Consider the following 178,367-nt stretch of genomic DNA (forward strand, 5'->3'; position numbering starts at 1 on the left):
GCGAGGAGTGAGCCGGGTTTGCGAGCCCCGCGGTCGCGAGCCGAGGTGGTGCTGTGAGCGCGAGGAGTGAGCCGGGTTTGCGAGCCCCGCGGTCGCGAGCCGAGGTGGTGCTGTGAGCGCGAGGAGTGAGCCGGGTTTGCGAGCCCCGCGGTCGCGGACCGAGGTTGGCCCGTGACCCGCCGGGTGCGTCCCACCCTGCGGTTGCGGTTGACGCTGCTCAACGGGGTGTTGCTGGTCGGGGCCGGGGCGATCCTGGTGGCGTTGGCCTGGCTGCTGGTCCGGGACGCGCTGCGGCCCACCGACGAGCTGCGTCCGGGCACCACCGTGCTGCTGGCCGACGGGCGGTCGTTGGACGCCGCGGTGTGGCAGCGCCAACTGGTCGATGCCGCCTCCGACGAGCTGCTGGTCAAGGGCCTGCTGGCGTTGCTGGCGATCAGCGTGGTCGGGGTGGCCGGGGCGTACTGGGTGGCCGGCCGGACGCTGCGCCCGCTGCACCAGGTCACCGCGACCGCGCGGCGGCTCGGCGAGACCACCCTCGACCAGCGGATCGGCTGGTCCGGGCCGGACGACGAGGTGGCCGAGCTGGCCCGGACCTTCGACGCGATGCTGGACCGGATCACCGCCGCCTTCGAGGCGCAGAAGCGGTTCGTCGCCAACGCCTCGCACGAACTGCGGACCCCGCTGGCGGTGATGCGTACCGAGATCGACGTGACGCTCAGCGACGACGAGGCGGATGCCGCCGAGTACCGCCGGATGGCCACCGTGGTCCGGGATGCCTCGGAACGCGCCAACGGCCTGGTGGACGCGTTGCTGGTGCTGGCCCGCAGCGAGGCCCAGACGGGCCGACGGCTGGCCCGGCGTACGGAGTGTGACCTGGCCACCGGGACCGCCAACGCGCTGTCCGCGATGTCCCGGGAGGTGGAGCGGATCGGGTTGCGGGTGCAGACCTCGCTGCGACCGGCCCCGGTGACCGGCGACCCGGGCCTGCTGGACCGGCTGGCCGGGAACCTGATCGAGAACGCGGTGCGCTACAACCATCTGCACGGCCGGCTCTGGGTGCGTACCGGCACCGACGGGCGTTCCTCGTGGCTGGTGGTGCGCAACACCGGCTTCGAGGTGGACCAGGCCGACGTGCCAGGGCTGTTCGAGCCGTTCCGCCGGGGCGGGCGGGAACGGACCGGGGCACGCGGTTCCGGGCTGGGCCTGTCCATCGTCCGGGCGGTCTGCGACGCGCACGGCGGTACCGTCCAGGTCACCGCGCAGAAGGGTGGTGGCCTGGAGGTGACGGTCACGCTGCCCTCGCCCGACCAGGTCCCCAGCTAACCCGTCCCACTGCTTCGCCCGACCAGGTCCCCAGCTAACCCGTCCCACTGCTTCGGAGGTAGACCCGTGAGCGTACGAATCCACAACATCAGCATCGACTGCCGGGACACCTACGCCCTGTCCGGCTTCTGGGCGCAGGTGTTCGAGTGCCCCCGCCAGCCCGACGACCTTCCCGGTGACCCGGAGGCGATGCTCCTGCCCCAGGGCGGGCCGGAGGTGCTCTTCCTGGCCGTACCGGAAGGCAAGTCGGTCAAGAACCGGCTGCACCTCGACCTGAAACCGGTCGACCGGACCCGGGACGAGGAGGTCGAGCGGCTGCTCGCCGTCGGCGCCGTCCAGGTCGACGACAGGCGTCGGCCGGACGGCACCGGCTGGGTGGTGCTGGCCGACCCGGAGGGCAACGAGTTCTGTGTCCTGCGCAGCGCCGCCGAGCGGGCCGCCACGACCGGCTGACGCTCCACGTCTCGATAGGTGCTCGCGCGATTACCACCGGGCACTCCTTACCGAAGACGATCCGTGAGGCGACCGGCTATTCCGAGTCTCAGGTGTACAACCTGCTGGACGAGTTGAAGGTTGGCCTTGGTGCGGAAGGCCGGCTACGCCCGGTATGAGGTGGCGGAGCAGGCCGCATGAGCGGCGGGCGCGTACCGTGGTCGATGGCGGGCCCGCCGGTTGTAGCGGCCGGCGGGCCGCCGCCCAGCCGCTACCTGGGGAGCCACCATGAACAGTTCCGCCGCTTTCGGCACCCGCCTCCGCGCCCACCGCGAACGCGCCGGAACAACCCGAGCAGTCCTTGGTGGACTCGTCGGCCGCAGCGCCGAATGGGTTAAGGCCCTCGAAACCGGTCGGCTACTCACCCCCCGCCTACCCATGCTGCTGCGCCTCGCCGAAGTCCTCGACATCAGCGACCTCGCCGACCTCACCGGCGACCAGTCCCTACCCGTCGCCTCCGTCACCCGCGCCGGGCACCCCGACGTCGACCAGGTTGCCGCCGCCATGAAGCGCACCCTGCTACCCGCAGGTGACCCCACTCCCGCGCCGGTGCTCCGCAGCCTCGTCGACCAGGCGTGGAGGCTGTGGCACCAGTCCACCGCCGAACGGACCGCCGTCGCCGCGATCCTTCCCGGGCTGCTCGACGACGCCCGCCGCTCCGCCCGCCACCTCGACGGGGCAGACCGGCGTGTCGCCCTCGCCGACTTGGCCCGCACCTACCATCTGGCCCAGTTGTACTGCGCCCACCAGCCCTACCCGGAGCTGGTGTGGTTGGCCGCCGACCGGGCCATGGGTGCTGCCCAGGACGCCGACAACCCGGAGGCGGTGGCGGTGGCCGCCTGGTACTACGCCCACGTGTACCGATCGGCGAACCAGATCGACGCCGCCGAGCAGGTTCTCACCGACGCCGCCGCACTCGTCGACGGGCATAGCAGCCCGGAGCGGACCGTCCGGTGGGGGCAACTGCAACTGGGTGTCGCCCTCGGCCATGCGAAAGCCGGCCGGGCCGGGCGCGCGTGGCGGGCATGGGATGCGGCCGAGGCCGCCGCCCGACGGCTGGGTGACAGCTACACCCACCCGTGGTTGATCTTCGGCCCGACCGTCATGGAAGCGTACGCGGTCACCGTCGAGGCGGATCTGTGCCGACACGGGGAGGCTGTTCGCCGCGCCGACAGCGTCAACTACAGCGGCCTGCCGTCGCGCACCCGCCGGGCGGGGCATCTCATCGACGCTGCCCGTGCGCACATGCTCGCTCGGGAAGACGTCGCCGGGGTGCACCTGCTCGGCCGGGCGTTGCGGGAGTCGGTGGACACGGTGCGGCACAATCCGTACGCCCGTTGCGCCGTGATGGAGCTGTCGACCCGCCGGGGAACCATCGGCGAGGATGCCCGTGAACTGGCGCTGGGCATGGGCATGGACTGGTAGTTGTGCCAGGGGGACAAACCATCCCCATCCCCATGGTCACCTGTCCGTAACGTCTCGTGCACAGGGTGGCGGGGTGTCCATCGGACCCGACGTGATGTGTGCGAGCACCCCGGCGTCCCCCCGGTAAGACGTTCACGCGGTCCACCCGGTGACCGGTGGCATGTCGGCGCGGTGGGTCCACAACCGGCTTGTGCTCGACGCGCGGGTCATCATCACCGACCATTGGCCGCGCCCCGGCATACCCGACTGGTGCCCGATCTGCCATCACACCTGGATGTGTGAACCGATCCGCGTCGCCTACACCTACCTGAAGGCGGTAGGTCGGGGCCGGTGGATTCCCCCGCACGTCCGCTGACACGACGAAAGCCGCCCGCCGAACTCCCGAAGGAGGCGGCGGGCGGCTTTCGTGTGGCCCGTCGGGTGACCGGTAGGTCAGCCCTTCTGCTCGATCTGCCCGCGCATCGTGACGAACTCGGACTTCAGCTCGGCGGCCGACTTGTAGTACTGCACGATCATGCCGAGGCTGCCCTTGTCGGCCCAGAGGCAGACGCCCAGCGGCACGCCCTCGCTCTTGCCGTCGCCGCACTTGGCGTCGCCACCGAGCGGGCCGGCGTCCACGGCGGACATGTTGGTGACGTTCAGCTGGGTGGCGAGGCCCGTGACGGCGTCGTCCAGCTCCTTCTTCGGGTCGACCATCACGCCGGACGCCGCGGCGATCATCAGCAGGTCCTGCTTGGCCGGGTCACCGTAGAAGGCGCCAGCGGTGCTCGTCTCGTTCTGGACGGACTTCTTCATCTCGGTGACCAGTCCGTCGGCGACCGCCTTCAGCCCCGGGTCGGTGGCCTGCGGGCGGCCGGCCAGGGTGGCCGGGGCGGAGACCGTCGTGTTGGCGGCGTCCACCACCTCCTTGACGTCGTCCTTGAGGGCGAAGGCGGCGATCGCGGCACCGCCGAGGCAGAGCACCAGCAGCACGGCCAGCACGATCAGGACGATCTTGACGACGGACCGCTTCTTCGCCGGCGGGGCGGGCGGGCCGGCGTACGGCGGTGCTCCCACGGCGTCCGGCTGCTGCGGTGGCGGGTAACCACCCTGCGGCGCGTCGCCGCCCGGCTGGGGCGCGTGAGGGCTGGTCGGGGGCTGGGACATGAGGTTGACTCCATGATTTGCAAACGAGGACGGGTGATCTTAGCCAGACCGACCGACATCCGTCCGGCCCGCCCGTCGCCGGGGTGACCCCGAACGCCACGGTTGCCCGTCGCGCGGCGATCCCCGGCCTGGCCGGTGGACCGCCGCGCGGCTCAGTCCCGCTTCTCGATCTGTCCCCGGATGGAGACGAACTCGGACTTCGCCTTGGCCGCCGAGGAGAAGTACATGACGATCATGCCGACGCTGCCGTGGTCGGCCCAGACGCAGACACCGAGCGCGATGCCGGACGCCTTGCCGTCACCGCACTTCGCCACCCCGCCCAGCGGGCCCGGATCGATGGTCGACATCTTCTTGACCGCCAGCGAGCTGCCCAGACCCTTGACCGCGTCGTCCAGCTCCTGCTCGGGGAGGATGACCGGGCCGGACGCGCCGGCCATCATCACCATGTTGCGGCCGGCCGCGCTGCCGTAGAAGGCGCTCACCGCGCCCGTCTCGTTGCGGACCTCGGACTTCATGTCGCGGACCATCTGGTCGGCGATGCGGCGCAGCTCCGGGTCGGTGCTCTTGGACCGGCCACCAAGGGTCGTCGGCGTCACCAACCGCACCTGGCCGGGATCGTCGGCCTCCTCGGAGGGGGTCGGGTCGACGTCCGGGCTCTGCGTCTCGACGGGGGTGGGGCTCGGAGTGGGCGACGAGACGCCGGTGGGTGTGGGCGTCGGTGTCGGCGTGGTGGGCTCGTCGTCGCCCAGGGCGACCCAGACGAGACCACCGCCGCCGAGGCAGAGCACCAGCAGCCCGACGAGCCCGAGCGAGAGCAGCAGCGGCAGCTTCGACCGCTGCGGAGCGGGCCCGTGCGGCGGTCCCGGCGGGGAGCTGAACGGCGCACCGGCGAAGCCGGGGTACTGCTGCTGGGCCGGGTAGCCGCCCGGCCCCGGGGCCCCCGGGTAGCCGGACTGCGGTGCCCCGGAATAGCCGGACTGCGGTGCCCCGGAATAGCCGGACTGCGGCACGCCCGGGTAGCCGGCCTGGGGGGCGCCGGGGTAACCAGCATGCGGAGTGCCGGGAGGGCCGGACTGCGGAGCACCGGGGTAGCCGGGCTGGGACGCTCCGGGGTGGCCGGGCTGCGGGGTGTTCGGGTAGCCGCCCTGCGCCGGGCCGGGTTGAGGCCAGCCGCCGTACTGCGGGCCGGGGTAGGGGTCGGCCGGTGGCCCGGACTGTGGGTCGGCCGGCCAGCCGCCGGGCTGGGGGGTCGGCGTCGCCGGGTACGGCGTGGTCGGCCAGCTGCCGCCCTGCGGCGGGGTGTGCGGACCGTCGGACGGGGGCGGGGTGTGCGGACCGTCGGGCGTGGGCGGGTAGTGACCGTGGGGCGAGCCGTGCTCCGGCTGCCCGGACCAGGGATCGACCGGCGGTGAGGTCATCAGATCAGCTCCAGGCGAGGGTGAGAACGCGTGATGGTAGCCAGACGGAGCCCGGCCGCGCAGCCCCCCGAGTCTGACGAGGGTACGCAAACGACGATCGCGGTGGCCGCGACGCCCCGGGGGGAGGACGTCGCGGCCACCGCGATCGCGGGGGAGCGGGGATGGCTCAGTCGCGCAGGCTGGCGACCCCACGCGGCAGGAAACGCTGCCCGGTGACCCGCTCGGCGGTGCCGGTCCGATCCAGGTACGGCGTGACCCCACCCAGGTGGAACGGCCAGCCGGCACCGAGGATCATGCACAGGTCGATGTCCTGCGCCTCGGCGACGACACCCTCGTCGAGCATCAACCGGATCTCCTGCGCCAGCGCGTCGAGCGCGTTCTGCCGGACCTGTTCGCCGGTGAGCGGCTGGTCGCCGACCACGAGCAGCCGGGCCACGTTGTCGTTGATCCGGTCGTCGACGACGATCGGCTGGCCCGAGTCGGCGATCCGCTTGAGGTTCTCGCTGACCGGGAACCGGTCCGGATACGCCGCGTGCAGGGTGCCGCCCACGTGGTAGGCCACGGCCGGCCCGACCAGCTGGAGCAGGGCGAGCGGACGCATCGGCAGGCCCAACGGGTCCAGCGCGCTGTTGGCCACGTCCAGCGGGGTGCCCGCGTCGACGGCGGCGAAGACGGTGCCCAGGAAGCGGGTGAGCAGCCGGTTGACCACGAACGCCGGGGCGTCGGAGACCAGCACGGACGACTTCTTCAACTGCTTGCCCACCGCGAAGGCGGTGGCCAGGGTGGTGTCGTCGGTCCGCTCGCCACGGACGATCTCCAGCAGCGGCAGCACGGCGACCGGGTTGAAGAAGTGGAAGCCGACGACCCGCTCCGGGTGCTCCAGCTCGGCGGCCATCGCGGTGATCGACAGCGACGAGGTGTTGGTGGCGAGCACCGCCTCCGGGGAGACGATCTTCTCCAACTCGGCCCAGACCTGCTTCTTGACGTCCAGGTCCTCGAAAACGGCCTCGATGACGAAGTCGGCGTCGGCGAAGACGGACTTGTCGACCGAGCCCGAGACCAGGCCGTACAGCTTGGCGGCGGTGCCCTTGTCCATCCGGCCCTTGCTGACGGCCTTCTCGATCTGGGTGTGCACGTAGCCGACGCCCTTGTCGACCCGCGACTGGTCCAGGTCGGTCAGGACGACCGGCACCTGGAGGCGGCGGGCGAACAGCAGCGCGAGCTGGCCGGCCATCAGGCCGGCGCCGACGATGCCGACCTTGGTGACCGGCCGGGCCAGGCCCTTGTCCGGCGCGCCGGCCGGCCGCTTGGCCCGTCGCTGCACCAGGTCGAAGGCGTACAGGCCGCTGCGCAGCTCCTCGGAGAAGACGAGGTCGGCCAGGGCCTCGTCCTCGGCGGCGGTGCCGGTGGCGAAGTCGGCGTCCTTCGCCGTCTCCAGCAGGTCCAGCGCCCGGTACGCGGCCGGTACCGCGCCGTGCAGCCGCTGGTCGAGGGTCTGCCGGGCGAAGTACAGCACGCCCGCCCACATGTCCTTGTCGACCTCGGGCCGGGTCACCGTGACCGCGCCCCTGACCACCCCGGCGGCCCACTCCAGGGACCGCTCCAGGAAGTCGGCCGGCTCCAGCAGCACGTCCGCGATGCCCAGCTCGGCGGCCTGCTTCGGCTTGAGCATCTTGTTCTGCATCAGCGGGTTCTGGATGATCACCTGGGTCGCGGCCGGGATGCCGATCAGGTGCGGCAGCAACTGGGTGCCGCCCCACCCGGGGACCAGGCCGAGGGAGACCTCGGGCAGGGCCAGCGCCGCCGCGCCACCGGAGAGCGTCCGGTAGTGGCAGTGCAGGGCCAGCTCCAGGCCGCCGCCCATCGCCGCGCCGTTGACGAAGGCGAAGGTCGGCACGGTGCTGTCCTTGAGCCGGGCGAAGACCCGGTGACCCAACCGGCCGATCTCCAGCGCCTGCGCCCGGTCCGCGAGCGCCGGCAGGCCCACAATGTCGGCGCCGACACAGAAGATGTACGGCTTGCCGGTGACCGCGATGAACGCCGGCTCCGCGGCCAGCGCGGCGCTGATCGCCTCGTCGAGGCTGGCCAGCCCGGCCGGGCCGAAGGTGTTCGGCTTGGTGTGGTCGAGGCCGTTGTCCAGGGTGATCAGCGCGGCCGGCCGGTCCAGGCCGGGCACCTTCACCTGGCGCAGCAGCGCCCGGGTGACGACCTCGTTCGGTGCGACGAGCGCGCTCACCGGGTCTTCTCCGTTCGCGGCTGCGGGACTCGCAGGCCCGGCTCGTTCCTCGCGCTCACCGGGTCTCCTTCGTTCGCGGCTGCGGGACTCGCAGGCCCGGCTCGTTCCTCGCGCTCACTTGTCTCCCTCCCAGTTCGGGTTCTCCCAGATCACGGTGCCGCCCATGCCGATGCCGATGCACATGGCGGTGAGGCCGTAGCGGACCTCGGGGTGCTCGGCGAACTGCCGGGCGAGCTGGGTCATCAGCCGTACGCCGGAGGAGGCGAGCGGGTGACCGATGGCGATCGCGCCGCCCCAGGGGTTGACCCGGGGGTCGTCGTCGGCGATGCCGAAGTGGTCGAGGAAGGCGAGCACCTGCACGGCGAACGCCTCGTTCAGCTCGAACAGGCCGATGTCGTCGATGCTCAGGCCGGCGATGCGCAGCGCCTTCTCGGTCGACGGGATCGGGCCGACCCCCATCACCTCGGGCTCGACGCCGACGTAGCCGTACGACACCAGCCGCATGGCGACCGGCAGGCCCAGCTCGCGGGCGGTGGCCTCGTCGGCGAGCAGGCTGGCGGTGGCGCCGTCGTTCAGGCCGGCCGCGTTGCCCGCGGTGACCTTGCCGTGCGGGCGGAACGGGGTCTTCAGGGTGGCCAGCTTCTCCAGCGAGGTCTCCCGGGGGGCCTCGTCGGCGGTGGCCAGGCCCCAGCCGCCCTCGGCGTCACGGATCGCGACCGGCACCAGATCGTCCTGCAGCTTGCCGTTGGCGTACGCCTTGGCGGTCCTGAGCTGCGAGGCGAGCGCGAACGCGTCGGTGCGCTCCTTGGTGACGTGCGGGACGCGGTCGTGCAGGTTCTCCGCGGTGGCCCCCATCACCAGGGCGGACGGGTCGACCAGCTTCTCCGCGACGATCCGCGGGTTGGGGTCGACGCCCTCGCCCATCGGGTGCCGGCCCATGTGCTCGACGCCGCCGGCGATGGCGATGTCGTACGCGCCCATGGCGATGCCACCGGCGACGGCGGTGACGGCGGTCATCGCGCCGGCGCACATCCGGTCGACGGAGAAACCGGGGACGGTCTTGGGCAGGCCGGAGAGCAGGGCGGCGGTGCGGCCGATGGTGAGGCCCTGGTCGCCGATCTGGGTGGTGGCGGCGATGGCCACCTCCTCGACCCGCTCCGGGGGCAGCTGGGGGTTGCGGCGCAGCAGCTCGCGGATGCAGCGGATCACCAGATCGTCGGCGCGGGTGTTGGCGTACATGCCACCCGCCTTGCCGAACGGGGTGCGGACGCCGTCGACGAAGACGACATCCCGAACTTCACGGGGCACTTGGAGCCTCCTCTTCGACCACGCTTCGACCGTCGCGCCGTCGGGCGGCGTCACGGACCGAACGAGGGTCGGCCGGCACTGGCGATTCCCTCGCATGCTACTCGTCGGTAACCACAGGCGTCACCGTCCCGGGTGTGGCCCACCCCACACCCGGCCTCCGGTCCGGCCCGATCACCCCACACCGGCCTCCGGTCGCCCGGCCCGCCCGCCCGACGGCGGGCCCTGCCGCGCCGGTACCGCCCGGTCCGCGCCGGTACCACACCGGTGCAGCCGGCAGCCGTCGCCGCGACGGCCACCGCCGCCAGGGTTGCCGCGAGGCGGCCGAGCCGGAGACCGGTCCGGGCTGAGCGGGGTCGGGTGGCGAGCCGGGTGGTGGCGTCGTCGTGAACCACGATCTGCTGCCTTTCCCGCCCGACGGGTGTCCGGAGAAGATCCGTACGGCGTCACCCGCGGGCACCCGGCAAGCCTGCGCGAACAGGACGGCCGGGACATCTGGCGCAGGAAGGCAGGACAGGTACTACCTGAGGAGGAAATTCCGGGACACCGGCGGCGACGCCGATGCCCCGGACCCGCCCGGGGAGCGTGTTCGTGGCGGGTGGTGCGATCAGGGCCGGGGGGCGGGCAGGAGAGCCTCGGCGAGCGCGGGGAGCAGCAGGGTGAGCTGCCACTCCCGGGCGCCGTAGCCGCGCAGGGTCTCCGCGACGGCGTCCACGGTGATCTCGTCGGGCGGCTGCCAGGCCAACCGGCGGACCGAGTCGGGGGTGATCAGGTTCTCCGGGGGGAGCCGATGCTCACCGGCGACCCGTACCACCACCTCACGGCATCGGGCCAGCCGGCCGGCGGCCACCGGATCCCGCTCCGCCCACCGGTGCGGCGGGGGCGGCCCCTCCACCGCCGGGGTGACCGGCAGCGCGTCCTCCGCCAACTGGCGGGCCTCGTCGAGCGCGGTCAGCCAGGCGCGGGCCAGCCGACGCACCGACCGGCCCCCGAACCCGGGCAGGGTCAGCAGGGTCTTCTCGTCCTTCGGGTCCAGTTCGGCGGCGGCGATGATCGCCGAGTCGGGCAGCACCCGACCCGGAGCCGCGTCCCGTCGGACGGCGACCTGGTCCCGGGCGTACCACAGGGCCCGGACCCGGGCCTGTGCCCGCGCCCCGCGGACCCGGTGGATGCCGGAGGTCCGCCGCCACGGCTCCGCCCGTACCCGGGGCGGGCGGGCGGCCCAGGTGATCAGCGCGGCGAACTCCTCCGCCGCCCACTGCGACTTGCCCTGCGAGGTCAGCTCGGCGTCCAGCGCATCGCGCAGGTCGACAAGCATCTCCACGTCCAGCGCGGCGTACGTCAGCCAGGACTCGGGCAGTGGCCGGCTGGACCAGTCCGCCGCCGAGTGGTGCTTCTCCAGGGTGTAGCCGAGCAACTGCTCGGTCAGCGCGGCCAGGCCGACCCGCTCGAAACCGGCCAGTCGGGCGGCCAGTTCGGTGTCGAACAGTCGGCGCGGACGCAACCCCAGCTCCGCCAGGCAGGCCAGGTCCTGACTGGCGGCGTGCAGCACCCACTCGGTGCCGCCGATGGCGTCGTCGAGGGTGGTCAGGTCGGGCAACGGCAACGGGTCGATCAGCGTGGTGCCGGCCCCTTCCCGGCGCAGCTGCACCAGGTAGGCCCGTTGGCTGTAGCGGTAGCCGGAGGCGCGCTCGGCGTCCAGGGCCACCGGGCCGGTGCCCGCCGCGAAGCGGGCCACGACCTCGTCCAGCTCGGCGAGGGTCGCCACCGGCTGAGGGGTGCCGTCACGGGGTGCGGTCAGCGGAACGGGCCCGCCGGTGGGCTGCTCGGTGCCTGCGTCCGCCGGCTCCGGAACTGCCGAGGACGGAACGTCTGCCGTGCGGCTTTCGGCGGCCCGACGGCGCAGGGGTGGTTCGTCGGTCACCTGACAACCCTAGTGCGCCGGGCGATGTGGTGTGCGCAGCCGGTCCGGTGTGTGTCGTCCCGGTGTCCGGCAGTGGTCCGGACGGTACGGACACCCACCTCGCGCCCGGGACATCCACCTCACCGGGGACGTCCACTCTTCACTCGGGACATCTGCTCACGGCTCGGGCGTGTCGCGGTCCGGAACGCGCCGACTTCCGGCGTGGGGCCGGCACGGCTCCGATCGTCCCGGAACCGGCCTCGGGCCGGGCCGGGTGAGGTCAGGCCGCCCCGGCCGGACGGCGCTCGGAGAGCGCGGTGACCCCGGGCGGCGGCAGCCCCGCGGTGGAGGCGAGCAGGGCGCACCAGGCCAACAGGTGCGGGGTCAGATCCTCGCCGAGCGGTGTCCAGGACGCCCGGATCTCGACGTCTCCGGCGGCGGGCGGGCCGGCCAGGTCGCCGAACCGGGTCGACACGGTCTGGGTGACCGTGCCGCCGGCCGCCCGGTGACGGGCCCCGTGCGCTTCCAGGGCGTCGGTGAGCCAGGTCCAGCCCACCCCCGGCAGCAGCGGATCGGCGGCCAGGTCGACCTCCAGCTCGGCGGTCACGTAGGTGACCAGCCGCAGGGTGCCCTGCCAGGCGTCGTGACCGGCCGGGTCGTGCAGCAGGATCAGCCGTCCGTCGGCCACCTCGTCCTCGTCCCGCAGCACGGTGGCGGAGAGCGCGAACGCGTACGGGGCCAGCCGCTGCGGTGCGCCGACCTCCTCCAGGACGATCTCCTCCCGGGGGGTGACCGACCGTAGGCCGGCGACCGCGCGGGCGAACGTCTCCGGGAGCGCGATCGGGGGGGCCATGACCGGCAGCCTATGCCGACGTGCTGTCGCCCGCCCGGACGGCACGCCGAAGCGCCACCGCGTCGGTGTTCCCGCCGAAGACCGGCCGGGCCGGGGCGCGGGTCACAAATGGCGGCGCTGCCCGTCGGCCCCGACCGGGTGCGTGGCACGATTGCCGCGATGACCACCGACACTGCGGGCGCTGCCGCCCGAGACGGAGAATCCCGCCGGGGCGGGCCGGCCGACTCGCCCTTTGTCCGGGCCTGCCGCCGGGAGCCCGTCGGGCACACCCCGGTCTGGTTCATGCGCCAGGCCGGCCGGTCGCTGCCGGAGTACCGGAAGATCCGGGCCAACGTGGGGATGCTGGACTCCTGCCGCCGCCCGGAACTGGTCGCCGAGATCACCCTCCAACCGGTCCGCCGGCACGGCGTCGACGCGGCGATCCTGTTCAGCGACATCGTCGTCCCGGTCGCCGCGGCCGGCGTCGACCTGGACATCGTCGCCGGCACCGGGCCGGTGGTCGCCGAGCCGGTCCGCACCGCGCAGGACGTGGAGCGGATCCACCGGATCGACCGCGCCGACGTGTCCTACGTGGACGAGGCCGTCCGGCTGCTCGTCGCCGAGTTGGGGGACACCCCGCTGATCGGCTTCGCGGGGGCCCCGTTCACCCTGGCCAGCTACCTGGTCGAGGGCGGACCGTCGCGTACCCACGCCAAGACCAAGGCCATGATGTACGGCCAGCCGGAGCTGTGGCACGCGCTCTGCGCCCGGCTCGCCGAGGTGACCCTGTCGTTCCTGCGGGTGCAGGTCGACGCCGGGGTCTCCGCCGTCCAGCTGTTCGACTCGTGGGCCGGTGCGCTGTCGGAGTCGGACTACCGTCGGTTCGTGCTGCCGCACTCCACCGCCGTGCTGTCCGGGCTCGCCGACGCGGGGGTGCCCCGGATCCACTTCGGGGTGGGCACCGCCGAGCTGCTCGGCGCGATGGGGGAGGCCGGCGCGGACGTGGTCGGCGTGGACTGGCGTACCCCGCTGGACGTTGCGACCCGCCGGATCGGCCCGGAGCGGGCGGTCCAGGGCAACCTCGACCCGACCGTGCTGTTCGCCCCCTGGCCGGTGGTGGAGGCCGAGGTGCGGCGGATCGTCGAGCAGGGCCGGGCCGCCCCCGGCCACGTGTTCAACCTCGGTCACGGTGTCCTGCCGGAGACCGACCCCGAGGTGCTGACCCGGGTGGTCGCGCTGGTGCACGAGGTGTCCGCGCGTCGGGCCGAGCAGGGCTGAACGGTGCGGGCACGGCCGTGGCGGGTGGCGGTGGTCGGCGGCGGGATCACCGGCCTGGCCGCCGCGGTCCGGCTGCGCGACCGTGCCCCCGCCGGCACCGAGATCACCGTGTACGAGCAGTCCGGCGCGCTCGGCGGCAAGCTGCGCACCGGTGAGCTGGCCGATCGCCCGGTGGAGTTCGGCGCCGAGTCGTTCCTGATGCGGGATCCCGCCGGTGGGGAGTCCGCCGCGGTGGCCCTGGCCCGCCGGCTCGGTCTGGCCGGGCAGCTCGTGCACCCCACCGTCGGGCAGGCCGCGCTCCTCGTCGACGGCGGACTCCGCCCGGTCCCGGGCGGCACGCTGGTCGGCGTACCCGGGGATCTGGCGGCGGTGGCGGCGGTCGCCGAGCCGACGGCGGACGCCGACCGCGACGGCGGCCGGCCGCTGCTCGGCGCGGACGAGGACGTCTCGGTCGGCGCGCTGGTCCGCTCCCGGTTCGGCGATCGGGTGGTGGAACGGCTGGTCGACCCGATGCTCGGCGGCGTCTACGCCGGCCGGGCCGACGACCTGTCCCTGGTCACCACCATGCCGGCGCTGGCCCGCGCGGCCCGGGTGGAGCACACCCTGGTCGGCGCGGTCCGGGCCGCCCAGGCCGCCGCCCCCCGCGCCCCCGGCGCACCGGTCTTCGGCACCCTGGCCGGCGGGCTGAGCACCCTGGTCGAGGCCGCGGCCACGGCCAGCGGGGCGACGATCCGCCGGCACGCGGCGGTCCGTGAGCTGACCCGCACCGCCGACGGCTGGCGGCTCACCGTCGGCCCGACCCGCGACCCGGAGCTGGTCGAGGCGGACGCGGTGCTGCTCACCGTGCCGGCCCGGCCCGCCGCCCGGCTACTCGCCGGGTTCGCCGCCGAGCCGGCGGCGACCGTCGGCGAGCTGGACTACGCAAGCGTCGCGCTGGTCACCCTGGCCCTGCCCGAGCCGGCTCTGCCCCGGCTCTCCGGTTTCCTGGTGCCGGCCACCGAAGGACTGCTGATCAAGGCGTCGACCTTCTTCACCACCAAGTGGGGGCACCTGGCCGCGCCGGACGGGCTGGCCCTGGTCCGCGCCTCCGTCGGCCGGTACGGTGAGGAGACCTCGCTCCAGCTCACCGACGACGACCTGCTCAGCACCGTGCACCGGGAGCTGACCCGGGTGCTCGGGGTGGCGCTGCCCGCACCGGTCGCCGGGCACGTGCAGCGCTGGGGTGGCGCGCTGCCCCAGTACACCCCCGGCCACACCGGCCGGGTGGCCGCCGTACGGGCGGCGCTGCGCGCGTCGCACCCCACGCTGGCCCTGGCCGGCGCCGGCCTCGACGGGGTCGGCATCCCGGTCTGCGTCCGCTCCGGCGAGACCGCGGCCGGGGAGATCATCGAAGCACTGGGAGGATCGGGTCAATGACCGAGCAGACCACCGAGCAGACCAACGCGGCGCGGCTCAAGGAGCTCAACGCCACCGTGCGCTACACCATGTGGTCGGTGTACCGGGCCACCGCCGCGTTGCCGTCGCTGCGGGAGAACGTCACCGGTGAGGTCGAGGCCCTCTTCGAGGAGTTGGCGGGCAAGGACGTGGTGGTCCGGGGCACGTACGACGTGGCCGGGCTGCGCGCCGACGCGGACCTGATGATCTGGTGGCACTCGTCGTCCAGCGACGCCCTCCAGGACGCCTACCTGCGGTTCCGCCGGACCACCCTGGGGCGGGCGTTGACCCCGGTGTGGTCGCAGTTGGCGCTGCACCGGCCGGCGGAGTTCAACAAGAGCCACATCCCGGCCTTCCTCGCCGACGAGGCACCCCGCCCCTACCTGTGCGTCTACCCGTTCGTCCGGTCGTACGAGTGGTACCTGCTGCCGGACGCCGAGCGGCGGGAACTGCTGGCCGAGCACGGCAAGATGGCCCGGGGCTACCCGGACGTGCGGGCCAACACGGTCGCCTCGTTCGCCCTCGGCGACTACGAGTGGATGCTCGCCTTCGAGGCCGACGAACTGCACCGGATCGTCGACCTGATGCGGGACCTGCGTGCCTCCGGGGCCCGCCGGCACGTCCGCGAGGAGATCCCGTTCTACACCGGCCGGCGGCGGTCGGTCGCCGACATCGTCAACTGCCTGGTGTGACCGGTTCGGCTCGCGGCGGTCGGACTGCGACACGCCTCTGTCGGATCGCGGACGTTCCCGGTGCCGGTCCCGTCCGGGCCGGCCGGAGTGGAACGGTGCCGGTAACCTGAGAGATTCAAGACGGTAACTTTCCGTGCCGTCCGGATCCACGGGAGGCCGGTCCGGTGTCGCAGATTGTCGAGTTCCCGCTGGAGGACGGCGGCACGATCCGGTTCGAGACCGCTGACGAGGACGGCACGATCCCGGTCGGCCGGGCCGGTGCGGCGGTCACCCGGGCGCACGAGACGCTGGAGTCGGCCCTGTCCCATCTGCGTCAGGTCAGCGTCGCCGTCCTGCGGAACCTCCGCGACGTCGCCGAGCCACCGGACCGGGTCAGTGTCGAGTTCGGGGTGAAGGTGTCGGCCCAGACCGGGCTGGTCGTCGCCAGCGGCACCTCGGAGGCCAACCTCACGGTGCAGCTCGAGTGGAACCGGCCCGGCACGCAGCCGTGAGTCGGGTGGCGCCGTGATCATGGGCGTGCGGGGGCGGTCGAACGGAGGCCCGACGTCTCCGGTGCCGGACGACGCGGAACTCGCGGTCGCCGGCGTCCGTGGGCCGGCCGGCGAGGTGGTCGGCGCGGCCTTCCTGATCGACCACCACCGGCTGCTGACCTGCACCCACGTCGTGCGGGCGGCGCTCACCGCGGATTCGTCCCCGCCGGCCGACGACCCGGACGGCCTGGAATCCCTCGACGGCAGGCTGGTCGAGGTGGTCTTCCCGCTGGTGGGCCGGGGCCGGCCGGTGACCGCCGTGGTGCTGCCTCCCGACGATCCGGACGACCCGGACGACGTCACCGTCCTGCAGATCGTGACACCGGTGCCGGCGGGCACTCGACCGGTCCGTCTGGCGCGGCCCGGGGAGCGCGGCACCCGTGACCGGTTCTGCCGGGTGTTCGGCTTCCCGGGCGGTGAGGCCAAGGGGCGCTGGTTCGAGGGGCGGGTGGTCGGGCCGGTCGGTGGGGGCTGGATGCAGCTGGCCAACCCGACCGACACCGGCTACCAGATCCAGCCGGGATACTCCGGCGCCCCGGTCTGGGACCACCGGGTCCGTTGCGTGGTCGGCATGGTCGTCGCGGCGGACCGGCGGTCGAAGCCCCGGCCCGAGCACCCCGCCGCCTTCATGATCCCGATCCGGCGGCTGCCGGTGCCCACCAGGTTCGGCCGGCCGCTGGTGGTGACCCGGTGGCGGCAGCCGTTCAGCCGGTGGCGCACCGACCCCGTACCGCCGGCCGAACGGGCGGTCCGACGAGCCCGACGGACCCGGCCGGCCGGACCCGTCGGGCAGGCCCGGTGGGGGCGGGTGCGGTGGCTGCGGTGGGGGTGGCTGGCGGCCCTGGCAGCGGTGGCGCTGGCCGGCATCGCCGTGGTCTCGCCCGAGCCGCTGCCGGGCTGCGCCCCGCCGGTGGAACTGCGGGTCGCCGCCGCCCCGGACGACCTGCTCACCTACCAGGCGGTCGCCGCCGCCTACGCGGTGTCGTCCTCGGTCCGGGGCTGCCGTACGACGAACGTGTTCGTCTACTCCGCCCCGGCCGGCGAGGTGGCCCAGGGTCTCCGGCGTGGCTGGTCGGCGTCCGCCGGGCAGCCGGCGACCGCGACCGGGCCGGCCACACCCGCCTGGTACCCGGCCGACGTCGGCCCCCGCCCGGACGTCTGGTTCCCCGGTGCCGAGCCGTTGGACGACCAGCTGCGCAAACTCCCCGCCGTCCGGGACTTCGCGACGATCGCCTGGTCGCCGCTGGTGTTGGGGGTGCCCCGGGTGCTCGTCGAGTCCGCACGGGACGACGCCGACCGGCAACGCGCGCTCACCTGGCCGGAACTGTTCGCCAAGGCCAGCCGGGCCCCGGCGGACGCGCCGGTGGTGACCGGCTCGGGCCGGCGGGTCGCCGGCACCGGCTGGCAGGTGGTACGCCCCGACCCGACGGTCTCCCCGGAGGCCCGGATGGTCGACGTGGCGCTCTACGGGCGCAGCGGGACGACGCAGCTCCGTCAGGAGGTGGAGCAACCGCTGGAGACCACCCAGGACCAGCGTGGCTACCCACTCGGGACGCTCGCCACGGTGCTCTGCCGGCAGCGCCAGCTCGCCCAGGACCCGACCGGGCCGGTACCACCTGCCGTGATCACCACGGAGCAGGCGGTGGTCCGGTTCAACGGCGGCGACCGGCTCGGCGACGCCTGTGCCGAGCTGGGTCCGCCCGTGCCCGCCCGGGCCATGGTCGCCTTCTACCCGGTGCAGACCCCGGGCGTCGACCATCGGGTGGTACGCCTGCGCTGGTCCACCTCGGTGCAGAGTCCCGCCGCCCGCGCCACCGCCGACGACTTCCAGCACTGGCTGGCCGGGCCCGGCCGGGACGTGCTGCGGGCCCAGGGCTTCCGGGTCTCCGCCCGTGGCGGGCCCGGCTCCGGCCTGACCGCGCAGAACGGGGTGTTGCCCGACTGGCCGTTGGACAACCCGCAGTGGAAGCTGGCCGACGCCTCCGACGTGCTGGCGCTCAACACCGCCGATCAGCGCTACCGGGAGGCCCGCCGGCCGGCGCGGGTGCTGCTGGCGTTGGACAGCTCCGGCTCGATGCTGGCCCCGGCCGGCCGGGGCACCCGCTTCGACCTGGCCGTCGACGGCGTGGCGACCGCGCTGCGCCAGTTGGGCGCCCGCGACGAGGTCGGGGTGTGGACGTTCTCCACCGCGTACCCGGGGGCCGCCGGCCGGCCCCGGCCGGTGGGGCGGGCCGATCCGGACCGGGACGCGGCCCTGCTCGCCCGCCTGCGCCGGACCGTGCCGGCCGGCGACACCCCGCTGCACCGGACGATCGACGACGGGGTCCGGGAGCTGCGTCGGCTCGGCGGCCCGGACAACCACCTGCGGGCGATGGTGGTGCTCACCGATGGCCGGGACACCGCCAGCGGACGCCTGACGCCCCGGCTCGCCGGTCAACCGCCGGTACGTCTCTACGTGATCGCCATCGGCGAGGCGAGCTGCGACGACCGGGTGCCGGAGCGCACCCTGCGGCAGGCCGCGCGGGCCACCGGCGGGGACTGTCGGGAGGCCGCCGCCAGCACCGTGGACCAGCGACTCACCGACCTCTTCGGCCAACTGTGGGAGAAGGGAGCTGAGCAATGACCGACCGCCAGCCGCAACGGGTCCGCCCCGCCACCCGCCGACGACTGCACATCCCGTCCGCCTTCCTGCTCGGGTTGGTCGCCGGCACGGTGCTCGGTGTCGTCGGCACCCTCACCTGGCAGGTCCTGCCGGACGGGTCCGCACCGGAACGTGGGAAGTTGCTGATCCTCAGCGGCCGGGACACCAGCGACAACCAGCAGCGGCGCAAGCTGATCGAGAGGTGGAACCAGGAACACCCTGACAACCAGGCCGAGCTGGTGGAGACCGCGGTCATCGCCGACCAGCAGCGCAGCGACATGGTGGCGATCGCCCAGGCGCAGGCCGCCCCGGGCCGGGCGGAGGACCCGGACCACGACATCGACATCTACAACCTGGACGTCACCTTCACGGCCGAGTTCGCCGCCGCCGGCTACCTGCGGCCGATCGACCAGTCGCGGCTGGCCGAGGGGCACCTCACGCAGTTCGTGCCGGAGGTGCTGGACAGCTGCCGCTACCAGGGTGACCTCTGGGCGCTGCCGTTCAACACCGACGCCGGCCTGCTCTACTACCGGACCGACCTGCTGGGCGGCGCGGCGGACGCCCCCGGGCAGCGTCGGTTCGACTGGAACACCGTCATCGAGCGCAGCCGGGCTTTGGCCGACCCGGCGGGCCGCGGGGGTCGCCCCACCATCGGGTACGCCGGACAGTTCGGCCCCTACGAGGGGCTGACCGTCAACGGGATGGAGCTGATCTGGAGCGGTGGGGTCGACAGCCTCGTCGACGAGAACACCAACCGGGTGATCTTCCAGCGGGAGCGGTGGGAGCGCCCGTTGCGGCAGGTGGCCGCCGCCCGCAAGGAGGGCCTGCTCGCCCGGAACGCGTTCGGCGTGCCCGGTGACGAGGGCAGCAGCCTGGCAGATTTCGGGCAACGTCGCGCGCTGTTCATGCGCAACTGGCCGGTCAACTACCCGAAGCTGGCCACCCCCGACGGCGTCCCGACGCCCCAGGCGCCGTTCCAGGTGACCCGGTTGCCCGGACCGTCGGCGTTGGGCGGCCAGAACCTCGCGGTGGCGAAGCAGAGCCGGCAACCCCGGGCGGCCCAGGCCCTGATCGAGTTCCTGACCAGCCGGGAGAGCCAGACCCAACTGTTCGAGCCGGGCGGTTTCGCCCCCACCCGCAACGACGTCTACGCCGACGAGGACCTGCGCGGCAAGTTCCCCTACCTGGGGCTGCTGGCGGAGGTGGTCCGGGAGGCCCGGGTCCGGCCCCGGGTGCCGCACTACTTCCAGTTCAGCCAGGTCTTCCGGGAGGGCGTCCGTACCGCGCTGGAGGGGGACGGGACGCTGCCGAAGGACTTCGAGACCCGCCTGAACCAGGCCCTGCACGGCGGCTGACCCCACCCGCGCGGCGGCTGCGCGCGGGGCGCGTGGCGGTTGCGATCGTGCGTGGCGGTAGCGGCCTCCCGAGACCGGGAGACCGCTACCGCCACGTTGTTAGGTGACGACCGCGCCGTGCGGGGTCATGTTGTCGCGTGACGGTCCCGCGCCGGGCGGAGCCGACGGGTCGGCTGGGTCAGGTGGTCGCGGTGCAGGTAGGGGTCGGGTTGGCGCCGGTGCCGGAGGCGAGGAAGCCGAAGGTCGTCTTCCCTCCGGCGGCCAGCGCACCGTTGTAGGAGACATTGCGGGCGGTCACCGAGGATCCGCTACTGGCCAACGTGGCGTTCCACGCCTGGCTGACCTGCTGCCCCCCGGAGTACGTCCAGTTCACCGTCCAGCCCTTGATCGCCGTGGCACCGGCGGTCACGTCCACCTCACCCTGGAATCCGCCGCTCCACGTCGAGGTCACCCGGTAGGTGGCGGTGCAGCCACCGGTGGTCGGCGGCGTGGTCGGCGGGGCGGTGGTGGGCGGGGCGGTGGTCGGCGGCGTGGTGGTGGGCGGGGTGGTGGTGGGCGGCGTGGTCGGGCCACCGCCGCCGAAGTCGACGTCACTGCACAGGTAGTACGACTGGTCCAGGTGGCTGGCCTGCCACACCGTGTAGACGATGTGCCGACCGGTACGGCCCGGCGCGCTCACCGGGATCTGGATCGACACGCCACCGGTGTCCTGGTCCCACTGGGAGGCCGGGGTGTTCCCGATCTGCCCGGCCAGCTCCAGGTTGCTCCAGCCCAGCGGCGTGGTCAGCGCGTTGAAGCCCTGCTTGGTCACGTACACCCGGATGTAGTCGGCCCCGTGGCTGGCCTGGTCGAAGAACTTCAGCCGGAAGCTGTTGGCGACCGACGTGGTCTTCCAGGCGCCCACGGTGTCCAGGGCGTTGTAGCGGCCGTTCTGGGTGTGCCCGCCGCTGCACAGTTGGCCGTCCGGCACGGCTGCCTGGTGGTTGCCGGCGACACCCTCACGGAACAGGCCGTTCCAGTTCCACATGGCCTGCGGGTCGGCCTGCCAGGCCTGCCAGCACATCGGGTCCTCGGTGGCCATCTTCGGGTTCTGGAACTCGCTGCCCCAGCGCAGCCAGCAGCTGTAGTTGCGCGACGCCGGGTCCACCACCGAGCCGTGGGCGGACGCCGAGTTGGCCAGGGCGGTGGTGAGCAGCAGCGCGACGATCGCGCCGATGGTGAGCAGCGACGACGCGAGAGCGGCGGGTCGTCTGCGTATGACGGTGGACATGGAGCCTCCGGGGTGAAGGGGTCGGTCGAACGACGCCCGGACGGCCGGGAGTTGCCCCTCCCATGCCTGTTGTGCGGCTCCCACGACGGCTCTGCCACTGCAGACTTGCACAGGAAAGCGGTATCCGTCAGTGTTTTGGGCGGGTTGGCCGGCCGTGCCCCATGCTGGCGGTTCAGTTCCCCCGGCGCATCGGCAGGTGCGGGATGCCGTCCTCGACGTACTGCGGTCCGGTCACCGTGAAGCCGTGGCCGGCGTAGAAGCCGGCCAGGTGGGCCTGCGCCTCCAGCACGCACGGTCGGTCGCCGACCAGCCGCAGCGCCTCGGTCATCAGCCGGCCGGCGAGCCCGCCGCCACGGGCCGCCGGGGCGACCACCACCCGGCCGATCCGCGCCACACCGCCCGGGTCGGCCAGGATCCGCAGGTACGCCAGGACGACGCCGTCGTGGGTCAGCCAGAGGTGCCGGGTGCCGGGCTCGACGTCCCGTCCGTCCAGATCCGGGTACGGGCAGCGCTGCTCCACCACGAACACGTCGATGCGTAGGCGTGCCAGGTCGTGGAAGGTGCGCGCGTCCAGCTCGGCGAGGGTGGCGACATGGACGTCGACGGTCTGCGGTGCCATCCGGCGATGGTAGGCCGACCCGCCGTCGCCCGCCCCGCCACCTCACCCGTCCTGCTGTCCGGCGTCCCGGTCGAGTGGGTCAGGCCGGGCGGGCCCCGACGGCGTCGCGGATCTCGGCCCCCTGGGCCTCCACCGCGCGGGCGCAGTGCGCGCAGCAGAAGAACCGGCCGCCGACCTCCACCCCGTGCCCAATGATCTTGACTTGGCAGTGCTCGCAGATCGGCGCGAGCTTGTGCGCCGCACACTCGAAGCAGTCGAAGGTGTGCACGTCACCGCTGACCGTGCGCACCTCGAACGCCATCCAGTAGTCGTTGCCGCAGACCTCGCAGGTAGCCACGTGTCAAACCCCCCGAATAAGGACTTCTGCCCAGCATGCGCCAGAGGCACCCTATCGGTGGTGAAATGCCCGGATTTGGGGTCAGTCCCGCTGGGGCTCCAGGCGGATCGACACCGAGTTCACGCAGTGCCGGGTGTCCTTCGGGGTGAAACCCTCGCCGTGGAAGACGTGCCCCAGGTGGCTGTCGCAGCGGGCGCAGCGGATCTCGGTACGGACCATGCCGAGGCTGCGGTCCTGGATCTCCTTGACCCGGCCCGGGATGGCGTCGTCGAAGCTCGGCCAACCGCAGTGCGAGTCGAACTTGGTGTCGCTGGAGAACAGTTCCCACCCGCAGGCCCGGCAGTGATAGACGCCAGGGGTCTTCGTGTCGACGTACTCGCCCGTCCAGGGGCGCTCGGTGCCTGCCTCACGCAGCACCCGGAACTCCTCCGGGGTCAACCGGACCCGCCACTCGTCCTCGGTGCGGGGCAGTTCGTTCTCGTCAAGACTCACCCGCCAACGGTACGTCGGATGTCGGGGGCGTCGCATATGGTCGCGAAATGGCGGGCAACGCGAAGGCGACGACGACCGAGATCGAGGTGGCCGGGCACACCGTCCGGTTGAGCAGCCCGGATCGGGTGATCTTCCCGGAGCGCGGTTTCACCAAGGTCGATGTCTTCCACTACTACCTGTCGGTGGGCGACGGGATCATGCGCGCCCTGCGGGACCGGCCGACCACCCTGCAACGCTTTCCCGACGGCGTCGAGGGGGAGTCGTTCTTCTCCAAGCGGGTGCCCACCCGGGGGGTGCCGCCGTGGGTGCGTACCGTCGGCATCACCTTTCCGAGCGGGCGCGGCGCCGACGAACTGCGCCCCACCGACCTCGCCCACGTCGCCTGGGCCGCCCAGATGGGCACCGTGGTGTTCCACCCCTGGCCGGTCCGGGCGACCGCCGTCGACCACCCCGACGAGCTGCGGGTCGACCTCGACCCGCAGCCCGGCACCGACTTCGCCGACGCGGCCACCGCCGCCGCCGAGCTGCGCGGCATCCTCGCCGAGCTGGGTGTCACCGGCTGGCCGAAGACCTCCGGCGGTCGGGGGGTGCACGTCTACCTGCGGATCGCCCCTCGCTGGACGTTCACCGAGGTGCGCCGGGCCACCATCGCGTTGGCCCGGGAGCTGGAACGGCGTCGCCCCGAGCTGGTCACCACCGCCTGGTGGAAGGAGGAACGCGGGCAACGGGTCTTCGTGGACTACAACCAGATGGCCCGGGACCGCACCATCGCCTGCGCGTACTCGCTGCGCGCCACCGCTCGGGCCACCGTCTCCACCCCGGTCGGCTGGGACGAGCTGCCCGATGTCGACCCGGACGACTTCGACCTGCGGACCGTGCCGGCCCGGCTGGCCGAACGGGGCGACCCGCACGCCGGCATCGACGATGTCGCCTTCGACCTCACGCCCCTGCTCGACTGGGCGGATCGGGACGCCGCGCACGGTCTGGGTGACCTGCCCTACCCGCCGGACCATCCGAAGATGCCCGGCGAGCCGAAACGGGTGCAACCCAGCCGGGCGAAGCGCCCGGCCGACGAGAACGCCGACTGAGCGCGGAGATCCCGGCGACCAGCACCTCGTGCCTGGTCGGCACGAGGTGATGTCCTGCGGCTCAGGGCACGAACCCGGCGATCTGCTCGTCGAGCCACGGGTAGAGTTCCTCGGCCTTGGTGCCGAGCCGGGACTTCAGATACTGGGTGGTCTCGTCGGCCAGCACCTCGATCGAACCGTCCGCGACGCCGTCGTAGGCCTGAGCCACGACACTTTCGGTGCTGACCTTCGGCATGTCCCAGCGGGCCGACATCGGGGTGTCGATCAGGCCGACGAGCAGGCCGATGACCTGCGTGCCGCGCGGGCCGAGCTGCGTGCGCAAGGCGTTGGTGGCCGACCACATCGCCGCCTTCGACGCCGCGTTGTTGATCAGCAGGTCGACGTCCGTCGCGGTAGCGGCGGCGCGCGACGCTGCCCGGATCGGTGATGTCGAGGGTGAGCGGCCGGACGCGGGTGTCGTCCCAGTCCTTCGTGGTACGCGCGGTGGCGTAGACCTTTGCCGCACCCCGTTCCAGCGCCTGCCGCACGAACTCCACGCCGAGAGCGCCGTTCGCCCCGGTCACGCCAAGTGGAGAGCCTCCCCGCACAGTCCATTCGGGGACGGTCCCCACTTGACAGGGAGTACCCTGCAGGATGGCCAGTCGCCGATGAAGCCGGCCTGCGATCCGCTGATCGAGCGCACGGGCCGGTTCCTCGACTCGGCGAAGGCTGCCGGGGATCTGGTCGGCCCGTTCACCGTGGATGAGGTGTATCAGCTGGTGCTCGCGCTGTCGTGGGCCGTCGACCGTTTCGACGACGACGAGGCTGCCGCGCGCAAACGGGTCGCGATGGCCACGACGGGGATCTTCACCCCATTCTGAGCGCGGCACTTGGGCGAGTGATGAAACAGGCTTAGTCGCGACCTGCCGACCGAAATTCGCTCCGGCGTCAACCAGGTGTGCGGTCGTTAGCGTGGGCCAGCGGCTGCCGTTTTTGGAATAACTTGCGGGGAGTGCCACTCCCACGCGTGAAAGTGGCGTTCCTCCTCCCTCTTTACGGTGCTGGAGATTGCGCCCACGTGCTGATGAAGCCTACGGTCGAATATGAAGGTGGGATGTGAGGAAGCCGGCTGCACTCGTGTGACCTGGGCAGACGTCCTCGCTGCGGGTGAGGTCCGGTCGGTGATTCCGATTCATCCGACCGTGCGCTAGTTCGGACAGGGGATTCACCATGGCGGCCACGACGAGGAAAGAGCAACGGGTCGGCGGGGCGTCGGGTAGGCATTCCGTGATCCTGGAATACCTCAAGATTCTGCCGGCCCTGCTCGCCGGGTTGGCGGCGGTACTCGTCGCCCTCACCGGATTGTTGACCCTGCTCGTCAAGTAGCGCCCGACACGCGGTCGTCGGGACGGTCCTATTCCCTCGCCGAGCGGGCCTTCGGTCCGTGCCGGCTTCCAGGCCGAAGCACGGGCCGGGGCCGGGTACGGGCCGGAGCTGACGAAGGACTGACTAGGCTCTGTGCCGATGAGCGCCCACATCCGACGAGCCACCGCCCTCGACCTGCCATCCGCTGCGCGTACGCTCGCCGTCGCGTTCCACGAGTACTCGTGGACGCGATGGTCGGTCCCGGCAGACGACTACCCACGTCGACTCGAACAACTGCAGGCCCTCTACCTGGGGCACGCCCTCGAACACGGTTTTGTCCTCGTCGATGACGACCGCCAGGCGGTCGCCGCGTTCCTGCCGCCCGACGCGCCTGCGCCGGGTGAGGAGCTACAGGCGCGGGTAGCGGATCTGCACGGCGATCGACTGGCGGCGCTGATGGCCGCCGAGCTGCCGTCGCGGCCGAAAGGTGCGTGGGACCTCGCGACGGTGGGGGTCCACCCGGATCGCCGCGGCGCTGGTCTCGGCTCCGCTGTCACCGCCGCGGGGTTGGCTCTCGTCGACGAGTCCGGCGACCCGAACGGCATCGCGCTCGAAACCTCAGACGAGCGGAACGTCCGCCTCTACGAACGCCTCGGCTTCGCGGTCACGGCGCGCACCACGATCGAGGGCGGACCTCTGGTCTACTCCATGTACCGCCCGGCCCGCCCGGCGCTCGCGCAGCGCTGACCGCCGTGCCGGCCCGGCGGACGGGCCGGGGGTGTCCCGGCCGGACCCGGTCGGCTCAGCGGCCCTCGGCGATCGCCTCGACCGCCTCCTTGGCGGTGCGCAGGTCCACGCCGGTCGCCTCCCGGTACGCCTTGATCGCTTTGATCTTGTCGCCCCGGGCCAGGTGGTCCCGCACCCCTGGCAGCGCCGGCCCCCGGTCCACGATGCCGAGGTGGTCCATGATCAGCCGCTGGCGACGCTCGATCTCCGCCAGCTTCAGCGATACGCCGTCGGGACGGTTGCGCCGGGGGAACTGCAACAGCAGCGCCAGCACGAGGGCCCCGGCCAGCAGGAGGAGAGTGGTGTCCATGCCCCGATCCAACCAGACCCGCGCCAACCGGTCATCGGTCGATCCAGAGTAACGATCATGTAACGGGTGCGAACCTTTTCCGCCGGGTCGCCGCTCTTGGTCTCCGTCGGCCCGACCCCGGGCCCGGGGGAGGCAACGGATGGAGCTGGTGTGGCGGCGGGCCCGCGAGGCGCGTGGGCTGTTGTTGGCGGCGGTGGCCACCGCACTGGTCGCGATCGCGCTGGTCACCGGGCTCGCCGACTACAACCGGCGGACCGTCGACGCGGGGCAGCGGGCCCTGCTCGCCGCCGCGCCCGTCGAGGAACGCAGCCTGCTGGTCAGCGGCTCCGGCGGACGAGACCCCGCCGAGTACGCCAGCCGGGACCGGGCCGTCCGGAACGGCTTCACCGCCGCCCTCGGTGACACCCCGGTCCGCGTCGCCGCCGCCCGCTACGGCACCGGTCGGGAACTCACCGGTGACCTCGGCCCGGTCGTCCGCACCGGAAAGGACCCGGTCTTCGCCACCCTGGCCACCCTGGACGACCTGCCCCGACACGCCGACCTCGTCGACGGCGGCTGGCCGACCGCCGGGGCCGGCCCGCTCCAGGCCACCCTGCCGGAACGCGTCGCCGGTGCGCTGGGCCTGCGGACCGGCGACCGGGTGCCGATGCGCGACCGCAGCGCCGACCGGCGTACGGAGGTGGTGCTCTCCGGCACCTGGCGGCCCCGCGACCCGGCCGACCCGTACTGGCGGCTCGCCCCCGGGCTCGGCGCGGACCCGGACACCGACGCCTCGCACGGGCCGTTCGTGCTCGACCCGGCCGACTTCGCGGCCACCTTCCCCGGCTCGGTCTCCGCCGCCTGGATGATCGCGCCCGACCTGACCGCCGTCGGGGCGGACCGGCTGCCCGCGCTGCGCCGGGCCGTCGCCACGGCGGCGACCGAGGTCCCCGAGGCGGCCGGGCTCGGCTCCTCCGCGCAGGCGGTGACCACACTCGACCGGCTGATCGACCGGATCGGCCGGGCCGACCTGGCCGGACGCTCCGCGCTGGCCACCCCGCTGCTGCTGATCGTGGTCCTCGGCGGATACGCCCTGGTGCTGATCGCCGCGCTGCTGCACCAGGACCGTCGTGACCAGACCGCGCTGCTGCGGGCCCGGGGCGCGGCCCGACGGCAGCTCGCCGGGCTGGCCACCCGGGAGGCGACCCTGGTGGTCGTCCCGGCGGCCCTGCTGGGGCCGCTGCTCGCCGGTGGGGCGCTGCGTCGGCTCGCCGCCGACGGTCCGGTCGACCTGGGCCGGGCCGTCGGCGGGGGCAGCTGGTGGTGGGCGGCGGCCGTCGCCACCGCCGTCGGCTGCCTCGTCGCCATGGTCGCCCCCACCCTGCGCGGCGGGGGCACCTACGTGGCCGATCTGGCCGCCCGGTCCCGGCCCGACCGGGTCGGCACGATCAGCCGGGCCGGACTCGACCTGGCCCTGGTCGCCTTCGCCGCGCTGGCCTGGCTGCAACTGCGTCACTACTCCTCCCCACTCGCCGGTGCCGGCAACGACCTCGGCGTCGACCCACTGCTGGTGGCCGCGCCGACGCTGGGGGTGCTGGCGGGGGCCGTGGTGGCGTTGCGGCTGCTCCCGCCGGCCACCCGGTTCGCCGAACGGTTCGTCGACCGGCGGCCGTGGACCGCGACCATCTTCGGGATGTGGCAGGCCGGCCGGCGTCCGCACGCCGGCCCGGTGCTGCTGCTCGCCCTCGCCGTCGGCGGCAGCACCCTGGCCTGGTCACTCGTCGCCACCGGGGAACGGTCCCAGGTGGACCAGGCCGACCATGCCGTCGGCGCGGACCTGCGGCTGGTCGAGCGGACCGGCGTCGCCCCCGTCGACCGGGCCGCCGCGCTCGCCGCGCTGCCCGGGGTCGACCGGGCGCTACCGGTCTGGCGGGACGAGGTCCGGGTCGGCCGGGACGACCGGCAGGCCACCGTGCTCGGCCTGGACACCGCGCACGCCGCCGGGGTGGTGAAGTTCAGCGACCGGCTCGCCGACCGGCCCGCGCGGGAGCTGTTCCCGCAGTTGGCTGCCGCCCGGGGAACGGCCGTCGGGGTGCCGCTGCCGGCCGCCGCCCGCAGCCTCACCGGCACCGTCCGCACCCCCGTCGAGCGGCCCGTCGGCCCACACCGGATTGCCGTGTCGGTGCTGCTCACCCGGGCTGACGGGCTGGCGTACCGGCTGCCGGTGGCGAGCACCGGCAGCGACGGGCTCGCCACCCCGTTCACCGTCACCCTGCCGGCCGTCGACGGGCTGCGGCTGGCCGGCTTCGAGGCCGACGGTGGGGACGTGGCCGGCACCGGGTACGCGATCCAGGTCCGCGGGCTGCGCACCGTCGGGCCGGACGCCCGATCGACCGCCGTCCCGCTCACCGGTGCGTGGCGGGTGGCCTCCGCCGAACCGGCCGAGCAGAGCAGCGCCACGGTCACCGGCGACGGGCTGACCGCCACCCACCCGGTCGGCCTCATCGAGGGCGGCCGGTACGCGTACCAGCCGTCCTCCCGCTTCGCGGTGGTGCCGGACGGTCCGAACTCCGCCGTACCGGCGCTGATGACCCCGGCTGTGCGGGCCGCGCTCAACGTCCGCCCCGGGGAGACCGTCACGCTGGCCCTGTCCGGGGTCTCCCTGCCGGTGCGGCTGATCGCGGAGGTGACCGCGCTGCCTACCGCCGCCGGGGACGGGGTGCTGCTGGACCTGCCCGCCGCGACCGACTGGCTGATCCGGAACTCCGGCACCGTCCGGGCGGTGCCCGAGTGGTGGCTGCGGGTCGACGCCGCAGGGCACGCCGAGGCGACCCGGGCCGCCGCCGCGCTGCCCGGGACGACCCTGCTGGACCGTCGGCAGGAAGCCGTCGTTGCCGCCGTCGACCCGTACTGGCAGGGCGCCCGGACGGGGCTGCTGGCCGCCGCCCTCGGGTCGGTGCTGCTCGCCCTGGTCGGCCTGGTGGTGGACGTCTGGGCCACCGCCCGGCACCGGCTCGGCGAGTTCTCGGTGCTGCACACCCTCGGCGCGTCGCCCCGGCTGCTGGCCCGAGCGCTGCTCGCCGAGCAGACCTTCCTGGCCGGGATCGGCGTCGGCGTCGGCCTGTTGCTCGGCGCGGCGGTCGGGGCCACCATGGCCCCGCTGGTCGTGCTCACCCCGGCCGCCGGGCGACCGGTGCCCGAGCCGGTGTTCGCCCTGGCCTGGACCCCGATCGGGTGGACCGTGGCGGGGCTGCTGCTGGCCGCGTCGGCCGGCAGCGCGGCGATGGCCACCGGCCTGCGACAGCGGGTCGCCGTCACCCGACTGCGGGTCGGGGGAGAACGGTGAGGACACCGAGAACCGGGCTGCCGCACCACGGGGAGGACCAGCGATGAGTATCGGTGCCGTGCCCCGCCGGGTAGGCGTCCACAGTGGGCAGTTCCTGCTGCTGGCCGCGCTGACGATCGTGATCACCCTGCTGGTCGGCGGGGTGCCGAGGGTGGTCAACCGGCTGGCCGACCAGGGGCTGCGGGAACACCTGGCCACCGAGCCCGCCGCCCGCCGCGACCTGACGTACGCCACCCGCCCTGCCGTCGGGGCCCCACCGGCCAGCGGCCAGGCCGCCGAACTGGACGTGCGCCAACAGCGGATGCCCGCCGACGTGCGGGCCGCCGTGGCGCACCGCTGGTACGCCGCGCAGACCCCGGCGGGCCGGGTCACCGGCCCCGACCTGGCCCGGAACAACCACCTGGTGGACCTGGGCCTGCGTGCCCTGCCCGGGATCGACGCGGCGGGCACCCTGGTCGAGGGCCGCTGGCCGGACGAGCAGGCCGACGGCGACGCCCCGGTGCAGGTCGCCCTGGACGCCGACGTCGCCGGCCGGTTCCACCTGCGCGTCGGCAGTCGACTCCTCCTCGCCGCCCCCGGCGACCCGGGGGTCGGCCCGCCCACCCCGCTGACCGTGGTCGGGTTGTTCCGGCCCACCGACCGCGCCGACGGCATCTGGGACACCCTGCCCTCGGTGCTGGAGGTCGTCGAGCCGGAGGGGGACGCCCAGCCGTTCGTCCTGGTCGCAGTGGTCGCCACCACCGCGCTGGACCGGCAGGCCGCCGGAGGTCGGCCGGTGTCGTTCACCTGGCGGTACCGGCTCGGCCCGGACGGCATCGACGTGCGGCGGATCGACCAGCTCATCGACGGGGTGCAGCGGCTGGCACGCGGCAGCACCGACACCGGCGCGGAGCTGACCCAGGGGGTCGACGTCCCGTTGCGCGAGTTCAGCCGGGCGGTGACCTCGGCGCGTACTCTGCTCGCCGTCGTCGGGGCCGGGGTGCTGGCGACGCTGGCCGGGCTGGTCGTGCTGGCCGCCGCGCTGACCGTGCGCCGCCGCCGTACCGAGTTCGTCCTGATCCGCGCCCGGGGCGGCGGCACCGCCGGTGTACGGCGCAGCCTCGCCGAGTCGCTGCTGGTCGTCCCACCCGCCGCCGGGCTCGGCTGGCTGCTCGGTGGCCTGCTGCCCGGTGCGCCCGGGGGCACCGGGCCACTCGCCGTCGGCGCGACCGTCCTGGTCACGCTGGCGCTGCCGGTGGCGACGCTGACCGTACCGTCGGGGGTGGTCGGGCGGCGGGACCTGGTCCGGCTGCGGCCGTCCGCGCGGCGGGCCACCACGGAGGCCGCCCTGGTGCTGCTTGCCGGGCTCGCGGTGGTGCTGCTGCGGCGGCGGGGCCTCACCCCGGGTGCGGTCGACCCGCTGCTGGTGTCGGTGCCGGCGCTGGTCGCGGTGGCCGCCTCGGTGCTCGCACTGCGGCTGTACCCGTGGCCGGTGCGGCTGGCCGGCCGGCTCGCCGCGCGTACCCGGGGCAGTGTGGCGTTCCTGGGGACCGTCCGCGCCGGCCGGGCGGCGGCGGCCACCCCGCTGGTCGTGGTGGTGCTCGCGGTCGCCACCGCCGCGTTCTGCGGCGTGGTCGCCACCGGCATCGAGGCCACCCGGGACGACGTCGCCACCCGCGCGGTGCCGGCGGACGCGCTGATCCGGGGCGACCGGCTCGCCCCGGACACCGGTCCGGCGCTGGAACGGCTGCCCGGGGTGCGGGCGGCCACCGGAGTCGTCGACGAGCCGGCGCAGCGGTTGGCGACCGACGCCGACGGCACCGACGCCCGGCTGCGTGACACCAGCGTGCTGCTGGTCGACGGCCCGGGGCTGGCCCGCACGGCGCGGGCCGCCGGTCGGGACGTCCCGGTGCCCGGCCTGCTGCGCGACGCCCGACCGGGCGACGGCCCGCTGCCGGCGGTGGTCTCCCCGGCGGTCGCCGCCGACCTGGCCGCCGCCGGCCTGCGGTCCGCCTTCGTCACCGTGCAGGGCCAGCGGTACGAGTTCACGCCCGCCGACACCGTCGCCGACTTCCCGCTGGCCCGGCCGGACACCACCCGGTACGTCGTGCTGCCCTGGCAGGCGCTGCCCCGTCGAGACGATCCGCCGGTGCCCACCGGCTTCCTGGTGGCCGGCGACCGGCTCGCCGCCGAGGTGCTGCGTCGGGCCGGGGACGAGGGGCAGCGTCGCTACCAGACCGAGGGGACGCTGACCGCCGGGGAACGGCCCCGGGGCGCGGCGGTGGTGACCTGGTCACAGACCCGGCTGCGGCTGGGCGGGGGCGGCGCGAACGGGTTGCTCGGCTTCGGGTTCACCGCCGGCGCGGTGGCCGGTGGGGTGTTGGCCCTGCTCGCGGTCGCCTTCACCGTGCTGGCCGGGGCCCGTGCCCGAGGTGAGGTGCTGTCCCGGCTGCGCACCCTGGGGCTGTCCCGCCGGCAGTGGCGGGGACTGCTGCTGGTGGAGCTGGCCCCGCTGGTGGGGGTGTCGGTGCTGACCGGCGCGCTGGTCGGGGTGCTGCTGCCGGTGTTGCTCACCCCGGTGCTCGGGCTCGCCGCGTTCACCAGCGGCGTGCCGGTACGGGTGACCTTCGCGCCCGCTCTGGTCGCCGCCACGGTCGGGCTCGGCGCGGTCGCGCTGGGGTTCGCGATGGCGGTGGAGGCCCTGAACAACCGTCGGATGCGCCTCGGTGAGGTGCTCCGGCTCGGAGAGGAGAGCTGAGATGACCAGGATCGCGGAGAGTCCCGTCGTACCGGATCTGGCGGACCTGCAACGACGCGCGGCGCAGCGGGCGGCCGAGCGGGCCGGCGGGCAGGACCGGCTGCGGGGGCACATCGTCTGCGACGGCCTGGTCCGGATCTTCACGACCGAAGGGGTCGAGGTGGTCGCCCTCCAGGGGCTGGACCTGGTGATCGACCGGGGTGAGCTGGTGGCGATCGTCGGGGCGTCCGGTTCGGGCAAGTCGACGCTGCTGAACATCCTCTCCGGGTTGGACACCCCGACCGCGGGGATCGCCCGGGTGGCCGAGTACGACCTGCTGGCGCTCTCCGCCCGCCGCCGGTTGCGCTACCGGCGGCACACCGTCGGGTTCGTCTGGCAGCAGACCGGCCGGAACCTGCTGCCGTACCTGACCGCCCGGGAGAACGTGGAGTTGCCGATGCGGTTGGCCGGTCGGCGCGGTGGCGGCCGGGCCCGGCGACGACGGGCCGACGAGTTGCTGGAACTGGTCGGGGTGGGGTACTGCGCGGACCGGCGACCCGGCCAGCTCAGCGGCGGTGAGCAGCAGCGCTGTGCGGTGGCGGTGGCGGTGGCCAACGACCCGGAGGTGCTCTTCGCCGACGAGCCGACCGGCGAGTTGGACGAGGCGACCGGTGCCGAGGTCTTCGCGGCGCTGCGCACCATCAACGCCGAGTTGGGGGTGACGGTGGTGGTGGTCACCCACGACCAGGCCGTCGCCACCCAGGTCCGCCGGACCGTCGCGATCCGCGACGGCCGGACCGCCTCCGAGGTACGCCGGACCGCGCGGATCGGTGCCGACGGCAGCACCGAACTGGTCAGCGAGGAGTACGCGGTGCTGGACCGGACCGGCCGGATGCAGCTACCGGCGGCCTTCGTGGAGGCCCTGGCACTACGGGACCGGGTCCGCCTCGATCTCGAACCGGACCACGTGCAGGTCCGCCCCGGCGACCGTACGGCGGAGCAGAACGGGAGTGACGCATGAGCGAGCACGTGTCCGCCGTCCGGGCCGCCGAGCCGGTCATCGACGAGGTGGTGCGGCTCGAGGGGGTGAGCCGGACGTTCGGCCGGGGGCGGCACGCCGTACCCGCCGTCCGCGAGGTCTCCTTCACCGCCGGCCGGGGCGAGCTGGTCGCGGTGCGGGGCCGCTCGGGCGCCGGCAAGACCACCCTGCTGAACCTGGTCGGCGGCCTGGACCGTCCGGACACGGGCCGGATACGGGTGGCCGGCCACGACGTCACCGAGGCCGGCGAGGCCGAGCTGCTGCGGCTGCGGCGGGGGACGGTCGGATTCGTGTTCCAGACCTTCGGGCTGGTGCCGATCCTGTCGGCGGCCGAGAACGTCGGGGTGCCGCTGCGGCTGGCCCGGGTTCCGGCGGCGGAACGCGAACAGCGGGTGGCGGTGCTGCTGGAACTGGTCGGCCTGGGCGGCCATGCCCGACAGCGCCCGTACGAGCTGTCCGGCGGGCAGCAGCAGCGGGTCGCCGTGGCCCGCGCCCTGGCCAACGAACCCGACCTGCTGATCGCCGACGAGCCGACCGGTCAGCTCGACTCCGAGACCGGCCGGGCCGTTATGGACCTGCTCCGTGCGGTGGTGCACGCCCGGGGGATGACCGCACTGGTCGCCACCCACGACCCGACCCTGATCGAGGTGGCGGACCGGACGCTGACCCTGCGCGACGGCCGACTGGTCGACGACTGAAACCTCCGCCGCAGGTCCGACCGTCCCTGCTCCCTGCTTCCCGCTCCCTGTTCCCCGTTCCCTAGTCCCCGCCTGCGGCCCGCTTCTTGGTCTCCGTGTCTCCGTTTCCTGGTCTCCGGCTGCGGCCCGTTCCTGGTCCCCGGCATGATCACCAATACCTGGTCCCTGGCCTGGTTCGCTCGGAGATCTGTCGGAGGCTTTCGACAGCGGAGCCGGTGGTGTTCGGGTCGCGTGCTTTCGAGCTGATGACGGAAACGATTCAGGCACGCGGTCAGGGTTGCGATCTGGAACGGGCGGTCCGCGGCGGCGGTCGGACCGGTGTCTGCGGTCGAGTCAGCGGCCCGCCTTACGGCCATTGCCCCTGAGTCGTTTCCGTCATCAGCTCGAAAGGCTCCCATCAGAATGTCCTTGGCTCCCGGCTCCCGGCTCCCGGCTCCCGGCTCCCGGCTCCCGGCTCCCGGCCCCGGCTCCCGGCTCCCGGCCCCGGCTCCCGGGCTCTGCTCCGGCTCCCGGGCTCTGCTCCGGCTCCCGGGCTCTGCTCCGGGTCCTGGGGTCCGCGCCGGGGCTGACCCCGGCCCCGGCCCCGGCCCCGGGCCCCGGCCCCGGGCCCGGCTCGGGCTGGGGCTGGGGGTGCGCGTGGAGAGCCTGGTGTGCGGACGTCGGTCGTCGATGTTCCGGGCGGTGACGGCCGTCCGGTTCAGAGGGTGAGCTTCATGCCCTCGTGGCTGGCCACGAAACCGAGGCGCTGGTAGAACCGGTGCGCCTCGGTACGGGACTTGTCGGTGGTGAGCTGCACCAACGCGCAACCACGCCGACGGGCCTGGTCGATCGCCCAGGTCATCATGGTCCGGCCCAGCCCCTGACCGCGCAGGTCGGACCGAATCCGCACCCCCTCGACGAGCGCCCGCTCGGCGCCGTGTCGCCCCAGCCCCGGGAGGTAGGTGAGCTGGAAGCAGCCGACGACCTCCCCGGCACGTTCGGCCACCACCTGCTGGTTGCGCGGGTCGGCGGTGATGTCGGCGAAGGCCCGCTCGTACGCCTCGTCCACCTCGGCGATGTCGCGTGCCTTGCCGAGCACGTCGTCGGCGAGCAGGGCCAGCACGGCGGGCAGGTCGGCCCGGACCGCCTCGCGGAGGATCACGTCGGTCATGGCCGGCAGCCTGTCACAGCGGTCCCGGTCGATCGGCGGGCGGAGGTGGTGCCCTGGGGGCAGCATGACCTGGCATGGAGCCGTTGTTGTTGCCGTTCCGGTGGATCTACCGGGGCCTGGTGTACTTCGCGAACTCGCCCCGGACGCTGATCACGTCGTACCTGTTGATGATCGTGGTGGCCGGGGTGATCTACGGCCAGGTGGAGCACCGCAGCGCCGCCGACGCCGTCTGGTGGGCGGTGGTCACCGCCTCCACCGTCGGCTACGGCGACATCTCGCCGACCACCTGGCAGGGGCGCATCCTGGCGGCGCTGCTGATCTCCACCATGGTGCTGCTGGTCATCCCCCTGATCACCGCGCACTTCGCCAGCCGGCTCATCGTCGACGACGACGCGTTCGAGCACGTCGAGCAGGAGCAGCTGAAGAACGACGTACGTCGGATGCGGGCCCTGCTGGAGGAGTTGGCCGTCCAGCAGGGCATCGTGTTGCCGGAGTTGCCACCCGAACCGGCCCCACCGGACCACGCGAGCCTCGTCAGGCAACGGCTGCGCGGACACCGCTACCGCCGCTGACCCTGACTCCGCCGCCAGCGCCGTAACCGGTGCTCGTCATCCGCCTCCGCCGGCAGCGACCGCCGGCCGGCTGCCGGCTGCCTGCCGCCACCCCGTCACCGGGCGGGGCAGCGCAGCCCTTCCCGGGGGACGGTGAGCGAGATCAGGTACGCGTCCACCGCCTCGGTCACACAGCTGGTCTGCGGGTACGCGGTGTGCCCCTCGCCCTCCCAGGTCAGCACCCGGCCCACACCCAGCATCGCGGCCAGCCGGGCGGTCTGCTCGTACGGGGTGGCCGGGTCGCCGGTGGTGCCCACCACCACGATCGGCGGCGCCCCGTCCGCCCGGCCGGTCGGGTACGGGTCACGCCCGCCCGGCCATTCGACGCAGCCGAACATCCCCACCGCCAGGGCCGGGCCGAACAGCGGGTACTTCTGCCGCCACTGGGACTGCAGCTCGCGGATCTGGTCGACGCTGGGCTTCTCGGTCTCGTCGGCGCAGTTGACCGCCAGGTTGGCGTCGAAGAGGTTGGAGTAGTACCCGTCCTCGCCGCGTCCGGTGTACGCGTCGGCGAGCTTGAACACGTCGGCCGGGTCGCCCTGGCCGAGTTTGTCGATCGCCCGGGCCAGTTCCTCCCAACCCGATTCCGTGTAGAGCGAGGAGATCACCGCGTAGAAGACCCATCCGGAGGTGGCCTCCCGCCCGCCGGCCCCGCGGACCGGGGAGACCTTCGCCTTGTCGATCGCCGACGTCACCGCGCCCCGGGCGTCGGGGGCGATCGGGCAGCGGCCGGCGTTCGCCGTGCACCAGCGGTCGAAGTTGTCGAACGCCCGCTCGAAGCCTCGGGCCTGGCTCTCCGAACCGGCCACCAGCTTCTGTTGCGGGTCGACCGCGCCGTCGAGCACCAGCGCCCGGACCCGCTGCGGGTAGAGCTGGGCGTAGGTCGCGCCGAGCAGGGTGCCGTATGAGTAGCCGAGGTAGGTGAGCTTGTCGTCACCGACGGCGGCCCGGACCGCGTCCATGTCCCGGGCGGCCTGAGTGGTGCCGTAGAGCGGGAGCTGGTCGCCGTACCGGTCGCCGCAGCCCCGGCCGATCCGTTGGTTGAGCGCCTGGTAGGCGTCGAACGACTGCTGGCTGCTCGGGTCGGGGTCGTAGCCGAAGCTGGCGTCCAGGTCGGCGTCGGAGATGCACTTCACCGGGCTGGACCGGGACACCCCGCGTGGGTCGAAGCCGACGATGTCGAACCGGTCGGTGATCGAGGTGGGCAGCCCTCCGAACGACGGCCCGAACGACAGGTAGACGGCGGTGTCCACGCCGGACCCGCCCGGCCCGCCCGGGTTGATCACCAGGGAGCCGATCCGGTCCCGCTGCGTGGTCGAACGGGCCCGTAGCAGCGCGATCTCGAAGGTCTCGCCGTTGCCCGGCCCGGCGGTCGCCCCCGTCCCGGTGCCCCAGTTGCGGGGCACGGCGATCTTGGCGCACTCGTACCGCATCCCCGGAGCGCCCCGGCCGACCAGCTCGTCGGCGACCTCTGGGCAGGACCGCCAGGTGGGGGCGTTGCCGGGCGCCGCAGCCGACGAGTCCTCTGTGCGCGGGGCGAACGCCGGCAGCGTGCACCCGGTGGCGAGCAGCGCGCCCGCGACGAGCCCGGCCAGGGTGAGCCGGACCCGGCGGAGCCGGTGGGCAGAGCGGGTCACCAGCGAGCCTCCATGATCGTGTGGACGCCAGGCTACGCCGGGGTGGGGGCGCCCGGCGGCACGGTCACCGCCGGATCACCCCTGAGCACCTGGTCGACGTCGAACCGCACCGGGCGATCGAGCTGGTCGTAGCGGCAGGAGCGCGGATCACGGTCGGGTCGCCAGCGCACGAAGCGGGCGGTGTGTCGGAACCGGTCGCCCTCCATGGCGTCGTAGCCGACCTCCATCACCAGCTCGGGGCGCAGTGGCACCCAGTCGAGGTTCTTGGTGCCCGTCCAACGGCTGACCCCGCCGGGGATGCGCTGGCCGCGCTCGTGGTCGCCGTGCACCCACGGGTGCTCGGCGTCGGCCTCCCGGTAGGGGGCCAGCTCGTCGAGCAGCTCCTGCCGGCGGGCCATGGTGAACGAGGCGCTCACCCCGACGTGGTGCAGCACCCCGGCGTCGTCGTAGAGGCCGAGCAGCAGCGAGCCGACCACCGGCCCGGACTTGTGCCAGCGGAATCCGGCCACCACCACGTCGGCGGTACGGGCGTGCTTGACCTTGGCCATCAGCCGCTTGCCCGGTTGGTAAGGAAGATCGGCCGGCTTGACGATCAACCCGTCCAGCCCGGCGCCCTCGAACACCTCGAACCAGCGTCGGGCGGTCTCCGGGTCGGTGGTGACCTGGGTGACGTGCACCGGCGGCCGGACCCCGACCAGCGCCCGCACCAGGCGTTCCCGGCGGGCCGGGTAGGGCTGGTCGACCAGCAGCTCGTCGTCGAGGGCGAGCAGGTCGAAGGCGACGAAGTCGGCCGGGGTCGTCTCGGCGAGCAGCGTGACCCGCGAGGCGGCCGGATGGATGCGCTGGGCGAGCTGCTCGAAGTCGAGCCGGGGCTGACCGCCCGGCCCGTCGCGCCGGATCACGATCAACTCGCCGTCGACCGCGCACCGCTCGGGCAGCTGCGCCCGGACCTGCGCCACCACCTCGGGGAAGTAGCGGGTCATCGACTTGCCGCCCCGGCTGGCCAGCTCGACCTCGTCGCCGTCGCGGAACACGATGCAGCGGAAGCCGTCCCACTTCGGCTCGTAGGTCAGGCCGGGATCGGTGGGCAGGCGGGACACGCTCTTGGCCAGCATCGGCTCGACCGGTGGGTTGATCGGCAGGTCCACGGCGACCAGTCAACCAGACGCCACCGACAGTGGTGAGACAGATCACCGTCGGTCCAGGTCCGGCGTGTCCCGTCCCGACCCCCTCGTCCCGCGGATGCGGGCGGTGTCGGCGCGGCGCAGAGCTACCGTCGCCGGGTGGAGTGGTGGTGCGGTTGCTGCGGGCGCTGGCGGGTCACCGTCGAACTGGTCCGCGGCCGGCACCGCTACCGGCTGGTGCACCGCTACCCGGCCCGCCACGGCGGCGGCAAGAACGTGCTCGGCGAGGCGGCCACGGTCGCCGAGCTGGCGGAACTGCTCCGCCGGCACACCCCGCTCGACCTGGCCGACCTGCGCGAGGCCGGCTGAGCCCGCCCGGCTGAGCCCGCCCGGCCTGTTCTCCCGCCCGGCCTGTTCTCCCGCCCGGCCTGTTCTCCCGCCCGGCGAGTGCTCCCGCCCGGCCTGTGCCCGTCCGGCCCCGATGCCCGGCTCGGTCCGATGCCGCTGCGACCGGTGTCCGGTCGGGACGCGCGGGGCTGCCGGGTCACGTTCGAGCCGGCATCATCGTCAGGACGTGGGCGGCGCGCTGCGTGCCGCCGGTAGGGCCACGGGAGGCGACATGCGGTTCGAGGCGACGACCGAGGTCGACGCGGACATCGACACGGTCTGGGCGGTTCAGACGGACGTCGAGCGCTGGCCGGAGTGGACCGCCTCGGTCCGGACCGCCCGCCGGGGTGAGGCCGGGCCGTTGGCCCTCGGCGCGACCGCCTGGCTGGAGCAACCCCGGCTCCGTCCGACGTACTGGCGGGTCACCGAGATCGACCCGCCCCGCTCCTTTGTCTGGGAGTCCACTGCTCCCGGGGTACGCAGCCGGGGCGAGCACCGGATCGTGCCGCTGCCCGACGGCCGGGTCCGGGTGGAGCTGGCCCTGGTGTTCACCGGTCCGCTCGCCGGTCCGACCGGCTGGCTCGGCGGCCGGCTCGTGCGCCGCTACCTGCGGCTGGAGGCCGACGGGCTCAGGCAGCGCTGCGAGGCGGGCTGACTCGCCGGTCCTGGCCGTCGGCCCTAGGCTGGGCGGCGACCCTGGGAGGTGCGGTGTCCGAGTTGACATACCCCGAGGTGGGAGCGACCCGGCGAGGGCCGCTGCCGGCGGGCTACCACCACCTGCGGCACCGCTTTCTCATGCCGCCCGGCAGTTTCCTGGTCGCCGCCGAGGCCGTGCTGAGCTGGCGACTGCACCGGGCGGCCGGGGTGCGGGTGCGTACCGACGCGCTGCGGGCCGCGCCCGGCGTGCGGGTCACCCCGGGGCTCGGGGTGGGTCCGCTGCGGGTGTGGGGGCCCTGTGAGGTGGTCTGGGTGGCCGAAGGTGACCGGGAGGCCGGTTTCGGCTACGGCACCCTCCCCGGCCATCCCGAACGCGGCGAGGAGGCGTTCCTGGTCCGCTGCGACGCCGAGGGTGGGGTCAGCTTCGAGGTCACCGCGTTCAGCCGGCCGGACCGCTGGTTCACGACCGCCGCCGGGCCGGTCGGTCGCGCCGTCCAGCACGGGTACGCGCGCCGGCTGGCCCACACCCTGCGCCGACTCTGCGCCCACGCCTGACCTCGGCCGCCCCGCCGAGAACCCGCCCCACGGGGCGTTACCGCCGACAGCCAGCCCTGCACGGCCGCCCCGCCGCGATCCAGCCCTGCCTGGCCGTACGGCCGAGAGCCCACCCCGCTCGGCCCCCGCAGCCACCGGGCCGGCCGGGTCAGAAGCGGGCGAACGAGCGGATCGGCATCCGGGGGCCGAACCGGGGGGCCTGGATGCCGGCGGCGGCCAGCAGCAGGCAGACCCGCCCCCGGTGCCCCCGGAACGGGGCCAGCAGTTCGAGCATCCGGGCGTCGTCACCGCGCGCCTCACCGGCGAGCGCCCAGGCCACCGTGTTCGGCACGTGGTAGTCGCCGACGCTGACCGCGTCCGGGTCGCCGTACCCGATCCGGACCACCTCGGCGGCGGTCCACGGGCCGATGCCGGGGATCGCGGTGAGCCGCCGGGTCGCCTCGGCGCTGTCGGCGCACCGTTCCAGCCGGTCGGCCAGGGCGGCGGCCCGGCGCAGCGTGTCGGCTCGGCGCTGCTCCACGCCGAACGGGTGGAACACCCAGTACGGCGTGGCCGCCACGGCGGCCGGGTCGGGCGGCAGCAACAGCGGGAACGGCCCGGGTGCGGGCTCGGCGAAGTGCCGTACGGTCGCCGCGTACGCCCGGTACGCCTCGGGGCCGGTGACCTTCTGCTCGAAGACTGCCCGCAGCACCCGGGGGAAGAGCTGACCGGTGGCCGGCATCCGTAGCCCCCGGTGCCGGGCGGCCAGCTCGGCCACCAGCGGATGCGCGGCGGCCAGCTCGGTGAATCCGGTCAGGTCGTCGCGCAGGCCGGCGACGGCCCCGGCCCGCTCGACCACCCAGTCGGCGCCGGGCCCGTGGCCCTCGGCGACCAGCTCGCCGCCCTCGGGGCGCAGGGCCAGGGTGGCGGGGCCGACGGGGGTGCGGGTGGCCCACCAGAAGGTGCCGGCGGCGATCCGCGCACACGGGTCGTAGGGGCTGAAGGTGAGGGCCCGGACGGAGGCGGTGAGCCGGTAGTCGACCGGCGGTCGCAGCACCCGGCGTGCGGCCGGCTCGTCCCAGGTCACCCCGCTACTGTGCCATGCCTCCGGGCCGAGATCAGCCCTGCCCACGGCCGGCTGCTCGCGCGCCGGGGCGGAGATGGACGACACCGCCGACGCCCTGCACGTCGGCGGTGTCTCCATCCCGAAGCGGACCGACCGCCCGAGCGGCCGTGGGTGCGGGGTTGGGGGGACCTTCGACGGCGCGCGCCCGCTGGCGTGTGGCGCGTCCGTCGCCCTCGTCCGCTCCGGGGATTCGTGGGGGAGGGTCCGGCGGGTGGTACCGCGACGCCGGCCCGGTGGGGGCCGGCGTCGCGGCCGGGACCGTACGACATCTGCCGGTACGTCGACGGTCCTGATCCGTGACGGTGGCCGGTCGCGCCCTCCCCGGCTGCGACCGACCACCGTGTCCCGGCTGAGGCTGGATCAGTAGGTGTAGCCCCCGTCGCCGCTGCTCGATCCGCCCGAGTCACCGGCCGCCGGCGGGGCGACCGCCTTCGGGGTGCCGGTCGGCAGGCAGGTCAGGTTCTTCTTGCCGTTCGGGTCGACCACGAACCAGGTGCCCCCGACGCCCTGCCCCTTCCACTGGCCGGCCTTCTTGTCGCCGATGTAGCGGTAGACCGGCCAACCACCGATGGTGATCTGGCGGGTGCCGTCCTGGCGGGTGACGGTGCCGACCTTGTCGTCGGAGACACCCTGGAGCTGGGGGTTGCCGTCGGTCAGTGCGGGCGGCCAGACCTGCGCGCACTTGTCGACGCAGTTCGACGACGGCGGATCGTCGGAGTCCTTGTCGAAGCGGTACAGGATGAAGCCCTCCTGGTCCACCACCACGCTGCCCATTCGGGCGATCTTCTTACCGACGAGCTGGTCGGTCAGCTGGACGTTGGCCGGGGCCGGCGCCTGCTCGGCGGCCGGGGCCCCGGAGGCGCCGGGGGAGGCCGAGGCCTCCGGCTCGACCGCCGCGGTGGGCTCGGCCGCGGCGACGGCGACCGGCTCGGCGGCGCTGGAGTTCGCTCCGTCGTAGCCCGCAGGAGCGCAGGCCGTAAGTGCGACCACCGCGCTCGCGACGATGACGGTCGTCCGCTTGATCTTTGCCACGTGCCCTCCTCATTCTTGGCAGTTCACCGAGTAGTACGGAGCGTCCACTGTCAAGGTTGAACGATCGACAGTGGGCCATTTCACATCGAGGATGTTGAACCGTTCCGGCCGGCCGTACGTGTGCGCCAGCAGGGACACCGTTCGGCCCGGAAAAGCCGGAAACGGCGTCGACCCGATCGGTCGACGCCGTTTCCGGTGGTGGTTGTCAGGGGACGACGGTGACCAGTGGACTCGCCACCCCGTTGGCGTCCACCGACTGCACCTGCAACTTCGCGATCTCGCCACGCGACACCGAGGTGGAGGCCTCCAACTGGAGGTTCTGCGGGTTGGCGGTGGTGCCGTAACCCGTCCCCGGCACCGCCCAGGTGGAGATCACCTCGGTGGTGTCGTTCTTCCGGATCACCACCAGCCGGCAGGTGCGCGGGCCGGGCAGCCGGGTCAGGTTGAACCCGATCCAGGTGCCGTACTCCTTGTTGTCCAGCCACATGGTGGCCTTCACGCCGGTGCTGCCGTCGGTGGCGTCGAACTGGTCGCCCTCGATCTCGTTGCCGCCCACCGACGGCCCGGACCGGGTCGGTTGCGGGCTCGCCGGCCCGTCCACCTGCGTGGACCGGGTCGGCTCGGCGATCACCGGACCGGCGCCGCCGCCCGTACCCCCGAAGGTCGCCACCCCGACACCGCTCAGCACCCCCACCGCCACCACCGCGGCGGCCATCGAGAGCACCTGACGGAACCGGGCCTTGCGCCGGTGGGTGCGGACCGCGACCAGGGTACGGTCCAACAGGGCCGGATCCGTCGCGGTCTGCTCCATCGCCATCATCGTCTCGCCGTCGATGTCGGAGAGCAGCCCCACCACCGGGACCATCGTCTCCAACTCGGCGGCACAGGCCCAGCAGGTGGCGAGGTGCTCCTCGAACCGTTCGGTGTCCTGCACGTCCAGGACGCCGAGCGCGTACGCGGCGACATCCATGTGGTCTGCCCGGCTCATTCCGTCACCCCCCTCTCCTGTAGGGCCGTGCGCAGTGCGCGCAGCGCGTAGTAGACCCGCGACTTGGCGGTGCCCAGCGGCAGGCCCAGCTCCTCGGCCGCCTCCGGCACCGTCCGACCGCGGAAGTACGTCGCCACCAGGATCTCCCGGTGCGACTGACTCAACGTCCGCAGCGCGTCCGCCACCGTCATGGTGCGCAGCACCCGGTCGGTGCTGTCCGCCTCGGCGAACGCCGTCAGGTCCCGGTCGTACGTCTCGGGCGGGCGGGCCTGCTCGCTGCGGTGCTCGTCGATGGCGATCCGCCGGGCCACCGTGACCAGCCAGGGACGCAGCGAACCCTGGCCCTGTACCCCCAGCCGGTGCGCGTTACGCCAGGCCCGCAGCAGCGTCTCCTGGACGATGTCCTCGGCGCGCTGCCGGTCACCACCGGTCAACCGCATCACGAACATCAGCAACGGACCGGCGTGCTCGGCGTAGAGCAGCCGGACCAACTGGTCGGAGTGGCTCGCCTCCGGCGACGACGGGGTGGCCTGGTGCCGCCCAGGCGCCGATCGCGGAGTCACCGGGCCATTCTGGCGATCGGTGGGTCCGGCGTCGACCCCCCGGCTTGACCTCGAGGCACGGGACTGCGGCTGGGCCCGGGCGAACATCCACCCTGGCCTGGCCAATTCGCCGTGCAAGCCGGCCGCGACCGCACTCATCCAGACCTCCTGCTGTCCACCGACATCAGCGGGCCCACGGGGAGGGCGCCGCCCGGTGATACGGACGGCTCTTCCCCGCGGATCAACGGCGGACCGAAAAAATTCCTGGCGGGGGCGGGATGGAGTCGGTGGCGTCCGCGTCGGTGACCACCGCGGCACCGGCCGCGAACCGGTCCAGCTCGTCGCCGGCCAGCACCCGACCAGGGAACCAGTCCCCGGCCGCGCGCCGGGTCAGCTCCGGCACCGGCGGCTCGACCCGCCCCGCCACCAGCACCAGGTTGCCGTGCCGACGCCCGCGCAGCACGGCCGCGTCGCCGACCAGGGCGGCCCGGGGCAGCACCGACCGGACCGTGGCCACCTGCGCGCGGGTGTGTCGCAACGGTGGACCGTCGGCCAGGTTGGCCAGGTACCAGCCGGTGGGCGCGAGCACCCGGGCCACCTGCCCGGCGTACTCCACGCTGGTCAGGTGCGCGGGGGTACGCGCACCGGCGAAGACGTCGGCCACCACCACGTCGTACCCGGCGTCCCGGGTGGACTCCAGGGTGGCGCGGGCATCGGCGACCCGCACCTTCAACCTCGGATCGGCCGGCCAGGGCAGCTCCCGGCGGACCAGCTCCACCAGCGCGCCGTCCACCTCGGCCACCCGCTGCGTCGATCCGGGCCGGGTGGCCTGGACGTACCGGGGCAGGGTCAGCGCGCCGCCGCCCAGGTGCAGCACCCGCAGCGGCGTGCCCGCCGGGGCGATCAGGTCCAGCGCCGCGCCGAGCCGGCGGACGTACTCGAACTCCAGGTGCGTCGGGTCGGCCAGGTCCACGTGCGACTGCGGGGCGTCGTCGAGCAGCAGCGTCCACGAGCGGGGCCGGTCCGGGTCCGGCACCAGCTCGGCCCGGCCGGTGTCGACCGGCGCGACGATCCGGTCGTCGCCACGACGGCGGCCCATCAGCGGCACCCCCCACGACGGCGGCCCATCAGCGGCGCACCCGACCGTGCCGGGTGGCCATGGTCAGTGCCCGGTGCAGTAGCCGCGCGTCGCCCAGCAGCCCCCGCAGCCGCCGCTCCAAGCCGGCGATCGGCACCAGGTTCTGCGGGGCCCGCGGGTCCTTGTACGGCGACGAGGCGAACCGGGGCAGGGTGACAAGCGACAGGTCGGCCATTGCGATCGCCTCCTGCGGTGGCAGGTCGGCCGAGCACTCCAACCGGACGACACCGGCCCAGGGCGCGCCCACCGTCACCGGCAGCCGCAGGTACCACGACCAGCCGCCCCAGGCGGTGCCGAGCCGGAACACCGGGGACCGCTCGCCGGAGCCCAACCCGGTGACCACGGCGGTGAGCCGGGCGTCGAGGTACTGACTGTGCTGGGTCTTGATGTAGCCCAGGGCGCGCGGCAGTTGCCGGCGGGCCCGTAGCGGACCGTCCACCACCAGCAGGTCCCCGTCGGTGCGGGCGGCATCGGAGACGGCCACCTCCAACGCGGTCAGCGGGGCCTGCACCGCCGCCGGCAGCTTGCTCAACTCACCGGTGCCGCCGACCCGGTGCACCGGGTAGCGCACCTGCCCGCACCGCACCTCCTGCGCCGACGGGCTGGCCGTGAACAGACCCCGGCCCACCCGCGCCCCGGCCAGCTCCGCCGCGCCGCGTTCCAGGTCGCAGCGGACCACCCCGGCCGCGTACGAGGCGGCGATCCCCGGGTACGAGGCACCGTCCTCCTCGGCCGTCCACACGCTGGCGTCGATCCGGCGTACCCCGTCGACGAGCAGCACGACCGCCGGGGCGGCCACCCCGGGGCGGGGGCCGATCGCCCGCCAGTCCACCGCCGGCAGCTCCACGTCGGCGTCGACCTGGGCGCTGCTCGGCGTCGCCGGCCCGCCCGGGGTCGCCTCGAACGACGCCCCGTAGGACGGATCCCAGGTGTCCACGAAGAGCCGCGGCCCGGTCACGTCACCCTCCGCTGCGCTGCGCTCCTCGCGCTCACGGTGCCAGCCTTTCGTTTGCGGCTGCGGGGCTGCGCTGCGCTGCACTCCTCGCGCTCACCGGCCGGTCCGTTCGATGTGGGCGGTGCGGGCGTCCTTGCGGACCTCGAAGCGCACCGGAATCCGTTCGGCCAGCGCCGGCACGTGGGTGACCACGCCGACCATCCGGTCACCCCGGGCGGCCAGGCTCTCCAGGGTCGCGGCGACGATGTCCAGGGTGGCCGCGTCGAGGGTGCCGAACCCCTCGTCCAACACGATCGACTCCAGGCTGGCCGCCGTGGTGGACATCCCGGCGAGTTGCTCGGACAGGGCCAGCGCCAGGGCCAGCGACGCCTGGAACGTCTCCCCGCCGGACAGCGTCCGCACCGCCCGGCGCAGCCCCGCGTCGTGGTGGTCGACCACGAAGAACTCGCCCTTGTCGTGGACCAGGTCGTACTGACCCTGGGACAGCTCCCGCAGAATCCCCGACGCGCCCCCGACCAGCAGGTCCAGCGCCTCGGCCAGCAGCCACCGCTCGAAGTTGTTGGCCCGCAGGTGCCCGGCCAGCGCGCGGGCGGTACGCGCCTGCTGCTCGTGCCCGGCGCGTTGTTCCCGCAGTTCCAGGGCCTGCGCGCGACGTTCGGTGATCCGCCGCAGGTCGGCCTCGGCCCGCTCGGCGGCCACCGCGACCGCCTGCGCCGGGTCGTCGGCGGGGCGCAGCCCGGCAGCGCTGAGCAGGCCGGCGATCCGCTCCTCGACCGCCTCGGCGGCAGACTGCGCCTCGGTCACCGAGGCGACCAGTCCGTCCCGGTCGGCCTGCCGCTGCCGGGCCTGCGCGCCGGCCCACTCGACCAGGGTCGTCCAGGCGGCGCCGACGTCGTCCCGGTCGGCGGCCGGCGGACCGAACCGGGCCAGTCCGTCCCGGGTGGTGTCGAAGTCCCGCCAGGCGGCCCGCAGCCGTTCCTCGGCGGCGTCCGCCGCCCCCCGGGCCCGCCGGGCGGCGTCCCGGCCGGTACGCACCGCCGCCGCCGCCTCGTCCAGCGCCTGCCGCAGCCGGGCGTGCTCGGCGAGCTGGTCGTGCAGCGCCGCCGGGCTGGCCGCACCGGCGAGCTGCCCGGCCAGGTCGGTCAGCCGGCCGCGCAGCTGGTCGTGCTGGGCCCGGACCCGCACCAGCATCCGGTCCCGCTCCCGGGCCGCCGCGTCCCGCTCGTCGACCAGCGCCTGCGCGGCCTTGCTGGCCGCCCGAGCCGTCTTGCCGGCGGCGGTCGCCGCCGCCACCGCCGAGCCGGCCGGCACCGGAGGCACCCGGGGCACCGGCTGCGCGCACACCGGGCAGGTCGCGCCGTCGACCAGGTGGGCCCGCAACGCGACCGCCTGGTCGGTGGCCTTGGCCTCCTCGTGCGCCCGGAACGCCGCCTCCAGCTCGGCCTCGGCCCGCGCCGCCGCCTCCCGGGCCGCGTCGAGCGCCGCCACCGCCGCGTCGTGCTCGACCCGCGCCGCCTCCAGCGCCGCGCCGACGGTGTCCGCCTCGCCGGTCAACCGTTCCGCGTCGGCGTACGCGCGCAGCAACAGCCGCAGCGCGCTCTCGTCGCCCGCGCCGGCCAGCTCGCCGCGCAGCTTCTCCTCCCGCTCCTCGGCCAGGGTCACCGTGCGGGCCGCCGCGTCGACCGCCTCCCGGGCCGCGCTCACCGCGCGGGCCACCTCGGCCACCCCGGCCGGGGCCCGCACCCCGGCCAGCCCGGCCAGATCGGCGTCGAGCGCGGCCAGCGCCGCCGTGGCCGCCCGCGCCGTCGCCCGCGCCAGCTCCCGCTCCGGTACGGCCGCCGCGACCACCCCGGACAGCGCACGAATCCGTTCGACCTGGGCGGACGCGGCAGCCAGCGTCTCGTCGTCGACGTCGGTCAACCCGCCGAGCACCCGGGCGACCGCCTCCAGCTTCGCCTCGGCCTGCCCGGCCCGCTCGGTGGCCCGCTTCTGCACGTCCTCGTAGACGCCGAGACCGAGCAGGTTGACCAGGATCTGTTGCCGGGTGGCCGGCTTGGCGTGCAGGAAGTCGGCGAACTGCCCCTGCGGCAGCACCACGCAGGAGGTGAACTGCTCGTACGGCAACCCGACCGCGTCCAGCACGGCCTGTTCCATCTCGGCCGGGGTGCCGGCCAGCACCTCGCCCAGATCCTCCGGGCTGAGGCCGGTGTCCAGCTTGGTGATGTCGAAGCCGGGCGGCATCAGCTGTAACCCGGCATTGGCTGTCTTGACGGTGCCGCGGCCGTCCCGGCGGACCACCCGGGTCGCCACGTACCGGTCGCCGGCCGACTCGAAGACCAACCGGACCCGGGCCTCCACCGCCGACGGGGCGAGCGCGTTGGCCAACCCCCGGCTGCCACCCCAGCGGGGCACCGAGCCGTAGAGGACGAAACAGATCGCGTCCAGCACCGTCGACTTGCCGGAGCCGGTCGGCCCGACCAGGGCGAAGAAGTCGGCGTCGGTGAAGTCGACGGTGGTCTCGTCGCGGAAGACGGTGAAGCCCGCCAGGTCCAGCCGCATCGGTCGCATCAGCGCTCCGCCTCCTCCAGCAACTCGTCGAAGAGCTCCCGGACCCCGTCGTCGTCGTGGCCCCGGCTGCCCAGGTAGTCGGCGAACAGCTCGCGGGGGGACCGGCCGGCCCGTTGGGCGACCCGGGTGCCGCTGCCCGGCGCGGGCAGCAGCTCCGGGTCGATCCGGATCTCCAGCGCGCGGGGGAGCAGCTCCTGCACCTCCTCGCGCAGACCGGCCCGGGGCTGTTCGCGGACGAACACCCGCAGCCAGCCCTCCGGCGGAGTCGCCTCGGCCAACTGGGCGAGGGTGCCGCGCACCGTCCGCAGCGGCACCGCCGCCGGCACCGGCACCTCCCGGATGCGCGCGGCGGAACGCGCGCTCACCTCGACCAGCGTCACCGAGCAGACGTTCTCCTGCTCGCCGAAGTCGACCGCGAGCGGGCTGCCGCTGTAGCGGACCGGGCACGGCCCGATCACCCGCTGCGAGCGGTGCAGGTGCCCCAGGGCCACGTAGTGCGCGTTGCCCGGGAAGACCGTCGCCGGCACGGCGTAGCCCAGCACGGTGTGCGCGTCGCGTTCGCCGCCGCCGGTGGTCGCCCCGACCACGGTGAGGTGGGCGGTGACCAGGTGCACCCGGTCCGGTTCGGTGAAGCCCTCGGTCAGCTTCGCCAGCACCCGGCCGAGGTGGTCGGCGTACGTCTGGGTGGCCTCGGCGGCGGTCAGCTCGTACATCTCCACCGCCCGGACGGCGTACCGCTGGGAGAGGAAGGGCAGCGCGGCGAGCTGCCACCGCTCCCCGTCGGCGGTGACGCCGTCGATGACGTGCTCGGCCGGGTTCTCCCGTACCCCGCCGCGCAGGGTGATGCCGGCCGCCTCCGCCCAGGGGCGCAGCGCGTCGAGGGCCTGGCCGTTGTCGTGGTTGCCGCCGATCGCCACCACGTCGGCCCCGGTCCGGCGCAGCGCGGTCAGCGCCCGGGTGACCAGCCGGGTCGCCTCCGGGGTGGGGGCGGCGGTGTCGTACAGGTCGCCGGCGACGATCACCAGGTCGGGGCGTTCGGCGTGGGCGATCTCGATGACCCCGGCCAGCACCTGCTTGTGCTCCTCGGCCCGGGACTGTCCCTTGAGCACCTTGCCGACGTGCCAGTCGGAGGTGTGCAGGATCTTCATGGCTGCCAGCCCCCTAGAACGGGATGTCGTCGTCGGCGCCGCCCGAACCGACCACGGCGAACGGGTCGACCGAGCCGGTGATCGAGCGCAGCGTCTCCGACGGGGCCCGGCCGGCCTCGGAGACCCGGGTCGCCCAGGCCGGGAAGGGGAACTCCAGGCAGAGCGGAACCGGGATGTCCGGTTGGTTGACGAACATCGTGCCCGGCTTGGCCAGCAGCGCCCGCTGCCGCTGGGCCGGCGGGAGGAAGCCGTACTCCGGGCGGGACGCCTCGGCCGGGTCGAGCCGGCCGACCACCCGGATCGCCGAGTTGGTGACGATCCGTCGCTCCACCTCGCTCGCCGTCTGCTGCGCGCCGACCAGGATCACCCCGAGCGAGCGGCCCCGCTCGGCGATGTCGAGCAGCACCTCCTTGATCGGTGAGGAGCCCTCCCGGGGCGCGTACTTGTTGAGCTCGTCGAGGACGACGAAGAGCAGCGGCTTGGCGGTGCCGGCCTTCTCCTTGCGCTCGAACTCGCCGCGCAGCGTCACCCCGACCACGAAGCGCTGCGCCCGGTCGGGCAGGTTGTGCAGGTCGACGACGGTGACCTGGGCGCTCTCGGCGGTGTTGATCGCGTGCGGGCGGCGGGTGGCCAGGTCGCCCCGGATCAGCCGGCCCAGGTCCTTCTTGCTGCCGATCAGCCGGCGGGCGAAGGCGTTGACCGTGCCCAGGCCGACCGCGCTGCCCGCCCAGTCGCCCCGGGTCTCGTCGTCGTTGAGTTGGTCGACCACATGGTCGACCAGGTCGGCGTAGGAGCCGAGCCGCACCCCGTCGATGCTGACCCCACCGTCGGCGGGCTGGGCGTAGCGGGCCAGGTGGGCGGTGACCGAGTGGACCACCATCGTGTACTGCTGGCGTTCGTCGTCGGCGTCGGCGAAGACGTACGGCAGCAGCCGGTCGGCGCAGAACTCGCTCAGCGTCCAGTAGAAGGCGTCCACGCCGGTGAGCCGGCTGCTCACGTCGGGGGTGCCGGAGGCGTCGCCGACCCTGGGCGGGGCGTACACCCGCACGTCGGGGAAGGCCCCGGCGGCCAGCCCCAGCTTGGCGTACGCGGCCCGGGTGGGATCGTCGAGGCGGGCGTTGGGGTGGTCGAGGAAGAGCAGGTCCTCGCCCTTGACGTTGAAGATCAGCGCCTTGGCGTTGACCGCGTCGCCGCCGAGCACCCCGGAACGGAAGACCGAGTAGAGCAGGAAGGTGGCGAAGCTGGTCTTGGTGGCCACCCCGGAGATGCCGGAGATCGACACGTGCGCGCCCCGGCTGCCGTCCAGGAAGTCGGCGTTGAGGTAGACCGGGACGCCGTCGCGGCCCATCCCCATCGGGATCCGCCGCTCCATCCGGTCGAAGTGCAGCGCGCGGGCGCGGGCGTCGCCCTCGGCCCGGTGGACCGTCGCGCCCGGCGCGGGCGGCACGTACAGCTCGGGGTCGACCCGGGTGGTGGTGATCTCGGCGGCCTCCTGCACCTGGGCCGGGAGGGTGCCGTCGGCGATGGCGAAGACGTCCGACTCGAACTGGGCGCCCTCGTGTCGGGCCCGGACCTGGGTGACCACCCCGGCGATGGTGACCGGTTCCCGGTCGGGCAGCTCGCGGCGGGTGACCACCACGTCGTCGAGCTGGAGGTAGCTGCCCGGCGAGACGGCCGTCCAGAACTGCAACGGGGTGGCGTCGGCGGTGCCGAGCACCCGACCGACGGGCTCGCCGGGGCTGTCGATCCGGCCGTCGATCCGGTCGTCGGTCATCCGCGGGCTCCGGTCAGCTGGTCGTCTCGGTCAGGGCGCACGCCCTGCATCCTGCCCGAGGAGTGCGACAGGTTGCCACGCGACGCGGCGGACACCACGTCGGGCGGGCGACCGGTTGGCCGGCTCGGCGACCGTTGCCGCCCGTTGCGGTGACCGGTCGGCATCGGCCCGTCACCCGCGGTGGATGTTCCGGCCCGGGGTGGCGTCGTTTCGGCAGGTGGCGGGGGGTACCGGGAATCTCTCGAAAAAAACCCCACCTTGGGCGTGACAGAAAAGGGCCGGTTGGGCTCAGAATAGTCACAGCCGAGATCGAGGAACTTCTGTTCCCCGATGCTTGGTGCCACGTCCGTAACCTGCGGACACGTGGCTGGCCCGCGGTCCATCACCGCCGGGTCCTCGTCAGCCGGCACCCCCCCCGGCTGTCCTTGTGGGAGGCAGAACCCCGATGCGCCGAACCCCCCTGATGAGCGGTCTCGCCACGGCCGCTCTCCTGGCCACCGTCGTCACGGTGCCCACCGCGGCCACCGCCGCGCCCGCCGGAGCCGGTGACCCGTTCGCCCGCGCCGTCGCACAGCTCAAGGCCCACTCCGACGCCGGCCTCGCGGCCGACGGCCAGACGTTCACCCCGCGCAGCGTGGTGACCGACGCCGACGGCACCGAGCACGTCCGGCTCAACCGCTACTCCGACGGCCTGCCCGTCCTCGGCGGCGACGTGGTCGTCCACCTCGGCAAGGGCGACTCCTGGCGCGGCGCGAGCCAGCGCCTCGCCAGCGCCCCGCGGCGCGCCCCGAAGGCCAAGCTCAGCGAGGCCGCCGCCGGCAGGATCGCGTACGCCGCATCGACCGCCGGGGGACGCTCCGTCGCCGGCGCGCAGCTGGTCTTCGACGCCGACGACACGGCGACCACCCTCGCCTACGAGGTGGTGGTGGCCGGCACGCACGCCGACGGCACCCCGAGCGAGCTGCACGTGCTGGTGGACGCCACCACCGGCGCGGTCCGCGACTCGTGGGAGGGGGTGCAGCGCGAGGGCACCGGCAACACCTACCACTCCGGCACGGTCTCGGTGGGCAGCAACCTCTCCGGCAGCACCTACCAGCTCGCCGACCCGGCCCGGGGCAACCACCGCACCTACGACCTCAACGGCGGCACCAGCGGCACCGGCACCCTGGTCACCAGCACCAACAACGTCTTCGGCAACGGCACCCTGACCAACCGGCAGACCGCCGCCGCCGACGCCGCCTTCGGCGCGCAGAAGACCTGGGACTACTACAAGAGCGTGCACGGCCGTAACGGCATCCGTAACGACGGCGTCGGCGCGTACAGCCGGGTGCACTACAGCAGCAACTACGCCAACGCCTTCTGGTCCGACTCGTGCTTCTGCATGACCTACGGCGACGGCGGCTCCGGCTGGTACCCGCTGACCTCGCTCGACGTGGCCGGGCACGAGATGACCCACGGCGTCACCAGCAACACCGCCGGGCTGCGCTACAGCGGCGAGTCCGGTGGCCTCAACGAGGCCACCAGCGACATCTTCGGCACCCTGGTCGAGTTCTACGCCGGCACCGCCAAGGACCCGGGCGACTACCTGATCGGTGAGAAGCTGCGCAGCACCGGCGTGCCGCTGCGCTACATGGACAAGCCCTCCAAGGACGGCAAGTCGGCGGACTGCTGGAGCAGCTCCGTCGGCGGGCTGGACGTGCACTACTCCTCGGGCGTGGCGAACCACTTCTTCTACCTGCTCGCCGTCGGCAGCGGCACCTCGTCGTACGGCACCAGCACGACCTGCAACGGCACCACCATCACCGGCATCGGCAACACCAAGGCCGGGGCGATCTGGTATCGGGCGCTGACCCGCTACATGACCACCACCACCAACTACAAGGGCGCCCGTACCGCGACCCTGTCGGCCGCTACCGACCTGTACGGCGCGACCAGCACCGAGTACAAGACGGTCGCCGCCGCCTGGGCGGGCGTGAGCGTCAGCTGATCCCGGGCCGGCGTCGACGGCCTTCTCCGTCGCCGCCGGCCCATCCCGTGCGGGTGGGGCGCGGGCACACCGGACGGTGTGCCCGCGCCCTTCGCCGTGGCCGGGCCGGACGGGTCCGCGTACCCCCGGGATGCCGGTCGGGTGACGGGGCTGTCGCCGCGCGCGGTCGCCGACCGGCGCGGACGCCGGACCGTCGCCCCGGCGGGCCTCAGCCGGCCGGCGCGGCCCAGGCGGGCGTCGGGTCGGGCGCGTCGCGGGCGTAGCGCAGCATCAGCACACCGTCCGCGGCGGCCAGCGCGTGCCGCAGCGGAAGCTGCCGGGGTGGACCGTCCGGGCCGGCTGCGATCCGCCCCGGACCCGCCCCGGCCAGCAGCGGGGCGACGGTCAGGCAGAGTTCGTCGACGAGGTCGGCCGAGGTGAGCGCGCCGAACAGGTGCGGGCCGCCCTCGCAGAGCAGGTGGCCCAGCCCCCGTCGGCGCAGCGCGGCCAGGCCGGCGGCGAGGTCGACGGTGTCCCGGCCGACCCGGACCAGGTCGACGGCGTCGGCGAGCCCCGGGGGCGCGACGGCCGTCTCGGTGGTCAGCACCACCGGACGCACCGGGGCGTCGGCGAAGGCGGCCTGTGCCGGGTCGAGCCGCAGCGACCGGGAGACGACCGCCAGCGTCGGATACTCGGCCAGGCCGTGCGCGCGACGCCAGGCCCGGCGCGGCGCACTGAGCCGCACCGCCCGGTAGCCCTCGTGTCGCAGGGTGCCGGCGGCCACCAGCAGCCCGTCGCAGAGCATCCGGAGCAGGCCGAAGACCCGCTTGTCCGGCTCGCCGGAGAGCCCGGCGGAGTAGCCGTCCACGGTGACCGCGCCGTCGGCGCTGGAGACGAAGTTGACCCGCAGCCGGGGGGTGTCGGCGCGGGCGTAGAGCGCGGTGAGTTCGGCGTCGTCCAGCGGGCCGGTGGCCGGCGTGGGCCAGACCCGGCAGATCGGGATTCCGACGCTCATTCGCCGGCCGGACCGGTGACCGGAGGGGTGGGTACGGGGGTACGGTGCTGACAGTCGCACCACTTCCGGCCGGGGCAGTCGTCGTGCCGCCGCTGTCGGCACGCTCGGCAGATCATGCCGGCAGCCTATGCGGTGGGTGGAGGGGCCAGCATGCCACGTCAGATCTTCCAGCTGAAGGTGTCCCTCACCGGGGTCCGCCCGTCGATCTGGCGGCGGGTGCTGGTCCCCGGCGGCTACACCCTCGACCGGCTGCACCGGGTGGTGCAGCACGCCATGGGCTGGCGGGACTGCCACCTGCACTCGTTCGAGATCGACGGGGTGCAGTACGGCGAGCCCGACCCGGGCGCCGAGCCGGCGATCCGCGACGAGCTGGACACCCGGCTGGACGCGGTGGCCGGCAAGGGCAGCCGGTTCGGCTACCTCTACGACTTCGGCGACTGGTGGGAGCACGACATGGTGGTGGAGGACGTCCTCGCCGCGGACCCGGACGAGCGCTATCCGAGCTGCCCGGAGGGTGCGCGGGCCTGTCCGCCGGAGGGCGTCGGCGGCCCCGCCGGGCAGTTGCTGCTGCTGGCCGCGCTTGCCGATCCGACCCACCCGGAGCACGCCACGATGCGGGACTGGGTGGGCCGACGGCACGACCCGGCGGCCTTCGACGCGGACCGGGCGACCACCCTGCTGCGCCGCTTCTGCTGACCTTCGCCGGCCCGGCGGCACGCCCCGGTCCTCATATCGATCGGGTTAAAACGCGATAGCTGGTAACGATCTGGGAACGCTCCCAACGGTCTATTGACACCCCCGACACCTGCCGGCAATCTCATGGGAGCGTTCCCAGGGCGTGGTGCGGATCACCCGCGACCACCTCCGACCGACCGGCGGCCGACGCCGGACCGGCCCGGGACGCGGTACGGCACCCCCCACCACACCCACCCAGCCTCACCATCGAAAAGGGGTCAGGATGAGCGTCACCACGCGGCGTACCCGCATTGCGGCCGCCGCCCTGGCCGCGGTCACCGCCATCGGCGGTCTCGCGGCCTGCGGCAAGGACGACGAGGCCAAGGAGTCCGGCGGCAAGCCCAGCAAGCTGGTCGTCGACACCTTCGGCGAGTTCGGATACGACGAGATCGTCAAGCAGTACGAGAAGGACACCGGGATCAAGGTCGAGCTGCGCAAGACCGCGCAGCTCGGCGAGTACCGGCCGAAGGTGGTCCGGGCGCTGGCCACCGGCAAGGGCGCGGCCGACGTGGTCGCCCTGGAGGAGGGCATCCTCAACGAGTTCAAGACGAACCCGGCCAACTGGGCGGACCTGGCGCCGCTGGTGTCCGACCACAGCAAGGACTACCTGCCCTGGAAGTGGGAGCTGGGCAAGGCGGCGGACGGCCGGCTGATCGGCCTGCCCACCGACGTCGGCAGCCTCGCGGTCTGCTACCGCAAGGACCTGTTCCAGGCGGCCAAGCTGCCGACCGAGCGGGACCAGGTGGCGGCGCTCTGGCCGGACTGGAACGCCTTCATCGAGACCGGCAAGAAGTACCGGACGGCCACCAACAAGGGCATGATCGACTCGGTCACCACCGCGGCCAGCGCGGTCATGTTCCAGCAGGGCGGTGACCTGTTCTACGACAAGGAGGACAACGTCGTCGCCGACAAGAGCGCGGCGGTGAAGACCGCGTGGGACACCGCGGTCGCGATGGCCGACGCGAAGATCTCCTCGCAGAGCGCCACCTGGTCGCCCGAGTGGTCGGCCGGTTTCAAGCAGGGCACCTTCGCGGCCACCTTCTGCCCGTCCTGGATGCTCGGCATCGTCGCGGACAACTCCGGCCCGGAGAACAAGGGCAAGTGGGACGTGGCACCGGTTCCCGGCGGCGCGGGCAACTGGGGCGGCTCCTGGCTCGCCGTGCCGACCCAGAGCAAGTTCCCCAAGGAGGCGGCGAAGCTCGCCGAGTACCTGACCAGCGCGAAGAGCCAGGTCGAGGCGTTCAAGCTCAAGGGCCCGCTGCCGACCAACCTGGAAGCGCTGAAGAACCCCGACTTCACCGGCTACACCAACGAGTACTTCAGCGGCGCGCCGACCGGAAAGATCTTCGGTGAGAGCGTCGAGAAGATCCAGCCGCTGCACCTCGGCCCGAAGCACCAGGCGGTCAAGGAGAACGCGTTCGAGCCGGCGCTGCGCTCGTACGAGAGCGGCCAGTCGCCCAAGGACAAGGCCTGGGAGCAGTTCCTGAAGGACGCCAAGACCCAGGGCGCCTTCTGATCGCTGCACCACCACCGGCGGTGGCGTCCGGGAGTCTCCCGGACGCCACCAATGGCGTCCAGTTCCGCGTACTGCCCGCCTCACCGGCCCCGCCGGAGCCGGGAAAGGACCCCGCATGAGCCTCTCGGCCACGACGGCGCCGCCGTCGCCCAGCGCACCACCCCCCACGCCTCCCCGGCGACGCAGCCGGGCGATCACGCTCAACCGCCTCGACCTCAAGGTCTCGCCGTACCTCTACATCGCTCCGTTCTTCGTGATCTTCGGCATCTTCGGGTTCTACCCGATGCTGCGCACCGCGTGGATGTCGCTGCACGACTGGAACCTCATCGGTGACCACACCTTCATCGGGTTCGACAACTACACCCGACTGTTCACCGACGAGTACTTCTGGAACGCCACGATCAACACGTTCGGCATCTTCGTGTTGTCGACCGTCCCGCAGCTGCTCCTGGCGCTCTTCCTGGCCACCATGCTCAACCGCACCTTCCTGCGGGCCCGGACGCTGTTCCGGATGGCCATCTTCATGCCCAACGTGGTCTCCGTCGCGGCCGTGGCGATCGTCTTCGGCATGCTCTTCCAGCGCGACTTCGGCCTGATCAACTGGATGCTCAGCCTGGTCGGCATCGACGCGGTCGACTGGGACGCCCAGAAGTGGAGCTCCTGGACGGCCATCGCCTCCATGGTCAACTGGCGGTGGACCGGCTACAACACGCTGATCCTGCTGGCCGGCATGCAGGCCATCCCGAAGGACCTCTACGAGGCCGCCGCGATCGACGGCGCCAACCAGTGGCGGCAGTTCTGGAAGATCACCCTGCCGATGCTGATGCCGACCTTCGTCTTCGTGGTCACCCTCTCCACCATCGGCGGGCTCCAGCTCTTCACCGAGCCGCTGGTCTTCGGCAACGGCAACATCATCGGTGGCGACCAGCGCGAGTTCCAGACCCTGGCGATGTACATGTACGAACTCGGCATCGAGAACCTCAGCACCGCCGGCTACGGCGCCGCGGTGGCCTGGGCGATGTTCGTCATGATCGCCCTGGTCTCGCTGGTGAACTTCCTGCTCGTCCGCCGTTCGGTGAAGTAAGTGAGGACCGCACCGTGAACCAGGCATCCCAGCGCCTCTGGCGCACCAGCCCGCTGCTGTACGTCGCACTCGTCGTGGCGGTGCTCTTCTCGATCTACCCCTTCTACTACATGGTGGTCATCGCCACCCGCAGCCTCGACCAGATCAACGACGTGCCGCCGCCGTTCACCCCGGCCGGCGATTTCGGCGCGAACTTCGGCCGGGTGCTCGACAACGACGCGGCGAACTTCCTCACCGGCCTGCTCAACTCGGTGATCGTCTCCAGCGTGGTCACCGTCTCGGTGGTGATCACCGGGTCGCTGGCCGGGTTCGCCTTCGCCAAGCTGCGGTTCCGGGGCCGCAACGCCCTGCTGCTGACGATCATCGTGACCATGATGATCCCGACGCAGCTCGGTCTGATCCCGCTCTGGGGCATGATCCAGGACCTCGGCTGGTACGACACCCTCTACGCGGTGACCGTGCCCTTCCTGGTCAGCGCCTTCGGCGTGTTCATGATGCGGCAGTACGCCATCCAGGCCATCTCCGACGAGCTGATCGAGGCCGGCCGGGTCGACGGCGCCAGCACCTTCCGGATCTTCTGGAACATCGTGCTGCCCGCGCTGCGCCCCGCCGCCGCCGTGCTCGGCCTGCTCACCTTCATGGAGACCTGGAACTCCTACCTGTGGCCGTATGCCGTGCTCACCCCCGAGAACCCGACCCTGCAGGTGTCGCTGGCGTTCCTGTCGTACGCCTACTACACCGACTACTCGCAGGTGTTCGCCGCGACCGCCATCGGCACCGTGCCGCTGGTGATCGTGTTCATCGTGTTCGGCCGCCAGATCATCGGTGGCATCATGGAAGGTGCCGTCAAGTCGTGAGCAACCCGACCCACCCGCCCGCCGTCGGCGTACTCGACCAGGGGCCGGAACTGACCTTCCCGCCCGGCTTCCTGTGGGGCGCGGCGACCGCCGCGTACCAGATCGAAGGGGCCGCCGCCGAGGGCGGCCGGACGCCGTCGATCTGGGACACGTTCAGTCACACCGAAGGGCGGGTGGTCGCCGGGCACACCGGCGACGTGGCCTGCGACCACTACCACCGGATGCCCGACGACGTCCGGCTGATGGCCGAGCTGGGCCTCCAGTCGTACCGGTTCTCGGTCTCCTGGCCCCGGGTGCAGCCCGGTGGCTCCGGTGCCGCCAACCAGCAGGGCCTGGACTTCTACCGGCGACTCGTCGACGAGCTGCTGGCCAACGGCATCGAGCCGTGGCTCACCCTCTACCACTGGGACCTGCCCCAGCCGTTGGAGGACGCCGGTGGCTGGCCGGTCCGGGACACCGCCGGTCGGTTCGCCGACTACGCGTCCCTGGTGGCGGACGCCGTCGGCGACCGGGTGAAGTACTGGACCACCCTCAACGAGCCGTGGTGCTCGGCCTTCGCCGGCTACGGCTCCGGATCGCACGCCCCCGGCCGCTCGGACGGGGCCGACGCGGTCCGGGCCGGGCACCACCTCATGCTCGGCCACGGCCTCGCCGTGCAGGCCCTGCGGGCCAAGTTGCCGCAGGCCCAGCTCGGCGTCACGGTGAACCTCTACCCGGTCGACCCGGCCAGCGACGCGCCCGCCGACGTCGACGCGGCCCGCCGGATCGACGGGCTGGCCAACCGGTTCTTCCTCGACCCGCTGCTGCGTGGGTCGTACCCGGCCGACCTGACCGCCGACCTGAGCGAGGTGACCGACTTCGGACACGTCCGCGACGGTGACCTGGAGATCATCTCCACCCCGCTGGACATGGTCGGCGTCAACTACTACAGCCGGTACGTGGTGGCCGCGCCGGTGCCCGGCGAGGATCCGGAGAAGTACTGGCGGACCCCGTCGTCCTGGCCGGGCAGCGAGGGCGTCCGGTTCGTCACCCGGGGTGTCCCGGTCACCGACATGGACTGGGAGATCGATGCCCCTGGCCTGGTGGAGACGCTGCGCCGGGTCCACGAGGAGTACACCGACCTGCCGCTCTACGTCACCGAGAACGGCTCGGCCTTCGTCGACACGGTGCAGGACGGTCAGGTCGACGACGTCGACCGGCTGGCGTACTTCGACGCCCACCTGCGGGCCTCGCACGAGGCGATCGGCGCGGGAGTGCCCCTGCGGGGCTACTTCGCCTGGTCGCTGATGGATAATTTCGAGTGGGCCTGGGGCTACACGAAGCGCTTCGGGATGGTCTGGGTCGACTACGACACCCAGGTTCGTATCCCCAAGTCCAGTGCCAGGTGGTACGCCGAGGTGATCCGACGCAACGGTCTGGCCGCACAATAGGCAGAGGCCAGCCAGCATTCCGGACGGCCCTGCCGCGCCGCCCGCCCCCGGGGGCGGCCGGCGGGGACCGTCCGACGTCGGAGGAGCAGACGAATGACAACGCAACGCACCCGGTCACTCGGGCGCCCGACCCTCGACGCGGTCGCCGCCCGCGCGGGTGTCGGGCGGGGCACGGTCTCCCGGGTGGTCAACGGCTCACCCCAGGTCAGTCCGGAGGCGCGGGCCGCCGTCCAGCAGGCCATCGCCGAGCTGGGGTACGTCCCGAACCGGGCGGCACGGGCACTGGTCACCCAGCGGACCGACTCGGTCGCCCTGGTGGTCTCCGAGTCGGGGGAGCGGGTCTTCACCGAGCCGTTCTTCGCCGGCATCGTCCGGGGCGTCAGCTCCGGCCTGCTGGAGACGCCGCTGCAACTCTGGCTCGCCATGGTGCAGTCCCCGATCGAACGGGAACGGGTCGAGAACCACCTGACCAACCAGCACGTCGACGGGGTCCTGCTGCTGTCGCTGCACGACTCCGACCCGCTGCCCACCCTGCTGGAGGAGCGTGACCTGCCCACCGTGCTGGGCGGCCGGCCGGCCCGGATGCTGCGCCCCGGCGCCCGGCCGTCCTGGTTCGTCGACGTCGACAACGTCGGCGGTGCCCGCAACGCGGTGCAGCACCTGGCCCGACAGGGCAGGCGACGGATCGCCACCATCGCCGGCCCGCAGGACATGGGCGCGGGCCTGGCCCGGCTGGTCGGCTACCGGGAGGCGGTGGAGGCCACCGTCGGCATGCTCGACCCGCGCATGATCGCGTACGGGGACTTCAGCGAGGGCAGCGGCGCGGCGTGCATGAAGCGGCTGCTGGACGCCTGCCCCGAGCTGGACGCGGTTTTCGTCGCCTCCGACCTGATGGCGTTCGGCGCGCTGCGGACGCTGCGCGAGGCGGGCCGCCGGGTGCCCGAAGACGTCGCCATGATCGGTTTCGACGACTCACCGGTCGCCCAGCAGGCCGATCCGCCGCTGACCACGGTCTTCCAGCCGGTGGAGGAGATGGGTCGGCAGATGGCCCGACTGCTGGTGGCCCGAATCCGTGGCGACGAGATCCCCACCCCGCACATCCTGCTGGACACCGAGCTCATCCAGCGTGCCTCCACCTGAAGCGCTTCGACAGCTCCGGCCTCCACCGGTGTCCCCGCCCGGCCGGGCGGCGAGGTGTTCCCTCCGGAGCGGCACCGGCCGAGCGGACCGCCGCCGATGCGCCGGCGGTCAGGACCAGCGGCGCAGTTCGCGTTTGGCCAGGGACGACCGGTGCACCTCGTCGGGGCCGTCGGCGAGCCGCAGGGTGCGGGCCTGGGCCCAGAGCCCGGCGAGCGGGGTGTCCTGACTGACCCCGGCGCCGCCGTACCCCTGGATCGCCTTGTCGATCACCCACTCGGCCATCGCCGGTGTGGCGATCTTGATGGCCTGGATCTCGGTGTGCGCGCCCTTGTTGCCGACCGTGTCCATCAGCCAGGCGGTCTTGAGCACCAGTAGCCGGGCCTGCTCGATCCGCACCCGGGACTCGGCGATCCACTCCCGGACCACGCCCTGCTCGGCCAGCGGCCGGCCGAACGCGATCCGCTGGTTGGCCCGCCGGCAGAGCAGCTCCAGGGCCCGCTCGGCCATTCCCACCAGTCGCATGCAGTGGTGGATGCGGCCCGGCCCGAGCCGGGCCTGGGCGATGGCGAACCCGGTGCCCTCGACGCCGATCAGGTGCTCCGCCGGCACCCGCACGTCGGTGAAGTCGATCTCGGCATGGCCGCCGTGCGGGGCGTCGGAGTAGCCGAAGACGGTCATGCCCCGCCGGACGTTCACCCCGGGGGTGTCCCGGGGGACCAGCACCATGCTCTGCTGGCGGTGCCGGTCGGCGTCCGGGTCGGTCTTGCCCATCACGATGAAGATCTCGCAGCGGGGGTCCATCGCCCCGGACGACCACCACTTGTGCCCGTTGATCACGTACTCGTCGCCGTCGCGGACGATCCGGGTGGCGATGTTGGTGGCGTCGGAGGAGGCCACCTCCGGCTCGGTCATGCAGAACGCCGAACGGATCTCCCCTGCCAGCAGGGGAGTCAGCCACCGCTCGCGCTGCGCCTCGGAACCGAACTCGGCCAGCAGCTCCATGTTGCCGGTGTCCGGGGCGGCGCAGTTGACCGCCTCGGGGGCCAGGTGCGGGCTGCGGCCGGTCAGCTCGGCCAGCGGGGCGTACTGGAGGTTGGTCAGCCCGGCGCCGTAGCGCGGGTCGGGCAGGAAGAGGTTCCACAGGCCGCGCCGACGCGCCTCGGCCTTCAGCTCGGCGAGCACCGGGGAGCGGGACCACGGGTCACCGGCCGCCGCGACCTGCTCGGCGTGCACCGGCTCGGCCGGCAGGACGCACTCGTCCAGGAACGCGCCGAGTCGCTCGCGCAGTTCGACGGTGCGGGCGTCGTACCCGAAGTCCATCACTTCTCCCTGACCGCGTGCAGACCGTGCTCGACCAGCGGCGTCACCATCTCGCCGATCCGGTCGAAACCACCGCCGAGGGTCTGCCCCAGGGTGTGCCGGTAGTGGATTCCCTCGCAGATCACCGCGAGCTTGAAGCAGCCCAGGGCCAGGTGCCAGTGCAGCGGCCCCACGTCGACGTCGCTGCGCCCGGCGTACCGGTCGATCAGCTCGGCGCCGGTGGGGAAACCCGCACGCGGGCCGAGCCCGTCGGCGACCGGGTTGCCCTCGGCGAGGTCACTGTCGCCGAGCACGTCCCAGTAGGTCAGCAACAACCCCAGATCGGCCAGCGGGTCGCCCAGGGTGGCCATCTCCCAGTCCAGCACCGCCCGCACCGACACCGGGTCGACGGTGGTGAGCAGGTTGTCCAGCCGGTAGTCGCCGTGCACGATCCGGCCGGCGTTCACCCCCTCGGGCACCGAGGCGGCCAGCGCGTCCCGCAGCTCGTCCACCCCGGGCAGTTCCCGGCTGCGGGACCGGTCGAGCTGGCCGGCCCAGCGCCGTACCTGCCGGCCGAGGTAGCCCTCGGGGCGACCGAAGTCGGCCAGCCCCACCTCGTCGGGGTCGACGGTGTGCAGTGCGGCGAGGGTGTCCATCATCGTCCAGGCCAGCTCGCGGCGCTGCCCGTCGGTGAGCGGATCGGTCTGCGCCCGGGTACGCAGCACCTCGCCCGCCACCCGCTGCATCAGGTAGAACGGTGCGCCGATCACCGCCGGGTCGACGCAGAGCAGCAGCGCCTCGGGCACCGGCACGGCGGTCGGCGCGAGCGCGGCGATCACCCGGTGCTCACGGGCCATGTCGTGCGCGGTGGCCAGCACGTGCCCCAGCGGTGGACGGCGCAGCACCACCTCGCGCCCGCCACCGTGCAGCAGGTAGGTCAGGTTGGACTTGCCGCCGGTGATCAGGGTGGCCCGCAGCGGCCCGTCGGCCAGCTCCGGTCGGTGCGTGGCCAGCCAACCGCCCAGCCGATCGAGATCCAGCCCCCGGGGTGCGCCGGGCGGGGCCGCAGGTGCCCCGGGCGAGGTCGGACCGGTCCCGGTGCCGCTGCCTGGGAACGCCTCGACGGCCGGCTCGGTCATCCGAATAGTTGATGGCAGGTCAGCCGGGTTGTCAAGGTCAGCGATTTTCCGCCGGGGACATGCCACGGCAACAGGGGCGAAATGGTCAGCCGGCAGGCTGGGAACCAGCCTGCCGGCCGTGCGCGGTCGGCCCGCCGAGCGGAGGGACAGACATGTTGCTGAGAGTTCGGGTGACCCTGCCGGACCGACCCGGGACACTCGGCCAGGTGGCCCGCACGCTCGGCGTCTCCGGAGCCGACATCGTGCAGGTCGTGGTGCTGGAACGGCTCGGCGGCCGGGCGGTGGACGACTTCACCGTGGTCTGGCCGGGGGCCGCCCGGGTCGAGGGGCTGCTCGCCGGGCTCGCCGCCATCCCCGGGGTACGTGTCGACGGGGTGTGGCGGGCGATCGGCGCACCGACCACCACCGGTCAGGACGCCGAACTGCTCGCCCAGGTGGCGGCGAACCCCACCGACGGGGTGGCCACCCTGGTCGACGCGGTACCCGGGCTGCTCGCCGCGGACTGGGCGGTGGCCGCCGTCGTACCGGTGGACTGGGCCTCGCGGGCCGGTGGTGGGACGGCGACCGTCGGCCATGCGAGCTGGCGTGCCCCGGAGCCGCCCCGGCTGCCCGAGGTGACCCCGCTGCGGGCCCGCACGCTGACCGTCGCCGACGGCACGCACTATGCGATCGCGCCGTTCGGCCGGGCCGGGCTGGTGCTGGTGGTCGCCCGGGACCACACCGAGCCGCTGACCGCCGCCGGTTTCCACGCCACCGAGGTGGACCGGCTCGCCCAGCTGGTCCGGGCCAGCGCGGTGATCCTCGGTGACCGGCTCGACCTGGTCGGGCCGCAGTCGGTGACCACCGTCACCTGACCTGGGCGAACGGTTGCCGGTGCGACACCGCCGGGCAACGCCGCGGCAACAGGCGCCGGGCAGGGTTCGTGGTGGGGAAGGGAGTGGACATGGCGCTGTGGCGGATCCGAGCAACCGTGGACGACCGGCCGGGTTACCTGTCGGTCCTCACGGCGAGTCTCGCGTTGCGGGGGGTCAACATCCTCACCGTGCAGGTGCACACCACCGAGGTCGGCGCGGTGGACGACTTCCTGGTCGACGCGCCGGACGCGCTCGGCGAGGCGGATCTGATCGCCGCCGTCGAGCGGGGGCGGGGCCGGGACTGCTGGGTGGCGCGCAGCGAGGCGCGCGGCCTGGCCGACCAGCCGACCCGGGTGCTCGGGCTGGCCACCCGGCTGGTCGGCGACCCGGAGCAGACCGGTGAGGTGCTCCGCGCCACCCTCGGCGCGGACGAGGTGACCTGGCGGCCGACGCCCGCCACCGGGCACGACGCGGTGGGCACCACGACCATGCTGCTGACCGACCCGACCGGCGGCTCGTACGAGCTGCGCCGGCAGGCGCCCAGCTTCACCCCGGCGGAGTACGCGCGGGCGCAGGCGCTGGTCGAGCTGGCGGCGGCGGTGGCCCGGCGGGAGGCCGACCGGGTGACCCTGGCGCTGCCCGACGGGGCGGAGCTGACCGTCCGGCCGGCGACCGCCGACGACCTGGCGGGCGTGGTGGAGCTGCACGAGGGCTGCTCGGCGCGGAGCCGGCAACGGCGGTATCTGAGCGGGGCGGCGGTGCCCTCGCCGACCCGGCTGCGCCGCCTTCTGGAACCGGCCCGAGGGCTGACCCTGGTGGCGACGACGACCGGCGCCGGCGGGGCGGCGGAGACGGTCGTCGCGCTGGCCAACCTGCTCGCCGAGGGCGACGAGGCGGAGGCGGCGCTGCTGGTCCGGGACGACTGGCAGCGGCGTGGCCTGGGCACCGCGCTGCTGCGCCGGCTGCTCACCCATGCCGAGCGGGCCGGGTACGCGGCGCTGGTCCTGCACATCCAGGTGGAGAACGCGCCGATGCTCCGGACGGTGGCCCGGCTGGGCCGGCCCGCGCCGATCGAGCGGGACGGCGCACTGCTCACCGTGACCGTCCCCCTGGTCGCCCCGGCGGCCGGTGGCCCGGTCACCGACGGGTCCGGCCGCCCCGGCGCGACCGTGGGCGGCGGCCCTCGGCGGACGAGCCCCACCGGCGGGGTCTGCTGACCACCCGCCGACCGAGACGACCCGTACGGCACCGGGCGGGGGCAATCCTTCCGGTGCATGGCCGAACTCCGATGCGGAGGACGGTGTAGAAGCAGGGCCCCCGGTGCGGGGGCCCTGCCCATTTCCGGGCCTGCCGTTCCCGTCGTGCCTCGCGCTGCGCCGCACCGGGGCGTGCCGCGGTCGTGCCTTCTGCGTGCCGTCGCGGCCATCCCGTGGCCGGGCTGCGGGGCGTGGGCCGCGGCAGGGCCGGCCGAAGAGAAGCGCGGGCCACTCCGGCGGTCCCCAGGTCGCCGGTCGGGGTGGAGGTTCTTCGGGTCTCCCGGGTTGGCCCTTCACAAACCGGTGACACACCCATTACATTGGCGAGCATCCATGGGAGCGCTCCCGCGCCTCCTTCGGCCCCCACCACCACCCGCCTCCGGCGGCCCCCACCACCACCCGCCTCCGGCGGCCCCCACCAACCGCGACGCCCCGTCCCCGCGTCCGGTGGGTGCCGCCGGAGGCACCACCGACAGGAGTCCCGCCATGCAGCACCCGAACCGGGCCGGCCGGTCGGGCGGGGGCCGCCCTCGGCTCCGCCGCCTGTTCGCCGCCGGGGTCGCCCTGACCAGCGGCCTTGCCCTCGCCGTCAGCGCGCTCCCGCTCACCGCCGGGGCCGCACCGATCGGCACCGAGCGCGCCGCCACCGCCGCCGCGCCCGCGTTCAACTACGCGGAGGCGTTGCAGAAGTCGCTCTTCTTCTACGAGGCGCAGCAGTCCGGCAAGAAGCCGGCCTGGAACCGGGTCTCCTGGCGCGGCGACTCCGCGCTCAACGACGGCGCCGACGTCGGGGTGGACCTCACCGGCGGCTGGTACGACGCCGGCGACCACGTGAAGTTCGGCTTCCCGATGGCGTTCAGCGCCACCATGCTGGCCTGGGGCGCCGTCGAGTACCGGGCCGGTTACGTCGCCTCCGGACAGCTCACCCCGCTGCTGAACAACCTGCGCTTCGTCAACGACTACTTCGTCAAGGCGCACCCCGCGCCGAACGTCCTCTACGGGCAGGTCGGCAAGGGCGACGACGACCACAAGTGGTGGGGCCCGGCCGAGGTGATGGCGATGGCGCGGCCCGCGTACAAGATCGATGCCAGCTGTGGCGGCGCGGACCTGGCGGGGGAGACGGCGGCGGCGATGGCCGCGTCGTCGATGGTGTTCCGGCCCACCGACGCCGCCTACGCCGACAAGCTGCTGACCCACGCCAAGCAGCTCTACACGTTCGCCGACACGGTGCGCAAGAACTACCACGAGTGCATCACCGACGCGACCAGCTTCTACAAGTCGTGGAGCGGCTATCAGGACGAGCTGGTCTGGGCCGCGATCTGGCTGCACCGGGCCACCGGCGACGCCACCTACCTGGCCAAGGCCGAGAGCGAGTACGACAAGCTCGGCACCGAGCCGCAGTCGACCACCCGGTCCTACAAGTGGACCCTCGCCTGGGACAACAAGCAGTTCGGGGCGTACGTGCTGCTGGCGAACCTGACCGGCAAGCAGAAGTACGTCGACGACGCCAACCGCTGGCTCGACTACTGGACGGTCGGCGTCAACGGCCAGAAGGTGCCCTACTCGCCCGGTGGGATGGCCGTCCTCGACTCCTGGGGCGCGCTGCGGTACGCCGCCAACACCAGCTTCGCCGCGCTGGTCTACAGCGACAACACCACCGACGCCACCCGCAAGGCCCGGTTCCACGACTTCGCCGTCCGGCAGATCAACTACGCGCTCGGCGACAACCCGCGCAAGTCCAGCTACATGATCGGGTTCGGCAGCAACGCGCCGAAGAACCCGCACCACCGCACCGCGCACGGTTCCTGGTGGGACAGCCAGACGGTGCCGGTCGAGACCCGGCACGTGCTCTACGGCGCGCTGGTCGGCGGCCCGTCCTCGGCCAACGACGCGTACACCGACAGCCGGTCCGACTACGTGATGAACGAGGTCGCCACCGACTACAACGCCGGCTTCACCTCCGCCCTGGCCCGGCTCTCCTCCGAGTACGGCGGCACCCCGCTCGCCGACTTCCCCACCGCCGAGAAGCCGGACATCGACGAGCTGACCGTGGAGACCACGGTGATGCAGGCCGAGCCCCGGGCCACCGGGCTGAAGGCAATCGTCTACAACAAGTCGGCGTTCCCGGCGCGGGCGCTGACCAAGGGGAAGTTCCGCTACTACTTCCGCCCCGAGGGCAGCACCGCCGTCCAGGTCACCCCCGGCTACACCCAGGGGTGCCCGTCGCCCTCGACGGCCAAGCAGCTCTCCGGCGACATCTGGTACGTCGAGGTCGACTGCACCGGCCAGACGATCGCCCCGGCCGGGCAGTCGCAGCACCGGATGGAGGTGCAGTTCAAGATCGGCGTACCGGAGGGCGGCACCTGGGACCCGACCAACGACCCGTCGTACCAGGCCACCGCCGGCCCCAACCGCAAGGTGACGCTGTACGACGGGACCACCCGGGTCTGGGGTGACGAGCCGACCTCGACCCCCACCGACACCACCCCGCCCACCGTCCCCGGCACCCCGGTCGCCTCCGCGATCACCTCCACCGGCCTGACGCTGACCTGGCCCGCGTCCACCGACACCGGCGGCAGCGGACTGGCCGGCTACGACGTCGTCCAGGAAATGGTCGGCAGCGACGCGCTGATGTCGTACCGCACCACCACCAACAGCCTGACCCTGACCACGCTCTCGGCCGCCACCAACTACCGGTTCTGGGTACGGGCCCGCGACGGCGCCGGCAACAACTCGCTGTCGTCGTCGGTGCTCGCGGTGGCCACCCCGTCCGGCAACGGCTCGGACACCACCGGACCGACCCAGCCGGGCACCCCGGACGCGTCGAACATCGGCACCAACGGGCTCACCCTCAGCTGGACGCCGTCCACCGACAACGTCGGGGTCACCGGCTACCGGGTCTACAAGACGTCCTGGCCGGGGCCCCTGCTGATCGGCACCTCCACCGGCACCACCTTCCCGGTCACCGGGCTGACGCCGGACACCTCGTACGGGTTCTACGTCATCGCGATGGACGCCGCCGGCAACCCGTCGACCCCGTCGAAGACCCTCACCGTGCAGACCCTGCCGGACACCTCGACGCCGACCCCCACCCCGACCGCGACGCCCACCCCGACCCCCACGCCCACCCCGACCCCCACGCCCAGCCCGACCACGCCCGCCTCGACGTGCAGGGTCGGCTACACCACCAGTGACTGGACCAGCGGCTTCACCGCCAGCATCACCATCACCAACACCGGTACGGCCGCGCTCAACGGCTGGAACCTGGCCTTCACCTTCCCCCACAGCGGGCAGAAGGTCGGCCAGGGCTGGTCGGCGACGTACGCCCAGACCGGTGCGGCGGTGACCGCGACCAGCATGTCGTACAACGGGGCGCTCGCTCCCGGCGCGTCCACCAACATCGGCTTCAACGGCACCCACACCGGCAGCAACCCCAAGCCGACCACCTTCACCCTCAACGGGGTGACCTGCACCGTCGCCTGACTGACGCTGCGCTGAGATCTTGGACAGTTGCCGTGCGCCTCGAACGGCAACTGTCCAAGATCTCGTTCACGCGGTGCCAACTCGGGGTGCTGCTGATGCTGGGCTGGAGGAGGGACGCTGCCCGGGGGCGTGGGACGGGTGTCACCGGGGAGTGGGACGGTGCCGTCGGGTGCGGGCGACGTCAGTCGGCCAGTTCCTCGGCCAGCAGATCCATCAGCAGGGCATCGTGCCAGGTGCCGTCCTCGGCCCGCTCGTAGCGACGCATCACGCCGACCGGCCGGAAACCCACCTTTGCGTACGCCCGGATGGCCGCGCTGTTCGTCGCGGCCGGGTCGATGGTGAACCGATGGTGACCGTGCTCGTCGATCAGGTGCCGGGCCAGGGTGCGGATGGCGTCCCCACCGAGCCCGACGCCACGACGCGGTGGGTCGGGGAAGATGTCCATCGCGGCGTGCCGGTAGTCGGGTTCCGGCTCGGCGTACCACTGGATCGCCCCGACCACCTGACCGTCGTGCTCGATCACGTACACCGTCAGGTCGTCGTCGGCGAGGTCGGCGCGGATGCCGGCGGCCCTGGAGCCCCGGTGTGGTGGGCCCGCGCCACGCCGGTGCCGGCCCGGCGGGTGGTAATTTCGCCCGGCGGCGGCAACGTCGCCACCCGTCCGGCGTCACGACCGGACGGTGTGGATCGTCCGGCGGCACGAGCCGGGCGGGCAGACCGGGCGGCGGACGGAGGCGGTGACCCTTGGCGGACTGGCTGGCGGCCCTGGACCGTCGCGCTGAAGTGCGGGCGAGGGCGGGGCTCACCCGCACCCTGCGCCCCCGCGCCGCCGGTGACCCGAGCGGACTTCGCGCACACCCCGGAGGCATCGTGGAGTGTGCCCCGCAGTCGCGAACCGGGGTCATGCCGTGAGTGCGAGGAGTGAGCCGGTGTTGCGAGCCCCGCAGTCGCGAACCGGGGTCACGCCGTGAGTGCGAGGAGTGAGCCGGTGTTGCGAGCCCCGCAGTCGCGAACCGGGGTTACGCCGTGAGCGGGTGGAAGGGCGCGGTGCTGGTCACCGGGACCGACACCGAGGTGGGCAAGACGGTGGTGACGGCGGCGATCACCGCCGCCGCGCAGGCCGCCGGCCTGCGGGTCGCGGTGGTCAAGCCGGGCCAGACGGGTACGGCCACCGGCGAGCCCGGCGACGTCGACTCGGTCACCCGGCTGGCCGCTCCGCTGACCGGCCGTACCCTGGCCAGTTTTCCGGACCCGCTCGCCCCGCTCGCCGCGGCCCGGGTCGCCGACCTGGAGCCGTTGGAGCTGTACACCGCTGTCGACGCCATTCGCGCGGAGGTCGACAAGCACGACCTGGTGCTCGTCGAGGGGGCCGGCGGGCTGCTGGTGCCGATGGGGCTACGTCCGTCCGGCGAGGCATGGACCGTCGCCGACCTGGCCGTGTCGCTGGGTGCTCCCGCGGTGGTGGTGGCCCGCGCCGGGCACGGCACCCTCAACCACACCGCGCTGACCCTGGAGGCGTTGGAGCGTCGGGCCGTGCCCGCCGGGGTGGTGATCGGTGCCTGGCCGGCGGAGCCGCAGCTGGAACACTGGGTGAACATGACCGATCTGGTGCCCAACCTGCTCGGTGCGCTGCCGACCGGTGCCGGGGCGATGGACCCGGGGGTGTTCCGCCGATCCGCCCCGGGCTGGCTCACTCCCGACCTGTACGGGGTGCTCGACGACTGGCGCACCTGGGCCGAGGACGCCGGCTGAACACCTGACCGGGGCCGGTTGAGCACCTGACCTTCGTCGGTGCCCGATCCGCCGCCCCCGTCGGTAGCCTGGCCTGCGTGCGCGGTGGCGAGCAGAGGCGTCGACGGCGCGGGGACCTGCTGTTGTGGGCCGTGTTCGCGGCCCCGGTGGCGTACGCCCGGCTGACCCCGCCGTACGGGCGGTGGGCCGTACCGCTGCTCGTCGCCGCGATGGCGCTGCTCGCGTCGGCGGTGCTGGTCGGTCGGCGGTCGCCGGTGGCGTCGGTGCTGCTGCTGCCGATCGGCCGTGGTCCACCCTCACCTTCGTCAGGTCCGTCGGTGTGACGGTCCGGAGAGGGCCCGACAAACATTGATCTATGTCTTTTCGGGGGCTACCCTCGGCTCGTCCAGGGTCGGCAAGGACCACACGGAGGACCGATGGTGCACCAGGAACACCCATCCCCGTGCTGCGGCGGCGACGAGGCAGCGCCGCCGCCGGCCGGGCTCACCCGCCGTACGCTGCTGCGCGGCACCGCGCTGACCACCGGGGCCCTGGCGGTCGGGGGGGTCGTCGGCCTGCCCGGGGTGGCCCACGCCGCGCCCGCGATCTACAACCCGTTCGCCGGTTACCCGATCACCGGCACCTGGCAGGACCACCTGAACAGCGGTTCGCTGGGCGGCATCGACTTCGGGATGGGCGTCGGCACCAACCTGCCGGCCTGCGGCGCCGGCACGATCCAGAACATCCCGAACAACGGTACGGGCGGCCACACCGTCACGATCCACCACGCCGACGGGTACCGCAGCCAGTACATGCACCTGTCGCAGTTCCTGTTGGCCGACGGCGCCGCGGTCGGTGCCGGTGCGATCGTGGGCCGATCCGGCGGCGCGGTCGGCGCCCCCGGCTCCGGCAGTTCCACCGGCCCGCACCTGCACTGGCACATGATCAATCCCAGCGGGACGCGGATCAACCCGTTGACCTACGTCGGCCAGAACCCGGGTGGCGGTGGCCTGCCCAAGACCTCGACCGAGCAGGACGGCATCCCGGGGCCGGTCTGTTACAAGCGGATGCAGAACTGGCTGCGGATCACCGCCGGCTACACCGGCCCGATCGACGGCGTACCGGGAACGAACACCTGGGCCGCCCTGCAACGGGCCATGCGTGGCTACGGCTACACCGGTCCGATCGACGGCGTGCCGGGAACGAACACCTGGAAGGCGGTGCAGCGACTCGCCGCCGGCTGGGGCTACACCGGCCCGATCGACGGGGCGCTGGGGCCGAACTCGTGGCGGGGCTTCGCCCGGTTCCTCAACCAGAACAGCTGGGACTGAAACCGGCACAGGTCAGCCTGAAACCAGGACAGCTGGGACTGACCCGTCGGCAAGCGCGTGGCGGGCCCCGTACCCCTGGATGTCGTGCGGCCGGTCTCACTCGGTGGTCCGGGCCGGGCGGGGTCGGTCGTCCTCGGCCGAGCGTGGAGCGACCACCTGGACGCCGCCGCTCGCGTGCCGGTCGTGGGTCTCGATCCAGCGGTCCAGGGCGGTGCGGCAGGCATGGTCGACGTGCCGTAGGCCGCCCAGGTCCAGCCGTACCGTCCGGTCGTCGGGCAGCTCGTCGAGCGTGGTGAGGATGGTGGGCAGCCGCAGGAAGGTGGCGTTGCCGGTGATCGCCACGTGGACCGGGTCGGCGTCGGCGCGGACGGTGACCCGGACGTGGGACGTCTCCCACGCGGTCTTCACCACGGCCAGCCCGAGGCCGATCAGCACGCCGGTGAACATGTCGGTGCCGAGGATCGCGGCGGCGGTCACCACCAGCACCACCGCCTCGCCCCGGTGCTCCCGCCACAGCTCCGGCAGGGCCCGCCACGGCAGCAGCTTGCCGCCGGCGTGCACGAGCACGGCGGCGAGCGCGGGCAGCGGGATCAGCCCGACCAGGCCGGGTACGGCGGCGACGAAGAGCAGCAGCCAGGCCCCGTGCAGCACCCGGGACGCCTTCGTTCGCGCGCCGGCCCGCACGTTGGCGGAGCTGCGCACGATGACGGCGGTCAGCGGCAACGCGCCGAGCAGGCCGCAGACGGTGTTGCCGGTCCCCTGGGCGACGAGTTCCCGGTCGAAGTCGGTGCGTGGCCCCTCGTGCAGCCGGTCGACCGCCGCCGCGCTGAACAGGCTCTCCGCCGAGGCGACCAGGGTGAACGTGACGATGGTGGCGAGCACCCCGGGGTCGGCGAGGGTGCCCCAGTGCCCGAACGACGGTCGGATCGCCGCGAGCAGCCCCTCCACCTGGATGGTGTCGACCGGTAACCCCCGTACGGTGCTCACCCCGGCTGCGGCGACGACGGCGACCAGCGCGCCGGGGACCATGCGCAGCCGGCCGGGCAGGGCGTCCCAGAGCACCATGACCACGAGCGTGGCCGAGCCCACGGCGAGCGACACCCGCGCCGTACCGGAGTCGGTGACGTCACCGACCAGGGCCGGTAGGCCGGTGAGCGCGGCGAGCCCGGAGGGCGGCGTGTCGGCGCCGGCCAGGACGTGCAGCTGGCCGGCGACGAGCAGCAGGCCGATGCCGGCGAGCATGCCGTGCACCACGGCCACCGAGATGGCCCGGAACCACCGGCCGAGCCGCAGCAGCCCCAGTCCGATCTGGAGCAGGCCGGCGACCAGCACGATGGTGCCGAGGCCGGCCAGGCCGTAGCGGTCCACGGCCTCGGCGACCAGCACGGTCAGACCGGCCGCCGGGCCGCTGACCTGGAGGCTGCTGCCGGGCATCAGGCCCACGAGCAGGCCACCGACAACGCCGGTGACCAGGCCGAGTTCGACAGGTACGCCGGAGGCGACGGCGATGCCGACGCAGAGCGGCAACGCGACGAGGAAGACGACGAGGGAGGCGGGCAGGTCGGCGCGGAGGGTGCGCCACTTCAGGGCGGAGGGCATGGTTCACATCCAGGAGGCTGCGCGGCGGGCACGGGTCGGCCGGCACCGCCCGTCGCCGGGGCACCGGCCAGCGGTACGACGGGACAGGCGTGCGGTCGACGGGTGTTGCGGAACGTTCCGGACGACTCCGTCGTCCCGGCCGTTCCGGACGACTCCGTCGTCCCCGGCCCGGCCGTACGTCGTGGGTCGGGCGGACGGGCGGACAGGCGGCGGTGGTGGGTGCGGCCTCAGCCGGTCAGCAGCGCAGCACGCTCACCCGGAGCGGGCCGGGGGCGACGTCGGCGGTGAGTGGACGCCCGTGCGGGGCGTGCCGCCGCCGGGACGGCGCACCGCAGGCGTGGCAACTCTCCGGGGCCACCGGCTCGCGGCGCTCGACCGCCTGCTGGTGCCGCCCCGTCCGGCTGACCACCGCGGCACCCCGCCCGAGAAGGTCCCGCACCCCCCACGCCGTTCCTCCACCCACGCCCGGCCCTGCCGCGTCGACCAGGAGGTCTGCGCCACGGTGGAACTCCGACGGGCCGGCAACCTCCTGATCGACCTGGGTGTTCCGCGGGACGGCGGCGGGTGTGGTGGTGGGGTCGAGGGTGGGGCGACAGGTGACCGCGACATGGAGCAGGAGAAGGACGGCGAGCAGTGGAGCGAGGGCGACTAGCCTGCGTTGCACCTCCACCCCCCCAGGCCGGTACGGGTGCCCGCGCGACCGCGCGTCACACCGGGTTCAACCCGGGGCAGGGACCGCCGGTTACGCAGTTTCAGCAGGTGAGCGAGGTGCGGTTGGCGCGACGTCGGTTCGCTGGGTGCTCGGGTGCCTACATCGGGCAGGGGGTCCAGGTGTACCGGTGCGCCGCCGGTAGTTGGACGTTCGTGGAGCCGGCGGCCCACCTGCGGGTCGGTCGCGGCAATCGGCAGGGCTGCCGGGGGGCGTCGCGCCACCCGGCGCCACCCGGCGCCTGCCGGGCCGGTCGGACGGTCGGCGTGCCGTACCAGGCCCGGTACGTCTTCTTCGCCCCGTCCGTTCCCTGAGTCGTCCTCGCCCGGTGGCTGGGGCCGGCGTGGTGTGCCAACGTCGACGGACGCCCCCGGGAACAGCCCTCCGGCACGCTAACGGGCGGCGCCCGGCGGGGCCGGGTCCAGCTCCCAGACGGTGGTGCGCTTCACCCGGACGCTCTCCAGCGCCTCGGGCACCGGCACGTCGTAGGCGGCCAGTTCGCGGAAGCGTTCCCGGGGCAGGAACGCCCGGCCCGGGTCGCCGACCAGCACCCGGGCGCCGGATCGGGCGGCCCGCAGCAGGAAGCGCAGCACCCGACGGGCCATCGCCTCGCTGTAGAAGACGTCCCCGGCGAGCAGCACCTCGGCGTCGGCGGCGTCGCCGTCGAGGACGTCGGCCAGTTCGGCGTCGACGCGTACCCCGTTGGCCCCGGCGTTGAGGGCGACGGCGGCGACGGCCCGCTCGTCGATCTCCACCGCCCGGACGGCCGCCGCACCTGCCTTCGCGGCGGCGATGGCGACCAGGCCGGAGCCCGAGGCGAGGTCGAGCACCCGGCGGCCGGCGACCGACTCCGGATGGTCGGTGACGTAACGGGCCAGGCCCTGCCCGCCGGCCCAGGCGAAGGCCCAGAACGGCGGCGGCTGGGCGCTGCGGAACTCGCCCTCGGTCAGTTCCCACAGCCCGATCGGCTCGTCGGCCTGGTGCAACCGCACCTCGGGTACGAAGGCGACCGGGGTGAGCCGGGCGTGCAGCCGGACGAAGGCCGCGGAGAGTTCGGACACCCGCCCAGGATGTCAGTCGCGCGATGGTCGGGTCGGCGCACCCTCACCGCCCGGCGGTCGGCGCTTCCCGACGCCGATCCCCGGCGTGTCGCGGGTGGGGAGTGACCGGTTCACCACTGTCGGTGTTAACCCGCCCCGCACTTGCCGGTCCGCGCGAACACGCCCGTCTACCGGCTTCCCCCTCCGCCTCATAGCGTGGCGAGTGGACAAGACCGACGGGAGGACGAGGCGGTGGTGATGGTGTGGCGGAACGCGCTACGGGTCGGGGTGGTGCTGGCCTGCCTCTCGGGGACAGGGCTCGCCGGGCCGGCACCGGCATCGGCGGCGGACCGCTTCGCCACCGTGCTGAGTGGCCTGCCGGATGAGTTCACCGCCGATGACCAGGTACGAACGGTCTCGGCGGTGGTGTCCCGCAGGGGTAACGGCGGGTGTGTGAAGGTCCGCTGGTCGATGGTGCTCTCGGTGCAGGGGCTGCGGCTGGACCAGGTCAAGATGGACCGGATCGAGGAGTCCGGCTCGTTCCCGCTGGAGATCAAGTCGGAGGGGGACGTCGCCCGGCTGACCGACCGGCAGCTCGACCCGGGCACCCTCTGCCCGGACCGGACGGTCACCGCCACCTACCGGGTGGCGTTCGCCGAGGACGTCACCCGCGGCCGGATCACCATGGCCGCCGAGGCGTACGACCCGAACCTGCGGCTGCTCGCCCGGCAGAGCGCCACCCGGCAGGTGGTCGGCACCGCGCCGCCCACCACGCCGGCCGCCGAGCCGACCACCGAGTCGCCGGAGCCGACGGAGGAGGCGTTGGAGCCGACCGAGCCGACGGAGGAGGCGCTCGCCGAGGTGCCGCCGCCGGCTGCGGCGAACCGCTCGGCCAACCAGAGCGGGGGCTTCGGGGTGGTGCAGGCGGCGTTCCTGCTCGGCGGGCTGCTGCTCTTCCTCGGTGTCGGCCTGCTGATGCGCCTGCGGCAGCTCACCCGGACCGCGGCCGACGGCGGGGAGGCCGATGCCCGTCCGGTCCGTCGGCCCGTCCGCTGGACCACCGTCCGACGGTGATCGGGGGCCGCCGGGGCCGGGTGGCGCCACCACCCGGCCCCGGCGGGTTTTACTTCGCGAACACCTGGAACTCGGCGATCCGCACCTGGTCGCGCGCCGGGCTGGCGGTCGCGCAGTCGGTGCTGGTCGCCGGGTCGTCGTCCTGTTCACCGGCGTACGCCGGCCCGCCGGTGCACTGACTGGCCAGCACCTCCAGCCGGACGTGGGTGGCGACGGTGGCCGGCACCCGGAACGACCGCAGGATGAGGTCGCGGCTGTACGCCCGGTACTTCCCACCCGGGAACGCGTCGCCGGCACTGGTGTAGATCCGGGTCCAGCGGGCCGGGTCGGCGCAGTCGGTGGTCGTCGCGTCGCAGGTCGACACGGCGAACGAGCGCAGCGCGCTCAGCGCGTTCTGCGCGCCGGTGTCGGCGTCCCCGGTGATCGCCGGGCGGAGCATCGCGCTGACGTTGACCCGCTGCACGGTCTGCGGCGCGGCGGCGGGCAGCGTCACGGTGACCCGCTTGCCGGCCACCCCGGTCAGCGACGCCCAGTTGGTGGCCTCGGTGTCGTCGCCGATCCGGTCCAGGTTCACCCCGTCACCGGCGATGGTCGCCCCCGACGCGGTGGACGCCAGGTTGCGGCTCAGCCGCAGGTCGACGTACCCCTGCTGACCGGCCTTCGCGACCACCTCGAGCCGCTGGTGGCCGAAGCCGGGGGCGACCGCCAGCACCTGGTACGTCCCGGCGACGGCCTCGAAGGTGGCCGGCAGCGGGGTGGCCGGGTCGGTGTCGGCGATCGGGGTGGCCCGCGCCTCGTAGTCGCCGACGTAGAGCCGGATCGGCGCGTCCGCGCTGTCGCCCCGGGGGCGCAGGGTCAGTGTGGCGTTGCCGCCGGCCGGGCTGGCGAAGCTCGGCGTCGGGTCGGTGTCGGCGGCACCGACGGTGGCGGCGTCCCGGCCCATCCCGGAGCGTGCGAACTCGGCCCAGATCAGCTCCTGGTTGGCCCCGCCGAAGCGGAGCCGGTCGGCGGTGAGCAGGTTGTCCCGCATGTCGAGCATGCTGACCTGGCTGGCCGCCTGGAGCAGGAACGAGTCGAAGACCAGCTGCACCCAGCGCCGGTTGCCCGGACAGGCGTCGGCGGAGACCCGGCCCTGGGCGCAGTCGAGCTGACGTTGCGGCGTGCCCAGACCGTACTTCTTGACCAGGGCGGCGCGGATCCGGAAGTTGGTCGCGCCCCAGATCTCCCCGTCGCTGTGGACCGCCGGACCGGCCGTGTTGTAGCCGACGTCGGAGTAGTTGAGCGGGCTGCGGCTGAGGTCGTAGTTGCGGATGCCGCTGACCAGGTTGCCGGTGACGTAGCCGCCGGTGACGAAGGGCGTCTCGCCCGGGGCGCGCAGGCCGTGCTCGTACAGGTACTCGGCGGCGAGCAGGTCGCTCCACGACTCGCCCATCGACCCGCCCTGGTGCCCGCCGATGCCGGTGTCCGGGCCGGCGATCATCCGGTTGGTGATCGCATGGGTGTACTCGTGGCCGATCACCGTCATGTCGTAGTCGCCGTCCACGCACGGCGGGTACGGCCCACCGGCCTGCGGCTGCCACAGGTACATGTTGGTGGTCGGCGGCAGCCCGTCGCGCGGGGTGGACTGGTTGGCGTTGTTCCGGTTGCCGCTCAGCGCGCCCTGCTGGGCCCGCCCCTGCTCGGCGTCGCCACCCAGGCCGGCGGCGCCGACGTTGACCGCCTGGAGGTTCCAGGTGGCCTCGGTGAAGCCGAGGTGCCAGGCCCAGTCGTGCATCCGGTTGTGCATGGCGAACAGGTTGGCGGTGGCGGCGTCGGCGTCGTTGCGCTGCGCGGAGGTGAACGCCGCCGGGTTGCAGCGGGCCTGGTGCCACTGGTCGGTGAGCGGGTACTCGTAGCGCCGGTCCGGGCGGTCGGGGGCGTTGACCATCGGGCTGCCGGCGCCCCAGGAGACCACCGTGTTGGCGGAGTTGCCCCGGGTGGTGCCGGTGGGCGCGCCGGTGGCCAGGTCGACGTCCCAGGGCAGCCCGCCGGCCGGGTCGCGGAAGGTGTCGGCGCAGTCCGGGGCGGGGGTGCCGCACCAGCGGACCCGGGGATCCTGCCCGGGGGCGAGATCCTGTGGCGGGGTGGCCGGGTAGACCGCCCAGCTCGGGTTCTCGGCGTCGAAGTCGACCAGGTCCTCGCGGATCAGCACCGTCCCGCTGATCCCGTCGACGTACGTGGTGAAGGCGGCCGGGTGGTCGCTGTCCCTGCCGATCAGGGTCACCTCGTACGCGGCCCGGTTCCCGTCGACCGGGGTGGGCACGGCGACCGGACGCACCCGGTGGCTGGCCACCTCGGCGGCGTCCAGGCCGGCGTCGGCGAGCGCGGCGGCGTACGCCTGCTCGGCGGTACGGGTGGCGGGGGCGGGGGCGGCGGAGTCCCGGGACAGCGAGGAGCTGACCGAGAGCACCGTGCCGTCGGCGACCGCCACGGTGACCAGGCCGTCGTGCCCGGCGGGCAGGTTTCCGAAGCGCTGCCGCAGGGTGACCACCGCGCCGTCGCCGACCCTGCGGACCAGCAGCCGGTCCAGCGCGGCGACCGCGTCGGCGTCCAGCCCGAACAGGTCCCGCTGCTCGGTGAGGTAGCGCCGGGCGGCGGCCTCCGGATCGGCGGGCAGGCCGGTGGCGAGCTGGGCCGGGCCGAGGGCGTGCGGGGTGCCGAGCCGGTTCCACCGGACCGGGACGCCGGTGGCGCGGGCCAGGCTGCGCTGGCGGGCGTCGGGTGCGGCCGTACCGGTGCGGTTGTCGAGGTCGGCGGCCTGGGTGCGGTCGTCGGCGAACGAGCCGGAGCGGCCCGGGGCCGGGGCCGTGCCGCCGCCCGGCGCGGCCGTGGCGGTGCCCCCGCCCGGCAGCAGGGCGGCGACCACGGCGGCGGTCGCCAGTACGGGAACGAGCCGGCGTCGGCGCCGGCTCGCTCGGGGTGTCCACTCCGGTCTGGGCACGGAACCTCCTTGTGGGAGCGGGGACCGGCGCGACGCCGACCCGGCGCAGGCGTGGTGACGCATGCGCATACGTGGATACCAGGCGAGTCGGGCGGGGGCAAGGTCAGGAGCGCTCCGCGAGCGCTGCAGGGGGCAGCGGCCACCGCACCGCTACCCGACCGTGCGACGTTGGCCGCCGGTGCGGTGCGGTGCGGTGCGGTGCGGTGCGGTGATGTGCGATGCGATGCGATGCGGGGCGACGCGGTGACGTGCGATGCCGGCGGCGGTGTGGTGGGGTCAGTCCAGTTGGGCGGGGTCGAGACCCAGTTCCCGGGCCGTGACCAGCCGGATCCACTCGCCGAATTGCCGGCGGGAGATCACCCGCTCGTGGACGGCGAGCTGGACGGCGAGCCCGTCCATCACCGCGTTGATCCGCCAGGCGGCCCCGGCCGGGTCGGCGCAGTCGAAGGTCCCCTCGGCCACGCCGGCCGAGATCACCGCGGCCAGATCCTGCCGCCAGCGCAGGTCCAGCCGCCGGCAGACCTTCTCCAACTCCGGGGTACGCAGCGACTCCGCCCAGCCGTCGATCCACATCGCCCAGGGTCGGCCGGTGGGGGTGTAGAGGCGCAGGATGCGCCGGAGCTTGGTCAGTGGCGGAGTGGGGGAGCGGAGCACCGCGTCCAGCCGGGACAACTCCTGCTCGACGGCGTACGCGAACGCCTGGGCGAGTAGCCGTTCCTTGGTGGCGAAGTGGTAGAAGACCAGCGCCTGGCTGACCCCGGCGGCGGCGGCCACGTCGGCGGTGCGGGTGTTGGCGAGTCCACGCTCGACGATCACGTCGCAGGCCGTGCGCAGCAGGGAATCCAGGCGGACATCGGCGGTGGCACGTCTCGTCACGTCGCTACGGTAACCCATCCGACCGAGCACAGGGAGTTACCGACCCGCCCGATCGGGCAGGTGACAGTCGGAAGGCGGACAGTGCGGCGTCGTCGCGTCGGATGGCTTTCCGGCCTGTTCAGGAGGGGTGCACAGGACTTGTCAGCGGGCAACCGACCCAATTTCCTAGGAAGCTTCAAGGGCAGTGGTGGCGATCACAGTGCCGGCGACCGGACGCGCTGGGGCAAACCCCGATTTGGCATCGGTCCGACCGCTCGGCTAGAGTTTCCATCCGTCACCGGGTGTGTCCCGGAGGCAAGCGGACGTAGCGCAGCTGGTAGCGCATCACCTTGCCAAGGTGAGGGTCGCGGGTTCGAATCCCGTCGTCCGCTCGAAGCTGCCGCCACGTACGACGGGGGCAACCTCGGTGGGGTGGCCGAGAGGCGAGGCAACGGCCTGCAAAGCCGTGTACGCGGGTTCAAATCCCGTCCCCACCTCGGTAACAAGCACGGGCGATTGGCGCAGTGGGAGCGCGCTTCCTTGACACGGAAGAGGTCACTGGTTCAAACCCAGTATCGCCCACAGGTTGGATAGGCAGTCGAAGGCCCGTTACTGGATTTCCAGTAACGGGCCTTCTGCTGTCCGGCCCCTTACCCGGGGAGCCTCCGGGACGCCCGGTGTTCAGCAGTCGACCGCTGCGGCCACCGCCTCCTCCAGGATGCCGAGGCCCTCGGCCAGCTCTTCGTCCGTCGTTGTCAGGGCCGGCATGAGCTTCAACACCTCGTCAACGGACCCGGACGTCTCCACCAGCAGCCCACGGGAGAACGCCTCCCGGGCGACCCGTCCGGCCATCCGCGGTTCCCGGAAGGCCAGACCCCACACCAGGCCCCGACCGCGTGACGCCGCTATGTGCGCTGAGTGCCGACCGGCGAGTTCCGCCAGGATCTCCTCGAGCAGGATGTCCCGAGCCGCCGTCTGCTTCTCCAGTCTGCTGTCGGTCCAGAACTCCTCGAGTGCGGCGGTCGCGGTGACGAAGGCGGGGTTGTTGCCGCGGAACGTTCCGTTGTGTTCGCCGGGTTGCCACACGTCGAGTTCGGTGCGGAAGAGAGTGAGGGACATCGGCAGGCCGTAACCGCTGATGGACTTGGAAAGGCAGACGATGTCGGGGGTGATGCCGGCGTGTTCGAAGCTGAAGAACGGTCCGGTGCGGCCACAGCCCATCTGGATGTCGTCGACGATCAGCAGGACGTTGCGGCGGGCGCACAGTTCGGCGAGATCGGCGAGCCAGGTCGCGCGGGCCGGGTTGATGCCGCCTTCGCCCTGCACGGTCTCCACGATGACGGCGGCCGGTAGGTCCACCCCGCTGCTGCTGTCGGCGAGCATGGTGTCGAGCAGGGTGAGCCCGGATACCTGGCCGCCGGCGAAGCCGTCGTACGGGATGCGCCAGGTGTGTCCGAGTGGGACGCCGGCGCCTGCGCGTACGGTGGCGTTGCCGGTGACGGCCAGTGAGCCGAGTGACATGCCGTGGAAGGCGCCGGTGAAGGCGACGACGGTGTGGCGTCCGGTCACTTTGCGGGCGAGTTTGAGTGCGGCCTCGACGCTGTTGGTGCCGGTGGGCCCGGGGAACTGCACGCGGTAGTCCAGGCGGCGGGGGTCGAGCACCCGCGATGCGAATTCGGTGAGGAAGTCCTGTTTGGCGGCGGTCAGCATGTCGAGGCTGTGCGTGACTCCGTCCTGCTCGAGGTAGTCCAGCAGGGCGCGCTTGAGCACCGGGTGGTTGTGGCCGTAGTTGAGGGCGCTGGCGCCGGCGAAGAAGTCGAGGTAGACGCGGCCGTCGCGGGCGAACATCCGGCTGCCTCGCCCGTGGTCGAACACGACCGGCCAGTTCCGGCAGTAACTACGGACCTCGGACTCGATTGTCGGGCCGATCATGATGTCTCCTCGGAGTTGGAGCTGCCCATCCGCCGTGCTCCTGGAGCCGCGTCGAGGTGGATTCCTGCGTCCACGGGGCCGGACTGCGGGCCCCGTCGGCCAGGAGGTTCTGCTGTCGCCCCGCCACACACCGCGCTCGGCGGGGCGACGGGGCGGCGTGACAGTGCCGTGCGGTGCGAACTCCGGCCTTCAGGCCCGAGCCATCTGCTCCCGCAGGCTTCGCGGCCGCATGTCCGACCACACCCTCCCGATGTGGTCCAGGCACTCCTGCTTCGACCCGGACGTCCCCTCCGCGGTCCAGCCGAGCGGCAGCTCCCGGTCGGCCCACCAGATCGAGTACTGCTCCTCGTCGTTGCGCACGACGCGGTAGACACCGTCGTCAGTCATGGCCCCTCCGGCATGGTCGGGTGATCGGAGTACGTGAGCCCGATACTGCCGGGCCCACCCGCACCCGCCATAGAGACGAACGCGCAGACGCGTCGTGCGGGCCCGTCCCTGTTCGACGGTCCCCGAGTCGCGCAGGCTCTGGTGACGGCGGATCGCCACCTGGAAGGGGGCTCGACATGGCCGAGCGACGCCACCTGATCTCTATTGACGACCTCTCCGACGACCAACTGCGCTGGATCGTCGAGCGCGGCGTCGAGTACTCGCGGGGATCCGCGGGAGTCGTCCAGCCCCTGTCCGGGGCGGTCGTCGGCGTGCTGTTCCGTAAGACGTCCACCCGTACCCGGACCGCGTTCTCCGCCGGTGCGCTGCGTCTCGGCGCCGGACTGATCACGTACGGCCCGGACGACCTGCAGTTGGCCACCGGCGAGTCCGTCGAGGACACCGGCGCGGTGCTGTCCGGCATGCTTGACGTCCTGGTCGCCCGTACCGCCGGGCCGGAGGCCGAGCTTCGGGCGTACGCCGCCCAGAAGCGCATGTCGGTGATCAACGCGATGAGCGCGGTGGAACACCCCACGCAGGCGCTCGCCGATCTCACCACGATCGTCCGGCACTTCGGTCGGGTGGAGGGCGTCCGGGTGCTGTACGTGGGGGAGGGGAACAACACCGCCTCCGCGCTGACGCTCGCGCTGTCCCGGTACCCGGGCGTCGAGCTGCACCTGCGTACCCCGCCCGGGTACGGCGTCGAACAGAGGTACCTCGATCAGGCGGCGGTGTCCGCCCGGCGCAGCGGCGCGCGCGTCGAGCAGCGGCACGATCTGTCCGGCCTGCCACCGGTCGATGTCGTCTACACCACCCGGTGGCAGACCACGGGGTCGACGAAGCCGACGCCCGACTGGCGGTCCGAATTCGCCCCGTTCCAGGTCGATGAGGCGCTGATGGCAGCCTGCCCGGGTGCGGTGTTCATGCACGACCTGCCGGCGCACCGGGGCGAGGAGGTGACCGGGGCGGTGCTCGACGGACCCGGGAGCATCGCCTTCACCCAGGCCGAGAACAAGTACCACAGCGCGCGGGCGGTCCTGGAGTGGTGCGCCGGGGACGGGCGCAGCGGCGGAGTGGGGCTGTGACCACCTTTCTCGACGACATCCTCACCCACGCCGCGACCCGGCCCGACGCGCCGGCGATCGTCACCCCGGACACCGTCGTGTGCTACGGGGATTTCGCTGTCCGGACCGATCGGCTGGCCCGCGCGCTTGTCGTCCGGGGGGTCGGACCGGAGCAGGTCTGCGCGGTCATGCTCGACCGGGGCCCGGAGGCCGTCATCGCGATGGCGGCCGTGCTCCGGGCCGGCGGCGCCTTCCTCACCCTCAACGCCGAGCTGCCCGATCAGCGGTTGGCGGCCATGGTCCGCACCGCCCAGGCCAGGTTCCTGGTCACCACGCCGTCCCGGGCCGGGCAGCTCGACTTCCCCGTCGACGGCCCGACCGTGTTCGTCGACGCGCCTGACGTGCCGGCGACCCTGCGACCGTTGTCGCCCCGGTCGCTCGCCTACGTGAGTCACACCTCCGGCTCGTCCGGGCCGCCGAACGCGGTACTGCTGGAGCACCGGGGCGTCACCAACTACCTGCGGTTCATCGTCGACGACTACGGGCTCGGTCCGGACACCGTGGTGCTGCAGCTCGCGCCGTTCGGGTACGACGCCTCCATCCGCGACACGTTCGCCCCGCTCGTCGCCGGCGGGCAGGTGGTGCTGGTGCCGCGCTCCACCCTGTTGCGCACCGATGGGTTCGTCGCGGCCGTCCGGGAGTGGGGGGTGAACACGATCCTCTCGGCCACCCCGACGTTCCTGACGTCGCTGCGGCAGTGCGATCTGCCCGACCTGCGGCTGACCGTGTCCAGCGGTGAGTCGCTGCGACCGTTCCTCGTCGCCGGCGGCCGGGACGGCGTGCGCGGCCGGATGATCAACCAGTACGGTCCGACCGAGACCACGATGACCGCGACGCGCTTCGAGGTGCCGCCGGTCCCCGACACGACGGTCGACCTGATCGGGACACCGATCGACGGCGTCAGCGTGCGCCTGCTCGACGACGATCTGCACACCGTGCCCGATGGTGGCGTCGGCGAGGTGTGGATCGGTGGATGTGGTGTCGCGCGCGGGTACGGCGGCCGGCCGGCGTTGACCGCGGCCCGGTTCGTGCCGGACCCCCATGGTGCGCCCGGCACGCGGATGTACCGCACCGGGGACCTGGCGCGCCGGTTGCCCGACGGTGACCTCGTGTACCTCGGGCGCATCGACCGGCAGATCAAGGTCCGTGGATACCGGATCGACTCGGCCGAGATCGAGGGCGCGCTGCTGGCCCACCCCGCCGTCACCGGCGCGGAGGTCACCGCGGGTACCGATGCCGGCGGCCGGGTCTTCCTCGTCGCGTACGTCGCCGGCGTGTCGGCGGAGGTGACGGACTCGGCACTGCGCGCCCATCTCGCGAGGACGTTGCCCCCTCACATGATCCCGCGACGGTTCGCCCGGATCGACAGCGTACCCACGACCGTCAGCGGCAAGACCGACCGCCGGGCGATCACCGTGGACGGGTCATGAGGACGACAGGCGTCGGGCTCACCCTCGCGGACGTGCGTATGGCCGCTGACCGGATCACCGGCCTGGTGGATCGCACCCCGGTGCTTGCCCTGGATTCGCGGGTGCTGCTCAAGGCCGAGCACCGCCAGCGCGGCGGCTCGTTCAAGGTCCGGGGCGCGGCGAACGCGATGCTCGCGCGGTACGCGGACGAGGTGGTGGCTGGTTCGTCCGGCAACCATGGCATCGCCGTCGCCATGCTCGGCGCCGCGTTGGGCATCAGGGTGACCATCGTGATGGCGGCCGGGGCCAGCGACGGCAAGGCACAGGCGATCCGTTCGTTCGGTGCCGGCGTGGTGCAGGTGGCCGGCGGTGTGGTCGAACGTGACCGCCGGGCCGAGGACATCGCCGCGGCGACCGGGGCGGCCTACGTGCCGTCCTCCGACCACGAGCTGGTGGTGGCCGGGGCCGGCACCGTCGGGCTCGAGGTGTTCGAGGACGTGCCGGGCGTGTCGACGATCTTCGTACCGACCGGCGGTGGTGGCCTGCTGGCCGGCGTGTGCCTGGCCGCGTCGGCGCTGTCCCGGCCGGTGCGGGTCGTCGGGGTGGAGCCGATGTCCGCCCGTCGTTACGCCGTTTCGGTTGCCCGGGGCGCGCCGACGGAGTTGCCACCGTCCATGACGATCGCCGACGGCCTTCGAGGGCAACGACCCGGTGCGGTTCCCTGGCCGATCATCCGGCACCGGGTCGACGATCTGATCGGCGTGACCGACGACGCGATCACCCACGCGTTGGGGGTCCTTCGCCGCGCCGGTGTCAGTGCGGAGCCGAGCGGTGCGGTAGCGCTGGCCGGCGCGCTACGGCGCGGGTCTGCCGGCCGCGCGGTGGCGATCGTGTCCGGTGGAAACGGCACGGCCGGCAACGGCAGCGCCGGAACGACAGAAGAACCTTCGGCAGAACTGCTGCCGGCGTCAACCGGTGAGTCTGCCTGTTCTTCCCTGCGCTGTCTCGATGGTGCGGAGGAGTCTCGTGGTAGGCGCATCGCGGAGCGGATGCAATTCGAGGAGCGGCTCTATGACCGAACAAACACCCCCCGGGTCAGGAGTGCTGGCGACCATCGGAGCGACACCGATCGTCGAGCTGGTGAAGCTCGACCCACTGAGTCCATTCAGGATGTTCGCTAAGTTGGAGTCGCACAACCCCGGCGGCAGCATCAAGGACCGCTCGGCGCTGGAGATGCTGCGTGAGCGCATCCGTGACGGGCGGCTCGTACCCGGACGGTCGGTGGTGGTCGAGTCCAGTTCCGGCAATCTCGGGATCGGGCTCGCGCAGGTCTGCGGATACTACGGGATCCGCTTCATCTGTGTGGTCGACCCGCGCACCACCCGGCACAACATCGCCGTCATGCGCGCCCTCGGCGCGGAGGTCGAGGTGGTCACCGACGTCGACCCGGCCACCGGTGAGTACCTGCCCGTTCGCATCCGTCGGGTTCGTGAGCTCGTCGCTTCGATCGAACACGCGTACTGCCCGGACCAGTACTCGAACCCCCTCAACCCGCAGGCGCACCACACGACCGTACGGGAGATCGTGCGGGCCCTGCCCGAGATCGACTACCTGTTCTGCGCCACGAGTTCCTGCGGCACCCTGCGGGGGTGCGCCGAGTACATCCGGATGCACCAGCTGCCGGTGACCATCGTGGCGGTGGACGCGTTGGGCAGTGCGATCTTCGGCCCGGCGGTCGGTTGGCGGATGATTCCCGGCCACGGCGCGTCGGTGCGTCCGAAGCTGTACCGCGGCGATCTGGCCGACGTCGTGGTCCGGGTCGACGATCTCGACGCGATCGCGGCCTGCCGTCGACTGGCCGCCCGTGAGGCGATCCTCGTCGGTGGCTCGTCGGGCGCCGTCGTGGCGGGCCTGGAGCAGATGCGCGATCAGATCCGGCCGGGGTCCACCTGCGCGATGGTCTTTCCCGACCGCGGTGAGCGGTACCTGGACACCATCTACGACGACGACTGGGTCATGACGTCCTTCGGTGACGTGGCGCATCTGTGGAACAAGCCCGAGTGGAACGAGCCCGACATGCAGGTGACGCCGTGTTGATTCTCGGGGCAGATGAGGTCCGTGCCGTCCTCGACGGGGGCGAGCGCGAGGTGGTGTCCGCGGTGGACGCGGCGTACCGGTCGCATGCGTCGGGCCTTACGCGGGTGCCGCAGTCGGTCTTCCTCCGCTTCCCGGACGGAGAGCGCGAGCGGATCATCGCGCTACCGGCCTTCCTGGGTGGTGCGACGCCGACCTGCGGGGTGAAGTGGGTGTCGTCCTTCCCCAACAACCTCAGCCAGGGGATGCACCGGGCATCGGCCGTGATGATCCTGAACTCGGTGCACACCGGTGTGCCGGAGACGATCCTCGAAGCGTCGGCGATCTCGGCGGGGCGTACGGCCGCGAGCGCCGCTCTGGCGGCGTCCACGCTCTCCTCGTCCAGCCCGGAATCCGCGGTGACGCTCGTCGGCTGCGGCCCGATCAACTTCGAGGTGCTGAGGTATCTGCGGACCGTGCTGCCGACGGTGGACACGGTGACGTTGTACGACCTGAGCGCCGATCGGGCGCGGTCCTTCGCCGCCGAGGCGCGGTCGGTCTGGCCGACGTTGAAGGTCGACGTGGCCGAGAGCGCGGCGGACGCCCTGGCCCGCCACAAGCTGGTGTGCCTGGCGACGACGGCGAGCGCCCCGCACCTGGGCACCGAGCACTGCCGCCCGGGAACGCTGGTGCTGCACCTGTCGTTGCGGGACCTCACCACCGACTCCATCCGGTCCAGCGTGAACATCGTCGATGACGCGGACCATGTCTGCCGGGCCGCGACGTCATTGGATCTGGCTCAACAGGAAGCCGGTCACCGCGACTTCATCTCCTCCTCGCTTGGCGACATCCTGGTGTCCGGTGAGCGGTACGTCAGAAGCGACGACGCGGTGACGGTGTTCTCTCCGTTCGGCCTCGGCTGCCTGGACCTGGCGGTGGCCGACCTGGTCCGGCGTGCGGCGTCGGCCCGTGGCCTGGGCACCACAGTGGATGGGTTCCTACCGACAGAGCAGCAGGTGCGCGCATGACCGACATCCTCGAAACCGGCAACCAGTTCCGACTGTCGTTCGAGCAGGAGCAGCTGTGGTTCCTCGACCAGGTCCGGTCCGGCGCGCAGGAGTACCTGTTGCACTGGGGGTTCCGCCTGCGCGGGCCGCTGGACCGGGAGGCACTGACCGCGGCCTTCACCGAGATCGTCGGCCGGCACGAGATTCTGCGTACCCGCTACGCGACGGTTGACGGACAGCCGGTGCAGATCATCGACGAGCCGGCACCGGCCGAGATCACCGTGGTGGACCTCAGCGGGTACCCGGCGGATGAACAGGACCGGCGGGTACGGGAGGTCGGCGAGTTCGCGGTGACCACACCGATCGACCTGGGCGCGCCCGCGCCCTGGCGGCTGACCATCGTCCAGCTCTCCCCCGGTGACGCGATCCTGATGATCGTGGCGCATCACATCGCCTTCGACGGCCCGTCGCTGGGCATCCTCGCCAGGGAGCTGGGCGTGCTCTACGCGGCCCGTGCCCCGGGTGGGGAGCCGCCGCCGGAGCCGTTGGCGCCGTTGGAGCTCCAGTACGCCGACTTCGCCGAATGGCAGCGGAGCCGCTGGAGCGCGGACGACGCGACGCTCGGCCGGCAACTGGACTACTGGCGCGAGCGACTGGCCGGACTGGCGTCACTGGAGCTGCCCACGGACCGGCAGCGCCCGGCCGTCTGGGAGCCGGCGGGCGACGTGGTGGCGTTCGCCGTGCCGGCGTCGTTGGCGGCCCGGATCATCGCCGTGGGACGCGCCGCCCGGGTGACCCCGTTCATGGTGTTCCTGGCCGTCTACCAGCTCCTGATCAGCCGGTACGCCGACCAGCTCGACTTTGGTGTCGGGGTGTCGACCAGCGGGCGGAACCGGGTCGAGCTGGAGCCGGTGATCGGCACGCTCGCCCAGACGGTGGTGCTGCGGACCGACCTGTCCGGCGATCCCACCTTCGTCGAGCTGCTCGCCCGCGTCCGCGAAACGGCCCTGGACGCCTTCGAACACAAGGACGTGCCCCTGCAACGCCTGGCCGCCGAACTGGCGCCGGACCGCGGCCTGTCCCGCAACCCGCTCTTCCAGGTCGGGTTCGCGGTCCTGAACGGCCAGGGGGAGCCGCTGCGCCTGCCCGGCATCGAGGTCGACTGGGTGCCGACCCCCGTGCTCAGCGCCACCTTCGACATGTCGCTGCAGATGACCGAGGAGCCGGACGGATCGTGGGTCGCCCGGATGACCTATCCCACCGCGCTCTTCGACCGGGCCCGGGTCCAGCGGATGGCCGACAACTACCTGGCGCTCCTGGAGAACCTCGCGGCGGCGCCGGAAACACCGTTGCGTCACGTGCCGACCGTGACGGCCGCGGAACGGCAGCGGCTGCTCGGCTGGCACCCCACGCCGCGTGAGGCGACCGACGCGCTGCTGCCGCACCTGTTCCGGGCGCAGGCCGAGGCCACGCCGGAGGCGGTGGCCGTGGTCTGTGGTGATGTCCAGCTGACCTACGCCGAGCTGATGGCCAGGGCGGACAGCGTGGCCGGCTTCCTGCACGCCCGCGGAGTCGGCCCTGAGACACCCGTCGGCGTCGCCATGCACCGCGGCACCGATGTCGTGGTCGCACTGCTCGGGACGCTCACCGCCGGCGCGGTCTACGTCCCGCTCGCACCCGACCTACCCGCCGATCGGCTGGCGTTCATGATCGACAACGCCGGCATCGCACTGGTGCTCACCGAGACGGCGCTGCGAGCGCGGATTCCGCGGCGCACACCGGTGGTGGTGCTCGACGAGCAGTGGGACGACATCGCCCACGCCGCGCCACCGCCTCCGGTGGCGCTCGACCCCGCGAACGCCGCCTACGTCATGTACACGTCCGGATCCACCGGTCACCCCAAGGGCGTCGTGGTCACCCACGGCGGGATCCGGAACCGGGTGCTGTGGGCGGTGGACCAGCACCGGCTCACCGGCACCGACCGCCTGCTGCAGAAGACGACCATCGGGTTCGACGCCTCGGTGTGGGAGTTCCTGGCGCCGCTGGTGTCCGGCGGCTGTGTGGTGATGGCGCCGCAGGACGCGCACCGCGACACCGCCGTGATGGTCGGTGCCCTCGCGGCGTACCGGATCACCGTGGTGCAACTCGTCCCGTCCGTGCTGCGTGCCGTGGTCGACGAGCCGGAGCTGGCCGCCTGCGACGCACTGCGGCTGGTGTGCTCCGCCGGCGAGCCGCTGCCGGCCGAGCTGTGCGAGCGACTGCGCGGCGTGCTGGAGGTGGAGCTTTACAACACCTACGGCCCGACCGAGTGTTCGATCGACGTGACCGCGTGGCGCTACGAGCGCGGCGGGACCGACGGTACGGTCCCGATCGGCGCGGCGCTGCCCGGCGTCGAGCTGTACGTGGTGGACTCCGCCGACCGGCTCGCGCCCATCGGTGTGCCCGGCGAGTTGTGTGTCGGCGGCGTCGGCCTCGCCCGGGGGTATGCCGGGCGCGGCGACCTCGCCGCCGAGCGGTTCACCCCGAACCCCTTCGCCACCCGGCCGGGTCAGCGGTGGTACCGCACCGGAGACCTCGTCAGGTGGCGGGTCGACGGAACCCTGGAGTTCGTCGGCCGCCTCGACGCGCAGGTCAAGGTGCGGGGGGTGCGCGTCGAACCCGGTGAGGTGGAGGCCGCGCTCCGGGCGCATCCGTCGGTCGCGGCGGCCGTGGTCACCTCCTATCGATCCGTCACCGGTGATCTGGAGCTCGCGGGCTACGTGGTGCCGGCCGCCGGGGCGACGGCGGAGCCCGACGTGTTGTCCGGATTCCTCGGCACCCGGCTGCCCGCCGCGATGGTTCCCGCCAGCATCATCCCGCTGGTCGAACTCCCGTCGCTGCCCAACGGAAAGGTCGACCGGTCGGCGCTGCCGGCCCCCGACAGCCGGCCGCGCGACGACGACCCCGGTCACGTCGCGCCACGCACGGAGACCGAGCGGGCCGTCGCCACGGTCATGGGCGAGCTGACCGGGGTCGAGCGGGTCGGCGTGGAAGACGACTTCTTCGCGTTGGGTGGGCACTCGCTGCTGGCGATCCGGCTCGCGCACCGGCTGCGCCGCAGGTTCGGGCTGGAGCTGACGGTGGCCACCCTGTTCGACGGGCGGACCGTGGAGCGGGTCGCCGCGGCGATCGACGCGGGCACGACACCCGACAGCGAACCGCAGATCGTGCCCGTGCCCCGCGACGGCGCCCTGCCGACCTCGTTCGGCCAGCAACGACTGTGGTTCCTGGACCAGCTCGAGCCGGGTAGCGCGGAATACCTGATCCCGATGGTGTACCACCTGACCGGGACGCTGGACGCCGCGACGCTGCACCGCGCGGTGGAGCAGGTCAGCGCCCGGCACGAGGTGCTGCGCACCCGCTACGTCGGGGACAGCGGCGTCCCGCTGCAGCTGGTGGATCCCGTCGGCCCGGTGACCTTCGACGTGGTGGACCTGACCGGTGCCGCGAATGCCGCGCCGCGCGCCAAGGCGATCATCGACGCGGCGAGCGCCCGGCCGTTCGACCTCACCCACGACCGCCCGCTGCGGGTCACGGTCGTGCACACGGCGGCCGACGAACACCTGGTCGCGATCACCCTGCACCACATCGCCTTCGACAACTGGTCGCTCGGCATCTTCCTGCGCGAGCTGAACGAGGCGTACGCGGCGGGCCTCGCCGGCACCCCGTGGTCGCCGCCGCCGCTCCCGGTGCAGTACGCCGACTTCGCCGCCTGGCAACGCGACCGGCAGGCCGACGGCACCATCGGCAACCAGATCGAGTACTGGCGAACCCGGCTCGCCGGGCTGACACCGGTCGAGCTGACCCCCGACCGGCCCCGCCAGCCCGGCCGTGACCTCCGCGGCGACCTGCTGATCGTCGACGTTCCGGAGGCCACCGGAGCGGCGGTACGCGAGCTGGGCAACCGCACCGGCGCCACCTTGTTCATGGTGCTGCTGGCCGCGTTCGACGTGCTGCTGGGCCGTCACACCGGCCGCACCGACATCGCGATCGGCACCCCGGTCGCCGCCCGGACGCGGCCGGAGAGCGAGGACCTGATCGGCTTCTTCGTCAACAACCTCGTGGTCCGGGCCGACCTGGGCGGGGATCCGCCCTTCCTCGACCTGGTCGACCGGGTCCGCCGGACCACCCTGAAGGCGTTCGCCAACCAGGAGGTGCCGTTCGAACACCTCGTCGACGCCCTGCAACCGGACCGCGACCTGTCCCGCAACCCGCTGTTCCAGATCATGTTCGAGGTACAGCACACCGCCGGCACCTCGGAGGCCACCCTGGCCGGGTGCACCGCGGTCGGCCTGGGCAGCGGCGTGTCGGTGGCGAAGTTCGACCTCACCCTGTCCGTGATGGAGCAGCCGGACGGGCGGCTGGAATGCTGGTTCGAGTACGCCACGGCGCTGTTCGACCGCTCGACGATCGAACGCCTCGCCCGGCAGTACCTACGCCTGCTGGGCGGCGTGACCGCCGACCCGCAGGCCCGGATCAGCGAGTTCGATCTGCTGTCGGCCGAGGAACGTCACACGATCGTGCACCGGTGGCCGGACCCCGACGCGGACCGGCTGGACCTGCTCGACCCGCCCGGCGAACGGCACCTCTCGGTACCGGAGCTGTTCGAACGGTGGGCGGCCCGGACCCCGGACGCGACCGCGGTGGTGTTCGGTGACGAGCAGCTGGGTTTCGCCGAGCTCAACGCGCGGGTCAACGAGCTCTCGCACCATCTCCGTGCGATGGGCGTCGGCCCGGAGGTCGTCGTCGGCTCATGCCTCGAGCGCGGGTTCGCGCCGGTCGTGGTGCTGCTGGCGGTGCTCAAGGCCGGCGGGGTGTACGCGCCGTTCGACCCGGAACACCCGCCGGAGCGCCTGCGCTACATGCTCGCCGACGCCGGCGCGCACCTGGTGGTGACCACCGGCAAGTTCGCCGACCGGTTCGCCGGGCACGAGCGTCCGGTGCTGGTCGTCGACGACGGGGACCGGGCGAGTGGCCGGCCAGCGGGCAACCCGGCACCGGTGACCGTTCCGGACAACCTCGCGTACATCATCTACACGTCCGGGTCGACCGGCCGCCCGAAGGGCGTGATGATCTCGCACCGGTCGTACGCGCACCACTGCCGGGTGATCGCCGACTACTACGGCATCCACCCCGGCGAGCGGGTCGTCCTGCTCTCGGCGCTCACCTTCGACGTCGCCATGGATCAGATCGCCGCCACCCTGACCGCCGGTGCCACGCTCGTGGTGAGTGACCCGGTCTTCTGGACGCCGAGCGAGCTGCCGCCCAAGCTGGAGCGGTACGGCGTGACGATCATGGAGATCACCCCGGCGTACTACCGGGAGATGCTGGAGTCCGGCGTGGACAGGCTCGCCGGGATGAAGCTCATGAACGTCGGCTCGGACGTGGTGACCGTCGCCGACGCCCAACGCTGGGCGGCGACCGGCCTGCCCGGCCGGTTCCTCTGCAACTACGGGCCGACCGAGGCGAGCGTCACCTGCATGCTCAACCCGGTGTCGGGCGACCTCGCCGGCGAGCGCAGCACGGCCACCCTGCACATCGGCCGGGCGGTCGCCGGCACCCGGGTGTACGTGCTCGACGCGGGGCTGCGTCCGCTTCCGGTCGGGGTTCCCGGCGAACTGTGCATCGGCGGCGTGCGCCTGGCCCGTGGCTATCACGACCGGCCCGAGCTGACCGCGGAGCGGTTCGTGCCCGACCCGTTCGGGACCGAACCGGGAGCGCGCCTCTACCGCAGCGGTGACCTGGTCCGGCACCGGCCGGACGGCACGGTCGAGTTCCTCGGCCGCCTCGACACCCAGGTGAAGATCCGTGGCTTCCGGATCGAACTCGCCGAGATCGAAGCCGCGTTGGCCAAGCACCCCGCGGTGTCCGCGGCCGCCGTCGTCGCGAAGGACGTCGGGCCCGGCGACAAGCGGCTCGTCGCCTACCTCGAGTGGCCCCATGACACCGGACCCGACATCGACGAGCTGCGGGCGTACCTACGGGAGTCGCTGCCCTCGTACATGATCCCGTCGGCCTGGGTCACCGTCGCGGCCCTGCCGTTGTCACCGAGCAAGAAGGTCGACCGGGCGGCGCTGCCGGATCCGACACCGGCCCAGCTCGACCGTGCCCGCGGGTTCGTGGCACCGCGCGACCCGGCGGAGGAGACCATCGCCGGGATCTGGTCCGACATCCTCGGCGTCGACCGGATCGGCGTCGACGACGACTTCTTCGGACTCGGCGGGCACTCGCTGCTGGCCACCCGGGTCCTGGCCCGGCTGCGGGCGGTCCTCGCCGTCGAGGTGCCGCTGCGCTGCCTGTTCGAGGCGACCACCGTGGCGGAGCTGGCGGTGGTGGTGACCGACCTGATCGCGGCGGAGCTCGACGAGCTGACCGACGCCCAGATGAGCGAACTGCTTTCCCGGGATGGTGGCCTGTGACTGAGACAATCGATCGAGCCGGTCTGCGCGCGGAGCTGCTTCGGCGCAGGCTCGGGGGTGCCGCGGCCGCCGCGCCGGACGAGGGGATCGCCCGGGTGCCGCGCGACACGCCGCCCGCGTTGTCGTTCGCGCAGCGCCGGCTGTGGATTCTCGACCAGGTCCGGCCGGGCGGCACGGAGTATCTGGCCAGCGCCGGCCTTCGACTGTTCGGGCCGCTGGAGCCCGACGCGCTGCGGGCGGCGCTGGACGGGATCGTGGCGAGGCACGAGGTGCTGCGCACCCGCTATGTGGTGGTCGACGGTGAACCGGGCCAGGTGATCGACCCTCCGGAGCCGGCCACGCTGCACGAGGTGGACCTGCGCGGCCTCGACCGCGCCGCGCAGGACGAGCGGATCGCCGGCTGGATGACCCACGACCGGGCACCCGTCGACCTCGCGACCGGGCCGGTGCTGACCGGAACCCTCGCGCGGCTGGCCGACGAGGAGCACGCGCTGGTCGTGACCCTGCACCACATCGCCTTCGACGGCTGGTCCGAGCAGGTGCTGTGGCGTGAGCTCGACCGGTTGTACACCGCCGCGCTGACCGGCGGACCGTCCCCGCTGGCGCCCCTGCCGGTGCAGTACGCGGACTTCGCCGCGTGGCAGCGCGGGGCGATGTCCGGTACCGTGCTGGACCGCCAGCTCGACTACTGGCGGCAGGCGTTGGCCGGGGCCACCGCGGTGGAACTGCCGCTCGACCGGCCGCGCCCGCAGGTCCGGGACAGCGCCTGCGACCTGGTCCCGTTCGCGGTGCCCGCGCCGGACGCCCGAGCCCTGCACGAGCTCGCCCGGCAGGCCGGCGCGACGCCGTTCATGGTGCTGATGGCCGTGTACGCGATCATGCTCGGCCGGTTCGGCCGGAGCAACGACGTCACGGTCGGCACCCCGGTGGCCTGCCGCGACCGGGCCGAGGTGCTGGACCTGATCGGGCTGTTCCTCAATACGCTGGTCCTCCGCACCGACCTGTCCGGCGACCCGTCCTTCCACGAGGTGCTCCGGCGGGTGAAGGAGACGGCGCTCGGCGCGTACGCCCACCAGGAACTCCCGTTCGAACGGCTGGTGGACGAGCTGGCCCCCGTCCGCGACGCGTCCCGGACCCCGCTGTTCTCGACCATGTTCCTGTGGGCCAGCGGAGACTCCGGTGCCCGCCGCGTCGGCGGGCTGCGCGCCGAGGAACTGCCGGTCGGCGAGAGCGACGCCAAGTTCGACCTGACCCTGGTGGTCGTCGACCAGCCCGACGGCACACTCACCGGTTTCCTGAACTACGCCACCGCGCTGTTCGACCGGGACACCGTCGAGCGGTTCGCTACCCACTTCACCACCCTCATCGGCGCCATCGCGGCCACGCCCGACGCACCGATCAGCCGGCTGGTCGAGTCCCCACCGGCGGAGCGGCAGCTGGTGGTGCGGAAGTGGAACGAGACCGAGGTGGCGTACCCGACCGGCACGCTGCCGGAGCTGTTCGCGCGGCAGGTGGCCCGTACCCCGGACGCCGTCGCCGTCCGCTTCGAGGGCGAGGACGTCTCCTACGCCGAACTGGACCGGCGAGCCGACCGACTGGCGCGGTACCTGGTCGACGCGGGCGTCGGGCCGGAGTCGATCGTCGGGGTGTGCCGCCGGCGCGGCACCGAGCTGGTGGTGGCCCTGCTGGCGATCCAGAAGGCCGGCGGCGCCTACCTGCCGTTGGACCCGGACCACCCGGCCGAGCGCCGTGACTACATGTGTGCCGACGCCGGTGTCACGATCGTGCTCACCGACACCGAACCGGCCGTCTCCGACACCGGGCCGGTCCCGGCGGGGGCGGTCCCGGTGGTCCCGGACCACCCGGCGTACGTGATCTACACGTCCGGCTCGACCGGCCGGCCCAAGGGTGTCGTGGTCACGCACCGCGCGATCGTCAACCGGCTGCGCTGGATGCAGGACGCGTACCGGCTGGACGCCTCCGACCGGGTGCTGCAAAAGACCCCGTACAGCTTCGACGTCTCGGTGTGGGAGTTCTTCTGGCCGCTGATCACCGGGGCCACGCTGGTGATCGCCCGGCCCGACGGCCACCGCGACCCGCACTACCTGGCCGAACTGATCGCCACCGAGCAGGTCACCACCCTGCATTTCGTACCGTCCATGCTTCGGGTGTTCCTGGCCGAATCGTCCGGGCCGTTGCCGTCGGTGCGCCGGATGATCTGCAGCGGCGAGGCGCTCCCCGCCGACCTGGCCGCCGCCGTCCACGAGCGGATCGGTTGCCAGCTGCACAACCTGTACGGGCCGACCGAGGCGGCCGTCGACGTCACCGCGGCGTGGTGCGCGCCCGGGACGCCGATCACGATCGGACGGCCGATCGCCAACACGCGCACCTACATCGTCGACGAGAACCTGCGACCGGTCCCGATCGGGGTGCCGGGCGAGCTGCTGCTGGGCGGCGTGCAACTGGCCCGCAGCTACCTCAACCGCCCGGGGCTCACCGCGCAGCGGTTCGTTCCCGACCCGTTCGGGGAGTCCGGCGGCGGGCGGCTGTACCGCACCGGTGATCTCGTGCGATACCTGCCGGACGGCCGCATCGACTACCTGGGCCGGCTCGACGACCAGGTGAAGATCCGCGGGCATCGCGTCGAGCTCGGCGAGATCGAGGCGGTGGCGGCCGAGCATCCGAGCGTGTCCGCGGTGGCCGTCACGGTGCACGACGGTCAGCTCGTCGGCTACCTCGTCGCCCGGGACGCGGGTGCCGACGTCGATGTGAGTGACGTGGCGTCGTTCCTGCGCGGTCGACTGCCCGAGGCGATGATCCCGAGCCACTGGCAGCTGCTCCCCGCGCTGCCCCTGACCACCAGCGGAAAGACCGACCGCCGCGCGTTGCCGGCCCCGACGCCTGGTCGCGCCTGGGCGGCCGGAGCGTACGTCGCCCCCCGTACCGAGGCCGAACGCGTCGTCGCCGACGCGCTCGGCGCGGCGCTGGGCGTCGAACGGGTCGGTGTGCACGACCGGTTCTTCGACATCGGGGGTGACTCCATCCGCGCCATCCGCGCGATCGGAACCCTGCGCCGCGCGGGGCTGGGCCTGTCGGTGCAGGACATCTTCACCCACCAGACCGCGGCGCAGCTGGCGACGCTCGCCGACCGGCCGGCGGCCGACGCGGACGACCCGCTGGTCGGCCCGTTCGAACAGATCGGCCCGGCCGACCGCGACCGGCTCCCGGCCGGCCTGGTCGATGCCTACCCGATGGGCCAGGTGCAGGCCGGCATGGTGTACGAGATGCTTGTCGACAGCTCGCACCCGGCGTACCAGAACGTCACCAGCTTCGACATCGTCGACGACGGCCCGTTCTCCCTGGCCGCGCTGCGCGAGGCCGGGCAGTGGTTGGTCGACCGGCACGAGATCCTGCGCACCACGTTCGACGTGTCCGGCTACTCCGAGCCCATGCAACTCGTCCACGCCAGCGCGCGGGTCGAGGTGGGCTTCGACGATCTGCGCGGGCTCCCGGAAGCCGAGCAGCAGGACATCCTGGAGCGGTACCGGGACACGATGAAGTCGACGACGCTGCCCATCGACCACGCCCCGCAACTGCGCTGGCACGTGCACCGCACCGGGGAGCAGACGTGGGTGCTGACCCACACGGAGTGCCACGCCATCCTGGACGGCTGGAGCCACCACTCCCTCATCGCCGAGCTGCGGGACACCTACCGGGCGATCCGGGACGCGGACACCGACGCGCTGAAGCCCCCGCCCCCGGGGCGCTACGCCGACTTCGTCAGGTGGGAACGGCGATCGCTGTCGTCCGAGGCGGACGAGCGGTTCTGGCGGGATCGCGTCGCCGACTACGACCGGGTCACGTTGCCCGCGGACACCGCCCCGGCCGGCCACGGCGCGGTCCCGGAGCTGCGGATGTCCTGGCGGCATCTCGAACCGGGGCTGCGTGAGCTGGCCGCGCGGACGCAGACCTCGCTCAAGGCCGTGCTGCACACCGCGCACCTCGCGATGCTCGGCGTCATCACCGGCCAGCGGCGGTTCTTCAGCGGTCTGGTCGTCAACGGGCGGCCCGAACTGCTGCGCGGCGACGAGGTCATGGGCATGTACCTCAACACGGTGCCGTTCGCGGTGGACCTGCGCACGCCCCGTTGGCGCGACCTCGTGCGCGCCGTGTTCGCCGAGGAGCTTGCCGTCTGGCCGCACCGGCGCTACCCGATCCCCGCGATGCAGCGCGCCTGGGGCGCCGGGACGCCGTTGATCAGCGGCATCTTCTCCTACCTCGATTTCCACGTGCTCGACGCGCAGCAGGACGTGTTCGGCGCGGTCGTCGACGACAGCCCCAACGAGTTCACCCTGGTCACGTTGACCTTCCCGGGCGAACTGCGACTGGAGTGCCGGGCCGGCTGGGCGACGCAGGAGCGGCTGACCGCGCTGGGAGAGACCTTCCTCGAACTGCTCACCGCGATGATCGCCGACGACGGCGCGAATCCGGTGGACCTCGGCTCGACCCCGGCGCACCGGTTCACCGTGCCGCAGCAGACCTGGCCCGCCCTGCCCGAGGTGTGCGTCACCGACCTGTTCACGACCCAGGCACACGCCCGGCCGGACGCCGTCGCGGTCGAGTGCGGCGAGTCGCGCCTGACCTACGGTGAGCTCGACGTCCGGGCCAACCAGCTGGCGTGGGCGCTTCGCGAGCACGGCGCCGGCCCGGAGACGCCGGTCGCGGTCTGCATGGACCGCGGGATCGACGCGGTGGTCGCGCTGCTCGGCATCCTCAAGGCCGGCGCCTGCTACCTGCCGCTCGACCCGAAGTATCCGGACGGCCGCATCGAGTACCTCCTCGACGAATCCGGCACCCGGATCCTGGTGAGCGGGCCGAACCACGCCCACCGTTTCGCGGCGCGTGCCGGACTGACCACGCTGAGCCTGGACTCCGGCTGGTGGTCGGACGGCAGCCGGCCGATCACCGCGCCACAGGTGACACTGGCACCGGAGAACCTCGCCTACATCACGTACACGTCGGGATCCACCGGCCGCGCGAAGGGCGTGATGGTCCCGCACCGAGGCGTCGTACGGCTGGTACACGGCCAGGAGTACGCGCAGCTGGACGCCGACCAGGTCCTGCTGCAGGCCGGCACGCTCGCCTTCGACGCGTCGACGTTCGAGGTCTGGGGCGCGCTGTGCAACGGGGCGCGGCTGGTCGTCTCCCCGGAGACGCCGACCGCAGCCGAGCTCGAGGAGATCCTGCGCCGGCACGGGGTGACCGTGCTGTGCCTGCCCACCGGCCTCTTCAGCACCATTCTGGACGTTCGGCCGCAGGCGCTGGCCGGGGTGCGGGAGGTGGTGGTCGGTGGTGAGGTGCTGTCTCCGCTGCACGTGCGGAAGGCGATGGAGCACGGCGTGGTGGTCAGCAACGGGTACGGCCCGACCGAAAGCACCACGTTCGCCACCGTCCACCCGCGGATCCCGCTGCCCGCGGTCACCGATGTCATCCCGATCGGGAAGCCGATCCATCACACCTCCGTGCAGGTCGTCGACGAGAACCTCGACCCGGTCCCGTTCGGCGTGCCCGGTGAGCTGCTGCTGGGTGGTCCGGGCGTCGCGCGCGGCTACCGGGGCCGTCCGGACCTGACCGCCGAACGCTTCGTGCCGGACCCGTCCGGGGACTCACCGGGAAACCGGCTCTACCGCACCGGGGACATCGTCCGCCAGGACCCGGACGGCACCGTCCACTTCATCGGTCGGCGCGATCACCAGGTGAAGATCCGCGGACACCGCGTCGAGTTGGGCGAGGTGGAGGCCGCGATCGCCGAGCTGCCCACGGTGCGGGCCGCCGCGGCGGCGGCGTACCAGGGCGTGGACGGGATCAAGCAGCTCGTCGGATACGTCGTCCTCGACGAGGACGGCCCGACCGACCCCGCCCGGCTCGGTGACCTGATGCGGAGCAGGGTGCCCGGCTTCCTGGTCCCGACGGCCTGGGTGCGCCTGGACCGGCTCCCGTTGAACAACAACGGGAAGCTCGACCGGGCCGCGTTGCCCCGGCCGGTGGCGGGAGCGTCGGCACGGGAGTACAGCGCGCCGCGCACCCCGGCGGAACTGGCCGTGGCCGAAGTCTGGACCGAGGTGTTCCACCTGCCCCGCGTCGGCCGGGACGACGACTTCTTCGACCTCGGTGGGCACTCACTGCTGACGTTGCGGGCGATCGCGATGTTGCGGGACCGGCACGGCATCGAGACGACGGTGCGATCCTTCGTCGAGCACCGCACGCTCGCGGCGCTCGCCGAGTCCATCGATCGCAGGCGGCTGCCGGCCACGGCGATGCTCTGGCTGCGCCGTACCGGTGACAAGCCCCCACTGGTGTGTGTGCATCCCGGCGGCGGCAGCGCGCACTGGTACCGGCGGCTGGCCGAACACCTCGACCCGGATCTGCCGGTGATCGCCTTCGAATGGCCGGGCCGTGACCCGTCGACCGGCTTGGTCCCGTCCACGGAGGAGATGGCGGACCGCTACGTCGCAGAGCTGCGGGCGGCCGTCCCGCACGGGCCGTACCGGATCTTCAGCTGGTGTGGCGGCAGCGGGGTGAGCAGCGAGATGGCCAACCGGCTGATGGCCGACGGTGAGGAGGTCACCTTCATCCTGCTCGACCCGGGGCAGGACGCCTGGCAGAAGGAGCACCTCTGGGACGAGTACTCCCTGATCAAGCAGTGTGTGACGAACCTGGAGCGGCTCGACGCGGCGTCGCCGGACGAGGACACGTCGGTGCTTCGGCAGGAGACTCTGGCGCTGCTCGAACACATCGTGGACGACATCGTCGGCAACGACGGGATCACGCTGCCCGAGCGCGGCGCGGGAACGATGTGGCTGCCCGCAGCGCGGATGTGGGAGGAGGTCATGGAGATGGTGCTGTCCTACCGGGACCGCCCGTACGCCGGTCACCTGGATCTGATCGTCAGCGACGAACTGGCGCTGGGCGCGCACGAGGTCGTCAGCTCCGGGCAGAGCTTCAGCGACTACCTGGAGCGGTGGCGCGAACGGACCGCCGGGGTGGGGGTCCATCGGATGAAGGGTGAGCACTTCTCGGTCATGAAGGAATACGTGGCGGACCTCGCCCGCATCGTGACGGCGCTGATCGACAAGCCGGCCGGGCGACGGTGAACGGGATGCGTGCCGCGCAACCGCCCGGACCGGCCCCCGCCAGACGGGCGCTCGCGGCAGTGTATGTCGCCGGCAGCGGCTCCGCTTTCGGGACTCAGATGACGTCGCTCGCGCTGCCGTGGTTGGTCCTGGAGAGGACCGGCTCGGCACCGCAGGCAGGTCTGCTCTTTGCCGTGTCGGTGTTGCCGATGGCGCTGCTCGGATTCGTGGGCGGCGAGGTGATCGAACGGTTCGGCGCACGCCGGACCATGGTGGTCGCCGACTTCGCGCAGGCCGGGGCCATCGCGGCGGTACCGGTGCTGGCCGCGGTGGATCGGCTCAGCTTCCCCCTGCTCCTGGCGATCGTCGCGGTGATCGGCGTGCTCGGGGTGCCCTACTTCGCCGCGCAACGCGACCTGGCCACCGAACTCGCCGGTCCGGACCCGAAGGCGCTGATGCGGGCGAACAGCGTGCTGGAGGGGTGCTTCAACGTCGCCGCGCTCGCCGGACCGGCCGTGGCGGGCGTGCTGATCGCGACGCTCGGCGCGGAGCGGGTGCTGTGGTTCGACGCGGCGACCTACGCGTTGTCCGGTTTGCTGCTGTGGTGGTTCGTCCCGCGTACCTGGCGGACGGAACCGCCGCCGTCACCACAGCAGGAGCAGCACACCACCACGGCCCACACCGGAGTCCTGGCCGGTGTACGCGCGGTGCGCGGGGACGACTTCCTACGACGGGTGATGGTCTCGACCGTCAGCTTCGGCTTCCTGCTGCGGGTCCTGATGCTCGCGCTGCCGCTGCTGGCGTTCGACCGCTTCGGTGGCGATGCCAAGGTCGGTGGGCTGCTGCTCTCCGGCTTCGGCGCCGGTGCGATCGTCGGGGCGGCGATCAGCTATCTGATCGGCAGCCGGTTGTCCCCGGCGCTGGTCTTCGGCCTGTCCGCCTTCCAACTCGTGGTGCCGTGGTGGGTGCTGCTGTTCGACGTGCCGGTGCCGGTCCTGGTCGCCGCGCTCGCGGTGTCCGGTGCGGCGCTGCCGCTGTCCAACGCCCCGTTCTTCAGCATCCTGGCCACCCGGTTCGCGGCCGACATCCGCGCGAAGGTGATCCAGGCGGTCATGACCATCAGCAACATCGCCGGCCCGCTGGGCTTCCTCGCCGGCGGGATGGCGATCGGCCGCTTCGGTGTGACGACGACCCTGCTCGTCCTCGCGACCCTGTCCACCCTCGCGGCGGTCAACCTGGTGGTGGCGCTGCGGCGTCTCGGTCCCGGGGCGCTGACCAGCGTGCAGGAGGTGACGGCAGTTGCGCGGTAGCCCGCTCGGGCCCGCCTGCGGCGAACAGCGAGGCGACAGTGCCCGGTTGGTTCCGCGGAACCGTTCAAGAGGGTGTGGTCGGGGTCCACCCGGACTCACCGTGGTGACGACCCGGCAGAGCGCCGCGGGTACGGGCTCCTGGTAGTGGGCCCGACGCGGCGCTCGCCGCGTTGCGGGCGGCCCGGTGCGGGGAGGTCCGGTGCGGGGGTTCCGGTGCGGGGAGATCCGGTTGCCACCTGAGGCGCTGACCGGAGTGCTCGCCGGCGCCGGCTGCCGAGGTGCTCGTGTCGACCGCCGAGGGCCGGGGCAACGCGACGATCGCCCGGTCACCGCTGCCATGCGACCACTGGGAACGTCGTCCACGACTGACGGGCGCGGTTGCGGGTTCGCAACCGCGCCCATGTGGTGGCCTGTGGGTGCCGGCCGGGCTGGTCTGTCGGGTCGGATCGGCCTGGGCCACTGCTCGGCCGCCGGTGAGCTCGAATGCCGGCGACAGCCGGTCAGCCGCGCTGACCGGCTGTCGCCGACGCCGTCCTCATGCCGGCGTCGACGGCGTTTCCGTCTCGATCGCCGCGACGGCCAGCAGCCGACCGGTGGTGGAGTCGCGGAGTTCCAGGTCGGCGATCTCGGAGAGCGGGTCGGCGACGTTCTGCCATCTCCGCGCGGTGATGGTGAAGAGCGAGCCCAGGTCGGCATTGCCGAAGAAGCCCACCTTCTGATCGATCACCCGCCGCTGGAGGAACTGCCGCTCGCTGCGGCCGAGCCCGCGCCACAGACGCAACAGCGCCGTGTCGAAGATCGAGAAGTACGAGGCGAAGTAGACCAGCCCGGCGCCGTTGATGTCCCGTACGGCGTCCAATGCGTACTCGAAGGACTGTGCTTCCCCGGTGACCGTGAAGCCCGGCGGCCCCGAAGTGCAGAAGCTGCCCGTGTGACGGGCGCGGCCGACGAGCGTACGCGGTGAGAACTGATTGGGAAGTCGGGGCAGATCGGCGTAGTCGAAGTCGTGGGGGACGGTTTCGGTGAGGACCCGGTTGCTGTCCGGACGGCCACGCGCGATCCACCGGTTGAGAGTCTCCGCGTACATGCACTCCGGATTCGGCGTCTCGTAGACCTCCGTCGGATCGAGGAACGCGGTGCCGAGGCCGGAGCCGGCGGGCGCGAGCCGATGCAACGTGAGGACCGAGCTGGAGCCGAACTGGAAGACCCTCGACGTCACCTCGAGCTCGTCGCCGAAGGCCAGGCCGTGGGGGTGGACGGCCTTCCCGCCACGCACCCGGTAGTAGTAGAACGAAAGGTAGGTCGGTTGGCCCTCGGCGGTACGGGCGGCGTGCACGTTGGTGTGGCAGGCCTCGGCCACCGACTCCCACGTCCAGTCACCGATCCGCCCGAAGATCAGTGAGCCACCGCTGCACATTCCCGGCGCGACGACCACCTTCCGGGAGAAGGCTGTGTTCTCTGACATCATCACACCGCTCCAGTCGTGAGTGATTCCGGTGCGTCGCGGATGCGCCACTGGTGTGCCGCCGCGAGGAACGCGTCGTTGTCCGAGGGCGAACCGATCGACACCCGGACGCCGTCACCGTCGAAGACCCGCAGCTCGACGCCGGCCCGTGCACACCACCGGCCGAACGGGCCCGCGTTCTCGCCGAGCCCGAGCCACAGGAAGTTGGCCTGGCTGGCGGGAACCACGAAGCCGTCGGCCAGCAGGGCCGCCCGCACCCGGGCACGCTCGGCGATCGTCTCCCGGACACGCGTCAGGAGCACCTCCTCGAGGCCGAGGGCAGCGACTGCCGCGTGCTGGGCCGGCCCGCTCACCGCATAGGGCAGCGACATCTCGCGCAGCGACGCCACGACGCGCGGGTCGCCGATGAGATAGCCGACCCGAAGCCCGGCCAGGCCGTACGCCTTCGAGAACGTGCGCAGGACCACCAGGTTCGGATACGTGTCGCACAGCGCGAGGCCGCCGGTCCCGACCGGCTCGTCGACGTACTCGAAATACGCCTCGTCGAGGGCCACCAGGCAGGTCGGCGGGACACGATCGAGGAACGCGCGCAGCCGATCCGGGCCGACCAGCGTACCCGTGGGGTTGTTGGGATTGCAGACGACGGCCAACCGGGTGGTGGAGGTGATGCGGTCGGCCATGGCGGTGAGGTCGTGGGCGTCGTCGGCCAGCGGCACCCGCTCCGAGTGGATCCCCAGCTGGCCGGCGAGGACCGGGTAGTACTCGAAGGATCGCCAGGCGTAGACGACCGTCGCGCCCGGCCCGGCGAGCTGGAACAGCGCCTGGAGCAACGCACAGGACCCGGCGCCCACCGCCCCCGATCCGGCTCGACACCGTGCCGGTGAGCGAGCGCCAGGGTCAGCTCGGCACACGCCGGGTCGGGATAGCGGTTGACGTCCCGGCCGCTCGCCGCGACCGTGGCGACGATGTCCGGCAACGGGCGGTGCGATGACTCGTTGCGCGACAGTGCCCGCGTGACGGCAAGGGGCGGTCCGGCGGTCGGTCCCGCGGCCTCACGCACGACAGCGCTCCGCGACCAGATCGGCGATGTCACCGACCGTCGCGAGCTCCAGCAGTTCGTAGTCGGCGACCTGGATGTCCAGCCGCTTGCTGAGCAGGGCCGACAGCTCGACCACGGCGAGGGAGTCGAGTCCCACCTCGGCGCGATCGGCCGTGGCGACGACGTCCTCGGTCCGCATCTGCAGGTCCTCGACCAGGATGGTCTTGAGCAGGTCAAACATGGCTTGCCATCCGTTCATCCCGGCCCGTGGCCCCGGTACGCAGGTTGAGCGCCACCTCCTCGATGAGGTCCTCCTGTCCGGCCACCGCCTGCCGGCGGCCCAGTTCGAAGAAGACGTCGCGCGGATCGACGCCTTCGCGGGCGGCGACGTCCAGCACCCGGTTCTTGAACCCGGAGAACACCCCGGCGAGACCACTCACCACGCCGATCGAGTCGATGGTGGGCGGCGCGGGCATCAGCTCCCGCTCGGCGATGTCCGCCGCGTCCAGCAGTCGATAGAGGTCGATGCCGGTGTCGTAGCCCAGCCGTTCGAGCACGGGCACGAGAACTTCCAGCTGCGTGTTGCCGGCCCCCGCGCCGAACCCCCGGGCGCAGGCATCCAGGATGGTCGCGCCCGCCTCGGCGGCGGCGATCGAGTTCGCCACCGCCATACCGAGGTTGTTGTGCCCGTGGAACATCACCGGCACGTCGACGGCGGACCGGATGGCCGTGATACGCGTGGTCACATCCGTGGGCAGGTAGTAGCCGGAGGAATCGAGGATGCCCACGCCGGTCGCGCCGAACCCGACGAGCCGCGCGCACTCCTCGGCCAGGCGCTCGGGATTCGCCATGTGGCTCATCAGCAGCACACCGTGTGCGTCGACGCCCGCGTCGCGCAGCAGCCCGAGGTGCCGTTCGGCCAGGTTGCCCTCGGTGCAGTGGGTGCCGATACGGACGAGGTCGACGTCGTGGGAGATGGCCTGCCGGATGTTCTCGGTGGTGCCCCAGCCCGGCAGCATGAACACCCCGAGCTTGCTGGTCGTCAACGCATCCCGGACCACCGACAGCATCGCCTCGTCGCTGAGTAGGGCCCGGCCGGCCTGCAGGGACGAGGCGCCCAGGCCGTTGCCGTGCCCCACCTCGACGACGGGTATCCCGGCGGCGTCCGCGGCCCTGGCGTACGCGCGGAGTTGCTCCCGCCCGAGCTGGTGGCGGACGGCGTGGTGTCCGTCCCGCAACGTCGGGTCGTGGATCAGGATCGGTTGTCCCGGCGAACTCTGCGCGGCTTGCCGGCTCATGACGCCACCTCCAGGACCTCGATCGACCGGCGTTCCACCGCACAACGCTCGGCGACCCGTATCGCTGCGGAGTTGATGATGTCGAGGTTGCCCGCGTAGGCGGGTATCTGGTCGCCGGTAGAGGTCACCTCCACGGCGATGAACGCCGTGCTGTCGTGCACGAGGCAGCTCGTCACGGTGTAGCCGGTGGCGAAGGCACGGACGTCGGCGGCGGCCGCCGCCACGAGTGGGCGCACCGAATCGTGTGTCAGCCCCTCGCCGACCAGGGACATGGCCACCCTGAAGGTCGCCGGAGGACGAGCCGGGCTGATGTTGAGGATGGCCTTCACGTCCCCGACGCCGGTGAACTCGCGGAGCGCGTCCTGGGTGGTCTCCACGTACTCGTCGAGGTTCAGCCTGGTCCCGCGGCCGACGCTGAGCGTCGCGGCGGTCGCGACCACCTCCACGTATTCGATGCGGTGGGCTCGTGCGATCGCCCGTACGATCGGCACCGACGCCTGGCCGCCGCAGCTCACCATGTTGAGGTCGCGGTGAGCGCCGATGTCCGCGCCGTTCACGGTGGGGACGACCATGCGCCCGATCCGGCTGGGCGTCAGGTCGACCAGCAGCGTGCCGAGCGGCGCCAGCGCCTCGGCGTGCTCGGCGTGCGAACTGGCGTTGGTGGCGTCGAAGACCACGTCGAGCGGTTCGTCGAGGTCGGCAAGTGAAGGTAGGCCCCGGCTCGCGACCGGCAGCCCCAGCCGAGCGGCCTGCTTGAGGCCCGAACCTTCGGCCGTCCGGCCGGCGACGAGGCGAAGGTCGAGTACGGCGGACCGCTCGACCTTCATCGCCAGGTCGACGCCGATGAGCCCGGCGCCCAGCACCCCAACTGACAGCCGTCGTTCTGCATTCATCGAGGGGTTCGCCTTCCTACCCGGGTCGTGACTACTCATTCGCCACTCGCAGAGTGACCGTGCCCAGATGATCGAATTCGGCGGTGTAGGTGTCACCGGGACTCAACGGGACCGCGGCGTGCAGGGCACCGGTCATGATCAACTGCCCGGCCTCCAGCGTGACGCCGCTCTCGCCCAGCAGGTTCGCCAGCAACGCCACCACCGCCACCGGGTCGCCCAGAGCGTCGGCGCCCCGGCCGGACGCGATCAGCTCCCCGTTGCGGCGGAAGGCCATGCGCACGGACCGGTGGTCCAGCTCCGCGCGGGCCGGGACCGGGCGTCCCAGCACGGCTGCGCCGTTCGAGGCGAGGTCGGCGATCGTGTCGCCCAGCCGGATGCGCCAATCCGTGATCCGGGAGTCGACGATCTCGAGACCGGCGACGACCTCGCCGATCGCCGCGTGGGCCTGCTCCACGGTGACACCAGGACCGGTCAACGGGCTCGCCAGCCGAAAGACGATCTCAGCTTCCACCTTCGGCGAGATGAAGTCGCCACGAGCGAAGCGCGTGCCGTCCGGGTGGACCGTCGAGGCGAACACCGGGCCGTAGTCCGGGGCGTCGACCCCGAACATCTTCTGCATCGGGGCGGAGGTGAGCCCCGCCTTGTAGCCGATCACCCGCTCGCCGTCGGAGACCAGCAACTCGGTCAGCCTACGTTGGACGGCGTATCCGCCCGCCGCGTCGAGCGTGGGGCAGGCGTCGGTGAACGGAGCGATCGGCACGCGACTCCTCCGCGCCTCGTACAGGGCCATGGCCATGCGCTCGGCGTCGTGCTCCGCCAGGGCCGGTGATCCGCCGCTCCGGCTCATCGCGTGGCCACGAAGAGGCGGCTGCCGGGCATCCCCAGGGGGGTGCTGGTCACGTCGGAGAATCCGGCCTGCCGGAAGAGTTCGCACCACTGCTCCTCGGCTGGCAGCCGGACACCCATCGAGCTTTCGTGGAGGTAGCTGAACAGGGCGCTGAAGGCGCGCTCGGCCGGAGTGTCCACATACGGCACCGCATCGGTGACCACCAGGCAGCCGCCGTCGGTGAGGTGCTCGCGGCACGCCCGCAGGACACCCGCGAAGACCTCGGGAGTCTGCGCGACGTCGTGCATGACGAAGCCGGCGTGGACGACGTCCGCGCCGTCGAGTGGACCGGGGTCGTCGACGAGCGACTCGACGGACCGGTTGACCACCGTGAGCCGGTCGCCCACCTGGGCGCGGCGACCGGCGCGTTCGGCCTCCTCACACGCCCCCGAGCTGAGGTCCAGGGCCACGCCGGTGCTGGTGGGCAGCTTGGTCAGGAGCCGGATCAGAAGCGCGCCCGCGCCGGCGCCGAGATCGACGATGCGCCGGGGCTTGCGGTCGACGATCTCGGACAACACGCCGGGATAGAAGCCGCGCGAGCCGATCCAGCGGGACGAGACCGCCACGCGTCGGCCGTCGCGCTGGTGTTGCCGGCCGGCCGCTTCCGGTTCGCGCAGGAACCGCTCGGCGTGGTCGATGTACGGACGGTTCGCATTGAGCGACCAGGAGAGGTAACCCGCCTCGTACCGCCGGTCCGCGAGCTCCGCACAGGGCGTGAACGGCCCGGTCTCGGCGTCGCGCTCCAGCAGCCCGGCGGCGACCATGGCGCGCAGGAAGGGCAGGGTGCGAGCTTCGGGAACGCCGGCCGCGGTCGTCGCCTCGGCCAGCGTGAACGGCGTCCCACGATCGAGAAGCGGCGAAAGCCCCAGGTTCTCGGCGATCTCCAGAAGAGTGGCGTTCGCAGCAAGATCCGCGGCGATTTCACTGACGTCAGACCTGATCACTTGTTCACCCACGTCCCGCCGATTCGGCGATTGTTCGGTAATCGACCCTTGCTTTTCCGGTTCGACGCCCATCCACGTAGGAGGCCGGCGATGCCGCAGATGGTGGCGGGCCGCGAAGCTGCGGCCCGCGCACATGTTCGGAGAACTCGACCACGCCGGTCGTCGCGTCCGGCATGCCGTGGCGAATTGTCGCCGCTGGTGTCGCGCAGTGGATATTTGCTACGTGTCCTGGTGCTTCTTCATGGTGGTTCGTGCCGTGCCGTGGCGTCGACGGAGCACGGGCCGAGCTGCCCGGTCTGGTTGGTGACCGGCGGGTGGACGCGGTGGTGGCAGGGCGTACGCGGCTGGTGTGGTGACGCGATGACGGCCACGAGTAGACGATCTCAACGATGCGACACTGGTGCATCGTGCACGGCCGAGCACCCTGTCACAGTGGATGCGAGCTCTGCCGGGCCATCCATCGACCGCTCCTTCCGCAACGGCGGCAATCCGCCTCTCGGCACGGATCCACAACGGTTTTCAATGTGCCACCGGAACATGACCGACTGCAGAGAACAATCGGCAGACATGCGGGAAGACGCCGGCTGTCGTTGCTTCTTGTCGCCTGCCGTTCGTCGAACGTGTCGCGGAACGCGAGTCCACGGGTGGCCGGGCCGGCTGTCGGGCGGTGGGCGTGGACACTGCCGCCACCGGGTCGGCTGCCGGCTGCCCCGGCCCGTTCGGTGTGCCGGGGCAGGACGACCGGCGTAGCGCGACGATAGCGAGTCGATGCTCCGCTATCGTCTCGCGCTGGCGGCCGACAGCGAGCCGACAGCGACCAGTTAGTTCCTCGCGGAACCATACGCCCAGGACATCCCGACGCCACTTGACCACGGCGCGGCGACGAAGGAGGCGTGATGGGCGAACCGATGTGGGTCAACGTCGTGGCGACCGACCCCGTGCTGGAGGCGGGCGTGACGAGCGCGATGCTCGGGTGCCCGGACATCGCCGTGGTGACGACGCGGGAGAGGGCCGCGGTCACTGTCCTGGTGGTCGACCATCTGGGCCAGGACGCGCTGGATTCGGTGCGGGCCGTTCGCGCCAGGGCGGACCGGCCCGAGGTGGTGCTCGTCGTGCCCGAGGTGGAGCCGGCTGACGCGCTGTGGGCCATCGCGGCCGGTGCGCGCGGCCTGCTTCGCCGCCGGGAGGCGACCCCTGACCGGCTCACCCGCACCGTGCTGGCCGCCGGTGCGGGGGACTGCACGGTCTCGCCGGACATGCTCGACCGGTTGCTCGCCGCGCCGGCCGTTCCCGCCGGCGCCCTCGCGTCGAACATCAGCGACCGCGAGCGCGCGGTGCTGCGGCTGCTCGCCGACGGCCGGGAGACCGGCGAGATCGCGCAGGAGTTGTGCTACTCGACGCGCACCGTGACGAGTGTCGTGCACGACATCACGCGGCGGTTCCGGCTGCGTAACCGGGCCCACGCGGTGGCCTTCGCCCTGCGGGCCGGGATGTTGTGAACGGTGGACAGGAGAAGAACATGACGTCACCGACCGCACATGTGGTGGCCCCGGACGCGACCATCCGGGCCGAGGTGCTGGCCGCGCTGCGGCAGGCCGGCATCACGTCGGTGCCCGAGCCGTACGGATCACCGGACACCGTCATCGTCACCGCGGTCGCTACGGTGAGTGAGGCGCTGGTGGCGTGCCCGCCGCAGCCGCGGTCCGCGCCGCAGGGGACGCTGGTGGTCGCGGACCGCTTCTCGCCGGCGGACGTGGCACGCGTACTGCGTTCGGGGACGCTGGTGATGCTCCGGTTCGCCGACGCGACACCGCGCCGGTTGGCCGCCGCGGTGCAGGCGGCCCGGGACGGGGAGGTCCGGTTGCCGCACGAGGTGCTGGTCGGGGTGCTCGGCGGCGTCGGTACGCCGGACCCGGCCGGAAGGTCCCGGACGGCCGGCCGGTCACCGCTGACGCCCCGGCAGACGAGGGTGCTCGCGTTGATGGCCGAGGGCCAGGACAACGCGACGATCGCCCGCTCACTGCTGTGTTCCAACCACACGGTGAAGAACGTCATCTACGACATGATGGCGCGGTTGCAGGTTCGTAACCGCGCCCACGCCGTGGCCTGCGGGGTAGAGGCCGGATTGATCTGAGTCTGTCGTCCGCGGCTGCACGTCGGCGTGAGGTCGCGGACGACTCGGGCCGGGGTGAGTCGCTCGGGTTCGGCACGGGCCGCCCGATCAGCGCCACGGCGGTCCCGGGAGCCGTGGCGTCGGGCCGGCCGCCGTCACCACTCGGCCGGCGGACGGAGGTCACCGGCCGGTGCCCGGTCGCCGATGACCCGCAACAGGTCGGCGGGCTCGGTCGCATAGCTCAACCCGGACCCGGGCAACTGCACCAGATCGGTGTCCCCGTATGCCGACCAGCCGGCCAGTGCCTCCGGTTCGATACCCTGGTTCAGCCACCGAATCGCGGTCAGCGGGCAGCGCAGCGGCGTCGGATGGGGCATCCGATAGGCCCGCAACGCGGCCAGTTCGGCCCGGAGCGCGCGCACGCCGCTCGCGACGATCGATGGCAGCGGGTTGCCGCCCATGGCCACCGCGGTCGCCAGCACGCGCTCGGTCAGTTCGTCGTCGGTCGGTTCGGCGCGCGCCCCGCCGGCATGTCGGCTGAGATGCTGGGGTGCGGGACAGCCCGAAACGAACAGGCGCAGCGGTGCCGGCGCGCCCCGCCGGTCCAACTCGACCGCGACCTGATAGCCGAGCAACGCGGCGCTCTCGTGGCCGAACAGCGCGAACCTCTCGACCCCTCGGCGCAGGAGGTCGGCGACGAGCTCCGCGGCCCGCTCCGGCAGCCCTGACGACGTTGGCGGGGCGGAGGCCGCGGAGCTCGTCCCCGGTGCTTCGCCGCCCAGGCCGCCCGCGGCCGGCGTGCGTACGACGCACCACGGGCCGACGGTGTCGGGCCACCGATCGAACTGGAAGTCGCCGTTACCGGCGCTGGGTATGCAGATCAGTGTCGGGGTGCCGGCATGCGGCGTGTCGGTCCGGTGGTCCAACCATGAGGCCATGAGGAAGGTCGCCTTCGTTGACGGAGAGTAGGCAATTCTTGCTCAATCGTCGTTCCGGGCGCCTCCGTATCGCTATCGCCGATCGGACCGGCGGGAGAAGCGTCGTGATGGGGAGCCGAAAACGGCCGGCCATAGCTTCGTTTCTGTCGGCGGCAGCCGGCACGAGAGCCGAAGCAGACAAGGGGTACTGTGGTGCGAGTGTCAATGGTTTCCAGTCCGCGACTGATCGCCACGCCGTTCACATCGGTTGCCGCCGTTCCCGGTGACACGCCGTGGGGCTGATCAGCCTCTCCCGGAGAGGCTCACGGAGGGCCACCACAGACGTGGCCCTCCGTCGTTCTGGCCCCTGTCGCTACGGGGTCGGCAACGGTTCGGCCATCGCCACGGCGATTCTGCGTGATCCGGTGAACGGCTCACGGCCGTGAGCGGAAAGCATATTGTCGACGATCAGTACGTCGTCACGTTGCCAGTCGAATCGGCGCTGGGCGGCGCGGTAACAGTCGCGCAGGTGCGCCACGATCTCGTCGGGGATCGGTCCGCCATCGCCGTAGTACGTGTTGGTGGGCAGGTCCGCCTCGTCGAACATCTCCCGTAACCCCTCGCAGTCCTCCTCGGGCAGCGTGGTCACGTGGAAGAACGTGAGGTGGTTGAACCAGACGGTCTCGCCGGTCACCGGGTGCTGATGCACCGCCCGTCGGCGGGCCGTCGTACGCAGGCCGGTGCGCCCGACCCACTGCACCTCTACACCGCTACGCGCACAGTAGCGCTCGACCTCGGCCCGGTCGGTGGTGTTGAACGCCTGTTGCCACGGCACGCCGAAGCCCTCGGTGAAGTTGCGTACCACGGTCCAGCCGCGCCGGGTGAATTCCTCCCGCACGGCCGGGTCGATCGACCGCAGGATCCGGCGGGTGTCGGCGAGCGGAGTGGCGCCCAGCGTGTCGGGCGGGGTGATGCAGTAGAAGAACAACGTCAACGGCCAGGTCGCCTGGTACGAGTTCTCGTTGTGCAGGAAGATTTCCTCGGTCGGCGGGTAGTCCGTCGACGTATAGACCTGACCCGCGATGGTGCTGCGCGGTGACGACCGCTCGGCGTAGGACAGCGGCGCGCCGGACACCGCCCGGACGACCTGTTCGAACCCGCTGACGTCGCCGATGTCGAAGCCGCGCAGCAGGACCGCGCCGTGGGTGCGTAACTGCCGGCGGAGCGAGTCCCGGACCCCGGCGAGATGACTCGCGGCCGGTACGCCGTCGGTGGGCGCGGTCAGCACACCGGGCAGTGCCGACTCATCGGCTGACACCGCGGGCATGAGGCGCGTGGGCGTGATCTTCTTCGTGGTCACCCGCCGGCTCCCTTCGTCGAATCTGGTGGTCGGGTGGGGATCAGCAGAGCCCGGTGTCGGCGGTTCCGCCGTTTCGGCCGGATCCCTGGCAGCACACGTCGATCCAGGCGGCCGGGTCGCCGGGGTCATCCGGGACGCGTTCGCAGATGACGTAGTGCTGTGGCGTCATCGCCGTCGGATACGCCTTCAGCGCTGTCATGCAGGCGGCGTGGGCCTGTTCGGGTGTGCGTACGGTCTCGGTCCGCGCCAGACAGGCGACCAACGGCAGGCCGTTCACGGCTGCGAAGACCCTGGCACCGGTGGCCGCCAGCTCGTCGTCGAGCAGCCGTTGCACTTCGGCCACCTCGACCCAGCAGCCGTCCACGAGCAGCCAGCCTGGGCCCCGTTGCACCGGGCCGAGCGGGATCGCGCCGCGGATCCCCCGGGCGTCGAGGTCGCCGGACCCGGCCGCGATCAGCAGGTTCTCGACCGCCATGAGCAGCGACTCGACCTCGTCGTCGGAGATGCGGCCGGTGTCGCTGCTCCAACAGCCGAGACGCAACTGTCCGTCGGTCCCGTAGAGATCGAACCGGATCAGCGTGGTCCCGACGGGCATCGGTTGCCGCCGGAGCTGCGTCGTACGTCGTGCGGCGTCCAGTTCACCCGGCGTGGGCACCGGTGCCGTGGCCCTGCCGGGCGCCGGACCGGACTCGATGACGAGGTTGTTGAACAGCGGTTCGCAGTCGAACATGATTCCCCGCTCGTGTTCGACCCGGCCTGCGACGGCCCGCTGCCGGTCCACGTCGTAACGTCCGTGCCGGCTCGCGTCGACCACTGCGGCCCACGCCTGCCGGACCAGCCGGTCGAAGGTGGTGTCACTGATCGTGAGCGTGATCAACGCGAGCTGCGCGAGGCTGCCGACGTGCTGCCGAAGGTGCGGCTCGAAGCGGTTGGCGGACAGGGTGGGGAGCACGAGCTCCCGGGTGCCGGTCCGGTGCGAGAGCACCGCGCCGATCGCCGCCAGCACGACGCTGGCGCGACTCGTCCTGGTGCGTGCTGTCACCGCTCGCAACGCCATCCCGGCCGCGGTGGAGGTCAGCTCGACGGCTACCGACCCGTTGCCGGCGGCGACCCGCGGGACGGGGTACAGGCACTGCGGCATGCGGGAGAGCCGATCCTTCCAGTAGCTCAGCACCGATTCCTCGTGCCGCAGGGCCTTGGGTGTGCGTTCCAGGGCGACCAGGTCCAACGGCTGGATCGGTGGTCCGCCGGTCGGCCGTGCGGCGCGATCACGGATCAGGTCCGCGAACTCCCGCTTGATGATCTCCATTGCCTGGTAGTCGACGGCGAGGTGCGAGCAGCCGATCACCGCGGCCTGCACCACTGAGGCGGAGCTGGTGGACGCGTCACCCGGCAGCACCGCGAGGGCGGCCCGGACCGGCAGCTCGCCGATGCGGTACGGGCCCGCGGCGCGCAACCGCCGGGTGAGGTCCCTGGCCAGGCCGGCCCGGTCGACGAGTTGCGGGTCGGCGGCCTCGATCGCGTAGACCTCCACGACAAGGTCGCCGGTGGCGTGCACGAACTGCTGTGGTTCCACGCCGTCGACGTACGTCGTACGCAGTCCTTCGTGCCGTTCGACCAGGACCGCGAGTGCCCCGGCGACGTCGTCGACCACGGCTGCGGCCGGCACGTCGAGTTCCCCCGCGACAGCCGCGAAGAACTGCTCCGACTCCCCGCGCAGCCACTGCAGGATGTTGTACTGGCCGATATTGAGCGGCCCCTCGGCCGACCGTGTTCCGCTGAACCGCACGGTCACCGACGGCCGCGGGACCAGGCTCACCGATCGCTCCCGGCGGCGGGAACCGCGGGTTCGGGTTGCCTGATGGGTCAGCGTCGTCCGAGTGCTCGGCGCGGCACTGTCGACATGCCCTGGTGAGACCATGTGCGCCAGGCTATTGAGCGGTCCGCGCCACGCAGTAGAGAAGGACCGGCAGCGACCCGCGGGTCGGATCGTGTGCGTCGTTCTGCCGGTTGTTCTCTGCGCGCGCCGGGCTGTGCGAGCCACCATCGACCTGCGTCCATCATCTGTGCGCCGGCTCGGTCTGCCGCGTGGGCTTGCGTCTCGTCCACTCGGCCGGCCCGTCCGGCATGTCGCCGACCGCCGGGTGGATGACGACGCACTCGATCGTGGGAGGCCCGAATGAGCGTATCGATCCGTCAGCGGATCACCGATCTCGCGGAGACGTCTACCGATCAGCCCGCGGTCGTCGGCTTCGACGAGAACTCCGTCGAGCAGGTACTGACGTGGCGGGGGTTGGCCGAGCGGAGCGGCCGGCGGGCGGACGCGCTGGTGGACGCCGCCGCCCGACGGACCGGCCCGGGCGTGGTCGCGATCGAGGCGAACAACACGATCCAGGCGGTGATCGACATCGTGGCCGTCCTCTCCGCGGAGCTGCCACTGCTACCGCTGAACCCGGCCTCGCCCGTACCCGAGCGGGAGAAGCTCCTCACCTTCATCGGTCAGACGTACGGACGGGCTCAGCTCATCGACGCCGACGCCGACGCCGACGCCGAAGCGGTCGCGGTCGCGGGCCGGGCGGCGCGGTCGCCGGCGTCGATGGCCGGCCGGATCGCCTACCTGCTGCCGACCGGCGGCAGTTCCGGCCGGCCGAAGATCGCGATCCGCCCCGGACCGCTCGGCTACGACCCGCACCAGGTGCCGTTGCCGTTGCGCCGTCGCGCCGGCTGGCGGTCCGGTCAGCGGCAGCTGATTCTCGGCCCGTTGCACCACGCGGCCCCGTTCACCACGCTGCTGGACGGGCTCCTCGACGGCAACACCACCATTCTGCCGCCGTACTTCCTGCCGGCCTGGACGGTGGAGCTGGTCGAGCGCCACGCGGTGGAGTGGATCCAGCTCACCCCGGCGCACATGCGCACCATCCTGCTGCTTCTCCAGCCCGACCCGGCCTCCTTCACCAGCGTGCGCACGGTGATGCACACGGCCGCGTCGTGCGACCCGTTCACCAAGGAGCGGTGGATCGAGCTGGTCGGGCCACAACATCTGTACGAGGTGTACAGCTCGACCGAGAACATCGGTGGCACCCTGGTGCGTGGGGACGAATGGCAACAGCGGCCCGGAACTGTGGGTCGCGGGTTCTTCACGAAGATCAGCATCAGGGACGACGCCGGGAACCGGCTCGGCCCGGGACAGACCGGCAAGGTGTTCATGCGCGCCGGTCGGGTCTCCAGAGGAGACGCCTACCTGGGCAGCCAGGTGCTGGAAACAACGGCCGACGGTTTCGCCAGCGTCGGCGACTTCGGCTGGCTCGACGAGGACGGCTATCTGTTCCTCGCCCCCCGCCGGCACGACGTGATCAATGTGGGCGGCGAGAAGGTCTATCCCAACGAGGTCGAGGCGCAGTTGCTGGAACACCCCGCGGTGCTGGACGCCGTGGTGGTGGCAACCGAGGAGCAGGTGCTCGGGTCGACGGTCGGAGCCTACGTCGTCCGCAGGCCGGGAGCCTCGGTCAGCAGCGGTGAGCTCATGGCGCACTGCCGGGCCGGTCTGGTCAACTACAAGGTGCCGACCCGGGTGACGTTCGTCGACCAGGTGCCGCGTTCGGCCGCCGGGAAGCTCGAACGTTGGCGGCTGGCCGGCCAGCGGGGCTGATCGCGGCCCGGTCTTCACCGCTGTCCGGTCGGCTCGTTCCTACCTCGCGCCGGTAGCCGGCCGGCGGCCCGGCGCAACGCGCCCAACTCTTCGATGGAACGCGAGTGCCACGGGCTGTTCTCCTGCATGGCGAACGCGTTCGCGGCCTGCACGAAGAAGTGTTCCGCGGTGTCGAACTCGCCCCGGCCCAGATATACCCGGCCGAGCCCGAACAAGGCGTGCGCGTGCACATTCCGCTCGTGCGTCATCCGGCAGATCTCGACCGCCTCGCTGAAATGAACCTCGGCCGCGGTGAATTCGTTCTGCTCCAACATGGCCCCGCCGAGGCCGTTGAGGGCATAGGACTGGCCGACGCGATCGTCCTGCGCCCGAGCCAGATCCAGTGCCGACTGGAAGACGGCCTTCGCCGCCAGCGACTGCCCTGAACCGGCGAACACCTCACCGAGCCGGTACAACGCCTGTGCCTGAAGGCGCCGGTTACCGAGCTGTTCACCCAGTGCGAGCGACTCCTTCGCCAGGACTTCGGCCCGTTGCGGGGAACCGAGATCCAGGTGGCTACGGGCGAGTCCACTCAGCACGTGGGCCTGTGCGCCCAGGTCGCCCACCGTCCGGAACTTCTCCAGGGCCTGCTCGTAACGCAGCACCGCCATGGCGGGCCGGCCCTGGATCCGGTCCAGGTGCGCAAGGTTGCGCAGCGTCAGTGCCGACCCGACCTGATCGCCGACCGCATCGAACAGGCTCATGGCGTGCAGCAGGTTCTCGCCGTCGTCCTCGGCGTGTTGGGCGATGCCCAGCGAGCCGAGCGACGCCAGCACGGCGGCGTCGCCCCGGCGATTGCCGGCCCTGCCGGTGGCCTCCAGCGCGATGTTGTGCGTCGTACGCCACTCGGCGAACAGGCCGCGTCTCTCGTACATGGTGACCGAGACGATGGCCAACTCCCAGCACAGCTCGTCCAGCTCCAGCTCGGCCGCCTGGCGGATCGCCACCTCCAGCGTGATGCGCTCCTCGTCGAACCAGGCTGTCGGATCGCCGAGGAAGCGGTCGAACTCGGCACGGGCGCCGGCCCATCGGGGCGCCGTGCCCTGAAGGACCGCGAAGCGCCCCCCGTAGATCCGTTGATGGGCCTCCTCGGCGAAGGCGAGCAGCGCGCCGAGCGACCGCGTGATCGCCGCTGTGCACTTCTCCCGGTCGTCCTGCGTCAGCCGGTGCTCGCTGGCGAACACCCGCACCAACTCGTGGAACCGGTAGCGGGGTTGCCTGGTGAGCGGGGAGAAGTGGGCCTCCAGCAGCCGGGCGTCCGCGAGCTCGTCGAGGAGCGCCGTCGCCTGTTTCGTGTCGCAGTCCAGCAGAGCCGCCGCGGCCCAGGCGCTGAACTCGTGGATCTCCAGTGCGCTGAGGAGCCAGAACAGCGTCTGCGCCGGTACGGTGAGTGACTCGTACACGTCAGCGAGCAGCGAGCGGACCGCGACGTCGCCGTGGGAGAGTTCGTCCAGCCGGAACCGCTCGTCGCGGAGCCGGTCCAGCAGGGTGCCGACCGCCCAGTGCGGGTGCGCCGCCAGTCGGACCGCGGCGATCCGTACGGCCAGGGGCAGGCCGCCGCACATCCGGGTCAGCTCCGCCGCGGCGTCGCGCGCCGCGGCGACCCGCTGCTCTCCGCAGATCCGGCCGAGCAGGGTGAGGCTCTCGTCGGCCGACATCATGTCGACATCGACGGCCCGAGCGCCCGGGATGCCGGCGAGCCTGCGGCGGCTGGTGATCAGCACCGCCGGACCCGGCACCCCGGGGAGCAGGTCGGCGATCTGGTCCTCGTTGCCGACATCGTCGAGCACGATCAGCAGCCGTCGCGTCGCCAGCTGGCTGCGTAGCAGGTTGATCCGCTGCCCGCGGGCGACCGGGATCTCCGCCGGGGCGACGCCGAGTCCGTGCAGGAGGTCGCTGAGCACCGCGTCGGTCGAGCGTGGCTGCGCGGTGCTCCCGTACAGGCAGGCGTAGAGGCTGCCGTTGACGAACCTGGTGCGTAACAGGTGCGCGACGTGCAGGGCCAGCGACGTCTTGCCGCAGCCCGGTGCGCCGGTGATGACCGCGATCGGTACCTGTTTGGTGTCCTCGCTGGTCAGGGTGGCGGTCAGGGCGTCGATCAGCGCGGCATGGCCGACGAAGTCCGGCAGATCGGCGGGCAACTCCTGTGGGCGGTGCACGCTCGTGGCGGTCCCGGTGGTACGTCTGTCGTCCACGTCGCCGCTGATGCTGCTGTCCTGGCTGAGGATCGCGCGTTCCAGCTTGCGCAGGTACTGGCTCGGCTCGATGCCCAGTTCGCCCACGAGGTTGGTGCGGGCCGTGCGGTACGTCGCCAGCGCCTCAGCCTGCCGTCCCGACCGGTAGAGAGCGAGCATCCGGAACCCCCACAGGCGTTCCCGCAGGGGGTACTCCGTGGTCAACGCGACCAGCTCCTCGACCAGCTCCCGATGACCGCCCAGGCCCAGACGGATCTCGGCGCGGTCCTCCAGCGCCATGATCCGCCGCTCCTCCAGCCGGTGGGAGACGACTTCCGCGGCCCGGCCGGGCACGCCGCCCAATGCCGGGCCGGACCAGATGCCGATCGCGCGGTCCAGGTGTGTCAGCGCCTCGTCCAGCCGCCCTTTGGCCGCGGCGGACCGGCCCTGGGCGAGGGCGTCGTCGAACATGAGGTAGTCGAGCTGCTGGCGGGCCACCCGGATTGAGTACCCGAGTGGGTTGGTGTCGATGATCTCCGGGCTGCCGAGAGCCCGGCGCAGCGCGGAGATGCAGATCTGGATCTGGCCACGCGCGCTGGGCGGCGGGGATGCGTCCCAAACGGCGCCGATCAGCTTCTCGACGGTCACGACATGGTTGGCGGCCATCAGTAAATGGGCCAACACTATGCGTTGCCGCGGCGAGGTTATCGGCACAGGGGAACCATCGACCACGGCTTCCAATGTTCCAAGAACCCGGAACTCGACTCGCACCATGTCGACAGCATACGGTACCACGGAACGACGAACGTCAATCCGTCTCGCCATGGTTGCCGTTCGGGTGGCAAGCGGACGGACTTGGGCGGGACGCCGAGCTGGAATGCCGCGGAATTATCTCAATTCGTCAGAGAGTGGTTTGACACGCTATAGATGGTCTTTTTGTTAAAGTATGCGGGCGAAATCTCGGTAAATTCAGATTGATAGCTTGGTGTCGCTCGATTTCGTGTGGTTCCGGCATGTCGTGTGGTTCCGGCTTGATCGGTTTGTCCGCCCGTGGTGGGGGCCGGTGTGCCCGGTGGTGCGGGTGGGCGGGCGGTCCCGGGTCCGGTTCCAGGGCCCACCCGCCGACGGTGCCGACCGGCGAGCACGCCGTCGTCATCGCCGGGGGCCGCCCGCACCGGGTCGCCGCGCTCGACCTGACGGCGACGGTGATCCTGACCGCCCGGGGCGTTCCACGTACCGGTCCGGGCGGGCACGGCATGCCCGGCGCGCACCGCAGGCCGGGCACCCCGGCGTCGACCACGTCGCCACCGGGGCGTCCGCCGCGCATCTGCGGTGCGCGCTCACGGGCGTGCGCAGCCCTCCTCCGGCCCCGGCTCCCACCGGGTTCGTCGCTCACCTGCGCGTGATGCGCGCATCCTGTTCGGCGACGGGATAGCCGGGCAGGGCCGAGGCCAGGGTCGCGACGGTCGGCCAGTCGAACAGGGCCCGTTCCGGCAGGTGCCGGCCCAGCGCGACGCACAACCTGGCCACGGCCTGCGTCGCGAGCACCGAATGACCGCCGAGGTCGAAGAAGTTGTCGTGCCGTCCGACCTCGTCAAGGTTCAGTACCTCGGTCCACACCTCGGCGATGACCCGCTCCGTAGCAGTGCCCGGCACGTCCTCTTCTGCGAGCGATGACTGTGCGTAGCTGATCTCGTTCATCGTGCGTTACCCCCTGGGCCGGCGACAATGTGGCGTCGAATAGCGAACGGTCGCAGGCTCGCCACCCGTCGGCGTGAATTCTGGTCCGATTCGACCGACGCCGGCAAGGGCAGGCGGGAAGAAGCCGCGGCAGTCGACGTCTTCCGGAATTTCTGCCGATCCGTCTCTGCGGCCACTCGAGCTTCCGTGGCACATTGGCGACTGTTCTCAATCCGCGCCGACGGCTCGGACTGCCGCCGTTACTGAAGGAGCGGTCGATGGTTGGCTTGGCAGAGCTCGCATCCACCCTGCGGGGGAATTCGGCCGTGCGTGATGCCCGGGCGACGACGATACGTCACGATGATCGGGACGCCACGATCGGCGTGGTCGAGTTCTCCCAGTACGTGAGCGGGCCGGAGCTTCGAGGCTACGTGTGGGACCGGCTCGGTGCGCGCTGCGGACTGGACGGTGTGCTGCTCGTCGACGCCATGCCGCTCGCCGGCGACGCGCTTGACACCGAATACGTCCGGTCCGCTGTCATCGCCGGCACCTGCACCCTGTTCGAGGGTCCGGCTGACCGCACCGAAGAGCGACTCCTGTCGATCTGGTCCGGCGCTATGAACCTGAAGTGGATCGGCGTGCACGACGATTTCCTGGACCTTGGTGGCGACTCGATGGTGGCGGTCGAGATCCTTTCGAAGATCGAGGACGAGTTCGGCGAGGCGCTGGACGTCTACGACTTCATGAGCACCTACAACATCCGCGGCGTCGCCAGCCTCCTGCGTCCCCGGGTGCTGCAACGACAGGAGTAGCCGGGAAGCCCTCGGACGACACGCGCGGAGCCGGGGAAGCCGGGATACGGCTGCGGGCGATCCCGTTCCTGCCGTCAGGCGGGTCTGGCATCGCCCGACGTCGATCTCACGCTATCCTGGCCTTCGGCTCTTCGAAGCGCGGCGTGAGGTCGGGGAGGGTGCGGGGTGGGGGAGGCCGCCCGGGAGGCGCTGCTTTCGTTCGTCGACGAGCTGCGGCGGCTGCGGCAGTTCGCCGACGGGCCATCGCTGATGTCGTACCCCGGCTGTGCGGCTCCCGCCGGCCCGGTGACTCGCCGGCCGGGCGGGGTGGGGTCGGCCGGGCGAGCGATCTTGCCATCGGGTAGAGTTCACCCCGTCGCCGGGGAAACCGGGCGGCGTGCGGACGTAGCGCAGCTGGTAGCGCATCACCTTGCCAAGGTGAGGGTCGCGGGTTCGAATCCCGTCGTCCGCTCTCGACCACGGGCGATTGGCGCAGTGGGAGCGCGCTTCCTTGACACGGAAGAGGTCACTGGTTCAAACCCAGTATCGCCCACCAATAGCTCATGACCTGGGCGAACGTGAGACGTTTGTTGGCAGTGCGCGAACCGTACCGAGCTGAGGTGCGGTGAGCTGGGGAAATGTCGTCGAGGCTGCCGTGGTTACGTACCGGGCCTGGCCTCCTGTTGCAGGAGCGGACGGACCTCTCGAGCGCTGTCGATGAGGGCCTGCACCACCGGCAGGTCCGCGTCCTTCGTCCGCCAGGTGACGACGTCGGACAGCTTGATGTCGAGGTCGGTGACCGGACGCCACACCACCGGGCTCATCGCAGTGATCAGTTTTGCTGTCCTTCTCGCGAGGAACGTCACCGCGTCGCCAATTGCCACCAGTGCCAGAAGCGACTCCAGATCGGGAACCTCCGACATCACGCCGAGTGTGAGGCCTTGCGCACGGGCGGCGGAGATGAGGTCGACATGGAGACTGGGGATGGACTCGCGCGGCTCCAGGATCACGCGTTCTCCCACGAGATCCTGCAGTCGGATCTCCGTGCTTCCGGCGAGTCGATGGTCGAGCGCGAGCAGAATCCCGAGCCGGTCACTGGTCATCTCCATGGACGTCAGCGCGTCGTCCGTGGGACGGTACGTTCCATAGGCGAAGGTGATCGCGCCATCGTGCAGTGCGGTCTGCTGTTGGGTGCTGTTCATGGCGATGAGCTGGAGACCAACGTGCGGAGTGCGTCGTCGGAACGCCGCCAGGAGCGAGGCCAACGCGCCGGTGAAGGTGGCCCCCTGCTCGAACCCGATGAGCGCGGTGCCGAGCCTGCCTTCGGCGACGCCCTTGGCTTCCTCGACAGCGGTGTCGACGCTCGCGAGGATGCTGCGGGCTCTGTCCGCGAAGATCTTTCCCGCGGCGGTGAGCCTGATCCCGCGACCGTCGGGCTCGAAGAGCTCGACGGTCATCTCCTCTTCGAGGTCCTTCATCTGTCGGCTCAGCGGAGACTGCGAGACGTGCAGCCTGCCGGCGGCCCGCCGGAAGCTCTGCGCCTCGGCGATCGCCACGAAGTAGCGCAGGTGTCGGAGTTCCACGGCCTAGGACCGTTGCCTTGAAAGCATCATAGGGCTCCAATCTATGTCTTGGACGGCTCACTCCCGGAACCGTAGCGTAAATGTCATGAACCCCGCGACCCAGGATCCGCCGCACCCCACCACCCGCCACCAGCGGATACTTGTCTCCGGTGCCAGCATCTCCGGCCTTACCACCGCCCATTGGCTCGCCCGCTACGGCTTCGAGGTCACGGTGGTCGAACTGGCACCCCAACTGCGCCCGGGCGGTCATGCGATCGATGTGCGCGGGCCGGGCCTGGAGGTAGCGGAGCGGATGGGTGTGCTCGCCACGCTTCGTGATCGAAGCACGAAACTGACGGGTATCGGCATGGTCGACTCGGCCGGTCAAGAGATCTTCCGGAGCACCGAGACCACCTTGACGGGCGGGCTGCTCGACAGCCCCGACGTCGAGATCATGCGCGATGACCTCTGCGACGTGCTCCACGAAGCCGTTCCTGATCAGGTCGAGTACATCTTCGGCGATTCCATCGTGTCGCTGACGCAGGACGAAACGGGCGTCGACGTCACGTTTGCCACTGCTGCGCCTCGCCGTTTCGAGCTGGTGATCGGTGCCGACGGGCTGGGTTCGGGAGTACGGCGGATCGCCTTCGGTCCCGACGAGCAGTTCCTACGCCCTTTCGGCGACGTCCACGTCGCGGTGTTCAGCATGCCGAACTTCCTTGGTCTCGAGCGCTGGCAAGTGCTCTACCAGCAGGAGGACCCCTATCTCGGCGCCCTGGTCATGGGCCTGCAGAAGGACGCCCCGGCGAGAACGTACCTCGGCTTCAGCGCTTCGAAGGCGCCCGACCACGACCTGCGCGACATCGACGCTCAGAAACGGTTGCTGGCCGACCGGGTCGCGGGCGCAGGCTGGGTGATTCCGCAGATCGTGGAACATATGCTGCGCGCGAGCGACTTCCACTTCTACTCGCTGAGCCAGGTTCGCCTGAGTGGTTGGTCACGCGGGCGGATCGTGCTGGTCGGCGACGCCGGCTACGCCGTCTCGCTCGGCACCGGGCAGGCCACCACTGTGGCGATGGTCGGTGCCTACGTCCTGGCCAGCGAACTCGCGACGCACCAGGACGACCTTGTACGCGGGGTCACCGCATACGAGGACGGACTACGCGCCTATGTGACTCGCAATCAGGACATCGCGCGGGAACAGGGCGCGCAACCGCAGAAAGCCATAGGTGCCGAGCCGACAGCGGACACGGCAGAGAACGCCCCCACAGGCGGCGTTCCGGACTTCGGAACCCTCACGGTGCCGTTCGCCCTGCACGCCTACCAGGATCTGGTTCGGGTTCCGTGAGCCCGGCGAACGCACTCACGAACCCCCAGCGGCCCGGCCGCCTGACATCGCTTCTCCTGAACATCTCCACACGTGAGGTCGAGGTCCGGCACGTCGAGGAGGTGGGCGCACACTTCCGCCTGGTGACCCTTGCGGCGGATGCGCTCCGGGACGCATCGTGGACGCCGGGCGACATGGTGCAGATCATCGTCTCGGGGGCGGCGTTGCTCGGGCCCTGGGAGCTTCGCTCGTACACGCCGTTCGCGTTCGAACCCGACACGGGAACAACCAAGATTCTCTGGTACGTCCACGGGAACGGCCCCGGCTCCGACTGGGCCGCCTCGGCCGGCGTGGGTACGCCCTGTCGCCTCATGGGGCCTCGTCACGCGCTCTCACTGCCGAAGCGGGATCGGCCCCTCATCTTCTTCGGCGACGAAACGTCGTTCAGCACCGCCATCGCGGTTCGCGAGACGCCGTCGGGCTACCGCGACGTGCGCTTCATCTTCGAAGTGAGTTCCGTCGAGCAGTCGCGCGCGGTCGTCGAGCAATTCGGCATGGGGGACGGCGTCAAGCTCATCGCCCGGGAAGAGGGCGACCGTCACCTCAGCGAGGTCGAGGGCGAGATAGTGGATGCGTACCGCTCGGCCGCAGCCCACGGGGTACTGACGGGCAAAGCGCCGTCGATCCAACGGCTCTACAAAGCGCTCCGCACGTCCGGAGTCACGGCCAGACGCGTGACCAACATCCCGTACTGGGCTCCGGGAAAGAAGGGCCTCAAGGGACACTAGCGTCCCGAGACGCTGGTTCTGCCAGGTCGGCACGGATGGGCTACCTGGCGTCCGAGTCGGCCGCGAAGGCCCCCGGCTCGATCGAGCCGGGGGCCTTCGCCGTGTCGCCGGCAGTCGCCGGCACCGGGGACATCCCGGCCGGCAACCCCTGTCGGGTGCCGGCCGGGAGGTTCGTTCGCGGGTCAGCTGTTCCAGTGCTTGGCGACCAGGTCGGCGGCCTGCTGCTCCCACTGGGCGTAGGCGTCCGGGTAGGCCGAGACCTGTACGGTCTGGGCGGCCTTGGTCAGCGGCATGTCCTGCCAGCCGTCGACCTGCTTGAGGCCCTTCTGGAACGCCATGGTCGAGTAGATCGGGTCGGTGATCTGCTCGGGGGTGCCCCAGCCGGAGGACGGGCGCTGCTGGAACAGGCCCAGCGAGTCGTGGTCGTTGCGGTCGCCGAGGTGGCCGAGGTTCTCCAGCTTCGACTCCTGCAGCGCGGTGCCGATCGAGATGACCGCGGCCCGCTCGTCGAGGCCGGACTTCTTGGTGGCCTCGATGATCGCCTTCACGTTGGCGGTCTGCTCGTCGTTCAGGTCGATCCGCGACTGGTCACCCTGGGTGCCGTGCGGGATCAGCTTGGCGGTGTCGGGCTTGTCGGCCTGCACGGTCACCGCGACGGGGGCGGCGTCGAGGGCCGGGGTGGCGTGGGCATGGGTAGCGGGGCCGGCGAAGAGGCCTCCGGCGAAGGCGAGACCGGCGATACCAAGGGCGCTCTTACGCAGGATGGTGGTGTTCATGGGGATGCTCCTTCGGGGGGTTGACGCCCCTCGCCGACCGGGGGGTCGGGTGCCCGTGGGGGACGGGCCGAGGGGGCGTGGGCACCACGTCGGGGCGCTCATGCGGGTGAGGTAGCTCAGGGGTTCCGGCGGGGCCTGCCGCTCGTACGGGGCTTGCCACTCGTGCCGGGGCCAGGTGTAACGACCGGCGGCCCGGGGTCATTCCGGGGGTGCTGTCCGCGTCCCGGGCGGGGTGCTGCTGCGGTCGTACGCAGGGTGTAACGCCGTCGGCCCGGCCCGGATTCCGTCGGGGGAGTGTCGCCGGTCACCCCACCCGGGCCTTACGCCTGCGGCCCGGATCAGCTCGCGGTGCGCACCGGAGGCGAATCAGGCAGAAACCGGACACAACTCCGGATCGGTCGGGTTCGGGCATCCCCCGAAGTGCCGTGTGGCGGTGGGGTAGTGGTTCTACCGAGGGCAGATCCGCCGCGGGTGAACAGGAGACCCGACCGGCCCACCCAGCCGGCAGGGTGGGACGCATGAGACTGCTGATGCTGGGCGGCACCGGCTTCGTCGGCTCCGCCATCGTGGCCGAAGGGGTACGCCGGGGCTGGTCGGTGACCATGTTCAACCGGGGGCTACACGGGGACACCCCGCCGGGCGTACACCGGTTGCGGGGTGACCGGACCGCGCCGGGCGGGCTGGCCGAACTGGTCGGCGGCGAATGGGACCTGGTGGTCGACACCTGGGACGGTGCTCCCCGCGTGGTACGCGACGCCGCCGCATCGCTCCGCTGCGCCGGGCACTACGCCTACGTCTCCAGCGGCTCCGTCTACGCCCCACCGGTGCCCCCGGGGGTCGGGGAGGAGGCGGCGGTGGTGGAGTCGACGGCGGAGGACACCACGGACGACGACTACGCCCGGTGCAAGGCGGGCGGCGAGCTGGCCGCGACCGAGGCGTTCGGGGACCACGCCCTGCTGGTGCGGGCCGGGCTGATCCTCGGCCCGGGGGAGGACATCGGCCGGCTGCCCTGGTGGCTGCGCCGGGTGGCTCGTGGTGGTGACGTCCTCGCGCCAGGCCCGGCCGACCTGCCCGTGCAGTATATCGACGTCCGCGATCTGGCGGTCTTCACGCTGGACCGGGCCGCCGAGGGTGTCGGCGGTGCGTTCAACGTGATCAGCCGCTCGGGGCACACCACGATGGGTGAGCTGCTGCGCGAGGTGGTGGCGGCGACCGGCTCCACCGCCCGGCTGCGCTGGACCGACCCGGCACCGATCCTCGCCGCCGGGGTGGAGCCGTGGAACGACCTGCCGATCTGGATCCCGCCGGGCCACGAGTACCGGTGGTTGCAGGAACGCGGCGTCGAGAAGGCGTACGCGGCGGGGCTGACCTGCCGCCCGGTGGCCGGGACGGTCGCCGACACCTGGCGCTGGTTGGGTCGGGTGGGGGCGGTGCCGTCGCGCGCCGGTCGACCGGTGCGGGCAACGGTCGGCCTGGACCCGGCGCGGGAGGCCACCCTGCTCGCGACCCATCATCCGGCCTGACCGCGCAGCATGGTGTCCCATCGGAGGGCAGCGGGCTGACGGGTGCCGAGGCCCGGTGGCTGTCCGCCCCTGCGTCATTGTCGAGTCGCCGTGGGCATTTAACCCATACACCCCTTTCATTCTCTACGGAAAGTAATTGGCGTAGACAGATTCTGTCAATGGCCCTAAGGTTCGGCCCACTGGTTCTCATCTTCCACGGGGGAATGTCATGACGCTGGTGTCGATGCTGCCTGTCCATAACGCTGGTGTCCACCGCGTCATGAGTCCTCCGCCGTCGGCCGTTCTGCCGGGTGTGTCGAGTCGCCAACCCTGATGTACAACGAGGACACAGGGCACCCCGTCGGCTTGCTATCCGCGCCGTCCGTTTCGGCCCTCATTCTTCGCCTGCCCACGAGCACCATCCCGTCGATCATCGCTGCGTGGTTCCGGGAACGGGACTCTCCTGCCCTGCTGCTCCCCCTGTGACTACGCCCGTGGAGGCATCGTGACATCCATCCCCCGCACCATCACCGAGCGCCTCCGGAGGCCGACAGCACGTCTCCGGATGACCGCCACCATCGCCTTGACCGGGATGCTGGCTGGCTCGTTGCTGACGGGATCGGGGTCGGCACAGGCGGCACCGGTCGAGTCCGCGTCGACGGCGGGCGATGTCTCGGTGGCACCGGACGCGGCGTCCGCGGTGAAGGCCGCGAAGCGGTCGGGTCACCGGGTCGAGGTGGGGTCCGCGCGTACGGAGTTGACCCAGCTGTTCGCCAACCCGACGGGCGGATTCACCGCCGAGGCCGCGGTGATGCCACAGCGGACGCAACGCGCCGACGGCTCCTGGGCGGACATCGACCTGTCGCTACGGAGATCGGCGGCCGGGTGGACGCCGGCGGCATCGGTCGCGGATGTGCGTTTCTCCGCTGGCGGCAGCGGTCCGGCGGTGGTGCTGTCACGGGCCGGAAAGTCACTGTCGTTGTCATGGCCGACCCGGCTGCCGAAGCCGACCGTGTCCGGGGAGGCGGCTACGTACGCCGACGTTCTACCCGGAACCGACCTGGTGCTGCGCGCGACGCGTACCGGATTCACCCACGTCTTCGTGGTGCGGACGGCGCAGGCCGCCGCGGAACCACGCCTGCGGGAGTTGCGTTTCGCGCTCGGCGGGAACGCGCGCATCACGCGGTCCGGCGACGGGCGGCTGTCGGCGGTGGTGGGCGGTCAGGAGATCGCATCGGCCGAGCCGGCGGTGATGTGGGACTCGACCGTCGGGTCCGTTGCTTCCACCTCGGCCGGCAGGGCGTCCGCTCCGACGGGGGCAGACCCGGCCTCCGGCGCTCGCTCCACCGACGCCGCGCCCGGTGACCGGGCCAGGGTCGCCACCGTCAGTGCCGATTTTCTCAGGCGGACACCTGGTCCTTCGCCCCGACGCGCGGCTGCTCACCGGAGGTGACGCGACCTTCCCGGTGTTCATCGATCCCGCCTGGTCGACGGCCAAGTCCCGGTGGGCATATGCCACCCAGAACAATACGAACAACACGGATACCACCATTGCCCGCGTCGGCAAGGACCCCGACTCGGGCAAGATCTACCGTTCGTACTTCGACTTCCCGCTCGCCGCCATCAGGGGCAAGCACATCGAGTCCGCGTACGTGCAGATGAAGCTCGACCACTCCTGGTCCTGCACCGACACCCCCACGTACCTGTACCACTCCAGCGGCATCGCCTCGGTGCCTCGCACCGCCTGGGCGCCCAAGCTCTACAGCCTGAAGTCGACGGCCCAGTCGCACGCCAACGAGGGCTTCGGTTGTGCGGACTCCCCACAGCCGGACATGACGGTCAACTTCACGGGGGCGGCGGTCACCTCCCTCATCCAGACCCACGCCACGAACAACTACTCCAACGTCACGGTCGGGTTCTGCGCGTGCAGCGGGACGGACGGCTCGGGGGAGTCCACCACCGACCGGTGGAAGAAGTTCTGGCCCAACAGCGCGAAGCTGGTCGTCGACTACGACTCGGTGCCCGGCGCACCGTACAGCCTCCAGGCGTCGGGGGTGGCATGCGCCCCGGGCCAGCGCATCAGCATCGGCACGCTTACCCCCACCATCTCGGCCATCTTCCCGGACGCCGACAACACCCAGGCATTGGCGACCGCCTACGAGTGGTTGCAGGTTCCCAGCACCGGCACCTACGGGGACTCCACTCCGCGCAAGCCCGCCCCCGCAGGTGCGTCCGTGCCTGCCGGTGGGCGCTCCACCACCGCGTCGCTGCCGTTACTGACCGAAGGTCAGGTGTACGCGTTCCGGGCTCGGGCCACCGACCCGGCTCCGTACAGCAAGACCAGCGGGTGGTCGGCCTGGTGCGAGTTCCGAGTGGACACGACCGTCCCATCGGTAGTGGTGACCCGCGACGACCCGGGTGTGCCGCTACCCGGTGACAAGGTCACCTTCGGCTTCGCCTCCACCGACACCACCGTGACGAAGTTCCGGTACGGCTGGGCCTTCCCCGGCACCATCGAGGTTCCGGCGACCACCGCCTGCAGCATCCATATGCCGTCGGGCAACAACGTCTGCTACCGGATCGGCTCGGTGTCGCTGTCCGTACCGAAGTACGGCCAGAACACGCTGTACGTCCGGGCGTACGACGGTGCGGGCAACCCCGGCGACGGCTCCACCGAGTTCATTGCCGGCCGGCCGTCGCCAGCGATCGCGCGCTGGGGCCTGGAGACCCTGCCCGGTGTTGATACCAGCGCAGCGCTCGCGGACAGCCAGCCGTCGCTGGGCGGCGACACCCCCCTGACCGCCAGCAACGTCGACTGGGCCGGGGACGTGCGGATCATCAAGGGCGCGACCGCCACCATGAACGGCACCTCGTCGTACCTGCGGACGGCCGGGCCGGTGGTCGACACCTCGAAGTCGTACGGCGTCGCGGCCTGGGTGCGGCTGTCCTCCCTACCCACCGAGAACATGGCGATCGCCACGCAGAGCGGCGACTGCATGTACGGCTTCTTCTTCGGGGTCTACGTCACGGCAGGCGTACCGAAGTGGAATGTCACCACCCGCAGCACCGACTGCGCCACGGGCACCTACACCTCGGTGAGCCCGCAGAACACCGCGATAACGAGCGCAGACGTCGGGCGATGGCAGCACGTGGCCTTCTCCTATGACGAGCCGACCAGGTCGATGACGTTGTTCGTCGATGGGGTGCCCGTCGCCTCCCAGCCCTGGACGAGTGCCTGGAACGCCACCAATGCGTTCCAGATCGGCCGTAACGCCAGCGGTGGTGTCTCCAACAACCTTTTCCGCGGCTCCATCGCCCAGATGCAGGTGTACAACAGGGCGTTGGTCGAGCACGACTTCACCGGGCAGCGCCGGGATGAGGAGGGGTCCGGCGGCTTCGACGAGCCGGGGATGCTCAAGCCCACCCGGGTGGGTCAGTGGACCTTCGACGGTGCCATGGGCTGCTACGAGGAGAACCCCGCCGACTGGACCCTGTGCATGAGTCCGGAGAACACCGGCTTCGGCCGTCGGCTCGCCCTCACCAAGGGCGTCGATGTCGGCGATGGAAGCCGGGCCAGTTTCCTCTCCTTCGACTCGCAGGCAATCGACGATCCGGCGCAACCGACCGTCGAGTACGGCCGCAGCCAGGACGATCTGCAAGGTGATCCGCAGAACCCGCAGTGGCAGGACGGGCGGGTGCTACGGACCGACCAGTCCTTCTCGGTCTCCGCCTGGGTCCAGCCGAGGTCGCTCGGTATCCAGACCGCCGTCTCGCAGATCGGTGCCAAGCAGTCCTCCTTCTACCTCGGCCAGCGCACCAAGATCGTCAACGGGAACCCCGTGAACTGGTGGTCGTTCAGTGTCTTCGGCGTCGACAGCGACGCCCTCAACGGACGGGTCGCCGACGCGTTCATGACGTCCCGCGAGATGACCGAGGAAGGGGACCTGTCCCACTGGACCCATCTGGTCGGGGTGTACGACGCCTCCCGGCGGGAGGCCCGCCTCTACGTCAACGGGGCCCTCGTGGCCGTGACCCCCTTCGCCAGCCCCTTCACCGGCGCGTTCGAGTCGACCGGCCCGCTGTACGTCGGTGCCGCACGATTCACCCCCGCCGGTGGCGCCACCCAACTGGTCGACCGCTGGCACGGCGACATCGACGACGTGAACCTCTACCAGGGTGCGCTGAGTGACAACGACGTCCGGGACATCAACGACGCCGAAGCCGTCAGGGAAGCCGATGCCACCGGCTGACGGCACTCCGGGTTCCACGCACCCACCCAAGTCAGCCGAGTACGCAGCCCCCGCTGGGAGTCTGGTGAAAACCTCCGTAGGACGATCTGTCCCCGTACGCCGGCCGGGCCGGGCGCTCGCGGCGTTGCTCAGCTCCGTGCTGGTCGTCTCCGGCATGGCGGTGCCCGCTCAGGCGTCCCCGACGTCGGTCAAGCTCACCGGTCAGCGGGAGAAGCTCGACCGGGACGGGCGGACCGCCCAGGGGCAGGCGTACCCGACCAGGCCGGCGACCAGTGCGAAGCTCAGCCCACCGGTCTGGCCGGAGCCCGGTCGGGCGGCGGTGACCCTGCCGCGTGTCGACGACGGCGAGCGCCAGGCCGCGCCGGCCCGGGTGAAGGCCGGGAAGCTGCCGGTCGCGGTGAGCCGGGCACCCGGTGCCGCCGGGGCCCGCACCTCGGAGGTTTCGGTCGAGCTGCTGGACCGGGCCGCCGTGCCGGCAGGGTGGCGCGACGGACTGCTGCTGCGGGTCGGTGACGCCGGCAACCCAGCTGCGAAGGCGGGGGCGAGCACCTCCGGCCAGCCGGGCGCGGCGACCGTCTCGGTGGACTACCGGGCCTTCCGTAACGCCTTCGGCGGCAACTGGTCGTCCCGACTGCGGCTGTGGCAGGTGCCGGAGTGCGCGCTGCGGACCCCGGACCGGGCCGGGTGTGCCGCAAAGCCGCTGCCGTCGCGCAACGACGGGTCGTCGGTGTCGGCCGAGGTGTCCATTGATGCCGGTCAGGCCGATGGGGCGGGGCCCACCGCCCCGACGCTGGTGGCGTTGGCCGCCGACTCGTCCGGCCCGGAGGGGGACTTCGCGGCGACCCCGATGTCGGCGAGCGCGACCTGGTCGGCCGGCACGTCGACGGGTGGCTTCTCGTGGTCGTACCCGATGCGGATGCCACCGGCGATCGGCGGCCCCGCGCCCAGCCTCGGGCTCTCCTACACCTCCGACAAGGTGGACGGGCAGTCCGATGCGTCCAACAGCCAACCCTCCTGGGTCGGTGAGGGCTTCGACCTCTGGTCCGGCTACATCGAGCGCAGCTACGTACCGTGCGCCGACGACATGTCCGGCGGCAACAACAGCACCAACCGCACCGGTGACCAGTGCTGGCGGTCCGACAACGCCACCATGTCGCTCAACGGGCGGGGCGGCGAGCTGATCTACGAGGCGGGGAAGGGCTGGCACAGCCGCAACGAGGACGGCTCGAAGATCGAGAAGCTCGGCGCGGCGACCAACGGCGACGACGACGGCGAGTACTGGAAGGTGACCACGCCGGACGGTGTGCAGTACTTCTTCGGCCGTAACAACCTGCCGGGGCAGAGCAACGCGACGAACTCCGCCTGGACCGTGCCGGTCGCCGGCAACCACGCGAACGAGCCGTGCAACGTGTCGTCGTCGTTCGCCTCGTCCTTCTGTGACCAGGCGTGGCGGTGGAACCTCGACTACGTCGTCGACCCGCGCGGCAACACGATGTCGTACTGGTACGACAAGGAACTGAACCGGTACGCCAAGAACGCGACCTCCACCAACAAGGCCGAGTACGTCCGGGGTGGTGCGCTGCGCCGGATCGATTACGGCACCTGGGACCGTGGCACCAGCGACCGGTCGGTGACGCCGCTGGCCCAGGTGCTCCTGGAGACCCAGGACCGGTGCGCGACGGACTGCCAGACCCACGACGCCGCCCACTGGAAGGACGTCCCGTGGGACCAGGACTGCGCCTCGGGCGCGGCGAACTGCGGGGAGAACTACGGCCCGACGTTCTGGTCCACGAAACGGCTCTCGAAGATCACCACCCAGGTCTGGGACACCACGAAGACCACCCCGGCCTGGCAGCCGGTCGACTCGTGGTCCCTGGGCCACACCTACCCGGCGGTCGGTGACGGCAGTGACCACGCCGGCATGTGGCTCACCTCGCTCGTGCACCAGGGTCTGGTCGGCGGCACCGCGACCATGCCGCCGGTGACGTTCGAGCCGGTGTCGATGCGCAACCGGGTGCTCAGCAAGAACAACACCAGCAACAACCGGATGCGGATCGGGAACATCCTCACCGAGACCGGTGGCAAGATCCAGGTCAGCTACAGCGAACGTGACTGCACCTCGTCCAGCCTGCCGTCCGCGCCGGAGACCAACACCCGCCTCTGCTACCCGGTGGTCGGCCCGGACCCGTACGACGCCAACGCGGAACTCACCGAGTACTGGCACAAGTACGTCGTCACCCAGGTCTCCGAGTCGGACATCAAGGTGATGGTCGGCAGCACCGACCACGGCCAGCCGGTGCAGAACACCTATTACACCTACCTCGGCGCTCCGGCCTGGCACTTCGCCGACGACAACGGCCTGGTGAAGCCGAAGCGCAAGACGTGGAACCAGTTCCGTGGCTACGCCCAGGTCGAGGTGCGCAAGGGCGACGCCCCGGCGCAGACCCTGACCCGGACCACCTTCTTGCGCGGCATGCACGGCGACCGGGTGAGCAAGTCGAGCACCGCCAAGCGCACGGTCACCGTGGCCGCCTCCCTGGGGGCCGAGACGGTATACGACGAGGACCAGTTCGCGGGCATGGTCCGGGAGCAGGTCGTCTACAACGGCGTCGTCACCAACCCGGTCTCCAAGGTGGTCAACGTGCCGTGGCGATCGCCGGCCACCGCGACCCGCACCATCAACGGCGACGAGGTCACCGCCCGCTACACCAACACCGAGGTCGCCTACAACGCCACCGCGCTCGGCGTGGACGGCGCCGGAGGTTGGCGGACCGCGCGGACCGTGTCGGCCTTCGACGACGACTACGGCACGACCGACAGCATCCAGGCCGATGGGGACATCGCCAGCACCGGCGACGAGAAGTGCACCACCTACCACTACAACCGGAACGTCGGTGCCAACATCCTGCAGGCGGTCAAGCAGATCACCGTCAAGGCGGTGACCTGCGCGACCGCGCCGGCCGGCGAGGCCGACATCGTCGCCGACGAGCGGAAGTTCTACGACGGCGCGACCAGCGTGGACACCGCGCCGACCCGGGGTGAGGTCACCCGGGTCGACAGGCTCAAGGACTGGTCGGTCGCGGGCGGCACCGTCTGGCAGACCACCAGCCAGGCCACCTTCGACGTGTACGGTCGGCCGAAGACCGCCACCGACAACCGCGGTCGAACGGTGACCACCGAGTACACCCCGGCCACCGGTGGTCCGGTGACCAAGGTGACCACGAAGACACCGGACCCGAACGGCGGCACCGTCGACTGGGTCAACACCATCGACATCCGGCCGTACTGGGGCCAGCCCGTCCGCACCACCGACTACAACGGCCGTTCTGCCGACCTGGAGTACGACCCGATGGGCCGGCTCGCCAAGGGCTGGGAGGTCGGCTGGGCGAAGGCCGACCATCCGACGATGCCGTCGGTCGAGCACACCTACTTCTACGCGCCGAACCGGGACGCCTACCCGTACACGACGACCCGCAAGCTGCACGCCGGCGGCGGCTACCTGACCTCGTACGAGATCAAGGATGCCTTCCTGCGACCCCGGCAGACGCAGAGCGCCGGGGTGGGCGGCGACCGGGTGGTCACCGACACCCTCTACGACGCGACCGGCCGCGCGGTCACCAGCTACCAGGCGCACGCCGAGCCGGGTATTCCCGACGGCGCGCTCTGGTGGGAGCCGGAGTGGTCGGTGCCGGCGGTCACCAGGACGCTGTACGACAACGCCTCCCGTGCCACCGACCAGATCCTCTTCGGCACCGACGGCGTCACCAACCTGGTGGAGAAGTGGCGCACCACCACGAAGTACCTGGGTGACTCGGTCAAGGTGACCCCGCCGGAGGGCGGCACGGTAACCACCACGAAGACCGACATCGAGGGGCGGACCGTCGAGCTGCGCCAGCAGACCGACGACGCCCAGGCCACCCCCGACCTCGTCACGACGTACGCCTACAACCGCAAGGGCCAGCTCTCGAAGGTCACCGACACCGACGGCAACGAGTGGGTGAACACCTACGACGTCAAGGGCCGGCAGATCACCGCGAAGGACCCGGACAAGGGCACCACCCAGACGACCTACACGGCGTACGACGAGGTGGAGACGACCACCGACGCCACCAACGCCGTGCTCGTCAACGAGTACGACGGGATGGGTCGACGCAAGGCGCTCTACACCGGCAGCATCGCCGCGACGAACAAGTTGGCCGAGTGGACGTACGACAAGCTCTACACCGGGCAGACGCTGCGTGGTCAGCTGACCGAGAGCATCCGCTACGAGTCGGCCGGCTCGACAAACGCCTACAAGTGGCAGGCGCGGACCTTCAACACCCGCTACCAACCCACCGGCGCGAACTACGTCATCCCCGCCAACGAGGGCAGCGGCCTGTCCGGCACCTGGATCTACAGCTACGGCTACTCGTCGTACGACGGCAGCCCCACCAGCATCACCTACCCGGCCGCCGGGGGCCTGACCGCCGAGACCGTGCAGACCGGCTACGACTCGACGACCGGCCTGCCGACCCAGCTGTCCTCCAACCTGACCAACGTCGGCCGTTACGTGATCGGGCAGGACTACACCCGCTACGGCGAGCCCACGCTGACTACCCGCAAGACCGACGGCGGGGTCTACGTCCAGGACGACACCTACTACGACGCCGCCACCCGGCGGGTGACCCGGACGACCGTCAAGCCGGAGACCGCCACCGGCACGGTCAACGACACCAGTTACACCTATGACGCGGCGGGCAACATCCTGTCCATCGCCGACACGCCCCAGGTCGGCACCGCCGACACCCAGTGCTTCCGCTACGACGAGCTGCGTCGGATGCGGCACGCCTGGACCCCGAAGGTCGGTGTCGACTGCGCCGCCGACCCGACGGTCGCCGACCTCGGTGGCCCGGCCCAGTACTGGCACGAGTGGAGCCTCGACAACGTCGGCAACCGCAGCACCGAGAAGGTGCACACGGCGGCCGGGGACACCGTCCGCACGTACACCACGCCCACCGGCGGCACCAACGTCGTCCGTCCGCACGCCGTCACCTCGGTCCTGACCAAGGTGCCCGGCCAGGCCGACGTCACCACCAACTACAGCTACGACAACGTCGGCAACATGCGCTGCCGCCCCGTCAGCGCCACCGCGAACAACTGCACGACCGGCGCCAACTCCCAGACGCTGAACTGGAACGCCGAGGGCAGGCTCGCCTCGGTGAGCGTCGGCGGGCAGACCGTCGAGACCAACATCTACGACGCCGACGGTGCCCGGCTGGTCCGGCGGGACACAACCGGCACCACCCTCTACCTGCCCGGCCAGGAGGTCCGGCGGGAGAGCACCTCCGTCGTCACCGGCACCCGCTACTACAGTTTCGCCGGCAAGCTGGTCGGCAACCGTACGCCGACCGCGTTGACCTGGCTTTTCTCCGACCATCAGGGCACCCAGCAGACGGCTGTCAACGCCGCCACCCAGGCGGTGACGATCCGCCGGCAGACCCCGTACGGCGATCCCCGTGGCAGCGCGCCGCTGTGGACCAACAGCAAGGGCTTCGTCGGCGGCGACAAGGACCCCACCGGCCTGACCCATATCGGGGCACGACAGTACGACCCTGGTCTCGGCCGGTTCGTCTCCGTCGACCCGGTGCAGGACCTGGCCGACCCGCAGCAGTGGAACGCCTACGCGTACAGCAACAACAGCCCGATCACCTTCTCCGACCCGACCGGCCTCAAGGCGTGCTCCGACGATGCCTGCGGTCCCGGTGCCGACTACGTGGACATGTGGGGCAAATACCACGACGTCCCCGGTGACAACGACGGCTGTAACGGCAAGTGTGGTGACGACGACTGGGCTGAGGCCCGGGCGGCGAACGATGCCGGCGGGGGCAACGGCGGCGGTGGCGGCAAGGGCGGCGGCAAGAAGGGCGGCCCCACCGACGAGCAGATCAAACGTGCCAAGGAGATCAAGAAGCAGAACGCGGTCTCGATCGTCATCAGGGCCGGTGGCGAGCTACTGATCAAGTTCTTCGGCATCGATGACATCCTGGGCTGCATCCACGGTGACCTGGCGGCGTGTGCCTGGACGCTCATCGGCATGGTGCCAGGGACCAAGGCGCTCCAGATCGCCCGCAAGGCGGGCACAGTCGTCAAGCTGCTCGGCCGGACCGGCAAGGCACTGATGAAGTGGGCCGACGAGGCGAAATGGTCCCGTGAAATCCTTGAGCGGGCCGAGAAGTGTGTAGCCCCACACAGCTTCGCCCCTTCGACCAAGGTGGTGATGGCCGCTGGCGGCACCAAGGCCATCGGTGAGTTGAAGGAAGGCGACGAGGTCGTCGCCACGGACCCCGAGACGGGCCGGACGGAGGGGCGGGAGGTCACCCAGACCTACCGCCACGAGGACACCGAGCTGACCGACCTGCGGGTGGCGGTGGCCGGCAAGCAGACCAACATCGAGACCACCCAGCACCACCCGTTCTGGAGCGAGACCCGCCACGACTGGATCGACGCCAAGGACCTGCGGGTGGGGGAGCGGCTGCGGTCGCTCGACGGCACGAGGGTGACCCTGCGGGCCTCGCGCTCGTACACGGCCACGAAGGTCATGCACGACCTGACCGTCGCCGACATTCACACGTACTATGTGCTAGCCGGCACCACGCCGGTGCTGGTACACAACACTGGTGGTTCATGTGCTGTCGGACTTCCGAGTGATTCCTATGATCCAGTAGCCGTTGCCGAGCGTAGCGCTGCCAGCCGGGCACTCTATGCTCCTAGTATCCTAGATCGGGCGGTAGAGCTGGGCTTTAAGACCCGAATTCCTGCCCAGAAGGCCCCCTTTAATTCTCATGGGCAAGAAGTGTTCTCGAACGGTAAGAACTTCATTACACGAGATGTTGATGGGCATAATGTGACAGATGGTTGGAAGATGTTTAACCGTAAAGGTCAGAGGATCGGGACCTATGACAGTGACTTGAACTATCTCAAGGAGTAGGATGTTTGCGATCGAGGTGGAGTCGGCCGGCTTGGGGGCCGAAGTAGGTGGGGGGGCGGGCTTTGCAGTCGGGCGAATCACTGTCAACGGCTTCTCGGAAACGTTCGAGATGCCGCTCGGCTTCTGGAAGGCATCTGACTACCAAATCAGCTGGTGCAATGCCTTCGCTATCTTGGAGCAAAGCGCAAATTCGACGTCGTGCTTGATGGCCTCGATGCTGGATCCCGATACCGCCAACTATCTTTTTTGTTGGCCGCTGTATCGTGATGGCGAAAGTGTTTGCGTTCAAAGCTCAATGATACTGCTGGGTGAACTCGGATTCGCATTCGATCCCGGTCGGCCTTGGCTTTCTGTCGCTCCGCATAGCGCCGTGGACGACGATGGAAATCTCATTTCTGAGTGGGTGACGTCTATGGGCTCGTTGAGAGATTTTTTTGGAGTTCGTTGCTCCGAGGTCCTGTAATAATGAGTCTTCCTGGTGACGGTTAGACAGAAGAATGCCGTTAGCTTTATCGCCGCTGTAGAAATTCCCCAGGTTTGACCTGCTGTACCGCGACGCCTTCGAAGCATGAACGGCACTCTCCGCTTTGCGGCCACGGCTGCGCCACCCCCATCCGCGACGGCAGGCAGTCAATCCAGGGTCCCGGCCTGGACCTGCGATCCTGGCTGGGGTGCCCGCCACTCGCTGCGCAGCACTGCAGATCTGGGCCAGGCGAGGAGCCGTACATATAGCGCTCCCGATGGGGCGTGGGGCAGGTCCTGGTCACGTCCGCGCTGGTGGTGTAGGAGACGGCCATCGCGGGATCCGGTCTGAGGGAACGATCGTCAGCGCGGTGCCACCGCCAGGTCCAGTACCTCGTCCACGGTGCGCCTCGGGGTGGCGACCCCCGGCTGGCCGTACCCGATCCGCATCACCATCTGCGGCGTGCCGAACCGCCCCAGCGACAGCCGCAGCGCCTCCCGAGCCCCCGGCACCTCGATCGGCTGCGACAGCAGCGACACCGCCAGCCCCGCATCCGTCGCGGTCAGCAGCACCCGCTGCAACGCCTGCCCGGCGAGCACCTGGTCGGCGACCGTATTGCCGGCCGCGCCGAGCACCGCCACCAGCGGTTCCGGTTCGAAGTCGCGACCGGGGGCCCGGTCCAGGCCGCCGAAGCCCCGCGACGGCAGCAGGTCCTGCGGTTCGGTCTGCGGCCCGCCGGCCCGCGCCGGCACCCCGTCGGGGGCGGGCTCGGTGCGGACCCAGTCGGCGCGTTCGGCGCGGTAGGCGGGGTCGCGTTCGAGCACCCGGTGGGCGCTGCGGGCGATCTCGGCGAAGGCGTTGACCGCGCTCACCCCGATCACCAGTTCCAGCCAGCACTGCTCGGCGCGGGCCGCCTCACCGAGCCGCCAGCGGGCGTCGGCGGGCACCGGGTCGGGCCAGAACGGCGCCCGGTTGCTGAACCGGCGCGGGATGGCCGCGTACAGGCTCTGTTCGGTCGGGGTGGGGCGGCGGGGCAGTTCCGGGACCAGCCGGGCCAGCACATCCGGGTCGGCCGGGTACGGGCGCAGCCGCACGGTTGCCGGGGTGCCCGCCACGGCCAGGGAGAGCCGCAGGTTGAACAGGGCCGCCCCGCCGGCGATCCGGGTTCCCCAACCGCTCGGGTCGGTGGCCGGCAGCCGGCGGGCCGGGTCGGCTGACACCTCGATCCCGCCGTCGCGCAGTCGGAACCGCCACGGCTGGGTGTTGTGCAGGGACGGCGCGCGGACGGCGTCCGCGACGGCGGCCCGTAGCTGCGCCTCGGTGTACCCGGTGCCCATGGTCGTGCTCCTTCCGTGGCGGTTCATGCCGCGCCACCCCGAGCGGGGAACGCCTCGCCCCGGCCGGCCGACGCCGATCCGGTTTCCCGGTGGTGGTTCCCCTCCACGGTCGGTCACCCGGGGGTGTGCCGGGCAGGGCCGGACGTCCCGACCCGTCGGGCCGCCCTCCCCGGGACGACGCGCCAGGTTAGGGACCTTCGGCCCGTGCGGAGACCGGTCCGGGCGGGTAGAAACGAGGGATGATCCGGGTGTTCCTCCTCGACGACCACGAAGTCGTCCGCCGTGGCCTTGCCGACCTGTTGCAGAGCAGCGGCGACATCGAAGTGGTCGGCGAGTCCGGCTCCGCGCAGGAGGCGTCCCGACGGATTCCCGCCCTCCGGCCGGACGTGGCGATCCTCGACGCCCGGCTGCCCGACGGCAACGGCATCGACGTGTGCCGGGACATCCGGGCGGTGGACTCGTCGATCAAGGGGCTGATCCTCACCTCGTACGAGGACGACGAGGCGCTGTTCGCCGCGATCATGGCGGGTGCGGCGGGGTACGTGCTGAAGCAGATCCGGGGCACCGACCTGGTCGACGCGGTGCGTCGGGTCGCCGCCGGGCAGTCGCTGCTCGACCCGGCGATCACCACCCGGGTGCTGGAGCGCATCCGCAGCGGTGTCGAGCAGCCCCGCGAGCTGAAGACGCTCACCGAGCAGGAGCGCCGCATCCTGGAGTACGTGGCCGAGGGGCTGACCAACCGGGAGATCGCCGGCAAGATGTTCCTGGCCGAGAAGACGGTGAAGAACTACGTCTCCAGCGTGCTGGCCAAGCTGGGCCTGGAACGTCGTACCCAGGCCGCCGTCCTCGCCACCCGCCTGCTCGGGCAACGCCACTGACCCACCCGGCCGGGCGCGACCGGAGGATCGTGGCTCAGTCGCGCAGCGGGACCGACCAGTGGAGCTGGGTGCCGTGCGGGTCGACCCGGCGTACCTCGAACTCCCCGCCGTGGCGCTCCGCGCGCTCGCGCAGGTTGACCAGGCCGCCCCGGGCGGCGGCCGGATCGCAGCCCACGCCGTCGTCGGTGACCGTCACGGTGACCCGGCCGGCGTCCACCCGGACGGCGACGGCGACCCGGTCGGCTCCGGCGTGGCGTACCGCGTTGGACAGCGCCTCGCGGAGCACGGCGGTGAGGTCGGGGCGGACCGGCTCCGGCACGGCGCTGTCGATCGGACCGTCCAGCTCCACGGCGGGGCGGAAGCCGAGCGACTCGGCAGCCACGTCGACCGCCTCCCGGATCTCGGTGCGCAGGGCCGCGCTCATCGGGGTACGCAGCTCGAAGATCGTGCGGCGGATGTCCCGGATGGTGGCGTCGAGGTCGTCGACGGCCGCGTTGATCCGCTTGGCCACCTCGGGACGGGCGTTCACCGCGCCGCTCTGTAGTTGCAGGCCGGTGGCGAAGAGCCGCTGGATCACCACGTCGTGCAGGTCCCGGGCGATCCGCTCGCGGTCCTCCAGGACCACCAGCAGCTCCCGTTCCTCCTGGCCCCGGGCCCGCTCCATGGCCAGCGCCGCCTGCCCGGCGAAGCTGGCCAGCAGCCGGACGTCGGCGTCGGCGGCCCGGCCGGCGTCGGGCCGGTGGGCGACCACCAGCACCCCGTGCAGGGTGTCGGCGGCGGCGAGCGGGGAGACCACCGCCGGGCCGGCGACCACCGGCACCGGCCAGGGCGCCGCCTCGGCCAGGTTGTCCAGCAGCTCGCGGCGGCGCTCGGTCACCGAGCCGGCGAAACTGGTCTCGGTGGCCGGCAGCACCGCGCCGACCAGCCCCGAGGCGACGTCGTCGGCGGAGTCGACCACCTCGACGGTGAACTGGCCGGCGTCCTCGTCGTAGAGCAGCACCAGCGCCAGCTCCGCCTCGGCGACCTCCCGGGCCCGCCGGGCCACCAGGCTCAACGCGTCGGTACGGCGCACCTCGCCGAGCAGCACCGAGGTGATCTCGGCGGTGGCGGCCAGCCAGCGTTCCCGCCGGTGGGCCAGCGCGTAGAGCCGGGCGTTCTCGATGGCCACGCCGGCCGCCGCGGCCAGCGCCACGACGATCTCCTCGTCGTCCTCGGTGAACTCCGGGGCGCCCTGCTTCTCGGCGAGGTAGAGGTTGCCGAAGACCTGGTCGCGGATGCGCACCGGCACGCCGAGGAAGCTGTGCATCGGCGGGTGGTGCGGCGGGAAGCCGTACGACTGGGGGTGCTGGGTGATGTCCGGCATGCGTACCGGGCGGGGCTCGTCGATCAACAGGCCGAGCACCCCCCGCCCGTGCGGCAGGTCACCGATCCTGGCGTGCAGCTCGGGGCCGATGCCGTGGGTGATGAAGTCGTGCAGCAGCCGGTCGGGTCCGATCACGCCGAGCGCGCCGTAGCGTGCGCCGACCAACTCGCAGGCCGCCTGCACGATCCGTTGCAGGGTGCTGCGCAGGTCGAGGTCCGTGCCGATGCCGACCACCGCGTCCAGCAGCGCCCGCAGCCGCTCCCGGCTGGTCACCACGTCGCCGACCCGGTCCAGCATCTCCTGGAGCAACTCGTCGAGGCGGACCCGGGACAACGGGCTCAGCCCCAACGACGGGGTCGGATGTTCGTTGCGGGGAGTTGGTGCGCTGGCGGCCACGCGGGCGATGGTACCGCCCGGTGACCGTCCGACACGAAATCCTCAGGACCGCTGGTCGCGGACCGCGGAGGTGTCCACCACCTGCTCGGTGGGCAGCCGGGGGGTGTGCGGCGGGCCGGCGTGCGTCGGGTCCGCGATCCCGATCCGCAGCACCAGGTACGGGTAGCCGAGCCCGCTGAGCAGCTGACGCAGCGTCTGCCGGGTGCCGGGCACCTCGACCACGCCGGACAGCGGCACCACCGACGCCCCGTGCCGGGTGGCGACGAGCCAGAGCGCGGAGAGCGCCTCACCGGCCCGCAGCCAGCTGTCCGGTTCGTCCTCGTCCCCGTAGAGCAGCCCGTACGCGGCGGCCTTGTCGTGCCCCGGGCCCACCGGGAGGTCGCCGGGGCTGCCGAAGTCCCGGGCCGGGACGGTGGTCTGCGGCTGGTTCTGCGGCAGCACCTCCGGCGGCAGACCGGTGCCGGTGCCGGCCCGGTTGGTCCAGTACTGCAACTCCTCGCGGGTCTGCGGGTCCTCCGCCTCGACCACGCCGGCGTGTGAGGCGGTGGCGGCCAGCTCCATCACCTGGTCGGAGTCGAGGATCTGCAACCGGGCCCCCTCGGCGCTCGCCGCGGAGGAGATGTCGCCGATCGCCTCGGCCGACACCGGTTCGTCACTGAGCGGGCGGCGATCGGTGTGCCGCACCTGCATGCACTGCACCAGGCGCATCGCGTCCGGGTCGGCCCCGGAGCGGGTCAGGCCGGTCAGCCGGGCCAGCAGGTCCGGCTGCTCCGGGTCGGGCAGCCGCTCGACCACGGCCGTCCAGCCCTCGGCGGCCAACGCCACCCGGGCGTGGTGCAGGGCCGCGCCGCAGCTCAGCCCCAGCAGGCGGCCCTCCGGGTCGGTGGCGGTCAGCTGCCGGTCCCGGACCACCCGCAGTTCGAGGGAGTCCGGCAGGACCCGCCAGCGCCACGGCTGCGTGTTGTGCACCGAGGGGGCGTAACCGGCCGTCGCGGCTGCCTCCGCGAGCGCGGTGGTCAGCGGGCGATCCGTCGCGGGCGTCTGGTGGCTCATCGGCACGACCTTTCCGTTTCTCCCCATCGTGCCCCACTCGGACGTTTCCGGGGTGGGGATGTGACTCCAGCCTGCCCCCTCGGCCGCGACCCGGGCACGGTACGCGGACCCCTCCGGCCGGGCACTTCGGCCCGTCCGATTCCGCCGGATCGCCGTTGCGCCGACCCGGTCGCTGGGACGATCCGCAGGTGAGCGGGGAACCGCAGGAGTGTGTTCCGGAGCGGCCGGCCGGCCGGCGCCGGGTGCGCTGGCGCGAGTGGACGCCGTTGACCCTGCTCACCGTGGCGGTGCTGGCCGGGGCGGCGCTGTGGCTGGCCGGCCGGCGTGGCCCCGCCGACGGAGTCTGGGCGGCGGTGACCCTGGTGGCGTTGGCACCGGCGGTCTGGGCGGTGCTGCGTCAGGTGTGGCGGCGGCGGTTCGGGGTGGACGTGATCGCCGTGCTGGCGTTGGCCGGCGCGCTGCTCGTCGGCGAGTTCCTGGCTGGTGCGGTGATCGCGGTGATGGTGGCGACCGGCCGGGCGTTGGAGTCGTACGCCCAGGGTCGGGCGACCCGTGACCTGCGTGCCCTGCTGGAGCGGGCACCCCGGCAGGCGCGTCGGCGTACCCCCGACGGGGGCATCGAGGTGATCGGGCTGGACCGGGTCGCGGTGGGCGACCGGCTGCTGGTCGGGCCCGGGGACGTGGTGCCGGTCGACGGTGTCCTGGAGGCTGCGGCGACGCTGGACGAGTCGGTGGTGACCGGCGAGTCGCAGCTGGCCGGTCGGGCCGCCGGGGAACAGGTGCCCAGCGGCGTCGTCAACGCGGGCGCCGCCGTCGGCCTGCGGGCCACCCGGGACGCGGCGGGCAGCACGTACGCGGGGATCGTCCGGCTGGCCCAGGAGGCGACCGCCCACCAGGCGCCGATGGTACGGCTCGCCGACCGGTACGCGGCGGCGTTCGTCCCGTTCACCCTGCTGCTGGCCGGGGTGGCCGGGCTGTGGTCGGGGGAGTTCGTCCGGGCGGTCGCCGTGCTGGTGGTGGCGACGCCGTGCCCGCTGCTGCTGGCCACCCCGATCGCGATCGTCTCCGGGCTGTCCCGGGTGGCCCGGCGGGGTGTGCTGGTGCGCGACGGCGGGTCGCTGGAACTGCTCGGTCGGGCCCGTACCCTGCTGGTCGACAAGACCGGCACGCTGACCGCCGGGCGGCCCCGGGCGGCGGAGACGGTGGTGGCCCCCGGCGGTGACCGGGACGAGGTGCTGCGGCTGGCCGCGTCGGTGGAGCAGCTCTCCCCGCACGTGCTGGCCGTGGCGCTGGTACGGCAGGCCCGCCAGCGGCGGCTGCCGCTGGCCGAGCCGACGGAGGTGACGGAGGAGCCGGGGCGGGGGGTCAGCGGCCGGGTCGACGGGCGGCCGGTGCGGGTCGGGCAGCTCAGCGGCGACCTGCCCGACTGGGCGGAGCTGGCCCGGGACCGGGCCGAGCTGGCCGGGTGGTCGACGGTGTGGGTGAGCGACGACCACGGCCCGCTCGGTGCGATCCTGCTGGAGGACCCGGTCCGCCCGGACGCCCGGCGGACGGTACGGCGGTTGCGGGAGGCCGGACTGGCCCGGCTGGTGCTGCTCACCGGGGACCGGCCGCGTACCGCCGAGCAGGTGGCGCGGGCGGTGGGGGTGGACGAGGTGCTGGCCCGGTGTTCCCCGGAGCAGAAGGTGGCCCAGGTGCGGCAGGAGTCGCAGCGGGCGGTCACCGTGATGGTCGGCGACGGGGTGAACGACGCGCCCGCGCTGGCGGCGGCGCACGTCGGGGTGGCGATGGGGGCGACCGGGGCGACTGCCTCGGCGGACGTCGCCGACGCGGTGATCACCGTGGACCGGTTGGACCGGCTCGCCGACGCCGTCGAGATCGCCCGCCACGCCCGCCGGATCGCTGTGCAGAGCGCCGCCGTCGGGATGGCGCTGGCGGTGCTCGCGATGCTGGTCGCCGCCGCCGGCCGGCTGCCGCCGGTGGCGGGCGCCTTCCTCCAGGAGGGCATCGACGTGCTGGTGATCCTCAACGCCCTCCGGGCCCTGCGCGGCGGGTTGCGCCGCCGGGACGTCCCACCGGGCACCCGCGAGCTGCTCGACCGGTACGCCGGCCAGCACCCCGGGGTACGCGACGTGCTCGCCCGGGTGCGGGACACCGCCGACCTGGTGGCGACCCGGCCGGAGTCCGCGCGGTGCCTGCCGGCGCTGCGCGACACGCACCGCCGGCTGACCGACGAGGTGCTGCCGCACGACGACGCCGAGGAGCGGCAGCTCTACCCGGCGTTGGCCGGCCCGCTCGGCAGCGACGAGGCCACCTCCACGATGAGCCGGGAACACGTGGAGATCCACCGACTGGTGGACCGGATCGGCGGCCACCTGGCCCAGGCCGACGGGCGGCTGCGCCCGGACCAGGTGCCCGACCTGCTCGCCAGCCTGTACGGGCTGGACGCGGTGCTGCGTCTGCACCTGGCCCAGGAAGAGGAGGACTACTTCTCCCTCGACCCCGACCCGCCGGACCCCGGCAGCCGGTGAGGTGGCGACCGCCGAGCCGTGGAGGGTGTGCCCGGCGGCGGTGAGCCGTTCGGGGTCGACGAGCCGACGGCCGGAGCCGGGTCAGCGTTCGCGGACGATCGCGACCGGGCAGTGCGCGTGCTGGATGAGCTGCTGGCCGACCGAGCCGAGGAGCATTCCCCGCAGCCCGCCCCAGCCCCGGCTACCGACCACCACCAGTTGCGCGTCCCGGCTCTCCTCGACGAGCGCGGCAGCCGGTCGGGCCGGTGCGATCTCCACCGTGACCGGAACATCGGGAAAGGTCTTCCGCCACTCGGCGAGGGCTTCCTCGATGTGGGCCCGGTCCGCCGCGAGGGTGGCCTCGGCGTCGTGGTCGGACGGCCGCCAGCGGTCGTCCGGCGGTTCGAAGGCCCGCAGCACCCGCAGCGGCGTGTCCCGCTGCGCGGCCCGTTCGACGGCGAAGCCGAGCGCCGTGCGGGACTGCTCGGAGCCGTCGAAGCCGACCACCACCGGGCCGGCGGCCTTGGCCTGTGTCTCGCGGACCACCACCACCGGGCAGTGCGCGTGGGCGGCCACCGAGACCGCCGTGGAGCCGGCGAGCAGGCCGGTGAACCCGCCGTGGCCCCGGCTGCCGAGCACCAGCAGCCCGGCCTCGGCGGAGCGTTCCTCCAGCACCAGCGCGGGCGGGCCGTCGAAGACCTCTCCGTGCACGGTGACGCCGGGGTGCGCGGCGACGGCGTCCGAGGCGGCCTGCTGCACCAGTTCCTCGACCTGCCGCCGGGCGGTGTCGTCCGGCCAGATCCCGGGGGCCACCCCGGGACCGACCCAGCCGGCCACGGTCAGCCACTCGAAGACGTACGCCAGGCGGACGGGGCGTCCGCTGCGCTGCGCCTCGGCCAGCGCCCAGTCCAGGGCGACGCCCGCGTCCGCGGAGCCGTCGTAGCCGACCAGGATCTCGTCGGTGTTCATCGTCTCGTCCTCTCCTGGGTGGTGGTCACGGGGTGGCGGGCGTCGGTCGAGGCCCCGGGCCGGTCCGCGCCGGCATCGGCACGGGTCACCGACCCTCGAGTTGGGCCGGCTGGGTCTCCCGGATCCAGCGCCACTCGGCGACCCGGGGGTCGTCCTCGCCGTACTGGCGGGTGTGGTCGCGGCAGGCCTGTCGGGCGTCGACCATCTCCTGACGCAGGTGGGCGGCGCGCGAGGCCAGGCCGGGCACCCGGTCGATGACGTCGATGACCAGGTGGAAACGGTCCAGGTCGTTGAGCATCACCATGTCGAACGGCGTGGTGGTGGTGCCCTCCTCCTTGTAGCCGCGCACGTGCAGGTTGTCGTGGTTGGCCCGCCGGTAGGTGAGCCGGTGGATCAGCCACGGGTAGCCGTGGTAGGCGAAGATGATCGGCTTGTCGCGGGTGAAGATGGTGTCGAACTCGTTGTCCGGCAGGCCGTGCGGGTGCTCCGAGGACGGCTGGAGCCGCATCAGGTCGACCACGTTGACGACCCGCACCTTCAGCTCGGGCAGGTGCTGGCGGAGCAGGTCGGCGGCGGCGAGGGTCTCCAACGTCGGTACGTCACCGGCGCAGCCGAGCACCACGTCCGGCTCCTGGCCGTCGTCGGTGCTGGCCCAGTCCCAGATGCCCAGGCCGCGCCGGCAGTGCTGGACCGCCTCGTCCATGGTCAGCCAGTTCGGCGCGGGCTGCTTGCCGGCCACCACCACGTTGATGTAGTGCCGGCTGCGCAGGCAGTGGTCCATGGTGGAGAGCAGGGTGTTGGCGTCCGGCGGCAGGTAGACCCGGACCACCTCGGCCTTCTTGTTGACCACGTGGTCGATGAAGCCCGGGTCCTGGTGCGAGAAGCCGTTGTGGTCCTGCCGCCAGACGTGGCTGGAGAGCAGGTAGTTCAGCGAGGCGATCGGCTCCCGCCAGGGGATGCCCCGGGTCACCTTCAACCACTTCGCGTGCTGGTTGACCATCGAGTCGACGATGTGGATGAACGCCTCGTAGCTGGTGAAGATGCCGTGTCGGCCGGTCAGCAGGTAACCCTCCAGCCAGCCCTCGCAGAGGTGTTCGGAGAGCACCTCCATCACCCGGCCGTCGGGGGAGAGGTGGTCGTCGGTGGGCTCGATCCGGCCGTCGAAGGCCCGGTCGGTGACCTCGAAGGCTGCCCCGAGCCGGTTGGAGGCGACCTCGTCCGGGCCGAACAGCCGGAAGGTCTGCGGGTTGGCGGTGATCACGTCGCGGACCCAGGTGCCGAGCACGCCGGCCGCGCCCACCACCGGCTCACCCGGCTGCTGCACGTCGACGCCGTAGTCGCGGAAGTCCGGCAGGGTCAGGTCGCGCAGCACCCGCCCGCCGTTGGTGACCGGGTTGGCGCTCATCCGGTGCTCGCCCTTCGGCGGCAACGCGGTCAGCTCGGCCACCGGGGCGCCGGTGGCGTCGAAGAGCTCCTCCGGCCGGTAGCTGCGCAGCCAGCGCTCCAACTCGGCCAGGTGCTCCGGGTTGTCGCGTACCTCGGAGATGGGTACCTGGTGGGCGCGGAAGGTCCCCTCGACCTGCTTGCCGTCGACCCGGGCCGGGCCGGTCCAGCCCTTCGGGGTCCGCAGGATGATCATCGGCCAGCGGGGACGCTCGACCCGGCCGCCGGAGCGGGCCACCCGCTGGATCTCGGCGATCTCGTCGCAGGCCCGGTCCAGGGTGGCCGCGAGGAGCTGGTGCACCTGCTCCGGGTCGTCCCCGGCGACCAGGTACGGCTGGTAGCCGTGGCCGCGCATCAGGCCGAGCAGGTCGTCGGTGGGGATCCGGTCCAGCACCGTCGGGTTGGCGATCTTGTAACCGTTGAGGTGCAGGATGGGCAGCACCGCGCCGTCGCGGGCCGGGTTGAGGAAGACGTTGGACTGCCAGCTGCCGGCGAGCGGGCCGGTCTCCGCCTCACCGTCGCCGATGACGCAGGCGACCAGCAGGTCCGGGTTGTCGAACGCGGCGCCGTAGGCGTGGCTCAGGGCGTACCCCAGCTCGCCGCCCTCGTGGATCGAACCCGGCACCTCCGGCGCGACGTGGCTCGGGATGCCCCCGGGGAAGGAGAACTGGCGGAACAGCCGCTGCATGCCGGTCTCGTCGCGGCTGACCGAGTGGTACAGCTCGCTGTAGGTGCCCTCCAGCCAGGTGTTCGCCACCAGGGCCGGGCCGCCGTGACCGGGGCCGGTGACGAAGATGGCCGACAGGTCACGGTTGACGATGACCCGGTTGAGGTGGGCGTAGAGCAGGTTCAGGCCGGGGCTGGTGCCCCAGTGGCCGAGCAGCCGGGGCTTGACGTGCTCGGGAGCCAGCGGCTCGCGCAGCAGCGGGTTGTCGAGCAGGTAGATCTGCCCGACGGTGAGGTAGTTCGCCGCCCGCCAGTAGGCGTCCAGCCGGCGCAGCTCGTCGTCGGTCAGGGGGCTGTGCAGGTCGAGAGCGGTGTCCATGCTGCAAAAGCCTCTCGCGGGTCGGGGAGTTCTGCACCCGGAAGCGCCGTTTCGCCCCGGGCAGACCCAGTCTTCGCGCTCACGCGGTCATCGATCAGGGCCGTTGGTCCCGGCCCCTGGGGACGTCATGCCCCGGCCGGTACGGCGGAAACCAGCCCGCGGACCACGATGACCGGCGCCGGCGAGTGGTAGAGCAGGGTCTGGCTCACCTCGCCCAGCATTCCCCGCCCCGGCTCGTCGCCCCGGGCCCCCACCAACGCCACCTGCGCCGACCGGGACTGCTCCACCAGGACGGTCCCGGGATCGCCGCGTACGGTGTGGCACTCCGCCGGCACTGCCGGGTGACGCCGGCCGGTCTCGGCGACCAGGCTGGTGAGCACGTCGTCGTCGGGTCGCCCCGGCTCGACGGCCCGGACCGCGATGACCCGGGCCTGTCGGCGGGCGGCGCAGCCGAAGGCGAAGTCGAGCGCGGCCCGGGAACTGGGCGATCCGTCCACGCCGATCAGCACCGGCCCCGGGGGCGGCGGGTCGGGGCGGACCACCAGCACCGGGCAGCCGGCTCGGGCGGCGAGCTGCACGGCGGGCGCGTCGGCCGGAACGCACTTCCCGCAGCCGGCCATCCCGCCGTCCCCGATGGCCACCAGGAAGGCCGTCTCGGAGCGGCGGATCAGCGCCTCGACCGGTGCCCCCTCGACGATCTCACCGCTGACCGACACCCCCGGTTCGACCTCGTTCGCGGCTGCGGCGGCGCGGGCGATCAGCTCCTCGGCGGCGTCCCGGCTGCCGGCCGCCGATGGTCCCGCCAACGCGGCCTCCCAGTTGAAGGCGTGCAGCAGGGCGAGGTCCCGACCGTGCGCGGCGGCCTCCCGGGCGGCCAGCCGGACCACCGTCAGGTCCGTCGGCGTCGGGCCGACACCGGCCACCACCGGCCCGCCGGTGGATCGGGTCATCCGGTTCACCTCCCGGGCGTCCCGCACGGTACGGCCACGCCGTCCCCACCGACGCTAGTCGCGCCGGCCACCCGACGGGGGCGGATCACCGCACGCCGCACCGCCAGGGGGAGGAGGGGGCGGGGGCGGGGGCGGGGGCGCTCAGGATGTCGCCTTGCGCTATGAAGCAACCTATCGGAAATGTGTATTGCGGTTGTGGTTCCATCTCTTCCATTGGGATTTCGGTCACCGGTCGCACCTGAGTAATGGTGATTGACAGTTATCGGGTCGCAGCGGTATTGACGACCAGTCGCAGGAGAGCTGACCGGCGGCATTCCGGCAGGCGGGTGGTGTGACCCCTGGACAGGGCTCAGCTGGCCCCGTGGTCCTTCCAGGGGCCCCGTGCTTCACCGTCGGGATCGGGCATCACGGCGCACCAACGGGTGAGCGCCGAGTCGGGGAGCATCAACGAGTAGCCGTGACTTGTCACTTCATCGAGGCTGTCCACGCCGGGATAGGAGCGGGAACTCAGTTCGCCAGGCTGAAGGGGCGCTGGGAAGGCGGTGAAGTCGTCGTCCAGGTCTCCCCCCTTGAGCCGCAGATCCGGGTTGACGACGACGCAGACGAGGGACCTGGGTCGGATGGAGCCGGCTACCTGGGTGGCGTTTTCCGGTGTCACCCTGAACCATGTGTTGCCGTGGGCGCCGTGTGCCCAACGTTCGCACAGCAGCGTCAGTTCCTCCGTCGCCGCTGTGACCTGGATCCCGTTCCAGAACTCCTGGTCGGCGACGGCCCGCGACTGCCGGAACTCGTCCGGTGGTTCCGGTCGTACCCGACGCCACTGCGCCCGGAGGTGTCTCCCGGCGAGGTCAGGCAGGTTGCGGGCGGTCTCCTGCGGCATGGACAGGTGCATGGCGCCGTCCCACCCGGCTTCGGCTCGAAGCCCTTCGGCGTTCGACAACCGGCAGTAGGGGCCACGGCCGTCGACCATGCCGACGATGAGGTCGATCGCTTTCTCCGGGTCTACCTGCACGCCGTTGCGCAGGTACGAGTAGCGGTCGGGAAGGGGCTGGCTCACCAGCAACTCGTCGATCTCCAGGGACTCGACCCTGTTCGCCGCAATGACCTGCCCGAGAGCGTCCCTGAGGTGGGTGACGAAGACACCCCACCCCGGCGCGTCGGAAAGCCCGCTCTGCACGGCCTCGTCGCGGGGACTCAGTACCAACTCGACGGTCACTTCGTCACCCACTTGCGCCTCAGCAGGTCGCCGATCGACGGCATGTTCAGGTCGTGGGTGCCGTCGCGGGCCGAGTCCCTGGTCGTCTGGAAGGGATTGCGGGAGAGCGTGGTGGGGTGGGGTCGGGTTTCTGGGCGTGGGTGGTGGCGAACTGGTAGCTGGAGACGACGACGTACGGGTCGGCCATCAGTTCGGTGAACCGGGCGAGGTCTGTGGTGGTGAGGCCGGTGTCGATGAGTTGGTCGTGGAGTTGGTGGGCGTTGTTGGCGTAGAGGGCGCAGCCGGGTCCGCCGCCGGTCCAGGTGTCGGTGTGGCTGTGGGCTTGGACGTGGTTCATGCCGGCGGCGAGGAGCAGGGCTGGGGTGGTGTCGCCCCAGTGCAGGTCGACGCCGTGGTGGGCGAGGGTGTCGAGGATGGTGTGTACGACGCGGGTGATGAGGGTGGTGTCGGGTTCGGTGGGGGCGCGGTGGACGACGATTCGGGAGTAGACGATCTCTCCGAGGAGTAGCCATCCGCCGGGGCACAGCAGGTCGGTCAGTTGCTGGAGGAGGTCGGTGCGGTTCGGTAGGTGTTCGAGTAGGCAGCGGGCGGTGATGATGTCGTAGCCGCCGCCGGTGGTGGGGATGGGTTCGGTGCGTAGGTCCCGCTGGTAGACGTCGACGACGTTGGTGGGGTGGAGCAGTTGGGTGTCGATGTCGACGGCGGTGACGTTCCCGTCGGGTCCGACGAGGGTGGCGAGGTGGCGGGTGATGGAGCCGGCGCCGGCGCCGAGTTCGAGTGCTCGCATGCCGGGTTTCACCCCGATGCGGGCGAGTCCTCGGATGGTGTGGGGGTCGAGGACGTCCTGGAGGGGGTGGAGTTGGTGGGGGCTGTTGCGGAATTGGTAGTCGCGGCTGGTCATCGTGGGCTCGCTTCCGTGGGTAGGCAGGGCTGGGCGGTGGGGACGATCCACCGGCTGCGGGGGCGTGGTGTCTGCTGTGCCGGGCGGGCCGTCGCGTGACTGTTGGTGGTGGGTGGTTCCCACCAGCGGCGGGCGGTGCGGGTGTGGGTGTGCAGGAGCAGGTAGTCGTTGACCTGCCAGCCGGTGGGGGTGAGGGTGGCGTGTTCGTAGGCCAGCACGGTGCCGGTGGTGGGGTGCAGGATCAGCAGCCGCCGTTGGGACTGGTCGGTGCTGGTGGTGGCGACACCGATCCCGGCCCTGCCGGCCCGGTCGGCTACGCGTGGATAGGTGGTCAGGTCTGGGGTGTCGGCCAGGGTGGTGAGGGCAAGGGCTCGGCCGGGACGGCGGGGGCTGTGCCAGGTGGAGAGCACGGCCAGCCCGATCAGGGCAGCCTCTGCCTCCTCGGACGAGCCCGGAGCGGAGGCGATGTGCCACTGGAGGTGGGTGGTGTCGCTGAACGCGTCGGCCAGCTGTGGGTCGAACGGGTCGAGCGCTGTCCAGTGGTCGCGGACCGTGTCCACCCCTGTGGGGGGATGTTGCGTGGTCAGTGCCGCGCCGTAGCCGTTGTGGTCGTACCAGCGGATGATGTCCCGCACTTCGAGGCCGCTGGTCGGGTTTCGGTGCCACCGTCGGTGGTGGACCAGGTCGAACCGGCCGTTGACCCGGTCGCAGGGATCGGGTGTGAGGTGGGAGGCCAGGTCACGCAGCAGGGGCCGGGCCGCACGCGGATACGCCAGGACCGTGGCCGGTATCCCCTGCGCCGCGATGGAGGCCAGGTCGGCACGGGAGGCGAGAGATGGTGTGCCGCAGCCGCTCGTGGGCGACAGGCGGACGGTCGTCCTCGAGGCGGCCCGGACGGGGGCGGGGAGCGTGGCGGTCAGCAGCGCGGCGGCGGTGAGCCCGCCCGCGACCGCACGAGTCAGGGGGGTGCTGCGGCTGCCGTGCCCCGGATGGTGTCTGGGGTGAGCGGCGTGGTGGGTGGTCGCGGGCGTGGCGGGCCGGGAATGGGTGTGCATGGGGCCTACTTCGGGTGTGCGGGGGTGAGGGTGAGGTGGTCGCGGAGCAGCACGTCGGCCTGCCCGTCGTGGGGGTCGAGTGGGTCGCTGAGCCGGCCGGCGGTCAGAACGTGGACGCGGTCGGCGAGCGCGGTGGCGGCGTGGGCGTGCGGGAGGGCGACGAGCACGGTGACGCCGCGGGTGGGAAGGTCCCGTAGCGCGGTGGTGACGTGGCCGGTGAGGTGGGGGGCGAGTCCTTCGGTGGGTTCGTCGGCCAGGAGGAGTTGGGGGTGGGTGCGTAGGGCGCGGGCGATCGTGAGCATCTGCTGCTCACCGCCGGAGAGCTGGTGGCCGTGGTGCCGCAGTCGGGTTGCCAGTGGCGGGAACAGATCGAGCAGCTCCTCGACGCTGAAGCCGGCACCTCTGACCGGGCGGGTGACGGTGAGGTGTTCGGCGACGGTCAGCGACGGCCACAGTCGTCGGCCCTGTGGGGCGAGCGCGATGCCGGCACGGGCGGCCCGGTGGGGGCGGATGCCGGTGATGTCGCGTCCGTCGAGCAGCACGGTGCCGTGGGTGGGGTGGAGGTGTCCGGCGAGGGTGTGCAGCAGGGTGGTCTTCCCTGCGCCGTTGGGTCCGACGATCGCGTAGACGCCGGGGGTGGGCAGGTCGAACGACACCGACCGCAGGACCGGGGTGTCGGGGTGGTGGCCGGCGGTCAGGTCACGGGCGTGCAGCATGGCCAGCCTCCGTGGTGCCGAGGTAGAGGGCGCGCACGGTGGGGTCGGCGCGGACGTGGTCGGCGGGGCCGTCGGCGTGGCGGCGGCCGTGGTGGAGCACGGTGATCCAGTCGGCGAGGGCGGCGACGACGTCCATGTGGTGCTCGACGAGCACGACCGCCATCCATCCGGGCAGGTTGCCGAGGACGTCGAGAAGCCGGGCGAGGTCGGTGTCGGTGAGACCGGCGGCGGGTTCGTCGAGGAGCAGCACCCGGGGTTGTCCGGCCAGGGTGACCGCGAGGTCGAGCATCCGGCGGTGCCCGTGCGGCAGGGTGGTCGCCGGATCGTCGGCCTGGTTGGTGAGGCCGATCAGTTCGAGGAGTTCCAGGGGGGTGTGTTCGGGGCTGTGGCGGTGGTGCCAGCCGCCCATGCGTACGCAGTCCAGGACGGTCAGGTCGGGGTAGACGGTGGGGTGTTGGAAGGTGCGGCCGATACCGGCCAGTGCCCGCCACGCGGAGCCCCGGCGGGTGATGGTGTGTCCGTGGTAGGTGATGGTGCCGGTCTGGGTGCGGGTGGTTCCGGCGAGGAGGTGGAGCAGGGTGGACTTGCCGGCCCCGTTCGGGCCGATCACCGCGTGCCGGTCGCCCGGTGCCACGACGAAGGAGTCCAGATCCAGGACGGTCAGCCGTTGGTAGTCGTGGCGCAGGCCGGTGGCGACCAGACCGGTGCCGTGGGCGCGGTCGATGTCGGCGGGATCCCGCTGGGAGCAGATGTAGTCGACGGCATCGACGTGGGTGGCTTTCACGCGGACCTCCGGGGAGCAGATGGCAGCAGGTCGGGCGGGGCGACCGCCCGGACCCGCCGTACCCCGTTGCGGAGGCGGGCGGGGACGGCGGTCAGGCCGCCGGGCAGCAGGTAGACCGTGGCGACGAACAGGGTGCCGAGGAGCAGCGGGGCGTGGCCGGGCCAGTCGGCGGCGACCACGTCCCGCACGACCAGGAGGATCAGCGTCGCGGCGGCGGCCCCGGGCAGGGACCGGGTGCCGCCGATGACGACGGCGAGTAGGGCCAGGGCGGCGGTGCCGAAGCCGACGTCGGCGGGGGTGATCCACCGGTGGGTGTGGATGAGCAGCGCCCCGGCGGTCCCGGCGAGCGCCCCCGCACCGGTGTGCACCATCCACAGCCAGACGGCGACCGGGTGACCGCTCGCGGCGGCCCGGACCTCGTTGCCTTGTATGGCGGTCAGGAGCAGGCGGTGTCGGCGCAGCACCATCACCGCGCCGACCGTCGCGGCGACAGTGACGGCGGTGGCGTAGAGCAGCACCGGCCGGTCGGCGGTCAACGCTGGTGTGCCGGGCAGCAACTGTGGGGCGGGGATGCCGGCGAGGCCGTCGGTGCCGCCACTGACCGTCCGCCACCGGGCGGCGGTGACAGTGGTCAGTTCCGCCACCGCGAGGCTGAGCATCAACACCACCGTGCCCCGACAGCGCACCAGGACCACACCGAGCAGCCCCGCGGTGACCGCCCCGACCACCGCAGCGACGACCAGCTGCACGGGGGCGAGGGTGTGGCCGGCCAGGGCGAGACGGGCGGTGGTGTAGGCGCCGGCGGCGTAGGGGGCGACCTGCCCGAGGGTCGGCAACCCGGCCCACCCGGTGACCATGGCGACGCTGACCGCCAGCAGCGCCAGGGGCAGCATCCGGGCGACGGTCGCGTACCCGTAGCCCTGCGGTGCCACCGCGACGATCGCCACACCCAGCGGGACCAGCCAGGGTGCCACCTGCCGCAGGCCGCCCCACGCACGGGGCAGCGGGAGGTGGGTCGGGCGGGCGTTCATCCGCGCACCTCCGGCAAGGGCGTACGGCGGGTGAGCAGCACCAGGACCATCGCGCCGAGCAGCAGGTACGGGGCCAGGGCGGGCATGGTGACCACGCCGACGGTCTGGACCACGCCGACGCCGATCGCGGCGATCACCGCGCCGGGCACCGAGCCGAGCCCACCGCAAACCACGATGACCAACGACAGCAGCAGCGTCGTCTGTGCGGTCCCGGGCCCGACACCCAGGATCGGCGTGCACAGCGCCCCCGCCAGACCGGCGAGCGCACCGGACGCGACCAGGACCACGGCGTCGACCACCCGGGGGTCCACGCCGATGCCGGCGACCATGTGCCGGTCGTCGACGGTGGCCCGGACGAGCCGCCCGGCACGGGTGCGGTGCAGCACCCCGTACCCGATGGTGGCGATGAGCACGGCGGCGGCGAGGGCCGCCACCCGGTCGGCCGGATACCGGTGCCCGGCGACCGTCAACGTGGTCTCCAGGACGGCGGGCACCCGGGGACGCCGGATGTCCGCGCCGAAGACGGTGGTGAGCAGGTCCGCCCCGATGAGCGCGACACCGAAGGTGAGTAGTGCCTGGTCGAGGTGGCCTCGGCCCCGCAGTCCAGCGGTCGCGGCGGCGAGCACACCACCGCCGACCGCCCCGACTGCCGTGGCGAGGGTGACTGCGGCGGCGAGGCTGGCCCAACTGCCGGTGCTGGTGGTGGCGGCGACGTACCCGCCAGCGGCCAGGAGGGTGCCGTGGGCGAGGTTGAGCACCCCGCCCGCGCCGAAAGCCAGGGTCAGTCCGGCGGCGGCGATCGCCAGCATCAGCCCGTAGGCGACGCCGTCGAGGCCGGGGATCAGGTAGGTGTCCATACGGACCGCACCCCCTTCCAGGAGTCGATGGGCTCAGGTGGCGGGCAGGGTGGTGAGGTCCTGCACCAGCACGTTGGACAGCACCGGCCCGTCGGCCCTGACCTCCCGCAGATACCAGCGCTGCACCGGCCGGTGCTCCCCCGGCTCGAACTGCCAGTCCCCGCGCGGGCTGGTGACCCGCCCGACCTTCCCGATCGCCTCGTTGAGCTTCGGGCCGGTCACCTCCCCGGCCACCCCGGCGAGGGCGCGGTCGAGGACGGCGGCGGCGTCGTAGGAGGCCATCGCGAAGGTGGTCGGTGGGCTGGAATTGCCGGCGGCGGACCAGGCGGCGATGAACGCCTGGTTGGCGGCATTCGACAGGGTCGGGCTGTAGTTCAGGACGTTACGGATGCCGGTGGCCGCCGACCCCTGCGCGGCGAGCACCGACCCCTCGGTCAGGAACCCCGCCGCGTAGAGCGGCACGTCCTTCAGGTCGGACTGGGCGTACTGCTTGACGAACCCGACCGCCGCCGCCCCCGCGTAGAACGTGTACACAGCCTTCGGTTTCGTCGAGGCGGCCTTGTTCAGATAGGGCAGGAAGTTCTCCGTCGCCGGGAACGGCGTGAACAGCGCCTTCCCATCGGGGTTGGCCAACTTCCCACCGAGGCGGGTGAACGTCTCGGTAAACCCGCGCAACTCGTCCCAACCACCCTGGTAATCCGGGCCGATCGCATACACCGCACCGTCCCCGACCTGGGACTTGACGTGCTCGGCGATCGCGATGCCCGGCTCGTCGGAGTTGTAGGAGGTGTGCCACGTGAAGGTCAGATCCCGGGGCTTGCCGCCCTCCGAGGTAAACGCCGGCCGGGCGTTCGCCCCCAACAGAGGAACCTTCCGCTCGGTGGTGAGACCCTGCACCTTGTCGACGGTCGCCCCGCCGACGAGGCCGGTCAGGGCGACCACCCGGTCGCGTTCGAGGAGCTTCTGCGCGGCCGGAACGGCGGTGGCCGGGCCGTCGCCCTCGTCTCCTACCACCAAGTCGACCTTCCGGCCGCCGAGTCGGCCACCGTGGGAGTCGAGGTAGAGGCGGAAGCCGGCCTGCATGTCCTGCCCAACGGTGGCGTAGGTGCCCGACAGCGACACCAACAAGCCGATGCGGACAGCGTCCGGGTCGTCGGTGGTGCTGGTGCACGCGGCGGCGGCCAGCAGGGCGGCGGTGGCGGTCACCGAGGCGAGTCCGCGTCGCAGCCGGGTACGGAAACGGGTCATCGTGGTGCTCCTTCGCAGGATGGGCGGCAGGTCAGGACGGGAAGACCGGCGCGGGCGGCCGGGCGCGGGCGAGGACGTGCTCGACGAGGGTGATGAGCAGCCGGCGGACGCTGTCACGGTCCCGGGCGTCGATGTCGACGATCGGCACGTCCGGCCCGAGGGTCAGGGCATCCCGGATGGCCGAGAGCGGGTAGGTATGGGCGTCGGTGAAGTCGTTGACGGCCACCACGAACGGCAGCCGGGCGTGTTCGACGTAGTCGACGTGCCGGAACGAGTCGGCCAGCCGGCGAGTGTCGACCAGCACCACCGACCCGGCCGCGCCCCGGACGATGGCATCCCACATGAACCAGAACCGCTCCTGACCCGGCGTGCCATAGACATAGACGGTCACCCCGTTGACGTCCAGGCGACCGAAGTCCATCGCCACCGTCGTCGTGGTCTTCGCTGGCGCATGCGAGACGTCCTCGGCAGCGGCGTCCGACATGCGAACCTCAGTGGTCACCGGCGCGATGTCCGACACCGCACCGACCAGCGTCGTCTTGCCCACCCCGAACGGACCAGTCAACACGATCTTCACCCCCTGCGGCCCCGCCACCGCAGGGGCAGGCCGGGTGAGGATGGGTGCGAGTGTCATCGGCGTCCCGCCCCGACCAGGGCCGTGCCGAACCCGGGGGTGAGCTGGTCACCAACCTGGTCGGCGAACCGGTGCAACTCCTCGGTCACGAACGCCAGGTCCGCCTCCCGGATGACCAGGGTCAGCAACGACGCCCCACCGCTGAGCGCGGTCAACAGCAGGTAACCATCGGCCAGATCGACGATGGTGCCCTGCACCCCACCCGCGCCGAAGTCCCGGGCCGCCCCGTTGAGCAGACTGCGCAACCCGGCGGCCACCGCCGCGAGCCGCTCGGCGGCAGCCCGGTTGAGACCCTCGGTGCGGGCCAACAACAACCCGTCGACGGACACCGCCACCGCCTGACTGACCCCCGGCACCCGGGTCAGGTTGTTCGACAGCAGATAACTCAGATCACTCATCACTGGCCTTCCTTCGGCTGGGGAAATCGGTGGCCCAGGCCCCGCTGGTACGCCCGCGCGGTGCCCGCCAACCCGTCCGGGCGGCGTCCCGGCGGCCCGACGGACACCGGCGGCGGGGCGAAGGGGGTACGCATCGGCTGCCGCTTCGGCAGCCCGTTCACGGTCGTCGCGGCACCGCCGCAGGGGGCCGGCCCGGCGGGAGGGAGATGCACGGTGGCACCCTCGACGAACCACGGCGACACGGGCGACTGCCGGGTCGTCTCCTCGTAGACCGGGGTCGACTGCCGATCCAGCGGCGGGCGGGGGGCCGGGATCAGCGGCAGCGCCTGCGTCGGAGCGTCCACGCCATGGTCGTGCGGGCGGCGGGCCGGCAACGCCGGCACCACCGGCGGCGGTGGTGCGGCGATCAGGACCGCGCTGGTGGGGATCTCCACCACCGCGACCGTCCCCTGCGGTTGGCCTGCCACCAGCCGCACCCGCAGCCCGTGTACGGCGGCCAGCATCGCCACCGTCGCCACACCCTGCCGGCGAATGTGCTCCACGGCGATCATCGGAGCCGGCGCGGCCAGCTCCGCGTTCAACCGGGCCATCAGATCGGGGGCGATGCCCGCACCGGTGTCGATGACCTGCACGACCACCCGGTCACCGAGCAGATGCCCACTGATGACCGTCTCACCGGGGCTGTAACGGGTGGCGTTGTCCAGCAGCGACGCCAGCAGATGCACCAGGTCGTCGATCAACGCCGGTGGCACCGACACCCGCCCGTCGACCGACCCCACCACCACCCGCCGGTACTCCCGAATCCGGCTCAACGCCGCCTGCGCCACCGTCACCAACGCCACCGGCTCCGCATGCACCGAACCGAGGGCACGACCCGACAACACCAACAGACTCTGCGTCGCGTGCAGCAACTGCGCGGCCAGGTTGTCCACCGCGAACAACGTCGCCAACGTCCTCTCGTCGGCCTCGTCGCGTTCCGCCCGGTCCAACTCCCGCATCAGCAGGTGCGCCATCCCCTGACACCGCCGCCCCACCGCCTCCACCGCACCCGCCGCCACCAACCGCTGCCGAGCCAGGTCGGCGGCCGTCTCGTACACGGTCAGGGCGAGCGCGTCGAACGCGGCGGTGACCTCATCGATCTCGTCCCGGCCACGGCCGGACGGGGCGAGCACGGGCGGAGCCGCCGGCATCGCCGACCGGTCACCCGGATCAGCGGCGGAGACCCGCCGCACCAGGTCGGGCAGATCCCGCGACGCCACCCGGGTCACCGCGTCACGGACCCGCCGCAACCGCCGCGCCAACGCCCGCCCCTGCCACACCGTCAACACACTCGCCACGGTCACCAACGTGAGCGCCGCCCCGGTCAACACGGCTGTCGTCGTCCACTGCGCGGCCCGCCGCCGGGCCACCTCGGCGGCGATGTCGGCGTCGACCCGGGTCTGCACACCGTGCAGCCGGTCCCGCCGCTGCACGGTGGCCCGTACCCAGTCGGCGGCGTCGACCCGCAACCGTGACCCCACCCGTGCCCGGGAAACCTCGTCGTCGAATCGCTGGGCGGCGAGCACGCCCGGCCCGGTCAACGCCTGGTCCAACCACGACCGCCACCGACCCGACGCCCCGTCGGCAACCGTCAGCAACGCTTCCTCGTAACCGGCACGGGCGGCGGCAAGCTCCCGCTGCGCCGCCTGGGTCACCACCACGCCATCGCCGGCCAGGACCGTGGTCTGCTGGACACCCGCGTACTCCGACGCCCGCGACAACGCTGCCGCCACCCGAAGCTGCTCGGCGATCTGCGCGTCCGCGCCACCGACCTGTCCCACGGCCTCCCGCACCGCCAACCCCTGCGAGACCGCCACCCGATACCGCACCAACACCGTCGACAACGACACCGACCGGCCCCGCACCTGATCCCGCAACGCCGACAACTGCCCGAGTTGCCCATCGAAGGCCGCGAACAACCGGCCCGCCTCGACATCCCCGGCACCGAACCGGCCACGCCGCTGCCGATAGTCGGCGACCACCCGATCCGTACGACTGACCTGCGCCAACAGCGGGTCGACGCTGGCGGACGAACCCGCGAGGAACTGCGCCGCGACCAGGCGCTCCCGGCTCAGCTCGTCGACCACCTCACCCGACACCGCCGATACCGCCACCAGCGCCTGAAGCCGATCAGCAGCACGCGCCCGCTGACCCGTCGACGCCACCCCCCACGCCGCAAACAGCACGGTCGCCACCAGCGGCACCACCACCAACAACGCAAGCCGCCTGACAACAGGCACAGCAGTCCTCTCCAATCGTCATGGGAAGCGATTCCGTCTTCAGTCGAATCAGGGACACGTTGAGGCGAACTAACACCGGCCCCAGGATTCCCCGCGAACCGTCGCGCCGTCTCGACCGAGGCCGCCGCAATCACCTTGCGGTGATACGGGTACAAGTCGAACCGCCGGCACCACCGACCCAGCACCAACAGCCCGGCCCGACGACCAGCAGGATCACCCCTACCGGCACTCCGCGACCGTCGAGAAGAACACCGGCGTGATTCGCTCCGAAAGGAACTGCGCGCTCGACTCCTCCATAAACGATCAGAAACGCTCATCCGCCCGCCCATAGCCAGAAAGAGCGAAAGTCATCAAATTCCGAAAGTCATCCGTAGGGCCGGCTATTCCTCGAACGAACACCTAGAGATCAAGCCCGTGCTAATAGCGGGAGATGTACTCGGTCATACCGCTGCGTCGGGTCGCGTTCCGGCCTGTCACCGCTCGACACACCCATCCGAAGCTCCCTGCCGTGGGATTGCCGCTGACTTGCCGGTGAACCCTGGAAAGGCGGTGTACCGGCACACCCAGACTGGCGCGAGCGGCGCGTGGACGGAATGTCCTGCCGGTGCACTGCCGGTGCACCGGCAGTCACCCCATGTGCCGCTACGATCACCAGGCAGGGAACGGTCCCTATCGGGAGGACATGCGATGGCTCCGATCACGACCTGGACAGGCCGGGACGCCACCGCCTTGCGCCAGGCGTCGCGGATGAGCGTCACCGCCTTCGCCGAGCACCTGGGCGCGGCTCGCCGGACGGTGGCCAAGTGGAGCAGCCAGGGTGACAACGTCATCCCCCGAGCCGATATGCAGGCCGCGCTGGACACCGTGCTGACACGAACCACACCCGACATACGTGAACGCTTCGCGGCCCTGCGGGCGATGGGCACCAACGGTGCAGCCGCGAGCACCACGCGGCCGCACACCGGCCCGGATGCCGATACTGGAGAGGACAGCCACCACAGCTCGGCCTTGGATGGTGACGTGCAACGGCGAGACTTCCTGCGCAGCGCTGCGGTCAGCGCCGCCGGTGCACCCGGCGTCGCACCACTACTCGACGCGCTCGTCTCGCCCCGGCCGCAACCGCCCGCGACGGTGTTGTCCGTGCAGCAGCTCTCCCGCAAGGTGGGCGCCGTCAAACGCGACTACCAGGCCTGCCGATACGAACGTGTCCTCGACCAACTCGTCACGTTGCTACCCGCCCTCGAACCCGCCAGGGCCGGCGCGGAACGCGAGCGTCAGACGCAGGTCAACGTCCTGGCTGCCGAGCTGTACCACGTCGTCGGCAGCGTTCTGCTCAAGCTGGGCGACCGTGGGATGGCCCTGGTCGCGGCCGAGCGGAGCACCCGCGCCGCCGCGACGAGTCAGGACTCGGTGGCCGTCGCCGCGAGCGCACGGATCATGACCCACGCCCTGATGAGCAACAACCACGACGAGCAGGCGGTGACCCTCGCCGCAGACGCCGCCGGCGTACTCGACCGGGACACCCGCCTCGCGTCGACCGACGCGGTCGCCGTGTACGGCGCACTCGTCCTGCGCGGGGCCGTCGCCGCAGCCCGCCGCGACGACCGGGACACCGCACACGCCATGCTCGACGAGGCGACCCGCGCCGCCACCCGACTCGGCTACGACGGCAACGACCGGTGGACCGGCTTCGGTGCCACCAACGTCCTGCTGCATCGGGTCAACATCGCACTCACCCTCGGCGACGCCGGCACCGCCATCACCATCGCCCGTACCGTCCCCCCGGACAGAGTGACCCTCGCCGAACGCAAAGCCACGCTGCACATCGACGTGGCCCGCGCTTACACCCAGTGGGGACGCCACGAACAGGGCCTCAACGCCCTACGCACCGCGTACGAGGTGGCACCCGAAGAGATCCGCTGCCGCCCAGCAGTCCACCGCCTCGCCAACGACCTCGCCCACCTCACCACGGGCCCGGTACGCGCAGCCGTCGTCGATTTCACCCAGACCGCCGGAATCCCCCTATGACCGTAGGGCACCTTCAGATCGTCGTCTGCGCCGCTGGCCCTGCCCCCGACGTCACCACCCTGATCAACACCGCACACCAGCAGTCCTGGACCACAGTGGTCACCGCCACACCCAACGCGACCAGCTTCATCGACATACCGGCCATCGAAAAGCTGACTGGCACTCCAGTGCGATCCGACTACCGGGCATCCCCGGGCGTTCGCCGCTCGCTACCCACTACCGATGCACTGGTCATCGCGCCCGCGACCTACAACTCGATCAACAAGATCGCCCTCGGCCTGGCCGACAACTACGCCATGACCACCATCGCCGAACTCATCGGACGACACGTACCCACCGTCATCGTCCCTTTCGTCAATACCGCCCTCGCCACACGACTCCCCTTCCGTCACGCCGTGACCAGCCTCCGCGACGAAGGAGTACGCATCCTGTTCGGTCCCGAAGAAGGCTGGGAACCACACCCGCCGGGCAGTGGCAACGACCGGCGGCTCTCATTCCCCTGGGCAACGGCGTTCACAACAGCAGCCAGCCGCGACTACAAAGCACCCATGCGGGAATAACCACCACCAGTGGGAGAAGTGATGTGGGCACCAGGGACATAAAGCGCTCAGCTTCCGCCGGCCGCTCTTGACGTCCACTAATTCTGCTTGGTGCCTGTATGTAGCCTCCGACGAAACTTGTCTACACCAGTTTCGGGACCGAATGCGCGGGGAACATTGGGAGCCCGAGCGCTACCCCGGCGCGGTGCCGGGATCACCCCCGCATGCGCGGGGAGCAGACCGGACGCTGTGGCTACTGCCGTTCGCCACCGTCAGCAACGCTTCCTCGTAACCGGCACGGGCGGCGGCAAGCTCCCGCTGCGCCGCCTGCGTCAACACCACGCCATCGCCGGCCAGGACCGTGGTCTGCTGGACACCCGCGTACTCCGACGCCCGCGACAACGCCGCCGCCACCCGCAACTGCTCCGCGATCTGCGCGTCCGCGCCACCGACCTGTCCCACGGCCTCCCGCACCGCCAACCCCTGCGAGACCGCCACCCGATACCGCACCAACACCGTCGACAACGACACCGACCGACCCCGCACCTGATCCCGCAACGCCGACAACTGCCCGAGCTGCCCATCGAAGGCCGCGAACAACCGCCCGGCCTCGACATCACCGGCACTGAACCGGCCACGCCGCTGCCGGTACTCGGCGACCACCCGATCCGTACGACTGACCTGCGCCAACAGCGGGTCGACGCTGGCGGACGCGCCCGCGAGGAACTGCGCCGCCACCAGACGCTCCCGGCTCAACTCGTCGACCACCTCACCCGACACCGCCGACACCACCACCAGCGCCTGAAGCCGATCAGCACCACGCGCCCGCTGACCAGTCGACCCCACCCCCCACGCCGCAAACAGGACGGTCGCCACCAGCGGCACCACCACCAACAACGCAAGCCGCCTGACAACAGGCACAGCAGTCCTCTCCAATCGTCATGGGAAGCGATCCGTCGAAAATTCCAGCCGCCTCTGGGTCCAATTCAGGAAAGCGTCAGGCCAAGTAATTCCTGGTTGCACATCTCGATGTGCTCTCGGCATATACAGGTGCGCTGCATCTTGAAACCTCGAAACGATCCCATGTTTGCTGGTTACTACAAGATGGAGTATCTCGTCGACTCCAGCGGAGCCCGCCGAAACTCTCGTTGACGTCGTGTTGACCGAACCAGCATGATGGTCGAAAGGGATCATCGGCAGGCGTGCAGTGTGTGCACACCTGGCTGCACACACCATCGGGAGGCAGAGTGGAGTCCTTCGGGCAGACGCTCAGGCGGCATCGGACGTCAGCAGGCTTATCCCTGAGAGACCTAGCTGTCCTTGTGAATTTTCAGTACAGCCACATCTCTCAGGTCGAACGCGGAGGCCGGCGTCCCACCAGGACGATGGCGGAAGCATGTGAACGTGCCTTGCATTCTGGAGGAGCGCTAACCGAAGCCTTCCTACGTGAACAGGTGGGAGATAGGGACATGCGTAGACGAACCGTCCTCCAAGCTATGGGTGCCTTGGCGGCCACGTCCACCGCTGATGGCCTTGTCGGCTTGGAAGCAATACGTCATGGGCTCGGTGCCGCTGTCGATGTCGATCACGACGAGTGGGACAGCATCGTTGCCGCCTACGGGCGCTGCTACTACCAACAATCACACGACCAGATCATGTCGCAGTTGGGCCGGGACATGATGGTCTTGCAGCATCAAGTTGCCGCCGATCGTGGAGACCGCCGTCCGGTTCTCCTACAGGCCGCCGGACGGCTGTCAGTCATGATTGCGCTCGGCCTAGTGTCCTCCGGGCAGGGGTTGGCGGCCCGTCGCTGGTGGCAAACCGCACGCCGTGTTGCGGACGAATCTGCCGACTCGGATACGAAGGTGCTGGTGAGAGCATGGGACGTAGTTAATGGGTGCTACGACGGTCGCCCAGCTGATGAGGTGGTGACGCTGTCCGACGAGGTGCTTCCACTGGTGGAAGGAAAAGCAACCGCCGCCACATGTGGGCTGCTGGCTGGGCGGGCACAAGCTCTTTCGCTCACTGGACGACACGGGGAGGCGATCAGCACAGTAGAGCAACTCGCGAGACTGGCGGAGCAGCTACCGGATGAGGTAGCCAACAACGTCGAGAGCTTGTGGGGGTGGCCCGAACATCGTCTGCGGCATACCGAGTCGTGGGTGTACACCCACGCGGGCAAGTACCGGAGGGCAGCCCAGGCCCAGGATCGAGCACTCAACCTTTACCCCCTCTCGCAGAGGCGGCTTCGCACACAGGTTCAGTTACATCGGGCGGCAGCATTGATTCGTGACGGGCATGTACCTGAAGGGTTGAGGCTGGCGGCTGATCTATTGGATGGCCTTCCGGTTGACCAACACAATGAGCTGGTCCGCAGCGTTACTAAACAGGTTGCCTTGTCAGTTCCTGAAGGTGAGAAAAGTCAATCAGCGTATGGTGATCTGGTCGATCGATTGCGCTCGTAGTTGATAGAAACTTGAGAGCGGTTGTGCAGATACCCGCAGCCTGTCGTGATCGGTCCTTACCCGTAACATCCGGTCATGCTTGTCTACACCGCCGCTGTTGGCTCCTCGGCCGAGCGCTTCTTCACGGCTCTCGTCGACCTGTACGCCGTCGTGTATGCCGAGCTGCCCTATCGGGAGGGTCCGGAGCAGGTGGCGGGGTTCCGCGAGAGTCTTCCTGGCGAGGCTGGCCGGCGCGGCTTCGGGATGATCGCTGCTGAGGACGAGGGGCTGTTGGTCGGCGCAACCTATGGCTGGACCATGTCGGCCGGCACCTGGTGGTCGCGTAGTGATCAGGAGCCACCGTCGGAGATCCGCGAGGTGGACAAGTTCGCGGTGTTGGAATGGATGGTGCATCCACATTGGAGAGGAGTCGGGATCGGCGCTGAGCTGTTGCGCCGCCTGCTGTCCCACCGGCCGGAGCGATACGCGACCCTCGCAGCCAACCCCGCCTCGAACGCGCGGCGGATCTACCGACGGACAGGTTGGCGGCAGGTCGCCACGTCCACGCTGCCATGGGGGCCGCCCATGGATCTGCTCGTCACCCCCATGCCGGCGACCGGCGAGCCGTCCGCCACCGTCAGCAACGCTTCCTCGTAACCGGCACGGGCGGCGGCAAGCTCCCGCTGCGCCGCCTGCGTCACCACCACACGGCTACCGGCGAGGACCGTGGTCTGCTGGACACCCGCGTACTCCGACGCCCGCGACAACGCTGCCGCCACCCGCAACTGCTCCGCGATCTGCGCGTCCGCGCCACCGACCTGTCCCACGGCCTCCCGTACGGCCAACCCCTGCGAGACCGCCACCCGGTATCGCACCAACACCGTCGTCAACGACACCGACCGGCCCCGCACCTGATCCCGCAACGCCGACAACTGCCCGAGTTGCCCATCGAAGGCCGCGAACAACCGGCCCGCCTCGACATCCCCGGCACCGAACCGGCCACGCCGCTGCCGATAGTCGGCGACCACCCGATCCGTACGACTGACCTGCGCCAACAGCGGGTCGACGCTGGCGGACGAACCCGCGAGGAACTGCGCCGCCACCAGACGCTCCCGGCTCAACTCGTCGACCACCTCACCCGACACCGCCGATACCGCCACCAGCGCCTGAAGCCGATCAGCAGCACGCGCCCGCTGACCCGTCGACGCCACCCCCCACGCCGCAAACAGCACGGTCGCCACCAGCGGCACCACCACCAACAACGCAAGCCGCCTGACAACAGGCACAACGAATCCTCTCCGGCCGTCCTGGCCGCGTCCACGTTTCCAGCGGGATCAGGCGTGCGCCTTACCGAGGAAATGCAAATTGGCTAATCAGTTGGGGGGCGATACGAGTTCGATCGCCGCTCTCTGAGCCGGTAGCAGCGTCCTTTGTGGGTCGGGTAGCCCGCAGAGAAGAGCCGTTAAACGGTTCGGTCGGCTTGCGGGGAAACGGAATCCGAGACATCGATTCGTCGTGGCGCTGCCGGCAAATGTTCATCACCCGATCGGAGGTGGCGACTGATCGGCAATGCCGTCGAGACCACCTGCCGGATCGACCACCAACCATTCCGCGATCTGGCGATCCCGTGGGTCACCGCGATAGCTCGGCGAAGGCCACCGTTGCCAACAGCGGGATCAGCAGCAGGTGGGCAAGGCTCTGAGCAACAGGCACGACAGTCTCCTCCGGTGATTCAGCGATTGGCGCAGTCATCCTCCGCGAGACTTCTTCGCACCACATCACTGTCGTGCTGCGGCTTCATCATCTGCGGAGATGGGACGACTAAAGGCGATTGCTGTCGGTGTCGGTAAGTACCCTTGCGCAGGTCTGACAATTGGACGACAATCTTGCCCACCCTTGATTCGGCAAGCTTCGGAAGTGGGTGCGCGGGAGATTGTCGCCTGTGTCGGCAGGCTATCGAAGGTGAATGTCACTGCTTCCGGCATCCAGGGCAATCGGCAGGTACGACGCCTGGGTTCGAGGAGGCTCTCGCGAGAATTAGCCCCGATCGGCGAATAGGTCTCGCATCTGACCGACGGGCTGATCCGTCCGCGCGGAAGGGTGCAGCTTGGAGACGCCGAGGGAGGTCGATGGTGGGCGGCGGCACTTGCGCGGCGGCGCACAGGCGAGCTTCGTCGCCCCGCAGCTCCGTCGTCCACCTTCGCGGCGTTGCTGAGTGGCGATGGTTATCCGAGGACGAAAGGCGAGCGCAAGCGGGGTTCGCGCTCGGCGCTTACCCGCCACTCATCCCTTGCCCCGGGCTGCGGGATGGGGACTCTCTTTCATTGGACTGAGAGCCCTCGCTGGAAGCAGCCTACTGCTGGTGGATTAGATGCCGCTGAGTGGTGCAGTGGCGACCGTCGTCCATCGGTAGGTGTGGTTGTCGCGGCGTAGGGCGATCAGCGACATCTCGTTGAGCGTCACCCTGGCCGGAGATCGGTCGCGGAGCTTGGCCAGTTTAGAACGGATCGGTTCGGTTGGTGAGGGTGAGCCGCTGTAGGCGATGGTGACGTGCGGCCGGAAACCGTCTGCGGATTCGGGAACAGCAGGCCAGACCGTGCCTATGGCGGTGCGGAGGGCGGTACGGAGATGCTCCACGCGGTGCCACGGCCGAACGAGTAGACCGACTCCTTCGGCGTCCGGGTCGACGGGGCCCAACGTCAGCTCCAGTGGCGGCAGGATGGAGCAGCGTCGTCGCGCTTCGTGGACGATCGCACGAACATCGACGTCGGTGACTTCATCGGTGAAGCCGATGCCCTGCATGGTCAGGTGTAAGCCGTTGAGCGGGACCAGGTCCAGTCCGGGTAAGACCAGATGCTGCTGAAGGTCGGTGACGAGATGGTGGAGTTCGGGTTGGTGTTCGAACGTCAGGTGCCACGTGTAGAACTGGCGGTCGGCTCGCCATCCAGGGCGCCAGTACCAGTGGTTGGTGAGCCTGGGTAGATCCAGGTAGGCCGTCCAGCGTTGGTCCAAGCTGGCGAGTTCCTGACTGCTCATGGCAGCGATGGTAAGTCGGACGGCGTTGCAGCACCTATCTGCGTGCGGTCGGCGAGTAGCTCCGCAACGTGTCGCAACTGCGGGCGGTGGGTGTACTCCCGGGAAGCAGTGAGGAACTGCCTGGCGCGTTGGTGTACCGATTCGAAACGCTGCTCCGCCGTGAGGGTCAGCGCTTCCACCGCTAGGCCGGCTGCATGGTCAGGGTCGAGATTCGGATGCTGTAGGTGTGCAGTGGCCAGGTCGAGGCGGCTGAGTGCCTGTGGTCCGGCCAGCCCAGCGGCGTCGAATGCGGTGATGGCGGTCGTGAGGTGGTTGGTGACGCCTGCGGTACGACCAAGGGCCAGGTAGGCGGTTGCTGCGTTGGCCGCCGTCCTGGCATGGCAGTACGGGCCGAGAGTAAGGCTCTCGCTGACCGGTGGGCCGCTTGGGTAGTCAGACAGCATCGTGAATGCGTGATCGACAGCCTGGTCGACGCCGCGTTGATCACCGAGTCGGGCGAGGGCGCGGGCTTGACCGTTGATCGTGAGGCGGATGCGATGTGGGCTGGTGCCAGAGCGGCGTAGGCCGTCCTGGGCGTAGGCCAGCGCGTCGTGGTAATCACCGATGTAGTAGGCGATCAGGCTCTGGGTCGCCCGTGCCCATGCTTGAACGTCGGATTGCTGCGCGGCATCGGCAAGGTCAAATGCCTCAGCCGCGTATGCCTGCGCGACCTTGAACGCGCCGAGATCCAGGGTGAGGGCACCGAGTAGACCGGAAAGGTAAGCGGCAGCGGTGTAGAGCCGTGCACGTTGGGGTGGATGCTGACTTCCTGCCATGAGCTGATCCACATAGACGCGTAGCGGCTTGATCCGCGCCAGGAGGACCACAGGGGTGAGTCGCTCGTTGTCGGCGATCGCGTGACGGACTTCTTCCTCCAGGTACGCCAAGCGGACATCGTCGATGGAAGACCTCAACGACAACCGGCGGGCCTCTATGCTGTCCTCCCCCTCCCATAGGGCAGCGCCAGCAGCTACGACGTTGGAGCTAGCTCCGGCGTCCACGTCAGGCCTCGGTAGCGACGTTGTACGCATCCCTTGGATAGCTGATGAGCGGTGATGCTGACGAATCAGTGCAGTGATTTTGTCGTACTCCGTGGCGAGCACGCCCCCGGTTTGCAGGACTTCGTCGCAGCGCGTCCAGAACGTTCGGTCGGGGCGTTGGTGGCCGGTCTCAGTGTTGGCCACGGAGCTGCGCCCGTACCGCACGAGCCGGGCAAAGTCATGCTGAGTGTGACCGGCGGCCTTACGCATCTGAGCGAGTCGATGACCGAGTACGCGTTGAGCGGCCCTGATCTCATCGCTGACAACCATCGCTGTTGGCCCCCGATCTTCTTGCAAGCGGCGATGCGTGCAGAGACGGTACTTGCCGCCTACGACCAGCCTCACTCCGAGCGACGTCCTCGACGTGCGACTGACGATCGCCCAACACCGTCGTGTCATTGTCCAGCTTGGTGCGGCTCAATGGTTGGTTACCTTGTCAGAACTTTGTCGGAACCGTTGTCAGCACCTGCCGACATATCCGGTGATTCTGGCGGAGGGCGGGGAGCAGGACCACCTGCGGTCGGCGCTGCTGTCCGAGGTGGGATCACCCCCCCCCGGCATGCGCGGGGAGCAAGGCGAGGGCCGGCGGGCCCATGACGCCCTCGGGATCACCCCCACATGCGCGGGGAGCAGCGTGACGTCGTCCACGACGCGCTCGTACAGCGGGGATCACCCCCGCATGCGCGGGGAGCAGTAGCTCAGAGTCCGACCAGCCACGCCCTGCCTGGGATCACCCCCGCATGCGCGGGGAGCAGGGGTACAGGAGTCCCCCCGGCCGACGCTGCCCCGGATCACCCCCGCATGCGCGGGGAGCAGATCCGTTCGCCCAACTTCCGCAGCCGGGCCCGCGGATCACCCCCGCATGCGCGGGGAGCAGGGTGTCGGCGGGCCGGCGGAGGTCACCACCCGGGGATCACCCCCGCATGCGCGGGGAGCAGTCCGGCCGGGCGACGAACACCCCGTCGCGCCAGGGATCACCCCCGCATGCGCGGGGAGCAGGAGCTGGCCGTTGAGGCACAGCTCGACGGTGCGGGATCACCCCCGCATGCGCGGGGAGCAGTGCTGCATGTACTGCTCGACCAGCTTGTTCATCGGATCACCCCCGCATGCGCGGGGAGCAGGCCGTGCTGAACTCCAGGCGGCCCAGATAGCAGGGATCACCCCCGCATGCGCGGGGAGCAGATACGCTCTTTCAACGTCTGTCCTCGTGTCTCGGGATCACCCCCGCATGCGCGGGGAGCAGTTCTCCTCGACCTCGGTCTGTAGCTCGACCTTGGGATCACCCCCGCATGCGCGGGGAGCAGTTCGTCATGCCGAGGCAGACGCGGCCCTTGACGGGATCACCCCCGCATGCGCGGGGAGCAGGGTCGGGGCATGTAGGAGGGCCGCCAGCCGGTGGGATCACCCCCGCATGCGCGGGGAGCAGGCTTCTTGACCTGCGGCGTTATAGATCAACTACGTCGTTTTCCTTCACTTTGCCGACAGCCCTTCCATGTCGCGAGTCCTGCTACCACTACTGGTTGCTGACTCACGGAGAATGGTAGCTACCCGCGAGCGCCGCCCCGGTCAACACGGCTGTCGTCGCCCACTGCGCGGCCCGCCGCCGGGCCACCTCGGCGGCGATGTCGGCGTCCACCCGGGTCTGCACACCATGCAGCCGGTCCCGCCGTTCCCCCGTGGCCCGCACCCAGGCGGTGGTGTCGACCCGCAACCGTGACCCCACCCGTGCCCGGGAAACCTCGTCGTCGAATCGCTGGGCGGCGAGCACACTCGGCCCGGTCAACGCCTGGTCCAGCCACGACCGCCACCGCCCCGACGACCGGTCCGCCACCGTCAGCAACGCTTCCTCGTAACCGGCACGGGCGGCGGCAAGCTCCCGCTGCGCCGCCTGGGTCACCACCACGCCATCGCCGGCCAGGACCGTGGTCTGCTGGACACCCGCGTACTCCGACGCCCGCGACAACGCTGCCGCCACCCGAAGCTGCTCGGCGATCTGCGCGTCCGCGCCACCGACCTGTCCCACGGCCTCCCGCACCGCCAACCCCTGCGAGACCGCCACCCGATACCGCACCAACACCGTCGACAACGACACCGACCGACCCCGCACCTGATCCCGCAACGCCGACAACTGCCCGAGCTGCCCATCGAAGGCCGCGAACAACCGCCCGGCCTCGACATCACCGGCACTGAACCGGCCACGCCGCTGCCGGTAGTCGGCGACCACCCGATCCGTACGAGCGACCTGCGCCAACAGCGGGTCGGTGCTGCCCGACGCACCCGCGAGGAACCGCGCCGCGACCAGGCGCTCCCGGCTCAGCTCGTCAACCACCTCACCCGACATCGCCGACACCGCCACCAGTGCCTGTAGCCGGTCAGCACCACGGGCCTGCTGACCAGTCGACACCACTCCCCACGCCGCGAACAGCACGGTCGCGGTCAGCGGAAGTGCCAGCAGAAATGTGAGCCTTCGAGCAACAGGCACAGCAGACCCCTACACGTATTGGAGTTCGGTTCAACTGTTCGGGCTTGGCAATGCCGGCCCAAGCCCCAGCTGACCGACGAACGCAAGGCCGGGTCAGTACGAGGGAAGCCACCGCGTACGCGATGCGTGCGCTCTTCCCCGGCTGCGATGGCCAGCCAAAGACAGATCAGTGCGATCGAGCTTGGAATCACCTCGACGATCGCAAACCGAGCCGGTGGCAGGAACCCGTGTGGCGAGTCAGATCGGCACGGATAGCTTGGGTAGCCAGGAGGACTAGCGCGACTAGTCAGCTTGCCTATCGGCCCACCCAGAGTCGCTGGACTTCAGTTATGGTGATTGCACTGCCTAGGCGCTGATGGAGCTGGTGTGAACGTAGATCGCCTTTCGCGGACGGTGCGGCCCGATCCAACGTGGTGGAACGAGCCGGCGATGCGTGATGCGCTTGCCCGTCGAGATGTTGGACAGATCTTCATGCTCTTGAACCGGCGCCACGGCATGACGCAGCGACGTATTGCGGAGCTGACGGGATTCGCTGCATCGGAGGTCTACGAGATCACGCACGGCCGTCAAGTCATGGCCTATGACGTCCTTGCGCGTATCGCAGAAGGGCTCGGTGTTCCTCGCGGGTTGATGGGCCTCGGGTACGAGTCAGTCGGGCGTCGGGATCATCCTCCTGAGCCGGATTCGCTCCGGGAGCCCGTCCAGCGCCAGCAGTTCATCGCCGCCTTGGCTGGCTTCGCAGTTGGCGGCACGCCCGATGTCCAGGGATGGCTGCCGCAGCCCGGGGAGTGGCTGGGTGCTGTACCTGCCACGGTGAACCCGGAGACCATAGCCACCGTTCGTGAGATAACCCAGCGCCATCGGCAGCTGGATGCCACGTATGGCGGCGGTTCATGCCGCGACTCTGCCTTGGGCTACCTCGTTTGGGCGCGCTGTCTGATCCGTGATGGGTGCTGCCCGGAGGAACTTTCATCTGCCATTCATGCGGAGTTGGCGAGTCTGCATAACCTGGTCGGGTGGATGTCCCACGATTTAGGCGAACATATGGAGGCACGCCGTCACCTCGCTCAGGGCCTTGTCTATTCGCAGAAAGCCGACAGTTTGACCCTGATGGCGGATTCCTACTACCGGCTTGGTCGCGTTAGCATCCATCAAGGAAATCCTGCTGAAGCTTTACACCTCTTTCAATTGGGGCAGATTGTGGCGGTGAACTCGAATTCACTGGCTTCGGTCGCTATTCTGCACGCAAATATCGCGTGGGCTCATGCGTTGATGGGGAATGTGGCAGCGATGCGCGACTCGCTTGCGCGAGCCCGAGACGAAATTGACAGGTCGGACGACATGCAGGTCCCTCAGTGGGCGAGGTTCTTCTTCCAGCCAGCTGATCTGGATGGCATGTCGGGAGTCGTTCACTCCGCGTTGGCTCGCTACTCCAAGTATCGGAAGGAACATGCCACCCTCGCCGTGAGTCACGCCGGTCGCGCCTTGGAGCGGCGAACCGAGCCTTCGCGCAGTGAGGCGTTCGATCACGTCACGATGGCGCTGGGGTACGCGCTTCTCGGCGAGGGGGCCAAGGTGGCACAGCATACCGAAGCGGTCCTGAGCGCAGCCCGACACGTTCGGTCCCGCCGCCTACTAGACCGACTGCGCGACGTCGCAGACATCATCGAGCCACCACGGAACAAGGAGTTGGCGGCAGTAGCGGCAGCCATTCGGGAGCATGCAGCAGCTTGACCTAACCTGGCAGGTATGTCGACCGACCTGACCGCTGAGGCCGCAGAGGAGATCCGGCGAGGGCTCGGTGCGATTCGCCGACGAACTGGGCTGGACTCGGGCGAGGCCCAGCTCATGCGATACACGATCAACGCGGTCTACAAGCTCGGCAACAGGGTGGTACGCCTCTCCCAGGGGAATGCTGCCCGGGAGCGGGCCGAGAAGGTCGTTCGTGGTATGGCGTTGCTCAGGCAGCATGAGGTGCCAGCGGTCGACCTGGACGATGCCTTCGTCCAGCCGGTGGTCGTCGACCAGTGGGTGGCCACGATCTGGCACTACCTTCCCCATGCAGAAGGCCGTCCGAAGGCGGTTGAACTGGCCGCACCGCTGGCACGTCTGCACGCCATCGCCGACAGCCCGCCCTACCTGCCGCAGTGGGCAACAATCACGACGGCCCGTCGCAGACTGGGTGGTCTCAGCACTCTTCCAGCCGACGATCTGCTGTTCACTGAGCAGTGGGTGTCCCGTGAAGTGGGGACGTCTCTCGATAGCCTCGTGGCGCTTCTCCTGAGCCGGTGTGACGACTTGGAGGGGCAGGTTGCGGCAGCTAGGTGGCAGCTGCCTGTAGGTGTCATACACGGCGATGCCCATGTGGGAAATCTGCTGGCTGGCCGGCTTTGTGACTTCGATTCCCTCGCAGTCGGCCCCCGGGAGTGGGATTTAGTACCACTGGTTCACAGTTTTGTTCGTTTTGGCGAGTCCATTGAGCCGTACAAGCAGTTCGCGGCAGCCTATGGGTTCGACCTCGCAAACTCGTCCTCCTGGCCGCTCCTTCGGGAGGTACGCGAGCTGCAACTTGTGACGAGCGTGCTGGACAAGCTCCCAGGTAGGCCCGAGGTAGCGCACACGTTGGGACATCGACTGCGCACCTATCTAGCTGGCGATCGCTCGGCGATCTGGCAACGCTATCGATGACACATTGAGCATTTTTCATCGTGCGTAGCGGTTGGCTTCGACGTGGTGCAGAGCGAGGATGGCCTGCACGATCGGGGTCGCTCGCTGTGGGCAGCAGCGCAGCTTGACCAGGATCTTCCAGGTCTTGAGAGTGGCGATCGCGCGTTCGCCGCGGGCGCGGATCTTCGCGTGGGCGCGGTTCACGGCCTTCTGTCGGCGTGACAGCTTCGGCCGGAAGCGGCGTCGCTTGAACGGTGTGCGCACGCTGCCGCGGGCTCCTTGGTAGCCCTTATCGGCGAAGGTCATCACATCCGCGCTGGTCAGCGCCTCTATGATGCCGTGGGTTCGGCCCGCGCTCAGGTCATGGGCCGAACCGGGCAGCGCCACTGAAGCCCAGACGAGCCGGCCAGCGGCATCGGCGATGACCTGCACGTTCACGCCGTGGCGCTTGTGTTTCCCGGAGTAGTACGTCTGCTGAACGGCGACCCGGTCGATCGGAATCAACGTGCCGTCCAGAATCGCGTACGCCAGTCGGCGGATCCGTTCCGTGGCGGTGGCCAGGTCATCGGCGGCCGTCGCGAGCAGGGTTATCGCTTCCTGGACGTAGCGCCAGGCGGTGGCGAAGCCGATCTCGAAGCCGGCCGCGAGTCGGATGTAGGTGTCGCCGTTGCGCAGATGGGCTAGTACTCCAACGTCACTTGGCTTCGGCGTTGGGCGTGGCGTGGGCGTGAAGACGGCCACCGCGTTGATCATCGATGGTTTGTGAGGACAACCGA

133 protein-coding genes, 5 tRNA genes, 5 pseudogenes and 1 CRISPR repeat array are annotated in these 178,367 nt (G+C 71.5%); of the genes and pseudogenes, 70 read left to right on the forward strand and 73 right to left on the reverse strand.

All coding sequences use genetic code 11. The features are described 5' to 3' along the window. The first annotated feature begins 171 nt into the window (after positions 1-171). The 4 genes from ACIG87_RS20005 to ACIG87_RS20020 all read left to right on the forward strand — a co-directional run bounded on the left by ACIG87_RS20005 (position 172) and on the right by ACIG87_RS20020 (position 3,595). Positions 172-1,323, forward strand: coding sequence for a sensor histidine kinase (locus tag ACIG87_RS20005; RefSeq protein ID WP_396852196.1), 1,152 nt, complete (start codon positions 172-174; stop codon positions 1,321-1,323). A 66-nt stretch (positions 1,324-1,389) separates the two neighbouring features. Then, the gene (locus tag ACIG87_RS20010; RefSeq protein WP_396852198.1) at positions 1,390-1,776 is read left to right on the forward strand and encodes a VOC family protein; all 387 of its coding nucleotides are present in this window, start codon (positions 1,390-1,392) and stop codon (positions 1,774-1,776) included. A gap of 267 nt (positions 1,777-2,043) precedes the next feature. Further along, positions 2,044-3,240, forward strand: a complete 1,197-nt coding sequence (locus tag ACIG87_RS20015) for a helix-turn-helix domain-containing protein (protein ID WP_396852199.1) — start codon at positions 2,044-2,046, stop codon at positions 3,238-3,240. Between the two features lie 148 nt (positions 3,241-3,388). Continuing rightward, complete coding sequence (locus ACIG87_RS20020) at positions 3,389-3,595, forward strand: hypothetical protein (protein WP_396852200.1); 207 nt, start codon at positions 3,389-3,391, stop codon at positions 3,593-3,595. 77 nt (positions 3,596-3,672) lie between these two features. Here the strand turns inward: ACIG87_RS20020 and ACIG87_RS20025 are convergent, their stop codons facing one another. From ACIG87_RS20025 to ACIG87_RS20050, 6 genes are all read right to left on the reverse strand, one after another. Further along, a complete protein-coding gene (locus ACIG87_RS20025) occupies positions 3,673-4,386 on the reverse strand; it encodes a hypothetical protein (RefSeq protein ID WP_396852201.1) in 714 nt (237 codons plus the stop codon). A gap of 152 nt (positions 4,387-4,538) precedes the next feature. Continuing rightward, positions 4,539-5,804 (reverse strand): hypothetical protein, encoded by a 1,266-nt coding sequence (locus ACIG87_RS20030; RefSeq protein WP_396852202.1) that lies wholly within the window; start codon positions 5,802-5,804, stop codon positions 4,539-4,541. Positions 5,805-5,970: 166 nt separating this feature from the next. Further along, positions 5,971-8,040: a 3-hydroxyacyl-CoA dehydrogenase NAD-binding domain-containing protein gene (locus tag ACIG87_RS20035; RefSeq protein WP_396852204.1), complete on the reverse strand. Its 2,070-nt coding sequence runs from the start codon at positions 8,038-8,040 to the stop codon at positions 5,971-5,973. Between the two features lie 114 nt (positions 8,041-8,154). Next, positions 8,155-9,348, reverse strand: a complete 1,194-nt coding sequence (locus ACIG87_RS20040) for a thiolase family protein (protein ID WP_396852206.1) — start codon at positions 9,346-9,348, stop codon at positions 8,155-8,157. Positions 9,349-9,952: 604 nt separating this feature from the next. Continuing rightward, positions 9,953-11,269 carry an HRDC domain-containing protein gene (locus ACIG87_RS20045; RefSeq protein WP_396852207.1) on the reverse strand — a complete coding sequence of 439 codons (1,317 nt, stop codon included), beginning with the start codon at positions 11,267-11,269 and terminating at the stop codon, positions 9,953-9,955. Positions 11,270-11,528: 259 nt separating this feature from the next. Further along, complete coding sequence (locus tag ACIG87_RS20050; RefSeq protein ID WP_396852209.1) at positions 11,529-12,101, reverse strand: DUF3000 domain-containing protein; 573 nt, start codon at positions 12,099-12,101, stop codon at positions 11,529-11,531. 159 nt (positions 12,102-12,260) lie between these two features. Here ACIG87_RS20050 and hemE point away from each other — a divergent pair, with 159 nt between their 5' ends. The 6 genes from hemE to ACIG87_RS20080 all read left to right on the forward strand — a co-directional run bounded on the left by hemE (position 12,261) and on the right by ACIG87_RS20080 (position 20,010). After that, positions 12,261-13,358, forward strand: a complete 1,098-nt coding sequence (gene hemE / locus ACIG87_RS20055) for a uroporphyrinogen decarboxylase (RefSeq protein WP_396852211.1) — start codon at positions 12,261-12,263, stop codon at positions 13,356-13,358. Between the two features lie 3 nt (positions 13,359-13,361). Continuing rightward, complete coding sequence (gene hemG / locus ACIG87_RS20060) at positions 13,362-14,774, forward strand: protoporphyrinogen oxidase (protein WP_396852212.1); 1,413 nt, start codon at positions 13,362-13,364, stop codon at positions 14,772-14,774. Next, positions 14,771-15,484: a hydrogen peroxide-dependent heme synthase gene (hemQ, locus tag ACIG87_RS20065; protein ID WP_396852213.1), complete on the forward strand. Its 714-nt coding sequence runs from the start codon at positions 14,771-14,773 to the stop codon at positions 15,482-15,484. The genes hemG and hemQ overlap by 4 nt, the downstream gene beginning before the upstream one ends. A gap of 164 nt (positions 15,485-15,648) precedes the next feature. Further along, the gene (locus ACIG87_RS20070; RefSeq protein ID WP_396852215.1) at positions 15,649-15,975 is read left to right on the forward strand and encodes a CU044_2847 family protein; all 327 of its coding nucleotides are present in this window, start codon (positions 15,649-15,651) and stop codon (positions 15,973-15,975) included. 61 nt (positions 15,976-16,036) lie between these two features. Beyond that, entirely contained in the window at positions 16,037-18,637 is a 2,601-nt protein-coding gene (locus ACIG87_RS20075; RefSeq protein WP_396852217.1) for a trypsin-like peptidase domain-containing protein, read from the forward strand. Beyond that, positions 18,634-20,010 carry an extracellular solute-binding protein gene (locus tag ACIG87_RS20080; protein WP_396852218.1) on the forward strand — a complete coding sequence of 459 codons (1,377 nt, stop codon included), beginning with the start codon at positions 18,634-18,636 and terminating at the stop codon, positions 20,008-20,010. The genes ACIG87_RS20075 and ACIG87_RS20080 overlap by 4 nt, the downstream gene beginning before the upstream one ends. 178 nt (positions 20,011-20,188) lie before the next feature. Here ACIG87_RS20080 and ACIG87_RS20085 read toward each other — a convergent pair whose 3' ends face one another. The 4 genes from ACIG87_RS20085 to msrB form a co-directional block, all read right to left on the reverse strand. Beyond that, positions 20,189-21,280, reverse strand: a complete 1,092-nt coding sequence (locus ACIG87_RS20085) for a lytic polysaccharide monooxygenase (protein ID WP_396852219.1) — start codon at positions 21,278-21,280, stop codon at positions 20,189-20,191. Positions 21,281-21,452: 172 nt separating this feature from the next. After that, positions 21,453-21,899 (reverse strand): GNAT family N-acetyltransferase, encoded by a 447-nt coding sequence (locus ACIG87_RS20090; protein WP_396852221.1) that lies wholly within the window; start codon positions 21,897-21,899, stop codon positions 21,453-21,455. 79 nt (positions 21,900-21,978) lie between these two features. After that, positions 21,979-22,236, reverse strand: coding sequence for a Prokaryotic metallothionein (locus ACIG87_RS20095; protein WP_396852222.1), 258 nt, complete (start codon positions 22,234-22,236; stop codon positions 21,979-21,981). Between the two features lie 81 nt (positions 22,237-22,317). After that, positions 22,318-22,728 (reverse strand): peptide-methionine (R)-S-oxide reductase MsrB, encoded by a 411-nt coding sequence (gene msrB, locus ACIG87_RS20100; protein ID WP_396852224.1) that lies wholly within the window; start codon positions 22,726-22,728, stop codon positions 22,318-22,320. 47 nt (positions 22,729-22,775) lie between these two features. On the opposite strand from msrB, the gene ligD reads away from it, so the two are divergent. Further along, positions 22,776-23,816 carry a non-homologous end-joining DNA ligase gene (ligD, locus tag ACIG87_RS20105; protein WP_396852226.1) on the forward strand — a complete coding sequence of 347 codons (1,041 nt, stop codon included), beginning with the start codon at positions 22,776-22,778 and terminating at the stop codon, positions 23,814-23,816. A gap of 61 nt (positions 23,817-23,877) precedes the next feature. Here the strand turns inward: ligD and ACIG87_RS20110 are convergent, their stop codons facing one another. Then, complete coding sequence (locus ACIG87_RS20110; RefSeq protein WP_396852228.1) at positions 23,878-24,159, reverse strand: hypothetical protein; 282 nt, start codon at positions 24,157-24,159, stop codon at positions 23,878-23,880. Between ACIG87_RS20110 and ACIG87_RS20115 the strand changes: the two genes are divergently transcribed. The 3 genes from ACIG87_RS20115 to ACIG87_RS20125 all read left to right on the forward strand — a co-directional run bounded on the left by ACIG87_RS20115 (position 24,146) and on the right by ACIG87_RS20125 (position 25,907). Then, entirely contained in the window at positions 24,146-24,676 is a 531-nt protein-coding gene (locus ACIG87_RS20115; protein ID WP_396852230.1) for a hypothetical protein, read from the forward strand. The two genes, ACIG87_RS20110 and ACIG87_RS20115, sit on opposite strands and share 14 nt — an antisense overlap. Before the next feature lie 349 nt (positions 24,677-25,025). Then, positions 25,026-25,181 (forward strand): hypothetical protein, encoded by a 156-nt coding sequence (locus ACIG87_RS20120; protein WP_396852232.1) that lies wholly within the window; start codon positions 25,026-25,028, stop codon positions 25,179-25,181. Between the two features lie 138 nt (positions 25,182-25,319). Further along, positions 25,320-25,907, forward strand: coding sequence for a GNAT family N-acetyltransferase (locus tag ACIG87_RS20125; protein WP_396852234.1), 588 nt, complete (start codon positions 25,320-25,322; stop codon positions 25,905-25,907). Positions 25,908-25,962: 55 nt separating this feature from the next. Here the strand turns inward: ACIG87_RS20125 and ACIG87_RS20130 are convergent, their stop codons facing one another. Beyond that, the gene (locus ACIG87_RS20130; RefSeq protein ID WP_396852236.1) at positions 25,963-26,256 is read right to left on the reverse strand and encodes a hypothetical protein; all 294 of its coding nucleotides are present in this window, start codon (positions 26,254-26,256) and stop codon (positions 25,963-25,965) included. A gap of 139 nt (positions 26,257-26,395) precedes the next feature. On the opposite strand from ACIG87_RS20130, the gene ACIG87_RS20135 reads away from it, so the two are divergent. Genes ACIG87_RS20135 through ACIG87_RS20150 form a run of 4 tightly spaced genes read left to right on the forward strand, consistent with a single transcriptional unit; the run spans position 26,396 to position 34,034 of the window. Further along, a complete protein-coding gene (locus ACIG87_RS20135) occupies positions 26,396-29,581 on the forward strand; it encodes an FtsX-like permease family protein (RefSeq protein ID WP_396852237.1) in 3,186 nt (1,061 codons plus the stop codon). A 43-nt stretch (positions 29,582-29,624) separates the two neighbouring features. Next, entirely contained in the window at positions 29,625-32,318 is a 2,694-nt protein-coding gene (locus ACIG87_RS20140) for an FtsX-like permease family protein (RefSeq protein ID WP_396852239.1), read from the forward strand. 1 nt (position 32,319) lies between these two features. Continuing rightward, complete coding sequence (locus ACIG87_RS20145) at positions 32,320-33,318, forward strand: ABC transporter ATP-binding protein (RefSeq protein WP_396852240.1); 999 nt, start codon at positions 32,320-32,322, stop codon at positions 33,316-33,318. Continuing rightward, the gene (locus ACIG87_RS20150) at positions 33,315-34,034 is read left to right on the forward strand and encodes an ABC transporter ATP-binding protein (RefSeq protein ID WP_396852242.1); all 720 of its coding nucleotides are present in this window, start codon (positions 33,315-33,317) and stop codon (positions 34,032-34,034) included. The genes ACIG87_RS20145 and ACIG87_RS20150 overlap by 4 nt, the downstream gene beginning before the upstream one ends. 697 nt (positions 34,035-34,731) lie before the next feature. Here the strand turns inward: ACIG87_RS20150 and ACIG87_RS20155 are convergent. After that, positions 34,732-35,184 carry a GNAT family N-acetyltransferase gene (locus ACIG87_RS20155; RefSeq protein WP_396852244.1) on the reverse strand — a complete coding sequence of 151 codons (453 nt, stop codon included), beginning with the start codon at positions 35,182-35,184 and terminating at the stop codon, positions 34,732-34,734. A 74-nt stretch (positions 35,185-35,258) separates the two neighbouring features. Between ACIG87_RS20155 and ACIG87_RS20160 the strand changes: the two genes are divergently transcribed. After that, complete coding sequence (locus ACIG87_RS20160; RefSeq protein ID WP_396852245.1) at positions 35,259-35,756, forward strand: potassium channel family protein; 498 nt, start codon at positions 35,259-35,261, stop codon at positions 35,754-35,756. 95 nt (positions 35,757-35,851) lie between these two features. Here the strand turns inward: ACIG87_RS20160 and ACIG87_RS20165 are convergent, their stop codons facing one another. After that, positions 35,852-37,435 (reverse strand): alpha/beta hydrolase, encoded by a 1,584-nt coding sequence (locus tag ACIG87_RS20165; protein WP_396852396.1) that lies wholly within the window; start codon positions 37,433-37,435, stop codon positions 35,852-35,854. A gap of 29 nt (positions 37,436-37,464) precedes the next feature. Further along, positions 37,465-38,580, reverse strand: a complete 1,116-nt coding sequence (locus tag ACIG87_RS20170; protein ID WP_396852246.1) for an ATP-dependent DNA ligase — start codon at positions 38,578-38,580, stop codon at positions 37,465-37,467. A 135-nt stretch (positions 38,581-38,715) separates the two neighbouring features. On the opposite strand from ACIG87_RS20170, the gene ACIG87_RS20175 reads away from it, so the two are divergent. The 3 genes from ACIG87_RS20175 to ACIG87_RS20185 all read left to right on the forward strand — a co-directional run bounded on the left by ACIG87_RS20175 (position 38,716) and on the right by ACIG87_RS20185 (position 40,155). Continuing rightward, complete coding sequence (locus ACIG87_RS20175; protein ID WP_396852247.1) at positions 38,716-38,925, forward strand: hypothetical protein; 210 nt, start codon at positions 38,716-38,718, stop codon at positions 38,923-38,925. Between the two features lie 250 nt (positions 38,926-39,175). Further along, on the forward strand, positions 39,176-39,598 hold the full coding sequence (locus ACIG87_RS20180) for an SRPBCC family protein (protein ID WP_396852248.1): 423 nt from the start codon (positions 39,176-39,178) through the stop codon (positions 39,596-39,598). 53 nt (positions 39,599-39,651) lie between these two features. Continuing rightward, on the forward strand, positions 39,652-40,155 hold the full coding sequence (locus tag ACIG87_RS20185) for a DUF1990 family protein (RefSeq protein WP_396852249.1): 504 nt from the start codon (positions 39,652-39,654) through the stop codon (positions 40,153-40,155). A gap of 148 nt (positions 40,156-40,303) precedes the next feature. Here the strand turns inward: ACIG87_RS20185 and ACIG87_RS20190 are convergent, their stop codons facing one another. From ACIG87_RS20190 to ACIG87_RS20230, 9 genes are all read right to left on the reverse strand, one after another. Continuing rightward, positions 40,304-41,221, reverse strand: coding sequence for a DNA-3-methyladenine glycosylase family protein (locus tag ACIG87_RS20190; RefSeq protein ID WP_396852250.1), 918 nt, complete (start codon positions 41,219-41,221; stop codon positions 40,304-40,306). Between the two features lie 399 nt (positions 41,222-41,620). Further along, entirely contained in the window at positions 41,621-42,292 is a 672-nt protein-coding gene (locus tag ACIG87_RS20195; RefSeq protein WP_396852251.1) for a hypothetical protein, read from the reverse strand. 205 nt (positions 42,293-42,497) lie between these two features. Then, positions 42,498-43,280, reverse strand: a complete 783-nt coding sequence (locus tag ACIG87_RS20200; RefSeq protein ID WP_396852253.1) for an anti-sigma factor family protein — start codon at positions 43,278-43,280, stop codon at positions 42,498-42,500. After that, positions 43,277-43,981, reverse strand: coding sequence for a sigma-70 family RNA polymerase sigma factor (locus tag ACIG87_RS20205; protein WP_396852255.1), 705 nt, complete (start codon positions 43,979-43,981; stop codon positions 43,277-43,279). Before ACIG87_RS20205 ends, ACIG87_RS20200 begins: the two co-directional genes overlap by 4 nt. 82 nt (positions 43,982-44,063) lie before the next feature. Next, positions 44,064-44,921, reverse strand: a complete 858-nt coding sequence (locus ACIG87_RS20210) for a spermidine synthase (protein WP_396852256.1) — start codon at positions 44,919-44,921, stop codon at positions 44,064-44,066. Positions 44,922-44,949: 28 nt separating this feature from the next. Further along, positions 44,950-45,918 carry a hypothetical protein gene (locus tag ACIG87_RS20215; protein ID WP_396852257.1) on the reverse strand — a complete coding sequence of 323 codons (969 nt, stop codon included), beginning with the start codon at positions 45,916-45,918 and terminating at the stop codon, positions 44,950-44,952. A gap of 90 nt (positions 45,919-46,008) precedes the next feature. Then, positions 46,009-48,483, reverse strand: coding sequence for an AAA family ATPase (locus tag ACIG87_RS20220; protein ID WP_396852258.1), 2,475 nt, complete (start codon positions 48,481-48,483; stop codon positions 46,009-46,011). After that, positions 48,483-49,631, reverse strand: coding sequence for an exonuclease SbcCD subunit D (locus ACIG87_RS20225; RefSeq protein WP_396852260.1), 1,149 nt, complete (start codon positions 49,629-49,631; stop codon positions 48,483-48,485). Before ACIG87_RS20225 ends, ACIG87_RS20220 begins: the two co-directional genes overlap by 1 nt. A 13-nt stretch (positions 49,632-49,644) precedes the next feature. After that, a complete protein-coding gene (locus ACIG87_RS20230; protein WP_396852261.1) occupies positions 49,645-51,405 on the reverse strand; it encodes an ATP-binding protein in 1,761 nt (586 codons plus the stop codon). Positions 51,406-51,850: 445 nt separating this feature from the next. Between ACIG87_RS20230 and ACIG87_RS20235 the strand changes: the two genes are divergently transcribed. After that, entirely contained in the window at positions 51,851-53,392 is a 1,542-nt protein-coding gene (locus ACIG87_RS20235; protein ID WP_396852263.1) for a M4 family metallopeptidase, read from the forward strand. 208 nt (positions 53,393-53,600) lie between these two features. Here ACIG87_RS20235 and ACIG87_RS20240 read toward each other — a convergent pair whose 3' ends face one another. Next, positions 53,601-54,386 carry a pyrimidine reductase family protein gene (locus ACIG87_RS20240; protein WP_396852264.1) on the reverse strand — a complete coding sequence of 262 codons (786 nt, stop codon included), beginning with the start codon at positions 54,384-54,386 and terminating at the stop codon, positions 53,601-53,603. Between the two features lie 150 nt (positions 54,387-54,536). Here ACIG87_RS20240 and ACIG87_RS20245 point away from each other — a divergent pair, with 150 nt between their 5' ends. The 6 genes from ACIG87_RS20245 (at position 54,537) to ACIG87_RS20270 (ending at position 61,148) form a co-directional block, all read left to right on the forward strand. Beyond that, positions 54,537-55,082: a plasmid pRiA4b ORF-3 family protein gene (locus ACIG87_RS20245; RefSeq protein WP_396852265.1), complete on the forward strand. Its 546-nt coding sequence runs from the start codon at positions 54,537-54,539 to the stop codon at positions 55,080-55,082. Positions 55,083-55,344: 262 nt separating this feature from the next. Continuing rightward, positions 55,345-56,637, forward strand: coding sequence for an ABC transporter substrate-binding protein (locus tag ACIG87_RS20250; protein ID WP_396852266.1), 1,293 nt, complete (start codon positions 55,345-55,347; stop codon positions 56,635-56,637). Between the two features lie 115 nt (positions 56,638-56,752). Then, complete coding sequence (locus ACIG87_RS20255) at positions 56,753-57,721, forward strand: carbohydrate ABC transporter permease (protein WP_396852268.1); 969 nt, start codon at positions 56,753-56,755, stop codon at positions 57,719-57,721. Between the two features lie 14 nt (positions 57,722-57,735). Next, positions 57,736-58,578, forward strand: a complete 843-nt coding sequence (locus tag ACIG87_RS20260; protein WP_396852269.1) for a carbohydrate ABC transporter permease — start codon at positions 57,736-57,738, stop codon at positions 58,576-58,578. Next, positions 58,575-60,008: a GH1 family beta-glucosidase gene (locus tag ACIG87_RS20265; RefSeq protein ID WP_396852271.1), complete on the forward strand. Its 1,434-nt coding sequence runs from the start codon at positions 58,575-58,577 to the stop codon at positions 60,006-60,008. The genes ACIG87_RS20260 and ACIG87_RS20265 overlap by 4 nt, the downstream gene beginning before the upstream one ends. Positions 60,009-60,101: 93 nt before the next feature. After that, entirely contained in the window at positions 60,102-61,148 is a 1,047-nt protein-coding gene (locus ACIG87_RS20270) for a LacI family DNA-binding transcriptional regulator (RefSeq protein ID WP_396852273.1), read from the forward strand. A 108-nt stretch (positions 61,149-61,256) separates the two neighbouring features. Here ACIG87_RS20270 and ACIG87_RS20275 read toward each other — a convergent pair whose 3' ends face one another. Together ACIG87_RS20275 and ACIG87_RS20280 are read right to left on the reverse strand one after the other, a co-directional pair. Further along, a complete protein-coding gene (locus tag ACIG87_RS20275; RefSeq protein WP_396852275.1) occupies positions 61,257-62,468 on the reverse strand; it encodes an acyl-CoA dehydrogenase family protein in 1,212 nt (403 codons plus the stop codon). Continuing rightward, on the reverse strand, positions 62,468-63,586 hold the full coding sequence (locus ACIG87_RS20280) for a phosphotransferase family protein (protein WP_396852276.1): 1,119 nt from the start codon (positions 63,584-63,586) through the stop codon (positions 62,468-62,470). The genes ACIG87_RS20275 and ACIG87_RS20280 overlap by 1 nt, the downstream gene beginning before the upstream one ends. Before the next feature lie 152 nt (positions 63,587-63,738). Here ACIG87_RS20280 and ACIG87_RS20285 point away from each other — a divergent pair, with 152 nt between their 5' ends. From ACIG87_RS20285 to ACIG87_RS20295, 3 genes are all read left to right on the forward strand, one after another. Beyond that, positions 63,739-64,440: an amino acid-binding protein gene (locus ACIG87_RS20285; RefSeq protein WP_396852278.1), complete on the forward strand. Its 702-nt coding sequence runs from the start codon at positions 63,739-63,741 to the stop codon at positions 64,438-64,440. A gap of 89 nt (positions 64,441-64,529) precedes the next feature. After that, complete coding sequence (locus tag ACIG87_RS20290; protein ID WP_396852280.1) at positions 64,530-65,657, forward strand: GNAT family N-acetyltransferase; 1,128 nt, start codon at positions 64,530-64,532, stop codon at positions 65,655-65,657. Positions 65,658-66,182: 525 nt separating this feature from the next. Beyond that, positions 66,183-69,179: a glycoside hydrolase family 9 protein gene (locus ACIG87_RS20295; protein WP_396852282.1), complete on the forward strand. Its 2,997-nt coding sequence runs from the start codon at positions 66,183-66,185 to the stop codon at positions 69,177-69,179. A gap of 181 nt (positions 69,180-69,360) precedes the next feature. On the opposite strand, the gene ACIG87_RS20300 is transcribed toward ACIG87_RS20295, so the two are convergent. Then, positions 69,361-69,741, reverse strand: coding sequence for a GNAT family N-acetyltransferase (locus ACIG87_RS20300; protein ID WP_396852398.1), 381 nt, complete (start codon positions 69,739-69,741; stop codon positions 69,361-69,363). A 182-nt stretch (positions 69,742-69,923) separates the two neighbouring features. Between ACIG87_RS20300 and ACIG87_RS20305 the strand changes: the two are divergent. The 4 genes and pseudogenes from ACIG87_RS20305 to ACIG87_RS20320 form a co-directional block, all read left to right on the forward strand. Next, positions 69,924-70,040: pseudogene (locus ACIG87_RS20305) on the forward strand (8-amino-7-oxononanoate synthase); the annotation flags it as partial. 186 nt (positions 70,041-70,226) lie between these two features. Beyond that, positions 70,227-70,931 carry a dethiobiotin synthase gene (bioD, locus tag ACIG87_RS20310; protein ID WP_396852400.1) on the forward strand — a complete coding sequence of 235 codons (705 nt, stop codon included), beginning with the start codon at positions 70,227-70,229 and terminating at the stop codon, positions 70,929-70,931. Positions 70,932-71,008: 77 nt separating this feature from the next. Continuing rightward, positions 71,009-71,254 carry a hypothetical protein gene (locus ACIG87_RS20315; RefSeq protein WP_396852284.1) on the forward strand — a complete coding sequence of 82 codons (246 nt, stop codon included), beginning with the start codon at positions 71,009-71,011 and terminating at the stop codon, positions 71,252-71,254. A 93-nt stretch (positions 71,255-71,347) separates the two neighbouring features. Beyond that, complete coding sequence (locus ACIG87_RS20320; RefSeq protein WP_396852286.1) at positions 71,348-72,241, forward strand: peptidoglycan DD-metalloendopeptidase family protein; 894 nt, start codon at positions 71,348-71,350, stop codon at positions 72,239-72,241. A gap of 96 nt (positions 72,242-72,337) precedes the next feature. Here the strand turns inward: ACIG87_RS20320 and ACIG87_RS20325 are convergent, their stop codons facing one another. Further along, on the reverse strand, positions 72,338-73,840 hold the full coding sequence (locus tag ACIG87_RS20325) for a SulP family inorganic anion transporter (protein ID WP_396852288.1): 1,503 nt from the start codon (positions 73,838-73,840) through the stop codon (positions 72,338-72,340). Positions 73,841-74,075: 235 nt separating this feature from the next. After that, positions 74,076-74,279, reverse strand: a complete 204-nt coding sequence (locus ACIG87_RS20330) for a hypothetical protein (protein ID WP_396852289.1) — start codon at positions 74,277-74,279, stop codon at positions 74,076-74,078. Between the two features lie 63 nt (positions 74,280-74,342). On the opposite strand from ACIG87_RS20330, the gene ACIG87_RS20335 reads away from it, so the two are divergent. Further along, positions 74,343-74,492, forward strand: coding sequence for a hypothetical protein (locus ACIG87_RS20335; protein ID WP_396852291.1), 150 nt, complete (start codon positions 74,343-74,345; stop codon positions 74,490-74,492). Between the two features lie 449 nt (positions 74,493-74,941). On the opposite strand, the gene ACIG87_RS20340 is transcribed toward ACIG87_RS20335, so the two are convergent. Continuing rightward, positions 74,942-75,610, reverse strand: coding sequence for a class I SAM-dependent methyltransferase (locus ACIG87_RS20340; RefSeq protein ID WP_396852293.1), 669 nt, complete (start codon positions 75,608-75,610; stop codon positions 74,942-74,944). A 195-nt stretch (positions 75,611-75,805) separates the two neighbouring features. Between ACIG87_RS20340 and ACIG87_RS20345 the strand changes: the two genes are divergently transcribed. After that, the gene (locus ACIG87_RS20345) at positions 75,806-76,663 is read left to right on the forward strand and encodes a hypothetical protein (protein WP_396852294.1); all 858 of its coding nucleotides are present in this window, start codon (positions 75,806-75,808) and stop codon (positions 76,661-76,663) included. Positions 76,664-76,712: 49 nt separating this feature from the next. On the opposite strand, the gene ACIG87_RS20350 is transcribed toward ACIG87_RS20345, so the two are convergent. Together ACIG87_RS20350 and ACIG87_RS20355 are read right to left on the reverse strand one after the other, a co-directional pair. Further along, entirely contained in the window at positions 76,713-79,643 is a 2,931-nt protein-coding gene (locus ACIG87_RS20350; RefSeq protein WP_396852295.1) for a M36 family metallopeptidase, read from the reverse strand. A gap of 276 nt (positions 79,644-79,919) precedes the next feature. Continuing rightward, positions 79,920-80,519: a TetR/AcrR family transcriptional regulator gene (locus ACIG87_RS20355; RefSeq protein WP_396852296.1), complete on the reverse strand. Its 600-nt coding sequence runs from the start codon at positions 80,517-80,519 to the stop codon at positions 79,920-79,922. 298 nt (positions 80,520-80,817) lie between these two features. On the opposite strand from ACIG87_RS20355, the gene ACIG87_RS20360 reads away from it, so the two are divergent. The 3 genes from ACIG87_RS20360 (at position 80,818) to ACIG87_RS20370 (ending at position 81,080) form a co-directional block, all read left to right on the forward strand. Beyond that, positions 80,818-80,890, forward strand: a tRNA-Gly gene (locus ACIG87_RS20360). A gap of 34 nt (positions 80,891-80,924) precedes the next feature. Continuing rightward, positions 80,925-80,995 (forward strand) — tRNA-Cys (locus ACIG87_RS20365). 13 nt (positions 80,996-81,008) lie between these two features. Further along, positions 81,009-81,080 (forward strand) — tRNA-Val (locus tag ACIG87_RS20370). Positions 81,081-81,179: 99 nt separating this feature from the next. Here ACIG87_RS20370 and ectB read toward each other — a convergent pair. Both ectB and ACIG87_RS20380 read right to left on the reverse strand, forming a co-directional pair. Continuing rightward, the gene (ectB, locus tag ACIG87_RS20375) at positions 81,180-82,430 is read right to left on the reverse strand and encodes a diaminobutyrate--2-oxoglutarate transaminase (protein ID WP_396852298.1); all 1,251 of its coding nucleotides are present in this window, start codon (positions 82,428-82,430) and stop codon (positions 81,180-81,182) included. 189 nt (positions 82,431-82,619) lie between these two features. Continuing rightward, entirely contained in the window at positions 82,620-82,817 is a 198-nt protein-coding gene (locus ACIG87_RS20380) for an MbtH family protein (RefSeq protein ID WP_396852299.1), read from the reverse strand. 176 nt (positions 82,818-82,993) lie between these two features. Between ACIG87_RS20380 and ACIG87_RS20385 the strand changes: the two genes are divergently transcribed. The 8 genes and pseudogenes from ACIG87_RS20385 (at position 82,994) to ACIG87_RS20420 (ending at position 103,370) form a co-directional block, all read left to right on the forward strand. Continuing rightward, positions 82,994-83,941 carry an ornithine carbamoyltransferase gene (locus tag ACIG87_RS20385; RefSeq protein WP_396852300.1) on the forward strand — a complete coding sequence of 316 codons (948 nt, stop codon included), beginning with the start codon at positions 82,994-82,996 and terminating at the stop codon, positions 83,939-83,941. Then, positions 83,938-85,410 (forward strand): amino acid adenylation domain-containing protein, encoded by a 1,473-nt coding sequence (locus ACIG87_RS20390; RefSeq protein ID WP_396852302.1) that lies wholly within the window; start codon positions 83,938-83,940, stop codon positions 85,408-85,410. Before ACIG87_RS20385 ends, ACIG87_RS20390 begins: the two co-directional genes overlap by 4 nt. Then, positions 85,407-86,345: pseudogene (locus ACIG87_RS20395) on the forward strand (threonine/serine dehydratase); the annotation flags it as partial. The gene ACIG87_RS20390 and the pseudogene ACIG87_RS20395, both read left to right, overlap by 4 nt. A gap of 115 nt (positions 86,346-86,460) precedes the next feature. Next, the gene (sbnA, locus tag ACIG87_RS20400) at positions 86,461-87,486 is read left to right on the forward strand and encodes a 2,3-diaminopropionate biosynthesis protein SbnA (RefSeq protein WP_396852303.1); all 1,026 of its coding nucleotides are present in this window, start codon (positions 86,461-86,463) and stop codon (positions 87,484-87,486) included. Continuing rightward, on the forward strand, positions 87,480-88,490 hold the full coding sequence (gene sbnB, locus ACIG87_RS20405) for a 2,3-diaminopropionate biosynthesis protein SbnB (protein ID WP_396852305.1): 1,011 nt from the start codon (positions 87,480-87,482) through the stop codon (positions 88,488-88,490). The genes sbnA and sbnB overlap by 7 nt, the downstream gene beginning before the upstream one ends. Beyond that, positions 88,487-94,927: an amino acid adenylation domain-containing protein gene (locus ACIG87_RS20410; protein WP_396852306.1), complete on the forward strand. Its 6,441-nt coding sequence runs from the start codon at positions 88,487-88,489 to the stop codon at positions 94,925-94,927. The genes sbnB and ACIG87_RS20410 overlap by 4 nt, the downstream gene beginning before the upstream one ends. Beyond that, positions 94,924-102,081, forward strand: coding sequence for an amino acid adenylation domain-containing protein (locus ACIG87_RS20415; protein WP_396852308.1), 7,158 nt, complete (start codon positions 94,924-94,926; stop codon positions 102,079-102,081). The genes ACIG87_RS20410 and ACIG87_RS20415 overlap by 4 nt, the downstream gene beginning before the upstream one ends. A gap of 5 nt (positions 102,082-102,086) precedes the next feature. Then, complete coding sequence (locus tag ACIG87_RS20420) at positions 102,087-103,370, forward strand: MFS transporter (RefSeq protein ID WP_396852310.1); 1,284 nt, start codon at positions 102,087-102,089, stop codon at positions 103,368-103,370. A 535-nt stretch (positions 103,371-103,905) separates the two neighbouring features. Here ACIG87_RS20420 and ACIG87_RS20425 read toward each other — a convergent pair. The 7 genes from ACIG87_RS20425 to ACIG87_RS20455 form a co-directional block, all read right to left on the reverse strand. Continuing rightward, positions 103,906-104,835 (reverse strand): LnmK family bifunctional acyltransferase/decarboxylase, encoded by a 930-nt coding sequence (locus tag ACIG87_RS20425; RefSeq protein ID WP_396852312.1) that lies wholly within the window; start codon positions 104,833-104,835, stop codon positions 103,906-103,908. A gap of 2 nt (positions 104,836-104,837) precedes the next feature. Beyond that, on the reverse strand, positions 104,838-105,686 hold the full coding sequence (locus tag ACIG87_RS20430) for an aminotransferase class I/II-fold pyridoxal phosphate-dependent enzyme (RefSeq protein WP_396852314.1): 849 nt from the start codon (positions 105,684-105,686) through the stop codon (positions 104,838-104,840). 201 nt (positions 105,687-105,887) lie between these two features. Next, on the reverse strand, positions 105,888-106,115 hold the full coding sequence (locus ACIG87_RS20435) for an acyl carrier protein (protein ID WP_396852316.1): 228 nt from the start codon (positions 106,113-106,115) through the stop codon (positions 105,888-105,890). Beyond that, positions 106,108-107,172, reverse strand: a complete 1,065-nt coding sequence (gene dmpG, locus ACIG87_RS20440) for a 4-hydroxy-2-oxovalerate aldolase (RefSeq protein ID WP_396852318.1) — start codon at positions 107,170-107,172, stop codon at positions 106,108-106,110. The genes ACIG87_RS20435 and dmpG overlap by 8 nt, the downstream gene beginning before the upstream one ends. Continuing rightward, entirely contained in the window at positions 107,169-108,065 is an 897-nt protein-coding gene (locus ACIG87_RS20445) for an acetylating acetaldehyde dehydrogenase (protein ID WP_396852319.1), read from the reverse strand. Before ACIG87_RS20445 ends, dmpG begins: the two co-directional genes overlap by 4 nt. Positions 108,066-108,096: 31 nt before the next feature. Further along, positions 108,097-108,825: a 2-keto-4-pentenoate hydratase gene (locus ACIG87_RS20450; protein ID WP_396852321.1), complete on the reverse strand. Its 729-nt coding sequence runs from the start codon at positions 108,823-108,825 to the stop codon at positions 108,097-108,099. Between the two features lie 83 nt (positions 108,826-108,908). Further along, on the reverse strand, positions 108,909-109,967 hold the full coding sequence (locus tag ACIG87_RS20455; RefSeq protein WP_396852323.1) for a class I SAM-dependent methyltransferase: 1,059 nt from the start codon (positions 109,965-109,967) through the stop codon (positions 108,909-108,911). Positions 109,968-110,791: 824 nt separating this feature from the next. Between ACIG87_RS20455 and ACIG87_RS20460 the strand changes: the two genes are divergently transcribed. Further along, the gene (locus tag ACIG87_RS20460; protein WP_396852325.1) at positions 110,792-111,394 is read left to right on the forward strand and encodes a response regulator transcription factor; all 603 of its coding nucleotides are present in this window, start codon (positions 110,792-110,794) and stop codon (positions 111,392-111,394) included. 20 nt (positions 111,395-111,414) lie between these two features. Next, positions 111,415-112,029, forward strand: coding sequence for a LuxR C-terminal-related transcriptional regulator (locus ACIG87_RS20465; RefSeq protein WP_396852327.1), 615 nt, complete (start codon positions 111,415-111,417; stop codon positions 112,027-112,029). 134 nt (positions 112,030-112,163) lie between these two features. Here the strand turns inward: ACIG87_RS20465 and ACIG87_RS20470 are convergent, their stop codons facing one another. The 3 genes from ACIG87_RS20470 to ACIG87_RS20480 all read right to left on the reverse strand — a co-directional run bounded on the left by ACIG87_RS20470 (position 112,164) and on the right by ACIG87_RS20480 (position 116,104). Further along, positions 112,164-112,946, reverse strand: coding sequence for a thioesterase II family protein (locus ACIG87_RS20470; RefSeq protein ID WP_396852329.1), 783 nt, complete (start codon positions 112,944-112,946; stop codon positions 112,164-112,166). A 352-nt stretch (positions 112,947-113,298) separates the two neighbouring features. Further along, positions 113,299-114,252: a TauD/TfdA family dioxygenase gene (locus ACIG87_RS20475; protein ID WP_396852402.1), complete on the reverse strand. Its 954-nt coding sequence runs from the start codon at positions 114,250-114,252 to the stop codon at positions 113,299-113,301. A 73-nt stretch (positions 114,253-114,325) separates the two neighbouring features. After that, complete coding sequence (locus ACIG87_RS20480; RefSeq protein ID WP_396852330.1) at positions 114,326-116,104, reverse strand: condensation domain-containing protein; 1,779 nt, start codon at positions 116,102-116,104, stop codon at positions 114,326-114,328. A 360-nt stretch (positions 116,105-116,464) separates the two neighbouring features. Here ACIG87_RS20480 and ACIG87_RS20485 point away from each other — a divergent pair, with 360 nt between their 5' ends. After that, positions 116,465-117,934, forward strand: a complete 1,470-nt coding sequence (locus ACIG87_RS20485) for a class I adenylate-forming enzyme family protein (RefSeq protein ID WP_396852331.1) — start codon at positions 116,465-116,467, stop codon at positions 117,932-117,934. Between the two features lie 14 nt (positions 117,935-117,948). Here the strand turns inward: ACIG87_RS20485 and ACIG87_RS20490 are convergent, their stop codons facing one another. Both ACIG87_RS20490 and ACIG87_RS20495 read right to left on the reverse strand, forming a co-directional pair. Next, positions 117,949-120,972: an AfsR/SARP family transcriptional regulator gene (locus tag ACIG87_RS20490; protein ID WP_396852332.1), complete on the reverse strand. Its 3,024-nt coding sequence runs from the start codon at positions 120,970-120,972 to the stop codon at positions 117,949-117,951. A gap of 567 nt (positions 120,973-121,539) precedes the next feature. After that, positions 121,540-121,848, reverse strand: coding sequence for a phosphopantetheine-binding protein (locus ACIG87_RS20495; RefSeq protein ID WP_396852333.1), 309 nt, complete (start codon positions 121,846-121,848; stop codon positions 121,540-121,542). 257 nt (positions 121,849-122,105) lie between these two features. On the opposite strand from ACIG87_RS20495, the gene ACIG87_RS20500 reads away from it, so the two are divergent. From ACIG87_RS20500 to ACIG87_RS20510, 3 genes are all read left to right on the forward strand, one after another. Further along, on the forward strand, positions 122,106-122,639 hold the full coding sequence (locus ACIG87_RS20500) for an acyl carrier protein (RefSeq protein WP_396852335.1): 534 nt from the start codon (positions 122,106-122,108) through the stop codon (positions 122,637-122,639). A gap of 378 nt (positions 122,640-123,017) precedes the next feature. Then, positions 123,018-123,090, forward strand: a tRNA-Gly gene (locus ACIG87_RS20505). 9 nt (positions 123,091-123,099) lie between these two features. Next, positions 123,100-123,174: transfer RNA gene (locus ACIG87_RS20510), tRNA-Val, on the forward strand. Between the two features lie 103 nt (positions 123,175-123,277). On the opposite strand, the gene ACIG87_RS20515 is transcribed toward ACIG87_RS20510, so the two are convergent. Beyond that, positions 123,278-124,201 carry a LysR family transcriptional regulator gene (locus ACIG87_RS20515; RefSeq protein WP_396852337.1) on the reverse strand — a complete coding sequence of 308 codons (924 nt, stop codon included), beginning with the start codon at positions 124,199-124,201 and terminating at the stop codon, positions 123,278-123,280. Positions 124,202-124,286: 85 nt separating this feature from the next. On the opposite strand from ACIG87_RS20515, the gene ACIG87_RS20520 reads away from it, so the two are divergent. After that, positions 124,287-125,528, forward strand: coding sequence for an FAD-dependent monooxygenase (locus ACIG87_RS20520; protein ID WP_396852338.1), 1,242 nt, complete (start codon positions 124,287-124,289; stop codon positions 125,526-125,528). After that, positions 125,525-126,295, forward strand: a complete 771-nt coding sequence (locus tag ACIG87_RS20525; protein ID WP_396852340.1) for a siderophore-interacting protein — start codon at positions 125,525-125,527, stop codon at positions 126,293-126,295. The genes ACIG87_RS20520 and ACIG87_RS20525 overlap by 4 nt, the downstream gene beginning before the upstream one ends. Before the next feature lie 182 nt (positions 126,296-126,477). On the opposite strand, the gene ACIG87_RS20530 is transcribed toward ACIG87_RS20525, so the two are convergent. Then, complete coding sequence (locus tag ACIG87_RS20530) at positions 126,478-127,071, reverse strand: hypothetical protein (RefSeq protein WP_396852342.1); 594 nt, start codon at positions 127,069-127,071, stop codon at positions 126,478-126,480. A gap of 518 nt (positions 127,072-127,589) precedes the next feature. Here ACIG87_RS20530 and ACIG87_RS20535 point away from each other — a divergent pair. From ACIG87_RS20535 to ACIG87_RS20555, 5 genes are all read left to right on the forward strand, one after another. After that, positions 127,590-128,594: an NAD-dependent epimerase/dehydratase family protein gene (locus tag ACIG87_RS20535; protein ID WP_396852344.1), complete on the forward strand. Its 1,005-nt coding sequence runs from the start codon at positions 127,590-127,592 to the stop codon at positions 128,592-128,594. Positions 128,595-129,138: 544 nt separating this feature from the next. Next, entirely contained in the window at positions 129,139-130,026 is an 888-nt protein-coding gene (locus ACIG87_RS20540; RefSeq protein WP_396852345.1) for a hypothetical protein, read from the forward strand. Further along, positions 129,962-132,823: a LamG domain-containing protein gene (locus ACIG87_RS20545; RefSeq protein WP_396852346.1), complete on the forward strand. Its 2,862-nt coding sequence runs from the start codon at positions 129,962-129,964 to the stop codon at positions 132,821-132,823. The genes ACIG87_RS20540 and ACIG87_RS20545 overlap by 65 nt, the downstream gene beginning before the upstream one ends. A gap of 64 nt (positions 132,824-132,887) precedes the next feature. Further along, positions 132,888-139,790: a polymorphic toxin-type HINT domain-containing protein gene (locus ACIG87_RS20550; protein ID WP_396852348.1), complete on the forward strand. Its 6,903-nt coding sequence runs from the start codon at positions 132,888-132,890 to the stop codon at positions 139,788-139,790. Position 139,791: 1 nt separating this feature from the next. Next, the gene (locus tag ACIG87_RS20555) at positions 139,792-140,253 is read left to right on the forward strand and encodes a hypothetical protein (RefSeq protein WP_396852350.1); all 462 of its coding nucleotides are present in this window, start codon (positions 139,792-139,794) and stop codon (positions 140,251-140,253) included. Between the two features lie 362 nt (positions 140,254-140,615). Here ACIG87_RS20555 and ACIG87_RS20560 read toward each other — a convergent pair whose 3' ends face one another. Continuing rightward, complete coding sequence (locus ACIG87_RS20560; protein ID WP_396852352.1) at positions 140,616-141,590, reverse strand: Acg family FMN-binding oxidoreductase; 975 nt, start codon at positions 141,588-141,590, stop codon at positions 140,616-140,618. Positions 141,591-141,829: 239 nt separating this feature from the next. Between ACIG87_RS20560 and ACIG87_RS20565 the strand changes: the two genes are divergently transcribed. After that, on the forward strand, positions 141,830-142,468 hold the full coding sequence (locus ACIG87_RS20565; protein ID WP_396852353.1) for a response regulator: 639 nt from the start codon (positions 141,830-141,832) through the stop codon (positions 142,466-142,468). Positions 142,469-142,502: 34 nt separating this feature from the next. On the opposite strand, the gene ACIG87_RS20570 is transcribed toward ACIG87_RS20565, so the two are convergent. Then, a complete protein-coding gene (locus tag ACIG87_RS20570; protein WP_396852404.1) occupies positions 142,503-144,173 on the reverse strand; it encodes a GAF domain-containing protein in 1,671 nt (556 codons plus the stop codon). A gap of 96 nt (positions 144,174-144,269) precedes the next feature. Next, entirely contained in the window at positions 144,270-145,280 is a 1,011-nt protein-coding gene (locus ACIG87_RS20575; RefSeq protein WP_396852355.1) for an Acg family FMN-binding oxidoreductase, read from the reverse strand. Positions 145,281-145,468: 188 nt separating this feature from the next. Between ACIG87_RS20575 and ACIG87_RS20580 the strand changes: the two genes are divergently transcribed. Beyond that, entirely contained in the window at positions 145,469-147,811 is a 2,343-nt protein-coding gene (locus ACIG87_RS20580; RefSeq protein WP_396852356.1) for a heavy metal translocating P-type ATPase, read from the forward strand. Positions 147,812-147,892: 81 nt separating this feature from the next. Here ACIG87_RS20580 and ACIG87_RS20585 read toward each other — a convergent pair whose 3' ends face one another. The 14 genes from ACIG87_RS20585 to ACIG87_RS20650 form a co-directional block, all read right to left on the reverse strand. Next, positions 147,893-148,759 (reverse strand): universal stress protein, encoded by an 867-nt coding sequence (locus tag ACIG87_RS20585; protein ID WP_396852357.1) that lies wholly within the window; start codon positions 148,757-148,759, stop codon positions 147,893-147,895. A gap of 85 nt (positions 148,760-148,844) precedes the next feature. Beyond that, positions 148,845-151,247, reverse strand: coding sequence for a phosphoketolase (locus ACIG87_RS20590; RefSeq protein WP_396852358.1), 2,403 nt, complete (start codon positions 151,245-151,247; stop codon positions 148,845-148,847). A gap of 125 nt (positions 151,248-151,372) precedes the next feature. Further along, positions 151,373-152,197, reverse strand: coding sequence for a universal stress protein (locus ACIG87_RS20595; protein WP_396852359.1), 825 nt, complete (start codon positions 152,195-152,197; stop codon positions 151,373-151,375). 349 nt (positions 152,198-152,546) lie between these two features. Next, positions 152,547-153,425, reverse strand: a complete 879-nt coding sequence (locus ACIG87_RS20600; protein ID WP_396852361.1) for a hypothetical protein — start codon at positions 153,423-153,425, stop codon at positions 152,547-152,549. A gap of 34 nt (positions 153,426-153,459) precedes the next feature. After that, positions 153,460-154,314, reverse strand: a complete 855-nt coding sequence (locus ACIG87_RS20605) for a class I SAM-dependent methyltransferase (RefSeq protein ID WP_396852363.1) — start codon at positions 154,312-154,314, stop codon at positions 153,460-153,462. Continuing rightward, the gene (locus ACIG87_RS20610; RefSeq protein WP_396852364.1) at positions 154,311-155,369 is read right to left on the reverse strand and encodes a hypothetical protein; all 1,059 of its coding nucleotides are present in this window, start codon (positions 155,367-155,369) and stop codon (positions 154,311-154,313) included. The genes ACIG87_RS20605 and ACIG87_RS20610 overlap by 4 nt, the downstream gene beginning before the upstream one ends. A 5-nt stretch (positions 155,370-155,374) precedes the next feature. After that, positions 155,375-156,085, reverse strand: a complete 711-nt coding sequence (locus ACIG87_RS20615) for an ABC transporter ATP-binding protein (protein ID WP_396852366.1) — start codon at positions 156,083-156,085, stop codon at positions 155,375-155,377. Then, positions 156,069-156,869 carry an ABC transporter ATP-binding protein gene (locus ACIG87_RS20620; protein WP_396852368.1) on the reverse strand — a complete coding sequence of 267 codons (801 nt, stop codon included), beginning with the start codon at positions 156,867-156,869 and terminating at the stop codon, positions 156,069-156,071. The genes ACIG87_RS20615 and ACIG87_RS20620 overlap by 17 nt, the downstream gene beginning before the upstream one ends. Continuing rightward, positions 156,866-157,900 carry a branched-chain amino acid ABC transporter permease gene (locus ACIG87_RS20625; protein ID WP_396852370.1) on the reverse strand — a complete coding sequence of 345 codons (1,035 nt, stop codon included), beginning with the start codon at positions 157,898-157,900 and terminating at the stop codon, positions 156,866-156,868. The genes ACIG87_RS20620 and ACIG87_RS20625 overlap by 4 nt, the downstream gene beginning before the upstream one ends. Beyond that, positions 157,897-158,757 (reverse strand): branched-chain amino acid ABC transporter permease, encoded by an 861-nt coding sequence (locus ACIG87_RS20630; RefSeq protein WP_396852372.1) that lies wholly within the window; start codon positions 158,755-158,757, stop codon positions 157,897-157,899. The genes ACIG87_RS20625 and ACIG87_RS20630 overlap by 4 nt, the downstream gene beginning before the upstream one ends. Positions 158,758-158,790: 33 nt before the next feature. Further along, the gene (locus tag ACIG87_RS20635) at positions 158,791-160,005 is read right to left on the reverse strand and encodes an ABC transporter substrate-binding protein (RefSeq protein ID WP_396852373.1); all 1,215 of its coding nucleotides are present in this window, start codon (positions 160,003-160,005) and stop codon (positions 158,791-158,793) included. Positions 160,006-160,036: 31 nt separating this feature from the next. Then, positions 160,037-160,573 (reverse strand): GTP-binding protein, encoded by a 537-nt coding sequence (locus ACIG87_RS20640; protein WP_396852406.1) that lies wholly within the window; start codon positions 160,571-160,573, stop codon positions 160,037-160,039. Positions 160,574-160,635: 62 nt separating this feature from the next. Further along, positions 160,636-161,037, reverse strand: coding sequence for a roadblock/LC7 domain-containing protein (locus ACIG87_RS20645; RefSeq protein WP_396852375.1), 402 nt, complete (start codon positions 161,035-161,037; stop codon positions 160,636-160,638). Further along, positions 161,037-163,316 carry a nitrate- and nitrite sensing domain-containing protein gene (locus tag ACIG87_RS20650; RefSeq protein WP_396852376.1) on the reverse strand — a complete coding sequence of 760 codons (2,280 nt, stop codon included), beginning with the start codon at positions 163,314-163,316 and terminating at the stop codon, positions 161,037-161,039. Before ACIG87_RS20650 ends, ACIG87_RS20645 begins: the two co-directional genes overlap by 1 nt. A 687-nt stretch (positions 163,317-164,003) precedes the next feature. Here ACIG87_RS20650 and ACIG87_RS20655 point away from each other — a divergent pair. Then, the gene (locus ACIG87_RS20655) at positions 164,004-165,344 is read left to right on the forward strand and encodes a hypothetical protein (protein ID WP_396852378.1); all 1,341 of its coding nucleotides are present in this window, start codon (positions 164,004-164,006) and stop codon (positions 165,342-165,344) included. Then, positions 165,341-165,904 carry a flavoprotein gene (locus ACIG87_RS20660; protein ID WP_396852379.1) on the forward strand — a complete coding sequence of 188 codons (564 nt, stop codon included), beginning with the start codon at positions 165,341-165,343 and terminating at the stop codon, positions 165,902-165,904. The genes ACIG87_RS20655 and ACIG87_RS20660 overlap by 4 nt, the downstream gene beginning before the upstream one ends. Before the next feature lie 171 nt (positions 165,905-166,075). Here the strand turns inward: ACIG87_RS20660 and ACIG87_RS20665 are convergent, their stop codons facing one another. Continuing rightward, positions 166,076-166,804, reverse strand: a complete 729-nt coding sequence (locus ACIG87_RS20665; protein WP_396852381.1) for a nitrate- and nitrite sensing domain-containing protein — start codon at positions 166,802-166,804, stop codon at positions 166,076-166,078. Between the two features lie 326 nt (positions 166,805-167,130). On the opposite strand from ACIG87_RS20665, the gene ACIG87_RS20670 reads away from it, so the two are divergent. Beyond that, entirely contained in the window at positions 167,131-168,348 is a 1,218-nt protein-coding gene (locus tag ACIG87_RS20670) for a multiprotein-bridging factor 1 family protein (protein ID WP_396852382.1), read from the forward strand. A 75-nt stretch (positions 168,349-168,423) separates the two neighbouring features. Beyond that, the gene (locus tag ACIG87_RS20675; RefSeq protein WP_396852383.1) at positions 168,424-168,984 is read left to right on the forward strand and encodes a GNAT family N-acetyltransferase; all 561 of its coding nucleotides are present in this window, start codon (positions 168,424-168,426) and stop codon (positions 168,982-168,984) included. A 32-nt stretch (positions 168,985-169,016) separates the two neighbouring features. Here the strand turns inward: ACIG87_RS20675 and ACIG87_RS20680 are convergent. From ACIG87_RS20680 to ACIG87_RS20700, 5 genes and pseudogenes are all read right to left on the reverse strand, one after another. Continuing rightward, positions 169,017-169,613, reverse strand: a pseudogene (locus ACIG87_RS20680) (nitrate- and nitrite sensing domain-containing protein); the annotation flags it as partial. Between the two features lie 1,081 nt (positions 169,614-170,694). Next, positions 170,695-171,363, reverse strand: coding sequence for a 2'-5' RNA ligase family protein (locus ACIG87_RS20685; RefSeq protein ID WP_396852384.1), 669 nt, complete (start codon positions 171,361-171,363; stop codon positions 170,695-170,697). Continuing rightward, positions 171,360-172,289: a hypothetical protein gene (locus ACIG87_RS20690; RefSeq protein WP_396852408.1), complete on the reverse strand. Its 930-nt coding sequence runs from the start codon at positions 172,287-172,289 to the stop codon at positions 171,360-171,362. The genes ACIG87_RS20685 and ACIG87_RS20690 overlap by 4 nt, the downstream gene beginning before the upstream one ends. A gap of 267 nt (positions 172,290-172,556) precedes the next feature. Next, a pseudogene (locus ACIG87_RS20695) lies at positions 172,557-172,841 on the reverse strand (helix-turn-helix domain-containing protein); the annotation flags it as partial. Positions 172,842-172,922: 81 nt separating this feature from the next. Continuing rightward, a CRISPR array of direct repeats spans positions 172,923-173,868; the repeat unit is 28 nt; unit sequence GGATCACCCCCGCATGCGCGGGGAGCAG. A 102-nt stretch (positions 173,869-173,970) separates the two neighbouring features. Further along, positions 173,971-174,846: a nitrate- and nitrite sensing domain-containing protein gene (locus tag ACIG87_RS20700; protein WP_396852386.1), complete on the reverse strand. Its 876-nt coding sequence runs from the start codon at positions 174,844-174,846 to the stop codon at positions 173,971-173,973. Between the two features lie 444 nt (positions 174,847-175,290). Here ACIG87_RS20700 and ACIG87_RS20705 point away from each other — a divergent pair, with 444 nt between their 5' ends. Together ACIG87_RS20705 and ACIG87_RS20710 are read left to right on the forward strand one after the other, a co-directional pair. Beyond that, positions 175,291-176,658, forward strand: a complete 1,368-nt coding sequence (locus ACIG87_RS20705) for a helix-turn-helix domain-containing protein (protein ID WP_396852387.1) — start codon at positions 175,291-175,293, stop codon at positions 176,656-176,658. Between the two features lie 15 nt (positions 176,659-176,673). Then, positions 176,674-177,612, forward strand: coding sequence for a phosphotransferase (locus tag ACIG87_RS20710; protein WP_396852388.1), 939 nt, complete (start codon positions 176,674-176,676; stop codon positions 177,610-177,612). A 15-nt stretch (positions 177,613-177,627) separates the two neighbouring features. On the opposite strand, the pseudogene ACIG87_RS20715 reads toward ACIG87_RS20710, so the two are convergent. Further along, a pseudogene (locus ACIG87_RS20715) lies at positions 177,628-178,278 on the reverse strand (transposase family protein); the annotation flags it as partial. Positions 178,279-178,367 lie beyond the last annotated feature (89 nt).

The organism is Micromonospora sp. NPDC051925 (genome assembly GCF_044548625.1).
Lineage (GTDB): Bacteria > Actinomycetota > Actinomycetes > Mycobacteriales > Micromonosporaceae > Micromonospora.

Coding starts and splice junctions, on each gene's coding strand:
- ACIG87_RS20710 (WP_396852388.1), top strand. CDS start 176,674: ATGTCGACCGACCTGACCGCTGAGGCCGCAGAGGAGATCCGGCGAGGG.
- ACIG87_RS20270 (WP_396852273.1), top strand. CDS start 60,102: ATGACAACGCAACGCACCCGGTCACTCGGGCGCCCGACCCTCGACGCG.
- ACIG87_RS20090 (WP_396852221.1), bottom strand. CDS start 21,899: ATGGCACCGCAGACCGTCGACGTCCATGTCGCCACCCTCGCCGAGCTG.
- ACIG87_RS20490 (WP_396852332.1), bottom strand. CDS start 120,972: ATGGCGAGACGGATTGACGTTCGTCGTTCCGTGGTACCGTATGCTGTC.
- ACIG87_RS20535 (WP_396852344.1), top strand. CDS start 127,590: ATGAGACTGCTGATGCTGGGCGGCACCGGCTTCGTCGGCTCCGCCATC.
- ACIG87_RS20295 (WP_396852282.1), top strand. CDS start 66,183: ATGCAGCACCCGAACCGGGCCGGCCGGTCGGGCGGGGGCCGCCCTCGG.
- ACIG87_RS20255 (WP_396852268.1), top strand. CDS start 56,753: ATGAGCCTCTCGGCCACGACGGCGCCGCCGTCGCCCAGCGCACCACCC.
- ACIG87_RS20015 (WP_396852199.1), top strand. CDS start 2,044: ATGAACAGTTCCGCCGCTTTCGGCACCCGCCTCCGCGCCCACCGCGAA.
- ACIG87_RS20110 (WP_396852228.1), bottom strand. CDS start 24,159: ATGTGGTCGGCCACCAACGCCTTGCGCACGCAGCTCGGCCCGCGCGGC.
- ACIG87_RS20645 (WP_396852375.1), bottom strand. CDS start 161,037: ATGAGTGATCTGAGTTATCTGCTGTCGAACAACCTGACCCGGGTGCCG.
- ACIG87_RS20685 (WP_396852384.1), bottom strand. CDS start 171,363: ATGAGCAGTCAGGAACTCGCCAGCTTGGACCAACGCTGGACGGCCTAC.
- ACIG87_RS20465 (WP_396852327.1), top strand. CDS start 111,415: ATGACGTCACCGACCGCACATGTGGTGGCCCCGGACGCGACCATCCGG.
- ACIG87_RS20595 (WP_396852359.1), bottom strand. CDS start 152,197: ATGACCCGATCCACCGGCGGGCCGGTGGTGGCCGGTGTCGGCCCGACG.
- ACIG87_RS20660 (WP_396852379.1), top strand. CDS start 165,341: ATGACCGTAGGGCACCTTCAGATCGTCGTCTGCGCCGCTGGCCCTGCC.
- ACIG87_RS20560 (WP_396852352.1), bottom strand. CDS start 141,590: ATGGGCACCGGGTACACCGAGGCGCAGCTACGGGCCGCCGTCGCGGAC.
- dmpG (WP_396852318.1), bottom strand. CDS start 107,172: ATGAGCCGGCAAGCCGCGCAGAGTTCGCCGGGACAACCGATCCTGATC.
- ACIG87_RS20160 (WP_396852245.1), top strand. CDS start 35,259: ATGGAGCCGTTGTTGTTGCCGTTCCGGTGGATCTACCGGGGCCTGGTG.
- ACIG87_RS20420 (WP_396852310.1), top strand. CDS start 102,087: ATGCGTGCCGCGCAACCGCCCGGACCGGCCCCCGCCAGACGGGCGCTC.
- ACIG87_RS20540 (WP_396852345.1), top strand. CDS start 129,139: ATGACCGCCACCATCGCCTTGACCGGGATGCTGGCTGGCTCGTTGCTG.
- ACIG87_RS20425 (WP_396852312.1), bottom strand. CDS start 104,835: ATGTCAGAGAACACAGCCTTCTCCCGGAAGGTGGTCGTCGCGCCGGGA.
- ACIG87_RS20025 (WP_396852201.1), bottom strand. CDS start 4,386: ATGTCCCAGCCCCCGACCAGCCCTCACGCGCCCCAGCCGGGCGGCGAC.
- ligD (WP_396852226.1), top strand. CDS start 22,776: ATGGCGGGCAACGCGAAGGCGACGACGACCGAGATCGAGGTGGCCGGG.
- ectB (WP_396852298.1), bottom strand. CDS start 82,430: ATGATCGGCCCGACAATCGAGTCCGAGGTCCGTAGTTACTGCCGGAAC.
- ACIG87_RS20485 (WP_396852331.1), top strand. CDS start 116,465: ATGAGCGTATCGATCCGTCAGCGGATCACCGATCTCGCGGAGACGTCT.
- ACIG87_RS20130 (WP_396852236.1), bottom strand. CDS start 26,256: ATGGACACCACTCTCCTCCTGCTGGCCGGGGCCCTCGTGCTGGCGCTG.
- ACIG87_RS20385 (WP_396852300.1), top strand. CDS start 82,994: ATGGCCGAGCGACGCCACCTGATCTCTATTGACGACCTCTCCGACGAC.
- hemE (WP_396852211.1), top strand. CDS start 12,261: ATGACCACCGACACTGCGGGCGCTGCCGCCCGAGACGGAGAATCCCGC.
- ACIG87_RS20250 (WP_396852266.1), top strand. CDS start 55,345: ATGAGCGTCACCACGCGGCGTACCCGCATTGCGGCCGCCGCCCTGGCC.
- ACIG87_RS20520 (WP_396852338.1), top strand. CDS start 124,287: ATGAACCCCGCGACCCAGGATCCGCCGCACCCCACCACCCGCCACCAG.
- ACIG87_RS20625 (WP_396852370.1), bottom strand. CDS start 157,900: ATGAACGCCCGCCCGACCCACCTCCCGCTGCCCCGTGCGTGGGGCGGC.
- ACIG87_RS20135 (WP_396852237.1), top strand. CDS start 26,396: ATGGAGCTGGTGTGGCGGCGGGCCCGCGAGGCGCGTGGGCTGTTGTTG.
- hemQ (WP_396852213.1), top strand. CDS start 14,771: ATGACCGAGCAGACCACCGAGCAGACCAACGCGGCGCGGCTCAAGGAG.
- ACIG87_RS20500 (WP_396852335.1), top strand. CDS start 122,106: ATGGTTGGCTTGGCAGAGCTCGCATCCACCCTGCGGGGGAATTCGGCC.
- ACIG87_RS20290 (WP_396852280.1), top strand. CDS start 64,530: ATGGCGCTGTGGCGGATCCGAGCAACCGTGGACGACCGGCCGGGTTAC.
- ACIG87_RS20410 (WP_396852306.1), top strand. CDS start 88,487: ATGACCGACATCCTCGAAACCGGCAACCAGTTCCGACTGTCGTTCGAG.
- ACIG87_RS20140 (WP_396852239.1), top strand. CDS start 29,625: ATGAGTATCGGTGCCGTGCCCCGCCGGGTAGGCGTCCACAGTGGGCAG.
- ACIG87_RS20240 (WP_396852264.1), bottom strand. CDS start 54,386: ATGAGCGTCGGAATCCCGATCTGCCGGGTCTGGCCCACGCCGGCCACC.
- ACIG87_RS20555 (WP_396852350.1), top strand. CDS start 139,792: ATGTTTGCGATCGAGGTGGAGTCGGCCGGCTTGGGGGCCGAAGTAGGT.
- ACIG87_RS20205 (WP_396852255.1), bottom strand. CDS start 43,981: ATGAGTGCGGTCGCGGCCGGCTTGCACGGCGAATTGGCCAGGCCAGGG.
- ACIG87_RS20380 (WP_396852299.1), bottom strand. CDS start 82,817: ATGACTGACGACGGTGTCTACCGCGTCGTGCGCAACGACGAGGAGCAG.
- ACIG87_RS20235 (WP_396852263.1), top strand. CDS start 51,851: ATGCGCCGAACCCCCCTGATGAGCGGTCTCGCCACGGCCGCTCTCCTG.
- ACIG87_RS20630 (WP_396852372.1), bottom strand. CDS start 158,757: ATGGACACCTACCTGATCCCCGGCCTCGACGGCGTCGCCTACGGGCTG.
- ACIG87_RS20460 (WP_396852325.1), top strand. CDS start 110,792: ATGGGCGAACCGATGTGGGTCAACGTCGTGGCGACCGACCCCGTGCTG.
- ACIG87_RS20530 (WP_396852342.1), bottom strand. CDS start 127,071: ATGAACACCACCATCCTGCGTAAGAGCGCCCTTGGTATCGCCGGTCTC.
- ACIG87_RS20120 (WP_396852232.1), top strand. CDS start 25,026: ATGGCGGCCACGACGAGGAAAGAGCAACGGGTCGGCGGGGCGTCGGGT.
- ACIG87_RS20470 (WP_396852329.1), bottom strand. CDS start 112,946: ATGGCCTCATGGTTGGACCACCGGACCGACACGCCGCATGCCGGCACC.
- ACIG87_RS20050 (WP_396852209.1), bottom strand. CDS start 12,101: ATGGCCCCCCCGATCGCGCTCCCGGAGACGTTCGCCCGCGCGGTCGCC.
- ACIG87_RS20575 (WP_396852355.1), bottom strand. CDS start 145,280: ATGAGCCACCAGACGCCCGCGACGGATCGCCCGCTGACCACCGCGCTC.
- ACIG87_RS20275 (WP_396852275.1), bottom strand. CDS start 62,468: ATGGACTTCGGGTACGACGCCCGCACCGTCGAACTGCGCGAGCGACTC.
- ACIG87_RS20220 (WP_396852258.1), bottom strand. CDS start 48,483: ATGCGACCGATGCGGCTGGACCTGGCGGGCTTCACCGTCTTCCGCGAC.
- ACIG87_RS20145 (WP_396852240.1), top strand. CDS start 32,320: ATGACCAGGATCGCGGAGAGTCCCGTCGTACCGGATCTGGCGGACCTG.
- ACIG87_RS20245 (WP_396852265.1), top strand. CDS start 54,537: ATGCCACGTCAGATCTTCCAGCTGAAGGTGTCCCTCACCGGGGTCCGC.
- ACIG87_RS20200 (WP_396852253.1), bottom strand. CDS start 43,280: ATGAGCCGGGCAGACCACATGGATGTCGCCGCGTACGCGCTCGGCGTC.
- ACIG87_RS20635 (WP_396852373.1), bottom strand. CDS start 160,005: ATGACCCGTTTCCGTACCCGGCTGCGACGCGGACTCGCCTCGGTGACC.
- ACIG87_RS20225 (WP_396852260.1), bottom strand. CDS start 49,631: ATGAAGATCCTGCACACCTCCGACTGGCACGTCGGCAAGGTGCTCAAG.
- ACIG87_RS20325 (WP_396852288.1), bottom strand. CDS start 73,840: ATGCCCTCCGCCCTGAAGTGGCGCACCCTCCGCGCCGACCTGCCCGCC.
- ACIG87_RS20155 (WP_396852244.1), bottom strand. CDS start 35,184: ATGACCGACGTGATCCTCCGCGAGGCGGTCCGGGCCGACCTGCCCGCC.
- ACIG87_RS20030 (WP_396852202.1), bottom strand. CDS start 5,804: ATGACCTCACCGCCGGTCGATCCCTGGTCCGGGCAGCCGGAGCACGGC.
- ACIG87_RS20435 (WP_396852316.1), bottom strand. CDS start 106,115: ATGTTTGACCTGCTCAAGACCATCCTGGTCGAGGACCTGCAGATGCGG.
- ACIG87_RS20150 (WP_396852242.1), top strand. CDS start 33,315: ATGAGCGAGCACGTGTCCGCCGTCCGGGCCGCCGAGCCGGTCATCGAC.
- ACIG87_RS20080 (WP_396852218.1), top strand. CDS start 18,634: ATGACCGACCGCCAGCCGCAACGGGTCCGCCCCGCCACCCGCCGACGA.
- ACIG87_RS20495 (WP_396852333.1), bottom strand. CDS start 121,848: ATGAACGAGATCAGCTACGCACAGTCATCGCTCGCAGAAGAGGACGTG.
- ACIG87_RS20280 (WP_396852276.1), bottom strand. CDS start 63,586: ATGACCGAGCCGGCCGTCGAGGCGTTCCCAGGCAGCGGCACCGGGACC.
- ACIG87_RS20605 (WP_396852363.1), bottom strand. CDS start 154,314: ATGACCAGCCGCGACTACCAATTCCGCAACAGCCCCCACCAACTCCAC.
- ACIG87_RS20210 (WP_396852256.1), bottom strand. CDS start 44,921: ATGGGCCGCCGTCGTGGCGACGACCGGATCGTCGCGCCGGTCGACACC.
- sbnA (WP_396852303.1), top strand. CDS start 86,461: ATGACCGAACAAACACCCCCCGGGTCAGGAGTGCTGGCGACCATCGGA.
- ACIG87_RS20445 (WP_396852319.1), bottom strand. CDS start 108,065: ATGAATGCAGAACGACGGCTGTCAGTTGGGGTGCTGGGCGCCGGGCTC.
- ACIG87_RS20230 (WP_396852261.1), bottom strand. CDS start 51,405: ATGACCGACGACCGGATCGACGGCCGGATCGACAGCCCCGGCGAGCCC.
- ACIG87_RS20180 (WP_396852248.1), top strand. CDS start 39,176: ATGCGGTTCGAGGCGACGACCGAGGTCGACGCGGACATCGACACGGTC.
- ACIG87_RS20285 (WP_396852278.1), top strand. CDS start 63,739: ATGTTGCTGAGAGTTCGGGTGACCCTGCCGGACCGACCCGGGACACTC.
- ACIG87_RS20125 (WP_396852234.1), top strand. CDS start 25,320: ATGAGCGCCCACATCCGACGAGCCACCGCCCTCGACCTGCCATCCGCT.
- ACIG87_RS20590 (WP_396852358.1), bottom strand. CDS start 151,247: ATGGACACCGCTCTCGACCTGCACAGCCCCCTGACCGACGACGAGCTG.
- ACIG87_RS20675 (WP_396852383.1), top strand. CDS start 168,424: ATGCTTGTCTACACCGCCGCTGTTGGCTCCTCGGCCGAGCGCTTCTTC.
- ACIG87_RS20565 (WP_396852353.1), top strand. CDS start 141,830: ATGATCCGGGTGTTCCTCCTCGACGACCACGAAGTCGTCCGCCGTGGC.
- ACIG87_RS20655 (WP_396852378.1), top strand. CDS start 164,004: ATGGCTCCGATCACGACCTGGACAGGCCGGGACGCCACCGCCTTGCGC.
- ACIG87_RS20085 (WP_396852219.1), bottom strand. CDS start 21,280: ATGTCCACCGTCATACGCAGACGACCCGCCGCTCTCGCGTCGTCGCTG.
- ACIG87_RS20615 (WP_396852366.1), bottom strand. CDS start 156,085: ATGCTGCACGCCCGTGACCTGACCGCCGGCCACCACCCCGACACCCCG.
- ACIG87_RS20455 (WP_396852323.1), bottom strand. CDS start 109,967: ATGGGCGTCGAACCGGAAAAGCAAGGGTCGATTACCGAACAATCGCCG.
- ACIG87_RS20320 (WP_396852286.1), top strand. CDS start 71,348: ATGGTGCACCAGGAACACCCATCCCCGTGCTGCGGCGGCGACGAGGCA.
- ACIG87_RS20610 (WP_396852364.1), bottom strand. CDS start 155,369: ATGCACACCCATTCCCGGCCCGCCACGCCCGCGACCACCCACCACGCC.
- ACIG87_RS20585 (WP_396852357.1), bottom strand. CDS start 148,759: ATGAACACCGACGAGATCCTGGTCGGCTACGACGGCTCCGCGGACGCG.
- ACIG87_RS20475 (WP_396852402.1), bottom strand. CDS start 114,252: ATGCCCGCGGTGTCAGCCGATGAGTCGGCACTGCCCGGTGTGCTGACC.